General features: G+C 61.4%; 195 protein-coding genes, 2 tRNA genes and 2 pseudogenes. 101 read left to right on the forward strand and 98 right to left on the reverse strand.

From position 1 onward, the window contains the following. The first annotated feature begins 396 nt into the window (after nt 1-396). From HU762_RS15355 to HU762_RS15380, 6 genes are all read left to right on the forward strand, one after another. Nucleotides 397-1,005: a YqiA/YcfP family alpha/beta fold hydrolase gene (locus HU762_RS15355; protein WP_186638437.1), complete on the forward strand. Its 609-nt coding sequence runs from the start codon at nt 397-399 to the stop codon at nt 1,003-1,005. A 41-nt stretch (nt 1,006-1,046) separates the two neighbouring features. Next, nucleotides 1,047-2,951 (forward strand): DNA topoisomerase IV subunit B, encoded by a 1,905-nt coding sequence (gene parE, locus HU762_RS15360; RefSeq protein ID WP_186638439.1) that lies wholly within the window; start codon nt 1,047-1,049, stop codon nt 2,949-2,951. Then, nucleotides 2,951-3,937, forward strand: coding sequence for an esterase-like activity of phytase family protein (locus HU762_RS15365; protein ID WP_186638441.1), 987 nt, complete (start codon nt 2,951-2,953; stop codon nt 3,935-3,937). The genes parE and HU762_RS15365 overlap by 1 nt, the downstream gene beginning before the upstream one ends. Beyond that, nucleotides 3,934-4,455 carry a TIGR02281 family clan AA aspartic protease gene (locus HU762_RS15370; protein WP_186638443.1) on the forward strand — a complete coding sequence of 174 codons (522 nt, stop codon included), beginning with the start codon at nt 3,934-3,936 and terminating at the stop codon, nt 4,453-4,455. Before HU762_RS15365 ends, HU762_RS15370 begins: the two co-directional genes overlap by 4 nt. A 10-nt stretch (nt 4,456-4,465) precedes the next feature. After that, nucleotides 4,466-6,730 (forward strand): DNA topoisomerase IV subunit A, encoded by a 2,265-nt coding sequence (gene parC, locus HU762_RS15375; protein ID WP_186638445.1) that lies wholly within the window; start codon nt 4,466-4,468, stop codon nt 6,728-6,730. 177 nt (nt 6,731-6,907) lie between these two features. After that, nucleotides 6,908-7,612 (forward strand): PqiC family protein, encoded by a 705-nt coding sequence (locus HU762_RS15380; RefSeq protein WP_186638447.1) that lies wholly within the window; start codon nt 6,908-6,910, stop codon nt 7,610-7,612. A gap of 112 nt (nt 7,613-7,724) precedes the next feature. Here the strand turns inward: HU762_RS15380 and HU762_RS15385 are convergent, their stop codons facing one another. Then, the gene (locus tag HU762_RS15385; protein ID WP_186638449.1) at nt 7,725-9,242 is read right to left on the reverse strand and encodes an AhpA/YtjB family protein; all 1,518 of its coding nucleotides are present in this window, start codon (nt 9,240-9,242) and stop codon (nt 7,725-7,727) included. A gap of 133 nt (nt 9,243-9,375) precedes the next feature. Here HU762_RS15385 and serB point away from each other — a divergent pair, with 133 nt between their 5' ends. Next, nucleotides 9,376-10,590 carry a phosphoserine phosphatase SerB gene (gene serB, locus HU762_RS15390; protein ID WP_186638451.1) on the forward strand — a complete coding sequence of 405 codons (1,215 nt, stop codon included), beginning with the start codon at nt 9,376-9,378 and terminating at the stop codon, nt 10,588-10,590. A gap of 76 nt (nt 10,591-10,666) precedes the next feature. Here the strand turns inward: serB and HU762_RS15395 are convergent, their stop codons facing one another. The 4 genes from HU762_RS15395 to HU762_RS15410 form a co-directional block, all read right to left on the reverse strand. Then, nucleotides 10,667-12,430 (reverse strand): molecular chaperone, encoded by a 1,764-nt coding sequence (locus HU762_RS15395; RefSeq protein WP_186638453.1) that lies wholly within the window; start codon nt 12,428-12,430, stop codon nt 10,667-10,669. A 126-nt stretch (nt 12,431-12,556) separates the two neighbouring features. Continuing rightward, nucleotides 12,557-13,417 carry an archaetidylserine decarboxylase gene (gene asd, locus HU762_RS15400; protein WP_186638455.1) on the reverse strand — a complete coding sequence of 287 codons (861 nt, stop codon included), beginning with the start codon at nt 13,415-13,417 and terminating at the stop codon, nt 12,557-12,559. A 19-nt stretch (nt 13,418-13,436) separates the two neighbouring features. Beyond that, nucleotides 13,437-14,252 (reverse strand): rhodanese-like domain-containing protein, encoded by an 816-nt coding sequence (locus HU762_RS15405; protein ID WP_186638464.1) that lies wholly within the window; start codon nt 14,250-14,252, stop codon nt 13,437-13,439. 42 nt (nt 14,253-14,294) lie between these two features. Beyond that, nucleotides 14,295-15,833, reverse strand: a complete 1,539-nt coding sequence (locus HU762_RS15410; RefSeq protein ID WP_186638466.1) for an HDOD domain-containing protein — start codon at nt 15,831-15,833, stop codon at nt 14,295-14,297. A 167-nt stretch (nt 15,834-16,000) separates the two neighbouring features. Between HU762_RS15410 and motA the strand changes: the two genes are divergently transcribed. Both motA and motB read left to right on the forward strand, forming a co-directional pair. Continuing rightward, nucleotides 16,001-16,852 carry a flagellar motor stator protein MotA gene (gene motA / locus HU762_RS15415; RefSeq protein WP_186611872.1) on the forward strand — a complete coding sequence of 284 codons (852 nt, stop codon included), beginning with the start codon at nt 16,001-16,003 and terminating at the stop codon, nt 16,850-16,852. Nucleotides 16,853-16,855: 3 nt separating this feature from the next. Then, a complete protein-coding gene (gene motB / locus HU762_RS15420) occupies nt 16,856-17,902 on the forward strand; it encodes a flagellar motor protein MotB (protein ID WP_186638468.1) in 1,047 nt (348 codons plus the stop codon). A 157-nt stretch (nt 17,903-18,059) separates the two neighbouring features. Here the strand turns inward: motB and rsgA are convergent, their stop codons facing one another. Continuing rightward, nucleotides 18,060-19,091 carry a small ribosomal subunit biogenesis GTPase RsgA gene (gene rsgA / locus HU762_RS15425; protein ID WP_186638478.1) on the reverse strand — a complete coding sequence of 344 codons (1,032 nt, stop codon included), beginning with the start codon at nt 19,089-19,091 and terminating at the stop codon, nt 18,060-18,062. 109 nt (nt 19,092-19,200) lie between these two features. Here rsgA and orn point away from each other — a divergent pair, with 109 nt between their 5' ends. Both orn and HU762_RS15435 read left to right on the forward strand, forming a co-directional pair. Then, nucleotides 19,201-19,743: an oligoribonuclease gene (gene orn, locus HU762_RS15430; protein ID WP_186638480.1), complete on the forward strand. Its 543-nt coding sequence runs from the start codon at nt 19,201-19,203 to the stop codon at nt 19,741-19,743. A gap of 236 nt (nt 19,744-19,979) precedes the next feature. After that, nucleotides 19,980-20,594: a trimeric intracellular cation channel family protein gene (locus tag HU762_RS15435; RefSeq protein WP_186615643.1), complete on the forward strand. Its 615-nt coding sequence runs from the start codon at nt 19,980-19,982 to the stop codon at nt 20,592-20,594. On the opposite strand, the gene queG is transcribed toward HU762_RS15435, so the two are convergent. Further along, entirely contained in the window at nt 20,576-21,655 is a 1,080-nt protein-coding gene (gene queG / locus HU762_RS15440; protein WP_186638482.1) for a tRNA epoxyqueuosine(34) reductase QueG, read from the reverse strand. The genes HU762_RS15435 and queG overlap by 19 nt on opposite strands. 63 nt (nt 21,656-21,718) lie before the next feature. Here queG and HU762_RS15445 point away from each other — a divergent pair, with 63 nt between their 5' ends. The 12 genes from HU762_RS15445 to HU762_RS15500 all read left to right on the forward strand — a co-directional run bounded on the left by HU762_RS15445 (nt 21,719) and on the right by HU762_RS15500 (nt 36,723). Next, nucleotides 21,719-23,218, forward strand: coding sequence for an NAD(P)H-hydrate dehydratase (locus tag HU762_RS15445; RefSeq protein ID WP_186638484.1), 1,500 nt, complete (start codon nt 21,719-21,721; stop codon nt 23,216-23,218). After that, on the forward strand, nt 23,206-23,673 hold the full coding sequence (gene tsaE, locus HU762_RS15450; RefSeq protein ID WP_072407098.1) for a tRNA (adenosine(37)-N6)-threonylcarbamoyltransferase complex ATPase subunit type 1 TsaE: 468 nt from the start codon (nt 23,206-23,208) through the stop codon (nt 23,671-23,673). The genes HU762_RS15445 and tsaE overlap by 13 nt, the downstream gene beginning before the upstream one ends. A 3-nt stretch (nt 23,674-23,676) precedes the next feature. Further along, a complete protein-coding gene (locus HU762_RS15455) occupies nt 23,677-25,107 on the forward strand; it encodes an N-acetylmuramoyl-L-alanine amidase (RefSeq protein WP_186638485.1) in 1,431 nt (476 codons plus the stop codon). Continuing rightward, nucleotides 25,104-27,017 (forward strand): DNA mismatch repair endonuclease MutL, encoded by a 1,914-nt coding sequence (gene mutL, locus HU762_RS15460; protein ID WP_186638486.1) that lies wholly within the window; start codon nt 25,104-25,106, stop codon nt 27,015-27,017. Before HU762_RS15455 ends, mutL begins: the two co-directional genes overlap by 4 nt. Continuing rightward, the gene (miaA, locus tag HU762_RS15465) at nt 27,017-27,988 is read left to right on the forward strand and encodes a tRNA (adenosine(37)-N6)-dimethylallyltransferase MiaA (protein ID WP_186638487.1); all 972 of its coding nucleotides are present in this window, start codon (nt 27,017-27,019) and stop codon (nt 27,986-27,988) included. The genes mutL and miaA overlap by 1 nt, the downstream gene beginning before the upstream one ends. Nucleotides 27,989-28,079: 91 nt before the next feature. Next, entirely contained in the window at nt 28,080-28,340 is a 261-nt protein-coding gene (gene hfq, locus HU762_RS15470; RefSeq protein ID WP_003186419.1) for an RNA chaperone Hfq, read from the forward strand. A 12-nt stretch (nt 28,341-28,352) separates the two neighbouring features. Next, nucleotides 28,353-29,654 (forward strand): ribosome rescue GTPase HflX, encoded by a 1,302-nt coding sequence (gene hflX, locus HU762_RS15475; RefSeq protein WP_186638495.1) that lies wholly within the window; start codon nt 28,353-28,355, stop codon nt 29,652-29,654. Between the two features lie 85 nt (nt 29,655-29,739). Continuing rightward, the gene (gene hflK / locus HU762_RS15480) at nt 29,740-30,912 is read left to right on the forward strand and encodes an FtsH protease activity modulator HflK (RefSeq protein ID WP_186638497.1); all 1,173 of its coding nucleotides are present in this window, start codon (nt 29,740-29,742) and stop codon (nt 30,910-30,912) included. Then, nucleotides 30,912-31,781, forward strand: coding sequence for a protease modulator HflC (gene hflC, locus HU762_RS15485; protein WP_186638499.1), 870 nt, complete (start codon nt 30,912-30,914; stop codon nt 31,779-31,781). The genes hflK and hflC overlap by 1 nt, the downstream gene beginning before the upstream one ends. Before the next feature lie 321 nt (nt 31,782-32,102). Further along, nucleotides 32,103-33,290, forward strand: coding sequence for an ATP phosphoribosyltransferase regulatory subunit (locus HU762_RS15490; RefSeq protein ID WP_186638501.1), 1,188 nt, complete (start codon nt 32,103-32,105; stop codon nt 33,288-33,290). A 55-nt stretch (nt 33,291-33,345) separates the two neighbouring features. Further along, entirely contained in the window at nt 33,346-34,638 is a 1,293-nt protein-coding gene (locus HU762_RS15495; RefSeq protein WP_039592540.1) for an adenylosuccinate synthase, read from the forward strand. A 150-nt stretch (nt 34,639-34,788) separates the two neighbouring features. Continuing rightward, a complete protein-coding gene (locus tag HU762_RS15500) occupies nt 34,789-36,723 on the forward strand; it encodes a methyl-accepting chemotaxis protein (RefSeq protein WP_186638503.1) in 1,935 nt (644 codons plus the stop codon). A gap of 82 nt (nt 36,724-36,805) precedes the next feature. On the opposite strand, the gene HU762_RS15505 is transcribed toward HU762_RS15500, so the two are convergent. From HU762_RS15505 to HU762_RS15520, 4 genes are all read right to left on the reverse strand, one after another. Beyond that, nucleotides 36,806-38,359, reverse strand: a complete 1,554-nt coding sequence (locus tag HU762_RS15505; protein WP_186638505.1) for an iron ABC transporter permease — start codon at nt 38,357-38,359, stop codon at nt 36,806-36,808. Continuing rightward, the gene (locus HU762_RS15510; protein ID WP_186638507.1) at nt 38,359-39,369 is read right to left on the reverse strand and encodes an extracellular solute-binding protein; all 1,011 of its coding nucleotides are present in this window, start codon (nt 39,367-39,369) and stop codon (nt 38,359-38,361) included. Before HU762_RS15510 ends, HU762_RS15505 begins: the two co-directional genes overlap by 1 nt. Before the next feature lie 232 nt (nt 39,370-39,601). Next, nucleotides 39,602-39,688: transfer RNA gene (locus HU762_RS15515), tRNA-Leu, on the reverse strand. A 176-nt stretch (nt 39,689-39,864) separates the two neighbouring features. Then, nucleotides 39,865-39,951, reverse strand: a tRNA-Leu gene (locus tag HU762_RS15520). A gap of 226 nt (nt 39,952-40,177) precedes the next feature. Here HU762_RS15520 and rnr point away from each other — a divergent pair. From rnr to HU762_RS15585, 13 genes are all read left to right on the forward strand, one after another. Next, on the forward strand, nt 40,178-42,796 hold the full coding sequence (rnr, locus tag HU762_RS15525; protein ID WP_186638508.1) for a ribonuclease R: 2,619 nt from the start codon (nt 40,178-40,180) through the stop codon (nt 42,794-42,796). Then, the gene (rlmB, locus tag HU762_RS15530) at nt 42,793-43,554 is read left to right on the forward strand and encodes a 23S rRNA (guanosine(2251)-2'-O)-methyltransferase RlmB (RefSeq protein ID WP_186638509.1); all 762 of its coding nucleotides are present in this window, start codon (nt 42,793-42,795) and stop codon (nt 43,552-43,554) included. Before rnr ends, rlmB begins: the two co-directional genes overlap by 4 nt. A 240-nt stretch (nt 43,555-43,794) precedes the next feature. Further along, nucleotides 43,795-44,223: a 30S ribosomal protein S6 gene (gene rpsF / locus HU762_RS15535; RefSeq protein WP_003186395.1), complete on the forward strand. Its 429-nt coding sequence runs from the start codon at nt 43,795-43,797 to the stop codon at nt 44,221-44,223. A 28-nt stretch (nt 44,224-44,251) separates the two neighbouring features. Beyond that, on the forward strand, nt 44,252-44,482 hold the full coding sequence (gene rpsR / locus HU762_RS15540; protein WP_002551829.1) for a 30S ribosomal protein S18: 231 nt from the start codon (nt 44,252-44,254) through the stop codon (nt 44,480-44,482). Nucleotides 44,483-44,518: 36 nt separating this feature from the next. Beyond that, complete coding sequence (locus HU762_RS15545; protein WP_186610740.1) at nt 44,519-45,412, forward strand: hypothetical protein; 894 nt, start codon at nt 44,519-44,521, stop codon at nt 45,410-45,412. Nucleotides 45,413-45,430: 18 nt separating this feature from the next. Then, nucleotides 45,431-45,877 (forward strand): 50S ribosomal protein L9, encoded by a 447-nt coding sequence (gene rplI, locus HU762_RS15550; RefSeq protein WP_003197251.1) that lies wholly within the window; start codon nt 45,431-45,433, stop codon nt 45,875-45,877. A 117-nt stretch (nt 45,878-45,994) separates the two neighbouring features. Continuing rightward, nucleotides 45,995-47,392 (forward strand): replicative DNA helicase, encoded by a 1,398-nt coding sequence (dnaB, locus tag HU762_RS15555; protein WP_014336312.1) that lies wholly within the window; start codon nt 45,995-45,997, stop codon nt 47,390-47,392. A 171-nt stretch (nt 47,393-47,563) separates the two neighbouring features. Continuing rightward, nucleotides 47,564-49,864, forward strand: coding sequence for a YgiQ family radical SAM protein (locus HU762_RS15560; RefSeq protein ID WP_186638510.1), 2,301 nt, complete (start codon nt 47,564-47,566; stop codon nt 49,862-49,864). A 160-nt stretch (nt 49,865-50,024) separates the two neighbouring features. Continuing rightward, nucleotides 50,025-50,951: an NAD synthetase gene (locus HU762_RS15565; RefSeq protein ID WP_186638511.1), complete on the forward strand. Its 927-nt coding sequence runs from the start codon at nt 50,025-50,027 to the stop codon at nt 50,949-50,951. Beyond that, nucleotides 50,948-51,409, forward strand: coding sequence for a hypothetical protein (locus HU762_RS15570; RefSeq protein ID WP_186638512.1), 462 nt, complete (start codon nt 50,948-50,950; stop codon nt 51,407-51,409). Before HU762_RS15565 ends, HU762_RS15570 begins: the two co-directional genes overlap by 4 nt. Before the next feature lie 175 nt (nt 51,410-51,584). Beyond that, a complete protein-coding gene (locus tag HU762_RS15575; RefSeq protein ID WP_186638513.1) occupies nt 51,585-54,860 on the forward strand; it encodes a transglutaminase family protein in 3,276 nt (1,091 codons plus the stop codon). Between the two features lie 89 nt (nt 54,861-54,949). Next, nucleotides 54,950-57,436 (forward strand): circularly permuted type 2 ATP-grasp protein, encoded by a 2,487-nt coding sequence (locus tag HU762_RS15580; RefSeq protein WP_186638515.1) that lies wholly within the window; start codon nt 54,950-54,952, stop codon nt 57,434-57,436. Beyond that, the gene (locus HU762_RS15585) at nt 57,436-58,329 is read left to right on the forward strand and encodes a transglutaminase family protein (RefSeq protein ID WP_186638517.1); all 894 of its coding nucleotides are present in this window, start codon (nt 57,436-57,438) and stop codon (nt 58,327-58,329) included. Before HU762_RS15580 ends, HU762_RS15585 begins: the two co-directional genes overlap by 1 nt. A gap of 185 nt (nt 58,330-58,514) precedes the next feature. Here HU762_RS15585 and HU762_RS15590 read toward each other — a convergent pair whose 3' ends face one another. Continuing rightward, nucleotides 58,515-58,706, reverse strand: coding sequence for a hypothetical protein (locus HU762_RS15590; RefSeq protein ID WP_186610748.1), 192 nt, complete (start codon nt 58,704-58,706; stop codon nt 58,515-58,517). A 68-nt stretch (nt 58,707-58,774) separates the two neighbouring features. Beyond that, on the reverse strand, nt 58,775-59,362 hold the full coding sequence (locus HU762_RS15595) for a TIGR00730 family Rossman fold protein (RefSeq protein WP_186638520.1): 588 nt from the start codon (nt 59,360-59,362) through the stop codon (nt 58,775-58,777). Between the two features lie 343 nt (nt 59,363-59,705). Here HU762_RS15595 and azu point away from each other — a divergent pair, with 343 nt between their 5' ends. Then, nucleotides 59,706-60,152, forward strand: a complete 447-nt coding sequence (gene azu, locus HU762_RS15600) for an azurin (protein ID WP_186638521.1) — start codon at nt 59,706-59,708, stop codon at nt 60,150-60,152. Nucleotides 60,153-60,238: 86 nt separating this feature from the next. Here azu and nadE read toward each other — a convergent pair whose 3' ends face one another. The 3 genes from nadE to HU762_RS15615 form a co-directional block, all read right to left on the reverse strand. After that, nucleotides 60,239-61,066 carry an ammonia-dependent NAD(+) synthetase gene (gene nadE / locus HU762_RS15605; protein ID WP_186638526.1) on the reverse strand — a complete coding sequence of 276 codons (828 nt, stop codon included), beginning with the start codon at nt 61,064-61,066 and terminating at the stop codon, nt 60,239-60,241. A gap of 25 nt (nt 61,067-61,091) precedes the next feature. Further along, entirely contained in the window at nt 61,092-62,297 is a 1,206-nt protein-coding gene (gene pncB, locus HU762_RS15610) for a nicotinate phosphoribosyltransferase (protein ID WP_186638527.1), read from the reverse strand. Nucleotides 62,298-62,437: 140 nt separating this feature from the next. Further along, nucleotides 62,438-63,349, reverse strand: coding sequence for a LysR family transcriptional regulator (locus HU762_RS15615; protein ID WP_186638528.1), 912 nt, complete (start codon nt 63,347-63,349; stop codon nt 62,438-62,440). Between the two features lie 177 nt (nt 63,350-63,526). On the opposite strand from HU762_RS15615, the gene HU762_RS15620 reads away from it, so the two are divergent. The 8 genes from HU762_RS15620 (at nt 63,527) to HU762_RS15655 (ending at nt 73,347) form a co-directional block, all read left to right on the forward strand. Beyond that, nucleotides 63,527-65,017, forward strand: coding sequence for an aldehyde dehydrogenase family protein (locus HU762_RS15620; protein WP_186610753.1), 1,491 nt, complete (start codon nt 63,527-63,529; stop codon nt 65,015-65,017). Nucleotides 65,018-65,108: 91 nt separating this feature from the next. After that, nucleotides 65,109-66,392, forward strand: coding sequence for an FAD-binding oxidoreductase (locus tag HU762_RS15625; RefSeq protein WP_186638529.1), 1,284 nt, complete (start codon nt 65,109-65,111; stop codon nt 66,390-66,392). 370 nt (nt 66,393-66,762) lie between these two features. Next, complete coding sequence (locus tag HU762_RS15630; protein WP_186638531.1) at nt 66,763-67,899, forward strand: ABC transporter substrate-binding protein; 1,137 nt, start codon at nt 66,763-66,765, stop codon at nt 67,897-67,899. Nucleotides 67,900-68,059: 160 nt separating this feature from the next. After that, nucleotides 68,060-68,974, forward strand: coding sequence for a branched-chain amino acid ABC transporter permease LivH (locus HU762_RS15635; RefSeq protein WP_186638533.1), 915 nt, complete (start codon nt 68,060-68,062; stop codon nt 68,972-68,974). A 2-nt stretch (nt 68,975-68,976) separates the two neighbouring features. Further along, nucleotides 68,977-70,257: a high-affinity branched-chain amino acid ABC transporter permease LivM gene (gene livM, locus HU762_RS15640; protein ID WP_186638535.1), complete on the forward strand. Its 1,281-nt coding sequence runs from the start codon at nt 68,977-68,979 to the stop codon at nt 70,255-70,257. Continuing rightward, nucleotides 70,254-71,126: an ATP-binding cassette domain-containing protein gene (locus HU762_RS15645; RefSeq protein ID WP_186638543.1), complete on the forward strand. Its 873-nt coding sequence runs from the start codon at nt 70,254-70,256 to the stop codon at nt 71,124-71,126. The genes livM and HU762_RS15645 overlap by 4 nt, the downstream gene beginning before the upstream one ends. Continuing rightward, on the forward strand, nt 71,123-71,839 hold the full coding sequence (locus tag HU762_RS15650; protein WP_186638545.1) for an ABC transporter ATP-binding protein: 717 nt from the start codon (nt 71,123-71,125) through the stop codon (nt 71,837-71,839). The genes HU762_RS15645 and HU762_RS15650 overlap by 4 nt, the downstream gene beginning before the upstream one ends. 743 nt (nt 71,840-72,582) lie before the next feature. After that, nucleotides 72,583-73,347 carry an SDR family oxidoreductase gene (locus tag HU762_RS15655; protein WP_186638546.1) on the forward strand — a complete coding sequence of 255 codons (765 nt, stop codon included), beginning with the start codon at nt 72,583-72,585 and terminating at the stop codon, nt 73,345-73,347. A gap of 138 nt (nt 73,348-73,485) precedes the next feature. On the opposite strand, the gene HU762_RS15660 is transcribed toward HU762_RS15655, so the two are convergent. From HU762_RS15660 to HU762_RS15695, 8 genes are all read right to left on the reverse strand, one after another. After that, complete coding sequence (locus tag HU762_RS15660) at nt 73,486-74,619, reverse strand: AGE family epimerase/isomerase (RefSeq protein ID WP_186638547.1); 1,134 nt, start codon at nt 74,617-74,619, stop codon at nt 73,486-73,488. Between the two features lie 134 nt (nt 74,620-74,753). Then, nucleotides 74,754-75,326: a HupE/UreJ family protein gene (locus HU762_RS15665; RefSeq protein WP_186638548.1), complete on the reverse strand. Its 573-nt coding sequence runs from the start codon at nt 75,324-75,326 to the stop codon at nt 74,754-74,756. Between the two features lie 32 nt (nt 75,327-75,358). Next, nucleotides 75,359-75,973, reverse strand: coding sequence for an urease accessory protein UreG (gene ureG, locus HU762_RS15670; RefSeq protein WP_186638549.1), 615 nt, complete (start codon nt 75,971-75,973; stop codon nt 75,359-75,361). A gap of 9 nt (nt 75,974-75,982) precedes the next feature. Beyond that, complete coding sequence (locus HU762_RS15675) at nt 75,983-76,702, reverse strand: urease accessory UreF family protein (protein WP_186638550.1); 720 nt, start codon at nt 76,700-76,702, stop codon at nt 75,983-75,985. Then, entirely contained in the window at nt 76,699-77,199 is a 501-nt protein-coding gene (ureE, locus tag HU762_RS15680; RefSeq protein ID WP_186638551.1) for an urease accessory protein UreE, read from the reverse strand. The genes HU762_RS15675 and ureE overlap by 4 nt, the downstream gene beginning before the upstream one ends. 307 nt (nt 77,200-77,506) lie before the next feature. Further along, entirely contained in the window at nt 77,507-77,890 is a 384-nt protein-coding gene (locus tag HU762_RS15685; protein ID WP_186638552.1) for a DUF6124 family protein, read from the reverse strand. A 479-nt stretch (nt 77,891-78,369) separates the two neighbouring features. Further along, the gene (locus HU762_RS15690; protein WP_186610767.1) at nt 78,370-79,002 is read right to left on the reverse strand and encodes a TetR family transcriptional regulator; all 633 of its coding nucleotides are present in this window, start codon (nt 79,000-79,002) and stop codon (nt 78,370-78,372) included. A 156-nt stretch (nt 79,003-79,158) separates the two neighbouring features. Next, on the reverse strand, nt 79,159-79,653 hold the full coding sequence (locus HU762_RS15695) for a hypothetical protein (protein WP_186638553.1): 495 nt from the start codon (nt 79,651-79,653) through the stop codon (nt 79,159-79,161). A 388-nt stretch (nt 79,654-80,041) separates the two neighbouring features. On the opposite strand from HU762_RS15695, the gene HU762_RS15700 reads away from it, so the two are divergent. From HU762_RS15700 to HU762_RS15710, 3 genes are all read left to right on the forward strand, one after another. After that, nucleotides 80,042-82,111 carry an AsmA family protein gene (locus tag HU762_RS15700; protein ID WP_186638554.1) on the forward strand — a complete coding sequence of 690 codons (2,070 nt, stop codon included), beginning with the start codon at nt 80,042-80,044 and terminating at the stop codon, nt 82,109-82,111. A gap of 172 nt (nt 82,112-82,283) precedes the next feature. Next, entirely contained in the window at nt 82,284-83,192 is a 909-nt protein-coding gene (locus tag HU762_RS15705) for a hypothetical protein (protein ID WP_186638555.1), read from the forward strand. Nucleotides 83,193-83,243: 51 nt separating this feature from the next. After that, nucleotides 83,244-83,960: a hypothetical protein gene (locus HU762_RS15710; RefSeq protein WP_186638556.1), complete on the forward strand. Its 717-nt coding sequence runs from the start codon at nt 83,244-83,246 to the stop codon at nt 83,958-83,960. On the opposite strand, the gene HU762_RS15715 is transcribed toward HU762_RS15710, so the two are convergent. Then, nucleotides 83,942-84,910, reverse strand: a complete 969-nt coding sequence (locus HU762_RS15715; RefSeq protein ID WP_186638558.1) for a LysR substrate-binding domain-containing protein — start codon at nt 84,908-84,910, stop codon at nt 83,942-83,944. The two genes, HU762_RS15710 and HU762_RS15715, sit on opposite strands and share 19 nt — an antisense overlap. A 128-nt stretch (nt 84,911-85,038) precedes the next feature. Here HU762_RS15715 and HU762_RS15720 point away from each other — a divergent pair, with 128 nt between their 5' ends. The 4 genes from HU762_RS15720 to HU762_RS15735 all read left to right on the forward strand — a co-directional run bounded on the left by HU762_RS15720 (nt 85,039) and on the right by HU762_RS15735 (nt 88,252). Beyond that, nucleotides 85,039-85,677, forward strand: a complete 639-nt coding sequence (locus HU762_RS15720; RefSeq protein WP_186638561.1) for an NAD(P)H-dependent oxidoreductase — start codon at nt 85,039-85,041, stop codon at nt 85,675-85,677. Nucleotides 85,678-85,787: 110 nt separating this feature from the next. Next, the gene (locus HU762_RS15725) at nt 85,788-86,678 is read left to right on the forward strand and encodes a triacylglycerol lipase (protein ID WP_186638562.1); all 891 of its coding nucleotides are present in this window, start codon (nt 85,788-85,790) and stop codon (nt 86,676-86,678) included. A gap of 125 nt (nt 86,679-86,803) precedes the next feature. Next, nucleotides 86,804-87,100, forward strand: coding sequence for a PsiF family protein (locus HU762_RS15730; RefSeq protein WP_186610774.1), 297 nt, complete (start codon nt 86,804-86,806; stop codon nt 87,098-87,100). A gap of 138 nt (nt 87,101-87,238) precedes the next feature. Further along, entirely contained in the window at nt 87,239-88,252 is a 1,014-nt protein-coding gene (locus HU762_RS15735; protein WP_186610775.1) for a hypothetical protein, read from the forward strand. Nucleotides 88,253-88,309: 57 nt separating this feature from the next. Here HU762_RS15735 and HU762_RS15740 read toward each other — a convergent pair whose 3' ends face one another. Further along, nucleotides 88,310-89,584, reverse strand: coding sequence for an Hsp70 family protein (locus HU762_RS15740; protein ID WP_186638563.1), 1,275 nt, complete (start codon nt 89,582-89,584; stop codon nt 88,310-88,312). 292 nt (nt 89,585-89,876) lie between these two features. On the opposite strand from HU762_RS15740, the gene HU762_RS15745 reads away from it, so the two are divergent. Both HU762_RS15745 and HU762_RS15750 read left to right on the forward strand, forming a co-directional pair. Next, on the forward strand, nt 89,877-90,815 hold the full coding sequence (locus HU762_RS15745) for a DnaJ C-terminal domain-containing protein (RefSeq protein WP_186638565.1): 939 nt from the start codon (nt 89,877-89,879) through the stop codon (nt 90,813-90,815). Between the two features lie 50 nt (nt 90,816-90,865). After that, nucleotides 90,866-91,165: a chaperone modulator CbpM gene (locus tag HU762_RS15750; protein ID WP_186638566.1), complete on the forward strand. Its 300-nt coding sequence runs from the start codon at nt 90,866-90,868 to the stop codon at nt 91,163-91,165. Between the two features lie 166 nt (nt 91,166-91,331). Here the strand turns inward: HU762_RS15750 and ureC are convergent, their stop codons facing one another. From ureC to cbiE, 23 genes and pseudogenes are all read right to left on the reverse strand, one after another. Beyond that, on the reverse strand, nt 91,332-93,032 hold the full coding sequence (ureC, locus tag HU762_RS15755; protein ID WP_186638567.1) for an urease subunit alpha: 1,701 nt from the start codon (nt 93,030-93,032) through the stop codon (nt 91,332-91,334). A gap of 123 nt (nt 93,033-93,155) precedes the next feature. Then, complete coding sequence (locus tag HU762_RS15760) at nt 93,156-93,464, reverse strand: urease subunit beta (protein WP_186638568.1); 309 nt, start codon at nt 93,462-93,464, stop codon at nt 93,156-93,158. Next, the gene (locus tag HU762_RS15765) at nt 93,461-93,994 is read right to left on the reverse strand and encodes a GNAT family N-acetyltransferase (RefSeq protein ID WP_186638569.1); all 534 of its coding nucleotides are present in this window, start codon (nt 93,992-93,994) and stop codon (nt 93,461-93,463) included. The genes HU762_RS15760 and HU762_RS15765 overlap by 4 nt, the downstream gene beginning before the upstream one ends. A 5-nt stretch (nt 93,995-93,999) precedes the next feature. Beyond that, on the reverse strand, nt 94,000-94,533 hold the full coding sequence (locus HU762_RS15770) for a GNAT family N-acetyltransferase (protein WP_186638570.1): 534 nt from the start codon (nt 94,531-94,533) through the stop codon (nt 94,000-94,002). 9 nt (nt 94,534-94,542) lie between these two features. Then, nucleotides 94,543-94,845, reverse strand: a complete 303-nt coding sequence (ureA, locus tag HU762_RS15775; RefSeq protein ID WP_074873350.1) for an urease subunit gamma — start codon at nt 94,843-94,845, stop codon at nt 94,543-94,545. Between the two features lie 63 nt (nt 94,846-94,908). Then, nucleotides 94,909-95,751 (reverse strand): urease accessory protein UreD, encoded by an 843-nt coding sequence (locus HU762_RS15780; protein ID WP_186638572.1) that lies wholly within the window; start codon nt 95,749-95,751, stop codon nt 94,909-94,911. A 30-nt stretch (nt 95,752-95,781) separates the two neighbouring features. Then, nucleotides 95,782-96,480: an urea ABC transporter ATP-binding subunit UrtE gene (gene urtE / locus HU762_RS15785; protein ID WP_018611889.1), complete on the reverse strand. Its 699-nt coding sequence runs from the start codon at nt 96,478-96,480 to the stop codon at nt 95,782-95,784. A gap of 172 nt (nt 96,481-96,652) precedes the next feature. Further along, nucleotides 96,653-97,513: an urea ABC transporter ATP-binding protein UrtD gene (gene urtD / locus HU762_RS15790; protein ID WP_186638574.1), complete on the reverse strand. Its 861-nt coding sequence runs from the start codon at nt 97,511-97,513 to the stop codon at nt 96,653-96,655. Continuing rightward, complete coding sequence (gene urtC, locus HU762_RS15795) at nt 97,510-98,589, reverse strand: urea ABC transporter permease subunit UrtC (protein WP_186638581.1); 1,080 nt, start codon at nt 98,587-98,589, stop codon at nt 97,510-97,512. Before urtC ends, urtD begins: the two co-directional genes overlap by 4 nt. After that, a complete protein-coding gene (urtB, locus tag HU762_RS15800) occupies nt 98,589-100,091 on the reverse strand; it encodes an urea ABC transporter permease subunit UrtB (RefSeq protein WP_186638583.1) in 1,503 nt (500 codons plus the stop codon). Before urtB ends, urtC begins: the two co-directional genes overlap by 1 nt. 153 nt (nt 100,092-100,244) lie before the next feature. Further along, nucleotides 100,245-101,510, reverse strand: coding sequence for an urea ABC transporter substrate-binding protein (urtA, locus tag HU762_RS15805; protein WP_186638585.1), 1,266 nt, complete (start codon nt 101,508-101,510; stop codon nt 100,245-100,247). A gap of 236 nt (nt 101,511-101,746) precedes the next feature. Then, a complete protein-coding gene (locus HU762_RS15810) occupies nt 101,747-102,757 on the reverse strand; it encodes an iron ABC transporter permease (protein WP_186638587.1) in 1,011 nt (336 codons plus the stop codon). Then, on the reverse strand, nt 102,754-103,701 hold the full coding sequence (locus HU762_RS15815) for an ABC transporter substrate-binding protein (RefSeq protein WP_186638589.1): 948 nt from the start codon (nt 103,699-103,701) through the stop codon (nt 102,754-102,756). Before HU762_RS15815 ends, HU762_RS15810 begins: the two co-directional genes overlap by 4 nt. Beyond that, nucleotides 103,698-104,486, reverse strand: a complete 789-nt coding sequence (locus HU762_RS15820) for an ABC transporter ATP-binding protein (RefSeq protein ID WP_186638591.1) — start codon at nt 104,484-104,486, stop codon at nt 103,698-103,700. Before HU762_RS15820 ends, HU762_RS15815 begins: the two co-directional genes overlap by 4 nt. Nucleotides 104,487-104,589: 103 nt before the next feature. Next, nucleotides 104,590-105,969: a PepSY domain-containing protein gene (locus tag HU762_RS15825; RefSeq protein WP_186638593.1), complete on the reverse strand. Its 1,380-nt coding sequence runs from the start codon at nt 105,967-105,969 to the stop codon at nt 104,590-104,592. 178 nt (nt 105,970-106,147) lie between these two features. Next, nucleotides 106,148-108,274: a TonB-dependent copper receptor gene (locus HU762_RS15830; protein WP_186638601.1), complete on the reverse strand. Its 2,127-nt coding sequence runs from the start codon at nt 108,272-108,274 to the stop codon at nt 106,148-106,150. Nucleotides 108,275-108,357: 83 nt separating this feature from the next. Further along, nucleotides 108,358-108,759: a DUF2946 domain-containing protein gene (locus HU762_RS15835; RefSeq protein ID WP_186638750.1), complete on the reverse strand. Its 402-nt coding sequence runs from the start codon at nt 108,757-108,759 to the stop codon at nt 108,358-108,360. Nucleotides 108,760-108,818: 59 nt separating this feature from the next. Then, a complete protein-coding gene (locus HU762_RS15840; RefSeq protein WP_186638603.1) occupies nt 108,819-109,298 on the reverse strand; it encodes a copper chaperone PCu(A)C in 480 nt (159 codons plus the stop codon). Between the two features lie 45 nt (nt 109,299-109,343). After that, nucleotides 109,344-109,742, reverse strand: coding sequence for a DUF2946 domain-containing protein (locus HU762_RS15845; RefSeq protein WP_186638604.1), 399 nt, complete (start codon nt 109,740-109,742; stop codon nt 109,344-109,346). Between the two features lie 277 nt (nt 109,743-110,019). Beyond that, a pseudogene (locus HU762_RS15850) lies at nt 110,020-110,172 on the reverse strand (addiction module antidote protein); the annotation flags it as partial. Between the two features lie 852 nt (nt 110,173-111,024). Continuing rightward, nucleotides 111,025-111,747: a cobalt-precorrin-6A reductase gene (locus tag HU762_RS15855; RefSeq protein ID WP_186638752.1), complete on the reverse strand. Its 723-nt coding sequence runs from the start codon at nt 111,745-111,747 to the stop codon at nt 111,025-111,027. Nucleotides 111,748-111,773: 26 nt separating this feature from the next. Beyond that, on the reverse strand, nt 111,774-112,871 hold the full coding sequence (locus HU762_RS15860; RefSeq protein WP_186638605.1) for a cobalt-precorrin-5B (C(1))-methyltransferase: 1,098 nt from the start codon (nt 112,869-112,871) through the stop codon (nt 111,774-111,776). Then, nucleotides 112,864-114,075, reverse strand: coding sequence for a precorrin-6y C5,15-methyltransferase (decarboxylating) subunit CbiE (cbiE, locus tag HU762_RS15865; RefSeq protein ID WP_186638606.1), 1,212 nt, complete (start codon nt 114,073-114,075; stop codon nt 112,864-112,866). The genes HU762_RS15860 and cbiE overlap by 8 nt, the downstream gene beginning before the upstream one ends. A 210-nt stretch (nt 114,076-114,285) precedes the next feature. Here cbiE and cobG point away from each other — a divergent pair, with 210 nt between their 5' ends. The 5 genes from cobG to HU762_RS15890 all read left to right on the forward strand — a co-directional run bounded on the left by cobG (nt 114,286) and on the right by HU762_RS15890 (nt 126,108). Beyond that, nucleotides 114,286-115,605: a precorrin-3B synthase gene (cobG, locus tag HU762_RS15870; RefSeq protein ID WP_186638607.1), complete on the forward strand. Its 1,320-nt coding sequence runs from the start codon at nt 114,286-114,288 to the stop codon at nt 115,603-115,605. Continuing rightward, on the forward strand, nt 115,598-116,224 hold the full coding sequence (locus tag HU762_RS15875) for a precorrin-8X methylmutase (RefSeq protein WP_186638608.1): 627 nt from the start codon (nt 115,598-115,600) through the stop codon (nt 116,222-116,224). Before cobG ends, HU762_RS15875 begins: the two co-directional genes overlap by 8 nt. Continuing rightward, nucleotides 116,224-116,955: a precorrin-2 C(20)-methyltransferase gene (locus tag HU762_RS15880; RefSeq protein ID WP_186638754.1), complete on the forward strand. Its 732-nt coding sequence runs from the start codon at nt 116,224-116,226 to the stop codon at nt 116,953-116,955. The genes HU762_RS15875 and HU762_RS15880 overlap by 1 nt, the downstream gene beginning before the upstream one ends. Next, nucleotides 116,952-118,652, forward strand: a complete 1,701-nt coding sequence (gene cobJ, locus HU762_RS15885) for a precorrin-3B C(17)-methyltransferase (RefSeq protein ID WP_186638609.1) — start codon at nt 116,952-116,954, stop codon at nt 118,650-118,652. The genes HU762_RS15880 and cobJ overlap by 4 nt, the downstream gene beginning before the upstream one ends. A gap of 412 nt (nt 118,653-119,064) precedes the next feature. Beyond that, nucleotides 119,065-126,108 (forward strand): TcdA/TcdB pore-forming domain-containing protein, encoded by a 7,044-nt coding sequence (locus HU762_RS15890; protein WP_186638610.1) that lies wholly within the window; start codon nt 119,065-119,067, stop codon nt 126,106-126,108. A 65-nt stretch (nt 126,109-126,173) separates the two neighbouring features. On the opposite strand, the gene HU762_RS15895 is transcribed toward HU762_RS15890, so the two are convergent. Further along, nucleotides 126,174-126,827 carry a hypothetical protein gene (locus tag HU762_RS15895; protein WP_186638612.1) on the reverse strand — a complete coding sequence of 218 codons (654 nt, stop codon included), beginning with the start codon at nt 126,825-126,827 and terminating at the stop codon, nt 126,174-126,176. 220 nt (nt 126,828-127,047) lie between these two features. Between HU762_RS15895 and HU762_RS15900 the strand changes: the two genes are divergently transcribed. Next, nucleotides 127,048-127,872, forward strand: a complete 825-nt coding sequence (locus HU762_RS15900; RefSeq protein WP_186638614.1) for a hypothetical protein — start codon at nt 127,048-127,050, stop codon at nt 127,870-127,872. A gap of 16 nt (nt 127,873-127,888) precedes the next feature. On the opposite strand, the gene HU762_RS15905 is transcribed toward HU762_RS15900, so the two are convergent. The 13 genes from HU762_RS15905 to HU762_RS15965 all read right to left on the reverse strand — a co-directional run bounded on the left by HU762_RS15905 (nt 127,889) and on the right by HU762_RS15965 (nt 144,565). Then, complete coding sequence (locus HU762_RS15905; protein WP_014336378.1) at nt 127,889-128,485, reverse strand: MarC family protein; 597 nt, start codon at nt 128,483-128,485, stop codon at nt 127,889-127,891. A 62-nt stretch (nt 128,486-128,547) separates the two neighbouring features. Further along, the gene (locus tag HU762_RS15910) at nt 128,548-131,322 is read right to left on the reverse strand and encodes a response regulator (RefSeq protein WP_186638615.1); all 2,775 of its coding nucleotides are present in this window, start codon (nt 131,320-131,322) and stop codon (nt 128,548-128,550) included. Nucleotides 131,323-131,420: 98 nt separating this feature from the next. Continuing rightward, nucleotides 131,421-132,716 (reverse strand): phosphoribosylamine--glycine ligase, encoded by a 1,296-nt coding sequence (gene purD, locus HU762_RS15915; protein ID WP_186638617.1) that lies wholly within the window; start codon nt 132,714-132,716, stop codon nt 131,421-131,423. A gap of 188 nt (nt 132,717-132,904) precedes the next feature. After that, complete coding sequence (gene purH / locus HU762_RS15920) at nt 132,905-134,512, reverse strand: bifunctional phosphoribosylaminoimidazolecarboxamide formyltransferase/IMP cyclohydrolase (protein ID WP_186638618.1); 1,608 nt, start codon at nt 134,510-134,512, stop codon at nt 132,905-132,907. A gap of 83 nt (nt 134,513-134,595) precedes the next feature. Next, the gene (gene fis, locus HU762_RS15925; protein WP_186610807.1) at nt 134,596-134,916 is read right to left on the reverse strand and encodes a DNA-binding transcriptional regulator Fis; all 321 of its coding nucleotides are present in this window, start codon (nt 134,914-134,916) and stop codon (nt 134,596-134,598) included. Beyond that, nucleotides 134,913-135,920, reverse strand: a complete 1,008-nt coding sequence (gene dusB / locus HU762_RS15930) for a tRNA dihydrouridine synthase DusB (protein ID WP_186638620.1) — start codon at nt 135,918-135,920, stop codon at nt 134,913-134,915. Before dusB ends, fis begins: the two co-directional genes overlap by 4 nt. 185 nt (nt 135,921-136,105) lie before the next feature. Then, nucleotides 136,106-137,329, reverse strand: a complete 1,224-nt coding sequence (locus tag HU762_RS15935; RefSeq protein WP_186638627.1) for a DUF3426 domain-containing protein — start codon at nt 137,327-137,329, stop codon at nt 136,106-136,108. 30 nt (nt 137,330-137,359) lie between these two features. Continuing rightward, entirely contained in the window at nt 137,360-138,238 is an 879-nt protein-coding gene (gene prmA, locus HU762_RS15940; RefSeq protein WP_186638629.1) for a 50S ribosomal protein L11 methyltransferase, read from the reverse strand. Nucleotides 138,239-138,395: 157 nt separating this feature from the next. Continuing rightward, nucleotides 138,396-139,751 (reverse strand): acetyl-CoA carboxylase biotin carboxylase subunit, encoded by a 1,356-nt coding sequence (accC, locus tag HU762_RS15945; RefSeq protein ID WP_186638631.1) that lies wholly within the window; start codon nt 139,749-139,751, stop codon nt 138,396-138,398. Between the two features lie 17 nt (nt 139,752-139,768). Beyond that, on the reverse strand, nt 139,769-140,230 hold the full coding sequence (accB, locus tag HU762_RS15950) for an acetyl-CoA carboxylase biotin carboxyl carrier protein (protein WP_186638633.1): 462 nt from the start codon (nt 140,228-140,230) through the stop codon (nt 139,769-139,771). A 48-nt stretch (nt 140,231-140,278) separates the two neighbouring features. Beyond that, nucleotides 140,279-140,731 carry a type II 3-dehydroquinate dehydratase gene (aroQ, locus tag HU762_RS15955; RefSeq protein WP_018605716.1) on the reverse strand — a complete coding sequence of 151 codons (453 nt, stop codon included), beginning with the start codon at nt 140,729-140,731 and terminating at the stop codon, nt 140,279-140,281. 164 nt (nt 140,732-140,895) lie between these two features. Beyond that, nucleotides 140,896-142,842 (reverse strand): methyl-accepting chemotaxis protein, encoded by a 1,947-nt coding sequence (locus tag HU762_RS15960; RefSeq protein WP_186638635.1) that lies wholly within the window; start codon nt 142,840-142,842, stop codon nt 140,896-140,898. Nucleotides 142,843-142,894: 52 nt separating this feature from the next. After that, nucleotides 142,895-144,565 carry a PleD family two-component system response regulator gene (locus HU762_RS15965; protein WP_186638637.1) on the reverse strand — a complete coding sequence of 557 codons (1,671 nt, stop codon included), beginning with the start codon at nt 144,563-144,565 and terminating at the stop codon, nt 142,895-142,897. A 418-nt stretch (nt 144,566-144,983) separates the two neighbouring features. Between HU762_RS15965 and HU762_RS15970 the strand changes: the two genes are divergently transcribed. The 5 genes from HU762_RS15970 to HU762_RS15990 all read left to right on the forward strand — a co-directional run bounded on the left by HU762_RS15970 (nt 144,984) and on the right by HU762_RS15990 (nt 150,286). After that, nucleotides 144,984-146,051 carry a DUF2333 family protein gene (locus HU762_RS15970; protein WP_186638639.1) on the forward strand — a complete coding sequence of 356 codons (1,068 nt, stop codon included), beginning with the start codon at nt 144,984-144,986 and terminating at the stop codon, nt 146,049-146,051. 3 nt (nt 146,052-146,054) lie between these two features. Beyond that, a complete protein-coding gene (locus HU762_RS15975; RefSeq protein ID WP_186638641.1) occupies nt 146,055-146,612 on the forward strand; it encodes an NUDIX hydrolase in 558 nt (185 codons plus the stop codon). 171 nt (nt 146,613-146,783) lie between these two features. Beyond that, the gene (locus tag HU762_RS15980; protein ID WP_186610816.1) at nt 146,784-147,155 is read left to right on the forward strand and encodes a translation initiation factor Sui1; all 372 of its coding nucleotides are present in this window, start codon (nt 146,784-146,786) and stop codon (nt 147,153-147,155) included. 209 nt (nt 147,156-147,364) lie between these two features. Further along, on the forward strand, nt 147,365-149,278 hold the full coding sequence (gene speA, locus HU762_RS15985) for an arginine decarboxylase (protein ID WP_186610817.1): 1,914 nt from the start codon (nt 147,365-147,367) through the stop codon (nt 149,276-149,278). Nucleotides 149,279-149,335: 57 nt separating this feature from the next. Continuing rightward, a complete protein-coding gene (locus HU762_RS15990; RefSeq protein ID WP_186638643.1) occupies nt 149,336-150,286 on the forward strand; it encodes an LD-carboxypeptidase in 951 nt (316 codons plus the stop codon). 90 nt (nt 150,287-150,376) lie between these two features. Here the strand turns inward: HU762_RS15990 and HU762_RS15995 are convergent, their stop codons facing one another. Further along, on the reverse strand, nt 150,377-151,699 hold the full coding sequence (locus HU762_RS15995) for a lytic murein transglycosylase (RefSeq protein WP_186638645.1): 1,323 nt from the start codon (nt 151,697-151,699) through the stop codon (nt 150,377-150,379). Nucleotides 151,700-151,935: 236 nt separating this feature from the next. On the opposite strand from HU762_RS15995, the gene HU762_RS16000 reads away from it, so the two are divergent. Beyond that, a complete protein-coding gene (locus HU762_RS16000; protein ID WP_186638647.1) occupies nt 151,936-152,862 on the forward strand; it encodes a halovibrin HvnA in 927 nt (308 codons plus the stop codon). 58 nt (nt 152,863-152,920) lie between these two features. Here the strand turns inward: HU762_RS16000 and arfA are convergent, their stop codons facing one another. The 4 genes from arfA to leuS all read right to left on the reverse strand — a co-directional run bounded on the left by arfA (nt 152,921) and on the right by leuS (nt 157,797). Continuing rightward, entirely contained in the window at nt 152,921-153,085 is a 165-nt protein-coding gene (gene arfA / locus HU762_RS16005) for an alternative ribosome rescue factor ArfA (protein ID WP_047229500.1), read from the reverse strand. A 319-nt stretch (nt 153,086-153,404) separates the two neighbouring features. Further along, on the reverse strand, nt 153,405-154,442 hold the full coding sequence (holA, locus tag HU762_RS16010; RefSeq protein ID WP_109756281.1) for a DNA polymerase III subunit delta: 1,038 nt from the start codon (nt 154,440-154,442) through the stop codon (nt 153,405-153,407). A gap of 53 nt (nt 154,443-154,495) precedes the next feature. Beyond that, nucleotides 154,496-155,101, reverse strand: a complete 606-nt coding sequence (gene lptE, locus HU762_RS16015; RefSeq protein WP_186638649.1) for an LPS assembly lipoprotein LptE — start codon at nt 155,099-155,101, stop codon at nt 154,496-154,498. Between the two features lie 89 nt (nt 155,102-155,190). Further along, nucleotides 155,191-157,797: a leucine--tRNA ligase gene (gene leuS, locus HU762_RS16020; protein ID WP_186638655.1), complete on the reverse strand. Its 2,607-nt coding sequence runs from the start codon at nt 157,795-157,797 to the stop codon at nt 155,191-155,193. A 292-nt stretch (nt 157,798-158,089) separates the two neighbouring features. Between leuS and HU762_RS16025 the strand changes: the two genes are divergently transcribed. Both HU762_RS16025 and HU762_RS16030 read left to right on the forward strand, forming a co-directional pair. Next, complete coding sequence (locus HU762_RS16025) at nt 158,090-158,410, forward strand: hypothetical protein (RefSeq protein WP_186638657.1); 321 nt, start codon at nt 158,090-158,092, stop codon at nt 158,408-158,410. Nucleotides 158,411-158,513: 103 nt separating this feature from the next. Continuing rightward, nucleotides 158,514-159,275 (forward strand): YdcF family protein, encoded by a 762-nt coding sequence (locus tag HU762_RS16030; RefSeq protein WP_186638659.1) that lies wholly within the window; start codon nt 158,514-158,516, stop codon nt 159,273-159,275. Nucleotides 159,276-159,326: 51 nt separating this feature from the next. Here HU762_RS16030 and lnt read toward each other — a convergent pair whose 3' ends face one another. The 5 genes from lnt to miaB all read right to left on the reverse strand — a co-directional run bounded on the left by lnt (nt 159,327) and on the right by miaB (nt 164,671). Then, a complete protein-coding gene (gene lnt / locus HU762_RS16035; protein ID WP_186638661.1) occupies nt 159,327-160,850 on the reverse strand; it encodes an apolipoprotein N-acyltransferase in 1,524 nt (507 codons plus the stop codon). A gap of 27 nt (nt 160,851-160,877) precedes the next feature. Beyond that, on the reverse strand, nt 160,878-161,717 hold the full coding sequence (locus tag HU762_RS16040) for an HlyC/CorC family transporter (protein ID WP_186610826.1): 840 nt from the start codon (nt 161,715-161,717) through the stop codon (nt 160,878-160,880). A gap of 39 nt (nt 161,718-161,756) precedes the next feature. Then, nucleotides 161,757-162,215: an rRNA maturation RNase YbeY gene (ybeY, locus tag HU762_RS16045; RefSeq protein ID WP_186610827.1), complete on the reverse strand. Its 459-nt coding sequence runs from the start codon at nt 162,213-162,215 to the stop codon at nt 161,757-161,759. Then, nucleotides 162,208-163,218, reverse strand: a complete 1,011-nt coding sequence (locus HU762_RS16050; RefSeq protein WP_186610828.1) for a PhoH family protein — start codon at nt 163,216-163,218, stop codon at nt 162,208-162,210. Before HU762_RS16050 ends, ybeY begins: the two co-directional genes overlap by 8 nt. A gap of 124 nt (nt 163,219-163,342) precedes the next feature. Beyond that, nucleotides 163,343-164,671: a tRNA (N6-isopentenyl adenosine(37)-C2)-methylthiotransferase MiaB gene (gene miaB / locus HU762_RS16055; protein ID WP_186638663.1), complete on the reverse strand. Its 1,329-nt coding sequence runs from the start codon at nt 164,669-164,671 to the stop codon at nt 163,343-163,345. 133 nt (nt 164,672-164,804) lie between these two features. Between miaB and HU762_RS16060 the strand changes: the two genes are divergently transcribed. Then, nucleotides 164,805-165,134: a DUF1820 family protein gene (locus HU762_RS16060; protein ID WP_003185742.1), complete on the forward strand. Its 330-nt coding sequence runs from the start codon at nt 164,805-164,807 to the stop codon at nt 165,132-165,134. Between the two features lie 154 nt (nt 165,135-165,288). Here the strand turns inward: HU762_RS16060 and HU762_RS16065 are convergent, their stop codons facing one another. The 4 genes from HU762_RS16065 to HU762_RS16080 form a co-directional block, all read right to left on the reverse strand. Next, the gene (locus tag HU762_RS16065; RefSeq protein ID WP_186638665.1) at nt 165,289-165,843 is read right to left on the reverse strand and encodes a tetratricopeptide repeat protein; all 555 of its coding nucleotides are present in this window, start codon (nt 165,841-165,843) and stop codon (nt 165,289-165,291) included. A 217-nt stretch (nt 165,844-166,060) separates the two neighbouring features. Beyond that, nucleotides 166,061-167,344 carry a glutamate-1-semialdehyde 2,1-aminomutase gene (gene hemL / locus HU762_RS16070; RefSeq protein WP_186638667.1) on the reverse strand — a complete coding sequence of 428 codons (1,284 nt, stop codon included), beginning with the start codon at nt 167,342-167,344 and terminating at the stop codon, nt 166,061-166,063. A 26-nt stretch (nt 167,345-167,370) separates the two neighbouring features. After that, complete coding sequence (gene thiE, locus HU762_RS16075) at nt 167,371-167,997, reverse strand: thiamine phosphate synthase (protein ID WP_186638669.1); 627 nt, start codon at nt 167,995-167,997, stop codon at nt 167,371-167,373. A gap of 15 nt (nt 167,998-168,012) precedes the next feature. Continuing rightward, nucleotides 168,013-168,810: a hydroxymethylpyrimidine/phosphomethylpyrimidine kinase gene (locus tag HU762_RS16080; protein ID WP_186610833.1), complete on the reverse strand. Its 798-nt coding sequence runs from the start codon at nt 168,808-168,810 to the stop codon at nt 168,013-168,015. A 303-nt stretch (nt 168,811-169,113) separates the two neighbouring features. Here HU762_RS16080 and HU762_RS16085 point away from each other — a divergent pair, with 303 nt between their 5' ends. From HU762_RS16085 to HU762_RS16100, 4 genes are all read left to right on the forward strand, one after another. Further along, nucleotides 169,114-171,498 carry a hybrid sensor histidine kinase/response regulator gene (locus HU762_RS16085; RefSeq protein ID WP_186638671.1) on the forward strand — a complete coding sequence of 795 codons (2,385 nt, stop codon included), beginning with the start codon at nt 169,114-169,116 and terminating at the stop codon, nt 171,496-171,498. 74 nt (nt 171,499-171,572) lie between these two features. Beyond that, entirely contained in the window at nt 171,573-173,219 is a 1,647-nt protein-coding gene (locus tag HU762_RS16090; RefSeq protein ID WP_186638673.1) for an acyl-CoA dehydrogenase family protein, read from the forward strand. Between the two features lie 72 nt (nt 173,220-173,291). Continuing rightward, on the forward strand, nt 173,292-174,791 hold the full coding sequence (amn, locus tag HU762_RS16095; protein WP_186610902.1) for an AMP nucleosidase: 1,500 nt from the start codon (nt 173,292-173,294) through the stop codon (nt 174,789-174,791). Nucleotides 174,792-174,937: 146 nt separating this feature from the next. Then, the gene (locus HU762_RS16100; protein WP_186638756.1) at nt 174,938-175,504 is read left to right on the forward strand and encodes a pseudouridine synthase; all 567 of its coding nucleotides are present in this window, start codon (nt 174,938-174,940) and stop codon (nt 175,502-175,504) included. Here the strand turns inward: HU762_RS16100 and HU762_RS16105 are convergent. Then, on the reverse strand, nt 175,499-175,708 hold the full coding sequence (locus HU762_RS16105; RefSeq protein WP_039594082.1) for a DUF2788 domain-containing protein: 210 nt from the start codon (nt 175,706-175,708) through the stop codon (nt 175,499-175,501). The two genes, HU762_RS16100 and HU762_RS16105, sit on opposite strands and share 6 nt — an antisense overlap. A gap of 119 nt (nt 175,709-175,827) precedes the next feature. Further along, complete coding sequence (locus HU762_RS16110; RefSeq protein ID WP_135847313.1) at nt 175,828-176,307, reverse strand: Lrp/AsnC family transcriptional regulator; 480 nt, start codon at nt 176,305-176,307, stop codon at nt 175,828-175,830. Between the two features lie 414 nt (nt 176,308-176,721). Between HU762_RS16110 and HU762_RS16115 the strand changes: the two genes are divergently transcribed. Then, complete coding sequence (locus tag HU762_RS16115; RefSeq protein ID WP_186638675.1) at nt 176,722-177,723, forward strand: DUF6515 family protein; 1,002 nt, start codon at nt 176,722-176,724, stop codon at nt 177,721-177,723. 133 nt (nt 177,724-177,856) lie between these two features. Here the strand turns inward: HU762_RS16115 and HU762_RS16120 are convergent, their stop codons facing one another. Next, nucleotides 177,857-178,750 (reverse strand): cation diffusion facilitator family transporter, encoded by an 894-nt coding sequence (locus tag HU762_RS16120; protein WP_186638677.1) that lies wholly within the window; start codon nt 178,748-178,750, stop codon nt 177,857-177,859. Nucleotides 178,751-178,777: 27 nt separating this feature from the next. Further along, complete coding sequence (locus HU762_RS16125) at nt 178,778-179,197, reverse strand: polyribonucleotide nucleotidyltransferase (protein ID WP_186638679.1); 420 nt, start codon at nt 179,195-179,197, stop codon at nt 178,778-178,780. Nucleotides 179,198-179,292: 95 nt separating this feature from the next. Here HU762_RS16125 and hrpB point away from each other — a divergent pair, with 95 nt between their 5' ends. The 3 genes from hrpB (at nt 179,293) to HU762_RS16140 (ending at nt 184,245) form a co-directional block, all read left to right on the forward strand. Next, nucleotides 179,293-181,809, forward strand: coding sequence for an ATP-dependent helicase HrpB (hrpB, locus tag HU762_RS16130; protein WP_186638681.1), 2,517 nt, complete (start codon nt 179,293-179,295; stop codon nt 181,807-181,809). An 87-nt stretch (nt 181,810-181,896) separates the two neighbouring features. Further along, nucleotides 181,897-182,907, forward strand: a complete 1,011-nt coding sequence (locus HU762_RS16135; protein WP_186638683.1) for a LacI family DNA-binding transcriptional regulator — start codon at nt 181,897-181,899, stop codon at nt 182,905-182,907. A gap of 177 nt (nt 182,908-183,084) precedes the next feature. Then, nucleotides 183,085-184,245 (forward strand): mandelate racemase/muconate lactonizing enzyme family protein, encoded by a 1,161-nt coding sequence (locus HU762_RS16140; protein ID WP_186638685.1) that lies wholly within the window; start codon nt 183,085-183,087, stop codon nt 184,243-184,245. Between the two features lie 101 nt (nt 184,246-184,346). Here HU762_RS16140 and HU762_RS16145 read toward each other — a convergent pair whose 3' ends face one another. Together HU762_RS16145 and HU762_RS16150 are read right to left on the reverse strand one after the other, a co-directional pair. Next, on the reverse strand, nt 184,347-185,426 hold the full coding sequence (locus HU762_RS16145) for an endonuclease/exonuclease/phosphatase family protein (protein WP_186638687.1): 1,080 nt from the start codon (nt 185,424-185,426) through the stop codon (nt 184,347-184,349). Next, nucleotides 185,423-186,082: a hypothetical protein gene (locus HU762_RS16150; RefSeq protein WP_186638689.1), complete on the reverse strand. Its 660-nt coding sequence runs from the start codon at nt 186,080-186,082 to the stop codon at nt 185,423-185,425. Before HU762_RS16150 ends, HU762_RS16145 begins: the two co-directional genes overlap by 4 nt. A 180-nt stretch (nt 186,083-186,262) precedes the next feature. On the opposite strand from HU762_RS16150, the gene HU762_RS16155 reads away from it, so the two are divergent. From HU762_RS16155 to HU762_RS16175, 5 genes are all read left to right on the forward strand, one after another. Next, the gene (locus tag HU762_RS16155; RefSeq protein ID WP_186638691.1) at nt 186,263-187,018 is read left to right on the forward strand and encodes a DUF2076 domain-containing protein; all 756 of its coding nucleotides are present in this window, start codon (nt 186,263-186,265) and stop codon (nt 187,016-187,018) included. 128 nt (nt 187,019-187,146) lie between these two features. After that, complete coding sequence (locus HU762_RS16160) at nt 187,147-187,626, forward strand: NYN domain-containing protein (protein WP_008012653.1); 480 nt, start codon at nt 187,147-187,149, stop codon at nt 187,624-187,626. 21 nt (nt 187,627-187,647) lie between these two features. Then, a complete protein-coding gene (locus HU762_RS16165; protein WP_186638694.1) occupies nt 187,648-188,259 on the forward strand; it encodes a 3'-5' exonuclease in 612 nt (203 codons plus the stop codon). 223 nt (nt 188,260-188,482) lie between these two features. After that, nucleotides 188,483-189,385 carry a drug/metabolite exporter YedA gene (gene yedA, locus HU762_RS16170; protein ID WP_186638696.1) on the forward strand — a complete coding sequence of 301 codons (903 nt, stop codon included), beginning with the start codon at nt 188,483-188,485 and terminating at the stop codon, nt 189,383-189,385. Between the two features lie 58 nt (nt 189,386-189,443). Further along, nucleotides 189,444-190,781: a DEAD/DEAH box helicase gene (locus HU762_RS16175; RefSeq protein WP_186638698.1), complete on the forward strand. Its 1,338-nt coding sequence runs from the start codon at nt 189,444-189,446 to the stop codon at nt 190,779-190,781. Nucleotides 190,782-190,857: 76 nt separating this feature from the next. Here HU762_RS16175 and HU762_RS16180 read toward each other — a convergent pair whose 3' ends face one another. Then, nucleotides 190,858-192,093: a TIGR03862 family flavoprotein gene (locus HU762_RS16180; protein ID WP_186638700.1), complete on the reverse strand. Its 1,236-nt coding sequence runs from the start codon at nt 192,091-192,093 to the stop codon at nt 190,858-190,860. Nucleotides 192,094-192,279: 186 nt separating this feature from the next. Continuing rightward, complete coding sequence (locus HU762_RS16185; RefSeq protein WP_186638702.1) at nt 192,280-193,200, reverse strand: histone deacetylase; 921 nt, start codon at nt 193,198-193,200, stop codon at nt 192,280-192,282. Nucleotides 193,201-193,272: 72 nt separating this feature from the next. Between HU762_RS16185 and HU762_RS16190 the strand changes: the two genes are divergently transcribed. From HU762_RS16190 to HU762_RS16200, 3 genes are all read left to right on the forward strand, one after another. Further along, on the forward strand, nt 193,273-193,842 hold the full coding sequence (locus HU762_RS16190) for a GNAT family N-acetyltransferase (protein ID WP_186638704.1): 570 nt from the start codon (nt 193,273-193,275) through the stop codon (nt 193,840-193,842). Nucleotides 193,843-193,947: 105 nt separating this feature from the next. Further along, nucleotides 193,948-194,817, forward strand: a complete 870-nt coding sequence (gene tesB / locus HU762_RS16195) for an acyl-CoA thioesterase II (RefSeq protein WP_024780306.1) — start codon at nt 193,948-193,950, stop codon at nt 194,815-194,817. After that, a complete protein-coding gene (locus HU762_RS16200) occupies nt 194,814-195,404 on the forward strand; it encodes an HAD family hydrolase (protein WP_186638706.1) in 591 nt (196 codons plus the stop codon). The genes tesB and HU762_RS16200 overlap by 4 nt, the downstream gene beginning before the upstream one ends. A 36-nt stretch (nt 195,405-195,440) precedes the next feature. Here HU762_RS16200 and HU762_RS16205 read toward each other — a convergent pair whose 3' ends face one another. Both HU762_RS16205 and HU762_RS16210 read right to left on the reverse strand, forming a co-directional pair. Next, nucleotides 195,441-196,385: an alpha/beta hydrolase gene (locus HU762_RS16205; RefSeq protein ID WP_186638758.1), complete on the reverse strand. Its 945-nt coding sequence runs from the start codon at nt 196,383-196,385 to the stop codon at nt 195,441-195,443. Beyond that, a complete protein-coding gene (locus tag HU762_RS16210) occupies nt 196,385-197,272 on the reverse strand; it encodes a neutral zinc metallopeptidase (RefSeq protein WP_186638708.1) in 888 nt (295 codons plus the stop codon). The genes HU762_RS16205 and HU762_RS16210 overlap by 1 nt, the downstream gene beginning before the upstream one ends. Nucleotides 197,273-197,522: 250 nt before the next feature. Here HU762_RS16210 and HU762_RS16215 point away from each other — a divergent pair, with 250 nt between their 5' ends. Next, complete coding sequence (locus HU762_RS16215; RefSeq protein WP_186638710.1) at nt 197,523-198,401, forward strand: DMT family transporter; 879 nt, start codon at nt 197,523-197,525, stop codon at nt 198,399-198,401. Nucleotides 198,402-198,453: 52 nt separating this feature from the next. Here the strand turns inward: HU762_RS16215 and HU762_RS16220 are convergent, their stop codons facing one another. After that, nucleotides 198,454-199,791: an MFS transporter gene (locus HU762_RS16220; RefSeq protein ID WP_186638712.1), complete on the reverse strand. Its 1,338-nt coding sequence runs from the start codon at nt 199,789-199,791 to the stop codon at nt 198,454-198,456. Between the two features lie 269 nt (nt 199,792-200,060). Here HU762_RS16220 and quiC point away from each other — a divergent pair, with 269 nt between their 5' ends. Continuing rightward, on the forward strand, nt 200,061-201,959 hold the full coding sequence (gene quiC, locus HU762_RS16225; protein ID WP_186638714.1) for a 3-dehydroshikimate dehydratase QuiC: 1,899 nt from the start codon (nt 200,061-200,063) through the stop codon (nt 201,957-201,959). A 102-nt stretch (nt 201,960-202,061) separates the two neighbouring features. Next, nucleotides 202,062-202,739, forward strand: a complete 678-nt coding sequence (locus HU762_RS16230; RefSeq protein WP_186610867.1) for a TetR/AcrR family transcriptional regulator — start codon at nt 202,062-202,064, stop codon at nt 202,737-202,739. A gap of 33 nt (nt 202,740-202,772) precedes the next feature. Here the strand turns inward: HU762_RS16230 and HU762_RS16235 are convergent, their stop codons facing one another. The 4 genes from HU762_RS16235 to HU762_RS16250 all read right to left on the reverse strand — a co-directional run bounded on the left by HU762_RS16235 (nt 202,773) and on the right by HU762_RS16250 (nt 206,735). After that, entirely contained in the window at nt 202,773-203,624 is an 852-nt protein-coding gene (locus tag HU762_RS16235) for a shikimate dehydrogenase (RefSeq protein WP_186638716.1), read from the reverse strand. A gap of 5 nt (nt 203,625-203,629) precedes the next feature. Next, a complete protein-coding gene (aroQ, locus tag HU762_RS16240; protein ID WP_186638717.1) occupies nt 203,630-204,070 on the reverse strand; it encodes a type II 3-dehydroquinate dehydratase in 441 nt (146 codons plus the stop codon). A gap of 293 nt (nt 204,071-204,363) precedes the next feature. Further along, nucleotides 204,364-205,443, reverse strand: a complete 1,080-nt coding sequence (gene trmA / locus HU762_RS16245) for a tRNA (uridine(54)-C5)-methyltransferase TrmA (RefSeq protein WP_186638719.1) — start codon at nt 205,441-205,443, stop codon at nt 204,364-204,366. Then, complete coding sequence (locus HU762_RS16250; protein ID WP_186638721.1) at nt 205,440-206,735, reverse strand: NCS2 family permease; 1,296 nt, start codon at nt 206,733-206,735, stop codon at nt 205,440-205,442. Before HU762_RS16250 ends, trmA begins: the two co-directional genes overlap by 4 nt. Before the next feature lie 213 nt (nt 206,736-206,948). Here HU762_RS16250 and HU762_RS16255 point away from each other — a divergent pair, with 213 nt between their 5' ends. From HU762_RS16255 to HU762_RS16275, 5 genes are all read left to right on the forward strand, one after another. Beyond that, nucleotides 206,949-207,398 carry a DUF4879 domain-containing protein gene (locus HU762_RS16255; RefSeq protein ID WP_238340392.1) on the forward strand — a complete coding sequence of 150 codons (450 nt, stop codon included), beginning with the start codon at nt 206,949-206,951 and terminating at the stop codon, nt 207,396-207,398. Nucleotides 207,399-207,477: 79 nt separating this feature from the next. Next, nucleotides 207,478-208,044 carry a DJ-1 family glyoxalase III gene (locus HU762_RS16260; RefSeq protein WP_186638725.1) on the forward strand — a complete coding sequence of 189 codons (567 nt, stop codon included), beginning with the start codon at nt 207,478-207,480 and terminating at the stop codon, nt 208,042-208,044. A gap of 111 nt (nt 208,045-208,155) precedes the next feature. Continuing rightward, the gene (locus HU762_RS16265) at nt 208,156-208,680 is read left to right on the forward strand and encodes a (2Fe-2S)-binding protein (protein WP_186638727.1); all 525 of its coding nucleotides are present in this window, start codon (nt 208,156-208,158) and stop codon (nt 208,678-208,680) included. Continuing rightward, complete coding sequence (locus HU762_RS16270) at nt 208,677-209,669, forward strand: xanthine dehydrogenase family protein subunit M (protein ID WP_186638729.1); 993 nt, start codon at nt 208,677-208,679, stop codon at nt 209,667-209,669. The genes HU762_RS16265 and HU762_RS16270 overlap by 4 nt, the downstream gene beginning before the upstream one ends. Next, nucleotides 209,666-211,867, forward strand: coding sequence for a xanthine dehydrogenase family protein molybdopterin-binding subunit (locus tag HU762_RS16275; RefSeq protein WP_186638731.1), 2,202 nt, complete (start codon nt 209,666-209,668; stop codon nt 211,865-211,867). Before HU762_RS16270 ends, HU762_RS16275 begins: the two co-directional genes overlap by 4 nt. On the opposite strand, the gene HU762_RS16280 is transcribed toward HU762_RS16275, so the two are convergent. After that, nucleotides 211,864-213,102 (reverse strand): MFS transporter, encoded by a 1,239-nt coding sequence (locus HU762_RS16280; RefSeq protein WP_186638733.1) that lies wholly within the window; start codon nt 213,100-213,102, stop codon nt 211,864-211,866. The genes HU762_RS16275 and HU762_RS16280 overlap by 4 nt on opposite strands. Nucleotides 213,103-213,616: 514 nt before the next feature. Between HU762_RS16280 and HU762_RS16285 the strand changes: the two genes are divergently transcribed. From HU762_RS16285 to HU762_RS16295, 3 genes are read left to right on the forward strand one after another with little or no spacing between them, the layout of a single operon-like run. Beyond that, complete coding sequence (locus HU762_RS16285; protein WP_186638735.1) at nt 213,617-215,056, forward strand: cytochrome ubiquinol oxidase subunit I; 1,440 nt, start codon at nt 213,617-213,619, stop codon at nt 215,054-215,056. A 3-nt stretch (nt 215,057-215,059) separates the two neighbouring features. Further along, entirely contained in the window at nt 215,060-216,067 is a 1,008-nt protein-coding gene (cydB, locus tag HU762_RS16290; protein ID WP_186610887.1) for a cytochrome d ubiquinol oxidase subunit II, read from the forward strand. Between the two features lie 21 nt (nt 216,068-216,088). Then, a complete protein-coding gene (locus HU762_RS16295; protein WP_186610888.1) occupies nt 216,089-216,253 on the forward strand; it encodes a DUF2474 domain-containing protein in 165 nt (54 codons plus the stop codon). A 69-nt stretch (nt 216,254-216,322) separates the two neighbouring features. On the opposite strand, the gene HU762_RS16300 is transcribed toward HU762_RS16295, so the two are convergent. From HU762_RS16300 to HU762_RS26745, 3 genes are all read right to left on the reverse strand, one after another. After that, entirely contained in the window at nt 216,323-217,447 is a 1,125-nt protein-coding gene (locus tag HU762_RS16300; protein ID WP_186638737.1) for a methyltransferase, read from the reverse strand. A gap of 181 nt (nt 217,448-217,628) precedes the next feature. Continuing rightward, entirely contained in the window at nt 217,629-218,099 is a 471-nt protein-coding gene (locus HU762_RS26740; protein WP_346656871.1) for a LuxR C-terminal-related transcriptional regulator, read from the reverse strand. Next, nucleotides 217,984-218,343 (reverse strand): autoinducer binding domain-containing protein, encoded by a 360-nt coding sequence (locus HU762_RS26745; RefSeq protein ID WP_238340393.1) that lies wholly within the window; start codon nt 218,341-218,343, stop codon nt 217,984-217,986. The genes HU762_RS26740 and HU762_RS26745 overlap by 116 nt, the downstream gene beginning before the upstream one ends. A 282-nt stretch (nt 218,344-218,625) precedes the next feature. Between HU762_RS26745 and HU762_RS16310 the strand changes: the two genes are divergently transcribed. Next, nucleotides 218,626-219,402, forward strand: coding sequence for a ferredoxin--NADP reductase (locus HU762_RS16310; protein ID WP_186638738.1), 777 nt, complete (start codon nt 218,626-218,628; stop codon nt 219,400-219,402). 37 nt (nt 219,403-219,439) lie between these two features. On the opposite strand, the gene mscL is transcribed toward HU762_RS16310, so the two are convergent. After that, nucleotides 219,440-219,853, reverse strand: a complete 414-nt coding sequence (gene mscL / locus HU762_RS16315; protein WP_186638739.1) for a large-conductance mechanosensitive channel protein MscL — start codon at nt 219,851-219,853, stop codon at nt 219,440-219,442. A 285-nt stretch (nt 219,854-220,138) separates the two neighbouring features. On the opposite strand from mscL, the gene katB reads away from it, so the two are divergent. From katB to radA, 3 genes are all read left to right on the forward strand, one after another. Then, the gene (gene katB, locus HU762_RS16320) at nt 220,139-221,680 is read left to right on the forward strand and encodes a catalase KatB (protein WP_186638740.1); all 1,542 of its coding nucleotides are present in this window, start codon (nt 220,139-220,141) and stop codon (nt 221,678-221,680) included. Nucleotides 221,681-221,765: 85 nt separating this feature from the next. Next, nucleotides 221,766-222,293: an ankyrin repeat domain-containing protein gene (locus tag HU762_RS16325; RefSeq protein WP_225923646.1), complete on the forward strand. Its 528-nt coding sequence runs from the start codon at nt 221,766-221,768 to the stop codon at nt 222,291-222,293. 41 nt (nt 222,294-222,334) lie between these two features. Continuing rightward, on the forward strand, nt 222,335-223,702 hold the full coding sequence (radA, locus tag HU762_RS16330) for a DNA repair protein RadA (protein ID WP_186638742.1): 1,368 nt from the start codon (nt 222,335-222,337) through the stop codon (nt 223,700-223,702). 20 nt (nt 223,703-223,722) lie between these two features. Here radA and HU762_RS16335 read toward each other — a convergent pair whose 3' ends face one another. Further along, complete coding sequence (locus HU762_RS16335; RefSeq protein WP_186638748.1) at nt 223,723-224,079, reverse strand: PilZ domain-containing protein; 357 nt, start codon at nt 224,077-224,079, stop codon at nt 223,723-223,725. A 159-nt stretch (nt 224,080-224,238) separates the two neighbouring features. Here HU762_RS16335 and HU762_RS16340 point away from each other — a divergent pair. After that, a pseudogene (locus HU762_RS16340) lies at nt 224,239-224,430 on the forward strand (carbon starvation protein CstA); the annotation flags it as partial.

Here is a 224,430-nt window from a genome sequence, read left to right on the forward strand (position 1 = left end):
CGAACGCAGGTATTGCGCAGTGGGCATCCCGGCATGGATGCCGGGATAGCCGCGCTGGCCCATGGATGGGCCTTCGCGGCGGGCCCACGGAGCAATGCCGGAGTGAGGGCACACCGAGCCTAGGCGAGGTGCCGAGTGGTGGGGCAAAAGCGTTTTGCTTACTTTTACGCTTCATAAAAGTGAGTCGCTGTAAGAGCGAAACCATAAGCAGCCGTTACCGCAGCAATGGATATGTACCCGGTCCGTAAGAGATACGCCGGCCCTGAGGGCGCTCAGCGGGGATAAATCCCCTCGCCACAGGGTTTCGTGTTTATCCCAATGCCAGTCATATCATCCCCAAACCTCCACAAACTCCCTGTAAACTCCGGCCTTTGCCCAACACCCAGGGAGTCGGCAATGTCGGGTTCGATCCTTTATATCCACGGCTTCAACAGCGCCCCAGCATCGACCAAAGCCTGCCAACTGGTCGACGTGATGGCACGCCTGGGCCTGAGCAACCAGTTGCGGGTGCCCGCCTTGCACCACCACCCCCGCCAAGCCATCGGTCAGCTGGAACAGGCGATTGCAGAACTGGAGCGGCCGCTGCTGGTCGGCAGCTCGCTCGGCGGCTACTATGCGACTCACTTGGCCGAGCGCCACGGGCTCAAAGCCCTGCTGGTCAATCCTGCCGTGAGCCCGCATCGGATGTTCGACGGCTACCTGGGCACGCAGAAGAATTTATACACCGACGAAACCTGGGAATTGACCCACGACCACGTGACGGCCCTGGCCGAGCTGGAAGTGCCGGCGCCCCGGGATCCGCAGCGGTTTCAGGTATGGTTGCAAACCGGTGACGAAACGCTGGATTATCGCCACGCCCAGCAGTATTACCGCGCCTGTGCCTTGCGCATCCAGGCCGGCGGCGACCACAGTTTCCAAGGGTTTGCCCAGCAGTTGCCGGCACTGTTGAGTTTTGCCGGCATTGGCGCCGATTTGTACCAGGCGATCGACTTCACGTCGCTGTGAGCCATCGCCCCTTTTTCATTGAACACTGACGACGAGACCCCATGGCCACTCCCAGCGCTAGCTCTTATAACGCAGACGCCATCGAAGTCCTCTCGGGCCTCGACCCGGTGCGCAAGCGCCCCGGCATGTACACCGACACCAGTCGGCCGAACCACCTCGCCCAGGAAGTCATCGACAACAGTGTCGACGAAGCCTTGGCCGGGCATGCGAAGTCGGTGCAGGTCATCCTGCACGCCGATCACTCCCTGGAAGTCAGCGATGACGGTCGCGGCATGCCGGTGGACATTCATCCTGAAGAGGGTGTGTCGGGCGTCGAGCTGATCCTCACCAAGCTCCACGCCGGCGGCAAGTTTTCCAACAAGAACTATCAGTTCTCCGGCGGTTTGCACGGGGTGGGTATCTCCGTGGTCAACGCCTTGTCGACCCAGGTGCGGGTGCGGGTCAAGCGTGACGGTAATGAATACCAGATGACCTTCGCCGACGGCTACAAGGCCACCGAGCTGGAAGTGATCGGTACCGTCGGCAAGCGCAACACCGGGACCAGCGTGTATTTCGCTCCGGACCCGAAGTATTTCGATTCGCCGAAGTTTTCTGTCAGCCGCCTCAAGCATGTGCTCAAGGCCAAGGCCGTGTTGTGCCCGGGGTTGCTGGTCAGTTTCGAGGACAAGGCCACCGGCGAGAAAGTCGAATGGCATTACGAAGACGGCCTGCGCTCCTACTTGGTGGACGCGGTCAGCGGTTTCGAGCGCCTGCCCGACGAGCCGTTCTGTGGCAGTCTGGCCGGTAACAAGGAGGCGGTGGACTGGGCGCTGTTGTGGCTGCCCGAAGGCGGCGAAAGCGTCCAGGAAAGCTACGTCAACCTGATCCCCACGGCCCAGGGCGGCACCCACGTCAATGGCTTGCGCCAGGGCTTGCTCGATGCCATGCGCGAGTTCTGCGAGTTCCGCAACCTGCTGCCTCGCGGCGTGAAGCTGGCGCCGGAAGATGTCTGGGAACGCATCGCCTTCGTCTTGTCGATGAAGATGCAGGAACCGCAATTTTCCGGCCAGACCAAGGAGCGCCTGTCGTCCCGCGAGGCGGCGGCGTTTGTTTCCGGCGTGGTCAAGGACGCGTTCAGCCTGTGGCTCAACGCCAATCCTGAGACCGGCCTGGCCCTGGCGGAGCTGGCGATCAACAACGCCGGACGTCGTCTCAAGGCCAGCAAGAAGGTCGAGCGCAAGCGCATCACCCAGGGGCCGGCATTGCCGGGCAAGCTCGCCGATTGCGCCGGGCAGGACCCGATGCGTTCCGAGCTGTTCCTGGTGGAAGGTGACTCCGCCGGCGGTTCGGCCAAGCAAGCGCGGGACAAGGAGTTCCAGGCGATCCTGCCGCTGCGGGGCAAGATCCTCAACACCTGGGAAGTGGACGGCAGCGAAGTGCTGGCCAGCCAGGAAGTGCATAACATCGCGGTGGCCATTGGCGTCGATCCGGGCGCCGCGGACATGAGCCAGTTGCGCTACGGCAAGATCTGCATCCTCGCCGACGCCGACTCCGACGGCTTGCACATCGCCACATTGCTGTGTGCGCTGTTCGTCCAGCATTTCCGCCCGCTGGTGGACGCCGGTCACGTCTACGTGGCGATGCCGCCGCTGTATCGCATCGACCTGGGCAAGGAAATCTACTACGCCCTGGACGAAGCCGAGCGCGACGGCATCCTCGATCGCCTGGTGGCCGAGAAGAAACGTGGCAAGCCGCAGGTCACCCGATTCAAGGGCCTGGGCGAAATGAACCCGCCGCAGTTGCGTGAAACCACCATGGACCCGAACACCCGCCGCCTGGTGCAGTTGACCTTGGATGACTTCGAGGCGACCTCGGAAATGATGGATATGTTGCTGGCGAAGAAACGCGCCGGCGACCGCAAGTCCTGGCTCGAATCCAAAGGGGACTTGGCCGAGGTCCTGGCCTGATGCGCAACGGGTTCGCCCTGGGATTGTTGCTGTGGGCGGGGGTGGTAGTTGCAGGGCCCGCGCCGGAATTGAAGCTGGTGTCCGAGCACGTCGTCGATGGCCTGCGCGGCGGCAACCTGTCCGGGCTTGCGCTGTGCGGCAGCGAGATGTGGACCGTGTCCGATCGCGACGATGACCAAATCTACCGCCTCAACCCCGACGATGCGCCGGTTTGGCAGGCTGAAGCGGTGGCTATCGAAGTGCCGCAGGTGCCGGACAGCGGTTTGCCCTGGGGCTTGAGCTCGCGGACGTGGGCGGCGTCGTTTCTGCGCGGTGGCGAGTTGGATTTCGAAGGCATCAGTTGCGACAGCGCCGGCAATCGCTACGTGGTCAGCGAGTCCCATGCCGCCGTGCTGCTCGTGCCGCCAACTGGGGCGGCGTCCTGGCTGAAAATCGCCCCGACCTTGATCCGTCAGGCCCGGGGCAGCGGTATGCTATTGCATTTCAACGCACTGTTCGAAGGCCTGGCCGTGAACCCCGCCGGTGACCAGCTATGGCTGGCGGCCGAACGCGAGCGTCGGGGGCTGTTATTGATCAAGCGTCAGCAGACGGTATGGGATTGCGATGGCAATTGTGTGTTGCTGAGCGAAGCGGGAAAGGAAATGCAGCCTGAGCAGTTTTTCAAGCCGAGGGCGGTGCCGCGGGACTTCGCCGATCTGTCGTTGTTCGAAGGCAAGCTGTTTACCCTGGAGCGAAACGCCTATCAGGTCTGCCGGCGTGACCCGCAGACCGCCAAGGTCGAGCGCTGCTGGTCATTCGCCGCCGAGGCGCTGCAGGATAAGCGTCTTTATCCACAACCCTTCGGCCTGGCCGAAGCGCTGGTCGTGGACGCTGGTGGCGCGTGGATCGGCCTGGATAACAATAATGGCAAGCGCGCCGACGGCGAAACGCGGCCGATCGTCTGGCGTTTTTCCGCACCGACGGGTGGTTGGAGCGCCACGCCATGAGCCAGCAACCGCCGGGCAAGCGCGCCGGCCGGGTGCTGATGATCTTGGCTTGGTGCGCGGCGCTGTTTCTGGCGACGCGGTTTTTCGCCCAGTGGGAGCAGCGCGAGCACAATCCCAACACAGAGGTGTATTCGCAAAAGGGCGAAGGGTTTATCGAGGTGAAGCTGGTCGGCAATAAACAGGGGCATTTCGTCGCCAGCGGCCAGATCAACGGCCAGCCGGTGGATTTCATGCTCGACACCGGGGCCACCGATGTGGCGGTCCCGCAGGAACTGGCCGAGCGGCTGAAGCTGGAAAAAGGTTTTGGCGTGACATTGAGCACCGCCAACGGTTTGAGCGAAGGTTATCGCACCCGCATCGACCGGCTGCAATTGGGCGACATCGTCTTGCGCGATGTCCGCGCCCTGGTGGCGCCAGGCCTGGGTGGCACGCAGGTGCTACTGGGCATGAGCGCCCTGAACAAACTTGAATTTACCCAGCGCGACGGCACCATGCTGTTGCGCCAGACAACGAACTGATGAGGCCCGCATGAGCGACATTCTTGCAGACAGCTTAGACGGCGTAGAACGCCGGTCGCTGGCTGACTTCACCGAAAATGCCTACCTCAATTACTCCATGTACGTGATCATGGACCGCGCCTTGCCGCACATCGGCGACGGTCTCAAGCCGGTTCAGCGGCGAATCATCTACGCCATGAGTGAGTTGGGGCTGGACGCTGACTCCAAGCACAAGAAGTCGGCACGGACCGTCGGTGACGTGCTCGGTAAATTCCACCCCCACGGCGATTCGGCCTGCTACGAAGCCATGGTGTTGATGGCCCAGCCGTTCAGCTATCGCTACACCTTGGTGGACGGGCAAGGCAACTGGGGTGCGCCGGACGATCCCAAGTCGTTCGCGGCCATGCGTTACACGGAGGCGCGGCTGTCGCGTTATTCCGAAGTGCTGCTCAGCGAACTGGGCCAGGGCACTGCGGACTGGGGGCCGAACTTCGACGGTACCCTCGACGAACCCCTGGTGTTGCCGGCACGTTTGCCGAATATTCTTCTCAATGGCACCACCGGTATCGCCGTGGGCATGGCCACTGACGTGCCGCCGCACAACCTGCGGGAAGTGGCCACGGCGTGCGTGCGTCTGCTGGACGAGCCGAAAGCCACGGTGGAGCAGCTCTGCGAGCATATCCAAGGCCCGGACTACCCGACCGAAGCGGAAATCATCACTCCCCGCGCCGATCTACTGAAAATCTACGAGACCGGCCGTGGTTCGGTGCGCATGCGTGCCGTTTATCACATCGAAGACGGCGACATCATTGTCACGTCGCTGCCGCATCAGGTTTCCGGTGCCAAGGTGATGGAACAGATTGCCGCGATGATGCAGGCAAAGCCATCGAAGGCGCCGCAAGTTGCTGACCTGCGTGACGAGTCAGACCACGAAAACCCGTGTCGCCTGGTGATCATTCCGGTCAATAGCCGGGTCGACCACGATGCGCTGATGCAGCACCTGTTCGCCAGCACTGACCTGGAGTCCAGCTACCGGGTCAACATCAACATCATCGGCCTGGACGGCAAGCCGCAGCTGAAAAACCTGCGGGCCTTGCTGGTGGAATGGCTGGAGTTCCGGGTCAAGACCGTGCGCCGGCGCTTGCAATTCCGCCTGGACAAAGTAGAGCGCCGCCTGCACCTGTTGGACGGCTTGCTGATTGCGTACCTCAACCTGGATGAAGTGATCCACATCATCCGTACCGAGGAGCACCCCAAGGCCAGCCTGATCGCCCGTTTCGCCCTGAGCGAAATCCAGGCCGACTACATTCTCGATACCCGCCTGCGGCAGTTGGCGCGCCTGGAAGAAATGAAGTTGCGCGCCGAGCAGGATGAATTGCTCAAGGAGCAGGCCAAGCTGCAAGCCTTGCTGGGCAGCGAAGCCAAGCTCAAGAAACTGGTACGCACCGAACTGCTCAAGGACGCCGAAACCTACGGTGACGACCGCCGCTCGCCTATCGTCGAGCGCGCCGAAGCCAAGGCACTGACCGAACATGATCTGTTGCCGAACGAGAAAGTGACGGTTGTGCTGTCGGAAAAAGGTTGGGTGCGCTCCGCCAAGGGGCACGACATCGACGCTGCCGGGCTTTCCTACAAGGCTGGGGACAACTTCAAGGCCTTGGCGCCGGGACGTTCCAACCAGTTCGCGGTGTTCATCGATTCAACCGGGCGCAGTTATTCGGTGCCGGCCCATACCTTACCTTCGGCTCGCGGCCAGGGCGAACCGCTGACCGGACGATTAACTCCTCCGCCGGGTGCAACTTTTGAATGCGTGCTGATGCCTGATGATGACGGGCTGTACGTTATCGCGTCGGACGCCGGTTACGGGTTCGTCGTCAAGGGTGAGGACCTGCAAGCCAAGAACAAGGCGGGCAAGGCGTTGTTGAGCCTGCCGAACAACGCCAAGGTCATTGCGCCGCGTCCGGTCACCGACCGCGAGAACAATTGGCTGGCCTCGGTGACGACCGAGGGTCGGTTGCTGGTGTTCAAGATCAGCGACCTGCCACAGCTGGGGAAAGGCAAAGGCAACAAGATTATCGGTATTTCCGGCGAACGGGTGGCGAGTCGCGAGGAATATGTCACGGATATTGCAGTGATACCCGAGGGTGCCACGCTTGTGCTTCAGGCAGGAAAGCGGACGCTATCTTTGAAAGCGGACGATCTTGAGCATTACAAGGGTGAACGCGGTCGGCGGGGCAACAAGCTTCCGAGGGGTTTTCAGAGGGTGGATGCGCTGCTCGTCGAAAACCTCAATTAAGCGTGCTAGAGGCCTCGGTCTGCGATTAAAACCCGCAGATCGGAACTTTGGCGCTGGAGTCGGGACGCATATTCACGGATGATAGGCCCTTTCAAGCGCCGGCGTGGCCGGGCGTTCTTCATATGACCGAGTATTTTTCACTGTGGTAAGCCTTGTGGCCGCCACCTGGACGAGACGATGACTGTTCTGCGCCTTCCTATTTTGTGGCTCGCCGGCCTGCTTGGCCTGGCGGGCTGCAGCATGAATCAGCCGGTGTCCTTGTACCAACTGGACAGCGGTACCCCAGCCCAGCCTGCGCAAAGCACAGGCATGGCCGTATTGCTCGGCCCGGTGCTGATTGCCGACTACCTTCAGCGTGAAACCCTGTTGCAACGCCAGCCAGACGGCAGCCTGCAAGCCGCCACGGATGGACGCTGGGCTGGCAGCTTGTCTTCCGACATCGATCAGTTGTTGCTGCGCCAGGTTGCGGGCCATTTGGACAGTCAGCGCGTAGTGCTGGCCCCGGCCACCCAGGGATTCTCCCCGGATGTTCAGGTCCTGCTGTCAATTACCCGGCTGGACTCAGGCGAATCCCAGCCAGCGGTCCTCGATGCCCAGTGGCGACTGATCGACCGTCGCGGCAAGGTTCGCGAAAACCGCATTGTTCATCTGCAAGAGCAGCACGCGGGCTCCACCGCTGCGCAGGTCCAGGCACAAGGCGTGCTCTTGCAGCGCCTGGCCGAGCAATTGTCCGTGTCGCTCAAGCCGCTGGCCAACCAGCCGCCTATCGCAGAGGTCCCACGCAAGGCTGCTCCCGCCCCAGCAAAACCGGTTGAAAAGGAAAAGGACAAGATTCCCATGGCCTTGCCGATTCGTACGGACATGGAAGTGTTCAGGTTCTGATAGCCGGACCGGATACAGAGCAAAGCCCGCATTGATGCGGGCTTTGTTGTTTATATGAAAAGCCCGCTGGCGATCACTCGCCAGCGGGCTTCGTTATTTCAGATGCCGAGGCTCAGGCCTGGCGCTCATGCATCCGCGCCAATTGCCGCTCCAGCATCGACGGATACGGCTCCATCAATCGCTCTACACAGCAGGCGCCTTCGGGACTGGCGATGGGACGGATACGCGCGCGCTGGCGGATCAGGGCGTCGTCGTTGATCTTGCGCTCCACCAGCAGCAGGTTGCGGCTGTGTTGGGAGAGGGCCAGTGCGTCCTGGGCTGTTTCGGTCAACAGCAGATCGATCTGGCTCAGGCCGAACAGGCTGTCGCCGAGGGTCAGGCCTAATTGCAATTGCAGGGTGATGCCACTGTCGGCAACCTCGATCTGCAACTGATGACCCAATGCCCGCAGCAATTCACCGCAGCAGATGGCGTTGGTCAGGTAGTCGTCGCCGCTGTCCTCGGTGTGGAACAGCATCAGTGTGCTGCCGTCGTTCAAGGTGTGCAGTTCGCCCTGATAAAGCGATGCCGCCTGGTCGAGGCAGTCGCGATAACGTTCCAGCAGTTCCTTCAGGCGGGCCTGGGGCAGGCGTCGCAATTGATCCTGGGCGCCCAGTTGAACGGCTAGTACGGCGCTGTGCTGTGGCAGGTTCGAGGCGACAGGGCGGGCGATCGGTTGAGGCGCGTCGGCGACCGTTTCATCTCGCAAGTCGGCGAAGGCATCGTCGTCTTCATCGTCTTCAACCGTACGCACCACATGACGCCGCACAGGGCGGGAAGCAGGCATCGGCGCACTTTCGTCAAAGCCCGGGTCCCGCAGGTTGCGCACTTCAAATTCCGGCTCGGCATCGTCCTCATCGACGTAGTCGATGTCCTCGGGCTCAGGCACGGGCTCAGGCTCCGGCGCGAAACTGGCGTGAAGTTGCCGGGCCAGGTCGCCAATTTCGTCCTGGCGCTGGGTGGCGGGTGTGTGTTCGTCGATGTCCCGCAGCCAGACGCGCAATTGCAGCAGCGGCGTGGAAATATGCCGTCCCAGGCGCAGGCTCAAGGCCAGTGCCAGTGCCAACAGTATCGCGCTGAGAATGCCCATGCTCTGCAGGCTGATGGTCATCGGTTGCTGGAACTGGTCCATGTCCAGGCTGATGCGCAGTTGCCCGGCGGTCACGTCCTGGAACGTGATCTTGCTCTGGTACATGCCACCGGTTTCACCCAGCAGGCCCGGCTTGGGACGCTGGCCGGCCTCCGCCAGGATGCGATTGTCCACGCTGTAGATGGCGGCGTGGGCGACCAGTTTGTTCTTGGTCAGGTTGTTGAGCAGCACGTTGAGGCTGAGGATGTCGTTGGACACCAGCAACTCGGTGGCGGACGTGGCGGTCTGGGTGGTCAGGCTTTCGCCCAAGGCATCAGCCTGCTCGTGCATGGCCTGCTTGAACTGCAAACCCATCACGCAGGCATAGATGACCAGGGCCAGGGCGACCAGGATCACGTTATGGCTGGCAATGCGTAATGCAATCGGCACGCGACGATGGCGCAGTGCACGGAAGATCAGCAGAAAGAAATTGTCGGTTTTGACTGGCGTGGGCCGGTTCACTGAGCTCGGCTCTTTGTCCGTGAAATTGACGCGCAGTATAGCGATAGCCCCATGACCGGCAAAGCACTGGCGGTGCCCGATGGTCACTGAATGTGGGTAGAATGCGGTTTTTTTCCACCTGCGGGGGTGCGCCTTGCGCGAAATTGTCCTGATAAACATCACTGGCAGCGACCGTCCGGGTCTGACTGCGGCCATTACAGGCGTTCTGGCCCAGGGTGGTGTGAACATTCTCGACATTGGACAGGCGGTGATCCACGACACGCTGTCGTTCGGCATCCTGGTTGAAATCCCGGACACCGAGCAGGGCAAGTCGGTGCTCAAGGACATCCTGTTTACCGCCTACAAGCTTGACCAGCAGGTACGGTTCACTCCGGTATCGGAAGCCGATTACCAAAACTGGGTGGCCGGGCAGGGCAAGAAACGGCACATCGTGACGCTGTTGACTCGCAAGGTCACCGCCGAGCAATTGCAGCGCGTCAGTTCGATCACGGCGAAATATGGCCTGAACATCGACCACATCGATCGGCTGTCCGGGCGCATGCCGCTCGATACCCCGGCCGACCAAGGCAAGGGCTGCATCGAATTTTCCGTGCGCGGCGAACCTGCCGATCCCCAGGCGTTGCGTGCTGAGTTCCTCAGTGTGGCCCAGGAGCTGAACGTCGATATCGCGTTCCAGGAAGACTCGCTGTTTCGCCGTAACCGCCGCCTGGCGGTGTTCGACATGGACTCGACGCTGATCGAAGCCGAAGTGATCGACGAGTTGGCCAAGGCTGCCGGCGTCGGCGACAAGGTGTCGGCCATCACTGAGCGGGCCATGGCTGGCGAGCTGGATTTCCGGGCCAGCTTCAAGGAGCGCCTGGCGCTGCTGCAAGGCCTGGATGTGAGCGTGCTGGATTCCATCGGCGCTTCCCTGCGCCTGACCGAAGGCGCCGAAACCCTGTTTGCCGAACTCAAGCGCCTGGGCTACAAGACCGCGATTCTGTCGGGCGGCTTCACGTATTTTGCCAAGCAATTGCAGGCCAAGCTCGGTATCGACTACGTGTTCGCCAACGAGCTGGAAGTGGTGGACGGCAAGGTGACCGGCGTGGCGGTCGAGCCGATCGTCGATGCCCAGCGCAAGGCGGATCTGCTGCGTGAACTGGCCGCCAAAGAGGGCCTGCGCCTGGAGCAGACCATCGCCGTAGGCGACGGAGCCAACGATCTGCCGATGCTGGCCATCGCCGGGCTCGGCGTGGCGTTCCGGGCCAAGCCGCTGGTCAAGCAGTCGGCCAGGCAGGCGATTTCAACCTTGGGGTTGGATGGGGTGTTGTATCTGCTGGGCTTCAGGGACCGCGACGGGCAGGTTTGAGCCCTGCATCAATTTCCAGGGCATACGCTCTTGTGGCGAGGGCGCAAGCTCCCTCGCCACGGGAACTGGTCGCTTTCTAGAGTGACTTCCACAACGAATCGAAATCCCCTTCTTGCGCGCCGCCGTCCCCGGCCGTGCCCGAATCCTCCTGGCGGTAGGCAAACTGGTTGAAGCTGTGGGTGCTGGTGACCCGGCGATCCAGGCCGGCACGACGTGCCTGCCCGTCGGTATTGATCAATACTTGCTGCCCTTCCTGGAAAGGCAGGCGCGGGGCAATAACGGTGGGCGGCAGGTCGATGGCGCTGATTTCGGGCAGTAACAATCCTCGCAGGTAATGTCCCTGGTCGCTCTGTTCGCGGATCAGTTGCAACCCGCAAGGCTGGGCGTGGGGTGCGACCAGCTCGATGCCCATCTGCATGGCGCCATTGCGTACCTGGCGGATCCAGCGCACCACGGCGATGCTCCAGGTCTGGTCGTTGGCGTCACGAATGCCGACCATCTCCCCGGCCTGCAATTGTTCCGGCACCTCTTTCGGCCAGCCAAGGCAGTAACCGCCCGGGCTGTGATTGATGATTGGCAGGTCGTAGGTTGGAAAGTGATGCTGATTGTCGGAGCTGGTGCTGTCGTCATCGGCCGGATTGACCGGGTACTCGATTTCTTCGTAGGGCAGCAGCTCGCTGTCACCGGCTGGCGCGGCGTCGAAGGCCTGGCTCCAAGTGTCGTTTTTTGTGGTCGGCGAGGCCTCGAACCGGGCCTTGCGCGTCGCTGGATTCTTCAGGATTTCGCTGAAGGAGCGCTCGCCTCCAAGGTAGTAGTGCAGCGCGCTCATGCCCACGCACAACGTCAGCGTTCCGTTGCCCTCGGTGCGCTGGAAGCTGCGTTCGACGGCCTCGCCCCAGGCGGCTTGCAGGTGGTGCAGGGTGTCGGCACTCATGCCGGCGGGTACTGGCAGCGATGATTCGACAGGGTGCGCCAGATGGGTGGTAATCGCGCGTACCAACGGCTCAAGATCGAAACCTTGCAGGCTAGGTTGCTGCTCGGCGCGGAATTTGGAGCGATACCGCGGTCCGACATCCAGTTGCGGTGCGACGGCGAAAAGGCTGGTGGCGGCGCTGGCGGGCGGGTCCAGCTTGACCCACTGGCTCCACGATTCCAGTACCTCGGCCAGTCGCGCGATCTGGCTCTGGCGCAACTGATTGCTGCGCGAGGCGCCTAGCAGCAGGGCGACGACGTAGGTCTGTTCGGCGTTCAACTGATGAACCTGGCTGGCAAGCTCATCGCTGACGCTCAGGTGTTGCAACTTGTGCTGGCAGGCAATCCGGTACAGCTGGTGCAAATCAAGCCAAAGTCCCTCGGGCACCGGGCTGTACAGCTGGCCGGCGCGCAACAGGTTGCCGTCGAGGGCATGTAGCGCCCGTTGCAGTGCGGTGGCGAGCACGCGCGCCCGATCCTTGGTGAACTTGGGCGAGAGGCGTACGACTATTTGCTTGTAACCCATCGCCAGATGGGTCTGCAGGGCCTGGCACAGGTTGACGATCTTGCGCGAGCGGTCGTCCAGCACAATGGCCTGCTGCAGGAAGTGTCGCTCCAGGTGCTTGCAGACGTAATAAACCTCGGGCCGCAGCAGTTCGAGCAGTTGCAGGCGGTTTTCGCTGGGGGTGAGCAGCAGGTTCAGCTCGCCGAGCGCCTGATACAACAGGCGGGCGGTTTCGCCGATGTTGGCCTTGGGCAGGTTGGCAATCCAACGCTTGAGGTCGCGAGGCGTGGCATCGCAAAAGGACAGGCGCGACTGGGTCGGTGTCGAAACACGCAGTAGCTGGAGAGGGCTGGTCTCATTCATGCCGTGGACGGGCTCCGGCGGGAAATGAAGGGGATGTTCCAACTCTAGCAGTTATGTGCGAAAAGGCGCGTCCGATGTCGGGTGCCAGGTGGGAGCGACAGGCCTCGCCCGCACCTAGCCGATGAATCAGGCTTTGGGCAGCGCCAAGCCTTGGCCCATCTGCACCGGCGAGCCGGCAACCAGGTCTTCGGCCCATTTCACCTGGTCCGGGCCAAACAGCACGATTGCGGTGGAGCCCAGTTTGAATCGGCCCAGTTCTGCACCTTTTTCCAAGTGGATCGGTGCACGGGCGGCTTCGTCGTAACGGAAGGTTTTCAATTCGCGCTTGGGTGGCGTTACCAGCCCGGCCCAAACGGTTTCGATAGAAGCCACGATCATTGCACCCACCAGCACCACGGCCATCGGGCCGCGTTCGGTGTCGAAAATGCAGGCTACGCGTTCGTTACGGGCAAACAGTTCCGGGACGTTTTCGGCAGTGGTCTGGTTGACCGAGAAGATCCGCCCTGGGGTGTAGACCATTTCCCGCAAAGTGCCGGCCAGCGGCATGTGCACGCGGTGATAATCCTTGGGCGACAGGTAGATGGTGGCGAAATCGCCGCCCATGAACGGCGCCGCGTTGGCCGCATCACCGCCCAGCAGCTCCAGCACACTGAAGCTGTGGCCCTTGGCCTGGAACACCCGGCCATGCTCGATCGGGCCGAGCTGGCTGACGGCGCCATCGGCAGGGCTGAGGATCGCGCCGGGGGTTTCGTCCAGAGGGCGCGCTCCCTCTTTCAGGGCGCGAGTAAAGAAGGCATTGAAGTGCTCGTAAGCCGTCAGGTCTTCCACCAGCGCCTGGGACATGTCCACCTGGTAGCGCTTGGCGAACCAGGCCGTGAAGGCATTCTTGAACCAGCGCACTCGGCACTCGGCGATGCAGCCGGCCAGCCGCGACAGCAAATGGTGCGGCAGCAGGTACTGGGAGAGGATGAACAAGCGGTTTTTCATTAACTGTCCTTAAAAATCTTCAAAGCTCGATGGGGGTGTCAGGGTGATTGCCCCATTCGCCCCAGGAACCGGCATAGCCTTTGACTCGCGGATAACCGAGCGCCTTGGCCACCAGATAGGTGAAGCCAGAGCGGTGGTGAGTCTGGCAGTGGGTGATGACTTCTTTGTCAGGCGTAATGCCCAGTTGTTCGAGTATTTGTGGCATGTCCTTGCGGATACGCAGGTTGCGTGCCGGGTCCATGCCTGCGGTCCATTCAAAGTTGATTGCCCCAGGGATGTGTCCGCCCCTGGCCGCAACGACTTTTTCGCCGGAATATTCGAGCGGGCCGCGCGCATCCCAGATCGCCAGGTCGCTGGCGCCCAGGCGGCTTTGCAAATATTCGCGGGTGGCGGTGGGTGCTTCGTGCAGGGTCAGGCTTACCGAGCCCGCGACTGCCGCCGGAACTTCAGTGGAGACTGGCAAGCCCTCGTCCAGCCAGGACAGCAAGCCGCCATCGAGGTAGTGATAGTTCGAATGGCCAATCACGTCCAGCAGCCAGATAAAGCGCCCGGCCCAGCCGCCGCCCTCGTCGTCATACACGACGTAGATCGCATCGGGATTGTGGCCGAGCTCGCCGAACAGTGCCTCCAGCTCGGCATTGGCAGGCAACAGGCCTGGCGCGGGAGGCTGGCCCAGTTGCGTGCGCTTGGGGTCGACGAAGCGCGCGCCAGGAACATGTCCGGTGCCATAGCGGGCGGCGCTGGTCAGGTCCACCAGAATCAGATTGGCAGCATCGAGGCGCGGCAGCAGCTCGTTAGGCTCGATTACCAGCGGCAAGCCAGAGAAGTCAGGCATATGAGGTCTCCTGGGGCGCAAAGGGAAAAGATTGTACCAAGTTCAGCGGCCACGGTTGGTAAAGCTGTGCAGGGCCCTTTCGATGCATTGCGAGGTTTTGCCGAAGGCCTGTACGGTCACGTCCGAGAACGGCCCGCCACCCTGGTCCACAGCGACCAACATGATCACCCGGCCGTTGCAGGTCAGTGAGCGCAACAGCAAGTGCTCGCCCTTGAACAGGCTGCGCAGGCCCGGCGGCAGCAAAGCCGAATATTGCGCATTGTTCTCCGGGTTCAGGCGAACCTGGGCCTGCTGGGCCAGCAGTCGCTGCAGGACCTTGCTCTGGCTGATGGAGAAACTCATCGCCGCCGCCTCTTTGGGTAGGCCGGCGGTCTGATGCACGCGCACGCTGGTCTGGCTGCGGTCGGCCATCAAGATCATGACCCGGCGCATTCCGCACGCCACCAAGGCGTCGCGGGCCGAGGTCGTCAGATGCATGGCATTGCTGAAGGGGCTGGGTTCCACCAACAGCGCGGCGCATTGCTTGCGCCATTGGGTCAGGTCTTCGGCGCTGGGCGGCGCGGCCGGGAGCAAGCCCGGGTGAACGCGGCGGCTGCCCCAGGGCCAGATCAACGCCACGGCGGGATGCCAGAGGTCTGGCATGGCGTTTTGGCGGGCGCTGGTGACAGCCTGTTGATGAAGCTGCTGCTGGAGCTCATCCATTGGCATTTGCAGATACAGGCTTGTGAGGTACTGCCAACGAGCGCTGGACGGGCTGTCCCAAGCCTGTTGCGCCGCCAGTGCCAGGCCGTTGGCCAGCAACACGGTATTGGCGGGCTGGTTGAGCCAGCGCCGCAGGGTTGGATCGTCGTCCAGCCGATTCTGCTGGCGTAGCGGGTGATCGCTGTCGCGTGCGATGCGCAGCACTTTGATCAGTTCGCGGCGCTCGTTGAGCAACAGACGATAGCCCTGCATCACCCACGCTGGCAGGTGCCACCTCTCCACCAGCGCGAGGCAGATTTTCAGCAGGCTGACGCCGAACAGTTCGCGCTCGACCCGGTCGGCTGGCTCGCCTTTATGGACCACCCGCAACTCCCACTCACCCAGCAGCCGCGGGTGCGTCAGGGCCAGTGGCCAGAGCGGCGAGAGAAATAACAGGCTGCCCCAATGGATGTCCTGCCACAGCCGAGCCAGGCGGTTGGCGAAAAAACCGTTGGCCTGTTGCGAGGCGTGCTGGCTGATCAATTGCACTTGGCGCAGCGCCACGGGAATTTCATGTTCCGGCAACGAGGGCAGGCGGGCGAGCAGTTCCTCGGTGCGTTTGAGGCCGAGGCGGTTGATGGCCACCTCGAGATTTTCCGCCGGTTCCGCCAGGGTGCCGTGGGTGTGATGGTTAGCTTCGCGGATGACACTCAGGGCCAGGGCGGGGCTGCCCTGCATTAGTTCGGCAATGTCGCGCAACGAGCGGCGGCTGTCGGCAATAGCCTTGCAGACCAGGTCATGACTGGCCAGGGGCACCGGCAAGTGGATGCCTTCGAGCAGCTTTACCCAGCCTTCGAGCGTGGTGGGTCGCGGAGTTGGAACCTTCGTTTCGTTAGCCATGACTAGACGCGATCTTCACATGAGGTATCAACGCCCGGAACGGGGCAAAATTGGCTTTTCGCCAGAACTGGCTATAGTCTGGCGCAGTTTTGCCGATAAGTAGAAGAAGAGATTTTTCAGCTTCCGAATATGACCTTGAACCCGACTTAAATAAGTACTTTCTACCTATGGCTAAAATTATCGGCATCATTGTCGTGTTCGCGAGCGTACTCGGCGGATACGTGCTCTCCCATGGCAAGATCGCAGCCCTGATCCAACCTTTCGAGGTATTGATCATCGGCGGTGCGGCCCTTGGCGCATTCCTGCAGGCCAACCCTGGCTATATGACCATGCACGTGCTCAAGAAATCCTTGAGCATGTTCGGCTCGCGTTTCAGCCACACCTTCTACCTGGAAGTGCTGGGGCTGGTTTACGAGATCCTCAACAAAAGCCGCCGTGAAGGCATGATGGCGATTGAGGGCGATATCGAAGACGCCGCCTCCAGCCCGATTTTCGCCAAGTACCCCACCGTACTGAAGGATGAGCGCATGACCGCGTTCATCTGTGATTACCTGCGCATCATGTCGTCCGGCAACATGGCGCCCCATGAGCTCGAAGGCCTGTTCGACATGGAGCTGTACAGCCTCAAGGAAGACTTGGAACATCCGTCGCACGCGGTCAACGGCATCGCCGACGGCATGCCCGGTTTCGGTATCGTCGCGGCGGTATTGGGTATCGTGGTGACCATGGCCTCCCTGGGTGAGGGCGATCAGGCGTCCATCGGCCTGCACGTAGGTGCGGCGCTGGTAGGTACGTTCTTCGGTATTCTGGCCGCCTATGGCTTTTTCGGCCCGCTGGCCCATTCCCTGGCCCACGACGCCAAGGAAGAGCTCAATGTCTACGAGGCCATCAAGGCTTCGCTCGTGGCCTCCGCCTCGGGCATGCCGCCATCCCTGGCGGTGGAGTTCGGTCGCAAAGTCCTGTACCCGGCGCATCGTCCAAGCTTCGCCGAGCTGGAACAAGCGGTTCGCGGTCGCTAAGCAATGGAAAATAATCAGCCGATCATCGTAAAGCGCATCAAGCGCATTGCCGGCGGACACCATGGCGGTGCCTGGAAAATCGCCTTTGCCGACTTCGCGACGGCGATGATGGCGTTCTTCCTGGTGCTGTGGCTGCTGTCCACCGCGACCCCGGAACAGAAGATCGCCATCGCCGGGTACTTCAAGGATCCGGTCGGTTTTTCCGAGAGCGGCACGCCGTACATTATCGATCTGGGCGGCTCGCCCGTCCTCGCGCCGGAAAATACGCTCAACCCCGAGGTCAAGTCGCAGCCTCAGCCCGACAAGGCGACCGTCGACGCCAATGAGGCCGAAGGCATGGCCGAGCAGGTCGAGCGCGAGCGCCTGGAGTTGCTGCTGCAGGAATTGCAGAACAAGGTCGAGGAGAACCCGGAGCTGCAGAAATTCAAGGACCAGATCCTCTTCGAGATCACCCCGAACGGCCTGCGCATCCAGATCATGGACGCCGATAACCGGCCGATGTTCGACTCGGGCAGCGCGCGGCTGAAACCCTATTTCGAAGACATCCTGTTGGCCATGGCCGATACCATCAAAGCGGTGCCGAACAAGATCAGCATCAGCGGTCATACCGATGCCAAGCCGTACGTTGGCAAAGGCGACTTCGGTAACTGGGAGCTCTCGGCCAACCGGGCCAACGCAGCGCGGCGCGCCCTGGTGGCGGGCAGCTACCCGGACGAGCAAGTGGCGCGGGTCGTCGGTTACGCGTCCTCGGCGCTGTTCGATCGCAAGGAACCGTTCAACCCGGTCAACCGGCGTATTGATATCGTGGTGTTGACCAAGAAGGCGCAGAAAGCCATCGAAGGTTCGCAGACCGACGATCCGGCGCCAGACCCAGCTCAAAGCGAGGGCGCGCCGGGTGAAGCGCCCACTGCACCCGTGACGCCTGGTGCGGCGGCTGATCCGAACGCGCTGCCAGCGGACCAGCAGCCGGTGCCGGCCCATGAGTTGCGCGAACGCCTGAACCTGTTCGACGACGCCGCACCGAAACCGACGGAACCGCCGGCGCAGTGACCCACAAAAAAGCCGACATCATCGTCGGCTTTTTTCCGTCTGATCGTTCCCGCGCTCTGCGTGGGAATGTCGCCCAGGACGCTCCGCGTCCCTTGTGACGCAGAGCGTCACCGGATGCGTTACCACGCAGAGCGTGGGAACGATCGTCTAACTGGGGTCAGTAACTGCTTTCCGGCAGGCTGGCGATGATCGAGCGGTAGCTGTTCATCCGTTGCTGATGCACGCGACCTTCTTCCAATGCCTTTAGCAGGGCGCAACCGGGCTCGCGGTCGTGCTTGCAATCACGGAAGCGGCAGGTGCCGATCAGCTCGTTGAACTCGATGAACCCGGCCTCGACATCGGCCCGGCTGACATGCCCCAGGCCGAATTCCCGGATACCCGGCGAGTCGATCAATTCTCCGCCACCGGGGAAATGGAACAGCCGCGCGGTGGTGGTGGTGTGGGTGCCCTGGCCAGACAATTCGGACAACGGCCCGACGCGGGTTTCGACTTCTGGCAGCAGGCTGTTGACCAGCGAAGACTTGCCGACGCCGGACTGGCCGACGAACACGCTGATGCGCCCGTCCAGTTGCTGCTGCAACTGCTCCATGCCATTGCCGTGATGAGCCGAGACTTCCAGCACCGGGTAACCCAGGTCCCGATAGACCGACAGCAGCGCGTTCAACGCCGGGGCGTTGTGTTCGTCGATCAGGTCGAACTTGTTGAGCAGCAGCAACGGACGGATGCCGGCGTGCTCGGCTGCCACCAGGTAGCGGTCGATCAAGTTGGCATGAGGCTCGGGCAGCGGGGCGAACACGATCACGATCATGTCGACGTTGGCGGCCACGGGCTTGAGTTGGCCTCGGCTGTCCGGACGGCACAGCTCGGTGTGGCGCGGCAATTGCGCGACGATCACGCCGATGCCCTGGTTACCGGCGCGCCAGACGACCTGGTCGCCGGTCACCAGCGCTGGCAGGTTGGCCCGCAAGTGGCATCGAAAAACCTGGCCGGCCAATTCGCCTTCCTTGGCCTCGACCTCGACCTGCACACCGAAGTGAGCGATCACCAGCCCGGTCTGTTCCGGGCCCAGGTCACCGCCTTCCAAGGCTTCGACAGCGCTGGACTCGCGTTTGGCGGCGCGGGCGGCGCGCTCGCCCTGGATCTTTTCGATGCGCCAGTTCTGACGACGATTGAGTTGGCGTTTGGCCATGGGTGTTCCGTATGAAGAAATGCAGCGAATAGGGTAAAACGGCGGCGAGTTTAGCACGCCCCGGAGGCTGCCTAGGCTAAACTGCGCAGCTACGCCGAGGAGCTTTCCCATGCAAAACCCGCAAAACCTCATCTGGATCGACCTGGAAATGACCGGTCTGAACCCCGACACCGACGTCATCATCGAGATGGCCACCATCGTCACCGACAGCGATCTCAACACCTTGGCCGAAGGCCCGGTAATTGCGATCCATCACAGCGACGAGATCCTGGCCGGCATGGACGAGTGGAACACTCGCCAGCACGGTGGCTCGGGCCTGACCCAGCGGGTGCGCGACAGCAAGATCAGCATGGCCGAGGCGGAAGCCCGGACCATCGCCTTCCTCGAGCAATGGGTGCCGAGGGGCAAATCGCCGATCTGCGGCAACAGCATCTGCCAGGACCGGCGCTTCCTGTATACCCACATGAAATCGTTGGAAAGCTATTTCCACTATCGCAACCTGGACGTCTCGACCCTCAAGGAGCTGGCCGCCCGCTGGGCCCCCGAAGTTCGCGACAGCTTCCAGAAAGGCAGCACGCACCTGGCCCTGGATGACATTCGCGAGTCCATCGCCGAGTTGCAGCATTACCGCAAGCATTTCATCAAGTTCTAACCGGCACTCCAGCGACTGGCGGGATTGCTTTTGTGGCGAGGGAGCTTGCTCCCGCTGGCCTGCGTAGCAGGCCCCAACAGTTTTCCAGGAAGACTCAATCGTCTGGTTTGCGACTGCTGCGCAGCCGAGCGGGAGCAAGCTCCCTCGCCACAGGGGATTTAGCCGTTGAGCGGCGCCGCCCTCTTTTGGTGCCAGCCCAAACTGGCTAGACTGCGCGCCTTCCTGCAAGGACCGCCATCATGCTGCTGATGCTGTATCTGATCGCCATAACCGCCGAAGCCATGACCGGCGCGCTGTCCGCCGGGCGACGGGGCATGGACTGGTTCGGCGTGGTGCTGATCGCCTGCATCACGGCGCTGGGTGGCGGCTCGGTGCGCGACGTGCTGCTGGGGCACTACCCGCTGACTTGGGTCAAGCATCCGGAATACCTGGTGCTGACCACCGCGGCGGCCATGCTGACGGTATTCCTGGCGCGCTGGATGCGTCACTTGCGCTCACTGTTCCTGGTGCTCGACGCCGTGGGCCTGGTGGCGTTCACCTTGATTGGCTGCATGACCGCACTGGAGATGGGGCACGGCATGTTGGTGGCGTCGGTCAGCGGCGTCATAACAGGAGTGTTCGGCGGCATCCTCCGGGACATTTTCTGCAACGATATCCCGCTGATCTTCCGCCGTGAGCTTTATGCCAGCGTCTCGTTTGCCGCCGCGTGGTGCTATTTGTTATGCGTTTTCCTGCAACTGCCCAGCGAACAGTCGATCCTCATCACGCTGTTTGGCGGTTTCCTGCTGCGGCTCCTGGCAATCCGCTTCCACTGGGAGATGCCCAAGTTTGTCTATAACGACGAAGTCTGACGCTCGGCGTGCTGGCGCAACGCCCATTCCACATGTTCCTGCACCAAGGCTGACGGATAGTCCCGTCGCGCCTTCAACGCTTCCATTACCGGTATCGTCGTAGGCGCGTTCCCGAGCCCCACCGCCAGGTTGCGCAGCCAGCGTTCGTAACCGGCGCGGCGCAGTGGCGAACCTTCGGTGTTGCTGAGGAATTTGTCCTCATCCCACATGAACAATTCGGCCAGTTCAGCATTGTCCAGGTTGTGGCGGGGCTTGAAGTCGCCTTCCCCCGACGGCCGGGCGAAGCGGTTCCACGGGCAGACGATCTGGCAGTCGTCACAGCCGAACACCCGATTGCCGATCAATGGCCGCAGGTCCTCCGGGATGGCATTTTTCAGCTCGATAGTGAGGTAGGAAATGCACCGCCGTGCATCCAGTATGTAGGGGCCGACGAATGCGTTGGTAGGACAGATATCCAGGCAGGCGGTACATTTTCCGCAATGTTCGCTGGCATGGGGCGGGTCTACCGGGAGCGGAAGATCGACGAACAGTTCGCTCAGGAAGAAATAGCTGCCGGCCTTGCGGTTCAGCACCAAGGTGTTCTTGCCGATCCAGCCCAGCCCGGCCTGTTCGGCGATGGCTTTTTCCAGCACCGGCGCGCTATCGACGAACGCGCGATAGCCAAAGGGGCCAATGGCCGCCTGGATTTTTTCTGCCAGTTGCTGCACGCGTTTACGGATCAATTTGTGGTAATCGCGGCCCAATGCATAACGCGAGACGTAGGCTTTTTCCGGTTGGGCAAGCCGTTGCGCCATTTGCGTGTCGCCCGGCAGGTAATCCATGCGCAGGGACACCACGCGCAAGGTGCCGGGTACCAATTCTTCTGGATGCGAGCGCTTGTTGCCGTGGGCGCCCATATAGTCCATTTCGCCGTGGTAACCGGCCTCGAGCCAGCGTTGCAGGTGCTGTTCATGCTCGGCGAGGTCCAGGCCGCTGATGCCGACCTGCTGGAAACCCAGCTCGCGGCCCCAGTCCTTGATGGATTGGGCGAGAGTGGCAAGATCGGTGGGAATGGCAGGCATGAGGCGAGAGAAACCGGAGCTGAGATGCGTATAATTCTGCCAGACATCGGAGCCCGAAGACGCATGCCGCAGACTAAAGATGATTTTCCCGACGCGCTGTACAGTGCCGCGCAGGTCCGGGCCCTCGACGCACAACTGATCGCGGCGGGCACCAGCGGCTTCGAATTGATGCAGCGCGCCGCCCGTGCCACCTGGCGAGCCATTGTCCGGCGCTGGCCCGAGGCCAGCGAGCTGACCGTGCTGGCCGGCCATGGCAACAACGCCGGCGATGGCTACCTGGTCGCGACCCTGGCCCGGCGCGCCGGCTGGTCGGTCCGAGTGCTGGCGGTGGGTGAGCCCCGGCGTTTGCTCGGTGATGCCGCCAATGCTCACGCCGAAGCCGTGGCGGTTGGTGTGCCAGTAGAACCCTGGACGGACGAATGCGAGTTGCGGGGTGTATTGCTCGACGCACTGCTCGGCACGGGGCTGAGTGGCGATGTGCGCGAGCCTTATGTGCGGGCCATCGATACCATCAACGTCAGTGGCCTGCCGGTCGCCGCCGTGGATATCCCCTCGGGATTGTGTGCCGATACCGGTCGAGTGCTGGGCACTGCGGTGATAGCTGACCTGACCGTGACGTTCATCGGCCTGAAGCTTGGCCTGTTCACGGGGGATGCGGCGGACCGGGTCGGTGAGTTGTTTTTCAATGACTTGCACGCGGCCCCGGACATCGTTGAATCGGCACCGGCCAGCGCTCTATTACTCCTGCCGCGCAATCTGCCACGTCTGACGCCTCGCGCGCCCACATCCCACAAAGGCAAGTTCGGTCATGTGTTGTTGATCGGCGGCGACCGGGGCTTCGGCGGCGCGATCCAGATGAGCGCCGAAAGCGCCCTGCGCTGCGGCGCGGGCATGATTTCCATGGCGACGCGCAGCGAGCATGTAACCTGCGTCCTGGCGCGTTTGCCGGAAGTCATGGTGCAAGGCACCCATTCGGCGAACCAATTGATGGGCTTGCTCAAGCAGGCCAGCGTGCTGGTGGTCGGGCCGGGCCTGGGCCAGGCCGCCTGGGGCCGTAGTCTGTTGTCGGCGGCGGCCAATGCGCCGTTGCCGCAAGTTTGGGATGCCGATGCGCTGAACCTGTTGAGCAGCGGCGCGGTCAGCCTGCCCGGGCATTGCGTCATCACCCCACACCCGGGCGAGGCGGCGCGATTGCTGGGGATCTCCACGGTCCAGGTGCAGGCCGATCGTCCGGCGGCTGCCCATGCGTTGAGCAAAAAATATACAGCCACCGTGATCCTCAAGGGCGCCGGCAGCCTGATTGCGAGTCCGGACGGTCGCCTGGTCGTTTGCCGCCAGGGTCATCCGGCCATGGCCACGGCTGGCCTGGGAGATGTATTGGCCGGCGTGGTCGGCGCCTTGCTGGCCCAGGGTCTGGAAGGCTTCGACGCGGCCCGCCTGGCAGTCTGGTTGCACGCCAGTGCCGGCGCGCAAGCCGGTCAACTGGGACGTGGATTGGTGGCGACCGACCTGATTCCGGTCATTCGTCAGTTGTTGGAGGAGCATTCACCGTGTCTGAAGTAACCCTGTACGTGGCGGACGAACATGCCATGACACAATTTGGTGCCCGCATCGCGCAGATCACCGCCGGCCACGGCCTGATTTTTCTTGAAGGGGATCTCGGCGCGGGGAAAACCACCTTGTCCCGTGGCATTATCCGCGGTCTCGGCCACGTCGGGTCAGTCAAGAGCCCGACGTTTACCTTGGTCGAGCCCTACGAAATCGGTGACATCCGCGCCTTCCATTTCGACCTGTATCGGCTGGTGGACCCCGAAGAATTGGAGTTCCTCGGTATCCGTGATTATTTCGAAGACGACGCCTTATGCCTGATCGAATGGCCCCAGAAAGGTGCAGGTTTTTTGCCAAAGCCCGACCTGACCATTACCATTGGCGCGCAGAATGGCGGGCGTTCGTTGAAACTGACTCCGCAGGGCTCGCGTGGCGAGTCGTGGTGTGCCGCTTTGGCATTGGAAAACTAATTGATGATGGGGTTTGGTATGCGCTTTCGCGCGGTGGTTGCTGTCGTAGGACTGTTGCTTACGGCACTGGCCGTCGATGCTGTGGCTGAGACAAAGGTCAACAGCGTTCGCCTTTGGCGGGCGCCGGACAATACAAGGCTGGTGTTCGACCTGACTGGCCCGGTGCAGCACAGCGTCTTTACCCTCACGGCCCCGGATCGCCTGGTGATCGACATCAATGGTGCGTCCCTCGGCGCGCCGTTGAACGTGCCCACCTCCAATACACCGATTACCGCGATGCGCTCGGCCCAGCGTACGCCGACCGACCTGCGGGTGGTCATCGACCTGAAAAAAGCCGTGACCCCGAAGAGCTTCACCCTGGCCCCCAACGCCCAGTACGGCAATCGACTGGTGGTGGACCTGTTCGACAACCCGTCCGATGCCGACCCGCCGCCACCGCCGCCGACCAAGGTTGCCACGGTGCCCGCGGTGCCGGTGACCCCGACCGAGCCTGCGCTCAAGCTCCCACCGGCGCCTGCTGGCAAGCGCGACATCATTGTCGTGATCGACGCCGGCCACGGTGGCGAGGACCCGGGCGCCTCAGGTTCGCGTGGGCAGCGTGAAAAAGACGTGGTGCTCTCGATCGCCCGCGAATTGCAGCGCCAGGTCAACGGCATGAAAGGCTTCCGCGCCGAACTGACCCGCACTGGCGATTATTTCATCCCGTTGCGCGGCCGCACGGAAATTGCTCGCAAGAAGGGCGCCGACCTTTTCGTCTCGATCCACGCTGACGCCGCGCCTTCGAAAGCCGCATTCGGGGCCTCGGTGTTTGCCCTGTCCGACCGCGGTGCAACCTCCGAGACCGCCCGTTGGCTGGCCGACAGTGAAAACCGCTCCGACCTGATTGGTGGTGCGGGCAATGTCAGCCTCGACGACAAGGACCGGATGCTCGCGGGTGTGTTGCTTGACTTGTCGATGACCGCTTCGTTGACCTCCAGCCTGAACGTCGGCCAGAAAGTCCTGAGCAATATCGGGCGCGTCACGCCGCTGCACAAGCAGCGCGTCGAGCAGGCCGGGTTCATGGTGCTCAAGTCGCCGGACATCCCGTCGATCCTGGTGGAGACCGGGTTCATCTCCAATGCCAACGAAGCCTCGAAACTGTCGTCTGCGAGCCATCAGCAGGCCCTGGCCCGATCCATCAGCAGCGGCGTGCGGCAGTTCTTCCAGCAGAATCCGCCGCCGGGCACCTACATCGCCTGGCTGCGCGATTCCGGCAAGATCGTCCAGGGTCCACGGGATCACCGGGTCAATCCTGGCGAAACCCTGGCCATGATTGCCGTGCGTTACCAGGTGTCGCCCGCCACCTTGCGCAGCGCCAACAATCTCAAGAGTGACGAGCTCAAGATCGGCCAGACCCTGACCATTCCGGGCAATGAAGTGGCGGCCAAGCAATGAGTGACGACGTGATCGGCAGCACCGCCCGCATCGAACTGCTCAGCCCTCGGCTGGCGAACCAGATCGCCGCCGGCGAGGTGGTCGAACGCCCGGCCTCGGTCATCAAGGAATTGCTGGAAAACAGCCTCGACTCCGGGGCCAAGCGCATCGATGTCGATGTCGAGCAGGGCGGCGTCAAGTTGCTGCGGGTACGCGATGACGGTGGCGGCATTCCTTCCGACGATTTGCCGCTGGCCCTGGCCCGTCACGCCACCAGCAAGATCCGCGACCTCGAAGACCTGGAACGGGTCATGAGCCTGGGGTTTCGTGGCGAGGCCCTGGCCTCCATTAGCTCCGTGTCGCGCCTGACCCTCACCTCTCGCACCCGCGACGCCGAGCAGGCCTGGCAGGTCGAGACCGAAGGCCGCGACATGGCCTCTCGCGTCCAGCCCGCGGCCCATCCGGTTGGCACGTCGGTGGAAGTGCGCGATCTGTTCTTCAACACCCCGGCCCGGCGCAAGTTTCTCAAGGCCGAGAAGACTGAGTTCGACCACCTGCAGGAAGTCATCAAGCGCCTGGCCCTGGCGCGTTTTGACGTGGCGTTCCACCTGCGTCACAACGGCAAGACCATCCTCAGCCTGCACGAGGCCCACGACGATGCGGCCCGCGCCCGACGTGTCGGCGCGGTGTGCGGTGCGGGTTTCCTGGAACAGGCATTGCCTATCGAGGTGGAGCGCAATGGCCTGCACCTGTGGGGCTGGGTTGGGTTGCCGACGTTCTCCCGCAGCCAGGCGGACTTGCAGTATTTCTATGTGAACGGTCGTGCGGTTCGCGACAAACTGGTGGCCCACGCCGTGCGCCAGGCGTACCGCGATGTGTTGTTCAACGGACGGCATCCGACTTTTGTATTGTTTTTCGAGGTCGACCCTTCGGTGGTGGACGTCAATGTCCATCCGACCAAGCACGAAGTGCGTTTCCGTGATGGGCGCATGGTCCATGATTTCCTCTATGGCACCTTGCACCGGGCGCTGGGCGACGTGCGGCCGGAAGATCAACTCGCGGCTCCGGCGGCAGTGGCGGGCATGGTCCGGCCAACGGGGCTGGATGCTGGCGAATTTGGACCTCAGGGCGAAATGCGCCTGGCGGCCAATGCGCTGCTGGAGCAACCCCAGCCACAGCCGAGCTACAACACGGCCGGCAACGGTGCCGGCAGCGGCTATCAGTATCAATACACCCCACGCCCGCAATCGAACGTGCCGGCAGCCGAGGCCCAGGCGGCCTATCGGGAATTCTTCAAGCCATTGCCGGAGAACGGCGCGGCGGCACTTCCCGACGGCCAGGGCGACATCCCGCCGCTGGGTTATGCCCTGGCTCAGCTCAAGGGCATCTATATTCTCTCGGAAAACGCCCAGGGCCTGGTCCTGGTGGACATGCACGCCGCCCACGAGCGGATCATGTACGAGCGCTTGAAAGTCGCCATGGCCAGCGAAGGCCTGAGCGGGCAACCGCTGTTGGTGCCCGAATCCCTGGCGGTCAGCCAGCGCGAAGCCGATTGTGCGGAAGAGCATGTGAGCTGGTTCCAGCGCCTGGGCTTTGAGTTGCAGCGGCTGGGGCCGGAAACCCTGGCGATCCGGCAGATCCCGGCCTTGTTGAAACAGGCCGAGGCCAATCGGCTGGTCAGCGATGTGCTGGCGGACTTGATGGAGTACGGCACCAGTGACCGGATCCAGGCGCACCTGAATGAACTGCTCGGCACCATGGCCTGTCACGGCGCGATCCGTGCCAACCGGCGCCTGGCCCTGCCGGAGATGAACGGCCTGCTGCGGGACATGGAAAACACCGAACGCAGTGGCCAATGCAACCACGGCCGGCCGACCTGGACCCAACTGGGCCTGGACGACCTGGACAAACTGTTCCTGCGCGGTCGTTGATGAACCAGCTCCCTCCTGCGATTTTCCTGATGGGGCCGACGGCCGCCGGCAAGACCGACCTGGCCATTGAACTGACCAAAGTCCTTCCCTGCGAGTTGATCAGCGTCGATTCGGCGCTGGTGTACCGCGGCATGGACATCGGCACCGCCAAGCCGTCAAAAGAATTGCTGGCCGAATTTCCCCATCGCTTGATCGACATCCTGGACCCGGCCGAGGCTTATTCGGCAGCCGATTTTCGCCGTGACGCGCTCCAGGCCATGGCCGAGATCACCGCCCGGGGCAAGATCCCGCTGCTGGTGGGCGGCACCATGCTGTATTACAAGGCCTTGGTCGACGGGCTGGCGGACATGCCGGCGGCCGACCCCGAAGTGCGCGCGCAGATCGAAGAAGAAGCCGCGCGCCTTGGTTGGCAAGCACTTCATGAGCAATTGGCGGTCATCGACCCGCAGTCGGCGGCGCGTATTCACCCCAATGACCCGCAGCGGCTCAGCCGGGCCCTGGAGGTCTATCGGGTCAGCGGCCAGAGCATGACGGCCCTCAGGCAGCGACAATCTGCGCAAAGTACTGAAGCAGCCGCTTCGGGACTGCAACAATTGCCCTATACTGTCGCGAATCTGGCCATCGCTCCGGCGGACCGGCAAGTGCTGCATCGGCGAATTGAACAAAGATTCGCATTAATGTTGGAACAGGGATTCATAGACGAGGTCGTAGCCCTGCGTGAGCGAAGTGACCTGCATGCCGGGTTGCCGTCTATACGTGCGGTAGGTTATCGACAAGTCTGGGACTACCTGGACGGCAAGCTGACGTCAGCCGAGATGCGCGAGCGCGGAATTATCGCCACGCGCCAATTGGCAAAGCGCCAGTTCACCTGGCTGCGCAGCTGGACTGACTTGCATTGGCTCGACAGCCTTGATTGCGACAATCTGCCACGCGCCTTGAAATACCTTGGGACCATCTCCATATTGAGCTGAGTCCTTGCAATTGCCGTCTATCCTTGGGGGTGTGACGGCCCAAGCCATCTGATTCCGATTTTTATAATTGATCCTTAAAGGAGTGCGGCACATGTCAAAAGGGCATTCGCTACAAGACCCTTACTTGAACACTTTACGTAAAGAAAAAGTTGGGGTGTCCATCTATCTGGTCAACGGGATCAAACTGCAAGGCACGATCGAGTCTTTCGACCAGTTCGTCATCCTGCTGAAGAACACCGTCAGCCAAATGGTCTACAAACACGCTATCTCGACAGTGGTGCCGGTTCGTCCAATTCGTCTGCCTAGTGCAACCGAATCCGAAGGCGGTGACGCTGAACCGGGTAACGCTTGATAGGAGCCTCCTTTGTTCTTTGAGCGCCACGGTGGTGGTGAGCGGACTATTCTCGTTCACTTGGAAGGACAGGACCCTGAGGCGCGCGAAGATCCGCAGGAGTTTCAGGAATTGGCAATTTCGGCCGGCGCCGAGACCGTCGCGTTTGTCAACGTGCCGCGTCATCGGCCAACCGCCAAGTTCCTGATCGGCAGTGGCAAGGTCGAGGAGTTGCGCGACCTGGTCAAGGCCGAGCACATCGATCTGGTGATTTTCAATCACATCCTTACGCCCAGTCAGGAGCGCAACCTCGAACGTGTCTTCGAGTGCCGCGTGATCGACCGCACAGGGCTGATTCTCGACATCTTCGCCCAACGCGCACGTACCCATGAAGGCAAGCTCCAGGTCGAACTGGCCCAGCTTGAACACATGAGTACGCGGCTGGTCCGCGGCTGGACTCACCTTGAACGCCAGAAAGGCGGGATCGGCCTTCGTGGTCCGGGTGAAACCCAGCTGGAAACCGACCGGCGCCTGTTGCGGGTTCGCCTGCGCCAGATCAAGGGGCGGCTGGAAAAGGTCCGCAGCCAGCGCGAGCAGTCGCGTCGTGGTCGCAAGCGGGCGGACATCCCGACGGTTTCACTGGTGGGTTATACCAACGCCGGCAAATCGACCTTGTTCAACAACGTCACTCAGTCCGACGTCTACGCCGCCGACCAGTTGTTCGCCACGCTCGACCCGACCCTGCGCCGGCTCGACCTGGCTGACCTCGGGCCGATCGTGCTGGCCGACACCGTGGGCTTCATCCGTCACCTTCCGCATAAACTCGTCGAGGCTTTCCGGGCTACGCTCGAAGAGTCGAGCAACTCCGACCTGCTGCTGCACGTGATCGATGCCGCCGAGCCGGACCGGATGCTGCAGATCGAGCAGGTAATGATCGTGCTGGGCGAGATCGGGGCCCAGGACTTGCCGATCCTCGAGGTATACAACAAACTCGATTTGCTCGAGGGCGTGGAGCCGCAGATCCAGCGCGATGCCGACGGCAAGCCGCAACGGGTCTGGCTGTCAGCTCGTGATGGCAGTGGACTGGACCTGCTCAAGCAGGCCGTGGCGGAGCTGTTGGGCGATGACTTGTTCGTCGGCACCTTGAAGCTGCCCCAGCGTTTTGCCCGGCTGCGTGCCCAATTCTTCGAGTTGGGCGCGGTGCAGAAAGAAGAACATGATGAAGATGGCGTCTGCCTGTTGGCCGTTCGCCTGCCTCGGGCGGAACTGAACCGGTTGGTCAGTCGTGAAGGGCTGCAACCGATGGAATTCATCGAGCAACACACTTTGCAATAAAAGCCTGAGAAAGCTGTGTCAGGCATTCTGTAGCATTGGCCGGCGCGCCGTGGGCGCGTCTTTGCTTTATCAGATGGAGAGCGCTATGGCTTGGAATGAGCCGGGTGGCAACTCGAATAACCAGGATCCCTGGGGCGGCAAGCGTCGTAACAACGGCGACCGCAAGGGACCACCGGATCTCGACGAGGCCTTCCGCAAGCTGCAGGAAAGCCTGAACGGTTTGTTCGGTGGTGGTAAGAAACGCGGTGACGATGGCGGCAGCCGTCCGGGCAAGGGCGGCGGTTTTGGCCTGCTCGGCATCGGTCTTGTCGTGCTCGCGGCTGTCTGGCTGTACAGCGCGGTCTATGTCGTGGACGAGCAGGAGCAGGCCGTGGTGCTGCGCTTCGGCAAGTACTACGAAACCGTAGGCCCGGGCCTGAACATCTACTTCCCGCCGATCGATCAGAAGTACATGGAGAACGTCACGCGTGAGCGTGCCTACACCAAGCAGGGCCAGATGCTGACCGAAGACGAAAACATCGTCGAAGTGCCGCTGACCGTGCAGTACAAGATCACCAACCTGCAGGACTTCGTGCTGAACGTCGACCAGCCGGAAATCAGCCTGCAGCACGCGACCGAAAGTGCCTTGCGCCATGTGGTGGGTTCCACCGCCATGGACCAGGTGCTGACCGAAGGTCGTGAACTGATGGCCAGCGAAATCAAGGAGCGCCTGCAGCGCTTCCTCGACACCTATCGCACCGGTATCACCGTCACCCAGGTCAACGTGCAGAGCGCAGCGGCACCGCGTGAAGTCCAGGAAGCCTTCGATGACGTGATCCGTGCCCGTGAAGACGAGCAGCGTTCGCGCAACCAGGCCGAAACCTATGCCAATGGCGTCGTGCCGGAAGCCCGTGGTCAGGCCCAGCGCATCATCGAGGATGCCAACGGTTATCGCGACGAAGTGGTCTCCCGCGCCAAGGGTGAGGCTGATCGCTTCACCAAACTGGTAGCCGAGTATCGCAAGGCCCCCGAAGTGACCCGCCAGCGTCTGTACCTGGACACCATGCAGGAAGTCTTCAGCAATACCAGCAAGGTCCTCGTGACCGGCAACAAGAACGGCCAGAGCAATCTGCTGTACTTGCCGTTGGACAAGATGGTCGAGAGCGGTCGCAACACCAGCACGCCGCCGACCAGCGCGGCAGCCGCCAGCAATGAAGCCAATGCCCGCGCGGCGGCGGATCTGCAGCAACAGCAAGCACGTACCAGGGAGAGTCGCTGATGAGCAATAAATCGCTGATCGCCCTTATTGTCGGTGTCGTCGTGGCGATCGCTGCCTGGAACTGCTTCTACATCGTGGCTCAGACCGAGCGGGCGGTGTTGCTGCAATTCGGTCGCGTGGTCCAGGCTGATGTCCAGCCGGGGCTGCATGTGAAAGTGCCGTACGTCAACAAGGTGCGCAAGTTCGACGCTCGCCTGATGACGTTGGATGCACCGACGCAACGCTTCCTGACGCTGGAAAAGAAAGCCGTGATGGTGGATGCCTATGCCAAGTGGCGCGTGAAGGATGCCGAGCGCTTCTACACCGCGACCTCGGGCCTCAAGCAGATCGCCGACGAGCGTCTGTCACGTCGCCTGGAGTCGGGCCTGCGGGACCAGTTCGGTAAGCGCACCCTGCACGAAGTGGTGTCTGGTGAGCGTGATGCGCTCATGGCCGACATCACCCGTTCGCTGAATGCGATGGCGGAAAAAGAGCTGGGGATCGAAGTCGTCGATGTCCGGGTCAAGGCCATCGACCTGCCGAAGGAAGTGAACCGCAGCGTGTTCGAGCGGATGAGCACCGAGCGTGAGCGTGAAGCTCGCGAGCACCGCGCCAAGGGTAACGAGCTGGCCGAAGGCATCCGTGCCGACGCCGATCGCCAACGCCGCGTGCTGCTAGCCGAAGCCTATCGTGAATCGGAAGAGGTCCGTGGTGATGGTGATGCCCAGGCCGCTTCGATCTACTCCAAGGCTTATGGTCAGGATCAGGAGTTCTACGCGTTCTACCGTAGCCTGCGTGCCTACCGTGAAAGCTTCGCGAACAAATCCGACGTTCTGGTCCTGGACCCAAGCAGTGACTTCTTCCAGTACCTGGAAAAGTCCAAGCCTTGATGCGACGTTGACCTGAAGCACTCCGCCCGGCGGCTAAAACGTCGGGCGGGGTGATCCTTTCGGAAAACGTGTGTATGATGCGGCAGCCGGGAAATTCCCGGCTTTTTTGCGTCTGCACGTTTGATTGTGGTTACAGGTGCAGGTGTCGGGTTGAACGACTCGACAGGTTTTTCGAGGAAAGTGCTTGGCGAGGCCGATCCAGGGCCATTCGTCACGTCGCCCTTGCGCGTGGTTTGCGGATCTTCGCATGGCGCCGGCATTTTCTGCTTCACTCAAGGCCAGCCTGAAGGCTGGCCGCCCGGACCATAGGGGAATGGCGTAATGGCAACGGTAGACCGCTGGCTGCTGCCAGATGGCATCGAAGAAGTACTGCCACCGGAAGCTGCGCGTATTGAAGTTGCGCGTCGGCAGGTGTTGGATCTGTTCCAGAGCTGGGGTTACGAGTTCGTCGTTACCCCGCATATCGAGTACCTGGAATCCCTGCTGACCGGCGCGGGCCAGGACCTGGACCTGCGCACCTTCAAGGTTATCGATCCTCAGTCGGGTCGGCAGATGGGCTTTCGTGCCGACATCACGCCGCAAGTGGCACGCATCGACGCCCACACCCTGCGCCGCGAAGGTCCCAGCCGGCTGTGCTACGCCGGCAGTGTCCTGCATGCCCAGCCGCGTGCCTTGTCGTCTTCGCGCAGCCCGATCCAGCTGGGCGCCGAGCTGTATGGCGACGCCAGCCCGAGCAGTGACGTAGAAGTCATCAGCCTGATGTTGGCTATGCTGCAACTGGCTGACGTGCCGGATGTCCACATGGACCTGGGGCATGTCGGCATCTACCGTGGCCTGGCCCGTGCGGCCGGTTTGTCCGGCGAAGTGGAACAGCAGTTGTTCGACGCGCTGCAGCGCAAGGCCATCGACGAGGTTGTCAGCCTGACCGAAGGCCTGCCGGCCGAGTTGTCCGGCATGTTGCGTGCGTTGGTGGATCTGTGTGGCGGCCGTGAGGTGTTGGCTGCGGCCCGTGAACGCTTGGCCCATGCGCCGGCGCCGGTGTTGGCGGCACTGGACGATCTGCTGGCGATTGCCGATCGTTTGTCGGTGCGCTTCCCCGAGTTGCCGCTGTATTTCGACCTGGGCGAGTTGCGCGGTTATCACTATCACACCGGCGTGGTGTTCGCCGTGTTCGTGCCGGGTGTTGGCCAGTCCATCGCCCAGGGCGGTCGCTACGACGACATCGGTGCCGACTTTGGTCGCGCCCGTCCGGCGACCGGTTTCTCTACCGATTTGAAAACCCTGGTGACCCTGGGGCGTGCTGAAATCGAGCTACCGTCTGGCGGTATCTGGATGCCTGACAGTACGGATGCGGCACTCTGGCAGATGGTCTGCCAGTTGCGCAGTGAGGGTCAGCGTGTTGTCCAGGCATTGCCTGGGCAGCCTTTGGCCGCCGCCCGTGAAGCGGACTGCGACCGGCAATTGATTCAGCAGAACGGGCTTTGGCAAGTATTGCCGCTGGCTTCTTGAGTTTTCCTGCCGGCCATCAGCCGGCACCAAGTTTGCGCGAATGAGGACAAGTGTTATGGGTAAGAATGTCGTAGTCCTGGGCACCCAGTGGGGTGATGAGGGCAAAGGCAAGATCGTTGATCTGCTGACCGAACATGCTGCCGCCGTAGTGCGCTACCAGGGTGGCCACAACGCAGGTCACACCTTGGTGATCGATGGTGAAAAAACCGTCCTGCACCTGATCCCGTCGGGCGTATTGCGCGAAGGTGTGCAGTGCCTGATCGGCAACGGCGTGGTGGTTGCGCCCGACGCCCTGCTGCGGGAAATCATCAAGCTGGAAGAGAAGGGCGTGCCGGTGCGCGAGCGCCTGCGCATCAGCCCGTCCTGCCCGCTGATCCTGTCCTATCACGTTGCGCTGGACCAGGCCCGTGAAAAGGCGCGTGGCGAACTGAAGATCGGCACCACCGGTCGCGGCATCGGCCCGGCCTACGAAGACAAGGTCGCCCGTCGCGGCCTGCGCATCGGTGACCTGTTCCACCGCGAGCGTTTCGCCGCCAAGCTGGGCGAGTTGCTGGACTACCACAACTTTGTCCTGGTCAACTATTACAAAGAGCCGGCCATCGACTTCCAGAAGACCCTGGACGAGTGCATGGAGTACGCCGAGCTGCTCAAGCCGATGATGCTCGACGTCACCGCCGAGCTGCACGAGCTGCGCCGCGCCGGCAAGGACATCATGTTCGAAGGCGCCCAGGGCTCGTTGCTGGACATCGACCACGGCACCTACCCGTACGTCACCAGCTCCAACACCACCGCGGGCGGCATCGCCACCGGTTCGGGTTTTGGCCCGATGTACCTGGACTACATCCTGGGCATCACCAAGGCCTACACAACCCGCGTCGGCTCGGGTCCGTTCCCGACCGAGCTGTTCGACGATGTCGGTGCCTTCCTGGCCAAGCGCGGCCACGAGTTCGGTGCTACCACCGGTCGTGCTCGTCGTTGCGGCTGGTTCGATGCCGTGATCCTGCGTCGCGCCATCGACGTCAACAGCATCTCGGGCCTGTGCCTGACCAAGCTGGACGTACTGGACGGCCTGGAGACCATCAACATCTGCGTGGGCTACAAGAACCAGGACGGCGCGGTCATCGACGCACCGACCGATGCCGACAGCTACATCGGCCTGGAGCCGGTGTATGAGCAGATGCCAGGCTGGACCGAATCGACCGTAGGCGCCAAGACCTTGGAAGAGCTGCCTGTAGCGGCTCGCAATTACATCAAGCGTGTCGAAGAGTTGGTCGGCGCGCCGATCGACATTATTTCGACGGGGCCGGACCGTAACGAAACCATCGTTCTGCGTCACCCATTCGGCTGATAAGTCGTTGATGTAAAACACAAAGGACCCTCGTTAGGGTCCTTTGTCATTTCTGCCGCCCGTGCGGCACGACACTTGCTTTGCAACTCCATTACCGGCACGTCTATACGAGTGCTATCAAATTAATGGCGTTAGTAGAGGGATTCTCCTGTGTCGGCCGTTCTCTCACTGTTACAAAGCCGTCTGCTGCGGCCGGTGTTCGTTACCCTCGGTATCGCCCTTTTGGTGCAAGTGCTGGTCGCCGTTGCGCTGACCCGAAGCACGGTCACCGCGCTGGAGGCCGATCTAAACGCGCGGCTGGGGGGCGACAGTCAAAAGTTGTCTGGTGAACTGGAGCAGGCCGGGCATGAAGTCACCTCAAGCCTGGACAGCTTGTCGGCCAGCACCCGGCAGCGCCTTACCGCCGGTTTGTCCACGCGATTGAAGGACGAGCAGGCGCAACTGCGCACGACGCTGGAGAAAAGCCTCAAGGAGTCCGCCAATGATATGGCGCAGCTTCTGGCTTCGGTCGCTCCGCGCGCCATGTGGGACAGCGACGTGCCGACCCTTTCTGAATTCGCCCGCCGGGCCCAGCGCAATCCCAACGTGCTGTTTGTCATTTATGACGACGCCGCCGGTGAACACCTTACGCGCTACCTGAACCGGGAGAACCCGATCAACAAGGCCTTGCTGGAAAAGGGCAAGGGCGAGCGCGCGCTGGACAAAGTGCTGGATGCTGCGAAGAACGATCCCTCCGTGTATTACCTCGAAGCTTCGATCAACCCCAACGGCGTGGAAATCGGCAAGGTGTTGATGGGGGTGTCGACGGCCTCCGTTGAGACCGATCTGAGGGCTCTCGACCAACGCTTTGCTGCGTTGATTGCCAGCAGCGACCAACTGGTGGGCGACAGCCTCAAGGGTGCCGCCGCCGACAGCGCCGCCGCCATGCGCGGCCGCTTGGGTTCGGCGCAGGCAACCGCCACGCAAATGCAGACCAACACCGCCGCTACCGTGCAAGAGGCCGCAGGAACCTTGCGCTGGCGTATCGGCCTGGGCCTGGCGTTGGTGGGCTTTGGCGTTCTGGTGTTGCTGGCCGTGGTGCTGGGGCGTCGGGTGGTCAATCGCCTGAAGCTACTGATCGCGGCGATGAACGACCTGGCGGCGGGCGAGGGCGACTTGACCAAGCGCGTGCAAATCAACAGCAAGGACGAGATCGGCGAGATGGCCTCGGCAGTCAACCGCTTTGTGGATAAGTTGCAGCCCATCGTGCGCGAGGCAGGGGATGTGGCCCAGCGGACCGGTCAGGAAATTGGCGCGATGACCTTGCGCAACTCCGGTGCCGATGCGGCGGCCGGCATGCAGCGCGATGAAGTGGCCGAGAGCTTGCGGGCGCTGTCGCAAATGGCCGACGAAGCGCAGTCGGAAAGCCAGGCGATGCAGGCGGCGTTGCAGCAGGTGGTGGAGATTCGCAAGGCGACCGACGAAAACACCCGCACTTCGGCCAAGGTGGGGGGGTTGATCGAGGCGTTGGCCGGTCAGGTCGATACAGGGGCGAAAGTCATCGAGCGGCTGGCGCAGCAGAGCGAGCAGATCGAAGTGGTGCTGACTGTGATTCATGGCATCGCCGAGCAAACCAACCTGCTGGCCTTGAACGCAGCCATCGAGGCGGCGCGGGCCGGCGAAACCGGACGTGGGTTTGCGGTGGTGGCGGATGAGGTGCGGGCGCTGGCGAGCAAGACCCAGAGTTCGACCGGCGACATCCAGGCCCATATCGTCGCCTTGCAACAGGGCGCGCGTGAAGCAGTGGCTGCGATTGGTCAGGCCGGGCGCCAGGCCAGCGAGGGTTTGTTGGTGCTGCGCGACAGCGCGCGGTTGCAGCAGTCGGTGCAGGCCTCCGTCGAGCAAGTCCATGCGGCCATCGGCCTGGCAACCCAGGCAGCCGCGCATCAGGCCCAAGGCGCGCAAGCGGTGCGCAGCCGAGTGGAAACCATTCATGTCCAGGCCGAAAAAGCCGCCCAGGCCGTGGTCGAGACCACGGCCAGCGGTAAGGTGCTGGACAATTTGGCGGCGCAGTTGAAGGCGAGCCTGGGGCAGTTCAGGGCTTGATCGAAAAGCCTGCGCTGGCCTTTCGCAGGCAAGCTCGCCCACAGGGTTGCCTTGTGGAACGAGCTTGCTTGCGATGGCCGCTTCAGCGGCTCAGATACATCCGCGTCGTCAGCAGATAAACCGGCAGCCCCGACACCAGGATCAACAGCGCTGCATAAGGCGCAGCTGCTGCGAACTCCACATTCGACGTATGAGCCCATACGGCTGTTGCCAACGTGTTGAGCCCGGTGGGGCTGAGCAGCAGCGTGGCGGTCAACTCTTTCATCGCATCCAGGAACACCAGCGCGAACGCCGCGCCCAGCGCCGGGAAGATGATCGGCAGCGTCACGCGGCAGAACGCACTGAGCGACGAAGCTCCCAGTGTTCGCGCGGCCTCTTCCAGCTGCGGCGCAGCCTTGTTCAGCGCGGTACGCACCGGCGCTTGGGCCAGCGGCAGGAACAGCAGCGCATAGGCAATCAGCAGCAGACCTGAAGTCTGGTACAGCGCCGGTACATAATGCAGGGCGAAATACACCAGGCTCAGGGCGATCACCAGCCCTGGCAGGGCGTGCAGCAAGTAGGGCAGGCGTTCGGCCCATAGCGCCAGGCGACCCTTATGACGTACCACCAGCAGGCCGACCGGCACCGCGAGTATCAGGCAGAGCGCGGCGCCGCCAAGTGAAAGCGCCAGCGATGACAGCAGCGCCTCGCCGATTTCGCCCGCCGGAAATGCGGCGGAAGTGCCCACCGCCAGCCAGTACGCCAACATCCCCAGCGGAATACCGCTGCCAATGACCGCCAATGCCAGGCAATACAACTGACCGGGTACTGCCCAGTCACCGAGTCGCACTTGCTCGGGCTGTCGCGCCGCGCCCTGTCCGGTGCGCACATGACGGCCCCTGCCGCGCACTCGCAACTCCAGCCACAGCAGGGCCAGGCACAGCGCCAACAACACGGCCGACAGCATGGCGGCATTGGCATTGCTGAATTCCAGCTCGAATTGCTGATAAATCGCTGTGGTAAAGGTTTGCAGGCCGATGATCGACAGCGCGCCGAACTCCACCAGCATGTGCAGGGCAATCAACAATGAGCCGGCCAGCAGCGAAGGCCAGAGCAGCGGCAGGGTGACGCGAAAGAACACGCCCCAGCGATTCTGCCCCAAGGTGCGCGCGGACTCTTCGAGGGAAGGGTCGAGGTTGCGCAGGGTTGCTGCCACGGGAAGAAAGATCAGCGGGTATTTGGACAGGGTCATCACCAGGATTGCCCCGCCCAGCCCTTCGAATTGGGCGCTCAGGGAGACCCAGGTGAAGCTGCTGACAAACGCCGGCACCGCGAACGGCAGGCACAAAATGACGCCCCAGACCCGGCGGCCCCGCAGGTCACTGCGCTCCAGCAGCCAGGCCAGGGACAGGCCGATGATGCCGCAGGCCAGCGTGACGCCGATCATCAGGGCCAGGGTGTTGCGCAGCAAGCCGAACACGTAAGGCCGCCAGAGCAGGTGCAGCGCCTCGGCCCAGCCGGCTTGCCAGGCTTTTACGGTGACGTACAGCAGCGGCAGAGCACTCAGCAGCACCAGCAGCAACACGGGAACCAGCAACCCGATCGACGGGCGCTTGCGCCGCGGAACGTAATTCCCGGCAGTCAGCGAAGGCGTCATCAGTTCAGGCCGACTTCACGTTCCAGCTCCAGTGCTTCTTCGGCGTTGCCGAGGTCGGCCGGGGTGACTTTCGGTGGTTCGAGTTCGTTGAAAGGCTTGAGGCCGCGATCCGACGTCATGCCCTTGTGCAGCGGGTATTCGGCGGACGTCTGGGTGATCACGCGCTGGCCTTCTTCACTGGCCATGTAGGCGAGCAATTGTTGGGCTTCCTTGGGGTGTTTACTGGATTTGAGCGCAGCTGCGCTGGAGACGGTAACCAGGCCGCCGGCATCGCCGCCAGTGAAATAGTGCAGCTTGGAGTCGAGCTGGCCTTTTTCCCGCTGCAGGGCGAACCAGTAGTAATTGTTCACCAGCACGGTCGCCACTTCGCCGTTCTCCACGGCCTTGAGGGCAACCATGTTGTTGCTGTAGACCTTGCCGAACGCGCGCAGCCCGGTGAGCCATTCTTCGGCTGCTTCCTTGCCATGCAATTTGATAATGGCGACGGCTTGTTCCTGGAACGCACCGCTGGTCGGAACGAAGCCGACCTTGCCCTGCCATTGCGGCTGAGCAAAATCGAGGACGGTTTTCGGCAGGTCTTTTTCGTCGATCAGCTTGGGGTTGTAGGCGACCACGCGCACGCGGGCGGTCACGCCCATCCAGGCGCCGTCGCGGGCCACATAGTCCTTGGGCAGTACGTCGAGGGTGGCGTCATCGATCTTCGCCAGCAAGCCTTGCTCGCCGAGTTTGTTCAGCGGAGGCGATTCTTCGGTGTAGATCACATCGGCTGGGGAGCGCTCACCTTCTTCGACCACTTGGCTGGCGAGCTGGTTGCTGCTGCCCTTGCGCACGTTGACATGGATACCGGTCTTGGCTTCGAAGGCCTTGGCCAATTCGTCGCCTACTTCTTTGTGCTGGCCGTTGTAGAGGGTCAGTTCTACCTTGTCGGCGGCTTCGGTGAGGGGCGTGGCGAGGGTCAGGCCGAGCAGGGTGAAGGTCAGGGCGCGGCGCAGGGTGGTTCGAAACATCATTCGCGGGGTTCCTCACTGTCGTGTAGCAAAAACTTGTAACAATGATAAACGATATTGTTTCTCATGTGCGGCTTGGGGAGTCTGGTTTGTCTGGCGGATTGTCAGGGAGGGCTGCGCCCTCCAGCGGGAGCAAGCTCCCTCGCCACGGAGGGGGCGTTAAGCCCGGAAACGCAAAAACCCGCTTTCGCGGGTTTTTGTGAGGTTCAAGGTGTGTAAACCTTGAAGCTTGAATTGGTGCCCAGAAGAAGACTCGAACTTCCACGACCTTGCGGTCACCAGCACCTGAAGCTGGCGTGTCTACCAATTTCACCATCTGGGCAGCATCTTCAGCGTTGCCGCTGTTGATGTGGCGCACTATACGGAGCGCGTTTTGATCTGTAAACCCCTGTTTTTGTTTTGATAATTGCCAAAACGGAAAACCAGTGGGGCGAAACGCAAAAACCCGCTTTCGCGGGTTTTTGAGAGGCTCAAGGCAAGAAACCTTGAAGCTTGAATTGGTGCCCAGAAGAAGACTCGAACTTCCACGACCTTGCGGTCACCAGCACCTGAAGCTGGCGTGTCTACCAATTTCACCATCTGGGCAGTATCGACAACATGTGTATGTCGTCGATGGCGCGCACTATACGGAGCGTGTTTTTAACTGTAAACCCCTGCGAGCAAAAAAACCGTTAAATTTCACCAGTGGTGCGATCCAGGGCTTTAAAGGTCGGTCAAAAGACTTTAGAAAAGGCATCTGACGCTTGAAATTTCCCGTTTCATTACGCCTATGCCAAACTAACCCGCATATAGACAAGGTGAAAACTCTCTAATGGCCGATTGGCAGTCCCTCGATCCCGAGGCCGCTCGTGAAGCGGAAAAATATGAAAACCCTATTCCTAGCCGCGAACTGATCCTGGCGCACCTCGCCGATCGGGGTTCGCCTGCTAGCCGCGAGCAGCTGGTCGAAGAGTTCGGCCTGACCACCGAGGATCAGCTCGAAGCCCTGCGCCGCCGTCTGCGTGCCATGGAGCGCGATGCTCAACTGATCTATACCCGGCGTGGCACCTATGCCCCGGTCGACAAGCTCGATTTGATCCTGGGTCGCATCGCCGGCCACCGTGACGGCTTCGGTTTCCTGATTCCGGACGATGGCAGCGACGATCTGTTCATGAGTCCGGCGCAGATGCGCCTGGTGTTCGATGGTGACCGTGCGCTGGCCCGCGTATCCGGCCTGGACCGTCGTGGGCGCCGCGAAGGCGTGATCGTTGAGGTGGTGTCCCGTGCCCACGAAACGGTCGTCGGCCGCTATTTTGAAGAAGGCGGTATCGGTTTTGTCATTCCGGACAACCCGAAGATCCAGCAGGAAGTCCTGGTCACTCCGGGCCGCAACGCCAACGCTCAGATCGGTCAGTTCGTCGAAGTAAAAATTACCCACTGGCCGACCCCGCGCTTCCAGCCTCAAGGCGATATCGTGGAAGTGGTCGGTAACTACATGGCTCCGGGCATGGAGATCGACGTTGCCCTGCGCACGTACGATATTCCCCACGTCTGGCCTGATGCGGTCCTGAAAGAGGCCGCCAAGCTCAAGCCGGAAGTCGAGGAGAAAGACAAGGAGAAGCGCATCGACCTGCGCCACTTGCCGTTCGTGACGATCGATGGTGAAGACGCACGGGACTTCGACGATGCCGTCTACTGCGAAGCCAGGCCAGGCAAGTTGCGCCTGTTCTCCGGTGGCTGGAAGTTGTACGTCGCGATTGCCGACGTCTCCAGCTACGTGAAGCTCGGCTCGGCGCTGGACGCCGAAGCCCAGGTGCGCGGCAACTCGGTGTACTTCCCCGAGCGCGTGGTGCCGATGCTGCCGGAGCAACTGTCCAATGGGCTGTGCTCGCTGAACCCGCAAGTCGATCGCCTGGCCATGGTTTGCGAGATGACCATCTCCAAGTCCGGCGAGATGACCGACTATTGCTTCTATGAAGCGGTGATCCATTCCCACGCCCGCCTGACCTACAACAAGGTCAGCGCGATGCTGGAAACGCCGAAGCTGGCCGAGTCGCGCAAGCTGCGTGGCGAGTACACCGATGTGGTGCCGCATCTCAAGCAGCTTTATTCGCTGTACAAGGTGTTGCTGGCAGCACGTCATGTGCGGGGCGCGATCGATTTCGAAACCCAGGAAACCCGGATCATCTTCGGCTCCGAGCGCAAGATCGCCGAAATCCGTCCGACCGTTCGCAACGATGCGCACAAGCTGATCGAGGAATGCATGCTGGCGGCCAACGTGGCTACCGCTGAATTCCTGAAAAAGCACGAGATTCCCGCGCTGTACCGGGTCCATGACGGTCCGCCGCCTGAGCGCCTGGAAAAACTGCGAGCGTTCCTCGGTGAGCTGGGTCTGTCCCTGCACAAAGGCAAGGACGGCCCTTCGCCGAAGGATTACCAAGCCTTGCTGGCCAGTATCAAGGATCGCCCGGACTTCCACCTGATCCAGACCGTCATGCTACGTTCGCTGAGCCAAGCGGTGTACAGCGCCGATAACCAGGGCCACTTCGGCCTGAATTACGAAGCCTATACCCACTTCACGTCGCCGATCCGTCGTTACCCCGACCTGCTCACGCACCGGGCGATCCGCAGCGTCATCCATTCGAAGATGGACACGCCGCACGTCAAGCGTGCCGGTGCGATGACCATTCCCAAGGCGCGCATCTATCCGTACGACGAAGCAGCCCTGGAGCAACTCGGCGAGCAGTGCTCGATGAGCGAGCGGCGTGCCGACGAAGCGACTCGCGACGTAGTGAACTGGCTCAAGTGCGAGTACATGAAGGATCGCGTGGGTGAATCGTTCCCAGGCGTGATCACCGCCGTGACCGGTTTTGGCCTGTTCGTCGAACTGACCGATATCTACGTCGAAGGCTTGGTGCACGTCACCGCGTTGCCTGGCGACTACTACCACTTCGACCCTGTGCATCACCGCCTGGCGGGCGAGCGCACTGGCCGTAGCTTCCGTCTTGGCGACACGGTTGAAGTGCGCGTGATGCGCGTCGACCTTGACGAGCGCAAGATCGACTTCGAAATGGCTGAAAAAACCATCAGCGCGCCGATTGGCCGCAAGAAGCGCGGTGCCGAAACCGCGGCGCCTGCGGCCAAGACCGGCGCCGAGCCAGCATCGTCCAAGTCCGGGCGTCGCGGTCCGGCCAAGGAGAAGGCCGCCGAAGCCTATCGCCCGAGCGATGCAGCGGCAAAAAACGCCGAGCTGCGCAAAAGTCGTGAAATGAAGCAGGCGTTGCTGACCGAAGCCAAGAACGGCGGTAAAGCGTCGTCTGGGGGAAAGGCCGCAAGGTCGGCCCCGGACAAGGCGACCAGCAAGCCGGGCAAACATCGTAAAGGCCCGCCGAAAGCAGGCTCGACTCCAGCCAAGAGTGGCGGGGCGCGTAAACCCAAGGCCAAGTCATGAGTCAGTTGGAGAAAATCTACGGCGTGCATGCCGTGGAGGCGCTGTTGCGTCACCACCCCAAGCGGGTCAAGCAGATCTGGTTGGCGGAGGGGCGTAGCGATCCGCGGGTGCAGGCCCTGATTGAATTGGCCGGCGAAAATCGCGTGACGGTCGGTCAGGCTGAGCGTCGTGAGATGGACGCCTGGGTCGAAGGCGTGCACCAGGGCGTCGTGGCTGAAGTCAGCCCGAGCCAGGTCTGGGGCGAAGCGATGCTCGACGAGCTGCTCGACCGAACCGAAGGTGCGCCCCTGTTGCTGGTGCTGGACGGTGTGACCGACCCGCACAACCTCGGTGCCTGCCTGCGTTCGGCGGATGCCGCCGGTGCGCTGGCGGTGATCGTGCCCAAGGACAAGTCGGCGACGTTGACGCCGGTGGTGCGTAAAGTCGCTTGCGGCGCGGCGGAAGTGATTCCATTGGTGGCGGTGACCAACCTGGCGCGCACCCTGGAGAAACTCCAGCAACGCGGCTTGTGGGTCGTGGGCACGGCGGGCGAGGCCGAAGTCAGCATTTATGACCAGGACCTGACGGGCCCGACCATCCTGATCATGGGTGCCGAAGGCAAGGGCATGCGTCGCCTGACTCGCGAGCATTGCGACTATCTGGTGAAGCTGCCGATGGCCGGCAGCGTCAGCAGCCTCAACGTTTCGGTCGCGACCGGTGTCTGCCTGTTCGAGGCCCAGCGCCAGCGTGGCGTCAAGGCTGCCGCTAAAAAGCCCTGAGCCAACGCATGATGAAAATGTGGGAGCAAACTTGCTCCCACATTGTTTTGTGTAGGGCAGGATCGGCGGTTGTTCAAATATTCGCCAATTGCCTTGCGCCGCCTTGAGCCCTTCTCTACAATTGCGCCCCTTGCTGTGATGGCAGGCACTTATGTGTCTAGCGTCCTCAAGTCCATAAGTGTCATTCACTCCTTGTCTGACCGTTTTTGAGCGGCAGGCTACAACCCGTAAGGAGCATTCATGCGTCATTACGAAATCATCTTTTTGGTCCACCCGGATCAAAGCGAGCAAGTCGGCGGCATGGTTGAGCGTTACACCAAGCTGATCGAAGAAGACGGCGGCAAAATCCACCGTCTGGAAGATTGGGGCCGTCGTCAACTGGCCTACGCAATCAACAATGTTCACAAGGCTCACTACGTGATGCTGAACGTTGAGTGCACTGGCAAGGCCCTGGCCGAGCTGGAAGACAACTTCCGCTACAACGATGCAGTGATCCGTAACCTGGTCATCCGTCGCGAAGAAGCCGTCACCGGCCAATCCGAGATGCTCAAGGCTGAAGAAAACCGCAGTGAGCGCCGTGAGCGTCGCGACCGTCCTGAGCACTCTGACAGCGCCGATGGCGATGACAGCGATAGCGACAGCGACAACAGCGATAACGCTGACGAGTAATCCACGGACCTTTTAAGGAGCCAATCACATGGCACGTTTCTTCCGTCGTCGTAAATTCTGCCGCTTCACCGCTGAAGACGTGAAGGAGATCGATTACAAAGATCTCAACACTCTGAAAGCCTACGTATCCGAGACCGGCAAAATCGTTCCAAGCCGCATCACCGGTACCAAAGCTCGTTATCAGCGTCAGCTGGCCACCGCTATCAAGCGCGCCCGCTTCCTGGCCCTGCTGGCCTACACCGACAGCCACGGCCGCTGAGACCGGGCAGTCGACAAGTAGTAAGGGATTGAATGCATGCGCGCCTTAGCTGACTTCATCATGCGGGGACGTGTGCAGGCCACTCTGGTAGTGGCTGGATGTGCGGCATTGCCGTTGTTGTACTGGTTGGGTGCTGCCGCGGGTAGTCTTGTACTCCTGCGGCGCGGATTGAAGGACGCCTTGGGCGTTCTTGCTCTGGGGCTTCTGCCGGCTTTGCTCTGGTGGATGTATTCCGCTGACCCGCGCGCACTCATGGTGCTGCTGGGGTCTTCGGCGCTGGCGTTGGTATTGCGCGCCAGCGAATCCTGGAACCGCGTGCTGCTGGTCAGCATAGCGATAGGCGTGGTGTTTTCAGTGGTGCTCGGGGTGGCTTTCGCACCCCAGATCGAGATGCTGTCGCAGGCTTTGATAAAAATCCTGCCCGAGGCGCTCGGTGATCTCTACCAGAAGATGTCGGTAGAGGAGCAGGCGCGTTTCGCGTCCCTGATCGCCCCCGTCCTGACCGGCCTGATTGCGGCCTTGTTGCAGATCGTCAGTGTGCTGAGCCTGGTTATCGGGCGCTACTGGCAGGCGTTGTTGTACAACCCGGGTGGTTTTGGTCGCGAGTTTCGCGCCATCCGCTTCCCGCTTGGACTGGCGATGTTGCTGCTGGCGGGCATGCTACTGGGACCGAACTTCGGTCCGCAGATGGCCATGCTCACGCCGTTGTGCAGTGTACCGCTGGTGTTCGCCGCACTGGCCCTGATTCACGGGCTGGTGGCGCAAAAGCGACTGGCCAGGTTCTGGCTGGTGGGGTTGTACGTCACGTTGTTGCTGTTCATGCAGCTGATCTATCCGTTGCTGGTGGTCCTGGCCATCGTCGACAGCCTGATTGATTTTCGCGGTCGTATGGCGCCGAAAGACGCCGACAACGCGAACGGTGAAGGTTAAAAGTTAGAGGATTTTCACATGCAACTGATCCTTCTGGAAAAAGTCACCAACCTGGGCAACCTGGGTGACAAAGTAAACGTTAAGGCCGGTTACGGTCGTAACTACCTGCTGCCTTACGGCAAAGCCACCGCTGCGACCGCTGCCAACCTGGCTGCGTTCGAAGAGCGTCGCGCCGAGCTGGAAAAAGCTGCCGCAGACCGTAAAACCTCGGCTGAAAGCCGTGCTGCCCAACTGGCCGAGCTGGAAGTGACCATCACTGCCACCGCGGGCGACGAAGGCAAGCTGTTCGGTTCGATCGGTACTCACGACATCGCTGACGCACTGACCGCCTCCGGCGTTGAAGTTGCGAAAAGCGAAGTTCGTTTGCCGAACGGCACCATCCGCAACGTAGGCGAATTCGACGTAGCCGTGCACCTGCACGCCGAAGTTGAAGCCACCGTACGCGTTGTCGTGGTAGCAGCTTAAGCAAAACCTGTCGGCTGGTACCCTCGGGTGCTTGCCGGTAACATCGGGCACGATCCTGTTTACAGGTCGTGCCCTTTGTCTTTCTGCAATTCCTGATTTTCATAACCAGACGTGGCCATGAACGAAATCACCGCCCCCGAGCAATACGATCTGCAAACCGCTGCCCTGAAGGTGCCTCCGCATTCCATCGAGGCCGAACAGGCCGTGCTCGGTGGCCTGATGCTGGACAACAACGCCTGGGAACGCGTGCTCGATCAAGTCTCCGACGGCGATTTCTATCGGCATGACCACCGGCTGATTTTCCGCGCGATCGCCAAGTTGGCCGATCAGAACATGCCGATCGACGTCGTGACCCTGGCCGAGCAATTGGACAAGGAAGGTCAGACATCCCAGGTCGGCGGCCTCGGTTACCTCGGCGAACTGGCGAAAAACACGCCGTCGGTCGCCAACATCAAGGCCTACGCCCAGATTGTGCGCGAGCGGGCGACCTTGCGCCAGTTGATCGGCATCAGCACTGAGATTGCCGACAGTGCGTTCAACCCGGAAGGTCGCACCGCCGCTGAGATTCTCGACGAAGCCGAGCGGCAGATCTTCCAGATCGCCGAGGCCCGGCCGAAAACCGGCGGCCCGGTGAGCGTCAACGACCTGCTGACCAAGGCCATCGACCGCATCGACACCTTGTTCAACACCGACAACGCCATCACCGGCCTGTCCACCGGCTATACCGACCTCGACGAGAAGACCAGCGGCCTGCAGCCGTCCGACCTGATCATCGTCGCCGGCCGTCCATCCATGGGTAAGACCACCTTTGCGATGAACCTGGTGGAAAACGCCGTGCTACGCAGCGAAAAGGCGGTGTTGGTGTACTCCCTCGAGATGCCAGGCGAATCGCTGATCATGCGTATGCTCTCGTCCCTCGGGCGTATCGACCAGACCAAGGTCCGTTCCGGCCAGCTGGAAGACGACGATTGGCCGCGCCTCACCTCGGCGGTCAACCTGCTCAACGACCGCAAGCTGTTCATCGACGATACGGCCGGTATCAGCCCGTCGGAAATGCGCGCGCGAACCCGTCGCCTGGTGCGCGAGCACGGTGAAGTCGGGCTAATCATGATCGACTACCTGCAGTTGATGCAGATCCCCGGTTCCAGCGGTGACAACCGGACCAACGAGATTTCCGAAATCTCCCGTTCCCTCAAGGCCCTGGCCAAGGAATTCAACTGCCCGGTGGTGGCACTGTCCCAGTTGAACCGTTCCCTGGAACAGCGCCCCAACAAGCGTCCGGTGAACTCGGACTTGCGGGAATCCGGAGCGATCGAGCAGGACGCCGACGTCATCATGTTCGTTTACCGTGACGAGGTGTATCACCCGGAAACGGAGCACAAGGGCATCGCCGAAATCATCATCGGCAAGCAGCGGAACGGCCCGATCGGGTTTATCCGCCTGGCGTTTATTGGCAAATACACGCGCTTCGAAAACCTGGCGCCGGGTAGCTACAATTTTGACGACGACGAATAACCTGTTCGCTTAAACCGCCTTTGTGGCGAGGTAGCTTGCTCCCGCTGGGCTGCGCAGCAGACCCCTGGCCGCTGCGCAGCCGGATGGGAGCAAGCTCCTTCGCCACAGTTGGTTAATTTTTGTGCTATATTCCGCGCCCGCGATTTTTCATCTTTTATACCGGTCATCGACATGCAAGCAGCCAAGCCGTTATTTGACTATCCCAAGTACTGGGCCGAATGTTTCGGCCCGGCGCCGTTCCTGCCCATGAGCAGGGAGGAGATGGATCAGCTCGGCTGGGATTCGTGCGACATCATCATCGTGACCGGTGATGCCTACGTCGATCACCCGTCGTTCGGCATGGCTATCATCGGCCGTTTGCTGGAAGCCCAGGGCTTTCGCGTCGGGATCATTGCCCAGCCGAACTGGCAGTCCAAAGACGACTTCATGAAGCTCGGCGAGCCCAACCTGTTCTTCGGTGTCGCGGCCGGCAACATGGACTCGATGATCAACCGCTACACCGCCGACAAGAAGATCCGCTCCGATGACGCCTACACCCCGGGCGGATTGGCAGGCAAGCGTCCGGACCGTGCGAGCCTGGTCTATAGCCAGCGCTGCAAGGAAGCCTACAAGCACGTGCCGATCGTACTCGGCGGCATCGAAGCGTCGCTGCGCCGCATCGCCCACTACGATTACTGGCAGGACCGGGTGCGCAACTCGATCCTGATCGACGCTTGCGCCGACATCCTGCTCTACGGCAACGCCGAGCGGGCGATTGTCGAAGTCGCCCAGCGGCTGTCCTATGGTCACAAGATCGAAGACATTACCGATGTGCGCGGCACCGCGTTCATCCGTCGTGACACACCGCAAGGCTGGTACGAAGTCGATTCCACGCGCATCGACCGTCCGGGCAAGATCGACAAGATCATCAACCCGTACGTCAACACCCAAGATACCCAAGCCTGCGCCATCGAGCAGGAGAAGGGGCCGGTCGAGGACCCGAGCGAAGCCAAGGTCGTGCAGATCCTGGCGAGCCCGAAGATGACCCGCGACAAGACCGTGATCCGCCTGCCGTCGGTGGAAAAGGTCCGTGGCGACGCGGTGCTCTACGCCCACGCCAACCGTGTGTTGCACCTGGAGACCAACCCGGGCAACGCCCGCGCCCTGGTGCAGAAGCACGGCGAGGTCGACGTCTGGTTCAACCCGCCGCCCATTCCGATGACCACTGAAGAAATGGACTACGTGTTTGGCATGCCTTACGCGCGCGTCCCGCATCCGGCGTACGGCAAGGAAAAAATCCCCGCCTACGACATGATCCGTTTCTCGGTGAACATCATGCGCGGCTGCTTTGGTGGCTGCACCTTCTGCTCGATCACCGAGCATGAAGGTCGAATCATCCAGAACCGTTCCGAAGAGTCGATCATTCGCGAGATCGAAGAGATCCGCGACAAGGTCCCGGGCTTTACCGGGGTCATCTCTGACCTCGGCGGTCCGACCGCGAACATGTACCGCATCGCCTGCAAGAGCCCGGAAATCGAATCCGCGTGCCGCAAGCCGTCCTGCGTGTTCCCTGGCATCTGCCCGAACCTGAACACCGATCACTCTTCGCTGATCCAGCTGTACCGCAGCGCCCGGGCATTGCCTGGCGTGAAGAAAATCCTGATTGCCTCCGGCCTGCGTTACGACCTGGCGGTCGAGTCGCCGGAATACGTCAAGGAGCTGGTGACCCACCACGTCGGCGGCTACTTGAAAATCGCGCCGGAGCATACCGAGGAAGGTCCGCTCAACCAGATGATGAAGCCGGGCATCGGCAGCTATGACAAATTCAAGCGGATGTTCGAGAAGTACTCCAAGGAAGCCGGGAAAGAGCAGTACCTGATTCCGTACTTCATCGCGGCTCACCCGGGCACCACCGACGAAGACATGATGAACCTGGCGCTGTGGCTCAAGGGCAATGGCTTCCGGGCCGACCAGGTGCAGGCGTTCTATCCGTCGCCGATGGCCACGGCCACCGCCATGTACCACTCGGGCAAGAACCCGCTGCGCAAGGTCACCTACAAGAGTGATGCGGTGACTATCGTCAAGAGCGAGGAGCAACGCCGCCTGCATAAGGCCTTCTTGCGTTATCACGACCCGAAAGGCTGGCCGATGCTGCGCGAGGCATTGACCCGCATGGGCCGCGCCGACCTGATCGGGCCGGGCAAGAACCAGTTGATCCCGCTGCACCAGCCGGCGACCGACAGCTACCAGAGCGCTCGTCGCAAGAACTCGACGCCAGCCGGCAGCCACAAGGTAGCCAAGGAAACCACCAAGATCCTGACCCAGCACACCGGTTTGCCACCGCGCGCGAGCGACGGCGGCAATCCTTGGGACAAGCGCGAACAAGCCAAGGCCGCCGCGTTTGCCCGCAACCAGCAGGCCGCCAAGGAGCGCAAGGACGCGGCGAAGGGCAAAGGACCCAAGCCCGCACGCAAGCCCGTCGTGCCGCGCTGATCGCTAAAGCTACAACGCAAAACGCCAGCCTTAAGTGCTGGCGTTTTGCTTTCTAGCGAGGGTGCTGGCCGTTTGTTATCGTGGCGCCCGCCCATGCAGAGCTCTCGCACAGGGTTCAGTGTGGATAAGCCTCACCTTCCATTCCTCAAGGACGATTCATATGAGCAGTGCTTCAACCGGCATCGGCATGGACTTGAGCTATTCCCAGTTCATGGCCCGCAAGCGTATCGAAAGCCAGATCAACCTGCCGCGCCTGTTTGCTGCGATTGACGCCGACCCTGGCATCGTCGGCGCGGGGGTGGTGTACATCGATTCGGACTACAACGTAGTCACGCTGCGCGAATTCAAGCCGATTTGCAGCATCGCGCCCAAGCGCATCATCTTGCGCGAAGCCAAAAAGTACATCGCCCCACAGCAATTCATCGATCAGGTAAAAAGCAGCCCGCGTGAATCGAAGCTTGGATTTGAAGCGGCCAACGCTGGCCTGTCCTGCGTGGCCGCCGTGATTGGTTGGGTCGTGGTGTTCAGTGGTAGCGTCGCCGTGCCTTTTACCGCCGGGGCAAGTGCTTTTGTCGTTGCCCTTGGCGCCGCGGCCGCGACGGCCAGTACCGCGCAGTGCGTCATTGGTGGGATGCGGGTGGCGAATGAGTTGACCAATCCTACTGGCAACGATGAGATGAACGACGCTGATTGGTACAACATCGTGTCGCCGATTCTTGACGGGGTGTCCTTGGTCGGCGTTGGCGGCTCGGCCCTGACGACCGTCCGATTGCTCAAAGCCAATAAAGCGGCGGGCACCGGCAAGAGCTGGTATCAATTGCTCAAGGGTTTGAATCGTCAGGAGCGCAGCAAACTGACCAAGGAATTGCTGACCCTGAAAGATCCGAGCCTTACTGCGAAGCTGCTTAAACTGCAGCAACGCGCGGGCGCTCTGCCCAAGCGTTATTCTTCAGCTGAAATCAGGCACGCCACGCTGACCCAGATAAAGGATTCCCTCGGCGGCGCTCTGGGGATCATCGGCAGTTATACGGGCGGAGGCGCCGTGAATACCGTTGCCGTCGGCCTGTATGAGGAGTTCACGGAATGATCGGGGGCGGATCTCTGAAACAGTTCCTGGCCCATTACTTTCCGGTTTTCATGGGGACGATCCTGCTGGGCTGCTTTTCCGGCTCGACGCTGCTTGTTTTGGCCGGGGCCACATATTGGCGTGCCCTGGAGCCGTCGACCAGGACCGACTATGTCGGGCTCGGCACTTTGGCCCTGGTGCTCATCCTGGTGCTGGGCAACCTCTTGATCGCCCGCGGACGCGCCTGGGCAATCTGGTGGGTGGCGGGTTATTTCCTGACCTGCCTGGCCGCGGTGCTGCCGACGTTCGCCTACGGTCCGCACCAGGGCGTGTTTATCTTCGCCGTACTGATGCCCCTGCTGGGGCTGTTACTGCTAAACAGCAAACGCCACCGCGAAATGCGCGGCAAGCTCGTGGAGATCCGCCACCAACGCGAACTCATCATCAAGTCCGCCAAGGCCTCTCGCCCCCGCCGCTGAGTCGAACCGCCAGCGCCTGCGCCGCATTTATGTGCGGCCTGTGCAGATCAATACAGGCATCGCGCGGTTTTAGTGCTCTACTGCCTTGAGTAGAAGTAGAAAGTGTCCGACCTGCCTGCATGGCATAAGTCTTGCGCCGCTTTCGATAACGCCCAGGCTCCGCAGGAGGCACGCCGTGTCGATCCATGTCGCTTTGCATCATGTCACGCATTACCGCTACGAGCGCGCCGTCGAGCTCGGCCCGCAGATCGTCCGCCTGCGCCCGGCACCCCATAGCCGCACGCGGATTCTTTCGTATGCGTTGAAGGTCTCGCCCGACCAGCACTTCATCAACTGGCAGCAGGATCCTCAGGGCAACTACCTGGCGCGACTGGTGTTTCCGGAAAAAACCGCTGAGCTGCGGGTCGAAGTCGATCTGGTCGCCGAGATGGCGGTGTTCAATCCGTTCGATTTTTTCCTCGAGCCCTACGCTGAAAAAATTCCTTTTACCTACGCCCCCGACGAAAAGCATGAGCTGACGCCTTATCTGGAAAAACTGCCGCTGACGCCCAGGTTCCAGGCGTATCTGGACGGCATCGACCGCACCCCGCTGCCGGCGGTGGATTTCCTGGTGGCGTTGAACCAGCGCCTGAGCGAAGACATCAGTTACCTGATCCGCATGGAGCCCGGCGTACAGACGCCGGAGCACACCTTGGAGCACGCGTCCGGCTCCTGCCGCGACTCGGCCTGGTTGCTGGTGCAGCTGTTGCGTCACCTGGGGCTGGCGGCACGTTTTGTTTCCGGTTACCTGATCCAACTGACCGCCGACGTGAAAAGCCTCGACGGCCCGTCCGGTACGGAAGTGGATTTCACCGACCTGCATGCCTGGTGCGAGGTCTATTTGCCGGGTGCCGGCTGGATTGGCCTGGATGCCACGTCCGGGTTGTTCGCTGGCGAAGGACACATCCCGTTGGCGTGCAGTCCCGATCCGTCTTCGGCGGCGCCGATCAGTGGCCTGGTGGAGCCTTGCAAGTCCGAGTTCAGCCACGAAATGTCCGTGGAGCGCATCTGGGAAGCGCCACGGGTGACCAAGCCATACACCGAAGCGCAATGGTTTGAGATCCAGGCCCTGGGCCGGCAGATAGATGCCGACCTGCTGGAAGGCGACGTGCGCCTGACCATGGGCGGTGAGCCGACCTTCGTCTCCATCGATGACCCGGACGGCGCCGAGTGGAACACCGCGGCGTTGGGGCCGGACAAGCGCCGTCTCTCCGCCGAGCTGTTCCAGCGCATGCGCACGCACTACGCGCCCCAGGGGCTGGTACATTTCGGCCAGGGCAAATGGTACCCCGGCGAGCAATTGCCGCGCTGGTCGCTCAACTGCTACTGGCGCCGTGACGGCGTGCCGATCTGGCAAAACGGCGCGTTGATTGCCGACGAGCAGCAGGACTACGGCGTCGATGGCGAACTCGCTGGACGTTTCCTGGCGAGCGTCGCCGAACGCTTGAAGATTCCCGCGCGATTCGTGTTCCCGGCCTACGAAGACAACTTCTATTACCTCTGGCGCGAAGGCTCATTACCGTCAAACGTGACAGCCGAGGATCCTCGGCTGGAAGAACCTTTGGAGCGGGCACGGTTGCGCAAGGTCTTCAGTCAAGGATTGGACAAGGTCATCGGCCAAGTCCTGCCACTGGCCCGCACCGCCAAGGGCGATCAATGGCAGAGCGGCCGATGGTACCTGCGCGACAACCATTGCAGGTTGGTGCCGGGCGATTCTCCCCTGGGCTATCGCCTGCCACTGGCGTCCCAGCCGTGGGTGACGGCGGCTGAATACCCGTTTATCCATCCCACCGACCCGAATCAGGATTTGCCCGAGTTGCCCGACACTTCGCAACTGGCCGATCACGGCGAGCCGGCGCTGGAGCAGGAGCGCGCGCCGAAGATCGACGAATCGGCCGACTGGCTGACCCGCACCGCTTTCTGTGCCGAGGCCAGGGAAGGACGCCTGTATCTGTTCATGCCGCCGCTGGAGCGGGTCGAGGATTACCTGGAGTTGGTCAGCACAATCGAGGCGACGGCCGAGGAGCTCAATTGCCCGGTCCTGTTGGAGGGCTACGAGCCGCCGAGCGATCCGCGCCTGAGCAATTTTCGTATCACGCCGGACCCGGGTGTCATTGAGGTCAACGTGCAACCGTCGGCGACGTGGGACGAGTTGGTCGAACGCACTGAGTTTCTTTATGAGCAAGCGCGGCTGAACCGACTGACCACCGAAAAATTCCTGATCGATGGCCGGCACACAGGCACCGGTGGCGGTAACCATTTCGTCCTCGGAGGCGCGACGCCGGCTGACTCACCTTTCCTGCGCCGTCCCGACTTGCTGCGCAGCCTGATCAGCTACTGGCACAACCACCCGTCGTTGTCCTACCTGTTTTCCGGCTTGTTCATCGGTCCGACATCCCAGGCGCCCCGCGTGGACGAAGCGCGCAATGACGCGCTGTACGAATTGGAAATCGCCTTCGCGCAAATGCCCGAGCCCGGCGAAGCGTGTGCGCCCTGGCTGGTGGATCGGTTGCTGCGCAACCTGCTGATCGATGTGACGGGCAATACCCACCGCGCCGAATTCTGCATCGACAAGCTCTATTCTCCGGACGGTGCCACGGGGCGACTCGGCCTGTTGGAATTGCGCGCTTTCGAAATGCCGCCTCACGCCCGCATGAGCCTGACCCAGCAATTGCTGTTGCGAGCACTGGTCGCGCGGTTTTGGCGCGAGCCCTACGCGCCGGCCAAATTGGCGCGCTGGGGCACTGAGCTGCATGACCGCTTTCTGCTCCCGCATTTCATCGAGCAGGATTTCGCTGACGTCATCGCTGAGCTCAATGTCGCCGGTTATCCGCTGCGCGCCGAGTGGTTCGCCGCGCACCTGGAGTTCCGTTTTCCAAAGGTTGGCGATTATGCGGTCAACGGCATCGAGCTGCAGTTGCGTCAGGCGCTGGAGCCTTGGCATGTGCTGGGGGAAGAGGGTGCGGTGGGCGGCACGGTGCGCTATGTGGATTCGTCCCTGGAACGCTTGCAGATCAAACTCAGCGGCCTGGCGCCGCAACGGTATCTGCTGACGTGCAATGGCGTGCCGGTCCCCTTGCAACCCACCGGTCGGGTGGGCGAGTTCGTCGCCGGGGTGCGTTTCCGCGCCTGGCAACCGAGCAATTGCCTGCAACCGACCATCCCGGTCCATGCGCCGCTGGTCTTCGATGTACTCGACACCTGGATGCAGCGTTCACTGGGCGGTTGCCAGTATCACGTGGCGCATCCGGGTGGGCGCAACTACGACAGCCTGCCGGTGAATGCCAACGAAGCGGAAAGCCGGCGGATGGCGCGTTTCTTCCGGATCGGACACACGCCTGGGAAGCTTCCGATACCCAACCTGGCAGTGGATGACGAGTTTCCGCTCACGCTCGATCTGCGCCGTTTCTAAGTCCCACAGGATGCCCGGATATTTCACCTATCCGGGCATCATGCGCTTGCGCTAGTCTCACCTTTCATTGCCGTCCTGCCGAGCTTTCCATGCCTGACCTGCTTGACCGTTACCCGTTGACGACGGGCACCTATCACGAATTGCTGGATGACAGCGGTGCGGTGCGTGCGCACTGGCGGCGGCTGTTCGACCAGTTGCAGCGCAGCACGCCGGCCCAACTGCTCCAGCGTCAGGCCCTACTGGCCCGGCAGATCCAGGAAAACGGCGTCACCTACAATGTCTACGCGGACCCGAAGGGCGCCGACCGTCCATGGGAGCTGGACCTGCTACCTCATGTCATCGATGCCCAGGAATGGAAGCTGCTGTCGGCCGGCATCGCCCAGCGGGCACGTTTGCTCAATGCGGTGCTGGCCGATCTGTACGGGCCGCAGCGACTGATCAGCGAAGGGCTGCTGCCGGCGGAGCTGGTCTTTGGACACAATAATTTTCTCTGGCCGTGCCAGGGCATCACCCCACCAGACAGCGATTTCCTGCACTTGTACGCCGTGGACCTGGCGCGTACGCCCGATGGTCGTTGGTGGGTCACCGCGGATCGGACCCAGGCACCTTCAGGTGCGGGCTACGCGCTGGAGAACCGGATGATCGTGTCCCGGGCGTTTCCGGACCTGTATCGCGACCTGAAGGTAAAGCACCTGTCTGGCTTCTTCCGCACCTTGCAGGAAACCCTGGCGCGGCAGGCCCCTTGCGATGGCGAGGCGCCGCTGGTGGTGCTGCTGACACCGGGGCGGTTCAACGAAAGCTATTTCGAACACCTTTACCTGGCGCGCCAGCTCGGCTATCCGCTGGTGGAGGGAGGCGACTTGACCGTGCGAGATGCCACGGTGTACCTCAAGACCCTCAGTGGGTTGCGCCGGGTCCACGCCATCATGCGCCGGCTTGACGATGATTTCTGCGACCCCCTGGAGCTGCGCACCGATTCGGCCTTGGGCGTGCCAGGTCTGTTGGAGGCGGTGCGTCAGGGCCGGGTGCTGGTGGCCAATGCGCTGGGCAGTGGCGTGCTGGAATCCCCAGGGCTCCTGGGTTTCTTGCCGAAGATCTGCCAGTTCCTCTTTGGCGAAGAGTTGATGCTTCCCTCCATTGCCACGTGGTGGTGCGGTGAGCCGCCAGTATTGGCGCAGGCGTTGGAGAAACTGCCGCAGTTATTGATCAAGCCGGCGTTTCCTTCCCAGAGCTTCACCCCGGTGTTCGGCCGTGACCTGAGCGAGGAGCAGCGCGGCCAACTGGCAGCGCGCATGCAGGCAAGGCCCTACGCCTACGTTGCCCAGGAACTGGCGCAACTGTCCCAGGCGCCGGTCTGGCAGGCCGAAGACGGCCAGATCCAGCCCCGGGCCATCGGCATGCGCGTGTATGCCGTGTCCGGAAAAGATGATTATCGGGTTCTGCCAGGTGGCCTGACCCGCGTGGCCGCCGAGGCCGATGCCGAAGTGGTGTCGATGCAGCGCGGTGGCGCTAGCAAGGACACCTGGGTCCTCGGCGAGCAGGCGCCTGGCAGCGAGCAGTGGAAGGCCCAGCGAACCGTGGGCGTTCATGACCTTGTGCGACGCGACCCGTACCTGCCATCCCGCGTGGTGGAAAACCTGTTCTGGTTTGGGCGTTACTGCGAACGTTGCGACGACAGCGCCCGTCTTTTACGGATCATGCTGGCGCGCTATGTCGACGGTGACGACCCGCAGGCCCTGCAATCGGCTGTCTCCTTGGGCGAGAGCCTGATGCTGCTGCCCGAGGAGGGCGAATTACCCGAGCGCCTGCTGGCGGCGATGCTGGGGGATGACTGGTCATTCAGCCTGCGCTCCAACCTGCAGCGCTTGCAGTGGGCTGCGTCACAGGTTCGCGGCAAGCTGTCCCGTGAGAACTGGCAGGCGTTGGTGGAGCTGCAGCGCGAAGCCCTGGAGCTGGAGACCAGCGAACCGGACTTTGGTGAGCTGCTGGACTTTCTCAATCGATTGGTAATGTCGTTGGCCGCGTTGTCCGGATTCGCCCTGGACGACATGACCCGTGACGAGGGCTGGCGCTTCCTGATGATCGGTCGACGCCTGGAGCGTCTGCATTTTCTCAGCAGCAGCCTGGCGGCATTCTTGCGGGGCGAGGCGGTTTTCGATCAGGCCGGGCTGGAATGGCTGCTGGAGTTGGGCAATAGCAGCATCACGTACCGCTCGCGTTATCTGGCGGTGGCGCAGTTGATTCCGGTGCTCGACCTGCTGCTGCTGGACGAACAGAACCCTCACGCTGTGCTGTTCCAGCTGAAATTGGTGGCACGCACCCTTAAACGCCTGAACGATGATTTCGGCGCACCGCGGGAAACCGCATTGCCGGCGCTGGTGACGCGCCTGTCACGCTTTGACCTGCGCTGCCTGGAGAATCCCCTGTTCGGCGAGGCCAGCCTGCGCGCCGCTCTTGATGGATTGGCCGATCTGTTGCAGGAAGTGGCCGACGTCAGCGGACAGGTTTCCGATCGCTTGGCGTTGCGCCATTTTGCTCACGTCGATGACGTCAGCCAGCGCACGGTGTCCGTCTGATGAGCGCCCGTTACCAGATACTCCATGACACTCATTATCACTACGACAGCCCGGTGTCCCTCGCCCAGCAGCTTGCCCACCTGTGGCCGCGAGCCTGTGACTGGCAGCGTTGCACCGAACGAGAGCTGCTGATCAGCCCCGAGCCGACCACCCGGCGCGATGAACGGGACGTGTTCGGTAACCCGCTGACCCGCCTGGCTTTCGAGCGGCCCCATGACGAGTTATTGATCAATGCCCGCTTGAGCGTCGAGGTGCTGGCCCGACCCGAGCTGGACTTCAATCTGTCCCCCGCCTGGGAGTCGACCGCTAACGCGCTGACCTACAGCGGGCGGCCACTCTCAGCGACGCTGCTGGACGCCTGCCGCTACCGTTTCGAGTCACCCTACGTGCACCTCAAGCGCAGCTTCGTGGAATTTTCGGAAAGTTGTTTTCCGGCGGGACGACCGTTGATGCTTGGCGTTCGAGCGCTGATGGAGAAGATTTTCGAGGAGTTCACCTTCGATGCGGAGGCCACCCAAGTGGCGACACCGTTGGTGGAAGTGCTGGAGCGACGCCGGGGTGTGTGCCAGGACTTCGCCCACTTGATGCTGGCTTGCGTACGCTCCCGTGGGCTGGCGGCGCGTTACGTCAGCGGCTACCTGCTGACCCAGCCGCCACCCGGCCAGGCGCGGTTGATTGGCGCCGACGCTTCTCACGCCTGGGTTTCGGTGTTCTGTCCGGTATTGGGTTGGGTGGACTTCGACCCGACCAACAATGTGCAGCCGGCCCTGGAACACATCACCCTGGCCTGGGGCCGGGATTTTTCCGATGTGTCGCCGTTGCGCGGGGTGATCCTGGGGGGCGGTACCCATGACCCCGAAGTACGAGTGACGGTGATGCCGTTGGAACAGTGATCCAATTCCTGAAATCCAGGCGGTTTCGTGCCGACGATCAGTCATGAACACAAGGAGATCGGGCTGTTCGAGCCGGGCCAATTGCCGGAGAACTGCCTGTGGGTTATCGCCTGTCGATTAACAAGGCGCTAGAGCTGTGAGGGCCGGCAGCGAGGCGGCCGGCCCTGGACACAGAACTGAGGGTCTCAGGCGTCAGGCGCCTGGTCTTTCGGTGCATCAACATCGTCTTCTGCCGTCACTTCGCCTTCGGTATCCGGGTTCAGTGCTGCGGCTTCCTCTTCAGCTGTAGCTTTCTTGCGCTGAAGCTTTTCCTCTTTCTTCTGCTCCTTGGCCAAGTCTCTCTGACGTTTGGCGAAGGAATAATTGGGTTTAGCCATGGGCGATCCTCTGGGGTCGAAGGTGAGGTTGAGCGGCGCGTATTCTGCCCTGTATCGGGGCCGAGCCGTTAGCTGGGTTTTTGCTCGGCCCATTTTGGTTGCACCGACGGTTGCCATTCGTCCAGTGCGTCGAGCAGATTGTGCGCTGATTCGCTCACTTGCAGCATGTCACGATGGGGCGCGCGGACGAAGCCCTCGCCGACGATATGATCGAGAAAACCCGTGAGTTTGCTGTAGAAACCGTTCACTTCCAGCAGCCCCAGCGGTTTTCCATGATAGCCGAGCTGGCCCCAGGTCCAGACTTCAAACAGTTCTTCCAAGGTGCCGAGGCCGCCGGGCAGGGCAATGAAGGCGTCGCTGAGTTCGGCCATGCGCGCCTTGCGTGCGTGCATGCCGTCCACCACTTCCAGGCGGGTCAGGCCGCTGTGGCCGATTTCCTTGTCCTTCAGGCTCTGCGGAATGATGCCGATGACCTCGCCGCCGGCCGCCAGGGCCGCGTCAGCAACGATCCCCATCAAGCCGACCGCGCCACCGCCGTAGACCAGGGTCAGTTTCCGTTCCGCCAATGTGCGCCCCAAAGCCTGGGCCGCTTCGCGATAGGCTGGATTCGCGCCGGTGCTGGCGCCGCAAAATACACAAACAGACGCTATAGACATGCTTTACTCCGTGATCGGTAACCGGTCCAGAGTAAGGCCTGTCCTTTATTGCGCAAAGGAATTAAACCTCGCGGCGAGGTTTTTCATAGTTGCCACTGGCGCCGCAGGCATAGGCGGCGAGCAAGCTGCATAACAGGCTGTTGAGGTTCATGAGGGGCGCTCCAAAGAGGTGATGGCGCTGATCATAGGGAGCGAGTCAGACTTCTGGCTGGTTGATTATGTCCATCAGGCTGATAGGCTTAAGTTGTATACAATCTTTGACTCAGGTCATAGGAACTTGTCTGAAATTCAGGCAGTCTTCCCCTTTGACGGAATTTTGTTAACCATGCCTTGGAGATTCACGATGTTTGCCAAACTTGTTGCAGTATCCCTGTTGACGCTGGCCAGCAGCCAACTGATGGCAGCGGAGTGCAAGACCACCATCGATTCGACCGACCAGATGTCCTTCAATACCAAGGCCATCGAAATCGACAAGAGCTGCAAGACCTTCACCGTTGAGCTGACTCACTCGGGCAGCTTGCCGAAGAACGTCATGGGCCATAACTGGGTGCTGAGCAAAGAGGCCGACATGCAGCCGATCGCCACCGATGGCCTGGCCGCAGGCATCGACAAGGATTACCTGAAGGAAGGCGACGCTCGCATCATCGCCCACACCAAGCTTATCGGCGCCAAGGAAAAGGACTCAGTAACCTTCGACGTGTCGAAACTGGCTGCTGGCGAGAAGTATGGTTTCTTCTGCTCCTTCCCAGGCCACATCTCGATGATGAAAGGCACGGTTACCCTGAAGTAACCGATTTTCCGGACACAAAAAAAGCGCCCCATGTATGCAGGGCGCTTTTTTTTACCTGGCGAAACAGCCCTGTAGCGGGCGTCCGGTCATGGGGCGTAAGGCATGACCCGCTTGTGCTCGGTCTTGCGATAGGTATCGCAAATGATCCTGGCCGCCTCTTCACGAATGGGTTGCCCATGCAGGAAGGCGTCAATCTCGCCATAGGTCACGCCATGGGCCGCTTCGTCCGGCTTGCCCGGGGACAAGTCTTCCAAGTCAGCGGTGGGGACTTTCTCCACCAGCGACTCAGGCGCGCCAAAGTCACGGGCGATGGCCCGGACCTGGTTTTTCACCAGGCCGCTCAGCGGGGCCAGGTCACAGGCGCCATCACCAAACTTGGTGAAGAAACCCATGACTGCCTCGGCCGCATGATCGGTGCCGATCACCAGGCCTTGTTCCGCGCCGGCGATGGTATATTGCGCCACCATGCGCATCCGCGCCTTGGTATTGCCCAGCACGAAGTCCCGTGAACCCGGCGCCTTGCCTTCGAACGCCAGGACTTCTTTTGCCAAGGCTTTGACCGCGGGGCCGATGTTGACGGTGTGACGCTCGTCCGGCTCGATGAAGTCGACGCAGGCTTGGGCTTCGTGCTCGTCGAACTGGGTTTCATACGGCAGGCGCACGGCAATGAACTTGTATGCCGCATTGCCGGTTTTTTCCCGCAGCTCGCGCACGGCACGTTGGGCCAGCAGGCCGGCGGTCAACGAGTCGACCCCGCCGCTGATACCCAGCACCAGGCTCTTGAGCCCTGAGTTGACGAGGCTGTCCTGAATGAAACCCACCCGGCGAGCGATTTCGGCCTTGAGGGCGGCGTCATCGGCGAACGGTGGCTGGACCTTGAGCTGTTCAGCAATCTCACGCTGTACGGCTTGCATGAATTCACTCCTTGCTTGATGTGCCTTAATGGGCGGCAGGTACTTGGAAAACATGTCGCATGTAGGCGACGAAATTCGGGTCCTTGCAGTGGGTCTTGCCGGGCTCGTCTGAAATCTTGGCCACGGGTTGCCCGTCACAGCTGATCATTTTAAGCACGATGCTCATCGGCTCCACGCCTGGAATGTCACAGGTCAGGTTGGTGCCGATACCGAAGCTCACATTAATGCGACCACGCAAGGCACGGAAAATATCCAGGCATTTGGGTAATGTCAGGCTGTCGGAGAACACCAACGTCTTGCTCATCGGGTCGATGCCGAGGTTATGGTAGTGAGCGATGGCTTTTTCCGCCCAGATGACAGGATCCCCTGAGTCATGGCGCAAACCGTCGAACAGCTTGGCGAAGAACAGATCGAAGTCCTTCAAGAAGGCGTCCATGGTGATGCAGTCGGTCAACGCAATGCCCAGCAGGCCTCGGTACTCGCGAACCCAGCAATCGAGCGCGGCGATCTGGCTGTCGATCAGCCGTGGGCCCAGTTGTTGGTGGGCCATTATCCACTCGTGGGCCATGGTGCCCAAGGGTTTCATGTCCAGCTCCCGGGACAGGTGCACGTTGCTGGTGCCGACGAAGCGCCCCGGGAAATCGTGCTTGAGCACGTTTACCACTTCTTCTTGGACCCGGTAGGAAAACCTGCGCCGAGTGCCGAAATCGGCGACTTGCAGCTCGGACAATTCCTCGGCGCTGGCGTTGGCAGCCAGCCAGTCGAACTTGCGATAAAGCTGCTCGCGCGCTTGTTCCAGAACGATCTCACGGTAGCGATAGCGATTGCGCACTTCGCTGACGATGGCGAGCAACGGCACTTCGAACAGGATGACGTGCAACCATGGCCCACGCAGGCGGATGAACAATTCACCGTTTTCGATGCCGGTGTGCACGTACCGCAGGTTGAAACGAAACAGCCCCAGGAACCTGAGGAAATCCGGTTTCAGGAAGCTGATGCGCTCAAGGAAACTCAGCTGGTCGGCGCTCAGGTTCAGCTCGGACAGGCGCTCGATCTGGAAGCGGATCTCCGCCAGGTACGGACGCAGGTCCTCGCTGTTGCGGCAACGAAACTCCCATTCAACTTCGACGTTGGGGTAGTTGTGCAGGACGGCCTGCATCATCGTCAGTTTGTAGAAGTCGGTGTCGAGCAGGTTCTGCACGATGCGATCGGCAAACACACTCTCGCTCATAACGGGAATCTCCAGACAGATGCTGCGGTGGCAGCGGCGTACGGCTGTTCGTGGTGTAAGGGCTAGTGGCGCATATTGGAGAGGTTGATTGCCAGTATTTTTTTGGGCGCCGCGTTTTCTGCCACAGGCTGTGCTGGCTTTTATTGCTGCGGCTCCTGCGGGCTATCGATCTGCTCCAGCATCCACTCCACGAACAGTCGTACTTTGGGCACTTCCGCTGCATGTTCCGGGTAGGACAGGTAATAGGCACTGGCGCTGGGCATCGCATGTTGCCAGGGGATGACCAGTTTGCCGTCGGCGAGCTCTTCTTCCACCAGGAATTTTGGCAACAGGGCCACGCCGCAGCCGACCTGGGCGGCACGAATGCACATGTAGAAGGTTTCGAAGCGCGGTCCGTGGTAGCTGTGTTCGGTGTGGTAGCCCTGGCTGTCGAACCAGTCGTGCCAGGCTTGCGGGCGCGAGGCGTTTTGCAGCAGCACCAGGTCGGCCAGTTGCGTCGGGTCGGTCAAGGGCCGGTCCGGCAGACTGCCTGGCGCGCAGACCGGCACCAACTCTTCGCCGAACAGTTTCAACGATTCGGTTCCCGGTCGGGAGCCCTGGCCGAAGTAGAACGCCAGGTCGCTACGCCCTTGCTGCAAGTCGTCGGCTTCGTGCTCGCTGCACAAGTCCAGATGAATCGACGGATGCCGCAGGCGCCAGCCCTTGAGCCGCGGAACCAGCCAGCGGGCGCCGAAGGTCGGAGGCGTGGAGACTCGCAGGACTTCGGTGTCGCCGCCGTAGGAGCGCAGGTAATGGGTCGACATCTCAACCTGGGTGAGGATTTTTCGCACCTCCCCCAAGTACAAGTTTCCTGCCGGTGTCAGTTGCAGGCGTCGGCGCACGCGCCGGAACAGCAGGTGCTGCAACAGCTCTTCAAGCTGCGCGACCTGTTTGCTGACGGCGCTCTGGGTCAGGTTCAGTTCTTCGGCGGCGCGGGTAAAGCTCAGGTGACGGGTCACCGCTTCGAAGCACTGTAGCGCTGTAATCGATGGCAAATAGCGTTTATTGAGCATGATCAGCCCTTATTTCTTGTTGCTCTGCTTATCCGGTAACGGCCAGCATGAATAAACGGAATGATATCTCGCTTAAAGGTCGTTTGTTGGCAAGTCTCGGGCCAGCTACAACTACAGGCCTGATCAGCCGTGATCGTCCGGCTGCCCAATTTTGTCTCTCGCTTGAGGAATTTACCCATGGTTGCTGCATTGCTTGATCGTCTGGGCGTCAACCCGGCCTTGTACCAGAACGGCACACAGCCCGTGCACTCGCCCATCGATGGCAGTCGCATCGGCGCCGTGAACTGGGAAGGCGCCGCTGAAGTCGAGCAGCAGGTCAGCCGCGCGGAGCATGCCTTCGACCTGTGGCGCAAGGTGCCGGCGCCACGGCGCGGCGAGCTGGTGCGTCAGTTTGGCGACCTGTTGCGTGAGTACAAGGCCGACCTCGGCGAGCTGGTGTCGTGGGAAGCCGGCAAGATTACCCAGGAAGGCCTGGGCGAAGTGCAGGAGATGATCGACATCTGCGATTTCGCTGTCGGCCTGTCCCGCCAGTTGTACGGCTTGACCATTGCGTCCGAGCGTCCTGGCCACCACATGCGTGAAACCTGGCACCCGCTGGGCGTGGTTGGAGTGATCAGCGCGTTCAACTTTCCCGTGGCGGTCTGGGCCTGGAACACCACCCTCGCGCTGGTGTGCGGTAACCCGGTGATCTGGAAGCCTTCCGAGAAAACCCCGCTGACCGCCCTGGCGTGCCAGGCCTTGTTCGAACGTGTGTTGAAGAATTTCACCGATGCGCCACCGTACCTGAGCCAAGTGATCATCGGTGGGCGTGATGCTGGCGAAGCGCTGGTCGACGATCCGCGCGTGGCGCTGATCAGCGCCACCGGCAGCACGCGCATGGGCCGCGAGGTCGCGCCGAAAGTCGCAGCGCGGTTTGCCCGCAGCATCCTGGAACTGGGCGGCAACAACGCGATGATCCTGGCCCCGAGCGCCGACCTGGATATGGCCGTGCGCGCCATCCTGTTCAGCGCCGTCGGCACTGCGGGCCAGCGTTGCACCACGCTGCGCCGCTTGATCGCCCATGAATCGGTGAAGGAAGAGATCGTCACCCGTCTCAAGGCGGCCTATTCGAAAGTGCGCATCGGTCATCCGCTGGAAGGCAATCTGGTCGGGCCGCTGATCGACAAGCAGAGCTTCGAGAACATGCAGGACGCGCTGGAGCAGGCGTTGAGCGAAGGCGGGCGAGTGTTTGGCGGCAAGCGCCAACTCGAAGACCAGTTTGCGAATGCCTATTACGTCTCGCCCGCCATCGTCGAGATGCCGGAGCAAAGTGACGTGGTGCGTCACGAAACCTTCGCGCCGATCCTCTATGTGGTTGGCTACAAGGACTTCGCCGAAGCGCTGCACCTGAACAATTCGGTGCCACAAGGCCTGTCGTCGTGCATTTTCACCACCGATGTGCGTGAAGCCGAGCAGTTCATGTCGGCCGTGGGCAGCGATTGCGGGATCGCCAACGTCAACATCGGCCCGAGCGGCGCGGAGATCGGCGGAGCGTTCGGCGGCGAGAAAGAAACCGGCGGCGGCCGTGAATCCGGCTCCGACGCGTGGCGTGCCTACATGCGCCGCCAGACCAACACCGTGAACTATTCGCTGGAGTTGCCGTTGGCGCAGGGTATTACTTTCGATTAAGGCGTGAGCCAAGCGGTGATCCCAATGTGGGAGCAAGCCCGCTCCCACAATTGAACTGTGTAGTGGTTGGGTTTCATTTCGGAGTCTGGCAATGCCGTTACGCGAAGAATGTCTGTGGGAAATATTGACGCCACAACGGCCCGACAACACCTCGCTCAAGGGTGAAGTCACGGTGGACGTGTGCGTCGTCGGCGCGGGCTTTACCGGGTTGTCGGCGGCGGTGCACCTGTTGGAGCAGGGCAGGCGCGTGGCGGTGCTGGAAGCTCATCGGGCCGGGCACGGTGGGTCGGGGCGCAACGTGGGATTGGTGAATGCCGGGATGTGGATCCCGCCGGATGACATCGAGGCCGGGTTCGGCGAAGCCGTGGGCAGCCAGCTTAATCGCATGCTTGGGGCCGCGCCGGCCTTGGTGTTCAGCCTCATCGACAAATACGACATCGATTGCCAGCTGCGTCGCGAAGGCACGCTGCACATGGCCCATAACGCCCGGGGCGAGGCGGATCTGCGCAGTCGCGAAGCACAATGGAAGCGCCGTGGCGCCCCGGTAGAATTGCTGACTGGCCAAGCCTGCGCCGAAGCCACCGGCACTGACAAGATCGCTGCGGCATTGCTCGACCGCCGCGCCGGTACGCTCAACCCCATGGCTTATACCAGCGGACTGGCCGCTGCCGCGAAAAAACTCGGCGGCCAGCTTTTCGACCATTCGCCCGTCACCCGCCTGGAGCGCCAGGGCCAGCGGTGGTTGGTGCAGACGGCCCAGGGTTCGGTGCTGGCCGAGCAAGTCGTGATTGCTTCCAATGCTTATACCGAGGGCGACTGGACCGAGTTGCGGCGCAATTTTTTCCCCGGTTACTACTATCAGGTCGCTTCCGTCCCGCTGACCGACGAGGCCGCCCGGCGCATTTTGCCGGGAGGGCAGGGTTCGTGGGATACCCGCCAAGTGCTAAGCAGCATTCGTCGGGACAAGGAAGGCCGCTTGCTGTTGGGCAGCCTGGGCAACGGCAACCGCAAGCCGACCTGGTTTCTCAAGGCCTGGGCCGACCGGGTGCAGCAGCATTATTTCCCGTACCTCAAGTCGGTGGAGTGGGAGTGCACGTGGACCGGTTGTATCGCCTTTACGCCCGACCACCTGATGCGCCTGTTCGAGCCGGCGCCCGGCCTGGTGGCGGTCACCGGCTATAACGGTCGCGGCGTGACCACCGGCACCGTGGTCGGCAAGGCGTTCGCCGACTACCTGTGCCATGGCGATGCCAAGGCGTTGCCGATTCCCTTCGCGCCGATGCAACCTTTGGCTGGCGTTGGCCTGCGCAGCTGCCTGTATGAAGCGGGTTTTTCCCTATATCACGCGGGCCAGTGCTTGCGGATCGTCATCTGATTGTTGAAAAGTGTTACGGACAGCGGCGTTTTCCAGCCCAGCGGCTAGCCTGTTATGGTGCGGGTTGTAGCAGCCGCGCACCGACAGTGTGCAGTTAGGTGACGCAGGTTGTTACACAGTGGTTGCACGCCGTTTAGTGTGGCGGTTGCAATGATGGCTCACGGAGGGTTTCACCTGCTTTTAGAAAAGGTTGCACCTCGTGCGGTTTAGACGGTTGCACGCCCTGTGAAAAAGGGCCCGAAACAGTCGAAATAACAATAAAGCAGCGACTTTTTTCAGAATAAAAAACCGATGGCACGCCCCTTGCTCTTAGCTTTTCAGTGAAGTGAAGTCGCAGTGCCAACTAAAAAAAACCTTGGAGCACCACCTCATGTCCCAGACGTTTTACAAGAAAGGCTTTCTGGCCCTCGCAGTGGCAACTGCGCTGGGTGTTTCTGCGTTTGCCCAGGCTGATGTGAAATTTGGTGTGGCGGGGCCAATGACCGGTGCCAACGCCGCGTTTGGCGAGCAGTACATGAAAGGTGCGCAGGCCGCGGCCGATGTCATCAACAAGGCCGGTGGCGTCAATGGCGAGAAAATCGTCCTGGTCGCCGGTGACGATGCGTGCGAACCGAAGCAGGCCGTGGCCGTGGCCAACCGACTGGTTGACCAGGACAAAGTGATTGGCGTGGTCGGGCACTTCTGCTCATCCAACACCATCCCGGCCTCCGAGGTCTATGACGAAGCAGGCATCATTGCCATCACCCCAGGTTCCACCAACCCGGCCGTTACCGAACGCGGCCTGAGCGCGATGTTCCGTATGTGCGGTCGTGACGACCAGCAAGGCATCGTGGCCGGCGACTACATCGTCGACGTGCTCAAGGGCAAGAAAGTCGTCGTGCTGCACGACAAGGACACCTACGGCCAAGGCCTGGCGGATGCTACCAAGGCCCAGCTCGAAAAGCGTGGCGTGAAGCCCGTGCTGTATGAAGGCCTGACCCGTGGCGAGAAAGACTTCAGCGCCGTGGTCACCAAGATCCGTGGGGCTGGCGCCGACGTGGTCTACTTCGGCGGCCTGCACCCGGAAGCCGGTCCTCTGGTTCGCCAGTTGCGTGAACAAGGCCTCAAGGACGTCAAGTTCATGTCCGATGACGGCATCGTCACCGACGAACTGGTCACCACCGCCGGCGGCGCGCAATACGTCGACGGCGTGTACATGACCTTCGGTGCCGACCCGCGCCTGCTGCCCGACAGCAAGGCTGTGGTCGACGCCTTCCGTGCCAACGGCGTCGAACCTGAAGGCTACACCCTGTACGCCTATGCCTCGGTCCAGGCCCTGGCTGCTGGCTTCAACGGTGCCAAGTCCAACAAAGGCGAAGACGCGGCCAAGTGGCTGAAAGCCAATCCGGTCCAGACCGTGATGGGCAAGAAAGAGTGGGACACCAAAGGTGACCTGAAAGTCTCCGACTACGTGGTCTACCAGTGGGACAAGGATGGCAAATACCACCAGTTGGAAAAACAGAAGTAAGGGCTGAAGCGATCGATCAAACCCTGTAGGTCCCGGCCAAGTCCGGTTTCTACAGGGAGCACTGGTCGCGCCTGGCATTGCTCCGACGTAAATCTGTATTTTCCTTAGAAGAGCCGCACGCCCCAAGGGCGTGCAGGTTCTCACTGCGTGAGATTGCGTTATGGATGGTATTTTCCTGCAGCAACTGATCAATGGCCTGACCCTCGGGTCGGTCTATGGTCTGATCGCCATCGGCTACACAATGGTCTATGGCATCATCGGCATGATCAACTTCGCCCACGGCGAGGTTTACATGATTTCCGCTTACCTCGCGGCAATCAGTCTGGCTCTGCTGGCTTACTTCGGTATTGAATCCTTTCCGCTAATGATCCTTGGCACCCTCGTGTTCACGGTCGTGGTCACCGGGGTATACGGCTGGGTCATCGAACGCGTCGCCTACAAACCCCTGCGCAACTCCACCCGCCTGGCACCGCTGATCAGTGCCATCGGCATTTCGCTGATCCTGCAGAACTACGCGCAGATCAGCCAGGGCGCCCGCCAACAGGGCATCCCGACGCTGCTCGAAGGCGCCATGCGCGTCGACATCGGCAGCGGCTTCGTGCAGCTCACCTACACCAAGATTTTCATCCTGGTCGCCGCATTCGCCGGCATGGCCCTGCTGACCTACATCATCAAGTACACCAAGCTCGGCCGCATGTGCCGCGCCACCCAGCAAGACCGCAAGATGGCCTCGATCCTCGGGATCAACACCGACCGGGTGATTTCCTACGTGTTCATCATCGGCGCGGCCATGGCGGCCCTGGCTGGTGTGCTGATCACCATGAACTACGGGACCTTCGACTTCTATGCCGGCTTCATCATCGGCATCAAGGCGTTCACCGCGGCGGTACTCGGCGGCATCGGCTCCCTGCCTGGGGCAATGCTCGGCGGGATCATCCTCGGGATCTCCGAGTCGCTGTTCGCCGGTCTGATCAACTCCGACTACAAAGACGTGTTCAGTTTCTCGCTGCTGGTGCTGATTCTGATCTTCCGTCCCCAAGGCCTGCTGGGTCGCCCACTCGTGGCGAAGGTATAAGTATGTCTGCTGCCAATAAACCGCTTGATATCAAAAAGAGCGTCATCGACGCGATCCTGGCCGGCCTGATCTCGCTGATCGTGTTCGGACCGATCGTCGGCGTGGTGCTCGACGGCTACAGCTTCAATCTGCAACCGGCCCGCGTCGGCTGGCTGGTGGCGATCGTGATGGTCGGGCGCTTCGCCCTGAGCCTGTTCCTGCAAACCCCCAAGGGACTGAAGATTCTCCAGGGTTTCGAGAGCACCGGCTCCGGCGTGCACGTGTTGCCGCCAGACTACAAGTCGCGCCTGCGCTGGATCATCCCCGCGCTGATCGTGATTGCCATCGTGTTTCCGTTCTTCGCCAACAAATACATCCTCACGGTGGTTATCCTCGGGCTGATCTACGTGCTGTTGGGTCTGGGCCTGAACATCGTGGTCGGCCTGGCGGGGCTGCTCGACCTTGGTTACGTGGCGTTCTATGCCATCGGTGCCTATGGCCTGGCCCTGGGCTATCAATACCTGGGACTGGGTTTCTGGACCGTATTGCCGCTGGCGGCCATCGCGGCGGCGATGGCGGGCTGCATATTGGGATTCCCGGTGTTACGAATGCACGGTGACTACCTGGCCATCGTGACCCTGGGTTTTGGCGAGATCATTCGGCTGGTGCTGAATAACTGGCTGTCGTTCACGGGTGGGCCGAATGGCATGCCGGTGCCGTCGCCAACCTTTTTCGGCTTGGAGTTTGGTCGAAGGGCGAAGGAAGGCGGGGTGCCTTTCCATGAGTTCTTCGGCATCGACTACAACCCCAACATCAAATTCCTGTTCATTTACATCGTACTGTTCATCACGGTGCTGCTGGTGCTCTACATCAAGCATCGCCTGACCCGCATGCCGGTCGGTCGCGCCTGGGAAGCCCTGCGCGAAGACGAAATCGCCTGCCGTTCCATGGGCCTGAACCACGTGCTGGTCAAGCTTTCGGCGTTCACCATCGGTGCGTCGACCGCTGGCCTCGCAGGTGTGTTCTTCGCCAGCTACCAGGGCTTCGTCAACCCGTCATCGTTCACCTTCTTCGAGTCGGCGCTGATCCTGGCGATCGTCGTGCTGGGCGGCATGGGCTCGACCGTGGGCGTGGTGATAGCCGCCTTCGTGCTCACCGTGGCACCGGAGCTGCTGCGCAGCTTCTCCGAGTACCGTGTGTTGCTGTTTGGCGTGTTGATGGTGTTGATGATGATCTGGCGTCCGCGTGGCCTGATTCGTATCAGCCGTACCGGTGTGACGCCGCGCAAGGGGGTAGCGCCATGAGCGAAGTCGTACTCAAAGTTGAAAACCTGATGATGCAGTTCGGCGGCATCAAGGCCCTCAGCGACGTCAGCCTGCAGGTCAAGCGCAACTCGATCTTTGCCCTGATCGGCCCCAACGGTGCGGGCAAGACCACGGTGTTCAACTGCCTGACCGGTTTCTACAAGGCTTCGGGCGGCAAGATCGAGCTCAGCGTGCGCGGCGAGCAGACCGACGTCATCAAGCTGTTGGGCGAAGCGTTTCGCCCAACCGACTTTGTCTCGCCAAGATCCTTCGCCAGCCGGCTTTACTACAAGATGTTCGGCGGCACCCATCTGGTGAATCGCGCGGGCCTGGCGCGTACGTTCCAGAACATTCGGCTCTTCAAGGAAATGTCGGTGCTGGAAAACCTGCTGGTGGCCCAGCACATGTGGGTCAACCGCAGCCTGGTGGCGGGCATCCTCAACACCAAAGGCTACCGCAAGGCTGAAAGCGACGCCCTGGACCATGCGTTCTATTGGCTGGAAGTGGTCGACCTGGTGGACTGCGCCAACCGCCTGGCCGGGGAGCTTTCCTACGGTCAGCAACGCCGTCTGGAAATCGCCCGGGCGATGTGCACCCGTCCGCAGATCATCTGCCTCGACGAACCAGCCGCTGGCCTCAACCCTCAGGAAACCGAAGCGCTGAGCGCGATGATCCGGCTGCTGCGCGACGAGCACGATCTGACCGTGGTGCTGATCGAACACGACATGGGCATGGTAATGAGCATTTCCGACCACATCGTGGTGCTGGACCACGGCAACGTGATCGCCGAGGGCGGTCCCGAGGCGATTCGCAACGATCCGAAGGTGATCGCGGCTTACCTGGGTGCCGATGAAGAGGAATTGGTATGAGTGGACCTATCCTCGAACTCAAGGAGCTGGATGTGTTCTACGGGCCGATCCAGGCCCTGAAGAAAGTCTCCATGCACATTGGTGAAGGCGAAACCGTGAGCCTGATCGGCTCCAACGGGGCCGGCAAGTCCACGCTGCTGATGTCAATCTTCGGCCAGCCGCGGGCGGCGGGCGGGCAGATCATCTACCAGGGCGTGGACATCACCCAGAAGTCGTCGCACTACATTGCGTCCAACGGCATCGCGCAGTCACCGGAAGGCCGCCGGGTATTCCCCGACATGACCGTCGAGGAAAACCTGCTGATGGGCACCATCCCTATCGGTGACAAATACGCCAGCGAAGACATGCAGCGCATGTTCGAGCTGTTCCCGCGCCTCAAGGAACGGCGCAACCAGCGGGCCATGACCATGTCCGGCGGCGAGCAGCAAATGCTCGCCATCGCCCGGGCATTGATGAGTCGGCCCAAGTTGTTGCTGCTCGATGAGCCGAGCCTGGGGCTGGCGCCGATCGTGGTGAAACAGATCTTCGCGACTCTGCGTGAACTGGCCTCCACGGGCATGACCATCTTCCTTGTGGAGCAAAACGCTAACCACGCCCTCAAGCTGTCTGACCGGGCCTATGTGATGGTCAACGGCGAAATCCGCCTGACCGGCACCGGCAAGGAACTGCTCGCCAACGAGGAAGTGCGCAACGCGTATCTGGGCGGGCATTGAGTTGATGTTGCAATGAAAAACCGGCGAGTGATCGCCGGTTTTTTTATCCCCGAAATCCAGCCTTTGGCCATCTCCGGCAATTGTGGAAAACAATCCTGAACCCTTGTGAAACCGCGACATAAAGTCGCCGCAAATAGTTGTTTTGTCACGGTTTTGACTTGTCCCCGTTTGCTGTGGAGCCGGCTGTGGGTAACGTGGGAGTATCTGGCTGCAAGCCTTTCATTCCGTGGCTTACAGCGCTGCGATCATTTTTTGATCAGGCGTTTTTGCTCAAGCAGGAGTGGCGGTTGTCAACAGTTTTCTACGGAGTGAAAGAGCCTCGATAGCCGGCGTGCAAGCCTGTGGATAAGTCTGTGACTAAACTCTGGAAAGACGGCGCTGAGTGCCGTCGTTGCTGGCTTGGAGCCATCGCCGTATTGAGCGCTGCTTATAGCAGGGAAATTGCGCTGCACAACCTGACTTGCTCGGTCAAGCGAAAAAATTTTCCAAATCTTCCGCAAAGCCTTATGCACAGCGGCTTCCAGTGTTTGTACTTGCCCCCGGTTATTGTGGACCTGCCTGTGGATAAGGTGCGTGCAACCCGCTACAGCCCTTGTTGGGCAAGGCCTGACGGAGGTTGGTTGTTTTTTGAGCACCTTCCCGGCTAAAAGCCCCTGCTCAAGCCTTGCCCCTGGCATGCCCGGCCGGGCATGCTGTGGGCCGATTTCCATTCAATGGCTTTGAGCCCAAGCAAGGAGAACACGATGTCTGACACCCTGTTTATCACCGGCGCGACGTCCGGTTTTGGTGAAGCCTGTGCCCGTCGTTTTGCCGAGGCGGGTTGGAAACTGGTGCTGACCGGTCGTCGTGAAGAACGCCTCGATGCACTCTGCGCCGAGCTATCGAAGCAGACCGAAGTCCACGGCCTGGTCCTGGACGTGCGTGATCGCAAGGCCATGGAAGACGCCATCGCCAACCTGCCGCCGTCCTTCGCCAAATTGCGCGGGTTGATCAACAACGCCGGCCTGGCCCTGGGTGTCGATCCCGCGCCCAAGTGCGACCTCGATGATTGGGACACCATGGTCGACACCAACGTGAAAGGCCTGATCTACAGCACGCGCCTGTTGCTGCCGCGCCTGATTGCCCATGGCCGTGGCGCCGGGATCGTAAACCTGGGTTCCATTGCCGGCAGCTACCCGTACCCAGGCAGCCACGTGTACGGTGCGAGCAAGGCGTTCGTCAAACAGTTCTCCCTGAACCTGCGCTGCGACCTGCAAGGTACGGGCGTGCGGGTGAGCAACATCGAGCCGGGTTTGTGTGAAAGCGAGTTTTCCCTGGTGCGCTTTGGCGGCGATCAGGAACGCTACAACGCGACCTATGCCGGTGCCGAGCCGATCCAGCCGCAGGATATCGCCGATACGATTTTCTGGGTGCTCAACACCCCGGCGCACATCAACATCAACAGCCTTGAGTTGATGCCGGTGAGCCAGACCTGGGCCGGTTTCGCCATCGAGCGCAACAAGGCCTGACCGCTGAGGTACTTGAGCTGGAAATGTTGAGCCCTTGTGGCGAGGGAGCTTGCTCCCGCTCGGCTGCGAAGCAGTCGTAAGCTTTTTGGGGCCGCTGCGCGGCCCAGCGGGAGCAAGCTCCCTCGCCACAGTGGAGGGTCAAGCCAGGTAATCAGCCAGCCCGCGATAGCAGGTCAGCAGGTGATATGGCGTGGTGGACGGCATGTCCCGGCGGCTGATGTTGCCACCGGCGTCGAGGCATTCGTTCCAGCCTTCAGGGCTCAAGAAATGTTGCTGAAACGCCTGTAATTGACGCAGCAAAGTCCCTTCGCTTCCTGGACGCAAGGTCAGCGCTCGCAGGTATTCCGCCTGGGCCCAGATGCGTTGGGTGGCGTCACGCGCGAGCGCCTGTGGTTCCAACGCCAGCATGGCGCACACTGCGCCAGACTGCTGGTCTACGCCCTGTTGCTCGGTATGGCTGAAACTGCGCTCCACGGCTGTGTGCAGTTTTCCCCCGCGCAGCAAGGGCGATGAGGCCAACAGGAAATACCATTCAAACTGGTGGCCCGGTTCGTACCAGTTATCCACAGCCTTGAGTGGCTTCTCCATCATGACCTGCCGTTGCGGGTCAACGAAGTATTTGAACATGCCGTCGCAAAGGCTCCGCAACGCCTGGCGCACATTGGCATCGTCGCGAACCGAAAGGATCGCGAGAAACGCTTCTGCCAAATGCATCAACGGGTTCTGCAACGGGCCGGATTGGCAAGTCGACCAATCCCGCCCAAGGTTGGCTTCGTAAAGGCCGTCGTCGGTGGCGAAGCGTCGCGTGATCACTTCCAGCGCCGCATTCAGCGTGGACTCCACCAACGGCTCGCGAACCTTGCTCCAGTAGTGAGCGCAGGCGAAGAGGATGAAGGCGTGGGTGTAGAGATCCTTGCCGGTATCCAGCGGCGCACCCTGCGGATCGATGCTGTAGAACCAGCCGCCATGTTCGGCATCGTGGAAATGCCGTTGCAGCGAGCGGAACAACGCAGCGGCCCGCTCTACGGCATCCGGTACTTCTCCGATCAGGCTGGCGAACACATACAACTGTCGTGCACAGGCCATGGCCCGGTAACGTTGCGGCGGCAGCGGCGTGTGCTGGGAATCGAGGGATTCGTAGGGCAATGCCAACTCGGCATTCCAGCCCGGGCCTTGCCACATGGGCACAATCACGTCGTGAAAATGCCTATGCACCGTGGTGAACAGGGCAGTCAATTCAGGCTGGTGAGCAGGGCGGGAAGCATCAGGCATTGGCAAACGTCGTCACGGCTGGGGAGCGATTGCGCGACATGGTAGCAGAGTGGTCGACTTCGTAGAGATGCGCCTGCACGACCCATATCGCGAGCAAGCCTGCCCACGATAAAGGTCGTGCAGGCGTTAGCGGGTCAGCCTGCCAACAACCAAACCCCAGCCGCCGCCGACGCCGCTCCAGCCAAGCGCACCAAGGGCGCGGCCGCCCGTGGCAATACCCGCACCAAGGTGAAACCCGCGCCATGCAGTGCCGCCGTTGCCGCGACGAAACCGATCGCATAAGCCCACGGACTCGACATGTAAGGTAGCTCCAGGCCATGGGCCACGCCGTGGAACAGCGCGAACAATGCCGTCGCTGCCACTGCCAGACTCAGTGGCGGACGCACCGCCAGCGCCACCGCCAGGCCCAGGGCCAATACAGACGCCGCAATCGCGCTTTCCAGCGCCGGCAGATCCAGGCCCTCGAAGCCCAGCAGGCCGCCGAGCAACATTGTGCCGACGAACGTGCACGGCAGCGCCCAGCGCGCCGCGCCTTGTTGTTGCGCTGCCCACAAGCCCACCGCCAGCATCGCCAGCAAATGATCGAGCCCGCCGATGGGGTGGCCCAGCCCGGCGATCAGGCCGTTATCGCCGTGGCCTGGGTGGGCGAATGCCAGTGCGGGGCTTAGCAGCAAAGCGAGGGCGGCGAGGGTGCGTTTGAACGTCATGGATAAAGCTTCCTTGTTGTAAGTGAAAATGTTCACGCGGCGGTCAGCAGGCCCTGGCGCTCGATAAAGGCAATGATGTCCTCCAGGCCCTGGCCGGTTTTCTGGTTGCTGAACACGAAAGGCTTGCCGTTGCGCATCCGCTGGGTGTCGCTGTTCATCAATTCCAGCGAGGCGCCCACCAGCGGCGCCAGGTCGATCTTGTTGATCACCAGCAAGTCGGATTTGCAGATGCCCGGTCCGCCCTTGCGTGGCAGCTTGTCGCCGGCGGACACGTCGATCACATAGATTGTCAGGTCGGACAGTTCCGGGCTGAAGGTCGCCGACAGGTTATCGCCGCCGGATTCAACCAGGATCAGGTCCAGCCCGGGAAAGCGCCGGTTCAACTGGTCCACTGCTTCGAGATTGATCGACGCGTCTTCGCGGATCGCCGTGTGCGGGCAGCCGCCGGTTTCCACGCCGATGATCCGCTCCGGCGCCAGGGCTTCGTTGCGCACCAGGAAGTCGGCGTCCTCGCGGGTATAGATGTCGTTGGTGACGACCGCCAGGTTGTAGCGATCGCGCAAGGCCAGGCAGAGGGCCAGGGTCAGCGCGGTTTTGCCGGAGCCCACTGGGCCGCCAATGCCAACGCGAAGGGGTTGTGTGTTCATGTGAATCTCCTAGGAACGGAACAGGCGGCTGTACTGGCGTTCATGGGCCATGCACGCCAGGGACAGGCCAAACGCGGCGCTGCCGTAATGTTCAGGGTCGATGGTCGAGGCGATCTGCTGGGCCTGCTGCAGCAACGGCAACAGTTCGCTGGTCAGGCGCTGGGCGGCTTGCTGGCCCAGCGGCAAGGTCTTCATCAGCACCGCCAGTTGGTTTTCCAGCCAGCTCCAGAGCCAGGCGGCAAGGGCATCCTGCGGCTCGATGCGCCACGCGCGGGCGGCCAGGGCCCAGCCCAGTGCCAGGTGCGGTTCGCTGCGCTGTTCGAGGCTGAGCTGTTCGAGACTGAGCTGTTCGAGACTGAGCTGTTCAAGAAAGCCCCGTGCTGCGCGATCGAGTTCCGGCAGGCCAACGAGCAATTGCTGCAACGAGTAGCCCATTTGCCGACTCTCTTGATAGAGCTCGCGGGTTTCCCGGCTGGCGCGGTGTTCTGCGCACAGTCGTAGCAGCGCCTCCCAATCGTTGGCCGCGGCTGCGGTGCAGTGGGCCAGCAGCAAGGGCGCTTCGAAGCGCGCCAGGTTCAGCAGCATTTGATCACTGATCCAGCGGCGAGCATCGTCAGGCGTCTTGACCTGGCCATTGTCGACGGCCATTTCCAGCCCTTGTGAATAGCTGTAGCCGCCGATCGGCAGTTGTGGACTGGCCAGACGCAGCAGCGCCCAGGCCGGATTCATGTGCGCACGCCGAACTGATGCAGGCGCGGGGCATAGTTGAAATCTTCATCGCCGTGCCGGGAATGGTGATGACCGCCACCATAGGCGCCGTGTTCGGGCTGGAACGGCGCTTCGATGGCCTCGACGCTGGCGCCGAGTTGTTCAAGCATTGCCTTGAGCACGTAGTCGTCCAGCAGGCGCAGCCAGCCGTCGCCCACTTGCAGCGCCACATGGCGATTACCCAGGTGGTAAGCCGCGCGGGTCAGTTCGAACGCACTGGTACAGGTGACGTGCAGCAACTGTTCGGGGCGGGCGCAGACGCGCACGATGCGCTCATCTTCGGCTTGCAAGCATTCACCGTCGTACAGCGGCGGCTGACCTCGCTCCAAAAACAGACCCACATCTTCACCCTCGGCACTGAAACAGCGCAGACGGCTTTTACTGCGGGCATCGAAGGTCAGGTGCAACTCGGCGTCCCAGCGCGATTGGGCGGCGATTCTGCGGTGGATCACCAGCATTGGAGTGCTTCCAGCAATGAACAATGCTGTGTTTAGAGCAAGGGGCTTGCCAATCGAAGAGGGTGTAGGAAATATCTGGGGATGGCGTTTCAGGATGGGCTGGATTGCGTGCCATGTTGGTGCGTATCGGGATTGTGCGCACCATTTTGCGGCTGGTATAAAAAGACATTGTGGCAGCGAGCCTGCTCGCGATAGCGGTGCATCATCATTAACATCAATGCTGACTGACCCGACGCCATCACGAGCAGGCATGCTGCTGGGTCATCTTCGCTTGGGGCGTCGGCTCAGCTTGCATCAAGACAAAGCGTTATCCCTTGGCGCCAGGCGCCGCCATCTCCTTAGTCTCCAGATGATCCAATGCCCGCTCGACCAACAACTGAACTCCATCGGCCATGCGGCTGATTGCCAGGGCGATGCAGCGGCGCGATTCGTCGATGTCGTCGGCCAGGTCGGCGGCGATGGTGCTGATCGACAGCAGGTCTTCGGAGGCGTTGGCGAGCAGGGTTTCGGTGTCGATGTACGGGGAGACGATGAAGAGCTGGTCTTTGTCGGGTTCCGGCGGAGGGGCGGGCTGGGGTTTCAGGTAGTAGTCGAGGGCGCGGTTGGTGGCGTCTTCGAGGCGTTTTTCTTCGGGTTTTTCGACGCGGGATTTGTGTTCGTTTTGCGGTGGATTTGGTGACGGCTTGAACATAGTTGTACTCCGAAATTTTTAGGAGCCAACACCGCCTCGCTTGCACAGTCGAGAGAGGTGGCAGCTATGCATAGGTGTGCAAGACCGGTCGGAGTACCCGGCAGACCCGAAGGTCTCCCATACACAGCTGCCATAACGGTCCGCGAGCATAAAAAAATGCTCGATGAATAGCCATCGACAATTGTGTCCTCCGTCGGACTTGCACGTCCGTGTCACCGTTTTTGCGATGACGAACAGAGGTTAGCGGCGCTCGAAAGCGCTGCCTAGTTCATGAACAGCCCGGCGTGTTGAAGGAAATGTCCGAGGGTTTGGCGGGGAAAAAGCACCGAAAGATCACAGCGGTCGGCAGCTCCTACAGAAATTGCCTAGCGGCTGCCGAAAGCTGCGATTTTTTGATTTGAATGTCTGATGGAGCGCGAGGGTTGGTCAACTCCGCCATCGCGAGCGGGCTCGCTCCCCCAGAGGAAGCATGCGGACAGTTATTCAGTACTGCCCAACCCGCGCCAGTGCTTGAGACCAATGAAGATGAATCGCAATTGCTGGGTAATCTTCGCTTGGGGGGTGAGGTGTTCGGGCAGGGCTTCGGCGGGCGGGTCGATGATGTCCGGCAACGTGGCGAAGACACTTTTGACGATGAGGTCGGCCATCACGTTCAGCCCCGCCAGGTCCAGGTGCTGCAGTTTCGGCATGAGCGCCAGGTCGGCGGTCAGGTCCGAGCTGATGTCCTCGCGCAGTCTTGCGATGGCTTGGCGTACCGGCTGTGAACCACCGTACTGCTCGCGTGCCAGGAACAGAAACTGTGACCGGTTGGCGTGGACCACGTCGAGAAAGATCCGCACCGACGCATCGATGATGCCGCCCATCACGAATTCATTGTGGCGCACCAGCCGGATGGTCGCGCGAAAGGTCTGGCCGACTTCACTGACGAGCGCCAGGCCCAGTTGGTCCATATCATCGAAGTGTCGATAGAACCCGGTGGGCACGATGCCCGCCGCCTTGGCGACTTCGCGCAGGCTCAGGCTGCCAAATCCCCTGCCGCACTCCATCAAATGGCGGGCTGCGTCCATCAGGGCATTTCGGGTCTGTTGTTTCTGTTCGGCGCGGGGCAGCATCGCAAGACTGACTTCCGAGTCATGGGAGCGATGCACTCTAGCAAATCGGCTTTGCCGTCGTCGAACGGTAGAGGAGGTTCAGGCTGGAAAACGAGGGGCTTGAAAAGTCAAAAGCCCGATTCAAGGAATCGGGCTTTTTTCCGGGCCACCATGGGCTCAGCTCACTGTGCTGTTGCGTTCGATCACGCGATCACCACCGCCTTCGGCGAGGGTCTGGCCTGGGGTGCGGTCGGAGCCGTCAGCCGCCAAGGTTTGGCCTGGAGTGCGGTCGGAGCCGTCAGCCGCCAAGGTTTGGCCTGGAGTGCGGTCGGAGCCGTCAGCCGCCAAGGTTTGGCCTGGAGTGCGGTCGGAGCCGTCAGCTGCCAGGGTTTGACCTTGTGGGGTGCGCGAAGAACCGTCTTCGGCGAGGGTCTGGCCGGGAGTACGGTCGGAACCGTCAGCTGCAAAGGTATCATTCTGCTTGGTGCGGTCATAACCGTCCTCGACCAAGCCTTTTTCTTCCAGGCGGTCACGACCACCTTCGGCTACGGTTTGGCTATAGCCAGACTGGCTATCCTTGACCTGGGGGGTGGCTTGTTCGGAGGCTGGCAGGGCGAAAGCCGTAGAGGCCAGCAGTGAAAGGGACAGGCTCATCAGTAATTGGCGTTTCATGATCGTTGCTCCTCGGGAGGGCTTAAAAGTGGGTACGAGGGCAATGCTACTCTCGATAAGTCGATATAAAAGTTCATAAACGCAATGGTAATAATCAACAGAATTGATTGTTCAGCGGAAAGGCTCTAGAACGGGCCTTTCGGAGGGGGCGTTTTGCTCTGGAGTGGGTAGTTTGTACTCACTTGCGCTCCGCAATAGTGCGGTGCCGGTAACAGGTAGCTGACGATCTGGTCAGGATCCAGAGTGTTTTTTCGTGCCGTTCCCTGCTCATGGTGGTAAACCTGTCGGCCGTTTCGCCAGTCCAATCATTTATGCAGCGAGCCGGTCCAGATTCGTGTTGCCCAAGCGTCGCGGTCCGGACGCTGGTTTGTCATCAGGAGCCTTGTGCATGACGCGCACCTCGAAAATTCTTGCTTGGGGCCTTGCCTGCCTCGTCGTTCTGCTGGCGGTGCTGGTGTTGTTCCTTGCATTGTTCGACTGGAACCGCATCAAGCCTGCGCTCAATGCCAAGGTGTCCGAGGAGTTGCATCGTCCGTTTGCAATCAATGGCAACCTGGCGGTGGTGTGGCGGCGCGAGCTAACCGAAGGCGGGTGGCGAGCGTGGATGCCCTGGCCCCATGTCGTGGCCGAGGACTTGACCTTGGGCAACCCGGACTGGTCGAAGACACCGCAAATGGCCACGCTCAAGCGCGTTGAATTGCGCGTTTCGCCTTTGGCCCTGCTGGCCCAAAGGGTGGTGATTCCGCGCATCGACCTGACTGAACCCAACGCCAATCTGCAGCGCCTGGCCGACGGGCGCGCCAACTGGACGTTTCAATTCGATCCGAAGGACCCACAGGCCGAGCCGTCCAATTGGGTGGTGGACATTGGCGCCATCGGTTTCGACAAGGGCCATGTCGTCCTTGATGACCAGACGCTCAAGACCCGGCTCGACCTGCTGATCGACCCGCTGGGCAAGCCGATTCCGTTCAGCGACATCGTGGGTGAGAAGACTGCGAAAACAGTTCGGGAGCAGGGCGCGGCGCCGCAGGATTATGCCTTCGCCTTCAAGGTTGACGGGCAGTACCACGGCCAGGCGCTCAGCGGTTCCGGCAAGGTCGGCGGACTGCTGGCCTTGCAGGATGCATCGCAACCATTCCCGTTGCAGGCCCAGGCAAAGATCGCCGATACCCGCATCGAACTGGCCGGCACTCTCACTGACCCGAAGAACCTCGGCGCCCTTGACCTGCGCTTGAAGCTGGCCGGCAACAGCCTGGCCAACCTTTATCCACTGACGGGCGTCACCCTGCCGGATTCGCCGCCCTACGCCACCGACGGTCGATTGATCGCCAAGCTCCACGAGCCGGACGGCGCGCAATTTCGCTATGAGGCGTTCAACGGCAAGGTCGGCGACAGCGATATCCATGGCGACCTGGCCTATGCCGCCAGTCAGCCCCGGCCGAAACTCAGTGGCGCGCTGGTTTCGAACCAGTTGTTGTTCAGCGACCTGGCACCGCTGATCGGTGCTGACTCCAACACTGAACAAAAAGCCCGGGGCGGCGCGAGCAAGCAACCGTCCGACAAGGTGTTGCCGGTGGAGGAGTTCCGCACCGAACGCTGGAGCGTGATGGACGCCGACGTGGAGTTCACCGGCAAGCGCATTGTCCACAGCGAGCAGTTGCCCTTTAACGACCTCTACACACACCTGGTGCTCAACGATGGTCAACTGAGCCTCGAGCCCCTGCGCTTTGGCGTAGCCGGTGGCCGGCTCGATGCGCAGATCCGCCTCAACGGCCGCACCCAGCCGCTCGAAGGGCGGGCGAAATTGACGGCGCGGGGCTTCAAGCTCAAGCAGCTATTCCCCGGCTTCGAGCCAATGAAAACCAGTTTCGGCGAGCTCAATGGCGACGCTGATCTCTCCGGGCGCGGCAACTCGGTGGCGGCCCTGCTGGGGACGTCCAATGGCACGCTGAAGATGCTCATCAATGATGGCGCTATCAGTCGGGAGTTGATGGAGCTGGCCGGACTCAACGTCGGCAATTACGTGGTAGGGAAAGTCTTTGGCGACAAGGAAGTGAAGATCAACTGCGCGGCGGCTGACTTCGACATCAAGACTGGCCTGGCGACCACGCGCCTGTTCGTATTCGACACTGAGAACGCAATTATCTATATCGACGGCACGGCGAACATGGCGACCGAGCAGTTGGACCTGACCATCACCCCCGAATCCAAAGGCTGGCGGTTGATTTCCCTGCGCTCGCCGTTATACGTGCGGGGGACCTTCGCCAAGCCCGCTGCCGGGGTCAAGGCTGTGCCGCTGATGCTGCGCGGGGCGGGGATGGTGGCCTTGGGTGTCATCGCCGCCCCAGCGGCCGGGTTGCTGGCGTTGGTGGCGCCTAGCGGCGGCGAGCCGAACCAGTGCGCGCCGCTGCTGGAGCAGATGAAGGAAGGCAAGGCGCCGAGGACGGTAAAGGACTGATCGCGTTTGCGAAGTGGGCGGATGTTTGCTGGGTAGCAGAAAGTTAATGGGCTGTCTGTTCTATTAGTTTCTGAGTTGGTTAGTGTTATTGGTCGAATTGTAACGCCGTTTTGGTTTTTAACGAATCGGACAGGGTTGCATGCGGCCGCTTGGATGGTGGTAACAAGCAGTCATGGATGAACTGTGGAAAGTCCGGGCTTATGTGATTAAGTTGGCGCTTGCAGTCAGGTGGCAAAACAAGAAACAACAATCACTTATTAAAAGGAAAAATATCATGAGTATCTTATTGCCCAGCATCGACGAGAGTATGCGCTTTTTTGAAACGGTAAGGCTTGCGCCCGTCAGTGTTGCTGATTTATCTGCAGGTGCACCAAGAAGTTCCCGTTTAACGGCTATGGCTGAAAAGTCGGAGAGTCAGTCAGTTGCCCAGGCAGACGTATTATTAGCCAACGAGAATCCCGCCATTATCGGCTTTGCCGATAATTTGGACGGAGATACAAAACACGCGGCGGCGGACAGTATTCATTTTGCTGAACGTGTTGCCACTTTCAAGTTTGACAAGAACACGCAGCCCCTCGAGTGGCACGAACTGTACAGTGATGCAATGAGGCATTGCGGATGGACGATGACCAGCAATAAATATCAGGAGCTTACGACTTCAGAAACAAGTCTGACGATGGATTCCATCGTTCTGGAAATTGTCCAGGCGGTGGCAGGCCGAAATGCTCCGGCGATGCTTGATTTATTGTTAGGCGTCTTTGATCGGGTGCGATCCGACGAGGAGCTGGTAAATCTTTTTGATAGCACCAGTGCAAAAGGTGCGGATAAGGACTTCAGAATCGTACCCTGCATCCAATCCCCAGGGGGAACTCCGATAACGGCTTTCCTGGCGGTCGACTGCACTCTCTCTTCAAGCCAAGGCGGGGCTTGGTTCTGGAAATGGAAAGTGTCGAGGCTTCAAATGAAGCGCGTGGCTACGATGGCCGAGCTCAATATGCGCATACATGATCGGAACAGGGACCTGATCTATCAGAAGCTGGATAAGAGCTCTGACGAGTTTTTCAATAGTATCGAGTTATAAGCGCTCACCGGGTTGTTCGAATGAGCAACCCATCTTGGAAGGTGGTCTGTCATGTTGAATGAGGAAATACTGCTGCTTCCGGAAGGGCTGTTGTCTATTTCGCAAGGCGTGCCAAAGGAGTGGCGGCAGAAGTTGAAATATGCGTTGCTCTATTCCCATCTGTACGCACGCTCCAGCGGTGACAAGTTTGATGCTTTGGGGAAATGGCGTTCAGGTTATTCCCGCGTCATGGGAAATCTGGAATGGGCGACCATGGCGAATAAAGCGTCCAGTTTCGAGCCGAAGGACGAGGCTGTCATTGTGCTGAGCGACTTGCTCAGGGAAAAATTGATATCGGATTTCCAACCGCAAGAGTTGGCGCAGCTTGATCGACTGATCGCCAATGTTGAGGCGGCGCCGGGTTCAGAGCCGCCGGGTGCTGCGATCAGGGAGCAGTTGCTTTCACCCGTTCAGTCGCTGAACAACTCCGATACGACTATTTTCGTGCATATCAGCCTGATAGGCGTCGGCCCCGTTGTTTATACGGTATCTGTGAGGTTTCGGACCTCGCAAGGTGTTGATGAGCTTTTTTTCCAGCAGCGTTTCGCAGGCAAGCATGTAGTGGGACAGGTCAGTGTGGCTGTTTCCAAAAGACAACTCAGCACAGCCCGTTACGAAGGAAACGGTATTGAACAAAAGGTGAGGCGCGGCCTGCCGGCCAACGCGGACTCATTGCTCGTCGAGCTTTCTTCAGCAGGCGATCCAAAGCCTCATGCTCTGCCAGCATGATCGCTCTGGCTCTGGGCGACCCGATCCTGGAACAGTTTTAACGAACTCGTCAGTGCGTGCCCGGACTGCCGCGCCTCTTCCTCCAGCCATTTGAAAAGCGCTCGTACTGGTGGATGGCGTTCCCGGCCCGGAACGCATAAGGCGCTGTAGCCCGCGCCGTTGACTTGGACGTGCGGGCGGTAAGCGACCAACAAACCGCTGGCGACGCTTTCGGAGACCAGGACGTTGCTCGCCAGTACCAGGCCTTGCCCGGCGATTGCCGCTTGCAGGGCGTAATGTTCCTCGTCGTATTCGCGTATGCAGGGCTGGTGGGTCAGCCAGGTTTCTCCCGCTTGCGCGCACCAGGCGTCCCAGCCATGGGCATACAGCTTGGTGTTGTGCCATCGCACACTGATCAGCGTCGTCGGTTGCCGGGTCGCCAGAGCGGCTATTTGCTCAGGTGACCCGTATACGCCGAAGGATTCGTCGAACAGGCACAGGCCATACAGGTTTGAATAGTTGTCCAGGCTGTAGCGCACCACCATGTCGACGCTGGCGTCCTGATGCAGGTCGATGACTTCGCAATGGGTGTCCAGCCTTACGTTGATGTTCGGATGACGCGCATAGAACCGGCCCAGGCGTGGCACCAGCCATAAGGCGGCAAATGCGGCCGTGGTGGAAATCGTCAAGTGGCTGGTGCTGCGTTGTGGGCGCAAGGAGTCCACGCTTTGCGCGACTTCCAGCAAGGCGCCGTGAAGGCTATGGAACAAGCGTTGCCCGCCTTCGGTGAGTCGTACCTGGCGGGGCAATCGTTCGAACAACGACAAGCCCAGCCAGGTTTCCAGCGCGCGGATCTGATGGGAAACCGCCGTCGGTGTGACCGAAAGCTCCTGGGCCGCCGCCTTGAAACTGAGCAGCCGTGCGGCGGATTCAAAGGCGCGCAGGGCATTGAGGGGCAAGGTGGCAAACATCGGTAATCTCCAATGAATGAGAAAAACTCATCCAGGTGCATTAACGCTCATTTGAGTGAAAACGGATCTGAGCTTCAAGCTGAAAGCCACAGACAGTTCCGATTGTAGTCACAGATGAGGCGTTATAGATGAGCAATATTCTTGTAGTGCAGGGCAGCCCTCGCGGTGAGCGGTCCCATTCCCGGCGTCTGGCAGAAACTTTCATAAGCGCCTGGCAGGACGTCAATCCACAGTCCCAAGCGACCCGCCGCGAAGTCGGCCGAACGGTCATTGCGCCAGTCAACGAAGCCTTTATCGCGGCAGCGTTCCACCCCGAGCCGCAGGCACGGCCGCTGACAATGCGGGCCGACCTGGCCTTGAGCGACACCTTGGTGGCGGAGCTGATGGCCCACGAGCGGCTGGTGATCTCCGCCCCCATGCATAACTTCGGCGTGCCCAGCGGGATAAAAGCCTGGATCGACCAGATCGTGCGCATCGGCCTGACGTTCAATCACAGCCTGGATAACGGCGTCTCGCAATACGAACCGTTGGTGTTGGGCAAGAAGGCTTTGATCGTGACCAGTCGTGGCGATTTTGGCTTTGGCCCCGGTGGCCAACTGGAGGCCATGAACCACGCCGACACGTGGCTGCGTACCGTCCTGGGATTTATCGGCATCAGCGATGTGACGGTGGTGGCCGCCGAAGGAGAGGAGTCGGCGGAGCACAGCTTTGCCCGTTCCTATGCCGAGGCCGAGCAGCGGTTGTTGGCGCTGGCGCGGACATTTTGAGTGGCAGCAGGCTTGGTCCTGGATTCAGCGCGGGCTGAAGTGACCCGGGTGTCATAGACTGGTCATCATCGATACCGATGCTGACCACTTTTGATCTCAAGGATGTCGCCATGTCGCAGCGCTGCGCCACTCGCTACCCGCTGGTACTGGTCCCGGGCATGCTCGGTTTCATTCGCCTGGTGTTGTATCCGTACTGGTATGGCATCGTCGCGGCGCTGCGCCGAGGCGGAGCGGTGGTGGTTGCGGTGAAGGTCTCGCCGCTGCATTCCTCGGAAGTGCGTGGCGAGCAGCTTTTGGCGCGGATCGAGGAAATCCTGCGCGACACCGGCGCGCAGAAGGTCAACCTGATCGGCCACAGCCAGGGCGCTCTCACTGCTCGCTACGCCGCAGCCAGGCGCCCGGACCTGGTCGCGTCAGTCACCTCGGTGGCCGGCACCAACCACGGTTCCGAACTGGCGGATTACCTGCACACCCATTACCCGGCCGACAGCGCCAAAGGACGATTGCTGAGCGCCTTGTTGCGGTTGATCAACGCCATGATGAGCTTGCTGGACAGCGGGTATCACGGGCCAAGACTGCCGGTCGACATTCAAGCCTCCCATGCCTCGCTGACAACCGCCGGGGTAGCGCTGTTCAACGAGCGTTATCCACAGGGGTTGCCACAGACCTGGGGCGGGCAGGGGCCGGAAGAAGTCGGTGGCGTGCGCTATTACTCCTGGTCCGGGACCTTGCAGCCGGGCAAGACCGATAAAGGGCGCAACCTGTTCGACGGGACGAACCGCAGTTGCCGGTTGTTTGCTCGCACCTTCGTGCGCGAGGCGGGGCAGTGCGACGGGATGGTCGGACGCTACAGCTCGCACTTGGGCACGGTCATCCGCGATGACTACCCGCTGGACCATTTCGACATCGTCAATCAGTCGCTGGGGTTGGTGGGCAAGGGCGCGGAACCCATTCGCTTGTTTGTCGAGCATGCCGAACGATTGAAGTCAGCCGGCGTTTAGGCCGTCCTGCATTAGCGACTTCAGCGCCAGCAGCGACGCGAGAGTCGACCTGGAAAGGTGTAACGGGCTTTGTCTACACTGCACCTCATCGCCGTCCTCCTCGGGCGGCAACCAGGAGAAACACCATGAAGATGCTGCGCGTGCCATTGTTGATGATCGGTTTGCTGCTGTGTTCCCAGGGCTTCGCCGCCACGGCCCAACAGACCAAGATGACTACCTGCAATGCCGACGCGACTGCCAAGGCCCTCAAGGGGGACGAACGCAAAGCTTTCATGAGCAACTGCCTGAAGGCCACTCCGGTCGCCGCCGAACCGAGCACGCCGCAGGAACGCATGAAGACCTGCAACGCCACGGCCACCACCCAGGCCTTGAAGGGCGATGCTCGCAAGACCTTCATGAGCGAATGCCTGAAGAAAAAATAACGCCTTGGATTTTTCTACGCCCCTGAGGCAAAAAAACACCTGAACCCCGACCAAGGTCGGCCGATACAATGCCTAGTGCTGCCAGCGGAACGCTGGCAGACTGCCGATCCTTTCACGCTCGTTTTGTTCTGGGGCTGTATGCCAACGTTTTCTCAGCGTCATGTGTTGTTGGTGATCAGTTGGGTGATCATTTTTGGTGGGTTGTTGCTGGTGCTGCCGCTGCGCCTGTTGCCGAGCCTGTTGGCCGGGTTGCTGGTGTTCGAGCTGGTCAACATGCTCACGCCGCAGCTGCAACGGTTGATCGAAGGCCGGCGCGCCCGTTGGGTAGCGGTGGCGCTGCTGGGGACGCTGGTGGTCAGTGTACTGAGCCTGATTTTCGCCGGTGCCTTCAGCTTCCTGCTGCATGAAGCGGAAAACCCTGGCGCTTCCCTGGATAAATTCATGGGCGTGGTGGACCGCGCCCGAGGGCAATTGCCGCCCTTCATCGACGCGTATCTGCCGGCCAGCGCCGCCGAGTTCCGGGTGGCGATCGGTGACTGGATGAGCAAGCACCTGAGCGACTTGCAACTGGTGGGCAAGGACGCGGCCCATATGTTCGTCACGCTACTGATCGGCATGGTGCTGGGCGCCATCGTCGCCTTGCAGCGCATCCCCGACCTGACCAAGCGCAAGCCCTTGGCCGCCGCGCTGTTCGATCGGCTGAACCTGCTGGTCAAGGCGTTTCGCAACATCGTATTTGCGCAGATCAAGATCTCCCTGCTCAACACCTTCTTCACTGGGATTTTCCTGGCGGTGGTACTGCCGCTGTTCGGCATCCAGCTGCCGTTGACCAAGACCCTGATCGTGATGACGTTCCTGCTGGGGCTGCTGCCGGTCATCGGCAACCTGATGTCCAATACGCTGATCACCATCGTCGCCTTGTCGCTGTCGATCTGGGTGGCGATGGCGGCGCTGGGCTACCTGATCGTGATCCACAAGCTCGAGTATTTCCTCAATGCCCGTATCGTCGGCGGACAGATCAGCGCCAAGTCTTGGGAATTGCTCATGGCGATGCTGGTGTTCGAAGCCGCATTCGGCCTGCCGGGGGTGGTGGCGGGGCCGATTTATTATGCGTATCTCAAGAGTGAGTTGAAGCAGGTGGGGATGGTTTGATCCCATAGGCGCGGCGCCTGGACTGACCTCACAGCGAGCAGGCGCCTCGGTACTGCATCAGCCCTGCGTCCCATACCGCTTCATCGCCTCGATCGCCAACCCGCTGCCAATACTGCCGAAGATATTGCCTTCCACATGCCGCGCCTGGGGCAGCATGGCCGAGACGCTGTTGCGCAGCGCCGGGATGCCACTGGAGCCGCCGGTGAAAAACACGGTATCGACCTGATCGACGCGCACGTTGGCATCGTTGAGCAATTGCGTGACGCTGCCGCGCACCCGCTCCAGCAAGCCGTCGATCGCCGATTCGAACAGGGCTCGGCTCAGGTCCACGCTCAGGCCCGGCTCGATGCGGTCCAGCGCGACATGGCGTTGGTCGGCGTGGGTCAGCTGGATCTTGGTTTCCTCCACTTCCATCGCCAACCAGTGCCCGGCACGCTGGTCGATCAGCTTGAACAGCCGGTCGATGCCGCCGGTGTCTTCGATGTCGTAGCGCATGCTGCCCAGGGCCAGGGTCGATTTTTGCGAGTAGACCGCGTTGATGGTGTGCCAGGTCGCCAGGTTCATGTGGTGGCTGGTGGGCATGTAGGCGCCGCTTTTCATCCGGCTGCCGTAGCCAAACAGCGGCATCAAGCCTTGCAGGCTGAGTTGTTTGTCGAAGTCGGTCCCGCCGATGTGCACGCCACCGGTGGCGAGGATGTCGGCGTGACGGTTGTCGTGGGTGCGACGTTCGGGGGACAGGCGCACCAGGGAAAAGTCCGAGGTACCACCGCCGATGTCGACGATCAGCACCAACTCTTCTTTTTCGATGGTCGACTCATAATCAAAGGCTGCCGCAATGGGCTCGTACTGGAAGGAGACTTCCTTGAAACCAATGGCTCGGGCGACGTCCACCAAGGTGTTTTCCGCTTCCTGGTCAGCCATTTCATCGTCGTCGACGAAAAACACCGGACGACCCAGCACCACTTCTTCGAATTCCCGACCGGCGGTGGCTTCGGCACGTTTCTTCAACTGGCCGATGAACAACCCCAGCAGATCCTTGAAGGGCATCGCCGTGCCGAGCACGCTGGTGTCCTGCTTGATCAGCTTGGAGCCCAGCAGGCTCTTGAGCGAACGCATCAGCCGGCCTTCATAGCCTTCCAGGTATTCGTGCAGCGCCAGGCGACCGTACACCGGGCGACGCTCCTCGAAATTGAAGAAGACCACCGAGGGCAGGGTGATCTTGTCGTCCTCCAGCGCGATCAACGTTTCCATGCCGGGGCGCAGCCAGCCGACAGTGGAGTTGGACGTGCCGAAGTCGATGCCGCAGGCACGGGCCGGGGATGCGTTTTTCATGTCTTTCGGGTTCCAGTTGAAAAAACGGCCGCGCAGTGTATGTCAGTGCGAGGCGGATTCGTAGGCCGGTTATCCGCTAATTCGCAAACAGCGGCCTTGAAAGACGACTCGACACCCCCAAACTTGCTGGCATGGGTCCGGTAGCACAGGGCGGTACAAGAACCGCTGCCGGCTGCCGATAAACTTCTGATGCACCGTCCGGTCACAACCTTGAGGCCGGTCAACCGGTGTCCGGACATCCGGGCATGCCGTGCGTGGCGGTGCGACATCGATAACGGATGGTAACGCTTAGATGGACTTCAAAGACTATTACAAGATTCTGGGTGTGGAGCCGACGGCGGACGACAGCACGATCAAGGCTGCCTACCGCAAGCTGGCGCGCAGATATCACCCGGACGTGAGTAAAGAAAAAGACGCCGAGACCAAGTTCAAGGACGTCTCCGAAGCGTACGAAGCATTGAAAAGCGCCGAAAAACGTGCGGAGTACGACGAGCTGCGCCGTTACGGCCAGCACGGCCAGCCTTTCCAAGGGCCGCCGGGTTGGCAGAGTCGCGGCGGCTTTGGGGGCCAGGACACGGGTGACTTCTCGGACTTCTTCAGTTCGATCTTTGGTAATCGCGGGCCGGGTTTCGGTGGCGGACAATCAGGTCGCAGCGCCGGCCGGCGAGGGCAAGACGTGGAAATGGAATTACCGATCTTCCTGGAAGAGACCCTGTCGAACGAGTCGAAGAAGGTCACCTTCCAGGTGCCTCAGTACAACGCCGCGGGCCAGCACGTCAGCAATACCAGCAAAAGCCTGAACGTGAAGATTCCATTGGGCGTGACCGATGGCGAACGTATCCGCCTGAAAGGCCAGGGTGCGCCCGGTATCGGTGGTGGCGCCAATGGTGACTTGTACCTGACCATTCGCTTCGCCCCGCATCCCAAGTTCGACGTCGAGGGCCAGGACCTGATCATCACCTTGCCGCTGGCGCCGTGGGAATTGGCGCTGGGCACCGAAGTGGCGGTGCCGACCCTCACCGGCAAGATCAACCTCAAGATCCCGGCGGGCAGCCAGAATGGCCAGCGCATGCGCGCCAAGGGTCACGGCTTGCGTAACAAGGCCGGCGAGCGAGGCTACCTGTTCGTGCAGCTCAAGGCGGTGATGCCGAAGGCCAGCGACGAATCAGTCAAGGCCTTGTGGGCTGAACTGGCGAAGAAAGCCGCGTTCGATCCACGAGAGAATTTCTGACCGCTGCGGACTTGGGCGACCGCCCGTTAAAGCATTGGGAGAAGCAGATCATGAACAACCCGATCGTTGAACTGAACCTGGTGGATTTCTGCGAGGCCGCTGCGTTGCAGGATATCCATGTCATCGAAATCGTCCGGCATGGCATCCTCGAGCCTCACGGTGCGGCACCGACGGACTGGCGCTTTACCGATTACGAACTGATCCTGGCCAAGCGTGCCGCCAAGTTGCGCCGCGAGTTGGAGCTGGAATGGGAAGGGGTCGCCCTGGCACTGGACCTGCTGGAAGAGGTCCAGCAACTGCGAAGCGAAAACCGCATGCTCAAGCAGCGGCTGGGGCGGTTGGTGGAGTGACACGCGTTCGCTGGGCCGACTGCATTTGTGGCGAGGGAGCTTGCTCCCGCTGGGCCGGTCCGACGCTTTGGGCGCAGCGGCCGCGCTTTTTTGCGGCTGCTACGCAACCGAGCGGGAGCAAGCTCCCTCGTCACAGGTTCTGCGCTCGGTCAGGTATCTCCTTTCATCAAAACAGAAAATACCGCTGCGCCATCGGCAGCACATCAGCCGGCTCGCACCACAACAACACCCCATCGGCCTTGACCTGATAGGTCTGCGGATCGACATCGATGTTCGGCAGGTAGTCGTTGTGGATCAGGTCAGTCTTCTGCACATCGCGGCAACCCTTTACCACGGCGATTTTCTTCTTCAGCCCTAGCTGTTCCGGCAACCCAGCCTCGGCGGCGGCCTGGCTGATGAAGGTCAGGCTGGTGGCATGCCGCGAGCCGCCAAAGCTGGCGAACATCGGCCGGTAGTGCACGGGTTGCGGCGTCGGAATCGAAGCGTTGGCGTCACCCATCAGGCTGGCGGCAATCGCCCCGCCCTTGAGAATCAGCGTCGGCTTGACACCAAAGAACGCCGGGCGCCAAAGCACCAGGTCGGCCCATTTCCCGACTTCGACGGAGCCCACTTCATGGCTGATGCCGTGGGTGATCGCTGGGTTGATGGTGTACTTGGCGATGTAGCGCTTGATGCGGAAATTGTCGTTGCCTTCGCCATCGCCGGGCAGGGCGCCGCGTTGCTTCTTCATCTTGTCGGCGGTCTGCCAGGTGCGGGTGATGACTTCACCGACGCGGCCCATCGCCTGACTGTCGGAACTGATCATCGAGAAGGCGCCGAGGTCGTGGAGGATGTCTTCGGCGGCGATGGTTTCGCGACGGATGCGGCTTTCGGCGAAGGCCACGTCTTCGGCGATGCTCGGGTCGAGGTGATGGCAGACCATCAACATGTCCAGGTGCTCGTCGATGGTATTGCGGGTGAACGGCCGGGTCGGGTTGGTCGAACTGGGCAACACGTTAGGGAAGCCGCAAGCCTTGATGATGTCCGGCGCATGGCCGCCACCGGCGCCTTCGGTGTGGTAGGTGTGGATGGTGCGGCCCTTGAACGCGGCCAGGGTGGTTTCGACGAAGCCGGATTCGTTGAGGGTGTCGGTGTGGATCGCCACCTGTACGTCATATTGGTCGGCGACGCTCAGGCAGTTGTCGATGGCCGCCGGCGTGGTGCCCCAGTCTTCGTGCAGCTTGAGGCCGATGGCGCCGGCCTTGACCTGTTCGATCAATGGTTCCGGCAAGCTGGCGTTGCCCTTGCCGGTGAAACCGATGTTCATCGCGAACGCGTCGGCGGCCTGGAGCATGCGCGCCAGATGCCACGGGCCGGAGGTGCAGGTGGTGGCGTTGGTCCCGGTGGCCGGGCCCGTGCCGCCGCCGATCATGGTGGTGACGCCACTCATCAGCGCCTCTTCGATCTGCTGCGGGCAGATGAAATGGATGTGGGTGTCGATACCCCCCGCCGTGAGGATCATGCCTTCGCCGGCGATCACTTCGGTGCTGGCGCCGATGGCGATGGTCACATCGGGCTGGATGTCCGGGTTGCCGGCCTTGCCGATGGCGGCGATGCGCCCGTCCTTGAGGCCGACATCAGCCTTGACGATGCCCCAGTGATCAATGATCAGCGCGTTGGTGATCAGCGTGTCGACGACCTCGGCGGCCAGCAGCTGGCTCTGGCCCATGCCGTCGCGAATCACTTTGCCACCGCCGAACTTCACTTCTTCGCCGTAGGTGGTGAAGTCCTTTTCCACTTCGATCCACAGCTCGGTGTCGGCCAGACGGACCTTGTCGCCGACGGTGGGGCCGAACATGTCGGCGTAGGCTTGTCTCGAAATCTTCATGTGCTTTCCTGATCGTTCCCACGCTCTGCGTGGGAATGCCGCCATGGACGCTCTGCGTCCGCTTGTGTGACGCGGAGCGTCACGGGATGCATTCCCACGCAGAGCGTGGGAACGAGCTGACGCTTAGTCCAGGTCGCCCATGACCCGCCCGGCAAACCCGAACACCCTGCGATGCCCGGCCAGATCCACCAGCTCCACCTCGCGGCTCTGGCCCGGCTCGAAACGCACGGCGGTGCCGGCCGGGATGTTCAGGCGCATGCCACGGCTGGCGGCGCGGTCGAAGGCCAGGGCGTCGTTGGTTTCGAAAAAGTGATAGTGCGAGCCGACCTGGATCGGCCGATCACCGCTGTTGGCGACTTTCAGCGTAAGGGTGCGGCGGCCGACGTTGAGCTCGATGTCGCCGGGCGCGATCTGGTACTGACCTGGGATCATTGCGGTTGCCCCAAAATTTTGTAGTAAATGGCGGTCGGGGTGTAGGTCCCGTCTGGGCTCTGGCAGTAGTTGGGCAGTTCACCGACGCGGGTGTAGCCCATCGCGCGGTAGAACGCCTCGGCCTCGGAGCCGGCCTCGGTGTCGAGGTACAGCAGGCCACGCTTGTGCTGGCGGGCACCGAGCTCCAGGGCGTTCATCAATTGTTGGCCCAGGCCGCGGCGACGGGCGTCGCCACGTACCAGCAGCTTTTGCACTTCGGCGCGGTTCAGGCCGTTGGGTTTCTGGCACAGGGCGAGCTGGACGCTGGCCTGCACCTGCTCGTCCTTGACCACCACCCAAAGCAGCAGATCGCCCTGGTCGAGGCTGGCCTGGACCTCGTCGAAATAGGCGCGGGCCTGGTCGGCATCGAGGTCGGCCATGAACCCCACACTGGCGCCATAGCCCACGGCGTCGAGCAGCAGATCAATCAAGCCTTGGCGGTAATGCGCGAAGCTTTCAACGTGGACTCGTCGCAACTGGGCGGCGTTCATCGGTATCACTCCTTGTCGATGGCGGGCGGTGACGCCCCGGGGTTGAGGACCAACTGCATGAAGGTCAGGTCCAGCCAGCGGCCAAACTTGGTACCCACCTGGGGCATCTGCCCGGTGATGGTGAAACCCGCGCGTTCGTGCAGGCGAATCGAGGCCGCGTTGCCGCTCTCGATGGCGGCGACCATCACGTGTTTACCGCAGGCCTTGGCGCGTTCGATCAGGGCCAACATCAATAACGGGCCGAGGCCATGACCGCGTTGATCGTGGCGGACGTAGACCGAATGCTCGACGGTGTGGCGAAAACCGTCGAAGGGCCGCCAGTCACCGAACGAGGCATAGCCGAGCACGTTTTCCTCGGTATCGACGACCACCAATACAGGGTAGCCCTGGGCTCGCCGGGCGCTGAACCAGGCCTGGCGATTACCCAGGTCCACGGCCTGTTCGTTCCAGATCGCCGTGGTGTTGAGCACGGCATCGTTGTAGATATCGCGGATTGCCGGCAGGTCGGCAGGTTGCGCGTCACGAATGTGATAAGTCATGCCGCGACCTCAGGCGATGGGTTGGTGGACGGTGACCAGTTTGGTGCCGTCAGGAAACGTCGCTTCGACCTGGATCTCCGGGATCATTTCCGGGATGCCTTCCATCACCTGCTCGCGGCTCAGCAGCGTGGTGCCGTAATGCATCAGCTCAGCCACGGTCCGGCCGTCACGGGCGCCTTCGAGCAGCGCGGCGGAAATATAGGCCATGGCTTCCGGGTAGTTGAGCTTCACACCTCGGGCCAGGCGCCGTTCGGCGACGAGGCCGGCGGTGAAGATCAGCAGCTTGTCTTTTTCGCGTGGGGTCAGGTCCATGTGCAATCCAATAAGGCAGATAAATAAGTTCGGGCTGGATACAGATCCCTTGTGAAGAAAGAGTCAGGTACTCCAGATTCTTGGCGGCATGGCCTCTCTTCCCAACAGTGCTGGCCTGAGCAAACGCCACAATTCGATCAACCATCCCCGCGCGAGCAGCGCCTCGCTCGCCAGGCAACGTGCCACGAGCAGGCCGGGTAATTGCGTCAGGTCGCCGCGCACGGCATGGCCCAGCGATCGGCATTGCTCCAGCAGTTCGCCGTCGATCTCGCCAGTGACTAATAACGTGGCGAATACCGGATCGCCACCCAGCCCGATGGGCGAGTCGAGCAAGCCGTCGTCGCCGACGATGCGCTGGCGCTCGTGCCACAACAACTGGCCGTCGCGGCGGATGTCCAGGCGCGATTGAAAATGCCCGAGATCGAAGCGCTCGTGACTGGCCGGCCGGCCGAGGGCAACCATGTCCCAGTAGAACAACCGGGCGTCACCCTGCAGGTCGATTTCGGTGCTGAGTTCCGCCTGGGCCGCGCTGAACACGATGGTTTCCTGGGGCAGCCATTCCAGGGTTGCGCCGGGCGCCACGCTCAGCTTCAGTTGCTGGTACGCCGGGCCGGCGGCGCGGTACCACTTGGCCGCGCCGGGGCTCGTCAGTTGCGCCCAGGCACCGGCGCCGACGTGGGCCGAGATGTCCAGCCGATCGCCGCCGGCAATCCCGCCGGGCGGGTGCACGATGATGTGTTGGCACACCTCGGGCCCCTCGGCGTACAAATGCTTTTGCACCCGCAGCGGGCCTTTGTGGCGACGCTGGACCGGGCGTGTGCAGTCGCCGAATCGGGCATAGCCCAATTCCAGCTCGGCGTGCCAGCTGGGGGTGAACAAGGCTGAGGGCGAGACAGGTAGATTCATGATTTCTGATTATTGTCGTGACGCTACAGACTAGATGGTAACCAGCCCGCGCACACCCTCGGCTTCCATATTTTCTCCGCGCCCTTGCTGCACGATCTCGCCCCGGGACATCACCAGGTATTGATCGGCCAGCTCGGCGGCGAAGTCGTAGAACTGCTCCACCAGCAGGATTGCCATGTCGCCCCGGGCCGCGAGTTTCTTGATCACCACGCCAATTTCCTTGATCACCGAAGGCTGGATGCCTTCGGTGGGTTCGTCGAGAATCAGCAGGCGCGGACGGCTGGCCAAGGCCCGGCCAATGGCGAGCTGCTGTTGCTGGCCGCCGGACAAGTCGCCGCCACGGCGTTGCTTCATTTGCAGCAGTACCGGGAACAATTCGTAGATGAACGCAGGCACTTCCTTGGCCTCTGAACCGGGAAAGCGCGACAGGCCCATCAGCAGGTTTTCTTCCACCGTCAGCCGACCGAAAATTTCCCGGCCCTGAGGCACGTAGGCAATGCCTGCGTGGACGCGTTGGTGCGGCTTGAAGGTGGTGATGGCCTTGCCTTCCCAATTCACCGCGCCTTCCTTGGCCGGCAACAGGCCCATCAGGCATTTGAGCAGGGTGGTCTTGCCCACGCCGTTGCGCCCCAACAGGCAGGTCACCTCGCCGACCTTGGCGTCGAACGACAGGCCCCGCAGGATGTGGCTACCGCCGTAGTATTGGTGCAGCTTGTCGACTTGCAGCATGTTCCAGATTCTCCTCAATGATCGTTCCCACGCTCTGCGTGGGAATGCATTCTGTGACGCTCTGCGTCACCATTGCGCAGGTGTGAATCCGGCGCAAACCAAGGGACGCGGAGCGTCCCAGGCGGCGTTACCACGCAGAGCGTGGGAACGATCAAAACCAACTCCTATCGCCTCAGCGACCGAGATACACCTCGATCACTCGCTCATCGGCCTGCACCTGTTCCAGCGACCCCTCGGCCAGCACACTGCCCTGGTGCAGCACGGTGACGTGGTCGGCAATCGCGCCGACGAAGCCCATGTCGTGCTCCACCACCATCAGCGAATGCTTGCCCGCCAGGGACTTGAACAGCTCGGCGGTAAACTCGGTCTCGGCGTCGGTCATGCCCGCCACCGGTTCGTCGAGCAGCAACAGTTGCGGGTCCTGGACCAACAGCATGCCGATCTCCAGGAATTGTTTCTGGCCATGGGACAAGAGACCGGCGGCGCGATTGACCGAGGTGGTGAGGCGGATGGTCTCGAGCACTTGGCTGATGCGGTCGTGCTGCTCGCCGTTCAGTTTTGCCCGCAGGCTGGCCCACACCGATTTGTCGGTCTTGAGCGCCAGCTCCAGGTTCTCGAACACGCTCAGGGCTTCGAATACCGTGGGCTTCTGGAACTTGCGCCCGATGCCGGCCTGGGCGATCTGCACTTCGCTCATGGTCGTCAGGTCGAGGGTTTCGCCGAACCAGGCCTTGCCATGGCTGGGGCGGGTCTTGCCGGTGATCACGTCCATCAGGGTGGTCTTGCCGGCACCGTTGGGGCCGATGATGCAGCGCAATTCGCCGACGCCGATGTACAGGTTCAAATCGTTCAAGGCCTTGAAACCATCGAAGCTGACGCTGATGTCTTCCAGGGTCAGGATGGTGCCGTGGCGGGTGTTCAGGCCCACGCCGGCCGCCTGGCCAAGGCCGATGGCGTCGCGGCTGCTGCCTTGGTCTTTGTTAGGCTCAAGGATCGGTTCGAGCATGAAATCGGCTGTCGGGGTGATTCTCATTGTTCGCCTCTCTTCTTCAGCAAGCCGATCACACCTTTAGGCAGATACAGGGTCACGACGATGAACAATGCACCGAGGAAGAACAGCCAATATTCAGGAAACGCCACGGTGAACCAGCTCTTCATGCCGTTGACCACACCGGCGCCCAGCAACGGCCCGATCAACGTGCCGCGCCCGCCAAGGGCAACCCACACAGCGGCTTCGATGGAGTTGGTCGGTGACATCTCGCTGGGGTTGATGATGCCAACCTGCGGCACGTACAGCGCACCCGCCAAGCCGCACAACATTGCGCTCAACACCCAGACGAACAGCTTGAAACCACGGGGATCGTAACCGCAGAACATCAGGCGGTTTTCCGCGTCGCGCAGGGCGGTCAATACCCGACCGAACTTGCTGCGGGCCAGGCGCCAGCCGATGAACAGGCTCGTCACCAGCAACAGCACCGTGGCAAAAAACAGCACCGCCCGGGTGCCCGGCTCGGTGATGCCAAAGCCCAGGATCGAGCGGAAATTGGTGAAGCCGTTGTTGCCGCCAAACCCGGTTTCGTTGCGGAAAAACAGGAGCATCCCGGCGAAGGTCAGGGCCTGGGTCATGATCGAGAAATACACGCCCTTGATCCGCGAGCGGAAGGCGAAGAAGCCGAACACCAGCGCGAGCAAACCCGGCGCCAGCACCACCAGGCACATCGCCCAGAGGAAACTGTCGGTGCCGGCCCAGTACCAGGGCAGTTCAGTCCAGGACAGGAAAGTCATGAACGCCGGCAAGCCATCGCCAGCAGCTTGGCGCATCAGGTACATGCCCATGGCATAGCCGCCCAGGGCGAAGAACAGGCCATGGCCCAGGGAGAGCAAGCCGGCGTAGCCCCAGACCAGGTCCAGCGCCAGGGCGACGATGGCGTAGCAGAGAATCTTGCCCACCAGGGTCAGGGTGTAGGCCGAGATGTGCAGCGGATTGTCCGCCGCCAACAGCGACAGCAACGGCAGGCTCAGCAGCACGGCCAGGATCAGCGCGCCGACGGCGAGGGTGACTTTGGGGCCGGCCTTTTGCGTGGCCGTGAGCATCAGGGGCTGGTTCATCAGTCGATTACCCGTCCTTTGAGCGCGAAGAGGCCTTGCGGACGCTTCTGGATGAACAGAATGATCAGCGCGAGGATCAGGATTTTGCCAAGCACGGCGCCGATCTGCGGTTCGAGGATCTTGTTGGCGATGCCCAGGCCGAACGCGGCGAACACACTGCCGGCCAACTGGCCGACGCCGCCGAGCACCACCACCAGGAACGAGTCGATGATGTAGCTCTGGCCCAGGTCCGGGCCGACGTTGCCGATCTGGCTCAGGGCCACGCCACCGAGTCCGGCGATGCCCGAACCGAGGCCGAAGGCGAGCATGTCTACGCGGCCGGTGGGCACGCCGCAGCAGGCGGCCATGTTGCGGTTCTGGGTCACGGCGCGCACGTTCAGGCCCAGGCGTGTCTTGTTCAGCAGCAGCCAGGTCAGCACCACCACGAACAGGGCGAAGGCGATGATCACGATGCGGTTGTACGGCAGCACCAGGTTCGGCAACACCTGGATCCCGCCCGACAGCCAGGCCGGGTTGGCGACTTCGACGTTCTGCGCACCGAACACCAGGCGCACCAGTTGGATCAGCATCAGGCTGATGCCCCACGTGGCGAGCAGGGTTTCCAGCGGACGCCCATAGAGATGACGGATCACCGTGCGTTCCAGGGCCATGCCGATGGCTGCAGTGATGAAGAATGCCACCGGCAGGGCGATCAACGGGTAGAACTCGATGGCGTTCGGGGCGAAGCGCTGGAACAGCATCTGCACCACGTAGGTGGAATACGCGCCGAGCATCAGCATCTCGCCGTGGGCCATGTTGATCACCCCCAGCAGGCCGAAGGTAATCGCCAGGCCGAGGGCGGCGAGCAGCAGGATCGAACCCAGGGACATGCCGCTGAAGGCTTGGCCCAACAGTTCGCCGATCAGCAGTTTGCGCTTGACCTGGCCAAGGCTGGTTTCAGCCGCGGTGCGCACGGCGGCATCGGTTTCGACGCCGGGTTCGAGCAAGCCTTCGAGGCGGGTGCGGGCCAGCGGATCGCCGGTCTCCCCCAGCAGCCGGACAGCGGCCAGGCGCACAGAGGGGTTGGTGTCCACCAGCTGCAGGTTCGCCAGGGCCAGGCTCAGGGCGGCGTGTACGTCTTCGTCCTGCTCGCCGGCCAGTTGCCGGTCGAGGAAGGCCAGTTGCGCCGGGCGGGCGCTTTTTTGCAGTTGCTGCGCGGCGCCCAGGCGTACGCCGGCATCGACGGCGAGCAACTGGTGGCTGGCGAGGGCGGTTTCGATGAGCCCACGCAAGCGGTTGTTCAGGCGCAGGCTTTTGGGTTGGCCGTCGACGGTCAACTGGCCTTGCTGCAAGGCATTGATCAACTCGACGCGCGTCGGGTCGGGCTGCGCGGCCCAGGTTTCCAGCAGCTTTGCCTGCTGGGTCGGGTTGGCGGCGACGAAGTCTTCGGCGTCGCCGGCGTGGGCTCCCAGTGGTAACAGCAGCACCAGGGCGAGGATGAGGCGGTAAAGGGCGGTGGGCATATGCTTGGCCTTGCGTGTTTGATCGTTCCCACGCTCCGCGTGGGAACGCAGCCCGGGACGCTCCGCGTCCCATGGTGGACGCAGAGCGTCCGGTGAGGCATTCCCACGCAGAGCGTGGGAACGATCAGCAGGGTTAGGGGCTTTTTCCCGGGCTCAGTTGCTCTTCACCGCATAGTCAGGCTTCTTGTCGTTGCCGGAAATGAACGGGCTCCAAGGTTGCGCGCGGATCGGCCCTTCGGTCTGCCAGACCACGTTGAACTGACCGTCGGCCTGGATCTCGCCGATCATCACTGGCTTGTGCAGGTGGTGGTTGGTCTTGTCCATGGTCAGGGTGTAGCCCGACGGTGCGGCAAAGGTCTGGCCGGCCAGGGCTTCGCGGACTTTATCGACATCGGTGGACTTGGCTTTTTCCACCGCTTGGGCCCACATGTGGATACCCACGTACGTGGCCTCCATCGGGTCGTTGGTCACGGCTTTGTCGGCGCCCGGCAGGTTCTTCGCCTTGGCGTAGGCCTTCCAGGCGTCGACGAATTTCTTGTTCGCCGGGTTATCCACGGATTCGAAGTAGTTCCACGCCGCCAGGTTGCCCACCAGCGGCTTGGTGTCGATGCCGCGCAGTTCCTCTTCGCCCACCGAGAACGCCACGACCGGTACGTCGGTGGCCTTCAGGCCCTGGTTCGCCAGTTCTTTGTAGAACGGCACGTTGGAGTCGCCATTGACCGTGGAGATGACCGCGGTCTTGCCGCCGGCCGAGAACTTTTTGATGTTGGCGACGATGGTCTGGTAATCGCTGTGGCCGAACGGGGTGTAGACCTCTTCAATGTCCTTGTCCGCCACGCCTTTGGAGTGCAGGAACGAACGCAGGATTTTGTTGGTGGTGCGCGGGTAGACATAGTCGGTGCCGAGCAGGAAGTAGCGCTTGGCGCTGCCGCCTTCTTCGCTCATCAGGTATTCCACCGCCGGAATCGCCTGCTGGTTCGGCGCGGCGCCGGTGTAGAACACGTTCGGCGACATTTCTTCGCCTTCGTATTGCACCGGGTAGAACAGCAGGCCGTTGAGTTCTTCGAACACCGGCAACACCGATTTGCGCGACACCGAGGTCCAGCAGCCGAACACCACGGCGACCTTGTCCTGGGTCAGCAACTGCCGGCCCTTTTCGGCGAACAGCGGCCAGTTCGACGCCGGGTCCACGACCACCGCCTCAAGCTTCTTGCCGTTCACACCACCCTTGGCATTGATCTCGTCGATGGTCATCAGCGCCATGTCCTTGAGGGACGTCTCGGAGATCGCCATGGTGCCGGACAGCGAATGCAGGATGCCGACCTTGATGGTCTCGGCGGCCTGGACGGTCCAGGCCATGCCCATCGCGGCAATGCTCGCCGAGAGTGTAAAAGCCTTGATCAAGCTACGACGCTTCATGGTGCGATCTCCGTGGTCTTGGTATTTTTCTGGATGGCAGATGCAGACGCTGAAGGCGCTTTTGCAAGGGGTGTGCCCGGTCGGGGAAAGGCTTGGAAATGCGGGGTTGGCTGGGGATGCGTGGGAGCGGATGCACCATGAGTGAACGAGATGCGGGGGCTGGTGCGAGGAGGTGCGCCACATTAGTGCGAGGGATGCAATTCCCATGGGCTCCAGTTCAATTGTGGCGAGGGGATTTATCGCCGGCGCATCAGGCCGATAAAGAACAGTCCACCGATAGCTGCGGTAGCGACTCCAATCGGCAAGTCCTCCGGCGCGATCAGCGTGCGGGCCGCCACGTCCACCCACACCAGGAACAGGCTGCCGAGCAGTACGCAGGCTGGCAGCAGCCGACGATGCTCGGCACCCACCAGGCGTCGCGCGATGTGCGGGACCATCAGCCCGACGAAACCAATCGAGCCGCTGATGGAGACCAGCACGCCGGTCATCAATGACGCGATCAGGAAGATCCACAACCGCACCTTCGCCGCGTTCAGCCCCAGCGTCACGGCGGTCTGCTCGCCCGCCATCAGCGCGTTCAACGGGCGGGCCATGCCCAGCAGCAACACCAGTCCCAGCACCACACTGGCCGCCGGCACGGCCAGCAGTTCCCAGCGCGCCAGGCCCAAGCCGCCGAGCATCCAGAACATCACCGCTGAACTGGCGCGATGATCACCAAGGAACAACAGCAAGTTGGCCGCCGCCATCATCACGAACGACACCGCGACGCCGCACAGCAGCAGGCGATCACTTTCCAGGCGACCCTGGCGGGCGGCGATGGCCAACACCAGCAACATGCTCAGCAATGCGCCGATAAACGCGGCGAGGGGCAAGGTGAGCAGGCCGATGATTTCGCCGACATGCAGCACCACGATGACCGCACCCAGGGTCGCGCCGGACGTCACGCCGAGAAGATGCGGATCGGCGAGCGGATTGCGCGTGACCGCTTGCAGCACCGCACCGATCAACGCCAGCCCCGCGCCCACCAGGGCGCCAAGCAGCAGGCGCGGTACGCGGATCAGCCAGACGATGTGCTCCTGCCCCGGCGTCCAATGGACATCGCCCACGCCGAAAGCCTTGTTCAACAGAATGTCCCAGACCACGCCCACCGGCAGCCGCGCGGGCCCGAAGCCCAGGGACACCACGCACGACACGAGCAGCATCACGCCGAGCAAGATCAACAGCGCGCCATAGCGACGAGTGTTCATTGGCGGTGCAGACCCTTCGCCAGGGTTTGCACCGCCAGCACGTTATCGATGCCTGGCGTGGCCTGTACGTAGGGAATCACGATGAAGCGCCGATGCTTGATCGCATCCACCGAGTGCAGTGCCGGATTATCCAAAAGGAATTGCTGCTTCTGCTCGGCGGTGGTTTCGCCATAGTCGACGATCACAATCACCTCGGGGTTGCGCTCCACCACGTTCTCCCAGTTGACCCGGGTCCAACTGGTTTCCACGTCGTCGAGGATGTTGCGCCCGCCCGCTGCGTCGATCAGCGCCTGGGGCATGCCCAGTCGCCCGGATGTCATCGCTCGATCCTCGCCGCTGTCGTAGAGGAATACCCTAGGTCGCTCGGACGGCAGGTGTTGGCGGACTTCGGCCACCTGGGCCTGCATCGTCGCGATCAGCGCATCGGCGCGATCCTGCACGTCGAAGATCTTCCCGAGGTTGCGCAGGTCGTTATAGGTGTCCTCCAGCGTGGCCGCCGGGCGCTTCATCACGAATGCACAGGATTCAGTCAGTTCGTAGACATTGATGCCCAGCGGCTGCAGGGTTTGCGGCGTCAGATCCCCACCCACCCGCATGCCGTAGTCCCAACCGGCGAAGAAGAAGTCGACGTTGGCATTGAGCAACGTTTCCACCGAGGGATACTTGGCGGCCAGTTCCGGCAGGCCATCGAGGATCTTCGCCATGTCCGACGTTACCGATTTCCAGCCACTGATGCCGCTGTAGCCGACCATGCGCGGCTTGAGGCCCAGGGCGAGCATCATCTGGGTCATGTTGATGTCATGGCTGACGGCGTGCCGGGGCGCCTCGTTGAACACCACTTGGCGGTTGCAACTCTGGATCGTCAACGGGTAGCGAGTGGCTTCGGCCAACGCATGGGCACTGCCCAGCAGCAAGGGCAGCAACAGCAGGGAACGCAAGATCATGGTTGGGTTATCCAAGTGATTCGTGGGTAGCCGGCCAGTGGGTGTTCGTCCACCAGCGCGTCAACGCCGAACACCTCACGCAGCAGTGCGCTGGTCAGGACGTCCTTGGGCGTGCCGCTGGCGACGATCCGTCCGTGTTCGATCACATACAGGCGATCGCAGAACGCGGCGGCCAGGTTCAGGTCGTGAATGCTGGCGAGGGTGCCGATACCCAGGCGTTTGATCAATTGCAGCAATTGCAGTTGATAACGAGGGTCGAGGTGATTGGTCGGTTCATCAAGAATCAACAACTGCGGTTGTTGGGCCAGTGCCCGGGCGAGGATTACCCGCTGTTTTTCTCCGCCTGACAGGGTCGAGAATGCATGATCGCCAAAGCCATCGAGTCCCGCCGATTGCAAAGCCTGGAGCACCAGGCACCGGTCTTCGTGATTGTCGCCGTCGAACAGACCCTTGTGGGGCGTGCGGCCCATGGCGACCACTTCCTCGACCGTCAGGCCAAAGGCGTCGGGAAACTCCTGCAACACCACGGCGATGCGTTGGGCGCACCAGCGCGAGGACTGTTTCCAGAGGTTGTGGTGCTCGAGTTTCACCTCGCCATGTTCCGGTCGACTGAAGCGATAGGCGCAGCGCAACAGGCTGGTCTTGCCGCTGCCGTTGGGACCGATCAACCCGACAAACTCTCCGGCCGCCACCTGCAACGTGGCGTCGCGCAGCTGGAACTGGTGATGGCAGTGGCCATGGCCCAAGGGCGTCCAGGCGAGATGGGAGAGGGTCAGCGAGGTCATGCATGCACTCAGGATTTGGTTTGGAACATATCGGGCTGTGTTCATCGTTGGAAAGCGGCGCGATTGTAGAGGCATCTCGCCGCTTTCCGTTAATGCACTCTCTTCAGCTTGACGATGAGGCCGTCTCAGGCTGGCGATTGAACCGCGTGACCAGGCGATCCAGCAACCACACCACTACCAGTGAAGCTCCCACCAACGGGAACACTACCGCCAGGGCCAGCATGATGAACACGCCGCTCTTCCAAGCCGGCAAGTCGTGACGCAACGGCGGCACGCCGAACTTGCCTTGCGGCCGGCGCTTCCACCAGATCACCAGGCCGCTCACGGCGCTGAGCAGGATCATCAGGCAGATCAACAGCACGATGATCTGGTTCACCGGGCCGAACATCTTGCCTTCATGCAGCATCACCCCGGTTTCGGTGGCGCGGGCCACGAGGTTGTAGTGCTCCCAGCGCACATCGGCCAGGACCTTGCCGGTGTATTGGTCAACATGCAGGGTCGCGTCATTGCGCGGGTCGTCGGCGAACACGGCGATGGTGAAAACGCCGGAGGCAGTCGTCGGGAACGTGATGCTGTAGCCGGGTTCGACGTTGCGCTCGGTAGCGATGTCCTGCACCGCTTGCAAGCTGACGGTCGGGGCGGCGGGGCCTTCGTGCATGCCGCCATGGGCCATGTGTTCGGCATGGTCTCCGGACATCGGCATCGGCGTGTTTTCCATGGCCCAGGGCACGGTCTGGCGATGGGCGTGGTTGAGGCTGCCGGCCTCCACGTCGGACTTCGGTACGTCGTTCCACATCGCTGCCGGGAAGCGGTTCCAGAGGTCGGCGTATTGCTTGCCCCAGAAGCCGGTCCAGGTCATGCCGCTGAGCAGCATCACCAGCAAGAACGCCGAGCCCCAGAACCCGATAACGACGTGCAGGTCACGCCAGAACACCCGGCCGCGAGTGTTCCAGCGCGGCCACAGCACGCCGGCCGACGATTGCCCGCGCGGCCACCACAGGTACAGCCCGGAAACCAGCAATACCACGCCCCAGCCGGCGGCCATTTCCACCAGCCGATCGCCGACGGTGCCGATCAGCAACTCGCCGTGGATCGCCCGCGCCATGGCTTGCAGGTTGTCTTTGGCGTCCTGCTCGCCGAGGACATCGCCGTGATACGGGTCGATGAACACGTTCAATTCCCGGCCCTTGTCGATCACCACGAATTGCGCGCTGCGTTCGGCATTGATCGGCGGCAGGTACTGTGTGACCTGGCCCTCTGAATAGGCCTGGTGAACCTGCTTGAGCAGATCGTCCGCCGCCAAGCTGTGATGGCCGGCCGGCACGTTCAGCAGATCGCCGTACATCAGGGGGTCGAGTTGTGGCTTGAACAGGTAAATGATCCCGGTCAGGGCCAGCATCACCATGAACGGCGCGACGAACAGACCGGCATAGAAATGCCAGCGCCAGGCCAGGTTATAAAAATTCGGTTTCGGTTGGCTCATTGCAAAGCGCTCCGCAGGGCAAAATGGATTGTTATGTTTTTCTGTTCTGATCGTTGATCGTTCCCACGCTCCCGCGTGGGAACGCATCCAGTGACGCTCTGCGTCACCGCAGGACGCGGAGCGTCCCGTGCTGCATTACCACGCAGAGCGTGGGAACGATCAAAATCTCCGGTGCCGGTTAGAAACTCATATCCACCTTCGTCCAGAGCGTGCGCCCCGGTTCGTTGATGGCCTGGGGGTCGCTTGCCGGGTAGCCGAACCCGGCGTTGCCGGCCAGGTTCAAGTGCTCGGCGTAGGCTTTGCCGAACAGGTTGTCGACGCCGCTGCTGATCTTCCAGTGCTGATTGATGCGGTAGGCGCCGTTGAGCGAGAAGACCCCGAACCCCGAGCTTTTGCCGTAGTCCTTGCCGACCACGTTGCCCTTGTTCTCATCGACCCGGTGCTGCGCCGCCACCACCCGCCACAAGGCCCCGGCGCTCCAGCGGTCTTCGCTGTAGGTCAGGCCCAGGCGTGCGTCCAGCGGCGGCATTTGCGCCAGGGCGCTGCCGTCGCTGCTGTTCTTGCCCCAGGCGTAGGCCAGGGTCGCGTCGGCTTTCCAGCGCTCGGTCAATTTGTAGGCCGCGCCCAATTCGCCGCCCATGATCCGCGCGTCGATGTTCTCGGCCCGGGAAGTGGTGCCCATCATCCCCGGCGTGTAGTCGAACAGGATGTAGTCGCGTACCTGCCCGACGTACCCCGATGCCCAGGCTTCGAGGGTGTCGGTCTTGTACTGCAGGCCGACGTCGAGCTGGGTAGTTTTCTCCGGCTTGATCGCGTCGAAGGCGTTCAGCGAACCGCTCGGGCCGGCGTCCGGCGAGAACAGCTCCCAGTAGTCCGGGAACCGTTGCGCGTGACCGATGCCTGCGTAGAGGGTGGTGGGGTTGTCGGCCAAATCGTGTTCGTAGCGGACGAAACCGCTGGGCAGGGTGTCGGCGCGGGTGCCGTCGGCGGTGGGATTGGGGCGGGTCGACATGCCGGAGCCGATGCTCTGGCGGTAGTCCTTGGCCGAGGCGCGGTCGAGCCGGGCGCCGGTGATCACTCGGTCACGGTCGGCGGCGTACCAGGTCAGTTCGCTGAACGCGCCGTAATTGTGGAAGTCGGCGTCCTTGGTGTACGGCAGGTCCTTGTAGGTGTCCACGCCCATGCTGCTGCGTTGGCGATGTTCGTTGGTCTGGGCGTCCAGGCCGCTGATCAGTTGCACATCGGCCCAACGCCAGGTGGCCTTGATGCGGGCGCCGAGGGTGCGGCGGTCGACGTTGGACGCCATGGGCCCGGCCATCATCCCGGTGCCGGACGGCGTGCGCAGTGTGTAGTTGTCCATCACGTGGTCGGCGTAGTTGTAGTAGACCTGGGCCTCGACCTTGTCCAGCACCTCGCCGATGTTCGAGCGCTCGAAACGCAGCCCGAGGCTTTCACGCTTGAACTGCGAGCCGTCCATGCCGCGCCCGGCGTAGCGTGCTTCACCGTCGCCCCTGCCGGCCGTCAGCTCCAGCAGGGTATCGGCGTCCGGCGTCCAGCCGAGGGTGACGTCGCCATTCCACTTGTCATAGCGCGACGGCACGCTGTCGTTATTGCCGTCGCGGTAATCGTCCGAATGCGCGGTGTTGCCGATCACCCGGACATAACCCTGCGGCCCCCCGGCGGCGGCATCCAGCACTTTGTCGAAACGACCGTTGGAGCCGGCCAGCACACTGGCGTTGACCCGCGTGCCCAGTTCCCCGAACTGTTCCGGCTCGCGCTCGAACAGCACGGTCCCGGCCGATGCGCCGGGGCCCCAGAGCACGGTTTGCGGGCCTTTGATGACGGTGAGCTTGTCGTAGGTTTCCGGCGATATGTAGGACGTCGGCGCGTCCATCCGACCTGGGCAAGCACCCAACAGCATGCTGCCGTTGGTGAGGATGTTCAGTCGTGAGCCGAACATGCCGCGCAACACCGGGTCGCCATTGGTGCCGCCGTTGCGCACCAGGGCGAAGCCGGGAATGGTCTTGAGATAGTCGCCGCCATCACTGGCCGGCACCGGTTGGCGCGGGTCCTTGGGGTTGGTGACGACGGTCAGGGGCGAGCTGGGGGCGATGGCGGTGATGACCGTCGGGCTCAGTTCCTCGACCTGATGGTCGTGATGCTCGTGCTCGTCGGCCAGCACGAGCGGGGTAAGCAGCAGGCCGCACAGTGCGGCGAGGGTTTGGCGCAAACGAACCCGTGGCTCGTTCAGGGGGCAGCTAACCTGGGCAGAGCCCAAAGCGATGCCAGCAGAAAACCTGGACATGATGATTCCATCGAACAGACGTAGACGACACGGTCGGGCAGCCTGGGGCTGTCTTTTTGCGACCGGGTGAGTAAGTGTCGGGGCTACGCGACGATGGGTGGTGCGCGCGTGCGGGCACCGGGGAAGAATGCTGGCCGGGCGTGGCCCAGGCGTGGGGAAGGGCTGGTGTAGGTGTTGGTGTGGGGCGTGTCGAAGACGGCGAAGGTGTGACCGCCAGGCAGCGCAGGGCAATTGAACAGCAGGCTGCAATAACCGCACTTCTCCCATAACGCATGGTGCTCGCTCTGGGGCGGGCAATGTTCGGCTGCCGGCGCGTCGTGCGCCGTCATGTCCATGCCCATCTCCATGCCCATGTCCATGCTCATGGACACCGGCATGGACGAAGACATGCGCTGATCCATCGGCATCGACTGGGAAATCAGCGGACCGATAAAGATCATCAGCATGGCGAACAGGCTGATCCAGCTGCCGCGGGTCAGGCTCATGGGCTGACGGCGGTGCGTGGACAGGCTGGCGCGAGGAGATTGCATTGGGCGGCTACGTCTTATTGGCCGTGCATATGTTTCTTGGTGCCGTCGGGTGCTTTTTTCTGCACCGCGACATCAACCGTGACATCCCCGGCCTTTTCGAAATGCAGGGTCATGGGGAAGCGTTTGCCGTCGCTGAGCAGGCTTCGGTCCTTCAGGTCCAGCAGCATTACATGGTAGGCCATCGGTGCGAAGGTGATGGTCGCACCGGGAGCGATACTCACGACGGGCACCGGCTGCATCTTCATCAAGTCGTTTTGCATCACATGCTCATGAAGCTCGGCCTTGCCGGCAATGGGCGAGTCGACGCTGAGCAGCTTGTCGGCGGTGGTGCCGCTGTTGTGGATGACGAAATAGGCGGCCACGGTCGGCGCGTTGGGCGGCAACTCCTGGGACCACGGATGAGCGATTTCAAGATCGCCCGCCTTGTATTGATGAGCTTGGGCGAAGCCGACGGGAAGCAGCAGGGCAGCCAGCAGGATAAGTCTGTTCAACATGGCAATTCTCCGGAACGATTCAGGGCGCAGTTTTATGCGGAAGAATCAGGCCAGAGGTGAGGCGCGGGGATTGAGGCTGGGCCATTGCTGGCGCGGCGTGGGGCTGTCGAGCGTCGAGTGGACGGCACCGTGATGGGCCAGCTGTGCATCCAGATACAACTGCGGGGCATGCCCGGCGAGCGCCACCAACGGCGCCGGACCTGAGCAGCACCAGCAATGCTGCATCGTCGAGTGATTGTCTTGCTGTGGCGTGCCCTGTTCGACCGTGCCCAGGGACACCGCGACCATCTTCGTGCCGCTGGAGGAGCAGAAACTGCCCCATAGCAGTTGCTCGGCTGGCGAATTGGCGGTCGCGCCACCGCTGTTGGAAAGCGGCATGGCAAGCATGTTGAACAGCACTGCGAAGCAGGCGATCCAGGCAAATGCAAGCCGTTGTCGGGACATGGGGCAATCCGCTCGGTTGGGCGATCAGGTGGCGGTATTTAGCCTGATCGGGGGACAGAAGTAAAAAAGCCACGTGCGGTGTAGGGTCGCAGGGCTGGTGTTAACAGTAGCAAGATATTTTCAGGTGAGTGCTTTCGTGGCGAGGGAGCTTGCTCCCGCTGGGCCGCGAAGCGGCCCTAAAACCGGACATTGCGGTGTTTCAGCAAAATAGCGTTCACCTTTTTGGGGCTGCTGCGCAGCCCAGCGGGAGCAAGCTCCCTCGCCACAGGGCTCAGATGGCATTGAAGAGATTGCGAAGGATCATTCTCGCCATCTCCTGCTCTCCGTTCAAAAGCAGAGTGACGGCTTCATCCAGCAGGATTTTGGCGAATTCAGGATCACACCTGACGCGTTCGATGATCGTGTGCTTATAGCTTCGTGTGAGAGGCATAGCATTACCTTTGAAAATCTAATGGCGTGAGCATTCATTGTGGCGAGGGGATTTATCCCCGCTGGGCTGCGTAGCAGCCCCAAGAGCAGTGAATGCAGTCCGCCAGACAAAACTGTGAGCTTATGTTTTGGGACTGCTTCGCAGCCCAGCGGGGATAAATCCCCTCGCCACAGGGGTGGGTTTGACCAATCGATTTTGATCAAACCCAACGTCCTGTCGCTTATCTCGGGTCGACCACATCCAGCGCCCGATTTGCCAACAACTGGCTCAACTCAATCATCTGCTGGACCCCTTGCGCGATATGTCGTCGCGAGCCCTCCAGATCGAATGCGAGGTCGCTGACCATGGCTGTCCCTTCGGGAATGTTGCCCCCGTCTGAAGACGAATGAGATCTTTGTGGCGAGGGAGCTTGCTCCCGCTGGGCCGGGCTGGCGCTCCAGCGTGGAGCGGCCCTAAAACCGGACATTGCGGTGTGTCAGGAATATCGCGTCCACTTTTTTGGGGCTGCTGCGCAGCCCAGCGGGAGCAAGCTCCCTCGCCACAGGGCGGCGGCTGTGCGCAGGTTAGTCGACCGGGGAGTCCAGCATTACCGGCGCGCCCGAAGGCGCCCTGCGCACAACCACCATTAAGTGCAGGGATGAAATACCTGACTGACGAAGCTTGTGAACCCGCTGAAAACCTCGGGCGACTAAACCCGATCACTGAAGGGCAGTGACGGGAATCAAGTTACCGAGGGCCTCCAAGGCGCACAAGCCGGCGGATTCTGGCGTAGTTGTAGGCAGCGACGCAAGGTGATGTAGCCTGCTGACGTAGTTCTGACAGGACAGGCTTGTAGGACGGTGCAGTTTTCTGTCAGATCAACTGCCGCAGCCCCTGCAACACCTCATCCACCGTCCCAAACTCCCGATCCACCCCCACCAACACCGGCCGCTTCAGCACCAACACCGGCACCCCTCGCTCCCGCGCCACCTCCAGCTTCGGTTCAGTAGCCGTACTGCCGCTGTTCTTGCTCACCAGCACATCGATCTGCCGTCGTTCGAACAGCTCTCGCTCGCCCTCGATGTGAAACGGCCCACGGGCCCCAATCACTTCGCAGCGTTCGTTACCGGGATAAACGTCCAGGGCACGCAGGGTCCAGAATTGCTCCGGCGGAATTTCATGCAAATGTTGCAGCGGCTCACGGCCGAGGGTGAACAAGGGGCGTTGGAAGGGACGCAGCGCCTGGATCAATTCGGCCCAGTCGGCCACTTCGCGCCAGTCATCGCCAGCCCGGGGTTGCCAGGTCGGACGGCGCAGCGCCCAGCAGGGAATGCCACAGGCGCGGGCCGCGTGGGCGGCGTTGTGGCTGATCTGGGCGGCGTAGGGGTGGGTGGCGTCCAGCAGCAGGTCGATGCCCTCGGCGCGGATGAATTGCGCAAGCCCTTCGGCGCCGCCGTAGCCGCCGACGCGGACCTGGCAGGCCAGGTCGTTGGGGATGCGACCGATGCCTGCCAGGCTGTAGATGTGCTGGGGGCCAAGCGTGCGGGCGATGGCCAGGGCTTCGGTGACGCCACCGAGCAGCAGGATGCGTTTCATCGCAAGGCTTTTCATGACAAGTCTCTTCATGACAAGGCTCCGGCATGACCGACAATCCCGCCCTGGCGGTCGATGGCGAAGACTTCGACCTGGACCTGGGCCGGCACCACACTGCGCGCGAAGGCCAACGCGTGCTCGCAGACAGCGTCGCCGAGGGCAATGCCGGCGGCACTGGCCATCGCCAGGGCCTGTTGGCTGGTGTTGGCTGCTCGGATGCCTTGCTGCAACACCTCATCGGCACCGATGGCTGCAGCCCATTCGGCCAGTTGCGGCAGGTCGATGCTCGAGTGGCGGCTATGCAGGTCCATGTGGCCGGCGGCCAGTTTGCTGATCTTGCCAAAGCCGCCGCAGAGGCTGAGTTTTTCCACCGGCACCTTGCGCACATGCTTGAGCACGGCGCCGACGAAGTCGCCCATTTCGATCAGGGCGATTTCCGGCAGGTTGTAGACCCGGCGCATGGTGTCTTCGCTGGCATTGCCGGTGCAGGCGGCGATGTGCAGGTAGCCGTTGGTTTTCGCCACGTCGATGCCCTGATGGATCGAGGCAATGTAGGCCGCGCAGGAAAACGGCCGGACGATGCCGCTGGTGCCGAGGATCGACAGGCCGCCGAGGATGCCCAGGCGCGGGTTCATGGTTTTCAGCGCCAGGGCTTCGCCGCCCTCGACATTGACCGTGACTTCGAAACCACCGGTGTAAGCGCTTTCCTCGGCCAAGCGGCCCAAGTGATCGTTGATCATCTGGCGCGGCACCGGGTTGATCGCCGGTTCGCCGACGCCCAGCACCAATCCCGGTCGCGTTACCGTGCCCACGCCACGACCGGCGACGAACCGCACGCCGGGCTCGGCGACCAAGCGTACTTGGGAAAACAGCAGGGCGCCATGAGTCACGTCCGGGTCATCGCCGGCGTCCTTGATCGTGCCGGCCTCGGCGCCTTGCTCGGTCAACCGGCAGAACTCCAGGCGCATCTGCACCTGCTTGCCCTTGGGCAATACGATTTGCACGGCATCGGCTTCGGTGCCGCAAAGCAGCAGTCGCGCGGCTGCCAGGCTGGTGGCCGTGGCGCAGCTGCCGGTGGTCAGGCCACTGCGCAAGGGGGCGGGTTGTTCAGCGGTTTCGTCACGCATCGAGAGGTTTCGTCAGGTCCAGCAAGGTGATCGGCAAGGCCTGGCGCCAGGTGTCGAACTCGCCCAATGGCTGGGCCTGGGCGATGTGGATGCGGGTCAGCTCGCCGCCGTGGCGTTCGCGCCAGTGCATCAGGGTCATTTCGCTTTGCAGGGTCACGGCATTGGCGACCAACCGACCGCCGGGCTTGAGCTGGGCCCAGCAAGCGTCGAGCACGCCTTCTCGGTTGACGCCGCCACCGATGAACACCGCGTCCGGACGTTCGAGGTTCTCCAGCGCCTGCGGGGCACTGCCGCGAATCAGTTGCAGGCCCGGTACGCCGAGGCTGTCGCGGTTGCGTTCGATCAAGCCTTGGCGACTTTCGTCGGCTTCGATGGCCAGGGCCCGGCAACTGGGATGGGCGCGCATCCATTCGATACCGATGGAGCCGCTGCCGGCGCCGACATCCCAGAGCAATTCACCGGGCGTCGGGGCAAGGCGGGCGAGGGTGATGGCGCGCACGTCGCGCTTGGTCAACTGGCCGTCATGCTCGAATGCGCTGTCTGGCAGACCGGCCAGGCGTGACAAGCGCTGTGTCGACGGTTCGGCCCGGCATTCGAGGGCGATCAGGTTCAGGTCGGCGACGGTTTCATCGGACCATCGCGTCGCAGTGCTTTCGATCCGTCGTTCTGCCGCGCCGCCTAAATGTTCCAGCACCGTCATGGCGCTCGGGCCGAAGCCGCGCTCGCGCAGCAACGTCGCCACGGCGGCAGGGCTGTGGCGGTCGTTGCTCAGCAGCAACAGCCGGACACCTGTGGATAAATGCCCATTGAGCGCGGCCAAGGGGCGCGCCACCAGCGACAGCGTGACCACGTCCTGCAGCGGCCAGCCCATGCGTGCCGCCGCCAGCGAACAGGACGACGGCGCCGGGATGACCAGCATCTGATCACTTGGCACCTGTTTCGCCAGGCTGGCGCCCACGCCGTAGAACATCGGATCGCCGCTGGCCAGTACACACACCGGTTCGCCCTGGCGGGCGAGCAGCGGTTCCAGGGAGAACGGGCTGGGCCACGATTCCTGTTCGCCACGGATACACAGCGGCAGCAACGCCAACTGGCGAGCGCTGCCCACAATGCGCGATGCCCGTAGCAAGGCATGGCGGGCCGTTCGGCCCAGGCCCTTGAAGCCGTCTTCACCGATGCCCACTACGGTCAGCCAGGGGGTCATCTCTGTTCCTCGAATAGATGGGGTTGATCGACAGGCAGGTTGCCGCCGCGAACCGGGCCGCCATAATACCGCGCCCCGGCGGATCAGGCGTGAACCATCCGTGTGTGCCCACCACCAGCATTCCGACCCGCAAGCTTTTCATGACCCGCGGCAAAGCAGGCATAATGGCGCTCCTCGCCACTGTGGCGTTTCTTATTTGCCGGTCTTCCTTTGAACGAACGTCCATCCTCCCTCGTCGTACGCCCCTCCGGTTGTCCGGGGTTGCTGCGTGTCGTCCAGGCGCTGGATGGGGGGATCTGTCGGATCAAGCTCGATGGTGGCTGCATCCAGGCGGATCAGGCCGAAGCCGTGGCGGCGGTGGCCGAGCGGTTCGCCGGGGGCGTGATCGAGGCGACCAACCGGGCCAACCTGCAAATCCGTGGGATCGGTCCCGAGCACAACGCGCTGATCGAGCCACTGCTGGCCGCCGGGCTTGGCCCGCGCACTCCGGCTGGCGATGACGTGCGCAACCTGATGCTCAGCCCGTCGGCCGGGATCGATCGGCAGATGCTGTTCGACACCCGCCCGTTGGCCGCGCAGATCCTCTTCACCCTGCAAACTCATGAACGCTTCCATGAACTGTCGGCCAAGTTCGCCGTGCAACTGGACGGCGGCGAAGCACTGGCGATGCTCGAACATCACCACGACCTGTGGCTGTCGGCCCTTTTGCGCGACGGCGAGCCCTGGCTGGCCTTTGGCCTGGCCGGTACCCCGCTGGACAAGCCCGCGGGCAGGGTGCCCCTGGCCCAGGGACATACCTTGGTGGTGACGGTGCTGGAGCTGTTTCTCGATCTGGCCCGCCCGGACCAGACGCGCATGCGCCATTTACTGGCCGAGATCGCTGAAGATGAACTCGTGACCCGATTGGCCTCTCGCGTGCCCCTGCAACCTTGCCTGGATTGGCAGCGGGAAGCGTCGATCGATGAATTGCACATCGGTATCCATGCCCAGCACAACGACCGCGTCTACGTCGGTGCGGGGGCGCCTCTTGGCCGGCTCGATGCGGCCATGCTGCGGGAGGCGGGGCAGGTGGCGCGGGAGAAGGGCGACGGCAGCCTTCGTTTTACCCCTTGGCAAAGCCTGCTGCTGCCCAACGTGCGCGGTGAGGACGCCGGGGAAGTGTTGGAACGGCTAGAGGCGTTGGGCCTAGTGTGTTCGCTTGATCAGCCGCTGGCGCACATCATCGCCTGCACCGGTTCCAGTGGCTGCGCCAAGGCCCTGGCCGACACCAAGGCCGACGCCCGTCAACTGGCCGAGCTGCTGCAAGGCCAGCGTCATGCCGTGAAGGTTCATCTGTCCGGCTGCCCGCGTTCCTGCGCGGCGGCCCACATCGCGCCTGCCACCTTGCTGGCGGTCGCTCCCGGTCGTTACGACCTATATTTTCGCGATGCCACGCTGCCGGGTTTCGGCGCGCTGCAAGCACACAATCTGACAATCGAAGCGCTCGGCCGCTGGCTCGACGCTCACCCCCGGAGCCCCCTTGATGCTTGATTACATCCGCGACGGTCAGGAGATCTATCGCAACTCCTTCGCGATCATTCGTGCCGAGGCCAACCTTGCGCGCATTCCGGCCGATCTGGAGAAACTGGCCGTGCGAGTGATCCACGCCTGCGGCATGGTCGAGGCCATCGACGGGCTGCAATTCTCCGAAGGCGCTGGCAAGGCCGGGCGCGAAGCGCTGGCTGCTGGCGCGCCGATTCTGTGCGACGCGCGGATGGTCAGCGAAGGCGTAACCCGCGCGCGTTTGCCGGCCAATAACCCAGTGATCTGCACCCTGCGCGATGACAGCGTCCCGGAGCTTGCCCGCGAGTTGGGCAACACCCGCTCAGCCGCCGCCCTGGAGCTATGGCGCCCACATCTGGAAGGCAGCGTCGTGGTCATTGGCAACGCGCCGACCGCGCTGTTCTACCTGTTGGAAATGCTCGATGCCGGCGCGCCGAAACCGGCACTGATCCTCGGTTTCCCGGTGGGCTTCGTCGGTGCCGCCGAGTCCAAGGCGATGCTGGCGGCCGACAGCCGTGGCGTTCCGTTCGTGATCATGCAAGGCCGGCTCGGCGGCAGTGCCATGGCCGCCGCCGCCGTCAATGCCCTCGCCACGGAGGTTGAATGATGCAGCAGCCTGGACGTCTGATCGGCCTTGGCGTGGGGCCAGGTGATCCGGAACTGATTACCGTCAAGGCCTTGCGCCTGCTGCGTGAATCGCCCGTGGTGGCGTACTTTGTCGCCAAGGGCAAGAAGGGCAACGCCTTCGGCATCATCGAGGCTCATTTGCAGGATGCGCAGACGTTGCTGCCGCTGGTCTACCCAGTCACCACCGAAGCGTTGCCGGCGCCGCTGTCCTACGAACAGGTGATCGCCGATTTCTACGACACCGCCGCCGAGCAATTGGCGGTACACCTGGATGCCGGCCGCGACGTGGCCGTGATCTGCGAGGGCGATCCGTTTTTCTACGGATCCTACATGTATTTGCATGATCGGTTGGCCGAGCGCTACGAGGCCCAGGTCATTCCCGGCGTGTGTTCGATGCTGGGCGGTGCCTCGGTGCTCGGTGCGCCGCTGGTCTATCGCAACCAGAGTCTGTCGGTGTTGTCGGGCGTGCTGCCGCACGAGGATCTCAAGCGGCGACTGGCGGATGCGGATGCGGCGGTGATCATGAAGCTGGGGCGCAATTTCCCCAAGGTTCGCCAAGTGCTCCAGGAACTGGGCATGGACGGGCGGGCGCTGTACGTCGAACGCGCGACCATGGCCAACCAGAAAATCGTCCCGCTTGATGAAGTAGAGCCGATGTCTTCGCCGTATTTCTCGCTGATCATCGTCCCTGGCGAGCGGTGGCAGGGATGAGTTCAAAGGCTCCGGCAATTGTCATCCTCGGCCAAGGCAGCCTGGCGACGGCCCGACGGATTCAGCAGCGCTACCCAGACGCCTTGATCCACGGCCTGGCTGGTCGAGTCGAGGGTGATCGGCAATACCTCGAGTTTGGTGCGACGTTGCGCGAACTCTACCAACGGGACACGCCGATCATCGCCCTGTGCGCGGCGGGCATTGTCATCCGCACCCTGGCGCCGCTGTTGCTGGAAAAAGGCGCCGAACCGCCGGTGCTCGCGGTGGCCGAGGATGGCAGCGCCGTGGTGCCACTGTTGGGCGGCCTCGGTGGTGTGAATGGCATGGCCCGGGACATCGCGGCAGCGCTGCACGTCGCGCCAGCGATCACCACCAGCGGCGAATTGCGTTTCGGCACGTGCCTGCTCAACCCGCCAAGCGGCTATAGCCTCGGCGACCTGGAACAGGGCAAGCGCTTCGTGTCCGATCTCCTCGCCGGTGAAACGGTGCGGGTCGAAGGCGCGGCGCCTTGGCTGGATCAGGCGCAGTTGCCTCAGGACGCGCAGGCGCGGCTGGCGATCCGCATCGACAGTGCCGCTGGAGTACCGACAGCGGACGAGCTGCGCATCTATCCGCGCAATGTGGTGATCGCGGTGAGTGCTGGCGCGACGGATATATCGAACCTCAGTGTGCAAGCGCTGGCCCAGGCCGGTCTCGCGCCCCAGTCGCTGGCATGCCTGTTGGCAGCGGACAGCGATATGCCGCGCTCCGAATTGCAGCAAGCCGCTTCGGCCTTGGGCGTGCCGCTGCGCTTTGTTGCGGCCAACGCAAACGTGGCGCAGTGGCTGGGCGATGCCATGGGCCAGCCGGTATCCCTTCAGGTCTTGGACGGCGTAGCCATCGCCGTGGCCGAGCAACCCGTCGACCCGCAACGAATCGGCCGTCCGCGCGGTCGTCTGGCAGTGATCGGTCTTGGTCCTGGCGCGGCCGAGCTGATGGTGCCGGCCGTGCGCGCCGAGCTGGATCGCGCTACGGACGTGCTGGGCTATGAAACCTACGTGCGCATGGCCGGGCCTTTCCGGGCCGACCAGGTGCAGCATTGCACCGACAATCGCGAAGAGATGCAGCGTGCCCGACATGCTTTCGAACTGGCCGCCGAGGGGCGATCCGTGGTGGTGGTGTCGTCGGGCGACCCCGGCGTTTTCGCCATGGCGGCCGCGGTACTCGAGGCCTTGCATGAGTCCAGCGATACGCGCTGGCATAGCGTGGACCTGCAAATCCTGCCGGGCGTCTCGGCCTCTCTGGCCACCGCCGCCCAGGCCGGCGCGCCGCTGGGGCATGATTTCTGCGTAATGTCGCTGTCGGACAACCTCAAGCCTTGGTCGATCATCGAGAAGCGCCTGGACCTGGCGGCCCAGGCCGACCTGGCCCTCGCGTTCTACAACCCGATCTCGCGTTCCCGACCATGGCAGCTGGGGCGCGCTTTGGAGATAGTCGCGCAACATCGCACGCCGCAAACCCCCGTCGTCCTGGGACGTGATATCGGGCGGCCGGGCCAGACCTTGCGTGTCACGACCCTGGGGCAACTAACCCCGGATCAGGTGGATATGCGCACCATGGTGCTCGTTGGCTCATCCACGACCTGCATGTTTCCTCGCGCCGAAGGTGGCGACTGGGTGTACACCCCTCGCTGGTACGGCAACAAACCGGCGGGATGAAAGCCGGGCGGTCCGTTCGGACCGCCCTTAATGAAGTGTTCATTGTTTTATCTCATGTTTTTCTACTTGTGCGCTGAGTGGCGGAAAGTAGTGAGTCTGATGTTAGTGAGTGGCTCCGACCCGCATGATGTTTTTGGTTGGATACTTGCGGCGTAGTTTTATTTTGAACAGGTATTGAGTGTCTTGTTGGTTGAGCGAGTCTCGGCGGCGCGTTATGTTCGGTTGCGCTACGCAGGTGGTTTATTTGATTGGCATGTTCTGGCGTTTTTCCGCCTGAAGTGCATCATTCGACTTGGTTTGTTTTTTTATCTTTCTTATCGATAGGCTCGTTGGCGTGTCGGGGTACCCCTGCGCACAGGAAGTGCCTGCTGCTGTCGAATCTGGTCGTAACAATAAATGGAATTATTGTGTTATGAATGATTTTGTCGCTTTAAGTCAGTATGTAGAGTTTAGTAAATTATTAAGTCAGGAAGATCTGCAAGGATTGCTGTTGCCTTATAAAGAATCTGAACACTATCTGGCTGCGCTCCGATATCACGCCAGTTGTATCGAGGCTCAGGACAGCCCTCGTATGCTGACGCCCCTGGCATTGCTGAAGCGCACGCTTGACTTGTTCCAAGCGAATAGCAGGCGACGCCGCGCTCCCAATTTACGGGTGAGCCCCGACAGCGCCGGAGGGCTGGCGGGGGCTCAAAGCAAGATAGAAGATTACGAAGCGCGCCTGCAGCATAGTCTCGAACTTCTGAAGCAACCTGCCACCGAAGTGCCAAAAAAATTGCATTTCGTCTGGCTGGGCGGAGGCTTGGGTGACATTCAATTGGACTATCTTCGCATCTGGAAAAAAACAATGCCCGACTTCTCTGTGAATGTCTGGCATGACCCGGACGGGTTATTAGTGCATGAAACCAATCGGATCATTGTCGAGGCGGCCAAAGCGGATACGTGGCTCAGCGAAGAACACGCTGTTACATCAGCCGATGATCTGGCTGATCTCTATGAAGCGCGAGTAACGGCATTGAAACGCCAGATGTTCATGCATGTCCAGCAGGCGCTTGAACAAGGTAAAAGTGCCGATGAGGCGCGTATCGATCTTTTGGTTAGTGGCTATGGTCGCGACGAAGCAGTCCTGCATGCGCTGAAGACAGAGAATGCCCAGGTCATGGGCAGTCTCAAAGAAGAAAATATCCAACTGCGCGATGTTCGAAAGCTTCAGGCATTTTCTCGACTGGAAGATTTTTATAATCGTGAAATGTCCTTGCGCGGTAATCTCGCGGCCGCGTCGGACCTTGCGAGGTTAGTGGTGGTGCATGCCGAGGGTGGTGTCTACAGCGACGTGGATTTTTTGCCGCCACTGGCCAATGACCTGGCAGGTATCGAAGTCAATCAACTGATGCCCGCCGCGCGGCTGGGTGTGTTGCAGTTGCTGTTGAACAATAACCCCCACTGGATGCCGGGTCGCGGGGCATTGCTCAATCGATACGAGGACTACACCACGCTTATTCCTGCGGAGCATCTCGAAGCGTTGGAACGATTCGCAAAAAGTGCCCCGCCGTTGGAGAAAGTATTGGCGCCGTTCACGCAGGGCAGCGCTCCGGCCGACAGTTTGCGATTGGCGGAAATTGAGGGGGCAGAATCCAATGCGCTGATTGTCACCCATCCCGGATCGGCGACATGCGAAGCCATCATCGAGCGCTTGCAGACTCACTATCAGGCGCTGCTCGCGGTCGAGCGAGAAGCCGGAAAGCGCAATATCGAATTTTTTCAGGCCGATCCCATTTTCGAGCTCACGGTCGAAGTGCTCAAGGATGAATTCAATATCGTCAGCAATGAAGCGAGCATGGGTGAGGACCCAGCCACGAACTTAAGCCTCGGGATCAGTGATTACTTCAGTGATGGCATTCGTCCGAAGAGTCAGGGCTCGATATTCCTGACGGGGCCGGGCGCTGTGCGAGCGGGTCTGCTGGAATATGCCCGCAGGTATTCCACGCCAAAAGTGGCTGAGCAGGTGCGCAAAGCCATTGGATTGAGCACCGGTTTCAACAACGCTACGGAGGAGGAGAAAGATCATTCCTGGACGGAGAACGCTAAAAGCATCGACAATTGGTTCACGGCCGAAAAGGCTCGCTGGACCGAGGGGCGGATGCGAGCACGCTACGCAGCGGATTTAACAGAATTGCTCAAGTGGCGAAGCATCGATTTCCAGCAGGGCTGGCCGGTGATCGAAGGACGCCATGTGCTGTCCACCGATTTGTTGCAGCAACTGGCCGATAACCTCGGTGAGCCCTTCATGACGGCCATGAACCTTGGCCATACCGGGACAGTGACCTTCGACAGGCTCATTCCCCTGGGGTTTGATGACCGCCAGTCGATCGTTGCCCAAAGCGCCAGTGCAATGCCGCCAGCGTCGTTGAGCGATTCACAGACGCAACCATTGACTGTCTCGCAAGTTCTGCACCAACTCGCCGAAGGTAACCTTGATGTCCCTCGGTTGAGCCCCTTGCAACGTCTGCAACTGGGGGCCTTGATCGGGGCAAAGGCGTTGGATAATCGCAGCTTCGAGGCGGTTCGCCCGCAATTGGACAACTTGATCAATGGTTTCAGGAAACCTGGAACGGTCAACGATTACGCGACCATCGAGCGCGCATTGTTCGCTCATCAAGCGCCGGCATTCGTGGCGGGGTTGGCCAGCATGGCGGACGTTCTTCCCAGGCATGATGAAACCGCACTGGGCCTGAAGAAAATAAGCCTTGAACAACCGCTGACGTTACGTCAATGGGGCCAGCATGCTGCCCGTATCCAGCAGGCAGCGCTGCACGAGTATCGGGTCCGCGTCGTCATGCGGCTGAACGATATCCTGTCGGCGACCGACCCCGACAAGTTCAGGTCGGTACCGCAGGATCTGTTGCTCCAGGGGCCGGGCGATCGGGTGGCCGGGCGGTGTTATCCGTTGTCCCTGGTGATGGCGGCAGCCTTTTCGAAGGGGCTGGGGGCGGTTAAAACCCTGTGCGATCGATTCGACTTGGCGATTGTCGAGCATGACACTCGTGATTCAGCGGTTTTCCTGCACAGTCTAGAGTCGATGCGTGACATGCGAGTTGGCGATGTAGGGAGTGCGCTGGCGCGCGCTGACCTGAAGGGGGTCGTCAGCATCCTGCTGAATAAGCCGGCGGGTACGCTGATGCTCAATTCCGATAACCACGCCATGCTGGTCGCCAAGACGTCTGAAGGCAAAAGCAGTGCCTATCACTTCTACGATCCGAACTTTGGCGTGTTCGAGTTCGAAAGCGCAACAGATTTCGCCGAGGCGCTGGAGGCGTTTTTCGTCAAGCAAGGAATGGCCAGCCAGTATGCCGCCTATGGTGATGCGGCTCGTCCCTCCTTCGACTTGATCGAGCTGGACGGCGCGCGAGTGACACGGGAGGTGTTACCCAATTCAGTGAGGGTTTCGGAACTTTTGCAACCCGACGCATTGCCAGGACAGTCGCAACGTTCGGTCAGGCAGCGCGTTGCCAGTGCCCGAGGGCAATCGTTGCAGGACAACCCGCGGCTGGGTAGTTGCCTGCTGACGTTGGATGGCCACTGGTGGGCGCAACAGATCGCCGAAACGACCACTCACCTGCAGCAGATGAATAAGCTCAAGCCCGAACTCGCACCGTTGTTCGATACCCTGGAGGTCATGTCGGACGGGACGTACCGGATGAGCATGATCGATCCCGCCGATTCTGAGCATCCCATCCAGATCCAGACGAATGACGCTCGTGTTTTGCGAATAAAGACCTACCTCACAGAACGTTTTTCAACGTTGGCCAACCACCCTACCGTTTCGAACGATCCCACGGCGGTGGGCAGCGTTCACACCTTGAACGCCGGTTTCGCCATACAAGCCTTGATGAACGCATTGAGGGGGCGGGAGGGGGACGCTCGCACGCTTTCCTGGGCGGTGCGATTGCATGCCTATGTCAACTACGCGCAGTTAACACATGGCAACGTGACCGACATCGTCGAGCTGGTCGGTCTGGTCCGCAAAGCGTTGGCGCAAGAGAAGTTGATTGCCAACACCGTCGCGCCAGTGGTCAAGGCCTCCGTGGGCACCACCGCGAGCGAAGCGACTGGAGGGCTCTTGCAGTTGGCGAATGTTGGGTTCGATATCTATCAATTAGCCAATGCAGACAGTGAAGTTGAACGTGCCCAGTTCGGCACCCAATTGGCTTTCGACTCGGCCGGGCTGGTGTTGTCGGGGGCGGCGTTAGGAGCCTCCGTGGTCGGCGCTGCGACAGCCGGGACGATGCTGGGTGGCGCTTCGGTGATACTGGGAGGGCTGGCGGTAGGGGTGGCGGCATTGGCCCAAGGATTCGCCACCATTGCCGAAGAAGCCAAGCAAGTCGGGCTGTTTTTCGATGAGGTGGAGCACGCCCATCTTCACCCCTTTAAGTTCAATGCTGACTCGAACGCTTGGCTGCCGCGCCCGTCACTGATCGTCCAGACGGTGGACTTGGCTAGAGGCGTGCTGGTGCTGGACAGCCCTAAGTTGTATCCCCAGCGTGACCACCTTGGGGTACCGACATTGGAATGGGATTACGAGCGAGCGATCAATATTCGTGAGGGGTTGAGACTGCCACATCAGGTCGGATTCGCACCGCCCGCCGGCCAGGGCATCGTTTTGCCCTGCACGCCACAGACTTGTTATTTATATGAATACAAGGCTCTGCCCGGCGCTACGACACGCAATGACAAAGGTTTCGACACGGGGCGACGTCTGGAAGAGAACACTGCCGGTAAGTGGCTGTTTGATTTCTGGGGGCCGTGGGAATACATAGTCCATCGCCTATTCAATCCTGACTTTCGGCCAACGCGGATCGATGTGGTAATCGATGACAATGCTCGTTCATTGGTTGTGCCAGTACTGCCTGCAAACTGGCATGGCCTGGTCTCTTATCAGATCCAGGGGGCAGGCAAGCAATGCGCAGTGCGGCTCAATCCCGGCGTGAGCGTTACTTTCGATTCGGTGCGACCGTTGAACTCGAGTTGGGTACTCGATGCCCCTGGAGCGAAGGAAAGCGATATTCGGTTCGAGTCTTCCGGGAACAAAATCTCCATTGGTGAAATTGAGGTTTCCTTCACTGGAACAGGACAACACGGGGTTCTGATCCGGATCGGCACTGAGCAGCTATTTCAAGTGGATTGGAGCACGCGTCTGCTCAATGTTGTCGAGCAGGTGGTGCCATCGGGACTGGATCAACAGGTATTGCGGGAGCATCTCAAGGCCCTGAACCACCAGCATCGCCTGGTGGCGCCCTATACGCCGGTACATGATTATCTGGTTCCATTCGAAGACCCGAAAGAAAACCGACGCGTCATCGCCTGGTACGATGCAAAAGAGGACCGCTTTCTCTACATCCGTGACGAACTCGTAGGCGATGAGCCGACGTTTCTGGGGGCGGTAGTGAATGGTTATGCCTGGTTCTACGATCCGAAAGACCTAAGGATCTGCCAGGTCGATGCCACCACCGGCGTGCTGAGTCGGCTCTATTGGCTATGGGGATCCATGACTGAGGACGCGGTAATCAAAAGTGTCGAGGCAGACGCACAGGGGATCATCCATGTCGTACAGCACATCACTCGCAAGGGCGGGGTCCATGATGAGCTGGCCTATGTGATTTACGATGAGCAACTGCTGCTGACTTCAGTCATCCGAGACCTCGACACTGAGTTGGAAACGCTCCTGAGCGCCAGCCAACACTTGAGCGAATGGTCAAAAGTGCTCCCCGATGGCTACGTCTATGCGCCATCCTTCGGCAACGAGCACACCTACGAGACCGTCACTTGGCAACCGGCTCCCTTTGTAACCGTCTGTTGGAAGCCAGATGAAGCGTACCGGGATATGGCCTGGATACGTCGCGACGACAATCTGATCATTCGTCCCGCCCCAAGACCCAGGCATCATCGTGGTTGGCCTGACTCCATAAAGCATATGACCGGGCTGAGGTTGTTGGCGCAAGCAGGGGAAGACGATGCGTTTGCCATTTATGACGAAACTAACAAGGCCGTGTGCCGCAGGCAGCGAACTGTCGTGGACGGCATAGGACAGTGGTCCAACCGGTGGATGCAGACCGGGAACGTAAAGGAGGTTTTTGTCGCCCACCATGGATACGTGGCCGCGACTTTCGATGACGTGTTCTTTAACCTGACCAGCGAAGGAGCCTTGGTGCTGGGCGGCGTGAACAACCAGTGGTTCAAGAATCAAGAGCAGGCTTGGTGGCCTGCGTTGGAACCATTGGCCCGGCGGCATTCCATTGAACGCTTTGCTCTTATGGGCTTGACCGATTCCAGCGGTAAAACCAGCTTGTACGCCTGGTACATCGATAACCGGCTATTGCTGGTGGATTCGAGGCAGGCAACGCAAGTCCGCCTGCTGGACGTAACGCCGGATGGCGAAGCTGCCTGGTTATTCGACGTTGAGAGGGGCGAGGTATTGCGCCAGTCCCTCATCGACCTGAAACAGGCAGGGGCCGCGTTCGGGCAAGGGTCGCGATTGCTACAGGCTGATGTATTGCTCGAGGCGGAGCGTGAGTGGGCGCCCTGGCGGTTTATCGGGCTGGTGGCCGATGGGCCGGGACTGCGCGGCGTCACCGATGAGGGGCTGGTGGTCAGACTGCGCGATCATGAGCCGGCAATGATCACTGGCGTCACCCAAGAATGGGTAGTCGCCCAGGGCGGTCATGAACAGGAGGCACTTGAGCGGCTGGCCAGCTCCCCGTCCCACAGCGCACTGCTGACGGTGGAGGACCCCGACAACCTGACGTGGTTCGTCGCCCGGACCGGGCAGGTCATCCGAGTGCCCAAGGCGGCCCTTCCGGCCGCATATGAAGTGCTGGGAACCCAGCGGCAGAACAATGTATTACTTCGCGAAAGCAAGAAAGGGACATTGCTGACTTTTCCGCGGGAGGGGCAAGCTGGGCCGCTCAACTATGCCCAGCGCAAAGGCGAAGTAATGGTCGTCGAGAGCCAGGGAACCCTCCTCGATGATCTCCTGGCCGTGATGCCTGACGATGTCACCACCGTGGTCTTGCGCGTGGGTCTAGGTGCGGTGACTTACCGATTGTCGAAATCGATCTGGCGGCGGGTTGAGTCAGTCATTCTCGACTGTCGACATTCGTTGGGCGACGTGGCGACAACGCCCGGCAAGGTGATCTGGGAACTCGAAGAGCCCGACCAATTGCTGTTGAGCCATGTCGATGAGCATTTGGTGATCATTGACCCGAACAGCGGATGCAGTGTGGTCTGTCGTGAAGTGTTTGCCACTGATGTCAACTTACGTGGCGAGGTCGTGCTCGACTTCGGCGGGAACCGACACTATGCCGTTTCGACGCTCGTAGCGCAGTTAGGCGCTTTGCCAGACATTCAGAGCGTTACTACGCTGGAGGAACTTTTGGAGTTGTCGCTGGAAACAATGTGAGTTGATTGTCCTGCACACCGGAAGAAATAAAAGGGTTGCAGCTGCGACCCTTTTATTTGTGCGCGTCAGATGAGGCGGTTTTTTCGCAAGTCAAAGCGCTTCATGAGTTGTCCACTCGACTTCTGTTTGAGATAAGCTCTGACTCGATCCATTTCGTTTCGGTCAAGCCTCATGTATGCCTTGTGCTGGATGATCGTTGCGGAGTGTTCTTCCAGACTCCAGAATAAAAAACTGCTTTTTCTTTTGCTTACCCTCAGCTCAAGCTTGTAAAAGGCAATATGGAGGTTGCCATCCGAGTCGTAGCGCGCCGGGACAATCTGGAATGACTCACCTTGTCGGCTTTCTGAATCGAACGAGAGCATGGCCGGGTTATTGGATTTCATTGCATCCAACGTATCGATCATCGCATTGGCCTGTCGAAAATCCTTCATGGCGTCGGCGCTTTCCACCAGGAAGTCCGCTACCGAATTCGCAACGACATGTCGTGTACTGGTAAAGGTTGAGTCCTGATACAGCGACCACCCCATGTATCTCATGGTGTAGATATAGTATTCAAACCAGTTTTTCTGATCGCTGTAACGATCATGTTCGATGTCGGCGGATAGAGTTGCAAGGTGGTTGGAGATGGCTATGTCGTCGTGCTCTTGGGGTAAAAATTCTCCTATGTATGAAAACATATTCAGGCCTGTTACCAGTCCGCTTAAGGGTGGGTTGTCCATAAAGATAGTTCCGTTATTAGTTGAGTCTGCATCAATACAGTAACGGTAGCGATCTTCAAGAAAGTTGGGCGATTTATTGGTTTCCAAGTATTTGGGTCGCGCTGTGGGCGTGGGGCTGATACATATGCTGTATCTAGTTTTGTTTGTTGTATCGGATTCGACAATTTAGATTGTTGCTTGGCCGCAGGAGCGGTCGTTTAAATTTAACTAAGGAAGTGTTATGGAACGTTTTGAAAGTGAGCTGAGTACCGAACACAGTGTTGAGTTGATCGCTGCGCGTATCGAGAGGCGCAAGGCCAGGGTTTCTGCCAGCCGTCGTGTGCGCAGGTCGGTCATGCAGTCGGTGCAGGACAATCCAACGAAGGAAATGGACGCGCTGATGCTAGGCGATGCGCTGGTAGGCTACGGCAATAACATGTCGCTCAATAACATGGCGATCATGGAGAACATCATGACCATGTCGATCATGGAGGCCAACGATCTTGTACCAGGCGGCAAAAACACCCATGCGTGGTACATGGAATTCATCAAATGCCTGCAGGACCTCGGATGTTTCATCTCGGATGATGGTTACTCGCGTTATACCGAGAGCTCCCTGCAGGTGGACATGGACTTGGTGATCAAGGATATCGTCAAAGGGATCATCGACGGCGTGAAAGCGAGCGTTCCAGCGGCGTCGGTGCTGGGCACGGTGGTCAGCACCACGATCGATGGTTTGAAACAGGACGAGGGAGCCCTCAATCTGTTCAGCACCCAAGCCCTGTCGGCCGATGGCGCACGGTTGTCTGTCATCCCTTGCGAGCAATTGTCCAACGGTATCTTGATCGCCTCCTCCAGTTCGATCAGACAGACCGGCACTTCAAGTAACGGAGGTGTTCTTTTCGTGAACTGGCGTGCTTCGGCGCGGGAGATTTTCCGTGGCAAGTCGTACGTGACCTTTAATCCGGCGAATTACGAGCACTTCAGGCAGCTGATTGAAGAATATCTGGGCGAGCATCGCCGGGAGGTTCTGAGCAACCGCTTCAGCCGTCGCAAACGGGCCTGAATCACCACGGCCGAGCTTATGGCACCAGATAGCCTCTCACTCCCGTAAAGATGATCTGCGCCGCCAGGGCGCAGACAAACAGCCCCATCAACCGGCTGACAATCTGCAAGCCCTGGTCGCCCAGAATCCGCTCGATGCGGCTGGACAGATAAAGCACCACGCCCACGGTGAAACTCGCCAAGGCGATACTGATGATGGCCATGAGTTTGTCGTCCCAGTGCGGCTGGCTCACGCCCATCACCAGCAGGGCACCGATGGTGCCAGGGCCGACGGTCAAGGGGATGGTCAGCGGGACGATGGTCACGTCCTGCTGGACATTGTCGGTCTGAACCGCCGACTTGCCCTGGGCCATGCCCAGCGCCGAAATAAACAACACGCTGCCGGCGCCAATGCGGAACGCGTCCACGGTGATGCCGAACACGCTGAAAATCACCCTGCCAAACAAGTACAGCAATACGCTCGAGACCAGCGTCGCGGTCGCGACCTTCCAGGCCAGGCGACGCTGTTCCTTGCGCGAGTAGCCTCGAGTCAAGCCGATAAAACACGACAGTACGAAGAAGGGGCTGTAGAGCACCAACATTTTCAGGTAAACGCTGAACAGCACATGGAGCATGGTCAAGGCTCAGTACGAAGGAAGACGACGGGAGTCTATCAGGCGCTTCGGCGTCTGTCGGCTCAGGACGTTTGCGCCGTGTGGTTCTGCTGGTCGCGCTGGGCCACCCAGTGTTCGATCAGTTCGCGCAGCTGCGACAGCTCCACCGGCTTGGCCATGTGTCCGTCCATTCCGGCTTGGCGGGCGCGCTCCTTGTGTTCGGCCAGGATGTGAGCGGTGAGCGCTACCACGGGGGTACGTGTCCGTTGGTTTCCCATTTCCCAGGCCCGCAGTTGCTGGGTGGCGGAAAAACCGTCGAGGATCGGCATCTCGCAATCCATCAGGACCAGGTCGTAGCGGTGCTCCTTCATGGCCTTGAGCGCTTCTTCGCCATTGCTGGCAGTGTCGGGTTGCAGGTTGAGCTTGCCGAGCATGCCGCGGATGACTTTGGTGGAAATACTGTTGTCTTCTGCCACCAGGATGCGGAAATCGCTGGGTACCTTTACCGTAACGGGAGGGCCGGCGTTGACCGGGATGTTCGGCGCCTGGCCTTTGTTGCGCTGGTTCAGTTCGTCCGCCAGGGTGGTCTTGAGTGTATAGCCGGCCACCGGTTTGGCGAGGATGCGCTTGACCCCGCTGTTGCGCGCCACAACCTTGCTCGGGGCGTTGCTGATGCCGGTCAGCATGATCAGCAGTATGTCGTGGTTCAGGCTCGGGTCTTCCTTGATCTTGGCAGCCAGTTGCATGCCAGTCATGCCAGGCATGTTCTGGTCCAGCAACACCACGTCGAAATAATCTCGCAGGTGAGCCTTGGTACGCAGCAGCGCCAGGGCTTCCTTTCCCGAGGGAACCGCGCTGACATTCAAGCCCCAGGCGCTGCATTGCTGGACCAGCACCTTGCGGCAGGTATCGTTGTCATCGACGACCAACACACGTGCCCCTTGCAGCGGGCCGTCGAGGTCGGAGGTCGGGTGCTCAAGGCGATCCGGGTCCAGCGGCAAGGTCAGCCATAAGGTACTGCCCTGGCTGCTGCCGCTCTTGATGCCGAATTCGCCATGCATCAGCATGATCAACTGGCGCGCGATGACCAGGCCCAGGTTGCCACCCAGCCGCGTGGCCGAGAGGACATTCTTGCTGTGCAGTTCGGCGTGCATCAGCATGTCGCGCTCTTCGGCGTCCATGGGCGATCCGCTGTCCTGCACCGCGATGCGCAGGCGTGGCTTATCGCTGCGCTCGTCGAGGGCGACGACGATCAATACCTCGCCTTCATCGGTTTTCTTCAAGGCATTTTCCAGCAGGCTCAGCAGCGCCTGGCGCAGCCGTGTCGGATCGCCGCTGATCACCCGCGGAACCTGGGGCTGGATGAAACTGATCAGCTCGACATTTTGCTGTTCGGCTTTGGCGCGGAAGATACTCAGGCAGTCCTCGATCAGTGCGTTGAGGTCAAACTGCACATCGTCCAATTCGATCTGCCCCGACTCGAGACGGGAAATGTCGAGGATTTCGTTGATCAGGGTGAGCAGTTCATTACCGGCGCTATGGATCGTCTGTACGTAATCGCGTTGCTTGACCGATAGCGGCGTGCCTAGCAGCAGTTCCGTCATGCCCAGCACGCCGTTCATCGGAGTGCGGATCTCATGGCTGATCTTGGCCAGGAATTCAGCCTTGGCGTTGATCTCGGCGTTACTTGCCGCCAGGTCGCGGCTGATACTGAAGCGACTCTCGTTTATCGATCGCTGTCGCTCGCCTAACGCGACGCTCATCAGCAGGCCGCTGATGCAGATGATTACCAGCAGCGTGACGATCAGTCCCTGGGGGGCGACTTCCGTCAATCCTTGCAGCGCCGGGAGAATGATCAGCGTACCCAGGTTGAACACCACCATGGCGGCGACAAACAGCCGTGCCGGGCGATAGCCCTTCTGCCAATGCCAGGCGCTGACGAACAGCATGCTCAGACCGGCCAAGGCCACCAGTGCGTAGGTCATGATATTGAGCGGCAGCGTGTTGACGAACAGCAGCAACAGGCTGCACAGCATGATGAAGACAATTTCGCCCAGCAACAGCCGGTTCAGCGGATGCGATCCCAGCGGCGCGAAGTAGCGATAGGCGAACATCAAGCCACAGGGTGCTGTCAGCAGCAGGGCCAAGTAAGCACCTGGCGTCTGGATCGCCGGCCAGTTTGGCAGCCAGGCGCCGGCCAGGTTCAGCAGCAGGACCAGGCTGAGCATCAGCAGTCCTTCACAGGCCGCCAACCACAGGCAACTACGTGACCGGGTGTAGGCGTAGCGGGTGAGGTTGTGCAGGATCAGCATGGCGATGCAGCCGAATAGCAGCCCATAGATCAACGTCTGGTTCTGGTCGGCTGCCGCCATGACGGCCGGTTGCAGGGTGACGTAGGGGCGCAGTTCGTAACGGGATGCCAGCCTCAGGTAGACGTCGAGGGTTTTATCGCTGCGAGGCAGTGCCAGTATGAAATCGCTGCTGGGCACGGGTTGTTCGGAGCTTGGCAGCGCATTGCCGTTGATCTGTTGATCAACCAGGGCATCGCCGTCCAGTACGTAGAGATTCAGGCGCAACAGGTCAGGCGCGAAAATGCGCAGTATCTGCTCATGCTTGTCGGGGGCCAGTCGGAAGCGCAGCCACAGGGCTCCACCCGGCTCGGCTGCCTTGAGGTGGTCCAGGTCAATGGGGCTGAATTGATTGGTATAGCGGGCTGAGCGGATGTCGCTCAGTTTCAGATCGCCCTGTTCGTCGAGCAATATCGCCCAGCCACTGCCGGGCGCGGCCAGGGCCGGGAGCACGCAGAGCAGCGTCAGCAGGGTAACGGTCAAGCCTATGGCAATCCTGAGCCAGCGCACGGCGAAATCCCTTCGTAGTTGATGCCAGATGATAACTATGCGCGGCGCCCGGTCAGCCAGGCAAGGGCCATGAGCCCTTGCCTGGCTGAATGGCCGGGTTATTCCAGGTTTTCGCCACGCTCGCGGGCAATGGCACGGTAGCCAATGTCCTTGCGGTAGAAACAGCCTTCCCAATCAATTTGCGCGGCAAGCTTGTAGGCTTGCTGCTGTGCGGCGTCGACACTGGCACCCATTGCCGTGGCGCACAATACGCGACCACCGGCGGTAACCACTTGGTCGTCCTTCAATGCCGTGCCAGCGTGGAACACCTTGCCTTCCAACTGGGCCGCGCCTTGCAGGCCGTTGATAACGCTGCCCTTGGCGTAGTCGCCGGGGTAACCACCGGCTGCCAGTACAACGCCAACACTCGGACGCGGGTCCCACTGGGCTTCTACTTTGTCCAGTGCCTGGGCCAGGGCGGCTTCCACCAGCAACACCAGGCTCGATTGCAGGCGCAGCATGACCGGCTGGGTCTCAGGATCGCCGAAACGGCAGTTGAATTCGATGACTTTTGGGTTACCAGCCTTGTCGATCATCAGGCCTGCATAGAGGAAACCGGTATAGACATTGCCTTCCTCGGCCATGCCGCGCACGGTTGGCCAGATCACTAGGTCCATTACGCGCTGATGTACGTCGGCGGTGACCACCGGAGCGGGAGAGTAGGCGCCCATGCCGCCGGTGTTCGGACCGCTGTCGCCGTCGCCGACACGTTTATGGTCCTGGCTGGTGGCCATTGGCAAGACATTCTTGCCGTCGACCATGACAATGAAACTGGCCTCCTCGCCGTCGAGGAACTCTTCGATCACGACGCGTGAACCGGCGTCACCGAAGGCATTGCCGGCGAGCATGTCGCGCACCGCGTCTTCGGCCTCGGCCAGGGTCATGGCAACGATCACGCCTTTGCCGGCGGCCAGGCCATCGGCCTTGATCACGATCGGTGCGCCTTTTTCACGCAGGTACGCCAGCGCTGGTTCGATTTCGGTGAAGTTCTGGTAGTCGGCGGTCGGGATCTTGTGGCGTGCCAGGAAGTCCTTCGTGAAGGCCTTGGAACCTTCCAGCTGCGCGGCGCCGGCAGTTGGGCCGAAGCAGTCCAGGCCGCGGGAGCGGAACAGATCGACTACGCCGGCGACCAGCGGTACTTCCGGGCCGACGATGGTCAGCGAAACGTTCTTCTCGGCGAAGTCGGCCAGTTGTTCCAGGGCCAGTACGTCGATGGCAACGTTTTCGCACTTGGCTTCGATGGCGGTGCCGGCATTGCCTGGCGCCACGAAAACCTTCTGCACGCGGGGATCCTGTGCCACTTTCCAGGCCAGGGCGTGTTCACGGCCACCGCTGCCAATGATCAAAACATTCATTTCAAAAACCTCGGATGACGCTGATTCTGTTCGGAACCTAGGGCGCTTTGCGCCGTAGGAGGTCGCAATGAAGTCGGTAGATGCAAGGCGGAGTCGACCTCGATGAGCGGAGTTGCCTTTTGGCAATGAGCATCATCGAGGTCGGCTCCAACGCAGCAGATGCCGGCTTCAGTGCGGCCGTTGTCTTGTTAGTGACGGAAGTGGCGCATGCCGGTGAACACCATGGCGATGCCGGCTTCATCAGCAGCAGCAATCACTTCTGCATCACGCATCGAACCGCCCGGCTGGATCACTGCGGTAATGCCGACCTTGGCCGCATTGTCGATACCGTCGCGGAACGGGAAGAACGCATCGGAGGCCATGACCGCGCCTTGTACCTGCAAGCCGGCGTGTTCAGCCTTGATCGCGGCGATGCGGGCCGAGTTAACGCGGCTCATCTGGCCGGCGCCGACGCCGATGGTCTGGCGGTTCTTGGCGTAGACGATGGCGTTCGACTTAACGTACTTGGCGACTTTCCAGGCAAAGATCAGATCATTGATTTCCTGTTCGCTCGGGGCGCGCTGGGTCACCACTTTCAAGTCTTCGCTGCCGATCATGCCGATGTCGCGGCCCTGGACCAGCAAGCCGCCATTGACGCGCTTGTAATCCCAGGCTGGCGCACGGTCAGTCGACCATTGGCCGCAGGCCAGCAGGCGCACGTTGGCTTTGGCGGCAACAATGGCGCGGGCCTCTTCGCTGACCGAAGGGGCGATGATCACTTCGACGAACTGACGCTCGACGATGGCCTTGGCGGTCTCGGCGTCCAGTTCACGGTTGAAGGCGATAATCCCGCCGAACGCCGACTCGGTGTCGGTGGCGTAGGCCAGTTCGTAGGCCTGGCGGATGCCGCCCTCGGCGTCCGGGCTGACCGCGACGCCGCACGGGTTGGCGTGCTTGACGATCACGCAGGCTGGCTTGACGAAGCTCTTGACGCATTCCAGCGCGGCATCGGTGTCAGCCACGTTGTTGAACGACAGTTCCTTGCCTTGCAACTGGGTGGCCGTGGCGATGCCGACTTCGGCAGGCTTGGCTTCCACGTAGAACGCCGCGCTCTGGTGCGGGTTCTCGCCGTAGCGCATTTCCTGGGCCTTGATGAATTGGGTATTGAAGGTTCGCGGAAATTCGCTGCGGCCTTCGGTGCTTAGGGTTTCGGCGGCCTGGTTCACGGTGCCCATATAGTTGGCGATCATGCCGTCGTAGGCGGCGGTATGTTCGAAGGCCTTGAGCATCAGGTCGAAACGCTGGGCGTAGGTCAGGCCGCCGGCCTTGAGACTCTCCAGCACACTGGCGTAGTCGCTGGCGTTGACCACGATGGCCACGTCTTTATGATTCTTGGCCGCCGAGCGGACCATGGTCGGGCCGCCGATGTCGATGTTCTCGATGGCGGTCGGCAGGTCGCAGCCGGGCTTGTTGATGGTGGCTTCGAACGGGTAGAGGTTGACCGCTACCAGGTCGATCGGCTTGATACCGTGCTCGTTCATGATGGCGTCATCGATGCCGCGACGACCGAGGATCCCGCCATGGATTTTCGGGTGCAGGGTCTTGACGCGACCGTCCATCATTTCCGCGAAACCGGTGTAGTCCGCGACTTCCACTGCCGCGACGCCGTTGTCCTGCAGCAACTTGAAGGTCCCGCCGGTAGAGAGGATCTCTACGCCCAACTGTTGCAGCTCGCGGGCGAATTCAAGGATCCCGGTCTTGTCGGAGACGCTGATCAAGGCGCGGCGGATCGGCAGGCGGGTAGTCTGGTCGGTCATTTCAAGTTCCATCAAAAGCAAGGGAAGTCAGCAAAAAAGGCGACCGTTTTTTACGCGGGCGCCTTTCTGGTTTGATTGAATGCTTACAGCAGATCGTACTGCTTGAGTTTCTTGCGCAGGGTGCCGCGGTTAAGGCCCAGCAGCTCACTGGCCTTGGTCTGGTTGCCCTTGACGTAGTTCATTACGCTTTCGAGCAGCGGCGCCTCGACTTCGGAAAGCACCAGGTTGTACACATCCGTGACGGCAGCGCCCTCAAGGTGGGCGAAATAATTGTGCAGCGCCTTCTCGACGCTCCCGCGAAGGGTCTGGCCTTCTTCGCTGGGCGTGTTGAGGTGCTGTTTCAAATTCACGTTGTCGCTCACGGGTGCTATTCCACTCACTAAAGTCTCGGTCATCATCGTCATGCGGCCACCCCTTCGTCCCCTGTCAGGCTCTTGTAACGTTCGGCGAAAAACGCCTGAACGTCGGCGCATTGTGCTTGCGTACCATCCAAACGATTGAAACGGGCGCGAAACTCCCTGGCGCCCGGCAGGGTTGCGAGATACCAGCCCACATGCTTGCGAGCGATGCGTACGCCCATGACTTCTCCATAGAAGGCATGCAGCGCGGCCAGATGCTCTAGCAGAATACGTTCCACCTCGGACAACATCGGCGCAGCGAGTTTTTCGCCGGTGCGCAGGTAGTGTTCGATTTCACGAAAAATCCATGGCCGCCCCTGGGCGGCCCGGCCAATCAACAGGCCATCGGCGCCGGTCGCGTCCAGCACGTACCGGGCCTTCTCGGGCGAGTCGACGTCGCCGTTGGCAAAGACCGGGATGGACACCGCCTGCTTGATCGCGGCAATCGTGTCGTACTCGGCTTCGCCGGTGTACAGGTCGGCACGGGTGCGGCCATGGACCGCCAGCGCCGTGATACCTGCCTGCTCGGCGATCTTCGCCACCGTCAGGCCGTTCTTGTTCTCCCGGTCCCACCCGGTGCGGATCTTGAGGGTCACCGGCACATCGACCGCGGCGACAACCGCCTGCAGGATCTCGGTGACCAGCGCTTCATCTTTCAACAGCGCCGAGCCAGCAGCCTTGTTGCAAACCTTCTTCGCCGGACAGCCCATGTTGATGTCGATGATCTGTGCCCCCAGTTCGACGTTGGCCCGGGCCGCCTCCGCCAGCATCTGTGCGTCGCCACCGGCAATCTGTACCGAGCGGGGCTCGGGATCGCCTTCGTGGATCATGCGCAGCCGCGATTTGCGGGTGTTCCACAAGCTCATGTCGCTGGTCACCATTTCCGAGACCACAAGGCCCGCACCCAATCGTTTGCACAACTGACGAAAGGGCTGATCGGTGACGCCCGCCATGGGGGCGAGAACCAGACCGTTCTGCAATGTATATGGGCCGATGCGTACCGCCGACATAGGACTTCCCTGAAGTGGGGCCGGATCATGAGACTTCGAAAAAGGGTTGGCATGATACCCGCTCTCGATGACTGGATAAAGGTCGAATTGGATAAAATCTGAACAGCTATTTTGTTATCGCCAGCGGTTTGGTCTGGGTCAGGTGAGTCAGAAAGCTGTCGTCAATCGGCCGGCCCTGGCGGGCTTCATTCGGGCGAATGAAAGCTCAGGCTGTAGTTCACTGCTTTGGGGCCCGGGTCCAGGATATCCAACGCAATATGGATCGGCGTCTGCGGAGGCATTTCCCCCCGGCCTTCGAGGTCGCCACCCAGGTACTCGCCTGGCTTGAAGCGACGGCTGGCGATCAGGTGACCATTGAGGTCGGCAAAACGCAGCTCCAGCAGTGGGAAGGGCTGGGAGAAGGGCGCGCGGTTGTAGATGATCGCGTCCACCACCAGGGCGCCGCTGAATTCCGGATGGCTGCGCACCACCAGGTTGCTGCTTTTGATCTTGGCAATATCGACCTTGGACGGCACGTCGCAGCCAATTGCCGGACAGGCTTGCAAGAACCAGGGACGGTATTGGTCCTGGCGGGCCAGTTCTTCGAAATGGTACGCGATGTACTGACCGCCCAAGGCTGCGGCGGCAAGCAGTATCAACAGCCCCCAGAGCAGGCGACGGCCCCAGGGCGTGCGGCGCTTGCGCCAGTCCAATTGCAGCGGGTCGTCGTCCAGGTCGTGGAGGGCTTCGGCGCGTATCCCCGGTTCCTGGCGTTCCCGTGACTTGCGCAGCGGCACCGGTTGCTCGGGTTCGTCGTCGAGATCGTCAGTGGCGGACAGGCGTTCGAGGTGTTCGTGGGGTTCGTCGTCCAGCGTGAGGCTCAGCGGGGCGACAGGTTCGTCGTCCGGTTCCAGCGGCTCGAGCGCCAGCGACAAGGATGGTTCGGTCCGCGGCGGTCGCGCGGGTTCATGGGGCTCGAACGGCTCGAGGGGCGGCTGGATGGCGGCTTCGGCGCGTTCGGCGGGGGACTCGCTGTAGAGGCTGTCGGACCAGGGTTCCTGCTCGCTCGAAAGATGTTCGCGCTGGGCACTCAGGTTGTCTTCACGACGCCGGCCAAAGGTGTCTGGCGCTCGCTTGTCACGCCGTTCCAGGCGAGCCAGTTCCTTATCCAGGTCATCGAGGTCCAGCTCGGCGGCCGTCCATTGTTTCTGGCTGATGGCGCGCGGGGCTTCGACGGCAGGCTTGGCGGGCGAAACCGGCGGCGCGGCGACGTCCTTGACAGCGCGTTGCTCCAGCAATTGCCGGGCGGCATTGAACACTTGCAGACACGAGCCGCAACGAACCACGCCGCGTGCCACGCTCAATTGACCATGGCTGACGCGGAAACTGGTGTGGCAATGCGGGCATTGAGTGACGAAGCTGTCGGTCATGCGGCAATCCGGTTGATACAGGCGGCCATTCTAGCGCCGACGTCCGCTGATGCGCACCCAGCCATCGCGATTGGCGATCGGGTCCAAGTCAAAGTCCGCGGCATAAGCGGCGGCGACTTCCTCGCCCTGTTCGGCAAGGACGCCCGACAGCGCCAGGCGTCCGCCCGGCTTGACCAGGCTCGACAATTGCGGCGCCAGGGATACCAGCGGACCGGCGAGGATATTGGCCACCAGTACGTCGGCCTGGACCTGTGGCAAGTCCTGCGGCAAGTACAGCGGGAACAGCGCTTCGGCAATGTTGTTGCGCCCGGCGTTGTCGCGGGAGGCTTCCAGGGCCTGAACGTCGATGTCGGTGCCGACCGCTTCCCGGGCGCCCAGCAGGAGCGCGGCAATCGCCAGGATCCCCGAGCCACAGCCGAAGTCGAGTACGTTGCAGCCCTTGAGGTCCTGGCCGTCGAGCCACTCCAGGCACAGCGCGGTCGTCGGGTGAGTGCCGGTGCCGAACGCCAGGCCCGGGTCCAGCAGCAGGTTCACAGCATCCGGTTCCGGCGCGGCATGCCAGCTCGGGACGATCCACAGGCGCTGGCCAAAGCGCATCGGCTGGAAGTTGTCCATCCAGCTGCGCTCCCAGTCCTGGTCCTCGATCACTTCGCTGTGATGCTCAGGCAGCGGACTGCCGGTCAGCAACTCGAGATGGGCCAGCACGCTGGCCGCCTCGGTGCCGCCTTCGAACAGGGCCAGCAAATGGGTGTGGGACCACAGCGGGGTGGTATTGAGCTCCGGCTCGAAGATCGGCTGGTCTTCGGCGTCCATGAAGGTTACCGATACTGCGCCTACTTCAAGAAACGCGTCTTCGTAGGTTTCGGCTTGTTCCGGGCTGATGGCCAGGCGTACTTGCAGCCAAGGCATGGCGGGCACCTTTGAAAAAATCTACAGGGGGGCAGCACTGGGCTGCAAAGGCGCGCAGTGTACGCCAGGTCGCCGTCAAAGTGGATAAGCGTCCTGGCGCGCTCAAAAACAAAGACCCCGGCCAATGGACCGGGGTCTTTTTACATCACGCGAAACATCAGTGCTGGTTGCCCAGCTTGTGTTCCAGGTAATGGATGTTGACGCCGCCTTTGCAGAAACCTTCGTCGCGGACCAGGTCGCGGTGCAGCGGGATGTTGGTCTTGATCCCGTCTACCACGATTTCGTCCAGCGCATTGCGCATGCGCGCCATGGCTTCTTCACGGGTTGCCCCGTAGGTGATCAGCTTGCCAATCAGCGAGTCGTAGTTCGGTGGAACGGCATAACCGCTGTACAGGTGCGAATCGACGCGAACGCCGTTGCCGCCTGGAGCGTGGAAATGCTTGACCGTGCCTGGGCTTGGCATGAAGGTTTTCGGGTCTTCGGCGTTGATCCGGCATTCCAGCGAATGGCCGCGAATCACTACGTCATCCTGGGTGAACGACAGCTTGTTGCCGGCGGCGATGCTGAGCATCTCCTTGACGATGTCGATACCGGTGACCATTTCCGAGACCGGGTGCTCGACCTGGACGCGGGTGTTCATTTCGATGAAGTAGAAACTGCCGTTCTCGTACAGGAACTCGAAAGTGCCGGCACCACGGTAGCCGATGTCGATGCACGCCTTGACGCAGCGTGCCAGGACTTCTTCACGAGCCTGCTCGTCGATGCCCGGTGCCGGCGCTTCTTCGAGGACCTTCTGGTGGCGACGTTGCAGCGAGCAATCGCGGTCGCCCAGATGGATCGCCTGGCCCTGGCCGTCGGACAGCACCTGGACTTCGACGTGACGTGGGTTGGTCAGGAATTTTTCCAGGTAGACCATCGGGTTGCCGAACGCCGCGCCTGCTTCGGAGCGGGTCAGTTTCGCCGAGGAAATCAGGTCTTCTTCCTTGTGCACCACGCGCATGCCGCGACCACCGCCGCCGCCAGCGGCCTTGATGATCACCGGATAACCGACTTCGCGACCGATGCGCAAAGCGGTTTCTTCGTCTTCAGGCAGCGGGCCGTCGGAGCCCGGAACGGTCGGTACGCCGGCGGCGATCATGGCGTGCTTGGCCGAAACCTTGTCGCCCATCAGGCGAATGGTGTCGGCTTTCGGGCCAATGAAGGCAAAACCGGAGTTTTCCACCTGCTCGGCGAAGTCGGCATTTTCCGCCAGGAAACCGTAGCCTGGGTGAATGGCGGTGGCGCCGGTCACTTCGGCAGCGGCGATGATCGCCGGGATGTGCAGGTAGGAGTGCGCAGCCGACGCCGGACCGATGCAGACGGATTCATCCGCCAGGCCCAGGTGCATCAGTTCTTTGTCGGCCTTGGAGTAAACGGCGACGGTCTTGATGCCCATCTCTTTGCAGGCACGCAGAATCCGCAGAGCGATCTCACCGCGGTTAGCGATCAGGACTTTTTCCAACTTCGCAGTCATCAAAGGCTCTCCGCGGTTCAAACGATGGTGAACAGCGGTTGGTCGTACTCAACCGGCTGGCCGTCTTCGACGAGGATGGACTCGATCACACCGCTGGTTTCAGCTTCGATGTGGTTCATCATCTTCATGGCTTCGACGATGCACAGGGTGTCGCCTTTCTTCACGGTCTGGCCAACTTCAACGAAGGACGGCGAGGATGGCGAAGACTTGCGATAGAACGTGCCCACCATTGGCGAACGAGCGACAGTGCCGTTGAGCACGGGGGCTGTCGGGGTGGCTGGTGCTGCCGCAACCGGGGCTGCTGCTGGAGCAGGTGCGGCGGCAGGAGCCTGCATCGGTGCCGGTGCATAGAACTGCTGGGCCGGGGTCTTGCTGTGGCGGCTGATGCGTACGGACTCTTCGCCTTCCTTGATCTCGAGCTCGTCGATGCCGGACTCTTCCAGCAATTCGATCAGTTTCTTAACTTTACGGATATCCATGAATCATCAACTCCCAAGGGTCGGTCAGGGGCGTTTAACGCTTGTTTTTCAAGCTGTTGCCTGTTTTTCAAGCTGCTCTAGGGCGGCCTCCAGGGCCAGTCGGTAACCGCTGGCGCCAAGGCCGCAGATCACTCCCACCGCTACATCGGAGAAGTAGGAGTGATGGCGGAAAGGTTCGCGTTTGTGCACGTTGGACAAATGCACTTCGATGAATGGGATGCTCACTGCCAGCAGCGCGTCACGTAATGCGACGCTTGTATGTGTAAAAGCTGCAGGATTGATCAAAATGAAGTCCACGCCTTCGCCGCGCGCGGCATGGATGCGGTCGATCAATTCGTATTCGGCGTTGCTTTGCAGATACAGCAAATGATGGCCGGCATTGCGGGCCCGCTGTTCCAGGTCCTGGTTGATCTGGGCCAGTGTCACGGCGCCATAGACGCCCGGTTCACGGGTGCCAAGCAGGTTCAGGTTGGGTCCATGCAGGACCAAAAGGGTCGCCATCTGCTGTTCCTTGTTATCTGTGAGCAGGTGTCAGAACCCGGCGACTATGCCGCAAAGCCTTTATGACTGTCCAGTTCTCAGCAATAGCCAGCACGATGAGCGATGTTTGCGCGAAATATGTGACCATGTCCTAGGATCCGGTCACTTGCAATGGATGCGCAGGGTCAAACCCTGAATGCTTGCACCGCAGTGTGCAGCCGCCCACCGAGCAGCAGCAGGTTGTCGCCCTGTTCCCGCCCCTGGCCGATGCGCATCAGGTTATCCCCGCCCAGTTGATGTATGCGCTCGCTATGATCGCGGATCTCGCTGACGGCGCCGCTTTGCTGGGCAGTGACGTCGGCGATGCGCACGGCCGTATCGGCGATGGTCTGGATGGCGCCGACGATCTCATCCAGTGCGCCGTCGGCTGCTTGTGCCTGGCTGGCGGTGGCTTCGGCGTGTTCGACCTGGGCACGCATGCCATCCACCGATTGACGCGCGGCCAGTTGCAGGCGCGCGATCAGTGCCTGGATCTCGGCGGTTGCGCCCGCCGTGCGTTGGGCCAGGGAACGGACTTCCTCGGCCACCACCGCAAAGCCTCGACCCATTTCTCCGGCGCGGGCGGCTTCGATGGCCGCGTTGAGGGCCAGCAGGTTGGTCTGGTCGGCAATCGAGCGGATGACGGTCAGTACCCCGCCGATGGTCGCCGACTCCTCGGCCAGTTGTTCGATCATTTGCGCGTTGCCTTGCACTTCACCGACCAGCGCGTGAAGGCCGGCGAGGCTCAGGCCAATGACTTTCTGGCCATGTTCCACCGCGTCTCCGGCACTGCGGCTGGCAGCTGCGGCCTGGCTGGCATCGCCGGCCACCTGCTGGATGGTCGCCTCGAGTTCGCTGAGGGAATCGCGGATCAATGCCGTGTCGCCGGCCTGGTATTGGGCGCCGCTGTGCAGTTCGCCGCTCAACTCCGCCAGGGTCCGGCTGCTATCCGCCACTTGCTCGGCGTTCAGGCGAATGGTGCCCACCAGATCCACCAGATACGCGCGCAAGCGATTGAGGGACGCTTCGATATCGCGCAGCTCGCGGTTACTCGCGCCGACGTGGACATCATTGCTGAAGTCGCCTTCGGCCCATGTCGACAGGGCTGGCGCCAGGCGGGTCAGGGTGCGGGCCAGGTGTCGTTGCAGGGTATCGATCAGCAGGGCGATCAAGAGGATCAACCCGATCATCACGCCCTGGATCAACCGTACTTCGCCCTGGATCTGTCCATGCTGGGCGCGCACCGCCGGCTCCATGGCGTCGATTGCCTTTTGCACGTCAGCGGTCTTCAGGAGGGTGGCATTGCCCAGCTCGGTGCGTTTCTGGATCAGCTCGCGGGTGCGCGCCAGTTCCGCTGGATAGCGGCCGAGCAGGCTGTTGAGTTCACGCTTGAGCGCGATGCCGGCATCTTCGGCGACGGTTTCTTCCTGGGTTTGCAAGCCCATCAACGCGGCGAAGTCATCGCTGCCGGAGTCGTTGCTGGCGGCGACGCCGAGCAATGCCAGGTTATCGAGCTGTTGGGCCTGGACACGAATACTGGCCAGTTCGCGTTCGACATCGGCGGCCAGTTCGCTGCGGCCGCTGCTGACGAGTTTGTCCCGTGTGAGCGACAGGCGGCCCAAGTGCTGCGATGCGGCGAACAACGGCGGCAGATAAGTCGGTGCGCCGTTGGCGTATTGGGCGAGTTGATCGAGGTTGGCGCTCAGCTCACGTTCGGCCTGCAGCAGCAACGCCTGGGGATCCCCGGCCAGTTTGCCGGCGGCCAGCAAGTCGGTCCTGCTGAAGCCATCGAGGTTCGACAGGCTCGGGCGCAACGTCTTGGCCAGTTCCGGTGGGAATTGATCGAGTTCTTTTTGCAGGGATTCCAAAGCTTGGGTGGCTGCGCTGAGGCGCAAGGCGTCGCCGCTGGCCAGATAGTCCTCGATGTTGCGCGCCACCTCGCCTTGGAACTGCCGTGACAGGCCCAAGTAGCGCTCCATCAGCAGATAAGGACGCTCCAGGGCGATTTGCGACCACCAAAGCGTGGCGCCGAGGCCAAGGCACACGGCAACTAAAAGAAGGGTATTGAGATTGGTCAGCAGCTTCAGGCGCATCAAGGGTCTACCGGGGGCAGAATCGTAAGTGCCTGAAGTTATTGCGTTTACGTTACACGTTTATGACCGAATCGGTTGATTCAGATGAAAAAGTGGCACTTTGCTTTGATTGCCGCGCGCTTTGGACCCTGTTGCGCCCAGCGTGCTTGGCGCGGTACAGCGCTTCGTCCGCCTGGCTTGCCATCACCAGGCTGTCGGATTCGTCGCTCATTTCGACCACGCCGGCGCTGAAGGTGCACCACAGGTCTTGAGGTTGGGCCGGGTAATGGATTTCGGCAAAACGCTGACGGATTTCATCCAGCACCTTGTAGGCGGCGTCGATGTCGGTGTCGGGCATGACGATCGCGAACTCTTCACCGCCGTACCGTCCGATGAAGTCCGTCTTGCGCAGTCGTTGCTTGAGAAACAGCGCCAGGCTCTTGATCACCCTGTCACCCATGGGATGGCCATGGCTGTCGTTGACCCGTTTGAAGTGGTCGATGTCCAGCATCGCAAAGCTCAGTGGCTTACCTTCCCGGCGCGCGCGGAAACTGCAGTCCTCGAGCAATTGCAGGATGTGGGTGTGGTTGTAGAGGCCGGTGAGGCTGTCGCGCACCATTCGCGCCTTGAGATTGCGGGCCCGGGCCGCGCGGTTGCGCACGGTGGTGATCAGGTGCCGGGGCTTGATCGGTTTGGTCAGGAAGTCGTCGCCGCCTTCGCTCATGGCGTCGAGCTGTTTGTCCAGGTCGTCTTCGGCGGACAAGTAAATGATCGGCACGCTGACGTAGCGGTCGTTGTGGCGGATCACCTTGGCCAACTCCGTGCCGGTGCAGGCGGGCATGTACATGTCGAGGATGATCAGGTCGGGCTGGAAATCCGCCAGTTCGGCCATGGCCTGGATCGGCTCGATCAAGGTCCGGGTGACGATCCCGGCGCTGTTGAGCAGGCGCTCGGTGTGCAGGGCCTGGGCCCGCGAGTCGTCGATGATCAGCACTTTATAGGGGTCGTATTGGGCGACACAGGTCAGCACTTCGATCTTCTCCAGCAGACTCGAGGCTTCGAGCGTGCCGGTGAGAAACTCCTGGCCACCGGCGCGCACCGCCGCCAAGCGAGTTGGCGTATCTGTTTCGAGCAAGCTGAAAAATAACAGCGGAATGGCTTGGTCGAGTCCTTCCTGGGCTTGGGCTGCGAGCTTCAGGCCCACACCAGGGCCGTTGAAATCCACATCCATGACAATGGCCGCAGGCAGGCGCTCGATCATCGAGGCCTTGAACGTTGCGACGCTGTCCAGCGCCTGGGCACTGAGGCCGAAGAACTCCAACTGCCTGGCCAGTCGCTCGGCGCGGTCGTGGTCTTGCAGCGCCACATAGACCGGCTTGCGCAGCGGCGGCAGGAACGTTTGCTCGAGCTGGTCGCCGTGGCGCAGGCCGGTGCGGGACAGGCGTTGCATCAAGCGATTGATTTCAGTAATCAACTGGCTGCTCAGGCGGCCGCGATTGGCATCCACCGCTTGCAGCGACTGGCTGATATCTTGGGCAAGCTGATAATGCTCAGGCTGTTCAAAGCGCTCGGCAAAGCGCAGCAGGCGCAGATTGGCTTCGCTGAGCTCAGAGAGGTCGGTGCTCGACCACTCGCTGCGTTGCAGGCGCTGCCATATCTCAAGGATCTGGCGAGCCTGGTGAATTACCCGCTGGGCAAAGTGGTGCTTGAGGCGCTCACGGCTGGGGTCTTCTGACTCGGTCATATCCTGACTACTAGTTAGGGGGCATGCTGAGGTCGACTGGTGGCTCTATGCTAGCACCTCTTTTCCCTTACATGAGTGTCGTACGTCAATAATCTGCCAAGTGGGGCCATTCAGTTTCTGACCGAACAGTCTGGAATGCGCCGTTCGAGGTAGAGGGAAGGCCCGGGAAACAGGGGGTTCAGTGCTTCTTCGAGGAATATCTGCGCGGTACTCCGTAGCGCGATCCAATGCGGGCTCAGGTCTTTAACGATGCTGTTTGCCTTGGATTGATGGCTTGCACGGTTAAGGGAATCCCTTACAAGGCTTTCGGCTTCGCGACAGTAAATCTCCGATAAGCCCAACGACGGATGCCGGCTGAGGCACGTTGATGTAAGGTTGTGGTCGAACCGTGAACTCAAGTGATTGAAGGGACATCGTCATGCTGGACTGGAAGAACCGCGCGGGCAGCGCGCCTGAACGCGCCGCCGAGCCGAAATCAGACACCCGCAGTTACCTGGGCGGGGTGTTTTTCAGCCGGGCACTGGCCACGCTCATCGGACTTTATCTGCTGGTGACCATTGCGGTTGGCTGGTATTGGAGCCAGGAACCCGCGTTGTTCCCCGTGCAGCAGAACGCCCAGGCGGCGGCCGAGAAGGACGGCAGGCAAATGGTGGTCGGCTACACCACCGTTGAAACCCTCAAGACCGTGGCCGGCACTTTGTTGACCAAGCAGGGCGGTTACATTTCCAATGATCGCTTCCCGCCGGGCCTGTGGATGGACAACATGCCGAGCTGGGAATATGGCGTGCTGGTACAGGTACGCGACCTTAGCCGCGCGTTGCGTAAGGACTTCGCCCGTTCCCAGTCGCAGTCTGCCGAAGACGCCGATCTCGCCAAGGCTGAGCCGCGGTTCAACTTCGACAACCGTAGTTGGGTGCTGCCCTCCAGCGAGTCGGAATACCAGGAAGGCATCAATTCGCTGAGCCGCTATCAGGCGCGCCTGTCCGATCCGGCGCAAAAAAGCGCACTGTTCTACGCTCGCGCCGACAACCTCAATAACTGGCTGGGTGATGTCGGCACTCGCCTGGGGTCGTTGTCCCAGCGCCTGTCCGCCAGTGTCGGCCGGGTCAAGCTCAACACTTCTTTGAAAACCGAAGTCCCGGCGCCGGGTCAGGTGCCGCAGGTGGACGAAGAGGTGGTCGAGACGCCGTGGATGCAAATCGATAACGTGTTCTATGAAGCCCGCGGTCAGGCTTGGGCGTTGTCGCATTTGCTGCGCGCCATCGAGGTGGACTTCGCCGATGTGCTGGCGAAGAAGAACGCCACGGTCAGCGTGCGGCAGATCATTCGCGAACTGGAAGCTTCGCAGGAACCGGTCTGGAGCCCAATGATCCTCAACGGCAGCGGCTTCGGTGTATTGGCGAACCACTCGCTGGTCATGGCCAACTATATTTCCCGCGCCAATGCGGCGGTGATCGACTTGCGGCAGTTACTGAACCAGGGCTGATCAATGGACGAAAGCGCCCGTGAGGTTGCTCACCGAGTGGCCTCGGATGCCGAGCAGATCGCTTGGGTCGACGAACACGACAACCTGCTTGGCAGCCTGGTGCGCTCGCAGCTGCGCGAGCGCGGCCTGATCGGGCGCGGCACCTACATCATGCTGTTCAACTCGGCCGGCGAGTTGTGCGTTCACCGAAGAACCTTGAGCAAGGCGATCTACCCGGGTTTCTGGGACGTTGCGGCAGGGGGCATGGTGCAGGCGCACGAGACCTACGCCGAGTCGGCGGCCCGCGAGCTGGCCGAAGAATTGGGAGTAAGCGGCGTCGAGCTGATCGCCCACGACCATTTCTATTTCGAGGACACCGGCAGTCGCCTGTGGTGTGCGGCATTCTCCGCGGTGTGGGACGGTCCGTTGATCCTGCAACCGGAGGAAGTGCTGGAAGCGCGTTTCCTGCCGGTCGAGCAGGTCCTGGATGAAATCCGCTACAAGCCTTATTGTCCGGACTCTCTGGCGGCGCTCGGGCGCTATTTGAAAGCCCGCGAACAGGGTGTCGCAAAGAAGCTGTAAATTGGCGCCGATTGGCCCTTAGCAAGTCGGCTTTTTGCCGTTACACTGCGCGACTTTTCAAGCTTGGCCGACATCGCTCGGTCCAGTTGCGCTGCCCCTGCCTGAGTGGGGCTTCGCGGTCGAGGCACTTTCGCTCCTCGACCAGTCATTGTCCTCCGAAGAGGATTGCCGGTGGCCAAAAAAGCCGCATCCTTCGCCGCCCTGGGTGGCCTGGTATTTTCTACCGACGCCGGTCGTCATTGCCCTGATTGCCGCCAGCCGGTGGATGCCTGCATCTGCAAACAGACCGCCATTCCCGCCGGGGACGGTATCGCTCGCGTGCGCCGCGAAAGCAAAGGCCGCGGTGGCAAGACGGTGACCACGATCACCGGCGTGCCGCTGGCCGAAGACGCGCTCAAGGAGCTGGCGACAACGTTGAAAAAACGCTGTGGTACCGGTGGCGCGTTGAAGGACGGCATCATCGAAATCCAGGGCGATCACGTCGAGCTACTACTGGCGGAACTCACCAAACACGGTTTCAAGGCAAAAAAATCCGGCGGCTAGCAGCTTCTGTGAAAGCCACCTCGGCTTGATCCGGACTCCGGGTTCGGGATCGTCCGCAGGGTTTTCACAGAACCTGTTCGGAACGGGTTTTAAACTCAGCGCTGCGGGCAGGGTCTACCTTGCTTACAGGCAAATCGTCATTTCCATTCTCTAGACTGCGCCAGCCTCCGACCGGATGGTGCATTTTGACTTCTTTATAGGGGACTTCGATGTCCGTACGACGCACACGCAAAGACGATGGCAGCCAATGGACAGTTGCGGACAGCCGCAGCGTTTACGGGATCCGCCATTGGGGGGCCGGGTATTTCGCGATCAATGACGCCGGTCGCGTCGAAGTCCGTCCGAACGGCCCCGACAGCTCGCCCATCGATTTGTACGAGCAAGTCGACCAGTTGCGCCAGAGTGGCCTTTCGTTGCCCCTGCTGGTGCGCTTCCCCGACATCCTGCAAGACCGTGTGCGCCAGCTCACCGGCGCGTTCGACAGCAACATCGCACGCCTGGAGTACCAGAGCCAGTACACCGCGCTTTATCCGATCAAGGTCAACCAGCAGGAAGCGGTGATCGAAAACATCATCGCCACCCAGAACGTTTCCATCGGCCTGGAAGCCGGTTCCAAGCCTGAGCTGCTGGCGGTGCTGGCCCTGGCGCCAAAAGGTGGGACGATTGTCTGCAACGGTTACAAGGATCGCGAGTTCATTCGCCTGGCACTGATGGGCCAGAAGCTCGGTCACAACGTCTTCATCGTGATCGAGAAAGAATCCGAAGTCGGCCTGGTGATCGAAGAAGCCGCGTCGCTCAAGGTCAAGCCTCAGGTAGGCCTGCGGGTGCGCCTGTCGTCCCTGGCGTCGAGCAAGTGGGCCGACACCGGTGGCGAGAAATCCAAGTTCGGTCTGTCGGCCGCGCAGCTGTTGTCCGTAGTCGAGCGCTTCCGCGGCGCCGGCCTGGATCAGGGCATCCGTCTGTTGCACTTCCACATGGGTTCGCAGATCGCCAACCTGGCGGACTACCAGCACGGTTTCAAGGAAGCGATCCGTTACTACGGCGAACTGCGCAACCTAGGCCTGCCGGTGGATCACATCGACGTCGGCGGTGGCCTGGGCGTGGACTACGACGGTACGCACTCGCGCAACGCCAGCTCGATCAACTACGACATGGACGACTACGCCGGTGTCGTGGTGGGCATGCTCAAGGAATTCTGCGACGCCCAAAGCCTGCCGCATCCGCACATCTTTTCCGAAAGCGGCCGCTCGCTGACGGCTCACCACGCGATGCTGGTGGTGCAGGTGACCGACGTCGAGAAACACCACGACGATGTGCCGGTGATCGAGAACAAGGAAAGCCTGCCGGAAACCGTGCAATGGCTGGTGGACCTGCTTGGCCCAACCGATATCGAGATGGTCACCGAGACTTACTGGCGCGCCACCCATTACATGAGCGACGTGGCTGCCCAATACGCCGACGGCAAGCTGACCCTGGCTGAAAAAGCCCTGGCCGAGCAATGCTACTTCGCCGTCTGCCGTCGCCTGCACAACTCGCTGAAGGCCCGCCAGCGCTCGCACCGCCAGGTGCTGGACGAACTCAACGACAAGTTGGCCGACAAGTACATCTGCAACTTCTCGGTGTTCCAGAGCCTGCCGGACACCTGGGCGATCGGCCAGGTGTTGCCGATCCTGCCGTTGCATCGCCTCGACGAAGAACCGCTGCGCCGCGCCGTGCTGCAAGACCTGACCTGCGACTCCGACGGCAAGATCAAGCAATATGTCGACGAGCAGAGCATCGAGACCAGCCTGCCGGTCCACTCGCTGAATCCAGGCGAAGACTACCTGCTGGGCATTTTCCTGGTGGGTGCCTACCAGGAAATCCTCGGCGACATGCATAACCTGTTCGGTGACACCGATTCGGTGAACATCTACCAGAACGCCGACGGCAGTGTGTACCACGCCGGCATCGAGACCCATGACACCATCGAAGACATGCTGCGCTACGTGCACCTGTCGCCGGAGGAATTGATGACGCATTACCGTGACAAGTGCGCCAGCGCTCGCATCACCGCGGCCGAGCGCACCCAGTTCCTGGATGCGCTGCGCCTTGGGTTGACGCGCTCTTCCTACCTGTCTTCCTGATCGGCCAGGCCGTTCACGGCGGGGTGTATGCACGACTTTATGCAGGGAGATTCATGGATGACCGTTCGACCCAAGCACACCCTGTATCCGCATCAGCCGGTACCGGCGCTCCCGGCCGGAGGGCTGATCGGAGTGATTGCGCCTGCCGGTCCGGCGCCGCTGGACACCGATAAAGCCGTGCAATGGATGCGCGCCCACGGCCATGAGCTGCGGATATTTGCGGGTGTCCATGCAAAGGACAGATATCTGGCCGGCAGTGACGAGGTGCGGCTCAACGATCTGCACGCAGCGTTCGCCGACCCGCAGGTGAAGGCCATTATTTGTCTGCGCGGGGGCTACGGCACGCCGCGACTGTTGGATCGCATCGATTTCGAGCTGTTGCGGCGTAACGCCAAGCCCTTTGTCGGCTACAGCGATATCACCGCGCTGCACTTGGCGATCAGCCGTCATGCTGGGTTCGTGACCTTCCATGGGCCATTGCTCAATGCCGACCTGCTGGGCGGCAAGGCACCGCCGACTGTCACTTCGTTCTTCAGCCTGCTGCGTGGGCAATTGAGGGCAGGCGACGTACTGAGCCATCCGGCGGCTTATCCATTGACGATTGTCGAGCCAGGCATCGCTCACGGGCGGCTGCTCGGAGGCAATCTGTCGATGATAGCCGCGACCATGGGCACGCCTTACGAAATCGATGCCGAAGGCGTGATCCTGCTGGTGGAGGACATCAACGAACCGCTCTATCGCATCGACCGCTTGCTGACCCAGCTGCGGCTGGCGGGCACCCTGGGGAAGTTGCGGGGCGTGCTGCTGGGAGATGTCGCTGGTGTGGACGTCGAGGATTTGAACCGCTTGTTCAAGCAGACCTTCGCGCCATTGCGCATTCCGGTGTTGTCCGGTTGGCGCAGCGGGCATTGTGATCCGAACCTGACGTTGCCCATGGGCGCGCTGGTGGAACTGAATGCGGGAGAGAAGAGGCTGACGTTGGAGCAGGATGTGGTGTTCGGCGGCTAGGCCCGCGTTACCTGTTCATCAATCATCGAGAACTGCTCGCCAATCCAGGAGAGTAGCGAGCAGTTTAGCGGTAGGACGCATCAGGCCAATTCAGCGGTTACGTAGCGCGTCCAGCAGCTTATGCGTCGGATATCCATCCGCCGGCCAGCCAAACGACTGTTGGGCGCTGCGGATGGCCTTGCGGGTGTTGGCGCCAATGATGCCGTCGGGATTGCCCGCGTCGTAGTTGTGCTGGCCGAGCAGGGTCTGCAGCTCGATGCGTTCGCTGCGGCTCAGGGGCAGGTCCTCTTTTGGCCACTGTCCGTGGACCAACCCTGCACCGGTGAAGCGCTGTGACAACAGCCCAACCGCCAAGGCATAGGACGATGAGTTGTTGTATTTGAGGATGGCGCGGAAGTTATCGAAGATCAGGAACGCCGGACCCCGATGGCCAGCTGGCAGGAGCAGGGACGCCGACAGTTGTTTGTTATCGGGAGCTATTGGTAGGCCGCCATATTCCGAGACGCCCAGCCGTATCCATTCGGAGACTGGCTTGCGGATCGTGCCATCGGCCAGGGTGTAGTCGAAGCCCTCCGCGAGATCGACCTCGAACCCCCACGGCTGGCCGCGCTGCCAACCGGAGCTCTGCAGGTAATGTGCGGTCGAGGCCAGGGCATCGGTGGCGCTGCCCCAGATGTCACGTCGACCGTCGCCATCGAAATCCACCGCATGGGTGTTGTACGTGGTGGGAATGAACTGGGTCTGACCCATGGCGCCGGCCCAGGAGCCGAGCATTTTTTCTGGCGAGATGTCGCCCTGTTGCAGGATCTGCAGCGCGGCGATCAGTTGCGCATGGGCAAAGCCGGGACGCCGTCCCTCGTAGGCCAGGGTCGCCAGGGAGTTGATCACTGATTTGCTGCCCTGGAACTGGCCGAAGTTGCTTTCCATACCCCACACCGCAACCAGCGCCTCGCGATCGACGCCATAGCGTTGTTCGATGCTTTGCAGGATATCCGCCTGCTGCTGGATCAGGGCCTGGCCTTTGCGTATGCGCAAGGGCGACAGTGCGCCGTCGAGGTATTCCCACACCGGTCGGGTGAATTCAGGTTGGCTGCGATCAGCCTTGATCACGCTCATGTCCGGACTGACGCCGATAAATGCACGGTCGAACAAATCGGCACGGATCCCGGCGGCCAGGGCTTCCTTGCGAAACCCGGCCTGCCATTGCGCGAAGGTCTGGGTGGGCGCAATGGTCAGGTCATCACCGGTAGGCACCACGGGCGGCACGATGGCCGGAGCAGTCACGGCGGGAACGGTCTGGAGCGGTTGGGCGTCGGCGGCAGTAGGTTTTTCGGCGCAGGCGACAAGCAGGACAACGCTTGCGGCAACAATCATTTGGCGCAGTGGCCAACGATGGGAAAGACAGAAGGGCATGCACGGGTCCAGAAATACAAATCAGGTGCTGACCTTAACATGCCCATTCAGAGATCGGATGCTCGGCAAACAATTGGACTGAAACATTATTCGTTAACTCATCAGGCTAATTCCACCCCATCGCCCTTTCAACTGTCAGCTCTGACAGTTTCTGAGCCATCGGTTCCGGCGCTAAATGGCTGTGTGAAACACAAGCCAGACAGCGGCTTGCCACTTGATTACACGGAGATTTCCAGATGAAGCGAATATTGGTTCTGTTGATGGCCGGTCTGCTAATCAGTTGTTCGTCGTCGGGGCCGCCCCCCACCGAGGTAGCCGTCGACAGTCCGACGGCGGCAAGATCGGCGCCGCTAGCGGCCGCAACGACGGGGACAGAGGTGGCTGCGGAACTGGAGCGACGCTATCGGGACACTCGAGACGATTGCGGCGCGGCCTCCAAGCCGGCGTTCCTGTGCAGCGGCATCATTTTGCGTGGGACAGAGGCTTCAACCAGTTTTGATGCTTGGAATCCGAGCCCGATCTCGGTGGCCAACGGCGGGGTATCCTTTACTTACCTTCGTTCTGACTACAAGGTAAAGCGACTCGCTTATACCTATGACAGTGGATTCATTTTTCATCCGATCTTAAGCAACCCGCCAGGAAAGTTGTTCGTGGAAATACTGTGTTTTTTTCCGGTGGATGGAGACTCCAATGGCCGGTCAGACGGAGGCTGCGGTGCACATAAAGAGTATCCGACGACCAGCAGAAGTTGCGAGGAACAGAGCCCGGTTATCGACACTGCTGCGAAGTGGCAGGCGAAATACATAGCCAGTGGTAATGCGCGGGCTAAATCCATGTGTTCATTTAATGTTCGGGACTCTACAAACACAGCCTCCGCCCCCCGGTTTCTAGAGGGTATGCGTGCCGGGCGCCTCATCTCCCCTGATGCTTTCAATACGCCAAATGACATGAAGCTCAAAACATGGGCGCAGAATATTCCTCTCCAGTTACCGATCGAAGCGTTTTTCTACACAAAGCCGACGGGACTTGCCGGCGCCCAATTTTACCAGCAGCGTTTTCGAGCGTTGACCGGGATCACCGTTCCGATTATTTCCATTCCGTTGCCTCAGACATTGGAGCAGTCAGCCACGTTTACATACCGTGTGGCAGACCAGACTCTGTGACAAGGATTTCGAGGGCGGTCTGTAGGACTGTTTGCGAAGGCACTGAAGAGGTACGGTTTCAAGCTGCCACAAAGCAAGAAGCCTCCCAGTTGTCAGACTGGAAGGCTTCGCGGCGGTAGCTGCCTTTGCCCTTGGCGGGTCGTTCCTGGCGGCTGCGGAACAGGGGCTGGGCGATGATGGATTTGGCCTTGTTGGGGCCATGCTTGGATGGCTTTTTGCTCATGAGGGGATCTCTCGTGGGGGTGGTTTTTGCGGGGCAAATCATGGGACAGAGTTGGGGGGTTGTCCAGTCCCTGCATCGGTACAGAAAGTAACAGCTAATGAACACGCAATTGTGGCGAGGAATCGATTTGTGGCGAGGGGATTTAGCGAAACGTCGCACCGCCCCGCCGGGCTGCGCAGCAGCCCCAAGAGAGCTGGATGCGATTCGCCTGACAAACCTAGGTTGCTGGTTTTAGGACTGCTGCGCAGTCCAGCGGGGCGGTGCGACGTTTCGCTAAATCCCCTCGCCACAGGTGTACTGCAGTGTGCTTTTGAGAGGTTTATTCAGCGGGCAAGGGGAGTCGCTGGCCCGCCATCAACAACGACAACCGACTCAGGCTCATCCATGGCGACCCAGCGGCCTGGCCCTTGATCTGCGCATCGATGCGCTGGGCCTCAAGCAGCAATTGCGCCCAGCGCGGCGCCGAATAGCGTTGCAGGGCCTTGCTCATCAGGGGCTTGCGCTTGTCCCAGACGGGCGGGCGAGCCTGGCTGAAGGCTTTGTCCAGCGGGACGCCCTGGCTGTATTGCAGGGACAGGTTGGCCAACAGGCGCAACTCCCGGGCCAGGGCCCAGAGAATCACCGGTGGTTCGACGCCTTCGCCCCGCAGGCCTTCGAGCATGCGCAGGGCATGGGCGGCTTCACCGTTGAGGATCGCATCGGTCAGCCCGAAGACATCGAAGCGCGCACTGTCGGCCACGGCGGCCTGGACCGTTTCCACGGTGATCTGCCCACCTTCGGCCATCAGCTTGAGCTTTTCGATTTCCTGGGCGGCGGCCAGCAGGTTGCCTTCGACCCGGGCGGCAATCAGCTCCACCGCGTCCTGGCTGGCCGAAAGGCCGGCCTGGGACAGGCGTTGGCGGATCCAGCTGGGCAACTGGCTGACATCCACCGGCCAGATCTGCACGAATTGGGTCTGCGGGCCTTCGACCAGGGCCTTGCCCCATTTGGTCTTCTGCGCGCTGCCGTCGAGTTTCGGCAAGCTGATGAGCAGCACCGTGTCTTCGGCCGGTCGCGAGCAGTATTCGATCAGCGCAGCGGCGCCCTTGTCACCAGGCTTGCCGGAGGGCAAGCGCAGTTCCAGGAGGCGTTTCTCGGCGAACAGCGACATGCTCGCCCCAGCCTGCAGCAGCGTACCCCAGTCGAAACTGGCGTCGGCGGCGAACACCTGGCGTTCGTCGAAACCTTGCTGGCGGGCGGCGGAGCGGATGGCGTCGGCGGCTTCCTGGCACAGCAGCGGGTCATCGCCGCTGATGATGTAGACGGGCGCGAGGGCGCCTTGCAGGTGTTTGCCGAGTTGGGCGGGAGCCAGTTTCATAAAGGACAGTTCATAGGCGCATGCAAGCGGGGCGCCGAAGCGCCCCGCAAGGCTTATTCAGCCGGGATCTGCATCGGCGACTGCTGCGGGGTTTCCGCTTCAGCCTTGCGTGCCGCTTCGAGTGCTTCGGCTTCGGCCTTGGCCTTAGCGTCGGCGGTCTGTTGCAACTGGTCCAGTTGAGCCGGGCTCAGCTGTTGCAGGCGCAGCATCATGCGCTGTACCAGGTCACGGCGCATTTCCTCGCGCACCTCACTGGACTCCTGGTCGGAACCGGTGATGTTGTTACCGTCATGCAGGTAGACCTTCTGCACTTGCAGCTTGTCGTCCAGCAACACCAGATTGTTTTGGCCACGGATTTCGTAGCTCAGCACATTGTTCAGTTCGTATTCGGCCGAACGACCGGCACCGGCATAGCTCAGGCTGCGCTGGCTTTGCTGTTCACGGGTCAATACCAGTTTGTATGGTGCACCGCTGTAGACCTTCACACCGCTGTCTTCCAGCGTATCGCGCAGCGCTTTCACGGTTTCGCCATAGGCGTCACGCGCGCTCAGGTCCAGCTCGGTGATTGCCAGTTCGGTGGTGCCGGTGCCACGCAGCTGGAAGCCGCAGGCGCTCAACAGGACCGCCAGGCCCATAACCAGCAAATTACGTTTGATCATCTTGTTGCTCCCCTTGAAACCCATCGGCCGAGCGTGCGGCCCTGCAGGTCATATTCGGCGTCCGGCCTGTGGCCGGACGCCCGATCCAATTAGCTTGCGACGATATTGACCAGTTTGCCTGGCACCACGATCACCTTGCGGATCGTCAGGCCATCGACAAAGCGCAGCACGTTTTCGTTGGCCCGCGCGGCGGCTTCGACTTCTTCACGCGTGGCGGCGGCCGGCATTTCAATCTGGCCGCGCAGCTTGCCATTGACCTGGATGACCAGGGTCAGGCTGTCCCGCACCAGCGCGGTTTCGTCCACCACCGGCCAGCGGGCGTCAATCACCGGGTCGGCGTGACCCAGTTGACTCCACAGCTCGTGGCTGATGTGCGGTGTGATCGGTGCCAGCAGCAGCGTCACGGCTTCCAGGCCTTCATGGACCAGCGCGCGATCCTGCTCGGTGCCTTGGGCGGCTTTTTCCAACACGTTCATCAACGTCATCACCTGGGCGATGGCGGTGTTGAACTTGTGGTTCTGGCCAACGTCATGGCTGGCCTGCTTGATCGCCAGGTGGATTGAGCGGCGAACAGCTTTCTGCTCGTCGTTCAGGCCCGCGACGTCCAGTTTGCCCGGCAGGCCCTGGGTGACGTGGGCTTGCGCCAGGCGCCAGACGCGCTTGAGGAAGCGGTGCGAGCCCTCGACGCCCGAGTCGGACCATTCCGCGCTCATGTCGGGTGGCGAGGCGAACATCATGAACAGGCGGCAGGTGTCCGCGCCGAACTGGTCGATCATCGACTGTGGGTCGACGCCGTTGTTCTTCGACTTGGCCATTTTCTCGGTGCCACCGATTTCCACCGGCAAGCCGTCGGCGATCAGCTTGGCGCTGATGACCTTGGCCTTGCTGTCGCGTTCGAGTTCGACGTCGCTTGGGTTGAACCAGGTGTAGGCTCCGTTGGCTTCGCGACGATAGTAAGTCTCGGCGATCACCATGCCTTGGGTCAGCAGGTTCTTGAACGGCTCGTTGGAGCTCACCAGGCCTTCGTCACGCATCAGCTTGTGGAAGAAGCGCGCATAGAGCAGGTGGAGGATGGCGTGTTCGATGCCGCCGATGTACTGGTCCACCGGCAACCAGTGGTCAGCTGCGGATTTTTCCACCAGGCCGCCTTCATAGTGCGGCGAGGCGTAGCGGGCGTAGTACCAGGAGGACTCGACGAAGGTGTCCATGGTGTCGGTTTCACGCTTGGCCGGTGCACCGCATTTCGGGCAACTGCATTCGTAGAATTCAGGCATGCGCGCAAGGGGCGAACCAGCACCGTCGGGGACGACGTCTTCCGGCAGGACCACGGGCAGTTGGTCTTCCGGCACCGGTACGTCGCCGCAGGTGTCGCAATGCACGATCGGAATCGGGCAGCCCCAGTAGCGCTGGCGGCTGATGCCCCAGTCGCGAAGGCGGAACTGGGTGCGCGAGGCGCCGAGGTTTTTCTTGATCAGGGCGACTTCGATGGCGTCGAACGCGCCGGCGAAATCCAGGCCGTCGAACTCGCCGGAGTTGATCAGCTCGCCGTGTTCGCCATAGGCGTCCTGCCAAGGTGCCGGGGTCTGGTCGCCGGCGCTGGTGCGCACGACCGGTTTGACCGGCAGGTTGTACTTGTGGGCGAATTCGAAATCGCGCTCGTCGTGAGCCGGCACGGCCATGACGGCGCCGTCGCCGTAGTGCATCAGTACGTAGTTGGCGACCCATACCGGCAGTTTTTCGCCAGTGAGCGGGTGTTCGACGAACAGCGAAGTCGGCAGGCCTTTCTTTTCCTGCGTGGCAACGTCGGCTTCGGCAACGCTGCCGCCCTTGCACTCGGCGATGAATGCCTGCAGCTCGGGGTTGTTCCGGGCCGCCAGGGTGGCCAGCGGATGCTCGGCGGCCACAGCCACATAGGTGGCGCCCATCAGGGTGTCCGGACGGGTGGTGAAAACTTTCAGGATGCCGGCTTCGCCAATGGACGCGACGTCGTACGGGAATTGCACTTCCATGCCCCGGGACTTGCCGATCCAGTTGCGTTGCATGGTCTTGACCTGCTCAGGCCAGCCGGTCAGTTCGTCGAGGCTCTCCAGGAGTTCATCCGCGTAGGCGGTGATCTTGAAGTAGTACATCGGGATCTCGCGCTTTTCGATCAGCGCGCCGGAACGCCAGCCGCGACCGTCGATCACTTGCTCGTTGGCCAGTACGGTCTGGTCCACCGGGTCCCAGTTCACGGTGCCGTTCTTGCGGTAGATCACACCTTTTTCGAACAGGCGGGTGAACAGCCACTGTTCCCAGCGGTAGTAGTCCGGCTTGCAGGTAGTCACTTCGCGGGACCAATCCACCGCCAGGCCCAGGCTGCGCAGCTGGGTCTTCATGTAGGCGATGTTTTCGTAGGTCCACTTGGCGGGGGCCACGTTGTTCTTCATCGCGGCGTTTTCCGCCGGCATGCCGAAGGCGTCCCAACCCATGGGTTGCAGGACGTTCTTGCCTTGCATGCGCTGGTAGCGGGAGATCACGTCGCCGATGGTGTAGTTGCGCACGTGCCCCATGTGTAGCTTGCCGCTGGGGTAAGGGAACATCGACAGGCAGTAGAAAGTCTCCTTGCCTGGCTGTTCGCTGACTTCAAAGGACTTTTGCTCGTCCCAGAACGACTGGGCGGCGGCTTCGATTTCACGGGGCTGGTAGTGTTCGTGCATGGCTACTTTTGTACTGAATGGGGTGGCCCAATCCTCTTCGTTGCCATGCTGGACGCAGACGACGCCGAATGCGGCGTTTTCGATGCCCAGCCAAGCTGGAAGTGGAGTTACAGGAAGCGCCGTAGCATACATGACCGCGCTCTGCCGAGGGAAACCCTGATTGCGTGTCAGCCATTGACGACCACGGCCAATCGCCCGTGTACAGGGCCGTTGGTCGCGGCGTCCTGCCGGTTTGCCCAGCGAAGCTAAGCTTCTCAATGGGGAGTGAGTCTTATCTTCAATGAGGTGAGGGATGGTTGAATCACAACGAAAAGTCGCTACACCTGAGTTGTACGGAAAACTGATCGATCGTCTTGGGGTGGCCCTGGACGCTGCTAGAACCGCCGGTCGTTTGCGTGATGAACGCCCGGCAGAGCTGGAGCTGCGCGGCTTGAGCCCCGCAGAGTTCGAACTGGTCAAGGCGTACCTTGAGCAGGTCGGGCATCAGGCCTCCACCTGCGAGGCCCAGGCAAACAAGCGTCTTGATGCGCCCCGTTCGGCCAAGGTTGTCTGGCTCAAGGATCGGACGCCCGACAAGGATGCTGTAAAGGTCCGGTCCCTGCAGTTCAAGTAACGCCGGATTCACGCGTGTCGCTTTTTTTTGATTCGAGATTTTTGGAATCCATTGCCGCTTTGCGGCAACCCACCTAGGCTTCGGGCATCTATGGAGATGCCCGATGCCGTTTCGCTATTTCATCAAACAACTCTTGCTGCCCCCCGGCATTCTTTTGCTGCTGCTGGTGCTCGCCTGGTGGTGGCGCGACTCCCGGCCGCGCCTGGCCCGTGTGTGTTTCGTCGTGGGCCTGGGTGGTTTCTGGCTGATGAGCCTGCCAGTCGTGGTGCAATGGAGCGCCAAGGCATTGGAACGTGAACCGCCGTTAATACGTAGCGAATGGGCGACCTTGGCCCAGCGCGCCGACGCCATTGTGGTGCTGGGCTCGGGCCGCGAGCGCGGCGATCTGGCCTGGGGCGCCGACCAGCCCACCGGCATCGGGCTGGAGCGCCAGCGTTATGCGGCGCGGTTGGCCAAGGCTTCAGGCTTGCCGGTGCTGACAACCGGCGGCTTGCATTACGGCACCCCGCCCAGCGAAGCGAAGCTGATGGCCGACTCGATGCGCGAGGATTTTGGCGTGACCGTGCGCTGGCAGGAGGAGCGCAGCCGCACGACCTGGGAAAATGCGCAGATGAGTGCCGGGATCCTGCTTGCGGAAGGCATCAAGCGCGTGGTCGTCGTGACCCACGCCTCGCATATGCCGCGCGCGGTCTGGAGTTTCCAGCGGGCGGGCTTCGAGGTCGTCCCTGCGCCTATGGGATTCCTGGGGCAGGACAATGCCCGTCCGCTGGGCGGCTGGATGCCGGAATTCAAATCGATCTGGCAGTCCGGGCAGTTGATGAACGAGGCGGTGGGGCAGGTGGGTTATCGGTTGTTCTACCGCTGAGCACTTGTGGCGAGGGGATAAATCCCCTCGCCACAAGGATTATCGAAAACCTTAAACTGTCCTGGCCATCCGTGCCGCCACCAACGCCCAGCCCAGCAACAACACGCACAAGATGATCAGCGGCCACGAGCGCCATTGCAGGTAAGGCGTCAGGTCGTGCATCGGCACTACTTCGCCGTAGAGGATGCCGCGTTCGAATTGCGGGATGCTGACGGTAATCTGGCCGAAAGGGTTGATCAGGCCGGTCACGCCGTTGTTGGTGGCGCGAATCATCCAGCGGCCGGCTTCCAAGGCGCGCATCTGGGCCATTTGCAAATGCTGCAACGGGCCGATCGAGGTGCCGAACCAGGTGTCGTTGCTGATGGTCAGCAACAAGTCGCTGCGCGCGGAAAGGCTGGCGGCGAATTCGGGATAGACCACTTCATAGCAGATGAAGGGCGCGATCTGGTAACCCTTGGCTTGCAACAATGGCTGGTCGGCCGGCCCGCGAGCGAAATCCGACATGGGCAAATCAAAAAACGCGATGAGCCCGCGCAACAGATCCTGCAACGGCACGTATTCACCGAACGGTACGAGCTTTTGCTTGAGGTAAGTGCCGTCACCTTCGCCGGTCACGGTGATGCCGTTGAAGTAGCGCTTCTCATGGCGGACCAACTGACGAATTGGCACGCCGGTGATCAGCGCCGAATTCCGCTCGGCGGCGAAGTTGCCCATCATGTCCAGGTAGCCCTGGGCGGAATCCTTGAGCACTGGCACCGCGGTTTCCGGCCAGATCAGCAGGTCGACGCGCTTGGAAGCAAAACTCATGTCGCGGTACAGCGCCAGTTGCGCGTTGAGCTGCTCGGGGTCCCACTTCATGCTTTGTTCGATGTTGCCCTGGATCGCCGCGACGCTCAGCGGGTCGCCCGATGGGCTGGTCCAGGCGTGGCCCTTGAGTGCCATGCCGACGATCCAAGGGCCGATCAGCAGTGCAAAGCCTGCCGCAATAAAGCCTTTGCGGCCGCTACGAACCAAGCCGGGCGCGTTGTACAGCAGCGCGGCGGTCAAGGCCAGGGTGAAGGAAATCAGCCACATCCCGCCCAGCGGCGCGAGGCCGGCCAGGGGGCCGTCGAGTTGGCTGTAGCCGGAGTAGAGCCAGGGGAAACCGGTCAAAAACCAGCCACGAAACGCTTCCTGGCCCAGCCACAGCGCGGCGAAGGCCAGGGCGTCGGCCAGCGGCGCCTCGTTGCGCCGCAACCAGCGCGCCCAAAGCCAGGCCGGTAGCGCGAAGAACCAGGCGATCGCGGCGATGAACAGCAGCATCAACAGTCCGGCGAGCAGCACCGAGGCGCCACCGAAGTTATGGATGCTGACGTAGATCCAGCTGGTGCCGGCGCCAAACAAGCCAAAACCGAAGCACCAGCCACGGCCCAGGGCCTGGCGCGGCGAGAGTTCCTTCAAGCCGGCATAGAACAACCCGACCGCCAGCAATGCCAGCGGCCAGATGTCGAAGGGCGCCAAAGCCAGGGTGGTGATCGCGCCGGCCGCCACGGCCAGCAGGTTACCGGGCCAGCCGGGGCGGGTTATCCAACGCATGTGTGTCCTTAGCGGGGCTCGCGGGGTTTAACGGGCAATGGGCGACAGGCGCAGCAGATGAATCCGACGACTGTCGGCGTTCAGGATGCGAAAGCGCCAAGAGCCGATCTCGGTGGTTTCGTTGCGCTTGGGCAGGTGCCCGAAAGCACTCATCACCAGGCCGCCGACGGTATCGAACTCATCGTCGGAAAACTCGCTGTCAAAGAACTCGTTGAAGTTCTCGATGGGCGTCAGGGCCTTGATCAGGAAATCACCGCTGGGCAGCGGCTTGATGTAGCTGTCTTCTTCGACATCGTGTTCGTCCTCGATGTCGCCGACGATCTGCTCGAGCACGTCTTCAATGGTCACCAGCCCAGCCACGCCGCCGTATTCGTCGATGACGATGGCCATGTGGTTGTGATTGGCGCGGAACTCGCGCAGCAGTACATTCAGACGCTTGGACTCGGGCACGAAGGTGGCCGGACGCAGCAAGTCCTTGATGTTGAAGCTGTCGCCGTTCTCTTGAAGGATCAAGGGCAGCAGATCCTTGGCCAGCAGCACGCCCATGACGTCGTCATGGCTCTCGCCGACGACCGGGTAGCGTGAGTGAGCGGAGTCGACCACGGCGGGCAGGAATTCGCGGGGTGTCTGGGTCGCCTTGATGCTGACCATCTGCGAGCGGGGAACCATGATGTCCCGCACTTGCAAGTCAGCGACCTGGATGGCGCCTTCGACGATGGCCAGCGCTTCGCTGTCCAACAGTTTGTTCTGGTGTGCGTCGCGCAGCAGCTCCAGCAGCTCCTGGCGGTTTTTCGGCTCATGGGCAAAAGCCTGGGTGAGCTTGCCCAGCCATGACTTCTGCCCGTTGGTCGATCGATCTTCGCTCATAGCGATTACTCTGAATCCTTTGTCGTTACAGTTGATGTATCAGTGTTCGTCGCCGGCATAAGGGTCGGGATGACCCAGCTCTGCAAGCAACGTCCGTTCCAGTGCTTCCATTTCCTCGGCTTCCTCATCTTCCATATGGTCGTAACCGAGCAAATGCAAGCAGCCGTGTATCACCAGATGAGCCCAGTGGGCTTCGCAAGTCTTGCCTTGTTCGGCGGCTTCGCGCTCCACCACCGGGACGCAGATCACCAGATCGCCCAGCAATGGGATATCGAGCAACTCGTCGGGCACGTCGGCGGGGAACGACAGCACGTTGGTGGCATAGTCTTTCTGCCGCCAGGTGTGGTTCAGCTCGCGGCCTTCAGGTTCATCCACCAAGCGGATCGTCAGTTCCGAATCGGCGCTGCGCTGGCGCAGGGCCAGTTCGCACCATTGGCGAAACTGGGCTTCGCTGGGAGAGGGTTGCTCGCTGGCCAGTTGCAAGTCGAGTTCAAGCATCGTGGCGCTTGCCCTTGTCGGCGGGCAGGGCCTCGTCCTCGCGGTTCTCGAAGCGCTCGTAGGCTTCGACGATGCGCTGCACCAGCGGATGACGCACGACGTCCTTGGGCAGGAAATGCGTGAAGCTGATGCCTGGGACGTCCTTGAGCACTTGGATCACGTGGTTCAAGCCGGACTTGGTGCCGCGCGGCAGGTCGACCTGGGTGATGTCCCCGGTGATGACGGCGGTGGAGCCGAAGCCGATCCGGGTCAGGAACATTTTCATCTGTTCGACGGTGGTGTTCTGGCTTTCGTCGAGGATGATGAAGCTGTTGTTCAACGTGCGACCGCGCATATAGGCCAGTGGCGCAACCTCGATGACTTGGCGTTCGATCAGCTTGGCGACGTATTCGAAACCGAGCATTTCATACAGCGCGTCATAGAGAGGTCGCAGGTAAGGGTCGATTTTCTGGCTCAGGTCGCCAGGCAGGAAGCCGAGTTTTTCGCCCGCTTCGACCGCCGGACGCACCAGCAGGATGCGTCGCACCTGTTCACGCTCAAGCGCATCGACTGCGCAGGCCACTGCCAGGTAGGTCTTGCCGGTACCGGCCGGGCCGATGCCGAAGTTGATGTCGTTGCCCAGGATTTCCTTCACGTAGCGCTGCTGATTCAAGCCTCGTGGGCGAATCATGCCTTTTTTCGTGCGCAGGGCCACCGCAGGTTCCGCGGGGGCGTGGTTGTCGAGTTCTTCGACAGCCGATTCCTGCAGGAACAGGTGGACCATGTCCGGCGACAGCTCGCTCCCCTTGGTTTCCCGGTAGAGACGGCGCAGGAGGTTTTCCGCGGAGGAGGTGTGCTTGGGTTCGCCGATCAGTTCGAACTGGTTCCCGCGGTTGCGGATCTCGATGGCCAGGCGCTGTTCGATCAAGCGCAGATGCTCGTCGAATTGCCCGCACAGATTGGCGAAGCGGCGAGCCTCAAAGGGCTCGAGAATGAAACGATGTGGTTCGATGGGTGCGTTCAAGGTCGTTTTTAGCCGCCCAGGGGCAATTAAGGTGAAATCAAGGATAGCGCCAGTAGGCTGGGTGCGAAAGCTCTTAAACGGCGCAATCCGATAACAGGGACTGACAATTCATTGTGGACCCAGGCTATTGGACCAGCGAGCCGCGCAGGGAGTGCGGTTGTGCGGCGTCGATGTGTACGTCGGCGAACTGGCCTATCAGCGCCGGAGTATCGCAGCGGAAGTTGACGATCCGGTTGTTCTCGGTCCGGCCCTGCAATTCGCCCGGGTCTTTTTTCGAGTAGTCGGTGACCAGGATCCTCTGGATCGACCCGACCATTTGTCGGCTGATTTCGAAACCCTGCTGATTCAATCGATGCTGCAAGGCGTTGAGCCGTTCTTTCTTGACCTCTTCCGGCGTCTCGTCCACCAGGTCAGCCGCCGGCGTGCCGGGGCGCTGGCTATACACAAAGGAGTAGGAGAAGTCGAAACCGACGTCTTCGATCAGCTTCATGGTCTGCTGGAAATCTTTCTCGGTTTCGCCCGGGAAGCCAACGATAAAGTCCGAGCTGATGCAGATGCCCGGCACCGCCGCCCGCAACTTGCGCAGCTTGGATTTGTATTCGAGCGCCGTGTGGTTGCGCTTCATGGCCGACAGGATCCGATCGGAGCCCGATTGCACCGGCAGGTGCAGGTGCTTGACCAGCTCAGGTACCTCGGCGTGGGCCTGGATCAGGCTGTCGGAGAACTCCAGCGGATGCGAGGTGGTGTAGCGGATGCGGTCAATACCCTCTACCGCTGCCACGACCCGGATCAGTTCGGCGAGGTCCGCCAGGCGCCCATCGTGGGTCAGGCCGCGATAACCATTGACGTTCTGCCCCAGCAGCGTTACCTCGCGCACGCCGTTTTCGGCCAGGTGAATGATCTCGGCAATCACGTCGTCGAACGGCCGGCTGACTTCTTCGCCCCGCGTATAGGGCACGACGCAGAAGGTGCAATATTTACTGCAGCCTTCCATCACCGATACATAGGCACTCGGGCCGTCGACGCGCGGTTCGGGCAGGTGGTCGAACTTTTCGATTTCCGGGAACGAAACGTCCACCTGCGGCAATTTGGTCGCGCGCGCGGCGTCGATCATCTCAGGCAGGCGATGCAGGGTCTGCGGGCCGAAAACCACGTCTACATAGGGTGCGCGGTCACGAATGGCGGCGCCTTCCTGGCTGGCCACGCAACCGCCCACGGCAATGACCATTTCCGGGTTGGCCAGCTTCAGTTCGCGCCAGCGGCCCAGTTGGGAATACACCCGGTCCTGGGCGCGTTCGCGGATCGAGCAGGTATTGAGCAGGATCACGTCCGCATCTTCGGCGCGAGCGGTGACTTCCAAGGCCTGGTGTTCACCCAGCAGGTCGACCATGCGCGAGCTGTCGTACTCGTTCATCTGGCAACCGTGGGTTTCGATGTAAAGCTTCTTGGCCATGGACGGGTTCATCACGTGATTCAAAGAACCGCGCATTATAGGCAACAAGTCCCCCGGTTCCTACCGTTGTGCGAGCAATGGCTATGGTATAGTTCGCGCCCTCATTTTTACCCGCCGATGTGTTTCGCCAGCCATGACCAAACGTGAAGCTCCAATCTACAAGGTGATTTTCCTCAACCAGGGCCAGGTGTTCGAAATGTACGCCAAGCAGATCTATCAAAGTGATCTGTGGGGCTTCCTGGAAGTCGAGGAATTCGTCTTTGGCGAGCGCACGCAAGTGGTCGTCGATCCGAGCGAGGAAAAGCTCAAGGCGCAATTCGAAGGTGTGGTGCGCAGCTTCGTGCCGATGCATTCGATCGTGCGCATCGACGAAGTCGAGCGCCTGGGCACGCCGAAAATCAGCGAAGCCCGTGGCGCGGTCGGCAATGTGATGCCGTTTCCGATGCCGATGCCTGAGAAGTAAACCTGTCGATAAGTTGAGCGTAGCCCTTTGTGGCGAGGGAGCTTGCTCCCGCTGGGCTGCGCAGCGGCCCTAAGATTTCTGGGAGCGCTTCGCACTGGAGCGATAGCCCGGTCCAGCGGGAGCAAGCTCCCTCGTCACAGGGGACATGGCGGATTCAGGGCAGCGGCGAGAACGGCGTGCGTCCGTCGGCGTTTTGCAATTCCATCAGGTATTTGCGAAAGATCTGGCCCAGTACCTGGGTCGCCACCTCCAGCTCGTCACGGGGCATTTGCTCGGCAACTTCGTCGGCGGTGTCCAAGGCTTCTTCGGCGCCGTTGACCGCCGCCATCTTCAGGACGATGTAAGCCTGGACGTTGTTGGCCGGCACGCCTTCACCATGAAAGAACATGCCGCCGAGCTTGTATTGCGCCTGGGGATGGCCTTGCAGGGAGGCTTTTTCGAAATAGCTGAGGGCCAGCTTCAGGTCGCGCGGCGCGGCCTTGCCATCGTAGTAGAATTCACCCAGCTCGTATTGCGCTTGTGCATCACCGTCGTCGGCCGCTTTTCGACAGGCGTCGAGTGCCGGTGCGAGATCTTGTGGCTGGGTGTTGAGCGTGCAACGGCCCATCGCCGGGATCAACAACGAGTTACCGCCTGCCTGTGCGTGAGCGAGCAGGGGCTGAAGGACCAACAGGCAGCCCAAGGCAAGGGTGCGGCCGGTGCGGTTCATGAGAATCGACTTACCTCTGAGGGGCGCGTGGACCCACCGGGGGATCCAATAAGCGCGCATTATGAAATAAGCAGGGCCATCCTTACAAAGTCTTTACTCGTTTTTCTGCTGCGAGGGAACGGCGGCGGCCACTTCTCGGTTGAATACGTAGGAAAAAGCGCCAGGACGATCGGCAATCGCTGACGCTGGTGTCAGCCAGCGTCAGTTATCCACAGCCTTACTTCAGCGCAGCAAAGGCCCGTTCGGCCGCATCAAGGGTGATCTTCAACTCCGCTTCACCATGGGCGATGGAGGTGAAGCCGGCTTCGAAGGCGCTTGGCGCCAGATAGACGCCGCCGTCGAGCATCAAGTGGAAGAAGCGCTTGAATCGGTCGGCGTCGCTGGCCATCACGTCGTCGAAGGTCACGATGTCATCGGCGCCACTGAAATACAGGCCGAACATGCCGCCGGCCTGGGTGGTGACGAACGGAATCCCTGCCGCATCGGCGCGCACTTGCAAGCCATCGAGCAGGCGAGTGGTGAAGTCGGTCAGCTCGGCGTGGAAGCCCGGGCGGCTGATCAGGCGCAAGGTGGTCAGGCCGGCGGCCATAGCCAGCGGATTGCCCGACAGCGTGCCGGCCTGGTACACCGGCCCCAGCGGGGCGATGCATTCCATGATCGCGCGCTTGCCGCCGAAGCAGCCCACTGGCATGCCGCCGCCGATGATCTTGCCGAAGGTGCTCAAGTCCGGCGTGACGCCGTAATGGGCCTGGGCGCCGCCGAGGGCAACGCGGAAACCGGTCATCACTTCGTCGAAAATCAACACCACACCGTGCTGGTCGCACAGGCTGCGCAGGCCTTCGAGGAAACCTGGCGCCGGCGGTACGCAGTTCATGTTGCCGGCCACCGGTTCGACGATAATGCAAGCCACTTCCTGGCCAACCTCGCCGAGCATTTTCTCGACTTCTTCCAGGTCGTTGAAAGGCAGCGTCAGCGTGTGCTTGGCGAACGCCGCCGGCACGCCCGCAGAGCTCGGCACGCCTTGGGTCAGCGCGCCGGAACCGGCTTTCACCAGCAAGCTGTCGGAATGGCCGTGGTAGCAGCCTTCGAATTTGATGATGCTGTCGCGGCCGGTGTAGCCGCGCGCCAGGCGGATCGCACTCATGGTCGCCTCGGTGCCGGAACTGACCATGCGCACCATTTCCATCGACGGCACGATAGAACAGACGAGGTCGGCCATCTCGGTTTCCATCGCGGTCGGGGCGCCGTAGGACAGGCCGTGTTGCAGCTGCTTGCGCACCGCATCAAGGACGTCCGGATGGCTGTGGCCCAGGATCATTGGACCCCACGAACCCACGTAATCCACGTAGCGCTTGTCGTCTTCGTCGGTGACGTACGCACCTTCGGCGTGCTTGAAGAACAGCGGGGTGCCGCCGACGCTCTTGAATGCACGAACCGGGGAATTCACGCCGCCGGGGATGTGTTTTTGAGCATTGGCAAACAAGGTTTCGGAACGGGACATGGTAGGGCTCTCGAAATCGGAATTGACTATTTGGTTTGCAGCAGGGCGTTGAAGGCGCGGGCGCGGCGTGTCACTTCAGCAGTGCTGTCGGCGCCGAACAGACCGTGGACCACCGCGAGCAGATCGACCCCGTGAGCCACCAGCGGGGCGGCATTTTCCAGGGTAATGCCGCCAATGGCGCACAGCGGTATATGCAGTTTGATGCGAGCCTGTTCGAGCAGTTCAAGGTTTGCGGCAGGCGCCCCGGGCTTGGTGTTGGAATTGAAGAAACGCCCGAACGCAACGTAGCTGGCGCCTTCGCGGACGGCCTGTTCAGCCAGCTCCAGGCTGGCGTGACAGGTGGAGCCGACAATCGCCTTGTGCCCTAGCAACGCCCGCACCGGCGCCAGTGGGCCATCGGTCTGGCCCAGGTGTACGCCGACGCCCAGGCGCGCGGCCAGTTCGGCGTCGTCGTTGATGATCAGTTGGGTCTTGTAGCGCTCGCACAAGTTGCGCAGCGCTTCGGCTTCTCGCAGACGCCGGGCTTCGTCGCTGCTTTTGTCGCGGTATTGCAGCAGCCTCACGCCACCTTCCAGCGCGGCTTCTACATAAGCGAGGAACCTGCCGGCCAGCAACTGGCTGTCGGTCACGGCATAAAGGCCACGTAGTTTCATTCCACAGCTCCTGTGCTACGAGCAGAAATCCAGCGGCAGGCGACGCGGTACGAACTGGCCTTTGCCCAGTTGTTCGGCATCGCGCAGGGTGCGCCAGGTGTAGTCCAGCGCGGTCTTTACCGCGCTGGCAAGCTGTTCACCCTGAGCCAGCCGGCCGGCCAGGGCGCTGGCGAGGGTGCAGCCGGAGCCGTGATAGCTGCCGGGTAAACGCTGGCAAGTAAATGTCTGGCGGTGCCCGTCGCGGCTGTACAGGCGATTATGGACTTCATGCTCGTCGCCGTGACCGCCAGTGATCAGCAGGTGCTTGACGAAGGGCAGCAGTTTTTCGGCGCACTCGTCGGCGCTGCCTTCGGGCAGTTCGGCGAGGATGCGCGCTTCCGGCAGGTTGGGCGTGGCAATGATTGCCAAGGGCAGCAGGCGCTCGCGCATGGCATAGCCGACTTCATCCTTGCCCAGCCGTCCGCCACCGCCAGCGCGCAGCACCGGGTCGCAGACCATCGGCAAATGCGGGTGCGCCTGGAGCAGCTCGACCACGGTGTCGACCATTTCCAGTGAGCCGAGCATCCCCAGCTTGACCGCCGCAACGGGCGAATCGTTGAGCACGGCATTGGCTTGCGCCAGCACCCACTCACGATCGAGCACGCGGAAATCGGTCACGTTGACGGTGTCTTGCACGGTCAATGCGGTAACGGCCGGGGCGGCATGACATCCCTGGGCAAGCAGGGCTTCGATATCTGCCTGCAAGCCGGCGCCACCACTGGGGTCGTGGCCGGAGAGACAGAGGACAACGGGGCGAGAGCTGTAGATATTCATGGTGCGCGAGCTTATCACCAAACCTCTCCGATCTGCGCCTACCTGTGACGATGAAGGCCTCGCCACAATCGAACTCGGCGCCGACGAAATTGCAACCTGACCAAAGCAACAGCTCTATCTCAATGGTTTGCTCTGGAACGCCCGTTCTAGAGCCTCCTGTGGGATAAATTTCCGTGGTGCAAATTGGCCATCAACGGCTATGCTACAGATGGATCCAACCAATAACAGGTAATGCCGGTTTTACGTCTACTCAGGGAATGGGGGGCTTCCTGACTCAACCGGACAGGCCACGCTGGGGCTTAAATGCGCTATTTGCTGATGTTGCTGCTGTGCTTGTCCCCCTTGGCAAGTGCCCTCGAATTTGATGAATTTACCCAAAGCCTGCCTTTGGGCCACGCCCTGCAGGTGCTTGAAGACTCCAGCGGCACGGCCTCCATTGAGGACATCCTGGCCCAGGCTGCGGCGAATCGTTTCAAATCCCATGACAAAGCCACGCTGAACGCAGGCTACTCACGGTCGGCGTTCTGGCTGAAAGTCGACTTGCACTATCGCCCTGGCAACCCGGCTGCCCAGCGGACCTGGTTGCTGGAACTGGCATATCCGCCGCTGGATCACGTCGACCTGTACCTGCCCAATGATGCTGGAGCGTATCGCCTCGTGCGCCAGACAGGTGACGCGCTACCGTTCGCCAGCCGTGAGGTGCGCCAGAACAATTACTTGTTCAGCCTGGATTTTCAGCCTGATCAACGCCAGACCGTCTACCTGCGCCTGCAAAGCGAGGGTTCAATCCAGGCGCCTTTGACGCTGTGGTCGAGCACCGCTTATCTGGAACAACAGCCGGTGCGCTTGTACGTGCTGGGGATCATTTATGGCGTGCTGCTGGGAATGCTGGTCTACAACCTGTTCATTTACCTGAGCGTGCGCGACACCAGCTACCTTTATTACATCTTCTACATCGCCTCGTTCGGCCTGTATCAGCTCTCGGTCAACGGCGCGGCGGTCGAATATTTCTGGCCGGACAACCCTTGGTGGACCAACGCCGCGACGCCGTTTTTCATCGGCTGCGCGGGCTTGTTTGGCAGCCAATTCGCCCGCAGCTTCCTGCAAACCGCCGAACACAGCCGCTGGCTCGATCGCTTGTTGCTGGTGCTGATTGCCTATAGTGCCGTGGTGGTGGGCTTGTCGCTGATGACCAGCTATGCGCTGGCGCTGCGTTTGGCGACGGCATTGGCCCTGGTGTTCACCGTGGTGATTTTCGCCGCCGGGTTGTTCGCTTGGTGGCGAGGCCTGCGGGTGGCGCGTTACTTCATCATCGCCTGGTCGGCATTTCTGCTGGGGGGCGTCGTTAATACGCTGATGGTGCTGGGCTACCTGCCGAACATCTTCCTGACCATGTACGCCAGCCAGATCGGCTCGGCCATCGAAGTGGCGCTGTTGTCCCTGGCCCTGGCGGACCGTATCAACGCCATGCGCGAGCAACAGGCCCAGACGCTGTTCGACGCCGGGCAGAAGCTCGAAGTGCTCAACCAGCAATTGGCCCAGGGCAACAAACTCAAGGATGAATTCCTCGCCACCTTGACCCACGAGCTGCGCACGCCAATGAACGGCGTAATCGGCTCCCTGGAGTTGATGGAGACCGTCGAGATGGACGAGGAACTGACCCAGTATCAACAGACCGCCGCCGGTTCGGCGCGGGACATGATGCGCATGGTCAACGGCATCCTCACCCTCACCGAGTTGCAGGCCGGCAAGCTCAAGGTCTATCCGGCGCCGTTCAGCCTGCGTGGGGTGGTCGACGCCTTGCAGGTCCAGTTTGGTGCCAACGCAGCAGCCAAGGGCCTGGATTTCAGGGTGGACGTGAGCCCCGGCCTGGCGGATCGCCTCCTGGGTGACAGCGGCAAACTGGCCCAATGCCTGGAATGCCTGTTGGACAATGCCATCAAGTTCACCCGCGCAGGCGGCGTCGCGCTGCGAGTCACTGGCCGGCCGTCGGAGCTCGATCGGCTGGTGCTGTCTTTCGCCGTGATCGACACCGGCATCGGTTTTACCGACCTTGGCGAGGCAACTCTGTACCAGCGCTTCTTCCAGCTCGACGGCTCGATGACCCGCGAATACGGCGGCCTCGGTGTGGGCCTGGCGATCTGTCGGCAATTGGTCGAGTTGCTCGGCGGGCGTCTGGCCCACACCTCGGAACCGGGCCGCGGCAGTCGTTTCCAGCTGGACGTGGAATTCGACATGGCGCTGCCGGCGGCGGTCCCGACGCCTTTTTCGTTCAATGGCCGCCAGGGTTCTCGCCGGCCTCAGGACTGCACGGTATTGCTGGCGGACGACAACAACATCGATCAGTTGGTCATGCGCGGCATGTTGCTCAAGCTGGGCTATCGGGTGCGTACGGCTGACAGCGGTCGCGCAGCCTTGGACCTGCTACAGGGCGACAGCTTTGACGCGGTGCTCCTCGATTGCCAGCGGTCACCGCTGGACGGCGTGTCGCTGTGCTGCCAAGTCCGTGCGCTGTCCGGTTGCGAGGACTTGCCCGTGCTGGTGGTCAGCCCGAATATTGACCAGGAACGTTGCCCTTCGGGTGCCTTGATCGACTACTTGAGCAAACCGGTAAAATTCGAGGTCCTGCAAGCCATCTTGCAACGGCGGGTACTTTGTCCGAGGCAGGGCGAAAGCGCCGATATTTAGGCGCATATGCCACTTTGATCGGTCAGGGGGCGGTGCTTAACTGAACCCCTGTTGACCGGCCGAGGAGCCCCGTCATGAACCTGCATCAGTTCGCCGAAACCCACGACGTCACCAACCAGCCTCCTTCCCTGGATGGCGCCAACCTGTTCCGCATCGATCTGCCGCTGCAAGAGTGGTCGCAGCGTTTCGGCGCCGGTTGGGCGCAGGCGCGGATCGATGCCTATGGTGCCTTGGCCGGCGGACCGTTGATGGAAGCGGGTTTCCTGGCCAACCAGAACAAACCGGTATTTTCCAGTCACGACCGTTACGGCCATCGCATCGATCTGGTGGAGTTTCATCCCGCCTACCATCAGCTGATGCGTACCGCCGTCGAACATGGCCTGCCCAGCTTGCCCTGGGCCCATCCGCAACCCGGCGCCCATGTCGCCCGTGCGTCGATGACCTATTTGCACAGCCAGGCCGAAGCCGGCACCGGCTGCCCGTTGACCATGACTTTCGCCAGCGTGCCAGCGCTGCGCCTGCAGCCGGATCTGGCCGAGCATTGGCTGCCGAAAGTGCTGGCCACCGAATACGACCCGCGTAACGTCGACATGGCCCATAAAGCCGGGGTCACCCTCGGCATGGCCATGACCGAAAAGCAGGGCGGCACCGATGTGCGAGCCAACACCACCAAGGCCTATCCGGTAGGCGCCAGCGGCCCCGGCCAGGCCTATGAGCTGGTGGGCCACAAATGGTTCTGTTCGGCGCCGATGTGCGATGCCTTCCTGACCCTGGCCCAGACCGACAAGGGCCTGACCTGTTTCCTGTTGCCGCGCCATCGCCCGGACGATACGCGCAATCAGTTCTATATCCAGCGGCTGAAAAACAAGCTCGGCAACTGCTCCAATGCTTCCAGCGAAGTGGAGTTTCGCGGTGCCCTGGCCTGGATGATCGGCGAAGAGGGAAGAGGCGTGCCGACTATCATCGAAATGGTCGCCATGACCCGCTTCGATTGCATGGTCGGCTCCAGCGCCCTGATGCGCCAGGCGTTGACCCAGGCCAGTCATCACTGCGCGCACCGCAAGGTCGGTGGCAAATTGTTGAGCGAACAGCCGCTGATGCAAAACGTGCTCGCCGACCTGGCGCTGGAAAGCGAAGCGGCGTTGGCCTTGAGCCTGCGCATGGGCCGGGCGCTGGACCATCTGAGCGAGCACGAGGCCAAGTTCGCCCGGCTGGTGACGGCGGTGGGCAAGTATTGGATCTGCAAGCGGGCCCCCGCGATGATCAACGAAGCCGCCGAATGCATGGGCGGTGCCGGCTACGTCGAAGACAGCATCCTGCCGCGCCTTTACCGCGAAGCGCCGGTCAACTCGACGTGGGAAGGTTCTGGCAACGTGCAGTGCCTGGACGTGCTACGGGCCCTGTCCAAGGAACCGGGCGCGCTCGAAGTGCTGTTCAGCGAGTTGGGTAACGGCCACGGCGAAGAGCGTCTGGCCGGGCATATCGACCAACTGCACGCGGCCTTCAAGGACACCGACGACATCCAGTACCGCGCCCGACAATTGACCGAGGACATCGCGGTCGGCCTGCAAGCCAAGCTGCTGCTCGAGGCGGGCAACAGTGACGTCAGCGATGCGTTCATCGCCAGTCGCCTTGGTTGTGGTGGCCGGGTCTACGGTGCCTTGCCGCGTGGCTTGAATGTCGAGGCCATCGTCGCCCGGTCAACGCCCCAAGCGTTTTAGGAGCCACCGTGACGCTGTGAAGTGATAGCGCCCAATACGCCACTGTTCCCGTCGGACCACGATGCAGGCAAGATGAAGGCCTGCAAGTCAGAACACAGGAAGCTGATCGTGACCGAAGCGTTTATTGTCGTTCAAACCGCCGAGCAAGCCGTGGACCGGCTGGCGGCCCTGCACGAGCGTGCGACCAGCGCGCTGAACCAGGCGCTCAAGCGCTACCTCAAGGACCGCATCGAGCCGGACGCCGAGCAACGGGCGTTGTTTCGCTACCCGGCCCTGCGCCTGACCTACCATTGCCATGGCGAAGTCCCGCAAACCACGCGCGCCTACGCCAAGGTCCAGTTGCCCGGCACCTACAGCGTCACCGTCACTCACCCGGCCGCGTTCCGCAAATATCTTCTGGAACAGCTGGTTCCACTGATGCATGACTTTACCGTCACCGTCGAGGTGGGCGTCAGCGAGCAGAACATTCCTTATCCGTACGTGGTGGAGCAGGGCGATGAGCTGGCCGGTTCGGGCGTAACCGCCGCCGTGCTGGCGCGGGTTTTCCCCAGCACCGACTTGTCGGCCGCCACCGATGGCATCGCCGACGGCTTGTACGACTGGGAAAACACCGATCCATTGCCCCTGGCGCTGTTCGACGCCGCGCGGGTGGATTTCTCCCTGCGCCGATTGGTGCATTACACCGGCAGTGACTGGCGCCATGTGCAGCCGTGGATCCTGCTGACCAACTATCATCGCTATGTGGATCAATTCATCGTCCACGGTCTGGAGCAGTTGCGCAGCGACCCGCGTTTCGTGCGCATGGTCTTGCCGGGCAACGTGATCATCGACAAGAACATGGACCACGGCGAAGCCTCCGCCATCGCCGCTGGCGTGGTCTGGCATCGCTACCAGATGCCGGCGTATCACTTGCAGGCCAGCGACGGTCACGGCGTAACCTTGGTGAATATCGGCGTCGGCCCGTCCAACGCCAAGAACATCACCGACCACCTGGCCGTGCTGCGCCCGCATTGCTGGTTGATGATCGGTCACTGTGGCGGGCTGCGGCAGTCCCAGACCATCGGCGACTACGTGCTGGCCCACGCCTACATGCGTCGCGATGGCATTCTCGACCGCGTGGTGCCGCCGAATATTCCGATTCCGGCCTTGGCCGAAGTGCAGATGGCCTTGCAACAAGCGGCAGCCAACGTCACCGGGGAAAAGGGCGACGAGCTGAAGAAGCGTCTGCGCACCGGCACTGTGCTGACCTATGACGACCGCAACTGGGAATTGCGCTGGGCTCAGGAACGTCCGTTGATCAACCTGTCCCGCGCGGTGGCGGTGGACATGGAAAGCGGCACCATCGCCGCACAGGGTTACCGTTTGCGGGTGCCTTATGGCACGTTGCTGTGCGTCTCGGACAAGCCGCTGCACAGCGAGATCAAGCTGCCGGGCTCGGCCAACGCGTTCTATGAGCGGGCGGTCAACCAGCACCTCAAGATCGGGATCGCGGCGCTGGACCTGTTGCGTACCGAGCTCAATTCTTTGCACTCGCGCAAACTGCGCAGCTTCGACGAGCCGCCGTTCCGCTGATGCCGTTCTGAACGGTGGTCATTTAACGGTCGGGCCACTAGCATGGTCGGCCCTGACCGTTAGATGTTGTTGCCGCCATGCCCCGTCCTCCACGCCCTGCTTCCCGTCGTCCTGGCGCGAAGCTTCCAGCCGCCGCGCCGCGCCGTGTGGCCAAGGCCCCGCCGGCCGAGCCGAAGCTGATCCTGTTCAACAAACCCTTCGATGTCCTGACGCAATTCAGCGACGGCGAAGGGCGGGCGACCCTCAAGGATTTTATCGACGTGCCCGGCATCTATCCGGCCGGACGGCTGGACCGTGACAGCGAAGGTCTGTTGCTACTGACCAACGATGGACAATTGCAGGCGCGTATTGCCGACCCCAAGCATAAGTTGGCCAAGACCTATTGGGTGCAAGTAGAGGGCGAACCCAGCGCCGAACAGTTGCAGCGCCTGCGCGACGGCGTGGAGTTGAACGACGGCATGACGTTGCCGGCGCAGGCCCGCCAACTGGACGAGCCGCAATTGTGGCCGCGCAACCCGCCGGTGCGCTTTCGCAAAAGCGTGCCGACGAGTTGGCTGGAGCTGGTCATCCGTGAGGGACGCAACCGCCAGGTGCGGCGCATGACCGCGGCGGTCGGCTTGCCGACGTTGCGCCTGGTGCGGGTCAGGATCGGCGACTGGACGATCGAAGGGCTTGATCAGGGCCAGTGGAAGGAAGTGCCGGCGCGCTTATAACGTGCCGGATTCGATCAGGCCGATCACCACGCTCTTGATGATGAAGGCTGCCACGCCAAGGCCCAGTACAAAAAACAGAATGAACGAGCCAAAACGCCCTGCCTTGGATTTCTTCGCCAGGTCCCAAACGATAAAACCCATGAAAATGATCAGGATGCTGACCAGGCCGGTCATCATCCACTCTTCGAAAACAGCAGGATCCATCGGGGCACTCCGGCGTGGGCGGGATTGAAAAGGCGGGCCGAGTATACGGCATGGGGCCGGGGTGCAGGACTGGCCTGCGGCGGTGTGTCGCAGCTGTTCATCGCTCGCCACAAAAGCGGTCAGCTTCGCAGGTGGGTGAGCGGCAGTTCGGTGCTGTTGAGCACTTGGTTCAGCACAAAACTCGAACGCACGCTGGTGACGCCATCGATCCGCGTCAGGTGCCCCAGCAACAGTTTCTGGTAATGGTCCATGTCCGGCACGACTACCTTGAGCTGGTAGTCCGCATCCATGCCGGTCACCAAGCTGCATTCCAACACTTGCGGCAGATTACGTATCGCGGCTTCGAAGTTTTCGAAACGCTCGGGGGTGTGGCGGTCCATGCCGATCAGTACGTAGGCAGTCAGGCTAAGGCCGAGCATCTTGCGATCGAGCAGGGCGACCTGGCGCGAGATGTAGCCGTCGTCCTCCAGTTGCTTGACCCGCCGTGAGCACGGGGAGGGCGACAGGCCGATGCGTTCGGCCAATTCCTGGTTGGAGATACGCGCGTCGCGCTGCAATTCCGCCAGAATACTGAGGTCGTAGCGGTCGAGTTTGCTCATCGAGCGGGCCTTTATCCGGTTAATTGCGGAAGATTATCCATCCAAGGGTAAAAATTGCGCAAGTAGTGTTTATTTAAGCAATCTTCGCAATCATCTGTCGGCACCTCCGGCCTATGCTTACCACCAAGATCACTGCTCGGACAAACAGTCCAGTGCAGCCCGCCCAATCCGGCCGGCTGCGGTCGCAGTACCCACCGGTACTGGCAGACCCCCGAGCTGCACACTGTCCAGAAGACGGCGTGAGGTGAGCCGACGTCATAAGCGTCGCGCACGGACTAGATTCTCAAGGGGAGGCCGACGGGCCTCCCTTTTTTAATGCCTGCGAAATAAACCCCGTGGCTGATAACCTGTCGCAGAACCGGCCTGGGCTTTTCCAGTCTCATCATCAGGCCCCGAACCGTTGTGAGGAATTTCATGAAGTCGCGCATCTGGCGTTTGGCAGGTGTTGGTCTGTTGTGGGCAAGTGTCAGTGCGCAGGGAGTGGCCGACGATCAGCAAAACCGTGGTGGGCCGGAAGGCGGTCGCGGGCAGGACGGGCGCGGCGGCAACGGCCAGGGTTACTCGGGCCAGCCGCGTCCGCAGAGCAATGAGATCATTCGGGGCGACAACAGCCGTCAGTTCGAGGTCAAGCCGCAGAACCCAGGCGGGCAGCACTACGATCGGCCACCCCAGGATCCTAACGCCCACGGTCGCCCGCCGCAGCAGCAACCCGGCAATAACCTGCCGATCCAGGGCCGGCCCGATAACGTGACCCAGACTCGCGAGCCGCAACCGGGCTACTACCGCGATATTCCCCGTCGCAACGATGGCTACCCGAACCCACGCCCCGGCCATGACGGCCATCCCGACCAGCAATGGCCTGGTCGGCCGGGCGGGCATGGCAACGGCTGGGGGCCTGGGCCGCAGTATCGCCCGGGTTATGTAATCGACCGATTCCCGGATCGCAACTACCGCGTGCCTTATCGCGGCCACGATTATTTCTACTCCGGCGGTTATTGGTATCGTCCGCAAGGACCGCGTTATGTCGTGGTGCAGCCGCCACGGGGCATTCGCACCCGCTACCTGCCCGATTATGCCCGCGAGGTCTGGATCGGCAGCTCGCTGTTCTTCCTCGCGGCCGGCGCCTATTACATCTACGAAGCCAATACCCGGGATTACGTCGTGGTCGAGGCACCGGTCGCCAACCCGCAGCCGCAACCCCAGGGCAACAGCTTTGATGTGGTGGCTTATCCGGCCAACGGCCAGTCGCCCGAGCAGGTCAATCAGGATGGCTACGACTGTTATCGCTGGGCGGTGCAGCAGAGCGGATTCGATCCGCGCAACTACACCTACCCACCGGCACCGGAAGTGGTACAGACCTATCGCCAGGCGCAAGGCAGTTGCTTGAGCAGTCGTGGGTATCAGGTGACGTACTGAGTTCTGGCGGCAGGCAGGATGCCGCTCTTGTGGCGAGGGAGCTTGCTCCCGCTGGACTGCGCAGCAGGCCCAGGATTTTTACGGTCGCTGCGCAACCGAGCGGGAGCAAGCTCCCTCGCCACGGGTTCGGACATCAAGTGCTGGTTCGCTTCACCACCTCCAACGGATCGGCATGCACCAGCACTTCGGCCTTCGGATAGGCGCGATGGATCGCATCGGCGGCTTGGTCGCTGATGCCATGGGCGACTGACAAGGTCAGTTCCCCCGGCAATTCCAGATGCAATTGCACAAACCAATGGTTCCCGGAGATCCGCGTACGCAGGTCATGCGCACCGACCACGCCGGGTACCGCGCAGGCCAGTTCCAGCATGTGCTGGCTGACTTCCGGCGGCAGTTCTTCATCCATCAGCACGGCGAAGCTCTCCCGGGCGATCTGCACGGCGCTCCACAGAATGTAGGCGGCGATGCCCAGGCCGAACCAGGCATCAAGCTGATACCAGCCGAAGCCGGCCAGGATCAGCGCAACCAGGATGCTGCCGTTGAGCAGCAGGTCCGAGCGGTAATGCAGGGAGTCGGCGCGCACGGCGTTGGAGCCCGTGGCGCGCACGACCCGATGCTGCAAGGCCAGCAGCGCCAAGGTCAGCGCCAGGGAAAACACGATCACGCCGACGCTGAGCCACGGCGCCTCGACTGGCACCGGCGCTTTCAGACGCTCGAAGGCCTGCAAGGCGATCAACACCGCACTGCCGCCAATGAACAGCGCCTGGGCCATGCCGGCCAAGGACTCAGCCTTGCCATGGCCGTAGCGATGGTCATCGTCGGCGGGGCGTAGCGCGTAATGCACCGCCAGCAGATTGAGCAGCGAGGTGACGCCGTCCAGCGTCGAATCGGTCAGGCCGGCGAGCATGCTCACCGAACCGCTTAGCCACCAGGCCAGCGCCTTGGCAACGATCAGGATGAACGCCACGGCCACCGACGCCCGGGTGGCCAGGCGTAGCAGGCGAGCGTGTTCGGTGCTGGTGGTCATGGCGCGGTCTTCCTTGGGTTGCGCCTTTTATGCGGCAGGTACGAGACCGAGCGTGGCCAGTTGTTGCACGTTGCCCTTGTGCTGGATCAGGCGCGGATCGTCCAACGGGAAGCTGCGGCCCAGCTCGCTTTCCAGGATGGCTTGCAGCTTTTGGTTATTGATCGTGCCGTCGGGGTTGATGGCCGGCTTGAGTTTCTCTGGCTCGATCTGCACGCTTCTGCCCGGCTCGAAGTAGATCGCGCCGGTGGCGAAGTCCACCGCAAAGGCGATCAGGCCGGGAATGATGTAGAACAGCAGGCCGACGGCGTCGAGCGCGGCAATAGCCGGGTCGATCTTGCCGTCGATCTGGCCGCGACGGTCCGGGTAGAAGATCGAGCCACAGGCGCTGATCTGGGTCAGCAGGCTGGCGACCAGGACGCCGCCGATCACGCGAAAGGGAATACGCATAGCAATCTCCTGAGCAGGTAAGGGCGTTGCTGGTTGGAGTCCAGACCACGCTAAACAGTTCGCCGTTATACTCGGCCCTCTGTTTTGGAGCCAGCATGATTTCTTTGCCGATCGATGAAGTTTTACCCGCGCTTCGCCAAGCCTTGGCCTTGCGCCACGAAGCGGTGCTCGAAGCGCCCCCCGGTGCCGGTAAAACCACCCGTGTTCCCCTGGCCTTGTTGAACGAAACGTGGCTGGCCGGGCAAACCATTCTGATGCTCGAACCCCGGCGCCTGGCGGCGCGGGCGGCGGCCGAGCGATTGGCCAGTGAGTTGGGAGAGAAAGTCGGCGAAACGGTCGGCTACCGGATTCGTCTCGACAGCAAAGTCGGCCCCAAGACCCGCATCGAAGTGGTCACCGAAGGCATCCTGACTCGCCGTTTGCAGGATGATCCGGCGCTGGAGGGCGTGGGACTGTTGATTTTCGACGAGTATCACGAACGCAGCCTCGATGCCGACCTCGCCTTGGCCTTGAGCCTCAACGGCCGCGAGTTGTTTCGTGAAGACCAGCCGCTGAAGATTCTGTTGATGTCCGCCACCCTGGAAGGCGAGCGCCTGGCCGGGTTGTTGGATAACGCGCCGATCCTGCGCAGCGAAGGCCGCATGTTCCCGGTGACGGTGCGCTGGGGACGGCCCTTCCAGCCCGGCGAATTCATCGAGCCGCGGCTGGTGCAGACCGTGCTCGAAGCTTTGCACGACGAGACTGGCAGCGTACTGGTGTTCTTGCCCGGGCAGGCGGAGATTCGCCGGGTCCATCAACAACTGGCCGAGGCGCTGGGCGAGGGCGGCAATGTGTTGCTGTGCCCGTTGCACGGTGAGCTGGACCTCGCCGCCCAGCGTGCCGCCATCGACCCGGCACCGCCCGGCCAACGCAAAGTCGTCCTTGCCACTAACATCGCCGAGACCAGCCTGACCATCAACGGCGTGCGGGTGGTGATCGACGCCGGACTGGCCCGCGTACCGCGTTTCGATCCGGGCAGCGGCATGACTCGCCTCGACACCCAGCGCATCTCCCGCGCCAGCGCCACCCAGCGCGCCGGTCGGGCCGGGCGACTGGAGCCGGGTGTGTGTTATCGGTTGTGGTCCGAAGACCAGCATGAGCAATTGGCTGCTTACGCAAGCGCGGAAATTCTGTCGACGGACCTGGCCGGGTTGGCCCTGCAACTGGGGCGCTGGGGCGTGACGCCGCAGCAATTGGTCTGGCTCGATGTTCCGCCAACCGCCGCTTATGCCCAGGCCCAAGACCTGCTGCAACGCCTGGGCGCGCTGGAGGGCGAACAACTGACCCGCCACGGCCAGGCCATGGCCGAACTGCCGGCCCACCCGCGTATCGCCCATCTGTTGTTGCGCGGCCAGGCGCTGGGCCTGGCAGACATGGCCTGTAACGTCGCCGCGCTGTTGGGCGAGCGCGACATTCTGCGCGGTGCCGGCGCGGACCTGCACAGTCGCCTGGCCTTGCTTTGCGGCGAAGAGCGCGCCGCGCGGGGCGCTCAGGGTGGGGTGCAACGGGCCCGGCAGTTGGCCAGGCAATATCGCGGCTACCTGCGGGGCAAGGCCGAAGAGGCGGTGACCGATCCTGATCATCCGCGCTGGCTCGGCGCCTTGCTGGCGTTGGCGTATCCGGACCGCGTCGCCCAGCAGCGCCGGCCCGGCGGCGCGGAGTATCGCCTGGCCAACGGCCGTGCGGCGCTGTTCGCCGAAGCTGACAGCCTGATGAAACAAGCGTGGCTGGTGATCGCCGATTTGGGCAGTCGCCAGGGCCAGCGCGAAGAGCGAATCTACCTTGCCACGGACTTCGATCCGGCGCTTTTCGATTCGGTGCTGGCCGAGCAAGTGCGCACCGTGGATCAACTCGATTGGGACGAGCGCGAAGGCGTGCTGCGGGCCGAGCGCCAGCGCAAGGTCGGCGAACTGGTACTCAGCCGCGAACCGCTGACCGGCCTGGATGAATCCGCCCGTAATCAGGCCCTTGTCAACCTGGTGCGGCGCAAGGGGCTGGAGCTGCTGCCATGGACGCCAGAGCTGCGCCAATGGCAGGCGCGGGTGGCGCTGCTGCGCCGGCTCGATAGGGAGGCCAAAGGCGAGAGCGAATGGCCGGACGTCAGTGACACGGCGTTGCTGGACAGTCTCGACCATTGGTTGATGCCCTACCTGGGACGGGTCTCGCGCCTCAGTCATTTTGCCAGCCTGGATCTGTCGAGCATCGTACGCAACCTGTTGCCCTGGCCTTTGCCGCAGCGTTTGGACGAACTGGCGCCCCACCATTTAAGCGTGCCCTCGGGCTCATCGATTCGCCTGGATTACAGCGAGCATCCGCCGGTCCTCGCGGTACGCTTGCAGGAGCTGTTTGGCCTGGCCGACACCCCACGTATCGCCGGTGGGCGGCAGGTGGTCAAGCTGCACCTGTTATCGCCGGCGCGTCGACCGGTGCAAGTGACGCAGGATCTGGCGAACTTCTGGCGCAGCACCTATGCCGAGGTGAAAAAAGATCTCAAGGGGCGATATCCCAAGCATTACTGGCCGGACGACCCGCTGGTGGCGGAGGCAACCGCGCGGGCCAAACCGCGAAAATAAAACACCGCGGGCCAGGGCGCGGTGGCGGATGTTAGATTTACGCGCTCGCAAATTGCCCAATGCACACTCAATGCTTCGGAAAAATCCATGGCAAAAAAACCAGCAACGCCCAGCTTGACGTTGATCGACGTGGCCAGGATCGCGGGCGTGTCGCCAATGACAGTTTCCAGGGCCTTGCACCGACCGGAACTGGTGAGCGAGAACACCCGGGACAAGGTCCGCGAAGCGGTGCGCCAATCGGGCTATGTGCCGAATATGCTGGCCGGTGGCTTGGCGAGCAGCAAGAGCCGCCTGGTGGCGATTTTCCTGCCAACCATCGCCAACTCCATTTTTGCCGACACCGTGCAATCGCTGATGGACCGCCTGGCCCAGGCGGGCTATCAAACCCTGGTGGGGCTTACCGGCTATAGCCCGGAGCAGGAAGAAAAACTGCTGGAGGCCGTTCTTGGCCGCCGCCCGGATGGCATCGTGCTGACCGGTACGCTTCACACCGAATCAAGCCGTCTGCGACTCGCCCAGGCAGGTATCCCAGTGGTTGAAGCCTGGGACTTGAGTGAAAACCCCTTGGACATGCTGGTTGGCTTTTCCCATGAAAAGGTCGGGGAGGAGACGGCGCGTCATCTGCTGAAAAAGGGTTACAAGCGTTTCTCCGTGGTGACCATCAGCGACCCCCGTGGCCTGCGTCGTTGCAACAGTCTTGTTGCCGAACTGAAGCGCCAGGGCATCGAGCAGGTGCCGATGGAAGTCCTCGCACCGCCCGCCACCCTTGAGATCGGGCGGGAAGGGCTGCGGCGGTTATTGGACCTGTCGAAACGCCCCGACATCGTGGTGTGCAGCTCGGACACGGTGGCTCAAGGCGTCCTGGCCGAAGCCGCAAGCCAAGGCTTGAACGTGCCCGGCGACCTTGCCGTCATGGGGTTTGGCGATTTGAGCAGCGCTGCCCATGTCTACCCCGCGTTGTCCACCGTCAGCGTCGATGGCAAGAAAATCGGCTTACAGGTCGCTGAGGCGCTGCTTGACCGATTCGACAACCCTTCGTCCTTGAAAAACGTGCGCATCGACACGGGTTTCACGCTGATTGACCGAGCCACTACCTAAGTATGCATGCGTCCACGTGGCCTGTTGTTGCTTGAATGATTGCGCAATCAATGTAGTATTCCGCCTGAGGGGCTTGCGTACCGTCGAACGAAGCCCCTTTTTCAAACGTTGAGATGATTGCGCAATCATCTTCCTGAACACGGTGGAATTTAATCGAAGCAACCAAGGAGTACGCGCATGTCCGCATTAGAGAAAACCAACGGATCCTCCGACGGCGACCGTATCGCCTGGGTCCGCGTCTCTTCGGTGATCTTGCCGCTGGCCAATCCAATCAGCGATGCCAAGGTGCTCACCGGCCGGCAAAAGCCGATGACCGAAATCGCCATCCTTTTCGCTGAGATTGAAACCATCGACGGGCATCGCGGCCTTGGCTTCAGCTATTCGAAACGCGCCGGTGGGCCTGGGCAGTTCGCCCACGCCCAGGAAATAGCACCGGCGTTGATTGGCGAAAACCCAAGCGACATCGCCAAGCTCTGGACCAAGTTGTGCTGGGCCGGCGCCTCCGTGGGGCGTAGCGGCCTGTCGACGCAGGCCATCGGTGCGTTCGACGTGGCGTTGTGGGATTTGAAAGCCAAGCGGGCGAATTTGTCCCTGGCGCGCCTGCTCGGCGCCCAGCGCGATTCAGTGCGCTGCTACAACACCTCGGGAGGCTTCCTGCACACGCCGCTGGATCAACTGATGAAGAACACCGACCTGTCTCGTGAAAAAGGTATCGGCGGCATCAAGTTGAAAGTCGGACAGCCGGACTGCGCCATTGATATCCAGCGGGTGAGCACGGTGCGCAGACACTTGGGCGACGACTTCCCGCTGATGGTCGACGCCAACCAACAATGGGATCGCCCGACAGCCCAGCGCATGTGTCGTCAATTTGAAGCGTACAACCTGACCTGGATCGAAGAACCGCTCGATTGTTACGACGCCGAGGGCCACGCCGCATTGGCGCAACAATTCGATACGCCGATTGCGACCGGTGAAATGCTGACCAGCGTTGCCGAGCACGCCGAATTCATCAAACTGCGCGGTGCCGACTTCCTGATGCCCGACGCGCCACGCGTGGGGGGGATCACGCCGTATCTGAAGGTGGCGGCGATGGCCGAGCAGGCCGGCTTGATGCTGGCGCCTCATTTCGCCATGGAGCTGCACGTCCACTTGGCGGCGACGTACCCGACCGAACCCTGGGTCGAGCATTTCGAATGGCTCGAGCCGCTGTTCAATGAGCGTCTGGAAACCCGTGACGGGCGGATGCTCGTGCCCACTCGGCCAGGTCTTGGACTGACGCTCAGCGAGCAGGTCAAGCCGTGGACGGTGCAGGAGGCGACGGTCGGGACACGTCCCTGATAGCCGTGTTGTATACGAACCCGCTAACGAGGCCACTGTATGGCCTCTTCGAGGACTGACGACGACCCGCGGCAGCGTCGTCGGTAACGCTGTGGCGCTTCTCAGGGTGCCGCCGGCAACAGAAACCGCGCGATCACCGGCAAATGATCGGAAATACGCAACGTGTCGTCCTGTCGGACCTGGGCTTCGACCCGCTTGAGGCGCGGGCTGTAGAACAGGTAGTCGACGGTCCGGTCGGGGCCGTTGAGGCCGGGGTCGTTCGGGTAGTGAGTCAACCAGTGTGCGCGGTCGATGCCGCTGGCCTCGTTGTTGGTGGGAATCATCGGATATTTATCCCACAACAGGTGTAGCTCGCTGTCGGCGGAATAAGGCGAGCGCTGTTCGGCCGGAAGGCGCCGATATTGGCCAAGGGGCAACAGATTGAAATCGCCGCCGATCAACCAAGGGGTGCCGGCGGACTCGAGCTTGTCCAGGGCCTTGGATACGGCATTGACTTGGGCCAGGGCGGTGTCATCCGGTTGCGCGGCCCGTTCCAGGTGCGTATTGAGCACTGCCAGTTGCCCGCCGTCGCTTAGGGGCAGATAGCTGATCAGCAGAGCATTTTTTGGCTGGAACTGACGGCTGATGAAGTTCGCCTCGGCCACCGGCAATTGCACTCGCTCGGCATGGTCGATGCGGTAGCGGCTCAGCGTCGCCAACTGCCGGCCAACGCTGCCGAAGATGCGCGGGTTGGGGATAAAGTCGGCCTTCCAGTCGAAGGCGCTGGTTCCGCAGGGATACAGGTCGGCCAGACGCTCCTGCAACAGCTTGAGCTGATCCTGGTAGTCGCTGGCCTTGGCGCCGTTGTCCAGTTCCTGGAGCAACACCACGTCCGGTTGCTCGTCGCGAATGACCCGTGCGACTTCGTCGAGGCTGAAGGCAATGTCTTCCAGGGTCGGGCTTTCATCGTCGCCCTGGGCCAGGTCGTGCCAGAACACGTAGCGCTTGCCGGCGAGGAACTGGACGTTCCAGGTCATCACCTTCAACGCCTGTCCAGGCACCAGCGGCGCGGCATTCGCGGCGCAACTGACCGGCAGCGCCTCCCGGGCCTGGGGGCGCCAGGTCAGGCCATAGATGGAAAAGGCCGCAATGCCGACGAGCAACAACAGGCCTAGCAAGGTGTATCGCAGCAGACGGGTCATGGCTCGGGTTTTTCTGCAATCAACATGAACATTCGGAACAGCACCACCGTGGTAAACAGTTGCAGGAAACTGTGGACGCTGTCTATCAGCAAACTGATCAACGGATTCTGGGGCTCAGGGTACACCGAGACGCTGGCGCCCTTGAGCAGCCACAGCGGCACCATCACCGACAAAATGCACAACAGGATTCGCCAGAAATGTCCGCGACTCATGCGCAGGCTTTCCTTCATGGCGGCCAGCGGTGCCAGGCCCCGCAGCACCAGCAGGTATTCACCGAAAGCCAGGACCACCATCAACCACAGGCCCGGCAGGAAATACAGGGAGATGCCAACCAGGATCAACAGCGTGTTGAGGGCCGTCAGCAAGGCAAAGCGTGGCCATTGGAGGAGGGCGGCCGCGAGCAGGTCTCGAGCAAGCGGGGCTTCGCCGCGACTGCGAGCATCCAGGTACAGAATCAACGCGGCGGTGTACAGCGGGTACACCAACAGACCGACGATTACGCTGTAGCCGGAAAACCCTTCGGCCCCGAAGGCGCTGTCCACCCCTTGTTGCAGCACCGCTTCAAGTATCACCAACGGCAGGCACAGCTGGGCGATCCGGCCCAGATGGCGTTTGAAAAAATACAAGGAGTCGCGCAGTACTTCTAACGGATTCATGGGTCGGTATCGCAGTTCAGAAAAAGCGGTCCGACACTTTACCCATCAGGTGAGCGCATAAACAAACGTAAACATCAGGTAAAGACCATTGAAAGCTTCCCGGTGGTCCCCATTACTGACCGGCACCGGTCTTTTGCGGACCGGCTCGGTTTTTTTATCCGGCAATCTGATGAGGTCGCCATGAACAGCGAAGAACAAACCCTGATCGATGGACTGTTTTCACGGCTGCAACAGGCCGAAAAGGATTCAGCCCCGCGCGACGCCCAGGCCGAGGCGCGGATCAAGGAGCACTTGGCCAACCAGCCTGCGGCGGGCTATTTCATGGCCCAGGCGATCCTGGTGCAGGAGGCGGCGATCAAGCGCCTCGATGAGCAGAACAAGCAGCTCGCCCAGCAGGTCGAGCAATTGCAGGCCGAGTTGCAGCAGGCCCGTAGCCAGACTGCGGCACCCAGCGGCGGTGGTGGTTTTCTCTCAAGTATTTTCGGCGGCAGCAGCCGCGATTCGCGTCCGGCCAGCGTGCCGGCCTCCAGCGGTAGTGGCTGGCGCGAACCGGCACGGCCTGCTTTCAATTCGCCGGCCCAGCAAGGCTTTGGCGCGGCGCCGGGCAACTATGGCGCGCCGCAACAGCAAGCTCCAGCGGCGGGCAGTTTCCTGGGCGGCGCGCTGAAAACCGCAGCGGGCGTGGCCGGCGGTGTGATGCTGGCCCAAGGCATCAGCAGCCTGTTCCACAGCAATCAACCCCAGGAGATCGTCGAGATTCTCAGGGAAGAACCGGCACAGCCCGTCAACGACAGCGCCAATAGCGGCGACGCTGGCTGGGGCGATGACCAGCGGGTGGCCGACAGCGGTAGCGTCGACAACGCCCCGGGCGGCTTCAGCGACGCGGACTACAGCGACGATTCGTCCTTCTTCGGCGACGACGATTCCTTCGTCTGACCCGCCATTCGTCCGGGGCGCCCTGGCGCCTCGGGCCGATTATTCGCGGAACGTTCCTCGAGGCTGGCATACTGGGCAACTTTTCGGGCCGGGTGGCCTGCGCGTGTGTGCATTCATGAGGAAACGCGGTGAAAAAAATCGCAGTGTTCGCCGATGTCCAAAACCTCTACTACACCGTGCGCCAAGCCTACGGCTGTCATTTCAACTATGCGGCGTTGTGGGCTGATGTCAGCAAGCAGGGGCAGATTGTCGAAGCCTATGCCTATGCGATCGATCGCGGCGACAGCAAGCAGCAGCAATTCCAGCAGATCCTGCGCAACCTGGGTTTCATCGTGAAGCTAAAGCCCTACATCCAGCGCAGTGACGGCTCGGCCAAGGGCGACTGGGACGTGGGTATCACCCTCGACATCATGGACGCCGCCGACCACGTCGATGAAGTGGTGCTGGCCTCCGGCGATGGCGATTTCGACATGCTGCTCGAGCGCATCATCAGCAAGCACGGCGTGCAAGCGGTGGCCTACGGCGTGCCGGGGTTGACCGCCAACTCGCTGATCCGCGCCGCCAGCCGCTACGTGCCCATCGAAGGCGCATTGCTGCTCAAGAACTGATCCTCAAGGAGCCCCACAGGTTTGGAACGCATCGCAGTCATCGACTTTGAAACCACCGGCATCACCCCGAGCAGCAGCTGCCGGGCCACGGAAATTGCCGTGGTCATGCTGGAGCAGGGGCGGATCGTCGACCGCTATCAGAGCCTGATGAATGCCGGCGTCCGCGTCCCGGCGTTTATCGAGCAACTGACCGGCATCAGCAATGCCATGCTGCGTAGCGCACCGTCGGCCGAGCGGGTGATGAACGAGGTCAACGAGTTCGTCGGCACCACGCCGTTGCTGGCCCATAACGCCGCTTTCGACCAGAAGTTCTGGGACTTCGAACTCGGGCGGATAAAACGTACCCGTCTGCAGAATTTCGCCTGTTCATTGTTGCTGGCCCGGCGCTTGATGCCGGCGGCACCCAACCACAAGCTCGGCACGCTCAATGTCTTCGCCGGTTTGCCCCACACCGGCCAGGCTCACCGGGCCATGGCCGACGCCGAAATGGCCGCCAACCTCACCGCGCACCTGGCTTTGGAACTGCGACACAAGCATGGGTTGCGGGCGTTGTCCCATGATCTGCTATGCAGTCTGCAGAAAGTGCCAGCGGCGAAGATCAACGAGCATCTCAAGCGCCATCGCGGGTTCTGAACACACCTCATCACCCTTGATCGTCGATCATTCCCACGCTCCGCGTGGGAATTCCTCATAGGACGCTCTGCGTCCGGTTTTTTAGGGACGCAGAGCGTGGGGACGATCAACATCTCCGGGTCTTGAAAAGTGTATGGCTCGGATAAACAGGTTTTGTAGCTTATTTTCTGCCTGTCGCCTTTCTAGAATGAACGGTTCTCATCGTCCTGACTTCGAGTTGAACATGCCTGTCCCACGTCGTTTTCCGTTGCCGTTGATCGCTGCCTTCTTCGCCTTGTACGTCATCTGGGGTTCGACTTACCTGGTGATTCGCATCGGCGTCGAGCATTGGCCGCCCTTGCTGCTGGCCGGGATTCGTTTCGTGATCGCCGGGTCGCTGATGTACGGATTCCTGCGTTGGCGTGGGGCGCCGGCACCGACCTGGGTGCAATGGAAAGCCGGGGCACTCATTGGCGTGCTGCTGCTGACGTTCGGCAACGGTGCGGTGAGTGTCGCCGAGCACATGGGCGTGGCGTCTGGGGTGGCGGCGTTGGCCGTGGCGACGGTGCCTTTGTTTACCTTGCTCTGCGGCTATTTCTGGGGCGCACGTAATACCCGTCTGGAATGGGCAGGGATTGTGTTGGGATTGATCGGCATCGCCATGCTCAACCTGGGTTCCAACTTGCAATCGAGCCCGTTGGGGGCGGCTTTGCTGGTCTTCGCGGCGGCTTCCTGGGCCTTTGGCTCGGTATTGAGCAGACACTTGCCGTTACCGGCCGGGGCGATGGCCAGTGCCGTGGAAATGCTGGTCGCCGGCGTGGTGCTGTTGATCGCCAGCTTCGCCAGCGGCGAGCACCTGGATCACATGCCGCCGCTGGAAGGCTGGTTCGCGCTGGTCTATCTGATCGGTTTCGGCTCGATCATCGCCTTCAACGCCTACATGTACCTGCTCAAGCACGTGCGTCCGGCAGCGGCCACCAGCTATGCCTACGTCAACCCGGCGGTGGCGGTGTTGCTGGGGATCGTCTTCGCCGGAGAAACCATCGGCGTCGAGGAGGCCTTGGCGATGCTGGTGATCATCAGCGCCGTGGTGTTGATCGGCTTGCCGCAGTGGCGCAAGCCCAAGCCTGCACCGGCCGAATCCTGATTTAGGGTAAACTGCCGCGCATTGCACACCTTGCGCTGATTTTTCCTACGGTATCTCCATGACTTTCGCCACCCTTGGCCTGATCGAACCCCTGCTGCGCGCCCTCGAGACGCTCGGCTACCAGACGCCGACGCCGGTCCAGGCCGAAGCCATGCCGGCGGTGCTCGCTGGTCGCGACCTGATGGCCGCGGCCCAGACCGGCACCGGCAAGACCGCCGGTTTCGCCGTGCCGCTGTTGCAGCTGTTGGCCACCGAAGGGCCAAAGGTCACGGCCAATTCAGTACGGGCGCTGATCCTGGTGCCGACCCGCGAGCTGGCCGAGCAGGTTCATGAAAGCGTGCGCCAGTATGCGCAGAACCTGCCGCTGAGCACCTACGCCGTGTACGGTGGCGTCAGCATCAACCCACAGATGATGAAGTTGCGCAAAGGTGTCGACCTGCTGGTTGCCACGCCAGGGCGCTTGCTCGATCTGTTCCGTCAGAACGCACTGAAGTTCAACCAGTTGCAGACCCTGGTGCTGGACGAAGCCGACCGCATGCTCGACCTGGGTTTCTCCGAAGAGTTGGCAAACATCTACAAGGCACTGCCGAAGAAGCGCCAGACGCTGCTGTTCTCGGCGACGTTTTCCGACGCGATCCGCCTGCTGGCCGGGCAGATGCTCAACGACCCGCTGAGCATCGAAGTGAGCCCGCGCAACGTGGCGGCAAACACGGTCAAGCAGTGGGTGGTGACGGTCGACAAGAAACGCAAGCCGGAACTGTTCGTCCACCTGATGCGCAAGCACAAGTGGAAGCAAGTACTGGTGTTCGCCAAGACCCGCAACGGCGTCGATGCGTTGGTGGAAAAACTCCAGGGGCTGGGCGTCAACGCCGATGGCATCCATGGCGACAAACCCCAGGCCACCCGCCAACGTGCGCTGGACCGCTTCAAGGCCAGCGAAGTGCAAATCCTGGTGGCGACCGACGTTGCTGCACGCGGGCTGGATATCGAGGATTTGCCGCTGGTGGTGAACTTCGATTTGCCAATCGTTGCCGAGGACTACATCCACCGCATTGGTCGCACGGGACGGGCGGGCGCCACCGGGCAGGCGATTTCCCTGGTCTGCGCCGATGAAGTGAACCTGCTGTCAGCCATCGAAACCCTGACCCGTCAGACTTTGCCGCGGCAGATGGAACACGACTTCGAGCCTGAACACCGCGTGCCGGACACCGATGCCAGCGGCCAGGTTGTCAAGAAACCGAAAAAGCCGAAGAAACCGAAAACCCAAGGCAGCGGCGGCAAGCGCAACCTGGGCAAGTGGGTGGACAGTGGCGACGCGGGACCGGTCGAACCTTCGGTGAAGCCTGTGCGAAAAGTGCCGGTGTTCAATACTGGGCCACGCAAGCGTAAGCCCTGAAGATGATCGTTCCCGCGCTCCGCGTGGGAATGCAGCCCGGGACGCTCTGCGTCCCAAAAGCCGAACGCGGGAACGATCACTGCCTCAGGAATTCCACCATCCCCAATCCCGCCGCCCGGCCACTGGCAAAGCACGCTGTGAGCAAATAACCCCCGGTCGGCGCTTCCCAATCGAGCATTTCCCCCGCGCAGAAAACCCCGGGAAGTTGCCTGAGCATCAGCCGCTCATCCAAGGCTTCGAAGGTCACGCCTCCGGCGCTGCTGATGGCTTCGTCCAGCGGGCGGGTTTTCACCAGGGTAACGGGCAAGGCCTTGATCGCCTGGGCCAGCCGCGCCATGTCGGTGAAACAATCGGCCGACGTGAGTTCTCGCAACAACGCCGCTTTGACCCCATCGATCCCCAGCTGGCCGTGCAAGTGCTTGGCCATCGAGCGTGAGCCGCGCGGTTTGCCCAGCGCTTGAAGAATTTTGTCCACAGGCCTGCCAGGCAGCAGATCCAGATGAACAGTGGCCTGTCCATGCTGGTTGATAGCCTCCCGAATCCGCGCCGACAGTGCATAGATCAGACTGCCTTCCAGGCCGGTGGCGGTGATGACGCATTCGCCGAGGCGCGGCACGTCGTCGTTGAGACCAATGGCGATGTTCTTGAGCGGGGCGCCGGCGTATTTGCCGATCAGAAGATCGCTCCAGGCCGGCACGTCGAATCCGCGGTTGCTCGGCTGCAAGGCCGCCAGGGCAATACCGCGCTGTTCCAGCGGCAGCATCCAGGCACCGTCGGATCCCAGGCGTGACCAGCTGCCGCCGCCCAATGCCAGCAACGTTGCGTTGGGCCGCAGCGACTTTTCACCGTCTGGACTGGCGATACGCAGGCTGCCGTCGGTGTTCCAACCGAGCCAGCGATGGCGCGTGTGGATCGCCACGCCGGCATCGCGCAAGCGTTTGAGCCAGGCGCGCAAGAGCGGCGCGGCTTTCATGTCCGTAGGGAATACCCGCCCCGAGCTGCCGACAAAGGTCTCGATGCCGAGGCCGTGAATCCATGTGCACAACTCATCCGCTCCGAACGCCCTCAACAGCGGGGCGACGTTCGGCGCACGCTCGCCGTAGCGGGACAGGAACGCCGGGAACGCTTCCGAGTGGGTAATGTTCATCCCGCCGACACCGGCCAGCAAAAACTTCCTACCCACAGATGGCATGCCGTCGTACAGGTCGACCTGGATGCCGGCCTGGCTCAACACCTCGGCCGCCATCAGACCGGCGGGGCCACCGCCGATGATGGCGACGTTGGGAGAAGAAGCTTGGGCAGTCGAGGTCATGATTTGAACTTTGGGGCTGGAATAGGCGCAGCATTCTAGCAGCACCGGTTCTTCCGGGAGCATCGGAGCTTGGGTTGATCAAAAAACAACCAGTCCGGCGCGGACTAGAGGCAACACAGGCTGTAAGCCGTTTCGCTCAGGTTATCCACAGGCCATTCCACAGCCATTGTGGGTAAAGCGCAGGTTTCAGTGACAGCCTGATGACACCCAGACCTTTTGTGCGCTGTGGTGCAAGATCCCGTGACGGCGGGCCAAGGCTTTGCGGTCCTTGCTGTAGCCACCGCCGATCACGCCGACTACCGGGATGTCCCGCCCCAGGCAATGGCGCATCACGCTTTCATCGCGGGCAGCGAGGCCTTCGTCGGTCAACTTCAGGTAACCGAGGGCATCGTCCTTGTGAACGTCGACCCCGGCGTCATACAGCACCAGGTCCGGCTGGTAGAGCGGCAGCAGGTAGTTGAGGGCGTCATCGACGACGCGCAGGTACGCGTCGTCACCCATGCCCATCGGCAGGGGAATGTCCCAATCGCTATGCGCCTTGCGTGCAGGAAAATTCTTTTCGCAGTGCAAGGAAACTGTCACGGCGTCCGGGGTGTCATGGAGTATTCGAGCCGTACCGTCGCCCTGATGCACATCACAATCGAAAATCAGCACCCGCGAGACCCGGCCACTGGCCAGGAAGTAGCGGCTGATCACCGCCAGGTCGTTGAAGATGCAAAAGCCCGCCGGGTGGTCGTAGTGGGCGTGATGCGTACCGCCGGCCAGGTGACAGGCCAGCCCATGCTCAAGCGCTTGCTCGGCGGCCAGCAGTGAACCGCCGACGGCGCGCACCGTTCGCCGGGCCAAGGCTTCGCTCCAGGGCAGGCCAAGGCGCCGTTGGTCTTCGCGGGACAACTCGCCGCCCATATAGCGTTCGATATAAGCGCGATCGTGGGCCAGGGCGAGAATCTCCGGCGGGCACAGCGCCGGACGCAACAGGTCCGCGTCCCGGGTCAGGCCGCTGTCCACCAAGTGGTCGCGCAGCAGGCGAAACTTGTCCATGGGGAAACGGTGCTCCGGGGGAAATTCGGGGCTGTAGTCTTCGTGGTAGATCAGCGGCAGCGGCATGGTGTTTTCAGTGGCGATCGAGTGACGGATCCTACCAGCGATGTAAACTCTGGGCATGGAAAGGGAGTGAAGATGGAGCCGATACTGGAACTGGAAAGCGCACGGCTGATACTGCGACAGTGGAGCGACAATGATTTGCCGGCGTTTGCGGCGATGTCTGCCGATCCCCAAGTGATGCGTTATTTTCCGGCACCGTTGAGCCGCCTGGAAAGCGCCGCGCTGATCGGCCGGGTGCGCGGGCATTTCGCCGAGCACGGTTTTGGCTTGTGGGCGCTGGAGCGCAAGGACACCGGCGCCTTCATTGGCTTCACCGGGTTGGGCGTGGTCGGGTTCGACGCGCATTTCACCCCCGCGGTCGAGATCGGCTGGCGCCTGGCCCGGGAGCACTGGGGCCTGGGTTATGCCAGCGAGGCCGCGTGGACCGCGTTGCGCTGCGCGTTCGACCGCCTGGGGCTGGAGGAAGTCGTGGCGTTCACCGCTGTGGATAACTTGCCGTCGCAAAAAGTCATGCAGGCCATTGGCATGCTGCACGACCCGGCGGATGACTTCGAGCATCCAAAGCTCGCGGTCGGCCATCCATTGCGTCACCATGTGCTCTACCGAATCAACCGCGAGCAGTGGCTGCAGACCCTGCACGGTTAGCCGACACGGACGTCTACAATGCCCGCCACAATGGCCCGGGCCAATCATCGATCCGCCGCCGCAGCGCCGCCTGCGCGGTTTTGTGCTGTTGTGAGGAAAGTCTGAATGAGCCACGTGTTGGAAGATCTGGTCGACCTGCTGACCCTGGAACCGATCGAGGAGAACCTGTTTCGCGGTCGCAGCCAGGACTTGGGGTTCCGCCAGTTGTTCGGCGGCCAGGTGTTGGGCCAGTCGTTGTCGGCGGCGAGCCAGACCGTGGAAGAGGCGCGCCATGTGCACTCGATGCACGGTTACTTCCTGCGCCCGGGCGATGCGGCGTTGCCGGTGGTCTATCAAGTCGATCGCGTGCGTGACGGCGGCAGCTTCAGCACCCGTCGGGTCACGGCGATCCAGAAGGGCAACCCGATCTTCACCTGCAGCGCCTCGTTCCAGTACGACGAGCAAGGCTTTGAACATCAAAGCACCATGCCGCAAGTCGTCGGGCCGGAGAACTTGCCCTCGGAGCTTGAGCTGACCCAGCAGCGGGCGCACCTGTTGCCCGAGCACATGCGTGAAAAACTGCTGTGCCCCAAGCCGATCGAGGTGCGCCCGGTCACGGAAAAAGATCCTTACAACCCGCAGCCGGCCGATCCGGTCAAATACGTGTGGTTTCGTGCCGACGGCGCCCTGGCGGATTCGCCGGCGCTGCATAAATACCTGCTGGCCTACGCGTCGGATTTCGGCCTGTTGACCACCTCGATGCTGCCACACGGCAAATCGGTCTGGCAGAAAGACATGCAAGTCGCCAGCCTCGATCACGCGTTGTGGTTCCATGCCGACCTGCGCGCCGATGACTGGCTGCTCTACGCCATGGACAGCCCATGGGCCGGCAATTCCCGTGGATTCTCTCGGGGCAGCGTGTTCAATCGCGCCGGGCAATTGGTGGCTTCGGTGACCCAGGAAGGCTTGATCCGCCATCGCAAGGATTGGGCATGAGCCTGTCCGATGTGCGGCATTGGGTGTTCGACATGGACGGCACGCTGACCATCGCCGTGCATGATTTCGCCGCGATCCGCGTGGCCCTGGCGATCCCGGCCGAAGACGACATCCTCACGCATCTGGCGGCATTGCCGGCAGAGGAAGCGGCGGCCAAGCATGCCTGGCTGCTGGAACATGAGCGGGACCTGGCCCTGGGGTCCAAGCCAGCGCCCGGTGCGGTCGAGTTGGTGCGCGAGTTGGCCGGGCGTGGTTATCGCCTGGGCATCCTGACCCGCAACGCCCGCGAGCTGGCCCACGTCACCCTTGAGGCCATCGGCCTGGCGGATTGTTTTGCCGTGGAGGACGTGCTGGGTCGCGACGAAGCGCCGCCCAAGCCTCATCCCGGTGGCCTGTTGAAACTGGCCGAAGCCTGGAGCGTGGCGCCGGAGATGATGGTCATGGTCGGCGACTATCGTTTCGATCTGGACTGCGGCCGTGCGGCGGGTGCGCGGACGGTGCTGGTCAATCTGCCAGACAACCCGTGGCCCGAACTGACGGACTGGCATGCGCGCGATTGTGGGGAACTGCGACGGATGCTCGCTTGAAGGGCGGATCTTTCTCGCGGGCAGATTCGCGAGGGTTCACTGACCAAACAATGCCTTCAGCCCCTCGGGTGAATTGAACATTCCATTCCCATCGTGCCCGACGCCGGGCACTTCGACGAGCCGCTGGTTCAATCCTTGCGGATGACGCCGGCTCAGGTAGTCGAAAAAGAACTTGCCACGCAGCAGTCGATACGCACCCTGGGTTTGAGCTTCACAGCCTTTGTCCAGCGCCGGGTGTTGCGGGTCGATGTCCTGTTGCCCCAGCAGATAGACAATGTCGCGCTTGATGTAACGGTCTTCAACCTGGGCCGCCGTCTGGCCGCTCGCATAGGCCGGCAGGTTTTCCAGGCCATATTTCCAACGGTTGAAGGTCGGGCAACTGGCAGGGTCGAACGCCATCGGGCGCTGCGCATCGAGGTAGGCGTAGGACGATGGGTTGGCGACGACAAAGCGTGGCGCAATACGGGATGGGCCATGGGCGAGCAGGGCATAACGCTGCACCACTTGGGCGCCGCCGGAATGACCGGCGATGACGATGTCCTTCACTTCGGGGAACTGTTGCCGGTCGCTGACCCGCGCGACGATGTCGTCCAGCACCTGGAATGAGCTGACCGGATCCGGCCCCGTGGATTGGCCTCCCGCCATCCACTCATTGCCCTGCCAGCGCAGGATGTCGGCAGGCAATTGATGGCGCGCCACATCGTGTTCGTTGAGAAATTGCGGGGCGATGATCAAGGTCGTCGCCGATTGACCGGCCTGCGCGGCGGCTTTTTCAGCGCTGTGCAAGTAAGTGTCGGCATTGCGCAGCCGACCATGGAGGATGATCAGCACCCGTTGGATCGAAGAAGGCGGCGGGCTCACGGCGACGGCCATCGCGCCGCCCTTGAATTGCAGCCGTCCCTGGGCGATGGCGTTTACACCGTGTTCGTCTGCCTGTGCCACGCAGCACAGCATCAACCCGAGCAACGCCGCCCACCTCATTACAAGGTTTTCGCCGCGAACGTGTCGCATTGGCTCACCTGGCCTTGGGCGAAACCGGTCTTGAACCAGCGAACCCGTTGCGCCGAAGTACCGTGGGTGAAGGAGTCCGGCACTACGCGGCCCTGGCCTTGCTGCTGCAGCCGATCGTCGCCGATCGCGTTGGCGGCGTTCAGGGCCTCTTCGATGTCCCCTGGCTCAAGCCAGTTCAGGCGTTTTTGCGCGTGGTTGGCCCAGACGCCGGCCAGGCAGTCGGCCTGCAATTCCTGGCGCACCAGCAAGCCACCGTCGCCTTCCATTTGCCGGCCTTGTTGGCGGGCTTCCTGGATTTTTGCCGACACACCGAGCAGCGTCTGCACGTGGTGCCCTATTTCGTGGGCGATGACGTAGGCCTGGGCAAAATCGCCAGCGGCGGAGAAACGCTGGGACATTTCCTTGAAGAAACTCATGTCCAGGTAGACCTGCCGGTCTGCCGGGCAATAGAAAGGACCGGTCGCCGAGGACGCTTGGCCGCACGCCGAATTGACCCGACCACTGAACAACACCAGCTTCGGTTGCTGGTACTGGCGCCCCGCTTGCTGGAACACCTGGCCCCAGGTGTCTTCGGTATCGCCGAGGATGGAGCGCACGAACTCGGCCTGTTCATCGTTGGCCGGTGGCGCCTGGCGCGTTTGCGACGAGGCAGGGGCCGAGCCCTGGTCCATCTGCCCGGCGAGTTGCCCGAGGATTTGCATGGGGTCCTGGCCGGTGACCCAACCGATGCCGACAATCAGGATGATCGCCGTCAGGCTCAATCCCTTGCCGCCACCAAAGCGCATCCCGCCGCCGCCCCCACCGTCACCACGGGCGTCCACCACGTTGTCACTGCGGCGACCTTTTTTCCATAACATGTGGGAAATCCTCTGAATGAGCGTGCGAAGAGATGACCGCTTTGGCGCAGTCTAGTCTTTAGGGGCGCAAGGTGCGCGCCGTGCCTGAGCTGTCAGGCAACCGACGCGGACTTTGGTTCAGCACTGAGCCGAACCCTGCCTGGCTGCGGATTTTTCATTACACTTCGGATCCAGAACTATCGGAACCCTCGCTGGCCCAATAACTGCACCGCGCATCACGACCTTTACATCAAGCAAGGCAGGTTTCCCTATGACCATCAGCACTCCGCTCTCCGGCGTCAATCAGGCTTTCAAGGGCATCGTGCTTATTCTGGTCGCAACGTTCCTGTTTTCCAGTCATGACGCGTTGTCCAAATACCTCTCGGGCTTCTATCCGATCGTCATGGTGGTCTGGGCACGTTATGTCGTGCACACCTTGTTGATGGCGGGAATTTTCCTGCCGCGCTCGGGGCTGCGCGTGCTGCGTACCAAGCGCCCGTTGTGGCAGTTGGCGCGGGCGTTGTGCCTGTTGGGCACCAGTTTGTTCTTCACCACCGCGCTGATGTACATCCCGCTGGCAGAGGCAACGGCGGTCAACTTCCTCGCGCCCGTGCTGGTCACCGCGTTGTCGGTGCCCCTGCTTGGCGAGCACGTCACGCGGGGTCAATGGATTGCGGTGATCTTCGGGTTTATCGGGGTGCTGATCATCGTTCACCCCGGGGGTGATCTGTTCACGCCGGCGGTGTTGTTGCCGTTTTGTTCGGCGCTGTTTTTCTGCTTCTACCAGTTGCTGACGCGCAAGCTCAGCGAGATCGACAGCCCGACCACCAGCAACTTTTTCGCCGGCCTGTGCAATACATTGGTGATGAGCGCGCTGGTGCCGTTCTTCTGGCAAGTGCCGAGCCTGACGCACGGGGTGATGATGCTGGCGCTGGGTGCGTGCGGGATGACCGCGCACCTGATGCTGACCCAGGCGTTCCGCTTTGCCGCCCCGGCGCTGCTGGCGCCGTTCGGGTATTGCCAGATTGTCTTCGCCGGGCTGCTGGGCTGGTTGTTGTTCAGCCATACGCCGACCGTGACTACGATTGTCGGCATTGTGCTGATCTGTCTGAGTGGATTGGCCGCGGCGTGGCAGCAGCGGCGCAAGTAAATCCCCTCGCCACAAATGTGCTCGGCTGGGTTGCCCGGAGCTGGTCCCAGTATCAGTTTTCCAAGGTGGGAACCTTGCGCGGCGCCATGAAGTACATCCAGATCAGCGCGATGAAATACATGGCCGGAATCAGGGTGAACAGCACGGTGTAGTTGTTATTCGTGATCGTCAGGATGTGCCCCACCAACTGGGTCATGAACATCCCGCCGATGGCCGCGCACATGCCGCCGAAGCCGAACACCGTACTCATCATGTGCTTGGGCGTGTAATCCATGACCAGGCTCCAGATGTTCGCGGTCCAGGCCTGGTGCGCGCCGATTGCCAGGGAAATGGCAAACACCGCTACCCAGAGGCTGCTGGAGCCGGCGGCCATGATCACGCCGACGATGCAGCAGGCAAACAGCAGCATGGAGAGCAGCCGTGCCTTGATCGGATTGACCCCGCGGCCAATCAGGAACGAAGACAAAATCCCGCCGCCGACACTGCCGAAGTCGGCGGTGAGGTAAATGATGATCAGCGGGATGCCCATCTGGGTCACGTTGATGCCCAGGTTGTATTGCTGGTTCAAGAATGGCGGCAGCCAGTACAGGTAGAACCAGAACACCGGCGCGGTGATCGAGTAGGCCAGGGCGAATGCCCAGGTGCCGCGCATGCGCAGGATCCGGGAGAACGGCACGCGTGCCTGGTCCGGTTCATCCTGGGCCTGGATGTAGTCCAGTTCTGACTGTCTTACGCTCGGGTGGTCTTCCGGGTTGAAGTATTTCAGGCCCCAGAACAGCAACCAGATCCCGCCCAGCGCGGCCATGCACAGGAACGCGGCCTGCCAGCCCCACACGTGCAGGATCAGCGGCAACAGCATCGGCGTGAACATTGCGCCGACGTTGGTTCCGGCGTTGAAAATACCGGTGGCCACGGCGCGTTCGCCAGCCGGGAACCACAGCCGCGTGGTCTTCACGCAGGCCGGGTAGTTGGCGGCTTCGGTCAGGCCGAGGATGAAACGACAGACCATGAAGCCCACCGCAGAGGTGGCCAGGCCATGGGCGCCGGTCGCCAGGCTCCAGAGCAGCACGGCGCAGAAGAACACGCGCTTGACGCCAATCCGGTCGATCAGCCGACCCTGCAACACGAAGCCGACGGCATAGCCGACCTGGAACCAGAAATTGATGTTGGCGTAATCCATCGCCGTCCAACTCATCTCCTTGGCAAGAATGGGCTGCATCACGCCCAGTGCGGCGCGGTCGATGTAATTCAGGGTGGTGGCAAAAAACACCAGGGCGAGCATGCCCCAACGGGTCTTGCCCACCGCCATGGCGCCACGGATCTTGTCGCCGACGCTTTCGGTGGAGGCACCCAGGCCGGGGGCCAGGCGGGAACTTTGGGAAGGAATCATAGGTGCACCCGTTCTTGAAATTCTTATGGTGTGGTCTGGGTTTGCCATTGAGACGGCAGTTCAAGCCGGCGTCAATGTGGGGTCGATGGTGCGCAGTGGCTAAAAAATCGTCAATTCGTTAATCGGGCATTGTGTTCGATAATCGCCCAAAAAACTAACTGGGTGGTACATATTGAATTGCTCAAAGAAACCGACAGCCCAATAATCGGCTGACTCTTTTAAAAAGCGGCGCATTTTTGTAGCCGACGCCTGTCCCGGGAGCCGAATTCATGCAGCGTTCCATTGCCACCGTTTCGTTGAGCGGTACCCTGCCGGAAAAACTCGAAGCCATTGCCGCCGCCGGTTTCGACGGGGTGGAGATTTTCGAGAACGACCTTCTCTATTACGACGGCAGCCCTCGGGAAATCAGGCAAATGTGCGCCGACTTGGGCATTGCCATCACCTTGTTCCAGCCGTTTCGCGACTTTGAAGGCTGCCGTCGCGAACGCCTGGCGCGCAACCTGGAGCGGGCCGAGCGCAAATTCGACCTGATGCAGGAGCTCGGCACCGATCTCGTGCTGGTGTGCAGCAACGCCTCAGCCGACAGCGTTGGCGATGAGCAAATCCTGATTGATGACTTGCGGCTACTGGCCGAGCGGGCCGGCGCGCGGGGCTTGCGCATCGGTTATGAGGCATTGGCCTGGGGCCGGCACGTGAATACTTATCAACAGGTCTGGAACATCGTGCGCCAGGCCGATCATCCGAGCCTTGGCGTATTGCTCGACAGCTTCCACACCTTGTCCCTCAAAGGCGACCCGAGCGCCATTGCCGAGATCCCTGGCGAGAAGATTTTCTTCGTGCAAATGGCCGACGCGCCCATCCTGGCGATGGACGTCTTGGAATGGAGCCGGCATTTCCGTTGCTTCCCGGGGCAGGGCGAGTTCGACCTGCCGGGCTTCCTGGCACCGATCATCAAGAGCGGCTACACCGGGCCGCTGTCGCTGGAGATCTTCAACGACGGATTTCGCGCCGCGCCGCCAAGGGCCAACGCTGCCGACGGTTTGCGGTCGCTGCTGTACCTGGAGGAAAAAACCCGTCAGCGGCTGGCCGAAGAAGCGCCTGTTCAAAACAGCGATATCCTGTTCACGACACCGCCAGCCAGTGAATACAAGGGCATCGAGTTCTTGGAATTCGCGGTGGACGACAACCTCGGCGCCAAGCTCTCCCATTGGCTGGAGCAGTTGGGGTTCGTCAAGGCGGGACAGCATCGCTCCAAGAACGTCAGTCTGTTGCGCCAGGGCGATATCAACCTGATCCTCAACAGCGAACCGTATTCTTTCGCCCACAACTTTTTCGAAGCCCACGGCCCGTCGCTATGCGCGACGGCGGTGCGGGTTCAGGACAGCGCTTCTGCCTTGGAGCGGGCTGTCGCCTACAAGGGCCAGCCTTATCGCGGCCTGGTAGGGCCCAATGAGCTGGAACTCGCGGCGGTGCGTGCGCCGGACGGCAGCCTGATCTACCTGGTGGATCAGGATGCCGATGTCTATGGCACCGATTTCAACCTGCAACCGGGTGCGGTGATCGGCGCCGGGCTCAAGCGCATCGATCACATGGCGATGGCGCTGCCGGCCGATAGCCTCGACAGTTGGGTACTGTTCTACAAGAGCCTGCTGGATTTCGAGGCTGACGACGAAGTGGTGCTGCCCGATCCCTACGGCCTGGTCAAAAGCCGTGCGTTGCGCAGCCGTTGCAGTTCGATTCGTTTGCCGTTGAATATTTCCGAAAACCGTAACACTGCGATTTCACATGCGCTGTCGAGTTATCGTGGTTCCGGTGTGCATCACATCGCCTTCGATTGCGATGACATCTTCGCCCAAGTCAGCCGCGCCAAGGAGGCGGGCGTGCCGTTGCTGGACATTCCGTTGAACTACTATGACGACTTGGCGGCGCGTTTCGATTTCGACGATGAGTTTCTCAGCGAACTGGCGTATTTCAACGTGTTGTACGACCGCGACGCTCAGGGTGGCGAGTTTTTCCACGTCTACACCGAACCGTTCGAAGGGCGGTTTTTCTTCGAGATCATCCAGCGCAAGAACGGCTATGCCGGTTACGGCGCGGCCAACGTCGCGGTGCGGCTGGCAGCGATGGCCAAGTCCCGCAGCGGTGGGGTGCGGCACGCCAAGTTGTAGGGAAATAGTAAACGCGGCGGCAATGGGCAACGCCGTGGCTTCCTTCGCTGCGCGGTGCGGCCCATAATCGCCAACCTGTGCAGTGATGGCCGTGAGCCCGCAATGACTATGAATCCAGAGCTTTCCGCAGTCGTCGAAGAACCTGTCGCCGCGCCGCGCAAGAGTCGCAAGAACAACCCGGAGAAAACCCGGGAAAACATTCTTCAGGAAGCCATCGTCGAGTTCGTCCAGCAAGGGCTGGCCGGCGCGCGGGTCGACGCCATCGCCGAGCGCATCCACACCTCCAAGCGCATGATCTATTACTACTTCGGCAGCAAGGAACAGCTGTACGTCGAGGTGCTGGAAAAACTCTACGGAGATATCCGTACCACCGAGAGCCGCCTGCACCTGGCGGAGCTGGCGCCGGTCGATGCGATCCGCCGCCTGGTGGAGTTCACCTTTGACCACCACGACCGCAACGTGGATTTCGTGCGCATCGTCTGCATCGAAAACATCCACAACGCCGAATACGTCAAGCAGTCCGGTACGATCAAGGCGATGACCAATACCATCCTCGATTCCCTTGGCGTGATTCTGCGTCGCGGCGCCGAAGAGGGCGTGTTCCGTGCGGGCCTCGAGCCGCTGGATGTACATCTGCTGATCAGTTCGTTCTGCTTTTACCGGGTGTCCAACCGCCAGACATTCGGTGAGATCTTTCAGATTGATCTGTCAGACGAAGTGATCAAGCAGCGCCATCGGCAGATGGTTTGCGAGTCGGTGTTGCGGTATCTACAAGCCTGAACGTTGTGGGGGCGAGCAGGCCCCCACGGGTTTTCAGTGATTCATGCTCTGGAAGTGCGCCAGCATCCGCTGGGCATCCGGTGCCACGCCGCTGAACAGCTCGAACGCCTTGACTGCCTGGAACACCGCCATGGTGCCGCCATCCAGCGTGCGGCAACCCAAGGCCCGGGCGTTGCGCAGCAGTTCGGTCTCCAGTGGGAAATAGACGATTTCCGCCACCCACAATTCGCTTCGCAACAGCTCGACCGGCACTGGCATGCCCGGCAGTTTCGCCATGCCCATCGGCGTGGTATTCACCAACCCATCGGCCTCGACCATTGCACTGGCCAGATCCTGGCCGGCCCGGGCGCGACTGGCGCCGAACTGTTGATTCAGATTGTTCGCCAGTGCCTCGGCACGGCTGGCCTCGACATCAAAAATGCTCAGTGTCCCCACGCCTTCCGCCAACAGCGCGTGGGCGACTGCTGCACCTGCACCGCCGGCCCCCATCTGGACGACGTGGCGGCGCGAAACGTCGCCCAGGCCACGACGAAAGCCCTCGGCAAATCCCAGGCAATCGGTATTGTGGCCGATGCGTTTGCCGTTTTTGAGCACCACGGTATTCACCGCGCCGATTCCGCGGGCTTCGGGCGACAGCTCGTCCAGCAATGGGATGACCGCCTGTTTGCATGGGAAGGTGATGTTCAGGCCGGTAAAACTCATGCGTTCGGCGGCTATCAACAAGTCGGGCAGGGCGCTGCTGTCGAGCTTCAGCGCATCAAGGTCGATCAATCGATACAGGTAACGCATGCCTTGGGCATCGCCTTCGTGCTCATGCAGCGCCGGCGTGCGAGACGCCTGGATACCCGCGCCGATCAGGCCGGCCAGCACAGTGATTTTCGACATGCGCATCAACCCTTCAACCGCTGACTGAAATGTTCCAGGGCCAGGCGATAGCCGTGGCTGCCGAACCCGCACATCACGCCGATGGCCACCGATGAGACAAAAGAGTGATGACGGAACGTTTCCCGGGCGTGGACGTTGGACAGGTGCACTTCGATTGCCGGGACTTCACTGGCGACCAAGGCGTCGCGGATAGCGACGGAGGTATGAGTCCAGGCTGCGGGATTGATGATGATGCCGGCACATCGGCCGCGGGCGCCATGAATCCAGTCGATCAGCTCCCCTTCCTGGTTGGTTTGGCGAAACTCCACGGCCAGGCCGAACTCTTCGGCGGCGCGGCCGCATAAGGCAGAAATATCCGCCAGGGTTTCGTGTCCGTAGGTCGCCGGCTCGCGAGTGCCGAGCAGGTTCAGGTTCGGGCCGTTGAGCACCAGAACGATTGGAGGCATCGCAATTTCTCCACATTTTTATTGTTGGTGTGGGCTGGGTTTCAGCTTGTGGAGATAAATTGTACTAGATGGTTAATTTGGTCAAATAAAGCAGCCGACATCGGTCAATATGTGTTCGATGATCGAACATGACCTGTGTCAGGGGAGGGCTGTTGTGGCGAGGGGATTTATCCCCGCTCGAGTGCGCAGCACTCGCAAGAGGCCAGACAAGACAGAGCAGAGGGCCGCTTCGCAGCCCAGCGGGGATAAATCCCCTCGCCACAGGGTAATCCCTTCACCCCGAAAGGGACGACTCAGCGTCGAGTCAACAACACCCCGGACTCCATGTGATGGGTCCAGGGGAATTGATCGAACAACGCGCAGCGGGTGATGCGGTGCGTATCGTTCAACTGCGCGATGTTCGCGGCGAGGGTGTCAGGGTTGCAGGAAATGTAGAGGATGTTGTCGAAACGCCGGCTCAGCTCGCAGGTGTCCGGGTCCATGCCGGCGCGCGGCGGGTCGACGAAGACGCTGCCGAATTCGTAGCTTTTCAGATCGATGCCGTGCAGGCGACGGAACGGCCGGACTTCGTTCAAGGCTTCGGTCAATTCTTCGGCGGACAGGCGCACCAGCGTGACGTTGTCCACCGCGTTTTCGCTGAGGTTGCTCAGCGCGGCGTTCACCGAGGTCTTGCTGATTTCGGTGGCCAGGACTTTGCGCACGCGGGTGGCCAGGGGCAGGGTGAAATTGCCGTTGCCGCAGTACAACTCCAGCAAATCGTCGCTGCGATCGCCCAACGCTTCATAGGCCCAGTTGAGCATCTTCTGGTTCACCGTGCCGTTGGGCTGGGTGAAGGCGCCTTCGGGTTGGCGATAGCTGAAGGTGCGGCCGCCGACGTCGAGTTTCTCCACCACGTAGTCGTGGCCGATCACTTCCCGCTTGCCCTTGGAGCGGCCAATGATGCTGACGCCCAGGTCGGCCGCCAGTTTCGCGGCGGCGGCGTGCCAGTGCTCGTCCAGCGGGCGGTGATAACACAGGGTGATCATCGCGTCGCCGGCCAGGGTAGTCAGGAATTCCACCTGGAACAGCTTATGGCTCAAGGGCGCGCTGGCCTGCCAGGCGGCCTTGAGTTGCGGCATCAATTGGTTGATGCGCAGGCTGGCGATGGGAAATTCCTCGATGAGGATCGGCGTGCGCTTGTCGTCCTGGGAGAACATTGCGTAGTGACGCTCGCCGGCTTCGCGCCAGAGGCGGAATTCGGCCCGCAGGCGGAAGTGCTTCAGGGGCGAATCGAACACCGCGGGTTCCGGTGCATCGAACGGCGCCAACAGGTCACGCAAACGGGCGACCTTGTCCTGCAACTGGGCGGCGTAGGCCTGGGAATCAAAAGTCATGCGTTGAACCAACCCAACTTGATAACGAACAGAATCGACAGGATGACCAGGGCCGGGTTCAGCTCACGGCCACGGCCAGACACCAGTTTGATGGCAGTCCAGGCGATGAAACCGAAAGCGATGCCGTTGGCGATGGAATACGTGAATGGCATTGCCAGGGCCGTGACGACCACCGGGGCGGCAACGGTGATATCGTCCCAGTCGATTTCCGCCAGGCCCGAGGTCATCAGCACCGCTACGAACAGCAGGGCCGGTGCGGTGGCGAAGGCCGGGACGCTGGCGGCCAGCGGCGAGAAGAACAGCGCCAGCAAAAACAGGATCGCCACGACGATGGCGGTCAAGCCGGTGCGGCCGCCGGCGCTGACGCCCGCCGCCGACTCGATATAGCTGGTGGTGGTCGAGGTTCCCAGCAGCGAACCGGCCATGGCGGCGGTGCTGTCGGCAATCAGTGCGCGGCCCATCTTCGGCATGTGGCCGTCCTTGCCCATCAGGCCGGCGCGCTTGGCGACGCCGATCAGGGTGCCGGAGTTATCGAACAGATCGACAAACAGGAACGCGAAAATCACGCTCACCAGGCCGATGTCCAGGGCGCCCTTGATATCCAATTGCAGGAAGGTCGGGGCCAAGGACGGCGGCGCGGAAATGATGCCGCCGAACGGCGTGAAGCCCATCAGGATCGAGACGACGGTGACCGCCAGGATGCCAATCAACACCGCGCCGCGCACTTTGAGTGCTTCCAGGGCGACGATCAGGACAAAACCCAGGGTCGCGAGGATCGGCGCCGGTTGCTTCAGGTCGCCAAGGCCGACCATGGTCGCCGGGTTCTTAACCACGATGCCGGCGTTGTTCAGGGCGATCAGCGCCAGGAACAGGCCGATACCGGCGGCGATGGCCGAGCGCAGCGGCAGCGGGATGCTGTTGATGATCCACTCGCGGATGCGAAAGATCGACAGCAGGAAGAACAGCACGGCGGAGATGAATACCGCACCCAGCGCCACTTGCCAGGTATGGCCCATGTGCAGGACCACGGTGTAGGTGAAGAAGGCGTTCAGGCCCATGCCCGGCGCAAGGGCGATCGGGTAGTTGGCGATCAGGCCCATGACCGCCGAGCCAATGGCTGCCGCCAGGCAGGTGGCGACGAACACTGCACCCTTGTCCATGCCGGTTTCGCCGAGGATGCTCGGGTTGACGAACAGGATGTAGGCCATGGCCAGGAAGGTCGTGACGCCCGCCAGGATCTCGGTCCGCACGTTGGTGTTGTGTGCCTTGAGTTGAAACAGCCTTTCCAGCATGTCTGCTCCCCGTGGCGCGCGCGGCGCCGTGAATGTATCGACCTCAACAGCAAAGCACAGGCCGCCAGTGGCGCCCGGGATTTTCTGCGGGTCGGAAAAAGCCGCGCATCATAGCAGCGCGGCGATGTGGCTGCGATCCTCGATGTACCGAGATGTGCCGAGGCAATTATTGGGCCATACTGCGCGCGATTCCGGGAGGTCGGTATGTATCGCATGAAGAAAATCGCATGGGTATGGACATGGGGCTGGGCCTTGGGCCTGGGGCTGTCCGTGGCGGCCGCACACGCCGCGTCGGCGCCGCCGCTGAGCGAGGTCAAGGTGCTCAAGGTCGAATCGCCGGCCTGCGGCTTCGAGGACATCGTCGCGCAGCAGGAACGGACCCGCTGCGATCACGGTGGCCCGAATATCAAGGTCTACGTGTTGGAAGCCGGCTACGGCCATCAGCCTCACGTCACGCTGGATGGCTTCGAGGTCGACGGCACCCGCTCGCCCGTGTGTGCATTCAGCAATGGCAACCTGAACGATTGTTCGGCCAGGACCAAGGTGGTCGGCTACCTCTATGTCTTCGACCTGAAGGGCAAGCAGGAAGGTACTTTCAGCTTCAGCAATGTGTCGATCAACGCACCGGGCAACCGGATGTCGACCCAGCTGTACATCAAATGACGACGTTCTGGACGCGCTTCGCCTGACACGGTCCGGCAAAGCTGGCTAGTCTTCAGGAATCACCCTGCGGAGAGTGCCCATGATTCCTGGAACCAAGATCCCCCGAGCCCTGATTGCCGTGGCCGAAGGCGTCGACGACTTGCAGACGGTGACGCTGATCGACGTGTTGCGTCGGGCGCAGCTCGAAGTGGTGGTGGCAAGTATCGAGGGCCGCCGCATGTTCACCTGCGCACGGGGCACGCGTTTGACCGCCGATGGCATGTTGGTAGACCTGCTGGTCCAGGACTTCGACTTGATTGTGCTGCCGGGCGGCATCATCGGCGCGCAACATCTGGCGGCCCATCAGCCGTTGCAGCAGTTGATCAAGGACCAGGCCGCCGCCGGGCGATTCTTTGCCGCCATCGCCGAAGCGCCGGCACTGGTGCTTCAGGCTTTCGGTGTCCTGCGCCAGCGCCGCATGACCTGCCTGCCCACTGTGAGCCAGCAACTGTCGGGGTGCAGTTTCGTCGATCAGCCGGTGGTCGTGGATGGCAACTGCATCACCGCCCAAGGCTCGGCAGCCGCCGTGGCGTTTGCCTTGACGCTCGTGGAGCAACTCAGCGGCAAGGGCGTAAGGAGCGTGGTGGCCGCTGAGTTGCTGGCCTGAGAGGCGTTTCGTCATTCAATTGCCTTGAACGCTCACCCCACCCTGAAGTCGTACCCCTTATGACGGCGGTTTCCCAAAACGCCGCGTGTACGACCAACCGTGAGGTGTTCCATGAGCGCGACCCTGTCCGAAGCGACGCGGGCGTCCTACGCCAGTCATCCAATCCGTCTGACACTCAATGGCCAAGTGCGCGAGCTGCAGGTGTTGCCCTGGACCACGTTGCTGGACCTTTTGCGCGAGCAGCTTGATCTAGTGGGCAGCAAGAAAGGTTGCGACCACGGCCAATGCGGCGCCTGCACGGTGTTGCGTGATGGCAAGCGGATCAACGCCTGCCTGACCCTGGCGGTGATGTGTGACGGTGCCGAGTTGACCACGGTCGAGGGCTTGGCCAATGGCGATGAGTTGCACCCGATGCAGCGCGCGTTCATCAAGCATGACGCGTTCCAGTGCGGCTACTGTACGCCCGGGCAGATCTGTTCGGCGGTGGGCCTGGCCAACGAAGGGCGGGCACAGACCGGTGGTGAGATCAGCGAGCTGATGAGCGGCAATCTCTGCCGATGCGGTGCGTACAACAACATTCGCGACGCCATTGAAGAAGCACTGCCGCTCTGCCAGCAACCGGGAGATGCGCAATGAATCCCTTCCGCTACAGTAAACCCGACACCTTGCAGGCTGCCGTCGATCTGTCGAGCGCGACCTCACGTTTCATCGCTGGCGGCACTAACTTGCTGGACTTGATGAAGGAAAACCTCACCCGTCCCCAACACCTGATCGATATCACCGGACTGCCGTTGGCGGACCTCAGCGAAACCCCCTCCGGCGGGGTCATGATCGGCGCGCTGGTGAGCAATGCCGACCTGGCCTGGCATCCTTGGATCGAACGGCGTTACCCGTTGCTTTCCCAAGCCATCCTGGCAGGCGCCTCGCCACAATTGCGCAACATGGCCAGCACCGGCGGCAACCTGTTGCAACGCACCCGTTGCTATTACTTCTACGACGCCAACGTGCCCTGCAACAAGCGGCGGCCCGGCAGCGGCTGCCCGGCCAGGAATGGCCTGAACCGGATCCACGCGATCCTCGGGGCGAGTGACCAATGTGTCGCGACCCATCCCTCAGACATGTGCGTGGCCCTGGCGGCGCTGGACGCGGTGGTCCATGTATTGGGCCGGGGTGGGGCGCGGACCATCGAGTTCGCCGACTTTCATCGTCTGCCGGGCGACGCCCCTGAGCGGGACAATCAACTGGCCGATGACGAGCTGATCACCTACATCGAGTTGCCTGCAGCAGGTTTCGTCGAACACAGCCACTACTTGAAGATCCGTGACCGGGCCTCCTATGCCTTTGCGCTGGTGTCAGTGGCGGCGGCGCTGGAACTGGACGGGCCGGTGATTCGCCAGGCTCGCCTTGCCCTCGGCGGGGTGGCTCACAAACCTTGGCGAGACCGGGCGGTGGAGAATTGGCTGACGGGCCAGACCGTCAGCCGCGAAACATTCACGGCCGCCGCCGATGCACTGCTGCAAAACGCCGAGCCGCTGGAACACAACGGCTTCAAGGTCAAGTTGGCGCGCCGGGCTATTGTTCGCGCCTTGAGCGATGCCGCACTGATGGGAGGCACCGCCCGATGAATACGTTGAGCAAATCCATAGGCCAACCCTTGGACCGAGTCGACGGCCTGCTCAAAGTCACGGGCCAGGCCCGTTATGCCGGTGAGTACCGCGAAGACGGCTTGCTGCACGGCAGCGTGGTGTCCGGCAGCATCGCCCGCGGCCGCGTGTTGCGGATCGATGCCAGCAAAGCGTTGGCCTTGCCCGGTGTGGTCGCGGTGATCGATCACACCAATCGCCCCCGGATTGCCAGCTACGACGAGCCCTACCAGGATGCCGACGCGGCCGAAGGGTCGCCGTTCCGGCCGTTGTACAACGACCAGATTCTCTACAGCGGCCAGCCGCTGGCATTGGTGGTCGCGCAGAACCTGGAGCTGGCTCGCTACGCCGGTTCACTGGTTGAAATCGAATATGAAGTTGCCGATCACCAGACCGATCTGACGATCGTGCAAAACGAAGCCCATCCGGCACCGGCCGAGCTGCCCAAGCCTCGTGGGAATTTTCAGGGCGAATACGCCAGCGCGGCCCTCAGCGTGGATGTGTCCTACAGCACGCCGATCGAGCATCACAACCCGATGGAGCCTCATGCTTGCACCGTGCTGTACCAACCCGACGGCTGCCTGCATATCCACGATAAAACCCAAGGCACGCAGAACTGTCAGGCGTATGTGCAGAAGGTGTTCGGACTGGAGCAGGACCAGATACGTGTATTTGCCGCGTTTGTCGGCGGTGCGTTCGGCTCCGGATTGCGCCCGCAGTATCAGTTGCCGCTTGCGGTAATGGCGGCGCTGTCGCTGAAACGCTCGGTGCGCGTCAGCCTGACGCGCCAACAGATGTTTACCTTCGGTTACCGGCCGCGGACGTTCCAGCGCGTGCAACTGGGCGCGGCCGCCAACGGACGGTTGCTCGCCGTGGCACACAGCGCCGTTGGCCAGACCTCCCGCTTCGAGGACTTCACCGAGCACGTGGTGGAGTGGAGCGGCATGCTCTATCACTGCGATAACGTGACGCTGACTTACAAACTGGCGCCATTGGATGTTTATACGCCGTTGGACATGCGCGCTCCGGGCGCCGCCCTTGGTCTGATCGGCCTCGAATGCGCCATGGATGAGTTGGCTTGTGCCCTGGCGATCGATCCGGTTCAATTGCGCTTGATCAACTATGCCGAGCGCAACGAGAACGAGGGCAAGCCTTATTCCAGCAAGGCGTTGCGCGAATGCTACGCCGAGGGCGCCGCTCGTTTTGGCTGGGACAAGCGCAACCCGGAACCGCGCAGCATGCGCGAAGGCCGGCAATTGGTGGGCTGGGGCATGGCCGGGGGTGTGTGGGAAGCCATGCAACAGAAGGCCAGCGCCCGAGCGTCGCTGGACGCCAACGGCAAGTTGACGGTCAGCAGCGCCACCACTGACATCGGCACGGGCACCTACACCGTCATGACCCAGATTGCCGCCGAGGCGTCAGGGGTTTCCTTCGATGACGTCACCTTCGTCCTCGGCGACTCGTCGCTGCCGACCGCGCCGTTGCAGGGCGGCTCGTTCACTGTTTCGTCGGTGGGCACGGCGGTCAAGCAGGCCTGTGAGGCGCTGCGAGAAAAGCTCCTGGCCGTAGCGCGACAGAGCTGTCCAGCTTTCAGCGGCGCAACCCTCGAGCAAGTGACATTCGTTGACGGTGAACTGCGCATGGGGGAGGCCCGCGTCGCTTTGGCGGAACTGGCGCAAAAAAGCGGCGAGACACCGTTGCAAGTGCAAGTCACCGCCGAGCCTGATGAAAAACGCCAGGCCTACGCCACCGCCACGCATTCGGCGGTGTTTGTTGAGGTGCTGGTGGATGAAGACTTGGGCACGGTCAAAATCAACCGTGTGGTCAGCGCCATTGCGGCTGGCCGGGTGATCAATCCGAAGACCGCTCGGAGCCAGATCCTCGGCGGCGTGGTCTGGGGCGTCGGCATGGCGTTGCATGAAGAAACCCTGACCGATCACGCCTTGGGCCGGCACATGAACCACAACCTGTCCGAATACCATGTGCCGGTCAACGCCGACATCGGCGATATCGAGGTGATTTTCGTCGAGGAACAGGATGACATCGTCAACGCCCTCGGCTCCAAAGGCGTCGGAGAGATCGGCATCGTCGGCGTACCGGCGGCGGTGGCGAATGCGATTTATCACGCCACCGGAAAACGGGTCAGGGACTTCCCGATCACCCTCGACAAGCTGCTCTAGGCTTTCGCTTCCTCAACCGGTTCGTGCATGCGGTCACGGTTGGCCAGGGTCGGGAACAGTTTGATCCAGGTCCCGGTCACCAGCAGCGTGCCGACACCGCCCATGACCACCGCCGGCACCGTGCCGAACCAGTGGGCGGTCAGGCCGGACTCGAATTCGCCCAACTGGTTCGAGGCGCCGATGAACAGCCCGTTCACCGCGCTCACGCGACCGCGCATTTCGTCCGGGGTTTCCAGTTGCACGAAGGAGGCGCGGATCACCATGCTGATCATGTCCGCCGCGCCCAGCACCACCAGCACCGCCAAGGAAAACCAGAATGAGGTGGAGAGGCCGAAGGCAATCGTGGCGACGCCGAATATTCCCACTGCGGTGAACATCACCCGGCCGACCTTGCGTTCCACGGCAAACCGCGCCAGCCACAGCGACATCAGCAAGGCGCCCACCGCCGGTGCCGAACGCAACAGGCCCAGGCCCCAGGGACCGGTGAGCAGGATGTCCTTGGCGAACACCGGCAGCAACGCCGTGGCGCCGCCCAGTAGCACGGCGAACAAGTCCAGGGAAATCGCCCCGAGGATGTCCTGGCGGCTGCGGATGAAACGAATACCGGCCAGCAACGAATCCAAGGTTGCCTTGCCTTTGTTCAGCGGCGTTTGCCGGGCCGGCAGGTTGAGCATCAGGCAGCAGGCGATGATGTAGAGCAGCACGGTCGGCCCATAGACCCAGACGCTGCCGAAGGCGTAGAGCAAGCCGCCAAGGGCTGGGGCGACGATGGTCGCGGACTGCTGGGCCGATTGCGCGGCGGCGACGGCGCGGGGAAACAGCGCGGCCGGCACGATACTCGGCAGCAGCGCCTGGGTGGTCGGCATCTCGAAGGAGCGGGCGGCGCCCAGCAGGAAGGCGAGGATGAAGATCATCTCCCGCGTGACGTTGTCAGTGGCGCTACCGACCACCAGGGCCAGGGCGATCATCGCCTGCAACGACTGGCAGATCGCAGCGACCTTGCGCCTGTCGTATCGATCCGCCACATGCCCAGTGTGCAGCATGAACAATACCCGTGGCGCGAACTCCACCAGCCCGACCAGGCCCAGGTCCAAAACGTTGCCGGTCAGTTGGTAGAGGTTCCAACCGATGGCCACGGTGAGCATCTGGAAGCCGCTGGCGGTGAATATCCGGGCCAGCCAGAAGGCGATGAAGGGACGATGGTGACGGAGCAGCAGCGGCGCTTGGCTGGGCATCTAAGACAGGTCCGGTGATGAAGGCTTGGAGATTATCACCGAGCTGTAACTGGAAGTTGCGATGGCTGGGAAAATAGTTAGCCAAACATCGATCTTACCCATGGTGCCGATTTTTTTGTGGCGAGGGGATTTATCCCCGCTCGAGTGCGCAGCGCTCGCAAAAGCTAGGGGCCGCTTCGCGCCCCAGCGGGGCGGTGCGACGTTTCGCTAAATCCCCTCGCCACAACACTGCACGCCTCAAAACTCAAGAGTCTGGGTAGGGTTTCGGCACTGAGACAACCTGTCACGCGACAAAAGACCACGCCGTCCATCGGCAAATATGCGACTACTCTTTGAACATTGCTTGATCCAGATCAATGCCTGCCCAGGCGTTGCGCTGGGGGCCACCTGGCCAGAATCCTGCGTCGTGACGGTTCTAAAAAAAGAACGATTTGAAAAGCATCGCACTCCATATCCCTGGGGGCTGTGATGCAAGCCCCGCCCGCAGCCGGTTTTACCTGACAGAGGAAGACTTATGTTCGGTTTGGAGGCGCTCGATCTCGCCCGAATCCAGTTCGCGTTCACCATTTCGTTCCACATCCTGTTCCCGGCCATCACCATCGGCCTGGCGAGCTACCTGGCGGTACTCGAAGGCTTGTGGCTCAAGACGCGCGACGATACGTACCGCGACCTGTACCACTTCTGGTCGAAGATCTTCGCCGTCAACTTCGGCATGGGCGTGGTGTCCGGGCTGGTCATGGCCTATCAGTTCGGCACCAACTGGAGCCGTTTTTCGGACTTTGCCGGTGCAGTCACCGGGCCGCTGCTCACCTATGAGGTGCTCACGGCGTTCTTCCTTGAAGCGGGTTTCCTCGGTGTCATGCTGTTCGGCTGGAACCGCGTGGGCCGTGGTCTGCACTTCTTCTCCACGGTCATGGTGGCGATCGGCACGCTGATCTCGACCTTCTGGATCCTGTCTTCCAACAGCTGGATGCAAACCCCGCAGGGCTACGAAATCATCGACGGCCGGGTGATTCCGGTGGACTGGCTGGCGGTGGTGTTCAATCCGTCGTTTCCTTATCGTCTGTTGCACATGTCCGTCGCGGCATTCGTCGCCACGGCGTTCTTCGTCGGTTCCTCGGCGGCCTGGCATCTGCTGCGCGGGCGCGACAATCCGGCCATTCGCCGCATGCTCTCGATGGCGATGTGGATGGCCTTGCTGGTGGCGCCGGTGCAGGCGGTCATCGGTGACTTCCATGGCCTCAACACGCTCAAGCATCAACCGGCGAAAATCGCCGCGATCGAAGGTCACTGGGAAAACGTTGGCGATGAGCCCACGCCGCTGATCCTGTTCGGCTGGCCGGACATGAAGGCGGAGGAAACCAAATACGCGGTGGAAATTCCCTACTTGGGCAGCCTGATCCTGACTCACTCGTTGACCGATCAAGTGCCGGCTCTCAAGGAGTTTCCGCCCGAGGACCGGCCAAATTCGACCATCGTGTTCTGGTCGTTCCGGGTCATGGTTGGCCTGGGGCTGCTGATGATTTTCACCGGCCTGTGCAGCCTCTGGCTGCGCCGCAAGGACCGGATCTACCAATCCCGGCCGTTCCTTCACCTGGTGCTGTGGATGGGGCCGTCAGGCCTGGTCGCGATCCTGGCCGGCTGGTTCACCACGGAGATCGGGCGACAGCCGTGGGTGGTCTACGGGCTGATGCGCACGGCCGATGCGTCGTCTGGCCACAGCTTTGCGCAGATGAGCTTCACCCTCGTCATGTTTGTGGTGGTGTATTTCGCGCTGTTCGGTGCGGGGCTGAGCTACATGTTGCGCCTGGTACGCAAGGGCCCGGTGGCCCACGAAGCCGAGCCGAGCGACGGTGGCCCGGGCCAGAAACGCACCCCGGCCCGTCCATTGTCGGCAGCCAACGAAGGCGACGACGAAGTGGACCACAACGACAGCTCGCACAAGGGGAATTGAGTCATGGGTATTGATCTTCCGCTGATCTGGGCCGTGGTCATCATCTTCGGCATCATGATGTACGTGATCATGGACGGCTTCGACCTGGGTATCGGCATCCTCTTTCCCTTCGTCAAGGGCGAGCGTGATCGCGATGTAATGATGAATACCGTCGCGCCGGTCTGGGACGGTAACGAAACCTGGCTGGTGCTCGGCGGTGCCGGGTTGTTCGGGGCGTTTCCGCTGGCTTATTCGGTAGTGCTTTCGGCGTTGTACCTGCCGTTGATCCTGATGCTCATCGGCCTGATTTTCCGCGGCGTGGCCTTCGAGTTCCGCTTCAAGGCCAAGGCCGAGAAGCGGCACCTGTGGGACAAGGCGTTCATCGGTGGTTCGCTGACGGCTACCTTCTTCCAGGGCGTCGCGCTGGGGGCCTTCATCGATGGTTTCGAGGTGGTCAATCGCCAATTTGCCGGCGGCTCGCTGGATTGGTTCACGCCGTTCACGATGTTCTGCGGTCTCGCGCTGATTGCCGCCTATGCCTTGCTCGGCTGCACCTGGCTGATCATGAAGACCGAAGGCAAGCTGCAAGAGCAGATGCACGACCTGGCGAGGCCACTGGCATTCGTGGTGCTGGCCGTGATTGGTATCGTCAGCATCTGGACGCCGCTGGCCCACGCCGACATCGCGGCGCGCTGGTTCACCTTGCCGAACCTGTTCTGGTTCCTGCCGGTGCCGATCCTTGTGCTGGTCACGATGTACGGATTGTTCCGCGCCGTGGCCCGGAACGCCAACTACACGCCGTTCATCCTGACCCTGGTGCTGATCTTCCTCGGCTACAGCGGTTTGGGCATCAGCTTGTGGCCGAACATCGTGCCGCCGTCCATCTCGATCTGGGACGCCGCGTCACCGCCACAGAGCCAGGGTTTCATGCTGGTTGGCACGCTGTTCATCATTCCGTTGATCCTGGTGTACACCTTCTGGAGCTACTACGTGTTCCGGGGCAAGGTGACCCATGACGATGGCTACCATTGACCGACCTGCGAGGTGCCGAGGATGGCCAAGCCTGACTTGAAAGACATCGAGGCCGCCGAACGCAAGCCGTTATGGCAGCGGCTCGGTTGGCTGGTAATGATTTGGACCGGTAGCGTGCTGGCACTGTTTATCGTGGCCAGCTTGATGCGGATGTTCATGAATGCCGCGGGCCTGACCACCCACTGACTTCCCATCCCGTTGCCTTGCGGCACGGTTTACGCCCTCCTGAAAAGGGAGGGCTTTTTTTTGGATGAATTATCTACGGGCTTTTAGAATCACGAATTTCGGCGTCGCCGCGACTTGCTCGACGCCGCGGAACAGCCGCGCCAGCTTGCTGTGGTAGCCCAGGTGACGGTTGCCGACGATGTACAGGGCGCCGCCGACCACCAACGCTTCGCGAGCTTGCTGGAACATCCTCCAGGCGAGGAAATCGCCCACGACCTGCTGCTGGTGGAACGGGGGGTTGCACAGCACTACATCCAGCGATTGCGGCTCTTGTCCGGCGAGCCCATCGCCGGCCCGCAGGGTCACTTCGCGCTGGCCCAAGGCGGCTTGCCAGTTTTCGGTGGCCGATTGGATGGCCATATACGACTCGTCCACCAACGTGTAGTGAGCCTCGGGGTTGTGCAACGCGCTGGCGATTGCCAGCACACCGTTGCCGCAGCCCAGGTCCGCGACGCGGGCTGTGCCGAGGTTTGTTGGCAAGTGCGGCAGGAAGGCGCGAGTACCGATGTCCAGTCCTTCACGACAGAACACGTTGGCATGGTTGAGCAATTCGATCTTCGGCTCGTCCAGCCAGTAACGAGTGGGATAGGGGGAGACGGCTGGCGTCATGGCTTGAGGCGTGGCAATCAACAGACGGGCCTTTTTTACCGCCAGGGAGGCCTGCACCGTCCCGATGTAGCGTTCCAGCAGGTCGCCTGCGGCCCGTGGCAAATGCTTGACCATGGCGGCTGCAATGACTTGCGCGCCTGGGGCCAGGTGCCCTTGTAGCCGGATCAGTTGCTGTTCCAGTAGCGCCAGGGTTTTAGGGACTTTGATCAGGACTCGGTCAAAGGGGCCTGTCAGCGCTTCGCTGGCTGGTACGATCGGTATCGCGTCGAAGGGCAGGTTGTTGCGCACCAGGTTTTTTTCCAGCGCCTGCAGTGCCAGGAACGAGTCGCCACTGCTGGTGACCTTGACCTTGCCCACCAGGCTGGCCGCGAGGGCGCCGAAGCCATCATTGAGTACTAACACTCGGGACTCGGCGCTCGGCTGTTGTTCAGCCAGAAACGCAAGCAGGTATTCATCGGCCGCATCAAAGGCTTGCAGTGGTTCGTTCGGCTGTTCGGGCTGGCGGATCAGGTCGAGTTGGGCGAAGGGGCTGTCGAGCAAGGGCATGGCTGGGACTCTGGCAAATCAACGGATGTCCCGCTGCCCTGGGGCAGGCTTGTCAGCGGGACCGCCTGAATGAACTGCATCGCGCGCTTCGCACGTCATCATTCAAGTGGGCCGTAAATGGTACGTTTTTTTGTCAGGTATTACTCGTGGGTTTTTCAGGTAGGCGATCGTGCTTCGCCCCCTAAATCATATGGATGTGGGCCGCTTTGGCCACCGCCGAGATCTTGTTGGTCACGTTCAGTTTTCGCATGCAGCTGCATACATGGAAATTCACGGTGCGTTCGGAAAGGCATAGGATCCTGCCAACTTCCGACGCGGTCTTGCCTTCGGCGGACCATCTCAACACTTCTACCTCTCGGGGCGAGAGATGACAGACCTGTGGCGGCGCCATTGCGCCAGACAGCTTCTTGCCCGCCAATGCATGCAACCTTTGGCTGGCAAAAATGGCATAGCCAAGATTTCCGTAATGCTCATCGGCATCGATACGGCAATGGGTCCTGGCAAGACTGAACAAACTATAATGGGCGCCGTATTCGTCATGAACCGCTTGGGTCCAGCCATGTTTGAGGCCTTGCCGATTGAGTTCTCGCCATAACTGCGGGGCCTCGGAAAAAACTTGCTCGCTCCACAGAACGGGGCACTGAGGATTGATTGCAATGAGCTATTATTGGGTCGGTGGAGGCATACCCATTTCGTTCATAAAGTCTTTCCCACCCATAAGGGTAATTATTGAGGTTTATCTTGCTGGCAGGTTGATCAGGCAGAGTCGAATGCGCAACAAAGGCGCAATATTCAAACCCCTGAAAATTAAAGAAATCCAGTGCCAGGCGATAAGCACGTTGCAAGTCCTTTTCACACGATAGCTTCCGTAGTTGCGTATCCTTCCACACGTCCATTGCGCTCTCCTTGGGGTGAATTAAGGAACGTGGATCCAATTCGGTCACGCGAAAATGAGTGTAGGACTATTCCTAACATGCAGTTAGATTTTTTTCGGTTGTATTAGGAGTTTGGTTATTGAGAAAGGCTTTTGCTAGTTGCTTTCCGATACAACCATTCTTGTTTTGTAGAAGTTTGCCGTGCCAGGTTTTGAAAGTGTGGCGCTACGCTATCATTCGTCGCCGGTGGTTAATGGGCTTACTTTGCGGGACACTGGTGTTCTTGTCTTATTGGAGTGCCTCATGACCGACAATACGGAAAAGTTCACCCGCCAGACGCTGATCGATGTGCAACCGTTGACGTCGCACTTGTTTACATTGCGGACCACTCGGGATCGTGGCTTTCGTTTCCGGGCCGGTCAGTTTGCCCGGCTGGGTGTCGTCAAGCCGGACGGTTCTACCGTCTGGCGCGCCTATTCCATGGTGTCTTCGCCGTTCGACGAATTTCTCGAGTTCTTTTCCATCGTGGTGCCGGACGGTGAGTTCACCAGCGAGCTTAGCCGCTTGAAGCCGGGGGACAGTTTGCTGGTCGACCGCCAAGCCTTCGGTTACCTGACATTGGACCGTTTTGTCGACGGTCGCGATTTATGGCTGTTGTCCACGGGGACGGGCGTCGCGCCGTTTCTCTCGATATTGCAGGACTTTGAGGTTTGGGAAAAATTCGAGCGAATTATCCTGGTCTATAGCGTTCGCGAAGCGCGGGAGCTGGCGTATCAAGAGCTGATCGAAGGATTGGCCCGGCGAGACTACTTGGCTGAGTACGCCCATAAATTGCGCTTTATTGCGACGGTCACCCGTGAGCAGTATCCTGGCGCCCTTAATGGACGCATTACCACGCTGATTGAAAATGGCGAGTTGGAACAGGCCGCCGGCGTCGCGCTGACGCCAGAGCATTCGCGGGTCATGTTATGCGGCAATCCGCAAATGATCGACGACACGCGCCAGTTGCTAAAGACCAGGGGGTTGCGCCTGAGTCTGACCCGTCGGCCGGGCCAAGTGGCAGTGGAAAACTACTGGTAAATGGCGCCCCGTGGACACCATTTTTTAGCGCGAAGGGTCAGGGCCGTTCGTTCTGGGCCTTGAGCAGATCGCGGATCTCGCTCAGCAGTTGTTCTTCCTTGGAGGGAACAGGGGGCGCGCTCGGAGCGACGGCCTCTTCGCGCTTGAGACGGTTGATGGCCTTGACACCCATGAAAATGGCGAAAGCGACGATGATGAAGTCCACCATCGTTTGGATGAATTTGCCATAGGCCAGCATTACCGCAGGCGTATCGCCCTGGGCGGCCTTGAGTGTGATAGCCAGATCACTGAAATCCACTCCGCCGATCAACAGGCCGAGTGGTGGCATGACCACATCGCCAACAAATGACGAAACGATCTTGCCAAAAGCGGCACCGATGATGATCCCGACGGCCATGTCGACGACATTGCCCTTGACCGCGAAGGCCTTGAACTCGCTTAGCACGCCCATGAGTTGTTCCTTGTGACAGATGAGATTGATACCGGCAGTGTAAGTCAGCTAAACGGGTCTCGCTCGACATGCCTGCTTACAAAGCTTGCCTGTTATCGACCCGGCTCCCCGCAAAAAGTTTACAAAGTGCCACCAATCGCGCGTGATACGCGGTTTTTGGCGGATTCCCTACATCGTTTTTTCTATCAAGACGGTACGGTATTTCTATTTAGGTTTTGGTTTTTACAGCACTAGCCTCTGAAAGGCGCACATGGATGCGCTTTATAAAATCAGAGGAAAATTCCAATGAACACTTCCCTTGGCCTCGGCGCTTTTTCCAATCGCCATTCCCTCGTTGTGCTGACCGCCAGCCTGTTTTCCTTATCCGTCAACGCCGCTACCCTCACCCGTGACAACGGCGCTGTTGTGGGTGACAACCAGAACTCGCAAACCGCCGGCCCCAATGGCCCGACGCTGTTGCAGGATGTGCAATTGATCCAGAAACTGCAGCGTTTCGATCGTGAGCGGATCCCCGAGCGCGTCGTGCACGCCCGTGGTACCGGTGCCCATGGCGAGTTTACGGTTTCCAATGACCTGAGCGACCTGACCAAGGCCAAAGTCTTCGCCGCTGGCCAGGTCACGCCGGTGTTCGTGCGTTTCTCCGCCGTCGTGCATGGCAATCATTCGCCGGAGACGTTGCGAGACCCTCGCGGCTTCGCCACCAAGTTCTATACGGCGGACGGTAATTGGGATCTGGTAGGCAATAACTTCCCGACATTTTTCATTCGCGACGCCATCAAGTTTCCCGACATGGTCCATGCGTTCAAGCCCGACCCGCGGACTAACTTGGATGATGACTCCCGGCGTTTCGACTTCTTTTCCCATGTCCCCGAAGCGACCCGCACGCTGACCGAGTTGTATTCGAACTCCGGTACGCCAGCCAGTTATCGCGAGATGGACGGTAACGGCGTACACGCTTACAAACTGATCAACGCCAAAGGCGAAGTCAGTTACGTAAAGTTTCATTGGAAAAGTTTGCAGGGGCTGAAGAACCTCGATCCGAAAGAAGTTGTGAAAGTTCAGGGTCAGGATTACAGCCACATGACCCACGACTTGGTCAGTCACATCAACAAGGGCGACTTTCCAAAGTGGGATTTGTATGTACAAGTCCTCAAGCCGCAGGACTTGTCCACGTTCGACTTCGACCCGTTGGACGCCACCAAGATCTGGCCGGATGTACCTGAGCGCAAAGTTGGGCAAATGGTCTTGAATCGCAATCCGGCAAATGTTTTCCAGGAAACCGAACAGGTGGCGATGGCGCCGGCAAATCTGGTTCCGGGTATCGAGCCTTCGGAGGATCGCCTGTTGCAAGGCCGGGTCTTCTCATATGCCGATACGCAAATGTACCGGGTCGGGCCGAACGCCCTGCAATTGCCGATCAACGCTCCCAAGGTTGCAGTAAACAATGGCAACCAGGACGGCGCGATGAATTTCGGCGGCACCAGTACCGGCGTGAATTATCAGCCGAGCCGTTTGATGCCACGGGAAGAACAGCCAGCGGCACGTTATAGCCAGGCAGCGCTGAGCGGCAGCACCCAGCAGGCGAAAATCCAGCGTGAGCAGAACTTCAAGCAGGCCGGCGATCTGTATCGTTCGTTCAACCAGAAGGAGCGCAATGATTTGATCGAAAGCTTCGGTGGCTCGCTGGCGACCACCGATGACGAGAGCAAGCACATCATCCTGTCGTTCCTCTACAAGGCTGATCCTGAATACGGCACTGGCGTGGCACGTGTCGCCAAAGGCGATCTGGCGCGGGTCAAGGCGCTGGCCGAGAAACTGAGCGACTGATGCCTCTTGCGGGGGTCGGGTTGGCTCGGCTCCCGCAGTTCTGTGTCATTAAGGAGAGGCCATGATGCACAAATTGCTTTTTTCGATGTTCGCGGCGTGGTCATTGAATGCGTTGGCAGAACTGCCTGTAGTTGCCGATCCGGCTGCGGTACAGGAGCAATTGCAAACCTATTATTTTGACGCCGCTCGACGGGGCGACGTGCCGATGCTCGATACCTTCATCGAGGCCGGCTACTCCCTCGACACCCGGGATGAGAAGGGCTACACCGCATTGATCCTGGCGGCTTATCACGGCCATGCTCGCGCCGTGGAGCGGTTGTTGGCCGCTGGTGCGGATGCCTGTGCCCAAGACAAACGCGGCAACACCGCCTTGATGGGGGCCATCTTCAAGGGCGAGGTGCAGATCGCGCGTCGTCTGTTGTCCACCGATTGCAGCCCGGACCAGCGCAATGGCGCGGGACAGACCGCCGCGATGTATGCCGGTCTGTTCAAGCGTGGCGAGTTGCTCGACGCCTTGAAGGCCAAGGGTGCCGATCTGGAAGCCAGGGATCGGTTGGGCAATACCGCGACGGATCTGGCCAGGGGTGAAATCAGAATGCCGGCCCCGCAGTGAAGCCTGGCTAGGCTATCATCGCGGTTTTACCCGGAGGTCAGATGGCCAAGGCAAAGCGCATGTACGGCTGCACCGAGTGCGGCTCGACCTTTCCCAAGTGGGCCGGCCAGTGCAGTGAATGCGGGGCTTGGAACACCCTGACCGAAACCATGGTGGAAAGCGGCGGGGCGGCGGCGCCTACCGGGCGCACGGGTTGGGCTGGCCAACAGGCGCAGATCAAGACCCTGGCCGAAGTCAGCGTCGAAGAAATCCCGCGCTTTTCAACGGCCTCCGGCGAATTGGACCGGGTGCTGGGCGGCGGCCTGGTGGATGGCTCGGTGGTGCTGATCGGTGGTGACCCGGGCATCGGCAAATCGACCATCCTGTTGCAAACCTTGTGCAGCCTGGCCGCGCGCATGCCGGCGTTGTACGTCACCGGCGAGGAATCCCAGCAACAGGTCGCGATGCGCGCCCGGCGCCTGGGATTGCCCCAGGATCAGTTGCGGGTCATGACCGAAACCTGCATCGAAACCATCATCGCCACGGCCCGCCTGGAAAAACCCAAGGTCATGGTGATCGACTCGATCCAGACGATTTTCACCGAGCAGCTTCAATCGGCCCCGGGCGGCGTGTCCCAAGTACGCGAAAGCGCGGCGCTGCTGGTGCGTTATGCCAAGCAGAGCGGCACGGCGATTTTCCTGGTGGGGCATGTCACCAAGGAAGGTGCGCTGGCAGGCCCTCGGGTGCTGGAGCACATGGTTGATACCGTGTTGTATTTCGAAGGCGAATCCGATGGTCGCCTGCGGTTATTGCGGGCGGTGAAGAATCGCTTCGGTGCGGTCAACGAACTGGGCGTGTTCGGCATGACCGATAAAGGCCTGAAAGAAGTCTCCAACCCTTCGGCGATTTTTCTGACGCGGGCCCAGGAAGAAGTGCCAGGCAGCGTTGTCATGGCCACGTGGGAAGGGACTCGGCCCATGTTGGTGGAAGTCCAGGCACTGGTGGATGACAGCCACTTGGCGAACCCACGTCGCGTCACCCTGGGCCTGGATCAGAACCGGCTGGCCATGCTGCTGGCCGTCCTGCACCGGCACGGTGGGATTCCTACCCACGACCAAGATGTTTTCCTCAACGTCGTGGGCGGCGTCAAAGTGCTGGAGACTGCCTCTGACCTGGCGTTGATGGCGGCGGTCATGTCCAGCTTGCGCAATCGACCCCTACCCCATGATTTGCTGGTGTTTGGCGAAGTCGGATTGTCAGGCGAAGTCCGACCAGTACCTAGTGGTCAGGAGCGGCTCAAGGAAGCGGCCAAGCATGGCTTCAAGCGCGCCATCGTGCCCAAGGGCAACGCGCCGAAGGAAGCTCCGGCGGGGTTGCAGATCATTGCCGTGACGCGGCTGGAACAAGCGTTGGATGCGTTGTTCGAGTAACACAAGGGGAGCACGTTGATTCAGATCTGGATCAACGCCCCCAGCTCCCGCTCCAGCTCGTCATGGTCGGCCAAGTTGAGCTCTACCAATCGGCGCAAATGTGCAATGGAATCCAAGTCGATGTGTTCGCAGACGAAACCCAAGTGGCCATGGTCGTCGTGAGTCAACCGGACCTCCATCTTGACTTCAGCTTCAGGGCTTAGATGTATGTCGGCCATGAACGGCTCTTCGGGTTTGCCGAGCCAGGGTTCGGGCTTTTCGATCAGTAGCCCCTTGAGGGACAAATCCAGCAGCTTTACCGGCCAGATGAACGGCCCTTGGCTCAGTTCGGTCTTGGCATGGAACTCGATTCGTACGAAGCGGCGGCGTTCGCTCATTACGTATTCCCTCTGGAGATTCACTGACTATAGACCCTATGGGCAGGCCATCGTGCCCGTCCGCCCGGTGACAGACGAATGTCGGGGTATGGCCTTTACGCCTGTTAGCGCTAAACTCCGGCTGTCTGTCTTTCTGTCCAACCTGGCTGGAATATAAAAATGAACAACAATAATAGCCTGCTACGCCATGTACCCTGGCTACTGCTGGCCGTCGTAGGGGCGTGCGCCCTGGGCGTCGTCGCCTTGCGCCGCGGAGAGCCGATCAACGCCCTCTGGATCGTCGTCGCAGCCGTGGCCATTTACCTGGTCGCCTACCGCTACTACAGCCTCTTCATCGCCAACAACGTAATG

It is taken from the genome of Pseudomonas sp. SWRI92 (genome assembly GCF_014268685.1).
In the GTDB taxonomy this organism is placed as follows: Bacteria; Pseudomonadota; Gammaproteobacteria; order Pseudomonadales; family Pseudomonadaceae; genus Aquipseudomonas; species Aquipseudomonas marvdashtae.

Bases quoted from the DNA above. Each gene is read 5' to 3' on its own strand.
- HU762_RS15355 (WP_186638437.1), top strand. From the start codon at position 397: ATGTCGGGTTCGATCCTTTATATCCACGGCTTCAACAGCGCCCCAGCA.
- parE (WP_186638439.1), top strand. From the start codon at position 1,047: ATGGCCACTCCCAGCGCTAGCTCTTATAACGCAGACGCCATCGAAGTC.
- HU762_RS15365 (WP_186638441.1), top strand. From the start codon at position 2,951: ATGCGCAACGGGTTCGCCCTGGGATTGTTGCTGTGGGCGGGGGTGGTA.
- HU762_RS15370 (WP_186638443.1), top strand. From the start codon at position 3,934: ATGAGCCAGCAACCGCCGGGCAAGCGCGCCGGCCGGGTGCTGATGATC.
- parC (WP_186638445.1), top strand. From the start codon at position 4,466: ATGAGCGACATTCTTGCAGACAGCTTAGACGGCGTAGAACGCCGGTCG.
- HU762_RS15380 (WP_186638447.1), top strand. From the start codon at position 6,908: ATGACTGTTCTGCGCCTTCCTATTTTGTGGCTCGCCGGCCTGCTTGGC.
- HU762_RS15395 (WP_186638453.1), bottom strand. From the start codon at position 12,430: ATGAATGAGACCAGCCCTCTCCAGCTACTGCGTGTTTCGACACCGACC.
- asd (WP_186638455.1), bottom strand. From the start codon at position 13,417: ATGAAAAACCGCTTGTTCATCCTCTCCCAGTACCTGCTGCCGCACCAT.
- HU762_RS15405 (WP_186638464.1), bottom strand. From the start codon at position 14,252: ATGCCTGACTTCTCTGGCTTGCCGCTGGTAATCGAGCCTAACGAGCTG.
- HU762_RS15410 (WP_186638466.1), bottom strand. From the start codon at position 15,833: ATGGCTAACGAAACGAAGGTTCCAACTCCGCGACCCACCACGCTCGAA.
- motA (WP_186611872.1), top strand. From the start codon at position 16,001: ATGGCTAAAATTATCGGCATCATTGTCGTGTTCGCGAGCGTACTCGGC.
- motB (WP_186638468.1), top strand. From the start codon at position 16,856: ATGGAAAATAATCAGCCGATCATCGTAAAGCGCATCAAGCGCATTGCC.
- rsgA (WP_186638478.1), bottom strand. From the start codon at position 19,091: ATGGCCAAACGCCAACTCAATCGTCGTCAGAACTGGCGCATCGAAAAG.
- orn (WP_186638480.1), top strand. From the start codon at position 19,201: ATGCAAAACCCGCAAAACCTCATCTGGATCGACCTGGAAATGACCGGT.
- queG (WP_186638482.1), bottom strand. From the start codon at position 21,655: ATGCCTGCCATTCCCACCGATCTTGCCACTCTCGCCCAATCCATCAAG.
- HU762_RS15445 (WP_186638484.1), top strand. From the start codon at position 21,719: ATGCCGCAGACTAAAGATGATTTTCCCGACGCGCTGTACAGTGCCGCG.
- HU762_RS15455 (WP_186638485.1), top strand. From the start codon at position 23,677: ATGATGGGGTTTGGTATGCGCTTTCGCGCGGTGGTTGCTGTCGTAGGA.
- mutL (WP_186638486.1), top strand. From the start codon at position 25,104: ATGAGTGACGACGTGATCGGCAGCACCGCCCGCATCGAACTGCTCAGC.
- miaA (WP_186638487.1), top strand. From the start codon at position 27,017: ATGAACCAGCTCCCTCCTGCGATTTTCCTGATGGGGCCGACGGCCGCC.
- hfq (WP_003186419.1), top strand. From the start codon at position 28,080: ATGTCAAAAGGGCATTCGCTACAAGACCCTTACTTGAACACTTTACGT.
- hflK (WP_186638497.1), top strand. From the start codon at position 29,740: ATGGCTTGGAATGAGCCGGGTGGCAACTCGAATAACCAGGATCCCTGG.
- hflC (WP_186638499.1), top strand. From the start codon at position 30,912: ATGAGCAATAAATCGCTGATCGCCCTTATTGTCGGTGTCGTCGTGGCG.
- HU762_RS15490 (WP_186638501.1), top strand. From the start codon at position 32,103: ATGGCAACGGTAGACCGCTGGCTGCTGCCAGATGGCATCGAAGAAGTA.
- HU762_RS15495 (WP_039592540.1), top strand. From the start codon at position 33,346: ATGGGTAAGAATGTCGTAGTCCTGGGCACCCAGTGGGGTGATGAGGGC.
- HU762_RS15505 (WP_186638505.1), bottom strand. From the start codon at position 38,359: ATGACGCCTTCGCTGACTGCCGGGAATTACGTTCCGCGGCGCAAGCGC.
- HU762_RS15510 (WP_186638507.1), bottom strand. From the start codon at position 39,369: ATGATGTTTCGAACCACCCTGCGCCGCGCCCTGACCTTCACCCTGCTC.
- rnr (WP_186638508.1), top strand. From the start codon at position 40,178: ATGGCCGATTGGCAGTCCCTCGATCCCGAGGCCGCTCGTGAAGCGGAA.
- rlmB (WP_186638509.1), top strand. From the start codon at position 42,793: ATGAGTCAGTTGGAGAAAATCTACGGCGTGCATGCCGTGGAGGCGCTG.
- rpsF (WP_003186395.1), top strand. From the start codon at position 43,795: ATGCGTCATTACGAAATCATCTTTTTGGTCCACCCGGATCAAAGCGAG.
- rpsR (WP_002551829.1), top strand. From the start codon at position 44,252: ATGGCACGTTTCTTCCGTCGTCGTAAATTCTGCCGCTTCACCGCTGAA.
- HU762_RS15545 (WP_186610740.1), top strand. From the start codon at position 44,519: ATGCGCGCCTTAGCTGACTTCATCATGCGGGGACGTGTGCAGGCCACT.
- rplI (WP_003197251.1), top strand. From the start codon at position 45,431: ATGCAACTGATCCTTCTGGAAAAAGTCACCAACCTGGGCAACCTGGGT.
- dnaB (WP_014336312.1), top strand. From the start codon at position 45,995: ATGAACGAAATCACCGCCCCCGAGCAATACGATCTGCAAACCGCTGCC.
- HU762_RS15560 (WP_186638510.1), top strand. From the start codon at position 47,564: ATGCAAGCAGCCAAGCCGTTATTTGACTATCCCAAGTACTGGGCCGAA.
- HU762_RS15565 (WP_186638511.1), top strand. From the start codon at position 50,025: ATGAGCAGTGCTTCAACCGGCATCGGCATGGACTTGAGCTATTCCCAG.
- HU762_RS15570 (WP_186638512.1), top strand. From the start codon at position 50,948: ATGATCGGGGGCGGATCTCTGAAACAGTTCCTGGCCCATTACTTTCCG.
- HU762_RS15580 (WP_186638515.1), top strand. From the start codon at position 54,950: ATGCCTGACCTGCTTGACCGTTACCCGTTGACGACGGGCACCTATCAC.
- HU762_RS15585 (WP_186638517.1), top strand. From the start codon at position 57,436: ATGAGCGCCCGTTACCAGATACTCCATGACACTCATTATCACTACGAC.
- HU762_RS15590 (WP_186610748.1), bottom strand. From the start codon at position 58,706: ATGGCTAAACCCAATTATTCCTTCGCCAAACGTCAGAGAGACTTGGCC.
- HU762_RS15595 (WP_186638520.1), bottom strand. From the start codon at position 59,362: ATGTCTATAGCGTCTGTTTGTGTATTTTGCGGCGCCAGCACCGGCGCG.
- azu (WP_186638521.1), top strand. From the start codon at position 59,706: ATGTTTGCCAAACTTGTTGCAGTATCCCTGTTGACGCTGGCCAGCAGC.
- nadE (WP_186638526.1), bottom strand. From the start codon at position 61,066: ATGCAAGCCGTACAGCGTGAGATTGCTGAACAGCTCAAGGTCCAGCCA.
- pncB (WP_186638527.1), bottom strand. From the start codon at position 62,297: ATGAGCGAGAGTGTGTTTGCCGATCGCATCGTGCAGAACCTGCTCGAC.
- HU762_RS15615 (WP_186638528.1), bottom strand. From the start codon at position 63,349: ATGCTCAATAAACGCTATTTGCCATCGATTACAGCGCTACAGTGCTTC.
- HU762_RS15620 (WP_186610753.1), top strand. From the start codon at position 63,527: ATGGTTGCTGCATTGCTTGATCGTCTGGGCGTCAACCCGGCCTTGTAC.
- HU762_RS15625 (WP_186638529.1), top strand. From the start codon at position 65,109: ATGCCGTTACGCGAAGAATGTCTGTGGGAAATATTGACGCCACAACGG.
- HU762_RS15630 (WP_186638531.1), top strand. From the start codon at position 66,763: ATGTCCCAGACGTTTTACAAGAAAGGCTTTCTGGCCCTCGCAGTGGCA.
- HU762_RS15635 (WP_186638533.1), top strand. From the start codon at position 68,060: ATGGATGGTATTTTCCTGCAGCAACTGATCAATGGCCTGACCCTCGGG.
- livM (WP_186638535.1), top strand. From the start codon at position 68,977: ATGTCTGCTGCCAATAAACCGCTTGATATCAAAAAGAGCGTCATCGAC.
- HU762_RS15645 (WP_186638543.1), top strand. From the start codon at position 70,254: ATGAGCGAAGTCGTACTCAAAGTTGAAAACCTGATGATGCAGTTCGGC.
- HU762_RS15650 (WP_186638545.1), top strand. From the start codon at position 71,123: ATGAGTGGACCTATCCTCGAACTCAAGGAGCTGGATGTGTTCTACGGG.
- HU762_RS15655 (WP_186638546.1), top strand. From the start codon at position 72,583: ATGTCTGACACCCTGTTTATCACCGGCGCGACGTCCGGTTTTGGTGAA.
- HU762_RS15660 (WP_186638547.1), bottom strand. From the start codon at position 74,619: ATGCCTGATGCTTCCCGCCCTGCTCACCAGCCTGAATTGACTGCCCTG.
- HU762_RS15665 (WP_186638548.1), bottom strand. From the start codon at position 75,326: ATGACGTTCAAACGCACCCTCGCCGCCCTCGCTTTGCTGCTAAGCCCC.
- ureG (WP_186638549.1), bottom strand. From the start codon at position 75,973: ATGAACACACAACCCCTTCGCGTTGGCATTGGCGGCCCAGTGGGCTCC.
- HU762_RS15675 (WP_186638550.1), bottom strand. From the start codon at position 76,702: ATGAATCCGGCCTGGGCGCTGCTGCGTCTGGCCAGTCCACAACTGCCG.
- ureE (WP_186638551.1), bottom strand. From the start codon at position 77,199: ATGCTGGTGATCCACCGCAGAATCGCCGCCCAATCGCGCTGGGACGCC.
- HU762_RS15685 (WP_186638552.1), bottom strand. From the start codon at position 77,890: ATGTTCAAGCCGTCACCAAATCCACCGCAAAACGAACACAAATCCCGC.
- HU762_RS15690 (WP_186610767.1), bottom strand. From the start codon at position 79,002: ATGCTGCCCCGCGCCGAACAGAAACAACAGACCCGAAATGCCCTGATG.
- HU762_RS15695 (WP_186638553.1), bottom strand. From the start codon at position 79,653: ATGAAACGCCAATTACTGATGAGCCTGTCCCTTTCACTGCTGGCCTCT.
- HU762_RS15700 (WP_186638554.1), top strand. From the start codon at position 80,042: ATGACGCGCACCTCGAAAATTCTTGCTTGGGGCCTTGCCTGCCTCGTC.
- HU762_RS15705 (WP_186638555.1), top strand. From the start codon at position 82,284: ATGGATGAACTGTGGAAAGTCCGGGCTTATGTGATTAAGTTGGCGCTT.
- HU762_RS15710 (WP_186638556.1), top strand. From the start codon at position 83,244: ATGTTGAATGAGGAAATACTGCTGCTTCCGGAAGGGCTGTTGTCTATT.
- HU762_RS15715 (WP_186638558.1), bottom strand. From the start codon at position 84,910: ATGTTTGCCACCTTGCCCCTCAATGCCCTGCGCGCCTTTGAATCCGCC.
- HU762_RS15720 (WP_186638561.1), top strand. From the start codon at position 85,039: ATGAGCAATATTCTTGTAGTGCAGGGCAGCCCTCGCGGTGAGCGGTCC.
- HU762_RS15725 (WP_186638562.1), top strand. From the start codon at position 85,788: ATGTCGCAGCGCTGCGCCACTCGCTACCCGCTGGTACTGGTCCCGGGC.
- HU762_RS15730 (WP_186610774.1), top strand. From the start codon at position 86,804: ATGAAGATGCTGCGCGTGCCATTGTTGATGATCGGTTTGCTGCTGTGT.
- HU762_RS15735 (WP_186610775.1), top strand. From the start codon at position 87,239: ATGCCAACGTTTTCTCAGCGTCATGTGTTGTTGGTGATCAGTTGGGTG.
- HU762_RS15740 (WP_186638563.1), bottom strand. From the start codon at position 89,584: ATGAAAAACGCATCCCCGGCCCGTGCCTGCGGCATCGACTTCGGCACG.
- HU762_RS15745 (WP_186638565.1), top strand. From the start codon at position 89,877: ATGGACTTCAAAGACTATTACAAGATTCTGGGTGTGGAGCCGACGGCG.
- HU762_RS15750 (WP_186638566.1), top strand. From the start codon at position 90,866: ATGAACAACCCGATCGTTGAACTGAACCTGGTGGATTTCTGCGAGGCC.
- ureC (WP_186638567.1), bottom strand. From the start codon at position 93,032: ATGAAGATTTCGAGACAAGCCTACGCCGACATGTTCGGCCCCACCGTC.
- HU762_RS15760 (WP_186638568.1), bottom strand. From the start codon at position 93,464: ATGATCCCAGGTCAGTACCAGATCGCGCCCGGCGACATCGAGCTCAAC.
- HU762_RS15765 (WP_186638569.1), bottom strand. From the start codon at position 93,994: ATGAACGCCGCCCAGTTGCGACGAGTCCACGTTGAAAGCTTCGCGCAT.
- HU762_RS15770 (WP_186638570.1), bottom strand. From the start codon at position 94,533: ATGACTTATCACATTCGTGACGCGCAACCTGCCGACCTGCCGGCAATC.
- ureA (WP_074873350.1), bottom strand. From the start codon at position 94,845: ATGGACCTGACCCCACGCGAAAAAGACAAGCTGCTGATCTTCACCGCC.
- HU762_RS15780 (WP_186638572.1), bottom strand. From the start codon at position 95,751: ATGAATCTACCTGTCTCGCCCTCAGCCTTGTTCACCCCCAGCTGGCAC.
- urtE (WP_018611889.1), bottom strand. From the start codon at position 96,480: ATGCTGCAAGTCGACAAGCTGCACCAATACTACGGCGGTAGCCACATC.
- urtD (WP_186638574.1), bottom strand. From the start codon at position 97,513: ATGAGAATCACCCCGACAGCCGATTTCATGCTCGAACCGATCCTTGAG.
- urtC (WP_186638581.1), bottom strand. From the start codon at position 98,589: ATGAACCAGCCCCTGATGCTCACGGCCACGCAAAAGGCCGGCCCCAAA.
- urtB (WP_186638583.1), bottom strand. From the start codon at position 100,091: ATGCCCACCGCCCTTTACCGCCTCATCCTCGCCCTGGTGCTGCTGTTA.
- urtA (WP_186638585.1), bottom strand. From the start codon at position 101,510: ATGAAGCGTCGTAGCTTGATCAAGGCTTTTACACTCTCGGCGAGCATT.
- HU762_RS15810 (WP_186638587.1), bottom strand. From the start codon at position 102,757: ATGAACACTCGTCGCTATGGCGCGCTGTTGATCTTGCTCGGCGTGATG.
- HU762_RS15815 (WP_186638589.1), bottom strand. From the start codon at position 103,701: ATGATCTTGCGTTCCCTGCTGTTGCTGCCCTTGCTGCTGGGCAGTGCC.
- HU762_RS15820 (WP_186638591.1), bottom strand. From the start codon at position 104,486: ATGACCTCGCTGACCCTCTCCCATCTCGCCTGGACGCCCTTGGGCCAT.
- HU762_RS15825 (WP_186638593.1), bottom strand. From the start codon at position 105,969: ATGAGCCAACCGAAACCGAATTTTTATAACCTGGCCTGGCGCTGGCAT.
- HU762_RS15830 (WP_186638601.1), bottom strand. From the start codon at position 108,274: ATGTCCAGGTTTTCTGCTGGCATCGCTTTGGGCTCTGCCCAGGTTAGC.
- HU762_RS15835 (WP_186638750.1), bottom strand. From the start codon at position 108,759: ATGAGCCTGACCCGCGGCAGCTGGATCAGCCTGTTCGCCATGCTGATG.
- HU762_RS15840 (WP_186638603.1), bottom strand. From the start codon at position 109,298: ATGTTGAACAGACTTATCCTGCTGGCTGCCCTGCTGCTTCCCGTCGGC.
- HU762_RS15845 (WP_186638604.1), bottom strand. From the start codon at position 109,742: ATGTCCCGACAACGGCTTGCATTTGCCTGGATCGCCTGCTTCGCAGTG.
- HU762_RS15855 (WP_186638752.1), bottom strand. From the start codon at position 111,747: ATGAAACGCATCCTGCTGCTCGGTGGCGTCACCGAAGCCCTGGCCATC.
- HU762_RS15860 (WP_186638605.1), bottom strand. From the start codon at position 112,871: ATGCGTGACGAAACCGCTGAACAACCCGCCCCCTTGCGCAGTGGCCTG.
- cbiE (WP_186638606.1), bottom strand. From the start codon at position 114,075: ATGACCCCCTGGCTGACCGTAGTGGGCATCGGTGAAGACGGCTTCAAG.
- HU762_RS15875 (WP_186638608.1), top strand. From the start codon at position 115,598: ATGCTTGATTACATCCGCGACGGTCAGGAGATCTATCGCAACTCCTTC.
- HU762_RS15880 (WP_186638754.1), top strand. From the start codon at position 116,224: ATGCAGCAGCCTGGACGTCTGATCGGCCTTGGCGTGGGGCCAGGTGAT.
- cobJ (WP_186638609.1), top strand. From the start codon at position 116,952: ATGAGTTCAAAGGCTCCGGCAATTGTCATCCTCGGCCAAGGCAGCCTG.
- HU762_RS15890 (WP_186638610.1), top strand. From the start codon at position 119,065: ATGAATGATTTTGTCGCTTTAAGTCAGTATGTAGAGTTTAGTAAATTA.
- HU762_RS15895 (WP_186638612.1), bottom strand. From the start codon at position 126,827: ATGGACAACCCACCCTTAAGCGGACTGGTAACAGGCCTGAATATGTTT.
- HU762_RS15900 (WP_186638614.1), top strand. From the start codon at position 127,048: ATGGAACGTTTTGAAAGTGAGCTGAGTACCGAACACAGTGTTGAGTTG.
- HU762_RS15905 (WP_014336378.1), bottom strand. From the start codon at position 128,485: ATGCTCCATGTGCTGTTCAGCGTTTACCTGAAAATGTTGGTGCTCTAC.
- purD (WP_186638617.1), bottom strand. From the start codon at position 132,716: ATGAATGTTTTGATCATTGGCAGCGGTGGCCGTGAACACGCCCTGGCC.
- purH (WP_186638618.1), bottom strand. From the start codon at position 134,512: ATGACCGACCAGACTACCCGCCTGCCGATCCGCCGCGCCTTGATCAGC.
- fis (WP_186610807.1), bottom strand. From the start codon at position 134,916: ATGACGATGATGACCGAGACTTTAGTGAGTGGAATAGCACCCGTGAGC.
- dusB (WP_186638620.1), bottom strand. From the start codon at position 135,920: ATGTCGGCGGTACGCATCGGCCCATATACATTGCAGAACGGTCTGGTT.
- HU762_RS15935 (WP_186638627.1), bottom strand. From the start codon at position 137,329: ATGACCGACAGCTTCGTCACTCAATGCCCGCATTGCCACACCAGTTTC.
- prmA (WP_186638629.1), bottom strand. From the start codon at position 138,238: ATGCCTTGGCTGCAAGTACGCCTGGCCATCAGCCCGGAACAAGCCGAA.
- accC (WP_186638631.1), bottom strand. From the start codon at position 139,751: ATGACTGCGAAGTTGGAAAAAGTCCTGATCGCTAACCGCGGTGAGATC.
- accB (WP_186638633.1), bottom strand. From the start codon at position 140,230: ATGGATATCCGTAAAGTTAAGAAACTGATCGAATTGCTGGAAGAGTCC.
- aroQ (WP_018605716.1), bottom strand. From the start codon at position 140,731: ATGGCGACCCTTTTGGTCCTGCATGGACCCAACCTGAACCTGCTTGGC.
- HU762_RS15960 (WP_186638635.1), bottom strand. From the start codon at position 142,842: ATGCGCCTGAAGCTGCTGACCAATCTCAATACCCTTCTTTTAGTTGCC.
- HU762_RS15965 (WP_186638637.1), bottom strand. From the start codon at position 144,565: ATGACCGAGTCAGAAGACCCCAGCCGTGAGCGCCTCAAGCACCACTTT.
- HU762_RS15970 (WP_186638639.1), top strand. From the start codon at position 144,984: ATGCTGGACTGGAAGAACCGCGCGGGCAGCGCGCCTGAACGCGCCGCC.
- HU762_RS15975 (WP_186638641.1), top strand. From the start codon at position 146,055: ATGGACGAAAGCGCCCGTGAGGTTGCTCACCGAGTGGCCTCGGATGCC.
- speA (WP_186610817.1), top strand. From the start codon at position 147,365: ATGTCCGTACGACGCACACGCAAAGACGATGGCAGCCAATGGACAGTT.
- HU762_RS15990 (WP_186638643.1), top strand. From the start codon at position 149,336: ATGACCGTTCGACCCAAGCACACCCTGTATCCGCATCAGCCGGTACCG.
- HU762_RS15995 (WP_186638645.1), bottom strand. From the start codon at position 151,699: ATGCCCTTCTGTCTTTCCCATCGTTGGCCACTGCGCCAAATGATTGTT.
- HU762_RS16000 (WP_186638647.1), top strand. From the start codon at position 151,936: ATGAAGCGAATATTGGTTCTGTTGATGGCCGGTCTGCTAATCAGTTGT.
- arfA (WP_047229500.1), bottom strand. From the start codon at position 153,085: ATGAGCAAAAAGCCATCCAAGCATGGCCCCAACAAGGCCAAATCCATC.
- holA (WP_109756281.1), bottom strand. From the start codon at position 154,442: ATGAAACTGGCTCCCGCCCAACTCGGCAAACACCTGCAAGGCGCCCTC.
- lptE (WP_186638649.1), bottom strand. From the start codon at position 155,101: ATGATCAAACGTAATTTGCTGGTTATGGGCCTGGCGGTCCTGTTGAGC.
- leuS (WP_186638655.1), bottom strand. From the start codon at position 157,797: ATGCACGAACACTACCAGCCCCGTGAAATCGAAGCCGCCGCCCAGTCG.
- HU762_RS16025 (WP_186638657.1), top strand. From the start codon at position 158,090: ATGGTTGAATCACAACGAAAAGTCGCTACACCTGAGTTGTACGGAAAA.
- HU762_RS16030 (WP_186638659.1), top strand. From the start codon at position 158,514: ATGCCGTTTCGCTATTTCATCAAACAACTCTTGCTGCCCCCCGGCATT.
- lnt (WP_186638661.1), bottom strand. From the start codon at position 160,850: ATGCGTTGGATAACCCGCCCCGGCTGGCCCGGTAACCTGCTGGCCGTG.
- HU762_RS16040 (WP_186610826.1), bottom strand. From the start codon at position 161,717: ATGAGCGAAGATCGATCGACCAACGGGCAGAAGTCATGGCTGGGCAAG.
- ybeY (WP_186610827.1), bottom strand. From the start codon at position 162,215: ATGCTTGAACTCGACTTGCAACTGGCCAGCGAGCAACCCTCTCCCAGC.
- miaB (WP_186638663.1), bottom strand. From the start codon at position 164,671: ATGGCCAAGAAGCTTTACATCGAAACCCACGGTTGCCAGATGAACGAG.
- HU762_RS16060 (WP_003185742.1), top strand. From the start codon at position 164,805: ATGACCAAACGTGAAGCTCCAATCTACAAGGTGATTTTCCTCAACCAG.
- HU762_RS16065 (WP_186638665.1), bottom strand. From the start codon at position 165,843: ATGAACCGCACCGGCCGCACCCTTGCCTTGGGCTGCCTGTTGGTCCTT.
- hemL (WP_186638667.1), bottom strand. From the start codon at position 167,344: ATGTCCCGTTCCGAAACCTTGTTTGCCAATGCTCAAAAACACATCCCC.
- thiE (WP_186638669.1), bottom strand. From the start codon at position 167,997: ATGAAACTACGTGGCCTTTATGCCGTGACCGACAGCCAGTTGCTGGCC.
- HU762_RS16080 (WP_186610833.1), bottom strand. From the start codon at position 168,810: ATGAATATCTACAGCTCTCGCCCCGTTGTCCTCTGTCTCTCCGGCCAC.
- HU762_RS16085 (WP_186638671.1), top strand. From the start codon at position 169,114: ATGCGCTATTTGCTGATGTTGCTGCTGTGCTTGTCCCCCTTGGCAAGT.
- HU762_RS16090 (WP_186638673.1), top strand. From the start codon at position 171,573: ATGAACCTGCATCAGTTCGCCGAAACCCACGACGTCACCAACCAGCCT.
- amn (WP_186610902.1), top strand. From the start codon at position 173,292: ATGAAGGCCTGCAAGTCAGAACACAGGAAGCTGATCGTGACCGAAGCG.
- HU762_RS16105 (WP_039594082.1), bottom strand. From the start codon at position 175,708: ATGGATCCTGCTGTTTTCGAAGAGTGGATGATGACCGGCCTGGTCAGC.
- HU762_RS16110 (WP_135847313.1), bottom strand. From the start codon at position 176,307: ATGAGCAAACTCGACCGCTACGACCTCAGTATTCTGGCGGAATTGCAG.
- HU762_RS16115 (WP_186638675.1), top strand. From the start codon at position 176,722: ATGAAGTCGCGCATCTGGCGTTTGGCAGGTGTTGGTCTGTTGTGGGCA.
- HU762_RS16120 (WP_186638677.1), bottom strand. From the start codon at position 178,750: ATGACCACCAGCACCGAACACGCTCGCCTGCTACGCCTGGCCACCCGG.
- HU762_RS16125 (WP_186638679.1), bottom strand. From the start codon at position 179,197: ATGCGTATTCCCTTTCGCGTGATCGGCGGCGTCCTGGTCGCCAGCCTG.
- hrpB (WP_186638681.1), top strand. From the start codon at position 179,293: ATGATTTCTTTGCCGATCGATGAAGTTTTACCCGCGCTTCGCCAAGCC.
- HU762_RS16135 (WP_186638683.1), top strand. From the start codon at position 181,897: ATGGCAAAAAAACCAGCAACGCCCAGCTTGACGTTGATCGACGTGGCC.
- HU762_RS16140 (WP_186638685.1), top strand. From the start codon at position 183,085: ATGTCCGCATTAGAGAAAACCAACGGATCCTCCGACGGCGACCGTATC.
- HU762_RS16145 (WP_186638687.1), bottom strand. From the start codon at position 185,426: ATGACCCGTCTGCTGCGATACACCTTGCTAGGCCTGTTGTTGCTCGTC.
- HU762_RS16150 (WP_186638689.1), bottom strand. From the start codon at position 186,082: ATGAATCCGTTAGAAGTACTGCGCGACTCCTTGTATTTTTTCAAACGC.
- HU762_RS16155 (WP_186638691.1), top strand. From the start codon at position 186,263: ATGAACAGCGAAGAACAAACCCTGATCGATGGACTGTTTTCACGGCTG.
- yedA (WP_186638696.1), top strand. From the start codon at position 188,483: ATGCCTGTCCCACGTCGTTTTCCGTTGCCGTTGATCGCTGCCTTCTTC.
- HU762_RS16175 (WP_186638698.1), top strand. From the start codon at position 189,444: ATGACTTTCGCCACCCTTGGCCTGATCGAACCCCTGCTGCGCGCCCTC.
- HU762_RS16180 (WP_186638700.1), bottom strand. From the start codon at position 192,093: ATGACCTCGACTGCCCAAGCTTCTTCTCCCAACGTCGCCATCATCGGC.
- HU762_RS16185 (WP_186638702.1), bottom strand. From the start codon at position 193,200: ATGCCGCTGCCGCTGATCTACCACGAAGACTACAGCCCCGAATTTCCC.
- HU762_RS16190 (WP_186638704.1), top strand. From the start codon at position 193,273: ATGGAGCCGATACTGGAACTGGAAAGCGCACGGCTGATACTGCGACAG.
- tesB (WP_024780306.1), top strand. From the start codon at position 193,948: ATGAGCCACGTGTTGGAAGATCTGGTCGACCTGCTGACCCTGGAACCG.
- HU762_RS16200 (WP_186638706.1), top strand. From the start codon at position 194,814: ATGAGCCTGTCCGATGTGCGGCATTGGGTGTTCGACATGGACGGCACG.
- HU762_RS16205 (WP_186638758.1), bottom strand. From the start codon at position 196,385: ATGAGGTGGGCGGCGTTGCTCGGGTTGATGCTGTGCTGCGTGGCACAG.
- HU762_RS16210 (WP_186638708.1), bottom strand. From the start codon at position 197,272: ATGTTATGGAAAAAAGGTCGCCGCAGTGACAACGTGGTGGACGCCCGT.
- HU762_RS16215 (WP_186638710.1), top strand. From the start codon at position 197,523: ATGACCATCAGCACTCCGCTCTCCGGCGTCAATCAGGCTTTCAAGGGC.
- HU762_RS16220 (WP_186638712.1), bottom strand. From the start codon at position 199,791: ATGATTCCTTCCCAAAGTTCCCGCCTGGCCCCCGGCCTGGGTGCCTCC.
- quiC (WP_186638714.1), top strand. From the start codon at position 200,061: ATGCAGCGTTCCATTGCCACCGTTTCGTTGAGCGGTACCCTGCCGGAA.
- HU762_RS16230 (WP_186610867.1), top strand. From the start codon at position 202,062: ATGACTATGAATCCAGAGCTTTCCGCAGTCGTCGAAGAACCTGTCGCC.
- HU762_RS16235 (WP_186638716.1), bottom strand. From the start codon at position 203,624: ATGTCGAAAATCACTGTGCTGGCCGGCCTGATCGGCGCGGGTATCCAG.
- aroQ (WP_186638717.1), bottom strand. From the start codon at position 204,070: ATGCCTCCAATCGTTCTGGTGCTCAACGGCCCGAACCTGAACCTGCTC.
- trmA (WP_186638719.1), bottom strand. From the start codon at position 205,443: ATGACTTTTGATTCCCAGGCCTACGCCGCCCAGTTGCAGGACAAGGTC.
- HU762_RS16250 (WP_186638721.1), bottom strand. From the start codon at position 206,735: ATGCTGGAAAGGCTGTTTCAACTCAAGGCACACAACACCAACGTGCGG.
- HU762_RS16255 (WP_238340392.1), top strand. From the start codon at position 206,949: ATGAAGAAAATCGCATGGGTATGGACATGGGGCTGGGCCTTGGGCCTG.
- HU762_RS16260 (WP_186638725.1), top strand. From the start codon at position 207,478: ATGATTCCTGGAACCAAGATCCCCCGAGCCCTGATTGCCGTGGCCGAA.
- HU762_RS16265 (WP_186638727.1), top strand. From the start codon at position 208,156: ATGAGCGCGACCCTGTCCGAAGCGACGCGGGCGTCCTACGCCAGTCAT.
- HU762_RS16270 (WP_186638729.1), top strand. From the start codon at position 208,677: ATGAATCCCTTCCGCTACAGTAAACCCGACACCTTGCAGGCTGCCGTC.
- HU762_RS16275 (WP_186638731.1), top strand. From the start codon at position 209,666: ATGAATACGTTGAGCAAATCCATAGGCCAACCCTTGGACCGAGTCGAC.
- HU762_RS16280 (WP_186638733.1), bottom strand. From the start codon at position 213,102: ATGCCCAGCCAAGCGCCGCTGCTGCTCCGTCACCATCGTCCCTTCATC.
- HU762_RS16285 (WP_186638735.1), top strand. From the start codon at position 213,617: ATGTTCGGTTTGGAGGCGCTCGATCTCGCCCGAATCCAGTTCGCGTTC.
- cydB (WP_186610887.1), top strand. From the start codon at position 215,060: ATGGGTATTGATCTTCCGCTGATCTGGGCCGTGGTCATCATCTTCGGC.
- HU762_RS16295 (WP_186610888.1), top strand. From the start codon at position 216,089: ATGGCCAAGCCTGACTTGAAAGACATCGAGGCCGCCGAACGCAAGCCG.
- HU762_RS16300 (WP_186638737.1), bottom strand. From the start codon at position 217,447: ATGCCCTTGCTCGACAGCCCCTTCGCCCAACTCGACCTGATCCGCCAG.
- HU762_RS26745 (WP_238340393.1), bottom strand. From the start codon at position 218,343: ATGGACGTGTGGAAGGATACGCAACTACGGAAGCTATCGTGTGAAAAG.
- HU762_RS16310 (WP_186638738.1), top strand. From the start codon at position 218,626: ATGACCGACAATACGGAAAAGTTCACCCGCCAGACGCTGATCGATGTG.
- mscL (WP_186638739.1), bottom strand. From the start codon at position 219,853: ATGGGCGTGCTAAGCGAGTTCAAGGCCTTCGCGGTCAAGGGCAATGTC.
- katB (WP_186638740.1), top strand. From the start codon at position 220,139: ATGAACACTTCCCTTGGCCTCGGCGCTTTTTCCAATCGCCATTCCCTC.
- HU762_RS16325 (WP_225923646.1), top strand. From the start codon at position 221,766: ATGTTCGCGGCGTGGTCATTGAATGCGTTGGCAGAACTGCCTGTAGTT.
- radA (WP_186638742.1), top strand. From the start codon at position 222,335: ATGGCCAAGGCAAAGCGCATGTACGGCTGCACCGAGTGCGGCTCGACC.
- HU762_RS16335 (WP_186638748.1), bottom strand. From the start codon at position 224,079: ATGAGCGAACGCCGCCGCTTCGTACGAATCGAGTTCCATGCCAAGACC.